At 70.8% G+C, this 228,101-nt stretch carries 188 protein-coding genes and 15 pseudogenes (2 of these 203 only partly in view); 99 read left to right on the top strand and 104 right to left on the bottom strand.

From position 1 onward, the window contains the following. Positions 1 to 1,022, top strand: the end of a protein-coding gene (locus tag ACZ6D7_RS18205) for a hypothetical protein (RefSeq protein WP_469491414.1). Its footprint begins 1,207 nt before the window's first position; 1,022 of the gene's 2,229 nt are visible here — the last part of the coding sequence; its start codon lies beyond the left edge, outside the window; it ends in the stop codon at positions 1,020 to 1,022. 116 nt (positions 1,023 to 1,138) lie between these two features. Here the strand turns inward: ACZ6D7_RS18205 and ACZ6D7_RS18200 are convergent, their stop codons facing one another. Then, on the bottom strand, positions 1,139 to 1,405 hold the full coding sequence (locus ACZ6D7_RS18200) for a hypothetical protein (protein ID WP_469491574.1): 267 nt from the start codon (positions 1,403 to 1,405) through the stop codon (positions 1,139 to 1,141). Between ACZ6D7_RS18200 and ACZ6D7_RS18195 the strand changes: the two are divergent. The 5 genes and pseudogenes from ACZ6D7_RS18195 to ACZ6D7_RS18175 all read left to right on the top strand — a co-directional run. After that, positions 1,334 to 1,927 (top strand): annotated as a pseudogene (locus tag ACZ6D7_RS18195) (flavin monoamine oxidase family protein); the annotation flags it as partial. The gene ACZ6D7_RS18200 and the pseudogene ACZ6D7_RS18195 sit on opposite strands and share 72 nt — an antisense overlap. 1,107 nt (positions 1,928 to 3,034) lie before the next feature. Beyond that, the gene (locus ACZ6D7_RS18190; protein WP_469491413.1) at positions 3,035 to 4,804 is read left to right on the top strand and encodes a hypothetical protein; all 1,770 of its coding nucleotides are present in this window, start codon (positions 3,035 to 3,037) and stop codon (positions 4,802 to 4,804) included. A gap of 879 nt (positions 4,805 to 5,683) precedes the next feature. Next, complete coding sequence (locus tag ACZ6D7_RS18185; protein WP_469491563.1) at positions 5,684 to 6,442, top strand: PIG-L deacetylase family protein; 759 nt, start codon at positions 5,684 to 5,686, stop codon at positions 6,440 to 6,442. 84 nt (positions 6,443 to 6,526) lie between these two features. After that, positions 6,527 to 6,784 (top strand): GFA family protein, encoded by a 258-nt coding sequence (locus tag ACZ6D7_RS18180; protein WP_469491411.1) that lies wholly within the window; start codon positions 6,527 to 6,529, stop codon positions 6,782 to 6,784. A gap of 92 nt (positions 6,785 to 6,876) precedes the next feature. Next, a complete protein-coding gene (locus tag ACZ6D7_RS18175; protein WP_469491409.1) occupies positions 6,877 to 7,506 on the top strand; it encodes a class I SAM-dependent methyltransferase in 630 nt (209 codons plus the stop codon). Between the two features lie 151 nt (positions 7,507 to 7,657). Here the strand turns inward: ACZ6D7_RS18175 and ACZ6D7_RS18170 are convergent, their stop codons facing one another. The 4 genes from ACZ6D7_RS18170 to ACZ6D7_RS18155 all read right to left on the bottom strand — a co-directional run bounded on the left by ACZ6D7_RS18170 (position 7,658) and on the right by ACZ6D7_RS18155 (position 9,992). Continuing rightward, entirely contained in the window at positions 7,658 to 8,326 is a 669-nt protein-coding gene (locus ACZ6D7_RS18170; RefSeq protein ID WP_469491407.1) for a dihydrofolate reductase family protein, read from the bottom strand. Continuing rightward, positions 8,326 to 8,832, bottom strand: a complete 507-nt coding sequence (locus ACZ6D7_RS18165; RefSeq protein WP_469491404.1) for an SRPBCC family protein — start codon at positions 8,830 to 8,832, stop codon at positions 8,326 to 8,328. Before ACZ6D7_RS18165 ends, ACZ6D7_RS18170 begins: the two co-directional genes overlap by 1 nt. A 3-nt stretch (positions 8,833 to 8,835) precedes the next feature. Continuing rightward, positions 8,836 to 9,177: an ArsR/SmtB family transcription factor gene (locus ACZ6D7_RS18160; protein WP_469491402.1), complete on the bottom strand. Its 342-nt coding sequence runs from the start codon at positions 9,175 to 9,177 to the stop codon at positions 8,836 to 8,838. A 296-nt stretch (positions 9,178 to 9,473) separates the two neighbouring features. Next, positions 9,474 to 9,992, bottom strand: a complete 519-nt coding sequence (locus ACZ6D7_RS18155) for a DUF2716 domain-containing protein (RefSeq protein WP_469491400.1) — start codon at positions 9,990 to 9,992, stop codon at positions 9,474 to 9,476. A gap of 466 nt (positions 9,993 to 10,458) precedes the next feature. On the opposite strand from ACZ6D7_RS18155, the gene ACZ6D7_RS18150 reads away from it, so the two are divergent. Next, positions 10,459 to 11,448, top strand: a complete 990-nt coding sequence (locus ACZ6D7_RS18150; RefSeq protein WP_469491398.1) for an RNA-binding protein — start codon at positions 10,459 to 10,461, stop codon at positions 11,446 to 11,448. 385 nt (positions 11,449 to 11,833) lie between these two features. Here the strand turns inward: ACZ6D7_RS18150 and ACZ6D7_RS18145 are convergent. The 3 genes and pseudogenes from ACZ6D7_RS18145 to ACZ6D7_RS18135 all read right to left on the bottom strand — a co-directional run. After that, positions 11,834 to 12,606 (bottom strand): annotated as a pseudogene (locus tag ACZ6D7_RS18145) (IS701 family transposase); the annotation flags it as partial. 148 nt (positions 12,607 to 12,754) lie between these two features. After that, positions 12,755 to 13,576 (bottom strand): class I SAM-dependent methyltransferase, encoded by an 822-nt coding sequence (locus ACZ6D7_RS18140; protein ID WP_469491396.1) that lies wholly within the window; start codon positions 13,574 to 13,576, stop codon positions 12,755 to 12,757. Between the two features lie 315 nt (positions 13,577 to 13,891). Next, a complete protein-coding gene (locus ACZ6D7_RS18135; RefSeq protein ID WP_469491395.1) occupies positions 13,892 to 14,230 on the bottom strand; it encodes a hypothetical protein in 339 nt (112 codons plus the stop codon). A gap of 730 nt (positions 14,231 to 14,960) precedes the next feature. Here ACZ6D7_RS18135 and ACZ6D7_RS18130 point away from each other — a divergent pair. The 4 genes and pseudogenes from ACZ6D7_RS18130 to ACZ6D7_RS18115 form a co-directional block, all read left to right on the top strand. Continuing rightward, positions 14,961 to 15,497 (top strand): hypothetical protein, encoded by a 537-nt coding sequence (locus ACZ6D7_RS18130; protein WP_469491393.1) that lies wholly within the window; start codon positions 14,961 to 14,963, stop codon positions 15,495 to 15,497. A gap of 12 nt (positions 15,498 to 15,509) precedes the next feature. Beyond that, a pseudogene (locus tag ACZ6D7_RS18125) lies at positions 15,510 to 16,747 on the top strand (AAA family ATPase); the annotation flags it as partial. Between the two features lie 432 nt (positions 16,748 to 17,179). After that, positions 17,180 to 18,313: pseudogene (locus tag ACZ6D7_RS18120) on the top strand (hypothetical protein). A gap of 152 nt (positions 18,314 to 18,465) precedes the next feature. Then, positions 18,466 to 18,989 (top strand): annotated as a pseudogene (locus tag ACZ6D7_RS18115) (transposase family protein); the annotation flags it as partial. Positions 18,990 to 19,022: 33 nt separating this feature from the next. Here ACZ6D7_RS18115 and ACZ6D7_RS18110 read toward each other — a convergent pair. Continuing rightward, the gene (locus ACZ6D7_RS18110) at positions 19,023 to 19,220 is read right to left on the bottom strand and encodes a hypothetical protein (protein ID WP_469491573.1); all 198 of its coding nucleotides are present in this window, start codon (positions 19,218 to 19,220) and stop codon (positions 19,023 to 19,025) included. 206 nt (positions 19,221 to 19,426) lie between these two features. On the opposite strand from ACZ6D7_RS18110, the gene ACZ6D7_RS18105 reads away from it, so the two are divergent. Both ACZ6D7_RS18105 and ACZ6D7_RS18100 read left to right on the top strand, forming a co-directional pair. Continuing rightward, positions 19,427 to 19,948 (top strand): hypothetical protein, encoded by a 522-nt coding sequence (locus ACZ6D7_RS18105; protein WP_469491391.1) that lies wholly within the window; start codon positions 19,427 to 19,429, stop codon positions 19,946 to 19,948. Positions 19,949 to 20,215: 267 nt separating this feature from the next. Further along, positions 20,216 to 20,956: a VOC family protein gene (locus ACZ6D7_RS18100; protein WP_469491389.1), complete on the top strand. Its 741-nt coding sequence runs from the start codon at positions 20,216 to 20,218 to the stop codon at positions 20,954 to 20,956. A gap of 261 nt (positions 20,957 to 21,217) precedes the next feature. Here ACZ6D7_RS18100 and ACZ6D7_RS18095 read toward each other — a convergent pair whose 3' ends face one another. Then, positions 21,218 to 21,379 carry a hypothetical protein gene (locus ACZ6D7_RS18095; protein ID WP_469491387.1) on the bottom strand — a complete coding sequence of 54 codons (162 nt, stop codon included), beginning with the start codon at positions 21,377 to 21,379 and terminating at the stop codon, positions 21,218 to 21,220. A gap of 476 nt (positions 21,380 to 21,855) precedes the next feature. On the opposite strand from ACZ6D7_RS18095, the gene ACZ6D7_RS18090 reads away from it, so the two are divergent. Further along, positions 21,856 to 23,496 carry a GMC oxidoreductase gene (locus ACZ6D7_RS18090; RefSeq protein WP_469491385.1) on the top strand — a complete coding sequence of 547 codons (1,641 nt, stop codon included), beginning with the start codon at positions 21,856 to 21,858 and terminating at the stop codon, positions 23,494 to 23,496. 107 nt (positions 23,497 to 23,603) lie between these two features. Here the strand turns inward: ACZ6D7_RS18090 and ACZ6D7_RS18085 are convergent, their stop codons facing one another. Further along, positions 23,604 to 24,092, bottom strand: a complete 489-nt coding sequence (locus ACZ6D7_RS18085) for a carboxymuconolactone decarboxylase family protein (protein WP_469491382.1) — start codon at positions 24,090 to 24,092, stop codon at positions 23,604 to 23,606. A gap of 2 nt (positions 24,093 to 24,094) precedes the next feature. Further along, positions 24,095 to 25,171 (bottom strand): NAD(P)H-dependent amine dehydrogenase family protein, encoded by a 1,077-nt coding sequence (locus ACZ6D7_RS18080; protein ID WP_469491380.1) that lies wholly within the window; start codon positions 25,169 to 25,171, stop codon positions 24,095 to 24,097. Positions 25,172 to 25,395: 224 nt separating this feature from the next. Here ACZ6D7_RS18080 and ACZ6D7_RS18075 point away from each other — a divergent pair, with 224 nt between their 5' ends. After that, positions 25,396 to 25,872, top strand: coding sequence for a DUF4265 domain-containing protein (locus ACZ6D7_RS18075; RefSeq protein WP_469491378.1), 477 nt, complete (start codon positions 25,396 to 25,398; stop codon positions 25,870 to 25,872). A 214-nt stretch (positions 25,873 to 26,086) separates the two neighbouring features. Here ACZ6D7_RS18075 and ACZ6D7_RS18070 read toward each other — a convergent pair whose 3' ends face one another. Next, positions 26,087 to 26,734: a tetratricopeptide repeat protein gene (locus tag ACZ6D7_RS18070; protein ID WP_469491377.1), complete on the bottom strand. Its 648-nt coding sequence runs from the start codon at positions 26,732 to 26,734 to the stop codon at positions 26,087 to 26,089. Between the two features lie 191 nt (positions 26,735 to 26,925). On the opposite strand from ACZ6D7_RS18070, the pseudogene ACZ6D7_RS18065 reads away from it, so the two are divergent. Then, a pseudogene (locus ACZ6D7_RS18065) lies at positions 26,926 to 27,044 on the top strand (IS5/IS1182 family transposase); the annotation flags it as partial. Between the two features lie 401 nt (positions 27,045 to 27,445). On the opposite strand, the gene ACZ6D7_RS18060 reads toward ACZ6D7_RS18065, so the two are convergent. Beyond that, positions 27,446 to 28,039, bottom strand: coding sequence for an MBL fold metallo-hydrolase (locus ACZ6D7_RS18060; protein WP_469491375.1), 594 nt, complete (start codon positions 28,037 to 28,039; stop codon positions 27,446 to 27,448). 130 nt (positions 28,040 to 28,169) lie between these two features. Here ACZ6D7_RS18060 and ACZ6D7_RS18055 point away from each other — a divergent pair, with 130 nt between their 5' ends. Beyond that, positions 28,170 to 29,078 (top strand): GlxA family transcriptional regulator, encoded by a 909-nt coding sequence (locus ACZ6D7_RS18055; RefSeq protein ID WP_469491561.1) that lies wholly within the window; start codon positions 28,170 to 28,172, stop codon positions 29,076 to 29,078. 44 nt (positions 29,079 to 29,122) lie between these two features. Here ACZ6D7_RS18055 and ACZ6D7_RS18050 read toward each other — a convergent pair whose 3' ends face one another. Together ACZ6D7_RS18050 and ACZ6D7_RS18045 are read right to left on the bottom strand one after the other, a co-directional pair. Beyond that, a complete protein-coding gene (locus tag ACZ6D7_RS18050; RefSeq protein ID WP_469491373.1) occupies positions 29,123 to 29,362 on the bottom strand; it encodes a hypothetical protein in 240 nt (79 codons plus the stop codon). Between the two features lie 328 nt (positions 29,363 to 29,690). Beyond that, positions 29,691 to 30,494 carry a hypothetical protein gene (locus ACZ6D7_RS18045; protein WP_469491371.1) on the bottom strand — a complete coding sequence of 268 codons (804 nt, stop codon included), beginning with the start codon at positions 30,492 to 30,494 and terminating at the stop codon, positions 29,691 to 29,693. A 336-nt stretch (positions 30,495 to 30,830) separates the two neighbouring features. On the opposite strand from ACZ6D7_RS18045, the gene ACZ6D7_RS18040 reads away from it, so the two are divergent. From ACZ6D7_RS18040 to ACZ6D7_RS18015, 6 genes are all read left to right on the top strand, one after another. Then, positions 30,831 to 31,517 carry a FadR/GntR family transcriptional regulator gene (locus tag ACZ6D7_RS18040; protein WP_469491370.1) on the top strand — a complete coding sequence of 229 codons (687 nt, stop codon included), beginning with the start codon at positions 30,831 to 30,833 and terminating at the stop codon, positions 31,515 to 31,517. Then, the gene (locus ACZ6D7_RS18035) at positions 31,514 to 32,929 is read left to right on the top strand and encodes a hypothetical protein (RefSeq protein WP_469491368.1); all 1,416 of its coding nucleotides are present in this window, start codon (positions 31,514 to 31,516) and stop codon (positions 32,927 to 32,929) included. Before ACZ6D7_RS18040 ends, ACZ6D7_RS18035 begins: the two co-directional genes overlap by 4 nt. After that, positions 32,926 to 34,767: a GMC family oxidoreductase gene (locus tag ACZ6D7_RS18030; RefSeq protein WP_469491366.1), complete on the top strand. Its 1,842-nt coding sequence runs from the start codon at positions 32,926 to 32,928 to the stop codon at positions 34,765 to 34,767. The genes ACZ6D7_RS18035 and ACZ6D7_RS18030 overlap by 4 nt, the downstream gene beginning before the upstream one ends. A 516-nt stretch (positions 34,768 to 35,283) precedes the next feature. After that, positions 35,284 to 35,928: a nucleotidyltransferase domain-containing protein gene (locus tag ACZ6D7_RS18025; protein WP_469491364.1), complete on the top strand. Its 645-nt coding sequence runs from the start codon at positions 35,284 to 35,286 to the stop codon at positions 35,926 to 35,928. 631 nt (positions 35,929 to 36,559) lie between these two features. Continuing rightward, positions 36,560 to 37,039 (top strand): Asp23/Gls24 family envelope stress response protein, encoded by a 480-nt coding sequence (locus ACZ6D7_RS18020; protein ID WP_469491362.1) that lies wholly within the window; start codon positions 36,560 to 36,562, stop codon positions 37,037 to 37,039. A 428-nt stretch (positions 37,040 to 37,467) separates the two neighbouring features. Beyond that, entirely contained in the window at positions 37,468 to 37,848 is a 381-nt protein-coding gene (locus ACZ6D7_RS18015) for an amphi-Trp domain-containing protein (protein ID WP_469491360.1), read from the top strand. 100 nt (positions 37,849 to 37,948) lie between these two features. Here the strand turns inward: ACZ6D7_RS18015 and ACZ6D7_RS18010 are convergent, their stop codons facing one another. Both ACZ6D7_RS18010 and ACZ6D7_RS18005 read right to left on the bottom strand, forming a co-directional pair. Continuing rightward, positions 37,949 to 38,473: a GtrA domain-containing protein gene (locus ACZ6D7_RS18010; RefSeq protein WP_469491359.1), complete on the bottom strand. Its 525-nt coding sequence runs from the start codon at positions 38,471 to 38,473 to the stop codon at positions 37,949 to 37,951. Positions 38,474 to 38,883: 410 nt separating this feature from the next. Further along, a complete protein-coding gene (locus ACZ6D7_RS18005) occupies positions 38,884 to 39,462 on the bottom strand; it encodes a LysE family translocator (RefSeq protein WP_469491358.1) in 579 nt (192 codons plus the stop codon). Between ACZ6D7_RS18005 and ACZ6D7_RS18000 the strand changes: the two genes are divergently transcribed. Beyond that, positions 39,452 to 40,270 (top strand): saccharopine dehydrogenase family protein, encoded by an 819-nt coding sequence (locus tag ACZ6D7_RS18000; protein ID WP_469491356.1) that lies wholly within the window; start codon positions 39,452 to 39,454, stop codon positions 40,268 to 40,270. The genes ACZ6D7_RS18005 and ACZ6D7_RS18000 overlap by 11 nt on opposite strands. A gap of 91 nt (positions 40,271 to 40,361) precedes the next feature. Here ACZ6D7_RS18000 and ACZ6D7_RS17995 read toward each other — a convergent pair whose 3' ends face one another. Then, on the bottom strand, positions 40,362 to 41,243 hold the full coding sequence (locus tag ACZ6D7_RS17995) for an endonuclease/exonuclease/phosphatase family protein (protein WP_469491354.1): 882 nt from the start codon (positions 41,241 to 41,243) through the stop codon (positions 40,362 to 40,364). Between the two features lie 167 nt (positions 41,244 to 41,410). Here ACZ6D7_RS17995 and ACZ6D7_RS17990 point away from each other — a divergent pair, with 167 nt between their 5' ends. From ACZ6D7_RS17990 to ACZ6D7_RS17975, 4 genes and pseudogenes are all read left to right on the top strand, one after another. Beyond that, entirely contained in the window at positions 41,411 to 42,778 is a 1,368-nt protein-coding gene (locus ACZ6D7_RS17990) for a M1 family metallopeptidase (RefSeq protein ID WP_469491352.1), read from the top strand. A 187-nt stretch (positions 42,779 to 42,965) separates the two neighbouring features. Beyond that, positions 42,966 to 43,070, top strand: a pseudogene (locus ACZ6D7_RS17985) (IS5/IS1182 family transposase); the annotation flags it as partial. A 143-nt stretch (positions 43,071 to 43,213) separates the two neighbouring features. Next, on the top strand, positions 43,214 to 43,759 hold the full coding sequence (locus ACZ6D7_RS17980; protein ID WP_469491351.1) for a GNAT family N-acetyltransferase: 546 nt from the start codon (positions 43,214 to 43,216) through the stop codon (positions 43,757 to 43,759). A 71-nt stretch (positions 43,760 to 43,830) separates the two neighbouring features. Next, the gene (locus ACZ6D7_RS17975) at positions 43,831 to 44,823 is read left to right on the top strand and encodes an LLM class flavin-dependent oxidoreductase (protein WP_469491349.1); all 993 of its coding nucleotides are present in this window, start codon (positions 43,831 to 43,833) and stop codon (positions 44,821 to 44,823) included. Here ACZ6D7_RS17975 and ACZ6D7_RS17970 read toward each other — a convergent pair. After that, a pseudogene (locus tag ACZ6D7_RS17970) lies at positions 44,772 to 45,713 on the bottom strand (amidohydrolase family protein); the annotation flags it as partial. The gene ACZ6D7_RS17975 and the pseudogene ACZ6D7_RS17970 sit on opposite strands and share 52 nt — an antisense overlap. Positions 45,714 to 45,867: 154 nt before the next feature. Here ACZ6D7_RS17970 and ACZ6D7_RS17965 point away from each other — a divergent pair. Further along, positions 45,868 to 46,122: an Atu4866 domain-containing protein gene (locus tag ACZ6D7_RS17965; RefSeq protein WP_469491559.1), complete on the top strand. Its 255-nt coding sequence runs from the start codon at positions 45,868 to 45,870 to the stop codon at positions 46,120 to 46,122. A gap of 85 nt (positions 46,123 to 46,207) precedes the next feature. Here ACZ6D7_RS17965 and ACZ6D7_RS17960 read toward each other — a convergent pair whose 3' ends face one another. From ACZ6D7_RS17960 to ACZ6D7_RS17940, 5 genes are all read right to left on the bottom strand, one after another. Next, positions 46,208 to 46,846 (bottom strand): hypothetical protein, encoded by a 639-nt coding sequence (locus ACZ6D7_RS17960; protein ID WP_469491348.1) that lies wholly within the window; start codon positions 46,844 to 46,846, stop codon positions 46,208 to 46,210. 56 nt (positions 46,847 to 46,902) lie between these two features. Next, entirely contained in the window at positions 46,903 to 47,274 is a 372-nt protein-coding gene (locus ACZ6D7_RS17955) for an STAS domain-containing protein (protein WP_469491347.1), read from the bottom strand. 168 nt (positions 47,275 to 47,442) lie between these two features. Further along, complete coding sequence (locus tag ACZ6D7_RS17950) at positions 47,443 to 47,943, bottom strand: DUF5994 family protein (RefSeq protein ID WP_469491345.1); 501 nt, start codon at positions 47,941 to 47,943, stop codon at positions 47,443 to 47,445. A gap of 6 nt (positions 47,944 to 47,949) precedes the next feature. After that, on the bottom strand, positions 47,950 to 48,117 hold the full coding sequence (locus ACZ6D7_RS17945; RefSeq protein WP_469491343.1) for a hypothetical protein: 168 nt from the start codon (positions 48,115 to 48,117) through the stop codon (positions 47,950 to 47,952). Between the two features lie 2 nt (positions 48,118 to 48,119). Then, complete coding sequence (locus tag ACZ6D7_RS17940; protein WP_469491342.1) at positions 48,120 to 48,779, bottom strand: DUF5994 family protein; 660 nt, start codon at positions 48,777 to 48,779, stop codon at positions 48,120 to 48,122. Between the two features lie 692 nt (positions 48,780 to 49,471). On the opposite strand from ACZ6D7_RS17940, the gene ACZ6D7_RS17935 reads away from it, so the two are divergent. The 3 genes from ACZ6D7_RS17935 to ACZ6D7_RS17925 all read left to right on the top strand — a co-directional run bounded on the left by ACZ6D7_RS17935 (position 49,472) and on the right by ACZ6D7_RS17925 (position 51,612). Then, positions 49,472 to 49,735 (top strand): hypothetical protein, encoded by a 264-nt coding sequence (locus tag ACZ6D7_RS17935; protein WP_469491558.1) that lies wholly within the window; start codon positions 49,472 to 49,474, stop codon positions 49,733 to 49,735. A 12-nt stretch (positions 49,736 to 49,747) separates the two neighbouring features. Further along, the gene (locus ACZ6D7_RS17930; protein ID WP_469491339.1) at positions 49,748 to 50,020 is read left to right on the top strand and encodes a hypothetical protein; all 273 of its coding nucleotides are present in this window, start codon (positions 49,748 to 49,750) and stop codon (positions 50,018 to 50,020) included. 350 nt (positions 50,021 to 50,370) lie between these two features. Further along, on the top strand, positions 50,371 to 51,612 hold the full coding sequence (locus ACZ6D7_RS17925) for a PP2C family protein-serine/threonine phosphatase (RefSeq protein WP_469491337.1): 1,242 nt from the start codon (positions 50,371 to 50,373) through the stop codon (positions 51,610 to 51,612). 68 nt (positions 51,613 to 51,680) lie between these two features. On the opposite strand, the gene ACZ6D7_RS17920 is transcribed toward ACZ6D7_RS17925, so the two are convergent. Continuing rightward, positions 51,681 to 52,040 (bottom strand): hypothetical protein, encoded by a 360-nt coding sequence (locus ACZ6D7_RS17920; RefSeq protein WP_469491335.1) that lies wholly within the window; start codon positions 52,038 to 52,040, stop codon positions 51,681 to 51,683. Between the two features lie 219 nt (positions 52,041 to 52,259). Continuing rightward, the gene (locus ACZ6D7_RS17915) at positions 52,260 to 53,306 is read right to left on the bottom strand and encodes a saccharopine dehydrogenase family protein (protein WP_469491333.1); all 1,047 of its coding nucleotides are present in this window, start codon (positions 53,304 to 53,306) and stop codon (positions 52,260 to 52,262) included. A gap of 110 nt (positions 53,307 to 53,416) precedes the next feature. Between ACZ6D7_RS17915 and ACZ6D7_RS17910 the strand changes: the two genes are divergently transcribed. Further along, complete coding sequence (locus tag ACZ6D7_RS17910) at positions 53,417 to 54,394, top strand: helix-turn-helix domain-containing protein (protein WP_469491331.1); 978 nt, start codon at positions 53,417 to 53,419, stop codon at positions 54,392 to 54,394. Between the two features lie 218 nt (positions 54,395 to 54,612). Here ACZ6D7_RS17910 and ACZ6D7_RS17905 read toward each other — a convergent pair whose 3' ends face one another. From ACZ6D7_RS17905 to ACZ6D7_RS17885, 5 genes are all read right to left on the bottom strand, one after another. Continuing rightward, positions 54,613 to 55,962 (bottom strand): phytase, encoded by a 1,350-nt coding sequence (locus ACZ6D7_RS17905; protein ID WP_469491329.1) that lies wholly within the window; start codon positions 55,960 to 55,962, stop codon positions 54,613 to 54,615. A 166-nt stretch (positions 55,963 to 56,128) separates the two neighbouring features. Continuing rightward, positions 56,129 to 56,812 carry a hypothetical protein gene (locus ACZ6D7_RS17900; RefSeq protein WP_469491327.1) on the bottom strand — a complete coding sequence of 228 codons (684 nt, stop codon included), beginning with the start codon at positions 56,810 to 56,812 and terminating at the stop codon, positions 56,129 to 56,131. Positions 56,813 to 56,907: 95 nt separating this feature from the next. Next, the gene (locus tag ACZ6D7_RS17895; protein ID WP_469491325.1) at positions 56,908 to 57,729 is read right to left on the bottom strand and encodes a hypothetical protein; all 822 of its coding nucleotides are present in this window, start codon (positions 57,727 to 57,729) and stop codon (positions 56,908 to 56,910) included. Between the two features lie 77 nt (positions 57,730 to 57,806). Next, the gene (locus ACZ6D7_RS17890) at positions 57,807 to 59,561 is read right to left on the bottom strand and encodes a vWA domain-containing protein (RefSeq protein ID WP_469491323.1); all 1,755 of its coding nucleotides are present in this window, start codon (positions 59,559 to 59,561) and stop codon (positions 57,807 to 57,809) included. A 278-nt stretch (positions 59,562 to 59,839) separates the two neighbouring features. Next, a complete protein-coding gene (locus tag ACZ6D7_RS17885; RefSeq protein WP_469491319.1) occupies positions 59,840 to 60,850 on the bottom strand; it encodes an ArsR/SmtB family transcription factor in 1,011 nt (336 codons plus the stop codon). A gap of 56 nt (positions 60,851 to 60,906) precedes the next feature. Between ACZ6D7_RS17885 and ACZ6D7_RS17880 the strand changes: the two genes are divergently transcribed. The 5 genes and pseudogenes from ACZ6D7_RS17880 to ACZ6D7_RS17860 all read left to right on the top strand — a co-directional run. Then, the gene (locus ACZ6D7_RS17880; protein WP_469491317.1) at positions 60,907 to 62,190 is read left to right on the top strand and encodes an MFS transporter; all 1,284 of its coding nucleotides are present in this window, start codon (positions 60,907 to 60,909) and stop codon (positions 62,188 to 62,190) included. Between the two features lie 358 nt (positions 62,191 to 62,548). Further along, positions 62,549 to 62,776, top strand: a complete 228-nt coding sequence (locus tag ACZ6D7_RS17875) for a hypothetical protein (protein WP_469491316.1) — start codon at positions 62,549 to 62,551, stop codon at positions 62,774 to 62,776. Between the two features lie 54 nt (positions 62,777 to 62,830). Next, the gene (locus ACZ6D7_RS17870; protein ID WP_469491315.1) at positions 62,831 to 63,226 is read left to right on the top strand and encodes a contact-dependent growth inhibition system immunity protein; all 396 of its coding nucleotides are present in this window, start codon (positions 62,831 to 62,833) and stop codon (positions 63,224 to 63,226) included. Between the two features lie 121 nt (positions 63,227 to 63,347). Then, positions 63,348 to 63,701 (top strand): VOC family protein, encoded by a 354-nt coding sequence (locus ACZ6D7_RS17865; RefSeq protein WP_469491313.1) that lies wholly within the window; start codon positions 63,348 to 63,350, stop codon positions 63,699 to 63,701. A gap of 120 nt (positions 63,702 to 63,821) precedes the next feature. After that, positions 63,822 to 64,468: pseudogene (locus ACZ6D7_RS17860) on the top strand (GNAT family N-acetyltransferase); the annotation flags it as partial. A gap of 151 nt (positions 64,469 to 64,619) precedes the next feature. Here the strand turns inward: ACZ6D7_RS17860 and ACZ6D7_RS17855 are convergent. Both ACZ6D7_RS17855 and ACZ6D7_RS17850 read right to left on the bottom strand, forming a co-directional pair. After that, positions 64,620 to 64,952 carry a PadR family transcriptional regulator gene (locus ACZ6D7_RS17855; RefSeq protein WP_469491311.1) on the bottom strand — a complete coding sequence of 111 codons (333 nt, stop codon included), beginning with the start codon at positions 64,950 to 64,952 and terminating at the stop codon, positions 64,620 to 64,622. A gap of 242 nt (positions 64,953 to 65,194) precedes the next feature. Next, positions 65,195 to 65,818, bottom strand: a complete 624-nt coding sequence (locus ACZ6D7_RS17850) for a dihydrofolate reductase family protein (protein ID WP_469491309.1) — start codon at positions 65,816 to 65,818, stop codon at positions 65,195 to 65,197. Between the two features lie 337 nt (positions 65,819 to 66,155). On the opposite strand from ACZ6D7_RS17850, the pseudogene ACZ6D7_RS17845 reads away from it, so the two are divergent. Further along, a pseudogene (locus ACZ6D7_RS17845) lies at positions 66,156 to 67,524 on the top strand (MFS transporter). Between the two features lie 591 nt (positions 67,525 to 68,115). Next, positions 68,116 to 68,943: a class I SAM-dependent methyltransferase gene (locus ACZ6D7_RS17840; protein ID WP_469491307.1), complete on the top strand. Its 828-nt coding sequence runs from the start codon at positions 68,116 to 68,118 to the stop codon at positions 68,941 to 68,943. A 152-nt stretch (positions 68,944 to 69,095) separates the two neighbouring features. Here the strand turns inward: ACZ6D7_RS17840 and ACZ6D7_RS17835 are convergent, their stop codons facing one another. Further along, positions 69,096 to 69,332, bottom strand: a complete 237-nt coding sequence (locus tag ACZ6D7_RS17835; RefSeq protein WP_469491305.1) for a hypothetical protein — start codon at positions 69,330 to 69,332, stop codon at positions 69,096 to 69,098. A 432-nt stretch (positions 69,333 to 69,764) separates the two neighbouring features. On the opposite strand from ACZ6D7_RS17835, the gene ACZ6D7_RS17830 reads away from it, so the two are divergent. After that, on the top strand, positions 69,765 to 70,898 hold the full coding sequence (locus ACZ6D7_RS17830) for a DUF6183 family protein (protein WP_469491304.1): 1,134 nt from the start codon (positions 69,765 to 69,767) through the stop codon (positions 70,896 to 70,898). Between the two features lie 219 nt (positions 70,899 to 71,117). On the opposite strand, the gene mgrA is transcribed toward ACZ6D7_RS17830, so the two are convergent. Next, the gene (gene mgrA / locus ACZ6D7_RS17825) at positions 71,118 to 72,164 is read right to left on the bottom strand and encodes an L-glyceraldehyde 3-phosphate reductase (RefSeq protein WP_469491303.1); all 1,047 of its coding nucleotides are present in this window, start codon (positions 72,162 to 72,164) and stop codon (positions 71,118 to 71,120) included. A gap of 376 nt (positions 72,165 to 72,540) precedes the next feature. On the opposite strand from mgrA, the gene ACZ6D7_RS17820 reads away from it, so the two are divergent. The 3 genes from ACZ6D7_RS17820 to ACZ6D7_RS17810 all read left to right on the top strand — a co-directional run bounded on the left by ACZ6D7_RS17820 (position 72,541) and on the right by ACZ6D7_RS17810 (position 76,256). After that, the gene (locus ACZ6D7_RS17820) at positions 72,541 to 73,749 is read left to right on the top strand and encodes a T4 RnlA family RNA ligase (protein WP_469491302.1); all 1,209 of its coding nucleotides are present in this window, start codon (positions 72,541 to 72,543) and stop codon (positions 73,747 to 73,749) included. 2 nt (positions 73,750 to 73,751) lie between these two features. Continuing rightward, complete coding sequence (locus ACZ6D7_RS17815; protein ID WP_469491300.1) at positions 73,752 to 74,663, top strand: phosphatase domain-containing protein; 912 nt, start codon at positions 73,752 to 73,754, stop codon at positions 74,661 to 74,663. A 174-nt stretch (positions 74,664 to 74,837) separates the two neighbouring features. Further along, positions 74,838 to 76,256 (top strand): DEAD/DEAH box helicase, encoded by a 1,419-nt coding sequence (locus ACZ6D7_RS17810; RefSeq protein WP_469491298.1) that lies wholly within the window; start codon positions 74,838 to 74,840, stop codon positions 76,254 to 76,256. An 84-nt stretch (positions 76,257 to 76,340) separates the two neighbouring features. On the opposite strand, the gene ACZ6D7_RS17805 is transcribed toward ACZ6D7_RS17810, so the two are convergent. Together ACZ6D7_RS17805 and ACZ6D7_RS17800 are read right to left on the bottom strand one after the other, a co-directional pair. Then, on the bottom strand, positions 76,341 to 76,964 hold the full coding sequence (locus ACZ6D7_RS17805) for an FG-GAP repeat domain-containing protein (protein ID WP_469491556.1): 624 nt from the start codon (positions 76,962 to 76,964) through the stop codon (positions 76,341 to 76,343). Positions 76,965 to 77,210: 246 nt separating this feature from the next. After that, positions 77,211 to 77,384: pseudogene (locus tag ACZ6D7_RS17800) on the bottom strand (hypothetical protein); the annotation flags it as partial. Between the two features lie 359 nt (positions 77,385 to 77,743). Between ACZ6D7_RS17800 and ACZ6D7_RS17795 the strand changes: the two are divergent. The 3 genes from ACZ6D7_RS17795 (at position 77,744) to ACZ6D7_RS17785 (ending at position 88,632) form a co-directional block, all read left to right on the top strand. Beyond that, entirely contained in the window at positions 77,744 to 81,391 is a 3,648-nt protein-coding gene (locus ACZ6D7_RS17795) for a laminin G domain-containing protein (protein WP_469491296.1), read from the top strand. Between the two features lie 129 nt (positions 81,392 to 81,520). Further along, complete coding sequence (locus ACZ6D7_RS17790; protein WP_469491295.1) at positions 81,521 to 88,045, top strand: RHS repeat domain-containing protein; 6,525 nt, start codon at positions 81,521 to 81,523, stop codon at positions 88,043 to 88,045. Further along, the gene (locus ACZ6D7_RS17785; RefSeq protein WP_469491294.1) at positions 88,042 to 88,632 is read left to right on the top strand and encodes a hypothetical protein; all 591 of its coding nucleotides are present in this window, start codon (positions 88,042 to 88,044) and stop codon (positions 88,630 to 88,632) included. The genes ACZ6D7_RS17790 and ACZ6D7_RS17785 overlap by 4 nt, the downstream gene beginning before the upstream one ends. Positions 88,633 to 88,707: 75 nt before the next feature. Here ACZ6D7_RS17785 and ACZ6D7_RS17780 read toward each other — a convergent pair. The 3 genes and pseudogenes from ACZ6D7_RS17780 to ACZ6D7_RS17770 form a co-directional block, all read right to left on the bottom strand. Beyond that, positions 88,708 to 88,848: pseudogene (locus ACZ6D7_RS17780) on the bottom strand (hydrolase); the annotation flags it as partial. A gap of 141 nt (positions 88,849 to 88,989) precedes the next feature. After that, the gene (locus ACZ6D7_RS17775; protein WP_469491292.1) at positions 88,990 to 89,571 is read right to left on the bottom strand and encodes a rhomboid family intramembrane serine protease; all 582 of its coding nucleotides are present in this window, start codon (positions 89,569 to 89,571) and stop codon (positions 88,990 to 88,992) included. 161 nt (positions 89,572 to 89,732) lie between these two features. Further along, entirely contained in the window at positions 89,733 to 90,305 is a 573-nt protein-coding gene (locus ACZ6D7_RS17770) for a dihydrofolate reductase family protein (protein ID WP_469491290.1), read from the bottom strand. Positions 90,306 to 90,645: 340 nt separating this feature from the next. Between ACZ6D7_RS17770 and ACZ6D7_RS17765 the strand changes: the two genes are divergently transcribed. Continuing rightward, the gene (locus tag ACZ6D7_RS17765; protein WP_469491289.1) at positions 90,646 to 91,152 is read left to right on the top strand and encodes a suppressor of fused domain protein; all 507 of its coding nucleotides are present in this window, start codon (positions 90,646 to 90,648) and stop codon (positions 91,150 to 91,152) included. Positions 91,153 to 91,238: 86 nt separating this feature from the next. Here the strand turns inward: ACZ6D7_RS17765 and ACZ6D7_RS17760 are convergent, their stop codons facing one another. Continuing rightward, the gene (locus ACZ6D7_RS17760) at positions 91,239 to 92,351 is read right to left on the bottom strand and encodes an ABC transporter substrate-binding protein (protein ID WP_469491287.1); all 1,113 of its coding nucleotides are present in this window, start codon (positions 92,349 to 92,351) and stop codon (positions 91,239 to 91,241) included. Between the two features lie 235 nt (positions 92,352 to 92,586). Here ACZ6D7_RS17760 and ACZ6D7_RS17755 point away from each other — a divergent pair, with 235 nt between their 5' ends. Further along, positions 92,587 to 93,117: a GNAT family N-acetyltransferase gene (locus ACZ6D7_RS17755; protein WP_469491285.1), complete on the top strand. Its 531-nt coding sequence runs from the start codon at positions 92,587 to 92,589 to the stop codon at positions 93,115 to 93,117. A 142-nt stretch (positions 93,118 to 93,259) separates the two neighbouring features. On the opposite strand, the gene ACZ6D7_RS17750 is transcribed toward ACZ6D7_RS17755, so the two are convergent. The 12 genes from ACZ6D7_RS17750 to ACZ6D7_RS17695 form a co-directional block, all read right to left on the bottom strand. Further along, the gene (locus ACZ6D7_RS17750; RefSeq protein ID WP_469491282.1) at positions 93,260 to 93,514 is read right to left on the bottom strand and encodes a hypothetical protein; all 255 of its coding nucleotides are present in this window, start codon (positions 93,512 to 93,514) and stop codon (positions 93,260 to 93,262) included. 466 nt (positions 93,515 to 93,980) lie between these two features. Next, on the bottom strand, positions 93,981 to 95,249 hold the full coding sequence (locus tag ACZ6D7_RS17745) for a vWA domain-containing protein (protein ID WP_469491555.1): 1,269 nt from the start codon (positions 95,247 to 95,249) through the stop codon (positions 93,981 to 93,983). 41 nt (positions 95,250 to 95,290) lie between these two features. Next, a complete protein-coding gene (locus ACZ6D7_RS17740; protein ID WP_469491280.1) occupies positions 95,291 to 96,493 on the bottom strand; it encodes an AAA family ATPase in 1,203 nt (400 codons plus the stop codon). Then, positions 96,490 to 98,328 carry an ankyrin repeat domain-containing protein gene (locus ACZ6D7_RS17735; RefSeq protein ID WP_469491278.1) on the bottom strand — a complete coding sequence of 613 codons (1,839 nt, stop codon included), beginning with the start codon at positions 98,326 to 98,328 and terminating at the stop codon, positions 96,490 to 96,492. The genes ACZ6D7_RS17740 and ACZ6D7_RS17735 overlap by 4 nt, the downstream gene beginning before the upstream one ends. Then, complete coding sequence (locus ACZ6D7_RS17730; RefSeq protein ID WP_469491277.1) at positions 98,325 to 99,458, bottom strand: leucine-rich repeat domain-containing protein; 1,134 nt, start codon at positions 99,456 to 99,458, stop codon at positions 98,325 to 98,327. Before ACZ6D7_RS17730 ends, ACZ6D7_RS17735 begins: the two co-directional genes overlap by 4 nt. Positions 99,459 to 99,761: 303 nt before the next feature. Continuing rightward, the gene (locus ACZ6D7_RS17725; RefSeq protein ID WP_469491274.1) at positions 99,762 to 101,114 is read right to left on the bottom strand and encodes an aldehyde dehydrogenase family protein; all 1,353 of its coding nucleotides are present in this window, start codon (positions 101,112 to 101,114) and stop codon (positions 99,762 to 99,764) included. A gap of 92 nt (positions 101,115 to 101,206) precedes the next feature. Further along, complete coding sequence (locus ACZ6D7_RS17720; RefSeq protein ID WP_469491271.1) at positions 101,207 to 102,976, bottom strand: asparagine synthetase B family protein; 1,770 nt, start codon at positions 102,974 to 102,976, stop codon at positions 101,207 to 101,209. A gap of 62 nt (positions 102,977 to 103,038) precedes the next feature. Further along, the gene (locus tag ACZ6D7_RS17715) at positions 103,039 to 103,566 is read right to left on the bottom strand and encodes a hypothetical protein (RefSeq protein ID WP_469491267.1); all 528 of its coding nucleotides are present in this window, start codon (positions 103,564 to 103,566) and stop codon (positions 103,039 to 103,041) included. A gap of 58 nt (positions 103,567 to 103,624) precedes the next feature. Further along, positions 103,625 to 104,470, bottom strand: coding sequence for a hypothetical protein (locus ACZ6D7_RS17710; RefSeq protein WP_469491265.1), 846 nt, complete (start codon positions 104,468 to 104,470; stop codon positions 103,625 to 103,627). A gap of 79 nt (positions 104,471 to 104,549) precedes the next feature. Next, positions 104,550 to 105,677: a hypothetical protein gene (locus ACZ6D7_RS17705; protein WP_469491263.1), complete on the bottom strand. Its 1,128-nt coding sequence runs from the start codon at positions 105,675 to 105,677 to the stop codon at positions 104,550 to 104,552. Continuing rightward, entirely contained in the window at positions 105,674 to 106,744 is a 1,071-nt protein-coding gene (locus ACZ6D7_RS17700; RefSeq protein WP_469491261.1) for a hypothetical protein, read from the bottom strand. Before ACZ6D7_RS17700 ends, ACZ6D7_RS17705 begins: the two co-directional genes overlap by 4 nt. Then, positions 106,741 to 107,508 (bottom strand): cupin domain-containing protein, encoded by a 768-nt coding sequence (locus ACZ6D7_RS17695; protein ID WP_469491258.1) that lies wholly within the window; start codon positions 107,506 to 107,508, stop codon positions 106,741 to 106,743. The genes ACZ6D7_RS17700 and ACZ6D7_RS17695 overlap by 4 nt, the downstream gene beginning before the upstream one ends. Positions 107,509 to 107,831: 323 nt before the next feature. Here ACZ6D7_RS17695 and ACZ6D7_RS17690 point away from each other — a divergent pair, with 323 nt between their 5' ends. Genes ACZ6D7_RS17690 through ACZ6D7_RS17680 form a run of 3 tightly spaced genes read left to right on the top strand, consistent with a single transcriptional unit; the run spans position 107,832 to position 109,878 of the window. Further along, positions 107,832 to 108,317 carry a hypothetical protein gene (locus ACZ6D7_RS17690; RefSeq protein WP_469491256.1) on the top strand — a complete coding sequence of 162 codons (486 nt, stop codon included), beginning with the start codon at positions 107,832 to 107,834 and terminating at the stop codon, positions 108,315 to 108,317. A 50-nt stretch (positions 108,318 to 108,367) separates the two neighbouring features. Beyond that, positions 108,368 to 108,733 (top strand): hypothetical protein, encoded by a 366-nt coding sequence (locus ACZ6D7_RS17685; protein ID WP_469491254.1) that lies wholly within the window; start codon positions 108,368 to 108,370, stop codon positions 108,731 to 108,733. Further along, positions 108,730 to 109,878 (top strand): serine hydrolase, encoded by a 1,149-nt coding sequence (locus tag ACZ6D7_RS17680; RefSeq protein WP_469491252.1) that lies wholly within the window; start codon positions 108,730 to 108,732, stop codon positions 109,876 to 109,878. The genes ACZ6D7_RS17685 and ACZ6D7_RS17680 overlap by 4 nt, the downstream gene beginning before the upstream one ends. Before the next feature lie 31 nt (positions 109,879 to 109,909). Here the strand turns inward: ACZ6D7_RS17680 and ACZ6D7_RS17675 are convergent, their stop codons facing one another. From ACZ6D7_RS17675 to ACZ6D7_RS17635, 9 genes are all read right to left on the bottom strand, one after another. Next, the gene (locus tag ACZ6D7_RS17675; RefSeq protein WP_469491250.1) at positions 109,910 to 111,457 is read right to left on the bottom strand and encodes a protein kinase domain-containing protein; all 1,548 of its coding nucleotides are present in this window, start codon (positions 111,455 to 111,457) and stop codon (positions 109,910 to 109,912) included. Next, a complete protein-coding gene (locus ACZ6D7_RS17670; protein ID WP_469491248.1) occupies positions 111,454 to 112,248 on the bottom strand; it encodes a serine/threonine protein kinase in 795 nt (264 codons plus the stop codon). Before ACZ6D7_RS17670 ends, ACZ6D7_RS17675 begins: the two co-directional genes overlap by 4 nt. 276 nt (positions 112,249 to 112,524) lie before the next feature. Then, positions 112,525 to 113,835 (bottom strand): MFS transporter, encoded by a 1,311-nt coding sequence (locus tag ACZ6D7_RS17665; protein WP_469491247.1) that lies wholly within the window; start codon positions 113,833 to 113,835, stop codon positions 112,525 to 112,527. Between the two features lie 42 nt (positions 113,836 to 113,877). Continuing rightward, the gene (locus ACZ6D7_RS17660) at positions 113,878 to 114,798 is read right to left on the bottom strand and encodes a TauD/TfdA dioxygenase family protein (RefSeq protein ID WP_469491246.1); all 921 of its coding nucleotides are present in this window, start codon (positions 114,796 to 114,798) and stop codon (positions 113,878 to 113,880) included. Beyond that, positions 114,795 to 116,156, bottom strand: coding sequence for an ATP-grasp domain-containing protein (locus ACZ6D7_RS17655; protein ID WP_469491244.1), 1,362 nt, complete (start codon positions 116,154 to 116,156; stop codon positions 114,795 to 114,797). Before ACZ6D7_RS17655 ends, ACZ6D7_RS17660 begins: the two co-directional genes overlap by 4 nt. Further along, on the bottom strand, positions 116,153 to 117,292 hold the full coding sequence (locus ACZ6D7_RS17650) for a hypothetical protein (RefSeq protein ID WP_469491242.1): 1,140 nt from the start codon (positions 117,290 to 117,292) through the stop codon (positions 116,153 to 116,155). The genes ACZ6D7_RS17655 and ACZ6D7_RS17650 overlap by 4 nt, the downstream gene beginning before the upstream one ends. Next, a complete protein-coding gene (locus tag ACZ6D7_RS17645; RefSeq protein WP_469491240.1) occupies positions 117,289 to 118,401 on the bottom strand; it encodes a hypothetical protein in 1,113 nt (370 codons plus the stop codon). The genes ACZ6D7_RS17650 and ACZ6D7_RS17645 overlap by 4 nt, the downstream gene beginning before the upstream one ends. After that, positions 118,398 to 119,783, bottom strand: coding sequence for a DUF6002 family protein (locus ACZ6D7_RS17640; RefSeq protein ID WP_469491238.1), 1,386 nt, complete (start codon positions 119,781 to 119,783; stop codon positions 118,398 to 118,400). The genes ACZ6D7_RS17645 and ACZ6D7_RS17640 overlap by 4 nt, the downstream gene beginning before the upstream one ends. Positions 119,784 to 119,809: 26 nt before the next feature. After that, positions 119,810 to 120,856 carry a methyltransferase gene (locus tag ACZ6D7_RS17635; protein ID WP_469491236.1) on the bottom strand — a complete coding sequence of 349 codons (1,047 nt, stop codon included), beginning with the start codon at positions 120,854 to 120,856 and terminating at the stop codon, positions 119,810 to 119,812. A gap of 309 nt (positions 120,857 to 121,165) precedes the next feature. On the opposite strand from ACZ6D7_RS17635, the gene ACZ6D7_RS17630 reads away from it, so the two are divergent. From ACZ6D7_RS17630 to dpgC, 6 genes are all read left to right on the top strand, one after another. Next, complete coding sequence (locus tag ACZ6D7_RS17630; RefSeq protein WP_469491234.1) at positions 121,166 to 123,160, top strand: KedN5 family methylcobalamin-dependent radical SAM C-methyltransferase; 1,995 nt, start codon at positions 121,166 to 121,168, stop codon at positions 123,158 to 123,160. A 41-nt stretch (positions 123,161 to 123,201) separates the two neighbouring features. Next, positions 123,202 to 124,563 (top strand): preATP grasp domain-containing protein, encoded by a 1,362-nt coding sequence (locus ACZ6D7_RS17625; RefSeq protein WP_469491232.1) that lies wholly within the window; start codon positions 123,202 to 123,204, stop codon positions 124,561 to 124,563. Beyond that, positions 124,554 to 125,708 carry a glycine amidinotransferase gene (locus ACZ6D7_RS17620; protein WP_469491230.1) on the top strand — a complete coding sequence of 385 codons (1,155 nt, stop codon included), beginning with the start codon at positions 124,554 to 124,556 and terminating at the stop codon, positions 125,706 to 125,708. Before ACZ6D7_RS17625 ends, ACZ6D7_RS17620 begins: the two co-directional genes overlap by 10 nt. A gap of 21 nt (positions 125,709 to 125,729) precedes the next feature. Then, entirely contained in the window at positions 125,730 to 126,833 is a 1,104-nt protein-coding gene (dpgA, locus tag ACZ6D7_RS17615; protein ID WP_469491228.1) for a 3,5-dihydroxyphenylacetyl-CoA synthase DpgA, read from the top strand. A gap of 85 nt (positions 126,834 to 126,918) precedes the next feature. Beyond that, positions 126,919 to 127,632 carry an enoyl-CoA-hydratase DpgB gene (dpgB, locus tag ACZ6D7_RS17610; RefSeq protein ID WP_469491226.1) on the top strand — a complete coding sequence of 238 codons (714 nt, stop codon included), beginning with the start codon at positions 126,919 to 126,921 and terminating at the stop codon, positions 127,630 to 127,632. Next, a complete protein-coding gene (gene dpgC, locus ACZ6D7_RS17605; protein ID WP_469491224.1) occupies positions 127,623 to 128,996 on the top strand; it encodes a (3,5-dihydroxyphenyl)acetyl-CoA 1,2-dioxygenase DpgC in 1,374 nt (457 codons plus the stop codon). The genes dpgB and dpgC overlap by 10 nt, the downstream gene beginning before the upstream one ends. On the opposite strand, the gene ACZ6D7_RS17600 is transcribed toward dpgC, so the two are convergent. The 6 genes from ACZ6D7_RS17600 to ACZ6D7_RS17575 form a co-directional block, all read right to left on the bottom strand. Beyond that, positions 128,935 to 130,275 carry an aminotransferase-like domain-containing protein gene (locus ACZ6D7_RS17600; RefSeq protein ID WP_469491223.1) on the bottom strand — a complete coding sequence of 447 codons (1,341 nt, stop codon included), beginning with the start codon at positions 130,273 to 130,275 and terminating at the stop codon, positions 128,935 to 128,937. The two genes, dpgC and ACZ6D7_RS17600, sit on opposite strands and share 62 nt — an antisense overlap. Positions 130,276 to 130,397: 122 nt before the next feature. Further along, on the bottom strand, positions 130,398 to 130,631 hold the full coding sequence (locus tag ACZ6D7_RS17595; protein WP_469491221.1) for a hypothetical protein: 234 nt from the start codon (positions 130,629 to 130,631) through the stop codon (positions 130,398 to 130,400). A 155-nt stretch (positions 130,632 to 130,786) separates the two neighbouring features. Beyond that, complete coding sequence (locus ACZ6D7_RS17590) at positions 130,787 to 131,119, bottom strand: TopoII/MutL transducer domain-containing protein (protein WP_469491553.1); 333 nt, start codon at positions 131,117 to 131,119, stop codon at positions 130,787 to 130,789. Positions 131,120 to 131,129: 10 nt separating this feature from the next. Further along, complete coding sequence (locus ACZ6D7_RS17585; RefSeq protein WP_469491219.1) at positions 131,130 to 131,738, bottom strand: TetR/AcrR family transcriptional regulator; 609 nt, start codon at positions 131,736 to 131,738, stop codon at positions 131,130 to 131,132. 131 nt (positions 131,739 to 131,869) lie between these two features. Continuing rightward, positions 131,870 to 134,083 carry an MMPL family transporter gene (locus ACZ6D7_RS17580; protein ID WP_469491218.1) on the bottom strand — a complete coding sequence of 738 codons (2,214 nt, stop codon included), beginning with the start codon at positions 134,081 to 134,083 and terminating at the stop codon, positions 131,870 to 131,872. 562 nt (positions 134,084 to 134,645) lie between these two features. Continuing rightward, positions 134,646 to 136,091 carry an MFS transporter gene (locus tag ACZ6D7_RS17575; RefSeq protein WP_469491216.1) on the bottom strand — a complete coding sequence of 482 codons (1,446 nt, stop codon included), beginning with the start codon at positions 136,089 to 136,091 and terminating at the stop codon, positions 134,646 to 134,648. Between the two features lie 315 nt (positions 136,092 to 136,406). On the opposite strand from ACZ6D7_RS17575, the gene ACZ6D7_RS17570 reads away from it, so the two are divergent. Continuing rightward, complete coding sequence (locus ACZ6D7_RS17570) at positions 136,407 to 138,176, top strand: fatty acyl-AMP ligase (RefSeq protein ID WP_469491215.1); 1,770 nt, start codon at positions 136,407 to 136,409, stop codon at positions 138,174 to 138,176. Then, positions 138,173 to 144,856, top strand: coding sequence for an SDR family NAD(P)-dependent oxidoreductase (locus ACZ6D7_RS17565; protein WP_469491213.1), 6,684 nt, complete (start codon positions 138,173 to 138,175; stop codon positions 144,854 to 144,856). The genes ACZ6D7_RS17570 and ACZ6D7_RS17565 overlap by 4 nt, the downstream gene beginning before the upstream one ends. A gap of 28 nt (positions 144,857 to 144,884) precedes the next feature. On the opposite strand, the gene ccrA is transcribed toward ACZ6D7_RS17565, so the two are convergent. Continuing rightward, positions 144,885 to 146,207, bottom strand: coding sequence for a crotonyl-CoA carboxylase/reductase (gene ccrA / locus ACZ6D7_RS17560; RefSeq protein ID WP_469491211.1), 1,323 nt, complete (start codon positions 146,205 to 146,207; stop codon positions 144,885 to 144,887). A 189-nt stretch (positions 146,208 to 146,396) separates the two neighbouring features. On the opposite strand from ccrA, the gene ACZ6D7_RS17555 reads away from it, so the two are divergent. Together ACZ6D7_RS17555 and ACZ6D7_RS17550 are read left to right on the top strand one after the other, a co-directional pair. Then, a complete protein-coding gene (locus tag ACZ6D7_RS17555; RefSeq protein WP_469491209.1) occupies positions 146,397 to 147,377 on the top strand; it encodes an alpha/beta hydrolase in 981 nt (326 codons plus the stop codon). 26 nt (positions 147,378 to 147,403) lie between these two features. Then, on the top strand, positions 147,404 to 148,642 hold the full coding sequence (locus tag ACZ6D7_RS17550; RefSeq protein ID WP_469491206.1) for a glycosyltransferase: 1,239 nt from the start codon (positions 147,404 to 147,406) through the stop codon (positions 148,640 to 148,642). Between the two features lie 127 nt (positions 148,643 to 148,769). Here ACZ6D7_RS17550 and ACZ6D7_RS17545 read toward each other — a convergent pair whose 3' ends face one another. Together ACZ6D7_RS17545 and ACZ6D7_RS17540 are read right to left on the bottom strand one after the other, a co-directional pair. Further along, positions 148,770 to 149,741 carry a hypothetical protein gene (locus ACZ6D7_RS17545; RefSeq protein ID WP_469491205.1) on the bottom strand — a complete coding sequence of 324 codons (972 nt, stop codon included), beginning with the start codon at positions 149,739 to 149,741 and terminating at the stop codon, positions 148,770 to 148,772. Positions 149,742 to 149,971: 230 nt separating this feature from the next. Further along, positions 149,972 to 150,799: pseudogene (locus ACZ6D7_RS17540) on the bottom strand (GntR family transcriptional regulator); the annotation flags it as partial. Between the two features lie 400 nt (positions 150,800 to 151,199). Here ACZ6D7_RS17540 and ACZ6D7_RS17535 point away from each other — a divergent pair. From ACZ6D7_RS17535 to ACZ6D7_RS17515, 5 genes are all read left to right on the top strand, one after another. After that, the gene (locus ACZ6D7_RS17535) at positions 151,200 to 152,465 is read left to right on the top strand and encodes an extracellular solute-binding protein (RefSeq protein ID WP_469491203.1); all 1,266 of its coding nucleotides are present in this window, start codon (positions 151,200 to 151,202) and stop codon (positions 152,463 to 152,465) included. 37 nt (positions 152,466 to 152,502) lie between these two features. Beyond that, positions 152,503 to 153,558, top strand: a complete 1,056-nt coding sequence (locus tag ACZ6D7_RS17530) for a carbohydrate ABC transporter permease (RefSeq protein ID WP_469491200.1) — start codon at positions 152,503 to 152,505, stop codon at positions 153,556 to 153,558. Next, positions 153,555 to 154,394 carry a carbohydrate ABC transporter permease gene (locus ACZ6D7_RS17525; protein ID WP_469491198.1) on the top strand — a complete coding sequence of 280 codons (840 nt, stop codon included), beginning with the start codon at positions 153,555 to 153,557 and terminating at the stop codon, positions 154,392 to 154,394. The genes ACZ6D7_RS17530 and ACZ6D7_RS17525 overlap by 4 nt, the downstream gene beginning before the upstream one ends. 92 nt (positions 154,395 to 154,486) lie before the next feature. Then, complete coding sequence (locus ACZ6D7_RS17520) at positions 154,487 to 156,019, top strand: beta-N-acetylhexosaminidase (RefSeq protein ID WP_469491196.1); 1,533 nt, start codon at positions 154,487 to 154,489, stop codon at positions 156,017 to 156,019. A 79-nt stretch (positions 156,020 to 156,098) separates the two neighbouring features. Further along, on the top strand, positions 156,099 to 157,529 hold the full coding sequence (locus ACZ6D7_RS17515; RefSeq protein ID WP_469491194.1) for a cellulose binding domain-containing protein: 1,431 nt from the start codon (positions 156,099 to 156,101) through the stop codon (positions 157,527 to 157,529). 240 nt (positions 157,530 to 157,769) lie between these two features. Here ACZ6D7_RS17515 and ACZ6D7_RS17510 read toward each other — a convergent pair whose 3' ends face one another. From ACZ6D7_RS17510 to ACZ6D7_RS17500, 3 genes are all read right to left on the bottom strand, one after another. Continuing rightward, positions 157,770 to 157,907: a hypothetical protein gene (locus ACZ6D7_RS17510; protein WP_469491193.1), complete on the bottom strand. Its 138-nt coding sequence runs from the start codon at positions 157,905 to 157,907 to the stop codon at positions 157,770 to 157,772. Beyond that, positions 157,882 to 158,541 carry a maltokinase N-terminal cap-like domain-containing protein gene (locus tag ACZ6D7_RS17505; protein ID WP_469491191.1) on the bottom strand — a complete coding sequence of 220 codons (660 nt, stop codon included), beginning with the start codon at positions 158,539 to 158,541 and terminating at the stop codon, positions 157,882 to 157,884. The genes ACZ6D7_RS17510 and ACZ6D7_RS17505 overlap by 26 nt, the downstream gene beginning before the upstream one ends. An 81-nt stretch (positions 158,542 to 158,622) precedes the next feature. Next, positions 158,623 to 158,982 (bottom strand): hypothetical protein, encoded by a 360-nt coding sequence (locus ACZ6D7_RS17500; protein WP_469491189.1) that lies wholly within the window; start codon positions 158,980 to 158,982, stop codon positions 158,623 to 158,625. Between the two features lie 157 nt (positions 158,983 to 159,139). On the opposite strand from ACZ6D7_RS17500, the gene ACZ6D7_RS17495 reads away from it, so the two are divergent. From ACZ6D7_RS17495 to ACZ6D7_RS17470, 6 genes are all read left to right on the top strand, one after another. Next, positions 159,140 to 159,838, top strand: coding sequence for a TetR/AcrR family transcriptional regulator (locus ACZ6D7_RS17495; protein ID WP_469491187.1), 699 nt, complete (start codon positions 159,140 to 159,142; stop codon positions 159,836 to 159,838). A gap of 103 nt (positions 159,839 to 159,941) precedes the next feature. Then, positions 159,942 to 160,685, top strand: a complete 744-nt coding sequence (locus tag ACZ6D7_RS17490) for an SDR family oxidoreductase (protein WP_469491186.1) — start codon at positions 159,942 to 159,944, stop codon at positions 160,683 to 160,685. Between the two features lie 73 nt (positions 160,686 to 160,758). After that, entirely contained in the window at positions 160,759 to 161,673 is a 915-nt protein-coding gene (locus ACZ6D7_RS17485) for an SDR family oxidoreductase (protein WP_469491184.1), read from the top strand. A gap of 72 nt (positions 161,674 to 161,745) precedes the next feature. Then, positions 161,746 to 161,871 (top strand): hypothetical protein, encoded by a 126-nt coding sequence (locus ACZ6D7_RS17480; protein ID WP_469491182.1) that lies wholly within the window; start codon positions 161,746 to 161,748, stop codon positions 161,869 to 161,871. Positions 161,872 to 161,969: 98 nt separating this feature from the next. After that, positions 161,970 to 162,200: a hypothetical protein gene (locus ACZ6D7_RS17475; RefSeq protein ID WP_469491180.1), complete on the top strand. Its 231-nt coding sequence runs from the start codon at positions 161,970 to 161,972 to the stop codon at positions 162,198 to 162,200. Between the two features lie 102 nt (positions 162,201 to 162,302). Further along, a complete protein-coding gene (locus ACZ6D7_RS17470; RefSeq protein WP_469491178.1) occupies positions 162,303 to 163,439 on the top strand; it encodes an FAD-dependent oxidoreductase in 1,137 nt (378 codons plus the stop codon). 99 nt (positions 163,440 to 163,538) lie between these two features. Here ACZ6D7_RS17470 and ACZ6D7_RS17465 read toward each other — a convergent pair whose 3' ends face one another. The 3 genes from ACZ6D7_RS17465 to ACZ6D7_RS17455 all read right to left on the bottom strand — a co-directional run bounded on the left by ACZ6D7_RS17465 (position 163,539) and on the right by ACZ6D7_RS17455 (position 166,851). Further along, positions 163,539 to 165,335: a chitinase gene (locus ACZ6D7_RS17465; RefSeq protein WP_469491176.1), complete on the bottom strand. Its 1,797-nt coding sequence runs from the start codon at positions 165,333 to 165,335 to the stop codon at positions 163,539 to 163,541. 100 nt (positions 165,336 to 165,435) lie between these two features. Further along, positions 165,436 to 166,203, bottom strand: a complete 768-nt coding sequence (locus tag ACZ6D7_RS17460) for a hypothetical protein (RefSeq protein WP_469491175.1) — start codon at positions 166,201 to 166,203, stop codon at positions 165,436 to 165,438. Positions 166,204 to 166,326: 123 nt separating this feature from the next. Beyond that, a complete protein-coding gene (locus ACZ6D7_RS17455) occupies positions 166,327 to 166,851 on the bottom strand; it encodes a hypothetical protein (protein ID WP_469491173.1) in 525 nt (174 codons plus the stop codon). A 138-nt stretch (positions 166,852 to 166,989) separates the two neighbouring features. On the opposite strand from ACZ6D7_RS17455, the gene ACZ6D7_RS17450 reads away from it, so the two are divergent. Beyond that, positions 166,990 to 167,376: a nuclear transport factor 2 family protein gene (locus ACZ6D7_RS17450; RefSeq protein WP_469491171.1), complete on the top strand. Its 387-nt coding sequence runs from the start codon at positions 166,990 to 166,992 to the stop codon at positions 167,374 to 167,376. A gap of 113 nt (positions 167,377 to 167,489) precedes the next feature. On the opposite strand, the gene ACZ6D7_RS17445 is transcribed toward ACZ6D7_RS17450, so the two are convergent. The 3 genes from ACZ6D7_RS17445 to ACZ6D7_RS17435 form a co-directional block, all read right to left on the bottom strand. Continuing rightward, the gene (locus ACZ6D7_RS17445) at positions 167,490 to 168,995 is read right to left on the bottom strand and encodes a cellulase family glycosylhydrolase (RefSeq protein WP_469491169.1); all 1,506 of its coding nucleotides are present in this window, start codon (positions 168,993 to 168,995) and stop codon (positions 167,490 to 167,492) included. 239 nt (positions 168,996 to 169,234) lie between these two features. Beyond that, entirely contained in the window at positions 169,235 to 170,317 is a 1,083-nt protein-coding gene (locus tag ACZ6D7_RS17440) for an amidohydrolase family protein (RefSeq protein WP_469491167.1), read from the bottom strand. A gap of 106 nt (positions 170,318 to 170,423) precedes the next feature. Further along, complete coding sequence (locus ACZ6D7_RS17435) at positions 170,424 to 171,182, bottom strand: DeoR/GlpR family DNA-binding transcription regulator (protein ID WP_469491165.1); 759 nt, start codon at positions 171,180 to 171,182, stop codon at positions 170,424 to 170,426. A 48-nt stretch (positions 171,183 to 171,230) separates the two neighbouring features. Between ACZ6D7_RS17435 and ACZ6D7_RS17430 the strand changes: the two genes are divergently transcribed. The 4 genes from ACZ6D7_RS17430 (at position 171,231) to ACZ6D7_RS17415 (ending at position 172,969) form a co-directional block, all read left to right on the top strand. Continuing rightward, on the top strand, positions 171,231 to 171,362 hold the full coding sequence (locus tag ACZ6D7_RS17430; RefSeq protein WP_469491164.1) for a hypothetical protein: 132 nt from the start codon (positions 171,231 to 171,233) through the stop codon (positions 171,360 to 171,362). Next, on the top strand, positions 171,359 to 172,042 hold the full coding sequence (locus tag ACZ6D7_RS17425) for an NUDIX domain-containing protein (RefSeq protein ID WP_469491162.1): 684 nt from the start codon (positions 171,359 to 171,361) through the stop codon (positions 172,040 to 172,042). Before ACZ6D7_RS17430 ends, ACZ6D7_RS17425 begins: the two co-directional genes overlap by 4 nt. Then, positions 172,039 to 172,641, top strand: coding sequence for a hypothetical protein (locus tag ACZ6D7_RS17420; RefSeq protein WP_469491160.1), 603 nt, complete (start codon positions 172,039 to 172,041; stop codon positions 172,639 to 172,641). The genes ACZ6D7_RS17425 and ACZ6D7_RS17420 overlap by 4 nt, the downstream gene beginning before the upstream one ends. Positions 172,642 to 172,759: 118 nt before the next feature. Beyond that, entirely contained in the window at positions 172,760 to 172,969 is a 210-nt protein-coding gene (locus ACZ6D7_RS17415) for a hypothetical protein (protein ID WP_469491158.1), read from the top strand. 4 nt (positions 172,970 to 172,973) lie between these two features. Here ACZ6D7_RS17415 and ACZ6D7_RS17410 read toward each other — a convergent pair whose 3' ends face one another. The 3 genes from ACZ6D7_RS17410 to ACZ6D7_RS17400 form a co-directional block, all read right to left on the bottom strand. Further along, entirely contained in the window at positions 172,974 to 174,401 is a 1,428-nt protein-coding gene (locus ACZ6D7_RS17410; RefSeq protein WP_469491155.1) for a gluzincin family metallopeptidase, read from the bottom strand. A 160-nt stretch (positions 174,402 to 174,561) separates the two neighbouring features. Beyond that, positions 174,562 to 175,599 carry a hypothetical protein gene (locus ACZ6D7_RS17405; protein WP_469491153.1) on the bottom strand — a complete coding sequence of 346 codons (1,038 nt, stop codon included), beginning with the start codon at positions 175,597 to 175,599 and terminating at the stop codon, positions 174,562 to 174,564. After that, positions 175,596 to 176,078: a hypothetical protein gene (locus ACZ6D7_RS17400; RefSeq protein ID WP_469491151.1), complete on the bottom strand. Its 483-nt coding sequence runs from the start codon at positions 176,076 to 176,078 to the stop codon at positions 175,596 to 175,598. Before ACZ6D7_RS17400 ends, ACZ6D7_RS17405 begins: the two co-directional genes overlap by 4 nt. A 602-nt stretch (positions 176,079 to 176,680) precedes the next feature. Here ACZ6D7_RS17400 and ACZ6D7_RS17395 point away from each other — a divergent pair. Further along, a complete protein-coding gene (locus ACZ6D7_RS17395; RefSeq protein ID WP_469491150.1) occupies positions 176,681 to 177,154 on the top strand; it encodes a hypothetical protein in 474 nt (157 codons plus the stop codon). On the opposite strand, the gene ACZ6D7_RS17390 is transcribed toward ACZ6D7_RS17395, so the two are convergent. Both ACZ6D7_RS17390 and ACZ6D7_RS17385 read right to left on the bottom strand, forming a co-directional pair. Then, positions 177,134 to 178,012 carry a YegS/Rv2252/BmrU family lipid kinase gene (locus ACZ6D7_RS17390; RefSeq protein ID WP_469491148.1) on the bottom strand — a complete coding sequence of 293 codons (879 nt, stop codon included), beginning with the start codon at positions 178,010 to 178,012 and terminating at the stop codon, positions 177,134 to 177,136. The genes ACZ6D7_RS17395 and ACZ6D7_RS17390 overlap by 21 nt on opposite strands. A gap of 73 nt (positions 178,013 to 178,085) precedes the next feature. Beyond that, entirely contained in the window at positions 178,086 to 179,681 is a 1,596-nt protein-coding gene (locus ACZ6D7_RS17385) for an FAD-binding oxidoreductase (protein WP_469491146.1), read from the bottom strand. Positions 179,682 to 179,825: 144 nt separating this feature from the next. Here ACZ6D7_RS17385 and ACZ6D7_RS17380 point away from each other — a divergent pair, with 144 nt between their 5' ends. From ACZ6D7_RS17380 to ACZ6D7_RS17355, 6 genes are all read left to right on the top strand, one after another. Then, entirely contained in the window at positions 179,826 to 180,437 is a 612-nt protein-coding gene (locus ACZ6D7_RS17380; protein ID WP_469491144.1) for a TetR/AcrR family transcriptional regulator, read from the top strand. After that, a complete protein-coding gene (locus ACZ6D7_RS17375; protein ID WP_469491142.1) occupies positions 180,434 to 182,032 on the top strand; it encodes a glycerol-3-phosphate dehydrogenase/oxidase in 1,599 nt (532 codons plus the stop codon). The genes ACZ6D7_RS17380 and ACZ6D7_RS17375 overlap by 4 nt, the downstream gene beginning before the upstream one ends. Before the next feature lie 367 nt (positions 182,033 to 182,399). Next, positions 182,400 to 182,570 carry a hypothetical protein gene (locus tag ACZ6D7_RS17370; protein WP_469491139.1) on the top strand — a complete coding sequence of 57 codons (171 nt, stop codon included), beginning with the start codon at positions 182,400 to 182,402 and terminating at the stop codon, positions 182,568 to 182,570. Positions 182,571 to 183,019: 449 nt separating this feature from the next. Then, entirely contained in the window at positions 183,020 to 183,811 is a 792-nt protein-coding gene (locus ACZ6D7_RS17365) for a serine/threonine-protein kinase (protein ID WP_469491137.1), read from the top strand. Positions 183,812 to 184,049: 238 nt separating this feature from the next. Beyond that, positions 184,050 to 184,253: a cold-shock protein gene (locus tag ACZ6D7_RS17360; RefSeq protein ID WP_030069301.1), complete on the top strand. Its 204-nt coding sequence runs from the start codon at positions 184,050 to 184,052 to the stop codon at positions 184,251 to 184,253. An 87-nt stretch (positions 184,254 to 184,340) separates the two neighbouring features. Then, positions 184,341 to 186,179, top strand: a complete 1,839-nt coding sequence (locus ACZ6D7_RS17355; RefSeq protein ID WP_469491134.1) for a DEAD/DEAH box helicase — start codon at positions 184,341 to 184,343, stop codon at positions 186,177 to 186,179. A gap of 262 nt (positions 186,180 to 186,441) precedes the next feature. Here ACZ6D7_RS17355 and ACZ6D7_RS17350 read toward each other — a convergent pair whose 3' ends face one another. Together ACZ6D7_RS17350 and ACZ6D7_RS17345 are read right to left on the bottom strand one after the other, a co-directional pair. After that, positions 186,442 to 187,266: an L-histidine N(alpha)-methyltransferase gene (locus tag ACZ6D7_RS17350; protein ID WP_469491132.1), complete on the bottom strand. Its 825-nt coding sequence runs from the start codon at positions 187,264 to 187,266 to the stop codon at positions 186,442 to 186,444. A 114-nt stretch (positions 187,267 to 187,380) separates the two neighbouring features. Further along, positions 187,381 to 188,793 carry an MFS transporter gene (locus ACZ6D7_RS17345; protein WP_469491130.1) on the bottom strand — a complete coding sequence of 471 codons (1,413 nt, stop codon included), beginning with the start codon at positions 188,791 to 188,793 and terminating at the stop codon, positions 187,381 to 187,383. A gap of 110 nt (positions 188,794 to 188,903) precedes the next feature. On the opposite strand from ACZ6D7_RS17345, the gene ACZ6D7_RS17340 reads away from it, so the two are divergent. After that, entirely contained in the window at positions 188,904 to 189,482 is a 579-nt protein-coding gene (locus tag ACZ6D7_RS17340; RefSeq protein ID WP_469491128.1) for a helix-turn-helix domain-containing protein, read from the top strand. Positions 189,483 to 189,542: 60 nt separating this feature from the next. On the opposite strand, the gene ACZ6D7_RS17335 is transcribed toward ACZ6D7_RS17340, so the two are convergent. Next, positions 189,543 to 189,836 (bottom strand): hypothetical protein, encoded by a 294-nt coding sequence (locus ACZ6D7_RS17335; protein WP_469491126.1) that lies wholly within the window; start codon positions 189,834 to 189,836, stop codon positions 189,543 to 189,545. Positions 189,837 to 190,050: 214 nt separating this feature from the next. Here ACZ6D7_RS17335 and ACZ6D7_RS17330 point away from each other — a divergent pair, with 214 nt between their 5' ends. Beyond that, entirely contained in the window at positions 190,051 to 190,677 is a 627-nt protein-coding gene (locus ACZ6D7_RS17330) for a hypothetical protein (RefSeq protein ID WP_469491124.1), read from the top strand. Between the two features lie 60 nt (positions 190,678 to 190,737). Here ACZ6D7_RS17330 and ACZ6D7_RS17325 read toward each other — a convergent pair whose 3' ends face one another. Beyond that, a complete protein-coding gene (locus ACZ6D7_RS17325; RefSeq protein ID WP_469491552.1) occupies positions 190,738 to 192,144 on the bottom strand; it encodes a DHA2 family efflux MFS transporter permease subunit in 1,407 nt (468 codons plus the stop codon). A gap of 138 nt (positions 192,145 to 192,282) precedes the next feature. On the opposite strand from ACZ6D7_RS17325, the gene ACZ6D7_RS17320 reads away from it, so the two are divergent. The 3 genes from ACZ6D7_RS17320 to ACZ6D7_RS17310 all read left to right on the top strand — a co-directional run bounded on the left by ACZ6D7_RS17320 (position 192,283) and on the right by ACZ6D7_RS17310 (position 199,023). Next, positions 192,283 to 192,714, top strand: a complete 432-nt coding sequence (locus ACZ6D7_RS17320) for a MarR family winged helix-turn-helix transcriptional regulator (RefSeq protein WP_469491122.1) — start codon at positions 192,283 to 192,285, stop codon at positions 192,712 to 192,714. Between the two features lie 255 nt (positions 192,715 to 192,969). Next, positions 192,970 to 195,519: a discoidin domain-containing protein gene (locus ACZ6D7_RS17315; protein ID WP_469491120.1), complete on the top strand. Its 2,550-nt coding sequence runs from the start codon at positions 192,970 to 192,972 to the stop codon at positions 195,517 to 195,519. A gap of 129 nt (positions 195,520 to 195,648) precedes the next feature. After that, the gene (locus ACZ6D7_RS17310; protein ID WP_469491119.1) at positions 195,649 to 199,023 is read left to right on the top strand and encodes an ATP-binding protein; all 3,375 of its coding nucleotides are present in this window, start codon (positions 195,649 to 195,651) and stop codon (positions 199,021 to 199,023) included. 70 nt (positions 199,024 to 199,093) lie between these two features. Here the strand turns inward: ACZ6D7_RS17310 and ACZ6D7_RS17305 are convergent, their stop codons facing one another. Then, a complete protein-coding gene (locus ACZ6D7_RS17305) occupies positions 199,094 to 200,530 on the bottom strand; it encodes a PLL family lectin (protein WP_469491118.1) in 1,437 nt (478 codons plus the stop codon). A 197-nt stretch (positions 200,531 to 200,727) separates the two neighbouring features. Between ACZ6D7_RS17305 and ACZ6D7_RS17300 the strand changes: the two genes are divergently transcribed. After that, positions 200,728 to 202,416 (top strand): carboxylesterase/lipase family protein, encoded by a 1,689-nt coding sequence (locus tag ACZ6D7_RS17300; RefSeq protein ID WP_469491117.1) that lies wholly within the window; start codon positions 200,728 to 200,730, stop codon positions 202,414 to 202,416. Between the two features lie 281 nt (positions 202,417 to 202,697). Here ACZ6D7_RS17300 and ACZ6D7_RS17295 read toward each other — a convergent pair whose 3' ends face one another. Further along, on the bottom strand, positions 202,698 to 203,240 hold the full coding sequence (locus ACZ6D7_RS17295) for a hypothetical protein (protein WP_469491115.1): 543 nt from the start codon (positions 203,238 to 203,240) through the stop codon (positions 202,698 to 202,700). Positions 203,241 to 203,350: 110 nt separating this feature from the next. On the opposite strand from ACZ6D7_RS17295, the gene ACZ6D7_RS17290 reads away from it, so the two are divergent. Next, positions 203,351 to 204,865, top strand: a complete 1,515-nt coding sequence (locus tag ACZ6D7_RS17290; protein WP_469491114.1) for a serine/threonine-protein kinase — start codon at positions 203,351 to 203,353, stop codon at positions 204,863 to 204,865. A 25-nt stretch (positions 204,866 to 204,890) separates the two neighbouring features. Here ACZ6D7_RS17290 and ACZ6D7_RS17285 read toward each other — a convergent pair. Next, positions 204,891 to 207,126 (bottom strand): annotated as a pseudogene (locus ACZ6D7_RS17285) (ATP-binding SpoIIE family protein phosphatase); the annotation flags it as partial. Between ACZ6D7_RS17285 and ACZ6D7_RS17280 the strand changes: the two are divergent. After that, a pseudogene (locus tag ACZ6D7_RS17280) lies at positions 207,065 to 208,342 on the top strand (hypothetical protein). The pseudogenes ACZ6D7_RS17285 and ACZ6D7_RS17280 sit on opposite strands and share 62 nt — an antisense overlap. A gap of 50 nt (positions 208,343 to 208,392) precedes the next feature. Here ACZ6D7_RS17280 and ACZ6D7_RS17275 read toward each other — a convergent pair. Then, positions 208,393 to 209,604 (bottom strand): cysteine desulfurase-like protein, encoded by a 1,212-nt coding sequence (locus ACZ6D7_RS17275; RefSeq protein WP_469491112.1) that lies wholly within the window; start codon positions 209,602 to 209,604, stop codon positions 208,393 to 208,395. A 174-nt stretch (positions 209,605 to 209,778) separates the two neighbouring features. Here ACZ6D7_RS17275 and ACZ6D7_RS17270 point away from each other — a divergent pair, with 174 nt between their 5' ends. Then, positions 209,779 to 210,705 (top strand): LysR family transcriptional regulator, encoded by a 927-nt coding sequence (locus ACZ6D7_RS17270; protein WP_469491111.1) that lies wholly within the window; start codon positions 209,779 to 209,781, stop codon positions 210,703 to 210,705. Positions 210,706 to 210,795: 90 nt separating this feature from the next. Here ACZ6D7_RS17270 and ACZ6D7_RS17265 read toward each other — a convergent pair whose 3' ends face one another. Then, complete coding sequence (locus tag ACZ6D7_RS17265; protein WP_469491109.1) at positions 210,796 to 211,143, bottom strand: ArsR/SmtB family transcription factor; 348 nt, start codon at positions 211,141 to 211,143, stop codon at positions 210,796 to 210,798. Positions 211,144 to 211,251: 108 nt separating this feature from the next. On the opposite strand from ACZ6D7_RS17265, the gene ACZ6D7_RS17260 reads away from it, so the two are divergent. From ACZ6D7_RS17260 to ACZ6D7_RS17250, 3 genes are all read left to right on the top strand, one after another. Further along, the gene (locus ACZ6D7_RS17260) at positions 211,252 to 212,229 is read left to right on the top strand and encodes a quinone oxidoreductase family protein (RefSeq protein WP_469491107.1); all 978 of its coding nucleotides are present in this window, start codon (positions 211,252 to 211,254) and stop codon (positions 212,227 to 212,229) included. Between the two features lie 325 nt (positions 212,230 to 212,554). Continuing rightward, the gene (locus tag ACZ6D7_RS17255) at positions 212,555 to 213,310 is read left to right on the top strand and encodes a GntR family transcriptional regulator (RefSeq protein ID WP_469491105.1); all 756 of its coding nucleotides are present in this window, start codon (positions 212,555 to 212,557) and stop codon (positions 213,308 to 213,310) included. A 71-nt stretch (positions 213,311 to 213,381) separates the two neighbouring features. Continuing rightward, entirely contained in the window at positions 213,382 to 214,635 is a 1,254-nt protein-coding gene (locus ACZ6D7_RS17250) for an MFS transporter (protein WP_469491550.1), read from the top strand. Here the strand turns inward: ACZ6D7_RS17250 and ACZ6D7_RS17245 are convergent. The 7 genes from ACZ6D7_RS17245 to ACZ6D7_RS17215 all read right to left on the bottom strand — a co-directional run bounded on the left by ACZ6D7_RS17245 (position 214,601) and on the right by ACZ6D7_RS17215 (position 224,646). Next, positions 214,601 to 215,815, bottom strand: a complete 1,215-nt coding sequence (locus tag ACZ6D7_RS17245; protein ID WP_469491548.1) for an SGNH/GDSL hydrolase family protein — start codon at positions 215,813 to 215,815, stop codon at positions 214,601 to 214,603. The two genes, ACZ6D7_RS17250 and ACZ6D7_RS17245, sit on opposite strands and share 35 nt — an antisense overlap. 5 nt (positions 215,816 to 215,820) lie before the next feature. Next, positions 215,821 to 218,196, bottom strand: coding sequence for a glycosyl hydrolase family 95 catalytic domain-containing protein (locus ACZ6D7_RS17240; RefSeq protein WP_469491103.1), 2,376 nt, complete (start codon positions 218,194 to 218,196; stop codon positions 215,821 to 215,823). A 53-nt stretch (positions 218,197 to 218,249) separates the two neighbouring features. After that, positions 218,250 to 220,076: an alpha-galactosidase D gene (locus tag ACZ6D7_RS17235; RefSeq protein WP_469491100.1), complete on the bottom strand. Its 1,827-nt coding sequence runs from the start codon at positions 220,074 to 220,076 to the stop codon at positions 218,250 to 218,252. A gap of 47 nt (positions 220,077 to 220,123) precedes the next feature. Next, complete coding sequence (locus tag ACZ6D7_RS17230; RefSeq protein WP_469491098.1) at positions 220,124 to 221,047, bottom strand: carbohydrate ABC transporter permease; 924 nt, start codon at positions 221,045 to 221,047, stop codon at positions 220,124 to 220,126. Then, positions 221,044 to 221,967, bottom strand: a complete 924-nt coding sequence (locus tag ACZ6D7_RS17225) for a carbohydrate ABC transporter permease (protein ID WP_469491097.1) — start codon at positions 221,965 to 221,967, stop codon at positions 221,044 to 221,046. The genes ACZ6D7_RS17230 and ACZ6D7_RS17225 overlap by 4 nt, the downstream gene beginning before the upstream one ends. A gap of 22 nt (positions 221,968 to 221,989) precedes the next feature. Next, the gene (locus tag ACZ6D7_RS17220; protein WP_469491095.1) at positions 221,990 to 223,303 is read right to left on the bottom strand and encodes an ABC transporter substrate-binding protein; all 1,314 of its coding nucleotides are present in this window, start codon (positions 223,301 to 223,303) and stop codon (positions 221,990 to 221,992) included. A gap of 170 nt (positions 223,304 to 223,473) precedes the next feature. After that, complete coding sequence (locus ACZ6D7_RS17215) at positions 223,474 to 224,646, bottom strand: ROK family transcriptional regulator (RefSeq protein ID WP_469491093.1); 1,173 nt, start codon at positions 224,644 to 224,646, stop codon at positions 223,474 to 223,476. Between the two features lie 356 nt (positions 224,647 to 225,002). Between ACZ6D7_RS17215 and ACZ6D7_RS17210 the strand changes: the two genes are divergently transcribed. After that, positions 225,003 to 225,890, top strand: coding sequence for a glycoside hydrolase family 19 protein (locus tag ACZ6D7_RS17210; protein WP_469491090.1), 888 nt, complete (start codon positions 225,003 to 225,005; stop codon positions 225,888 to 225,890). Positions 225,891 to 226,007: 117 nt separating this feature from the next. Here the strand turns inward: ACZ6D7_RS17210 and ACZ6D7_RS17205 are convergent, their stop codons facing one another. Beyond that, the gene (locus ACZ6D7_RS17205) at positions 226,008 to 226,868 is read right to left on the bottom strand and encodes an oxygenase MpaB family protein (RefSeq protein WP_469491089.1); all 861 of its coding nucleotides are present in this window, start codon (positions 226,866 to 226,868) and stop codon (positions 226,008 to 226,010) included. A gap of 207 nt (positions 226,869 to 227,075) precedes the next feature. Here ACZ6D7_RS17205 and ACZ6D7_RS17200 point away from each other — a divergent pair, with 207 nt between their 5' ends. Further along, entirely contained in the window at positions 227,076 to 227,690 is a 615-nt protein-coding gene (locus tag ACZ6D7_RS17200) for a dihydrofolate reductase family protein (RefSeq protein WP_469491087.1), read from the top strand. Between the two features lie 96 nt (positions 227,691 to 227,786). Here ACZ6D7_RS17200 and ACZ6D7_RS17195 read toward each other — a convergent pair whose 3' ends face one another. Continuing rightward, on the bottom strand, positions 227,787 to 228,101 hold the 3' end of the coding sequence (locus ACZ6D7_RS17195; RefSeq protein WP_469491085.1) for a phosphatidate cytidylyltransferase. The gene runs 489 nt beyond the window's last position; the window shows 315 of its 804 coding nt (coding positions 490–804); its start codon lies beyond the right edge, outside the window — the gene reads right to left on this strand; the stop codon is at positions 227,787 to 227,789.

The following is a 228,101-nucleotide window of genomic DNA, read 5'->3' as shown; positions in this document are numbered from 1 at the left end:
GGGCCCGCCTGGCCGTCCTCACCGCCGAGGCCGGGACGCCCCGCGAGCGCCGTCCGCTCATGGCGGGTGGGCTCGCGGCCGTCAACGAACCGGTGCATCTCATGGGACTGTTGGCCGGCTGGGGGCCCTCCGCGCGGGCCGCGCTGCCCGAACTGACGGACGCACTGTCCCCTCACAGCCACACGGCCTGCCGGGCTCTTGCCGCCGTCGCCGACTGCACGCGCGATGCGCAGGTGGTCGCCACGCTGCGAGCCCGTGCCGGTACCGGATCCCTGAGCGAGCGTCAGACAGCCGGGGCCGCGCTGCACGCGCTGACGGGTGAGGCAGACCTGCTGGTCGGCGTCCTACGGGAGGCCCTCGCCACGCCGGGCGGCGATCACGGCGTGTACGTGCGGGCTGCTGCCGCGCTCGGCGAAGAGGCCCGGCCGCTCGTCCCCGGCCTCCTGAAGCTGCTCGCGGAACCGGCGCCGACCCGCTCCCATGTCCCCGCCGTCCGCATGGCGTTGGACGCCGCCGCCCTGGTCTGGGAACTGACCCGCGACGGGCGCCAGGTCCTGCCCCTGGTCGTGGAGGGGCTGTCCTGGGCCGCCAGGCCTTGGGGTCGGCAGGCGGCGGAGCGCGCCGCAGAGGTGGCCGGCCTTCTCGGGCTCGCCGCCCAGGCGGCCGTGCCGCACCTCCTGCCGCTCATCGACCGCCCGGACACCGTCGCGGCCGCGGCCCGCGCGCTCGTGGCCATCCACCCCGGCGACACCCGGCCCGCCGGAATCCGGCTCACCGACCTCGCCGACCGCGTCCTCGACGCAGTCACGCCGGGGGCGTTCGCGCACACCGCCCTGGCCGCGCTGGACGCACTGGACGCCCTCGGCCCCAGCGCATTCACCCCCGCCCTGCGCGAACGCCTACGGCTACTGGCCGATGGGGACCCGCGCATCGTGGGCTCGGGCAGCCAGACAGACATCATCCGCGACGACAGGGAGGTCCGCGCAGCGGCACGGCGTCTGTCGGCCCGCCTGGCCCGCTGAACGGCCACGCCCCGCCCGGCGGAACGCGGCCCGTTCCCTGGCAGCATCCGCACCACTCCCTGCGCCGGGGTGGCGGTTGGGGAGCGTGCGGATGCGTCCGCGCACCCGTGCCGCCGCTATCCGCGCTGCTGGTAGCGCCGCCACTCGCGTCCGCCGTCGCGAGAGATCCATAGCCCTTCGCCCTTGACCAGGTCGTACGTCGCCGTCGTCGCGTCCGCGATGCCGTAGAGCGTCGTGCCGTCGACGGTGAACGACGTGAAGGTCGCCGGCGTCTTCAGCTCGTGGAAGGCGTTGTTGGCGCGGTCGTCGGCGAGCCGTCCAAGACGTTCGTCGTGATCGACCGGCCTTTCTGGAAGGACGTCGACCCCGAGACCGGGCAGCACGCGTTCAGCACGACGCTCACGGACCGGCTGACCCGGGGCACGTACCTGCTGGACGACGGCCCCGACAATCCGGCCCTGATCTGTCTGTCGTACACCTGGAACGACGACGCGCTGAAGTGGCTGCCGCTCGACGTCGACGAGCGGGTGCGGCTCATGCTGCACTCCCTGAAGCAGATCTACCCGAACGTCGACATCGCCTCGCACATCATCGGCGACCCCGTCACCATCTCCTGGGAGGACGACCCGGACTTCATGGGCGCCTTCAGCGACAACCTGCCGGGCCACTATCGGTACCAGGAGCGCCTCTGCACCCACTTCATGCAGGACCGCTTCGCCCCGGCCCACCGTGGCATCTTCCTCGCGGGCGACGACGTGTCGTGGACCGGCGGCTGGGCCGAGGGCGCGGTCACGACCGGGCTGAACGCCGTGTGGGGTGTCATGACCCAGCTGGGCGGCAAGACCAGCGCGGCCGATCCGGGCCCGGGCGACCGTTTCGAGGAGCTGAGGCCGATCAGGCTGCCGCGTAGGTCCGGGATGCGTGCTATCGCGGGGTCGGTGGCGGTGGGTGAGGCGATGCCGTCCGCCTTGGTCAGGACGATCCTCTTGGTCCCGTCCGGGTGGACCACGGCGATCTGGTCGGCGGGGCGGGTTGCGCGGCAAAGACGACGTCGGAGCGCCTGTTCAGGAACGTGAAGTCGTCGATCCCCACGGCACCGCCGGTCACGACGCGGAACGGCGGCCCGGCGGTGCCGTCGGGGGCCGCCGGGTCCGGCAGCAGCGTGCGGACAGGACGTCGTAGTACACAGCACCGTCGTGGCCCCGTGTGCTGCCGGTGAGCGCGTCACCCGCGTGCCCGGTGACGAGCACCATGCGCCGCCCTGGTGAGGGCCGCCGTCCTCACTTGGGTGACGGCCTGGTCATGGTGATCGGCTCGGGGCACCGCGGACGCGTACGACACCGAGGTGAGGTCGGGGGCATGGCGGTGATGGCCGGAGCGGTGCGAGCCGGGCCGCGACGGCGGCCGGGTCCCCGGCCCGGTCGCAACTCCGTCCTGACCCTCGCCCACGAGCGCATCTGGCGCCTGGAGGAAGCCGATCTGCTCGCCCTCTGGCCAAGGGCCTGTCCAAGCCGCTGCGCGAGCTGGCCGAGACCCGGCTCGCCGAAGTCCGGTCCCACAACATCCAGTTCGACAAGCTGAGGGAGTCCCTCTGATGCCGGTGTCCGCCGCCACCGAGAAGAAGCGCGAGGCCATGACCCGTCTGTACCTGCGAACTCCAGGCGAGGTCCAGCGCGATGAGACGATCCCCGAACCACAGAAACGCCTTTGTGGTAACTGCAGGGTAGGCATCGCGCTCAACGCCGCCAAGAGCGCGCATCGCGGCAAGTGCAGGCGGTTCGCTCGCGGAATGACGCACCTTGAGATCCGCGCGAACGCGGCATGGCCGTTGCCTGCTCGGCAGAGCCGGCCAGCGTCAAACGCCCGGTCGTGGCACGGGTGAATCCTGACGTTCACGGAGCGACGGGACGGGACTTGGGTTGCCACTGCACCGCAGGGCATAGAGCCGTAGACTTCGGCACTCAACGCCGACGACGTCCGGCCGTTGCGCGCGCCCGCGGGGAGGAAATCGCATGCAGGACCCTTCGGACTCGATGGAGATCGCCGAGCCTGAGGAGAACGGCCGGAGCAATACCGCCGACTCACCTGTTGTGGACGATCCGACGTCCAACTCGGACATCGACTCGAGGACGGCGTCGACGATCCTGGTGGAGGTGCTCCCAGGGGTGGCTCTCGTCGCCGGTGAGGTCCCGCCGGAGCTGAAGCCCGATCTGATCGACTTCGGGATCGTGCCGGCTGCCGACCGCAAGCAGATCTCAGCGATCCTCGCCTCGATCGGGAACGCGGCGACCGTGGTCGGCAATCTCGGAAACGCGTTCGCCGGCGTGCAGGGGCTCTACAGGATCGGCGACACGGCACAGGCCCTGCTGAACAGCGGCGCGACGCTCGCCGTCAAGGACGGCGGGAACCTCGGAGCGGTGATGGTTCCTGGCCGCATCCTGCATCAGGCCCGCTTCTACCCCGTGACTGCGGTGAACAAGGCGCGGGGCGCGGCCTCGATCGGGCCGGCGCTGGCCATGGTCGCCCTTCAGATGATGTTGAGTGAGGTCTCGGGACTCGTCAGGACCAACCTCGCGGTGACAAGTCAGGTCCTCACCACCATCCGCAAGGATCAGTGGGCCGAACTGACGGGGCTCGTCGCCGCCATCGATCGCGCGGTCGACCAGGCGCGAGAGATCGAATCGGTCCCGACGTCCTTGTGGGAGGACGTCGCGGGCAGTGGAGCGCTACTGCAGAAGCAGCTTGAGCTCTACCAGGGGAACGTACGCGACCACGTCAGGCAGATCGGTCGGCCCGACGCACGCAGCCACCGTGAGTATCTGCAGACGAACGCCGAGGCGATCGTCTTCGACGCCAACGCCCTCCTGTCCTCCCTCAAGGCATGGACCGGTTATCACGCACTCCGCGCCGCGAGGGCGAGAGCCGCTGGACGCGAAGACGCCGCCGAGGCGCAGTACGCCGAGGTCATCGCGCGCGACACCCGCGCGGAGTTCGACTCCGCTCTCACCGAGACGACGAGCCTCGTCGACGCGCTGACGCGGGAGCTGCGGATCACCGCCGAGCTCCCCGGACCCGACGCATGGCCGCTGCCGGGGAAGCGGAAGGACGTGAAGGCAGCCCGCGAAACCTCCGCCCGTCTTCTGGAGGCGATCGAGCCTCTTGCCAATGCTCTCCATCCGCCGGCCCCTCCGCTCGAGGCTCCGGGCGTCGTCTGCGCACCCAAATCGCTGGATCTCGAGCCGTACCTTCGCATCCTGCGATGGTTCCTCGAGGACGGTGAGACCCTACGTGTCCTCGGCTTCCCCGACCAGCTCGATGCCCTCGGTCCCATTTCTGCGATCATCGGCGGAGCGAAGGAGAAGTTGGCAGCGGCGATGGACAAGGCTGCGGCAAAGACACTGGTAGCCGTCACGGATCGCCGCATCATCCTGGCCAGGACGAACGCGTTCCTCGAGCAAGGCGAGATCCGTCAAGACATCCCGATCGACCAAGTGCGATACGTCCGAGCAGCGACCACACAGGACAGAAGCGCGCGCCTGGCGATCGACCTCATCACGCGCGACGAGAGCATCCGGTGGCTCTTCCGCGCTGAGATCGACAACACTCAAGTGGACGCGCTCGCCGCCGTGCTTGCCGAGTCGATGACGATCCCCGACATTGAACGCGATGAGCTTCAACGGCGGCGCTACGCCCCCATCGAGGCGGGCAAGAAGAGCGAGAGTACTGGCACGAGGTCTACGGAACCGACTGGATCCGAGGCCACGACCTGCGATGCCGAGTAGGCCTCGAGCCCATTGACGAGGGGCGGCGTGATCGATGCTCACCCGCTCCACTTCGTGGGCAGTGGTGTGCGGCCGACCGGCGCCGACATCGACGCCACCTCGCGGATCGCAGGTTTCGGGACAACGGTGCTGCTGCCCGCTACCGCCGCGGCCGGATCCGCTCCGGATCTGGGCAGCCTTCGGCGCCGACTCGCCGTCGGCCGCGCCCAGTTCCGCTCCGCGCGCTGCACCGGCCTCGCCGAAGCCCTTCCGGCCCTGCGCCGAGACGCGCTGGCTGCTCAGGTCCAGAGGACCGGGGCTCGCCAGCAGGCGGCGAGTGCGCTGCTCGCCAAGGTGCACATCCTGGCCGGCGAAGTCGCGGTGAAGTCCGGTGACAGCAACGCGGCATGGGATCGCGCCCGGTCTGCCGTCGGGGCGGGCGAGGCCTCAGGTCCGACTCCGCTGGCCGCCGACTCCGCCGCCCGGCCGGCACGGACCCCTCACGCCCGTTCAAGCGGCCTCACCGCGGGTCACGTCCAGCTGTACCGAATCGGAGTACATCACCTGCTTGTCCTGGACATCGCCGCCGTACGGGCCGCCCGACGAATCCACCCCGGCACGCTCCCGACCGTCGGTCTGTGTCTTGACCCGTCAGCTGCGATTACGCCGACCTCGCCTGACCGGCTTGGAGTCCTTCGCCGCACGCACAGGCGCAGGGCCGATGTAACCAAGCGCCGCGGCATGCCCGTACGGCACACAGGCGGGCCATCTCGCCCCACAGCGAGAGTCTCTCGAAGCGTCAAGCGGCTGACAGACTCCTCCCGGTTCGCCTCGGCGACCTTGCCCGGCAACGCACCGTGAGAAGGTGCACCACCCGTGACCACATCCGCTTCTCCCTCCATGCCGTCATTGCTCGGCGTGTTCGCTCACCCGGACGACGAAAGTCTCCTCGCGGGAGGTGTCCTCGCCCAACATGCCGCCGGGGGTGCACGCACCGGGGTTGTCACCGCTACCTGGGCTCCGGACAGTCACCGGGCGGACGAGCTCGCCGAGGCGCTGGCAGTCCTCGGTGCCGGCCGACCGCGGATGCTCGGGTACGGAGACGCCCGCAACGACTTGTCGGCGCCTGGGCGGACTCGCTTCTGCGACGCGCCCCTGGACGAGGTCATCATCCAGCTGGTCGCGCAGCTGAGGGATTTCCGTCCCGACATCGTGGTCACCCATGACGCCATCGGCCAGCTGACCGGTCACCCCGACCACCGCCACACGCACCGGGTGACGCTGCTCGCGGTGGAGGCCTCCGGGCTCGCGCATCTCTACCCGGAGGCCGGCGCGCCGTGGCAGATCCACGCCCTCTACGCTGCCACCCACCCGCACTCCGGGGTCGGTGACCTGGGACCGCTGCTGACCGGCGTTGGTAAGACCGTGCTCTCCCTCCCGGACGAGTACGTGACCACAACCGTCGACGTGACGCCCTGGGCGGACCAGAAGTGGCGCGCGATCACCGCGCACCGCGGAGAAGTCGCGCGCGAGCGTGCCTTGCCCGGCATCCTCGCCCGCCTGCCCGAGGACACCCGCCGCACGATCATCTCTACCGAGCACTTCACACGCCTCTCGCCCGGGCCCGTCCCGAGCGATCCTCGTCACCTGACGACCTGACGATTCAGAGCCGCCCATCCTGCGGCCTCCGACCTCGCGGGGATTCGGGGCGTCGTCGCCGGCCCCGGAGGCGCCCCGCTGTCCGTGTCCGTCACTGTCGCACCTGGCCTCGAACCCGGCCGCCGGACGGGGCGTTGCCAGTGTGGCGACTTCGCCTACGAGGTGACTGGTGGCCCGGTCGATCCCCATGTGTGTTCGTGCGAGTACGACACCCGGATCTCCGGCGGGCCAGCCGTGTTGTGGGTGGGTTTCCACAGGGAGGAGTTGCGCTGGACCGAACCCGGGGATGAGCCCACCTGGTACTCGACCTGGCTTCTCCGAACTACCAGGGGCGTCCCGTGATCAGGTGACGGGACGATCAGTCCCGAGGCGAAGGGCCGGTATGGGGCAGCCGGAGAACGGCTGCGAGTGCCGCGGGTGTTAGTTTCCTGCCCGTGTTAAATCACCAGGACGAGACCAGGGCGGCCTACGACGGGGTCGTCGAGCTGTATGCGTCGATGTTCGCCAATCAGTTGGAGACGCAGCCGTTCGCGCGGAACATGATCGGCACCTTCGCCGAGCTCGTGCGTGGAATGGGGAACCTGCGGGCAGCCGACGTCGGGTGCGGACCCGGTCATCTGACGGCCATGCTGCACGACTTGGGGCTGGACGCCTTCGGGCTCGACCTCTCCCCGGCCATGGTCGACCACGCTCGGCGAGCCCATCCGGCGCTGCGGTTCGACGAAGCGCGCATGGAGGACCTGCCGGTCGAGGACGGCGCACTCGGCGGAGTGCTGGCCCACTACTCGATGATCCATACCCCACCTGGAGAATTGCCCGCGCTGCTCGCTGAGCAAGTGCGTGTCCTGGCACCAGGGGGCCTGCTCCTGGTGTCCCTCTTCGGGACCGAGGGGCCGGAGCCGGTCCGCTTCGACCACAAGGTGGCGCCCGCCTACAGCTGGCCGGCGGAGCAGTTTGCCGAGTTGCTGGCCGGGGCCGGACTCGTCACGGTGGCTCGGTTGCTCCACGACCCGGCATCCGAGCGGGGCTTCCTCGACACCCACTTGCTGGCCCGCCGCCCGTAGAGCGTGGCCCGTGGACTGGGCCGGGGTGGTGTTGATCATCCGCGTGGCTGAAGCTCGTCCAAGCGGCTATCCGCAGTTGGCCGTGGCGGCCTGCTGATTCACCCGTGTACGCCGTGGATGCTCGGGTCGCCAGGGTGGAGTGGTGGCGCGGCTACCGTGGGTGCACGGCGTAGGTCAGGTGCGTCACCCGCGACGACGGCTCCGAACGGACCGGCTCCAGCGCGACCCGGGACGCGTCCACGCCGTCGAACAGGCGGGTGCCGGCGCCGAAAAGCACCGGTGACAGCGTGATCGAGAACTCGTCGACCAGGCCGGCGTTCAGGTGCTCCAGGATCGTCGCGCCGCCGCCGGCGATGCGGACGTCGCGGTCGCCTGCGGCCTCGCGGGCCTGGTCCAGGGCGTGCTCGATGCCGTCGTTGACGAAGTGGAACGTGGTACCGCCGGGCCGCTCCCACGGGTCACGCTCGGTGTGCGTCACGACGAAGACCGGGGTGTGGAAGGGCGCCTCCTCCGGCCATGCCTGCTCGCCGAGGTCGAACATGCGCTTGCCCATGACGCTCGCGCCGGTGCGCTCGAACGTCTCCCGCGCGACGTCGTTGTCGCGGCCCTCCTCGCCGCCCTCGCCCAGCTTCAGGTTCTCCCGGATGAACCGCAGCGGGAACAGCCACTGCTGCAGCTCCGCCCACTGCGCCATCCAGCGCTGAACGTCCGGGTCGTCCTGCTTATCGGGCGCGAAGAGCTCGTCTTCAACGGGCACGGACTCGGGCGCGATGAAGCCGTCCAGCGACATCGACACACTGAAGAACACCTTCCCGGCCATCAGCCCTCCGCCCCCTTCCGCGCGAGGTCGGCGACGTAGGCCGCCAGGCTGCTCAGGGTCTGCCGGCCGCCCTCGATCGCGTGGTACTTCTCGACCGCCTCGTCGCGCAGTTCCTTGGTGGGGAACACCGTGCGCATCACGATCCGGGTCGTCGCGCCGTCCGGCGCGAAGGTCAGGACCGACTCGAAGGCGTTCGGGTCGTCGCGGGACTCACCGTGCAGCAGCGCGATCCGCTCCGGCGGGACGATCCGCAGCCAGCGGATCCACTCGGAGTAGTCGGTCCCGTCCGGCCCGTGCAGCACGAAGTCCCACTGCCCGCCCTCGCGGAACTCGAAGGACCGCGTGGTGGTGGTGAACCCCTCCGGACCCCACCACCGCGACAGGTGCCGGACCTCGGTGAACGCCTCGAACACCAGCTCCCGCGGGGCGTCGATGACCCGGGAGATCACGATCTCCCGGTCGGCCGTCGCCGGCTCCGCCCGCGGTTCTTGCCTTGCGCCTGCCATCGGTCATTCCTCCTGCCGTGTCTGCTTGAGGTCCTGCACGTAGGTGTCCAGCCGGTCGAAACTCTCGCTCCAGAACCGCTCGAATCCGCCGACCCACTCGTGGACCGGCCGCAGCCCTCGGGCGTCCAGGCCGTAGAGGCGCTGCTTGCCCACCCCGCGGACCCGCACCAGCCCCACCTCCCGGAGCACCCGCAGATGCTTGGACGCCCGCGGCTGGCTCATCCCCAGCTCCTGGGCCAGGTCGGTCACCGGCCACTCACCCGCCCGCAGCAACGCCAGGATGTCCCGGCGCTGCGGCTCGGCGATCGCGTTGAACGCGTCCGACGTCGTCGCTGCTCGTGCCATGGCAGCCATCATATTCCCATATCGGAATACATCAAGCCGGGCGATGAACGCTCGATGCGCCTCGATGGCGTCCGTCGGGTAGATGGCGGCATGTCCCATCGTCGTTCCGATGTGGCCGTGACCAGCGATGACCTGGGCGATGCGGGGCGGCGGCCGTTGAGGACGGAGTCCGTAAAAGGGACGGGTGTGCCGACTTCGAGGTTCGTGGGTGCTGCGGGAAGGCGCACCAGCAGGGTTGAGGCCCCCAGAGCAGCGGCGGCCGCGATGCCCACCAGCCCATGAGTCAAGACAGTGCGCTACACGGAGCGCACCGCCTGGCCGGATCTGCGGATCGGTAGACCAAGAACCTTGTCGACCTCAGCGGATACGGAGTCGAGGAGTTCCTGCCCGAACAGGCAGAGTGACTCTTCCCAAGGGTGCCCAAAGCTGCCCAGGCGGAAGTCTTCGGACAGATAGATGTAGTAGTCACCATCGGGATACGGGCTCAAGGGCCAAGGCTGCTGCCCGGGTCCACCGACCTCTTGGGGGGCGAACCGATACGACGTGTGCTGCCAATCAAGCGCGAACAGCGTGCCATGTGGGCCAACACAGAAGGTCAGCCCCTGCTGGACTATCCCGACCAGACGGTCGAGGCGCTCGTAAGGAGGCTCGTCGGGAAGCGTCGCCAGGCTCCAGGTGACCGACGCGGCAGGCTCCGTGATAGCCGGCCACTTGAACGGATTCATGCTGGGCCGAAAGCTGAACTCCGTGTTGAAGCGGTCCCAGACGCGGCGGTACTCAACTTCTGGCAGCTCGGCCACAGTTTCCCTGATCACCCATCGAGAATATCGACTCGCCCCACCTGAAACTCTCTGGGTGGACTTCACGAAACTGCTGCCAGAACCAATACCGCCGATCCCCACCAGCGACCGTTGGCCGGGCAGGCAATCTGTGATGACGTTCCGGAAGAGCTGCCGGAACGGTGGCCTGGGTGAGGCCGTGCTGGCCACGGTCAGTGCAGCGCCTACTGCAGCACCCCGGATCGACGGCACGCCGCCTGGGCTTGTTGAAGGCGATCGCGCGGCCAGCCGCGCCTCCCGGCTCCCCTCGGGAGGCCACGCGGCTGCCCGTATGCCGACAGCAGGGCAGCCGCCGTGCCGTGGAACGTGTAGCGTCTCGCGGCTCATGTCATGACGCAGCGTTCTGACCAGCAGGTTTTGGATGGGATTCAGAGCGGGTGGCGCCGATGCCTTGTCTCAAATCCCGTGGCACTTCACTGGGGCAGCGCTGGAAGATGACGACGTGCAGCTTCCCTACGTCTACCGTGTCACCAAATACGACCCCGCCGATCGTGACGATCACGGGCACTACACCGGCGTCGAGGACACGATCAGCGATCACGGCGAGATCGAGGCGGCCTATCTTCAGGCGGTCAAGGCGTTCGCCGCGGATGCCGGCATCGACCGTCTGTCTGTCCGCGAGCCGCAGGTTTCGTCGCTCGCTCATTTCGGCGTCGAGCCGCCTATGGACGGCTTTGGTCTCGACAGAGTCTTTCCGAGTGGTCTTGTCGACTTCCACGACGGGGCAGAGGTGCCGCTGAACGTCGGGGTGGAACTGGTGCGGCTCATGCTGCGCGACAGCGGCGCCTGGTGCCGGCTGGAGGTGGAGGGCGCATTCGCGGTGCACGTCGGGTGGGACCAGTACCTCTACATCGGCAGCAGCCGCCCCTGCCACAAGGCGCTCACCCGCACACGCGAGCTCGGGCTGTTCCCAGAGCGCCTGGACGTCTCCCCGTACGACTTCGAGCCCGAGGAGGAAGGCGTCCAGCGACCGGCCGACGACGACTTCTGGACCGGCCTGCAATCGGCGGCCAGCGCCGGACGTGCCGCTCTCCTGGAAGAGCAATACCTCCAAAACGCCTCGCGATGGCACCGCCTCACCAGCGACACCATCGAAACGGTGCGCGCCGCGCTTGCCCCCCGCGCCCGTCTGGCCGTGTGGCCGGACCTGTCCTCCGACATCGCCGCGGTCCTCGGCGCCCTCCCCACCGAGGGCCTCGTCGAATGCGTCTGGCAGGAGAAGGACGGCCAGATCCACAGCGCTGTCGCTGACGATGACGAGTTCCCGGACCTGGCCGCCCGCATTTCCGATGCCGACGCTGCAGCGCTCCTGTCCGTGTACGCCGATGAACGTGTCCCTCTGTTCACCGCTGTCATGCCGGACAGTGACGGAGTGCTGCGGGCGCGCTGGCAGACCGAGCCATCCAGCGACGGGTGGAAGTGTCGACTCTGAACTCTGTGCCATCCCCTGGCGGCTACGGCTCCCGGGACGGCGCAAGGTGATGCGTTCTTCGAGCAGGGCAAGGCGGACGGCAGCCTGGCTGACCCCTTCCCGGTCCGCGATGCTCTGGAGGGACAGCTGCTCCGTCTCGCAAGCCTGGCGATGGAGCAGTCCCCGGCGGGGACCGCTTGGTGAAGCTGTTCGCGCGTGATGTTGTGCGGGTCGGCCCTGGCAGGTAGCGAGATCTGGGTGCGCGCGGTGTGCCGGGTAGCCGATCAGGGCCTGGAAGAACCACCGCTGGGCGTGGAGTGCGGACGCGTTTGGGTCCGACCGCAGCTGTCGTTGCCCTGCCGGCGCCAGGGATCGATGAAGCGCTCCTCCGCTGGCCGAAGACCGTCCGACGAGGAGACAAGCACAGGTAGAAGGCGAGTTCTCCCCTGCGGGTGTTGCGGCGGACCAGCGGATGCCGATGGATACCGCCGCTGGACGGTGCCAGGCCGAGGCGGGCAGACGGTCGGCTGCCGTGTCCGCGCGGACTGAGGTCCGCCCGCGGTTGATCCGCGCGCGCGTGCTGCGGGCGACGGCTAGAACGTACCGATCCGGCGGGACTCCAGCAGGCTCCGCTGGCCGGGATCTTGGCCGTATGCCTCATCGCCGGTCACCCAGCGGGCGGTGACCCCGCGTTCACCGATGCCGCGATCATCTGTCCGGCCAGGGCGGGCTTGGCCGCGACTTCCACCTGCTCCGGTATACCGGCCCTGGATCGGCGTGCGGCGTTCTGGCACCAGGAGTCCTCGGGCAGATGGAGCCGACGGTCAACGTGGCCGGCGGTGCGTGTGTATTGCCGCTGCACGCCTGCCGAGCGGGACCCCTTCTTCACGAAATCCGGTCTCATCGACGATCAGCACGCCGTCGTCGGCGCCGAGGTACTCGAAGACGTAGGCGCGGACCTCATCACGGACCTCGTCCGCGTTCCAGCGGGCGCTTCGCAGGAACCATGCATCGGCCGCTTCGCAGGAGCCGATGCATCGGCCCGGGGCAGGCGTGGCCGGCCTGCTCGGCCAGCTGCCAGCAGTTCTTCCGCTCGACACAGCACAGCAGGCCAAGCACAAGGGCACGTGTCGTCGCGCGCGGCTCCACTCGCCGGAACGGGTTCGCGATGCGAGCCATGGCCTGGTCGAACATCGACTTCCAGCGGGCCGTGTCTGTGTTGTGGCCCGCGGCCATCGCGCGACCCTCAGGAGCCCACACAACTTCTGATGATCACGCGGTGGCCCTTGCGTTGTCGGTCAGGGCCCCGCATCGGAGGTGGACCGGCTTACCGCACCCTGGCGAGGAAGAGGTCGCTGAACAAAGCCATGTGGATGCCACCGCCGTGGGCGTTCAGGACGTGGGCAGTCTCAGCGAGGACCTGCTCGCGCCGGTCAGGGGGCAGGACGCGGTAGCACGAGAGTGAAGCCAGGTATCCCAGGTAGTGGTCGGTTTCGTAGTACTGATCCTGCTGATACCGGACGGCACGCAGGTCCGTGAAGCGACCGTCGCGGCGGCACTCGTCCTCCGGCCAGCCGGACGGTAGCCCGCCCCAGCTCCCGGGCACCTGACCGAAGGTGGACGCCAGCTCACTGTGCGGTGCACCGGCAATCCCGTTACGGCCGTCGACATCGGCCAACGCAGCATGCAAATCCGTGTCATGGGACGCCTGCGGGTTCCAGAACAACGCCACCCCGCCGCCGGGCGCAAGGGCAGCGTGAACCAGGTCCCAACGCCGCTCCGGATCCGTCCAGTGCCAGGACGTGGCGGCGAAGGCCAGCCCGAAGCGGCGGCCGTCCGGCTGCCAGTCCTCAAAAGCGCCGGCATGAACCCGCACCCCTGGATAGTTCACGGTGTTGCGGCGCAGTACCTCCGCCATGCGCGGATCGGGCTCGATGCACACCAGCGGCGTGCCCACCGCGGCGAACAGCACCGTGGCCTTGCCGGTCCCCGCGCCGATCTCCACGGCCGCTCGGTCGCCCAGGGCCGTGTACGCCAGCACCTCCGCAACCAGAGCGTCCGAATATCCCGGGCGAGCGGCATCGTAGAGCTCAGCCACCTCACCGAACACCTGACTGCGTGCCATGTCGACCTCGCCCTGCACGGTCATCCGCACCCCTTCGGCTCCCCGATCGGCAAACGGCACCCTATCGAGGACAACGAAAGCTGCGACCAGCTACAACAAGTCACACTGGAGTTTTAGAGGTCCCGGCCGGTCGCGGCGACGCGTTCGGTGAGCCATCGCGAGGTCTTGCCGACGGCGCGAGCATCCCCGGCTCCGTGGTTGCACATGGCGGCAGTCACCGACAGCGCAGCAGCGCCGGCGTCTGCTGGAGCGTAGTGCCGGTCGGTTCGCTGGTTGCCCAGCGGTCGTGCAGCACGTGGAGGTGGTGCGGAGCGGTGGGCGGCAAAACGCTGCCACAGATCAGGCGGGACATGGGCCGAAGTCCTCGTGGGATCCGTGGATGAGGATCATCCCGGCCAGCGCTCTGATGTCGACGAGCAGCTGCTGGGCAGTCGTCCCCTCGGAGCCGTACAGCGGCAGAGCTTCGGCGGACGCTGGCGTCTGCGGCAACTGGTGGAGCAGAGGCTGAGCCCGCTCGAAGGGGCCGTCTTCCTGGATCGCGTCTGCCGAGGTGTGGAAGTAGGGGTGCCGACAGCACGGTCCCACCAGCGCGGCGAGGCCGGTGGCTTTGCCGGGGCAGTGGCCGGAGCGCGGAGTCTGCCCCCACGGGTGGAGGCCGGAGTCGGCGTCTTGCCGCACTGTGGGCAGGAGTCGACGAGCAGGACGTGGTGCCGGGTGCCAGCGAAGGTCCAGGCCAGTCGAGCCAACGGCCTCCGTTCTCGTCCGGTGACGGGGCCAGGCGTGACGCGGTCGCCGGTGCGGACGATGAGCGCGGCGGACAGTGCCGACTCGTTGCCGGCCGGGTCCACGGTGGCGACCGCGTACCTGACGTACGTGCCCGCGGGCATGTCCAAGTCCTCACAGACGCCGCCGGTGCGGGTCTCGTCGCTCTCCTCGGCGCAGGTCACGCGGGTGAGCCCGGCCGGGTCGAGAGTCTTGCCGGGCGAGCGGTAGACGCGGTAGGTCCCGCCGCCTGCGAAGGTGAGGGCGGCGTACGTCGGCGGGTTGCCGAGCGCGTCGAGGGCGTGGACGCGGTGGCACCCGGTCGGCAACCTGCTGCCAGGCCAGAGTGGCCCACCACGTGTCGCCGGCGACCGCGAGACCGGTCGGCGCCGCCGGGCCCGTGCGGTCCACGGTCACCGCGGTGGCGTCGGGGTAGCTCGAGGTCTGGGTCTGGGTCTGGTCCATCGACGTCGCCGCTGCCTGACCGTCGTCGGCCTGCCGACCGGGGCCTGGATCGGCTCCGGCCACGCGCTCGTGGTTGCCGGTTTCGGGTGTCGGCCCGAGGCATGCTGGTGGCCGTGACCATGGCGCCGCACACCGCGCGCGCCGCGACGGCCGGGCAAGGACGCGTGACCAGCGTCCCGTGATGAGTGAGGGGCACCAGGTGGCGGACGACCGACGAGCAGATCCGTCGCCCGGCACCGAGGCCGGTGTACTGGTGGACCGTCTGAAGGAGCGCATCTACGCGACCATCACGATGATCGCAGTCGTGGTCGGCCTGTCCTACGGCGAGGTTGATTCTCTTGGCGCCATCGCCACGGTCCTGACGACCGCTCTGGGGCTGTGGCTCGCGGCGTTCGTCGCCGACCAGCAGGCGCATCGCACCGTCCACGGCCACCTCGCCACCGGTCACGAGCTGCGCCGCATGCTGTATGTCAGCAGCCCGCTGCTGTCGTGCGCGGTGGGCCCGACCGTGCTGATCGCCCTGGCCGCGCTGGACCTCCTGTCCTTGCACGCCGCGTTGTTGACGGCAGCGGGCGTCGGCGTCATCTCTCTCTTCCTCTGGGGCTGTCTGGGCGGGCTGCGCATGGGAGGCGGCGCCCTGGGGGCGGTGCTGGCCGGTCTCGTGGACGCTGCGATCGGCGTGGCGGTGGCCCTGGTGAAGGTGGCTGCCGGGCACTGACGCAGTGGGGCCGCTGCGGGCCGCGGCCAGCGCCCCAACGACGTCGTCCCTACGTCCGCCTTGGACGAGTACGGGCGCGACCTCACCGACGAGGCCCGCAGCGGACGTCTCGACCCGGTGGTCGGCCGGGCCGAGGAGATCGAGCAGACCGTGGAGGTCCTTTCCCGGCGCACCAAGAACAACCCCGTGCTCATCGGCGATCCCGGCGTCGGCAAGCCCGCCATCGTCGAAGGACTGGCACAGCGGATCGTCGCCGAAGAGGTCCAGGCCCTGCGCAACCGCCGCGTCGTGAGCCTCGACATGGCCGGTCTGGTCGCCGGATCCAAGTACCGGGGAGAGTTCGAGGAGCGGCTGAAGAAGGTGATCGACGAGGTCACGGAGGCCGAGAGCGGCATCATCGTGTTCATCGACGAACTGCACACGGTCGTCGGCGCCGGCGGGGGCGGCGAGGGTGCCATGGACGCCGGCAACATTCTCAAGCCCGCGCTCGCCCGGGGCGACCTCAGCGTGGTCGGCGCCACCACCATCGACGAGTACCGCCGGTACATCGAGAAGGACGCCGCGCTCGAACGTCGCTTCCAGCCGGTCATGGTGCGCGAACCCACCGTCGAGGAGACGGTCGAGATCCTGAGCGGGCTTCGCGACTCCTACGAGGCCCACCACCAGGTCCGTTACACGGACGAGGCCCTGGACGCCGCGGCCGCCCTGTCCGACCGCTACATCACCGACCGGTTCCTGCCCGACAAGGCGATCGACCTCATGGACCAGGCAGGAGCACGCGTGGGACTGCGCGGCCTCGGTGCCCCGACCGGGACCGCGAGCCTCGAGGACCGCCTCACCAAGCTGCGCAGGGAGAAGGACGAGGCCGTCAGCACCGAGGACTACGAACGCGCCGCACAGCTCAAGGAGCAGATCCGGCAGGTGGAGCGGGAGCTCGCAGGCGCCGGCGAAGAGCGGGAAGAGGCCGGCAGTGTGCTCCCGAGGACATCGCCGATGTGCTCTCCGCGCGCACCGGCATTCCCGTCTCCCAGCTCACCGAGACCGAGCGCGAGCGGCTCACGAAGCTCGAAGAGGCCCTGCACGAGCGGGTGGTCGGCCAGGACGAGGCAGTCACCGCCGTGTCCCAGGCCGTGCGCCGCGGCCGGGCGGCCATGGGAGACCCCGACCGGCCCACCGGCAGCTTCCTCTTCCTCGGACCCACGACGTCCCGTTCCAGAGGTGTGCGGCTCACGGCCATTCGCGAGGCCCTCCAAGGCCCGCCTCTGCAGTTCCGCCCCGCGCCGCACCACCGGGCTCCGGTCCCGGCGGCAGCGCCCTCCCACGCGGCACTGCTGTCGCTGTCCATGCTTAGTCTGATGCGCGTCGCCCACCGGCTGAGGGGAACGGCCCTCGGCATTTTGGGAGCGCTGATGCCGGAGTCCGGCAACACCGACGGGGTGGCCGGTGGCTCGGCCGTGCGGTGCGGTGCGGGCCAAGGTGGGGCCGGAGCGGGTGTTCGCGGTAGCGCACGCGATCGTGGCCCGATGGTGGGAGCAGGCCCTGTACTGGGACGAAGAGTAGATCTGGCCGTACCGCCTGCACCTGCTGGCGGAGGCCAGCGTGTCACGCAGCGTCGACGTTACCTCGAGGGCATCCTGTGGGCACTCGCGATCGCGGAGCAGCCGACGAGAAAGGGTCGAGTCATGCGGGCGTCGTCTCAGGGCGTTACGGTCGTGGCTCTCCTGGCGGATCCGGACGTGCCGACGGAGATCGCGCAGCGCTTGGCCCAGACCCTTCCTACTCGGCTCGCCGACAAGTCGGGCCAGGGGCGACGATTCGACGTCGAGGTGGTCAGTGAGCCCTTCACCGCAGGGACCGAGGACCTGTCCACCTTGATGCGCCGGATCATGGACCGCGGAAGTGCGGAGAACTGGGACATCGTCGTGGCTCTCACCGACCTTCCGCTGCACTCACACGGGCACAAGCTCGTTGTGAATCTGAGTCACGAACACGGCTTGGCGCTGCTGTCTCTTCCTTCGCTGGGGGGCCTGCGGCTGCAGACCAGGGCCCGGCGGGCCGTGGAAGAAGCCGTGCTCGGCTTGGCGGGTCCGCAGGCCACTGGGGCTGAAGGACCTCCGCAGAGTCAGCCGCTGCTGGGGCCCTTTGCCCATCGTTTCGCGCCTATCCACCTGCACCCGGTCGGTGCGGAGGAGACCGCCGATCTTCGGTACGTCGTCAGCGGGCTGCGCGGTTACCTGCGGGTGCTCGTCGGTATGGTCCGCGCCAACCGGCCGTGGCGGTTGGTACCGGCCTTGTCGAAAGCCCTGGCGGCCGCACTCGCCACGGGGGCCATCGCCACCCTGGACTCCACCACCTGGAGCCTCGCTGGGGCCCTGAGCGCGCCACGCCTCGTGATCGCCATGGTCGGGTCCGTCAGGCTCATGATCGGCTGGCTGATCGTAGACGGGGAGCTGTGGCATCGATCAACAGAGGGCTCGCCGGAGGCGAGGCAGAGGGCGAGGCTCTACAACGCCTCGACGGTCATGACCGTGGGTATCGGTGTGCTCGTCTGCTACGGAGGCTTGATCGTCATCAACTTGGCGTGAGCGCTGTTCATCCTCAACGACCGAGTGTTCGCTTCCATGACACGAACCCCGCTGCACGCCACGGAATACTTGACGTTGTCCTGGTTCGTCGCTTCGGTCGCCACCGTGGGCGGCGCGCTGGGATCAGGATTGGAGAGCGACGAGGCGATCCGCGCAGCCGCCTACTCCAAGCGCGAACAGGAACGTCGCCATATGCTCCAAGACGACCACGGTGACTGGCCCTCGACGTGAACCGATACCGGCGCAAACGACTCCCGGGCGTGTGTGCTGGCATCGCCGCTCACCGCTGGCTGGCGTGCCGGAGTTCGGGCTTCACGGGGCGTCCTTCGGACCAGCCCACGCCCGCTTAACTAGATGATCGATTCAAGGGATTGGCTGCGCGCATGGCATGGCGGGCGGCCGTGGGTATCGCCCCGCAGCTCACCGACGCCGAGCTGGTCACACTGGCAATGGTGCAGGCCATGCTCGGCTTCACCGCTGAGGCGAGGCGGCTTCGCCACGCCCGTTCCCACCTGTGGCATCTCTTCCCTTACTTGCCCAAGCAGCCCGGCTGCAACAAGCGGCTGCGCAAGAGCGCCGACCTGCTTCGCAGGGTCACCCGCCTGCCGGCTACACCTCTGTGTGGAGCGACGACGTGTGGGTCGTGGACTCCACACCGGAGTGCGGCCGTTCCCGCGAGACCGTCAAACGTTCCGACCTGGCCGGTCGGGCCGAGTACGGGTACTGCGCCAGTCACAGCCGCTTCTTCTGGGGCCTGCGGCTGCACTTGGTGTGCACCCTCCAGGGCCTGCCCGTCGCCTTCGCCCTGGCCGGCGCCAAGGCCGACGAGCGCGAGAGCCTGCTGGACCTCCTCGCCGCCGAACCCGGCCTGGCCGCCGGGCTGAGGCCGGGGCATCCCGCGGCCGGCCCCGCTTGCGGTGTGCGGAACCGGCCCAGGCAATCAACGAGTCAGCTGATCGGGCGCCGTCCGCCAGCGTCCCCTGACGCGCCGTACCACGAAGGCGAGCGGGAGTCCGGCGACGGCTCCGGTCACATCCCAGGCGACGCTCGGGGTGCCGTCGTTGCGGCTGTAGCCGATCGCGCACGCCGTGAGGAAGACGCCGAAGACCAGAATCCCGCCGAACCGTCGCGTTGGCATGTCCACCCTTGCCGCTTGAATCGGAATCCGCAGTTTCTTGTTCGCCGACCCGTCGGAACTCAGGACGCCATGATGACGATGTGAATCGCGTGCGCCGCGATACCGTGGTCCTGCGCTTTCCGCATGCGGAATGTACCGATGTTCGCGAGGGCGTCGGTCCTGGAATTCTTGGGGTTCTCGAATGATTCCGAGCCGATCGGGCAGCCGTGACTGACGCGGCCTCACAGGCTGAACGACAGGTGGCACTTGTACGCAACAGTGCCGCCGACCGCCTCGCCCTGGCACGGGATTTCTATCTTTCCTCCGACGCACTCCGCCCGTACGGCAACGCCGAGTTGAGTTTCACTCATTGGTCGCGTGCTCGCGGGGTGCTCGCCTCCGAATCCCTCGATGCGCCCGGAAGCCCCTGGTGGCGTGCCGTCAATGAACGGCTGCTCCGGGACAAGGCCGAGGCTCGTCTGCTGACCGACGGCGTCTCCGGCACTGCCAGTGCCCGCACCGGGCGCCGCGAAGGCGGACAACCAGGCCGATGTCACGCCGCCGGACGAGAACCCGCAGACCACCACGGGCCGCTCGATGACCCGCCCCGGTCGGTGAAGCGGACCAAGTCACCACCGACGATGTCCAAGCTGCAGCGTCCAGGCGTCCAAGTGGATCGGCCCTGGCCGCTCGGGTCCACCGCGCTGGTCTGGCTGCGGTCGGCCATCAGCCGCGTCGCGGCCTCATAGCCCCACCTGGAATCCGTCTGCGCCGGGATGCTTCTCATTCTTCGCGTTCATCGAGGAACTGTTCGACTTCCCGTAGCAGTCAGGCGAGCGACCCGGCCTGGTCGCGGTCGTATGACTTAGCCTTTCATCTGGCGAGTGAGCAGTTCACCTGGCAGGGCTGAGCGCACTGGTTGGCGAGCTGACCATTGGGTTAGTCAGAGAGTTGATCTCTATCTGGCGACGCCACCTGCGGATATCGATGCAGAGCGGGCGCATAGGATCGCCGACATGGCACTGCGACCTGTTCAGGTGAACATCAAGGCTCTGGACTGCTCGGCGGTCGGCCGGTTCTGGGCGGAGGCGCTCGGCTGGAGTGCTTACTGCCCCGGCGTGACCACCTACGTCGGACCCGTCGGCGGCCTCGTTTGGCCTGACCCGGTCGCCCTGGGCATCGACGTCGTTCCCGTCCCGGAACCCAAGACAACAACCAAGAACCGTGTGCACCTCGATCTCGCCACCATGTCTGCGGCCCATCAGGCGGAGTTGGTCGCGCGTCTCCAGGCTCTCGGTGCGACGCCCGTCGACGTGGGGCAGGGTGTTGTGCCGTGGACGGTCCTCGCCGACCCTGAGGGCAACGAGTTCTGTGTGCTGGAGCCTCGGGAGATCTACTGGGACACCGGGCCGATCGCCCTGGTGGTGGTCGACTGCGCGGATCCGCGGGCCATGGCCCGGTTCTGGGGCGAGGCAGTGGACTGGACCCTGCACGAGGTGACCGACGATCATGCGGTGTTGCGCTCCGCCAAGGGTGTCGGCCCGTATCTCGAGTTCCTCCGCACGCCCGGCGTGAAGACCGTGCCGGACCGCGTCCATCTTGACCTGCTGCCGTACCCCGGTGACGACAAAGCAGCGGAGGTGGCCCGGCTGCGGGCCCTCGGCGCCACCGACCTCGACCTCGGCCAGGGCGACGTCCCGTGGACGTGCCTGGTGGACCCGGAGGGCCACGAGTTCTGCGTCCTCGCCCCGTCCTGACGTGGAGCCTCGACGACACCCCGACAGGTGAGCCTTGTGTGCTCATGCGCCGTGACCCCGGGTGGGTCGGGCTGCGGCGGCTCGGTCGACTCGGGCGGCGAGAGCTCGCGTGTCGGGGGCAGGATCAGCTCGCTCTCCGACCACAAGAGCACCATCTCGACGGCCGGTTCGTCACGGACGTCCCGGGCTGCCTTGCGCGCTCGCCGAGGCCTGCTCGGGCCCGGCCGCTACTGATGGAGTCGACCCGCCTCCGACTCGGGCTCAGCTCTTCCGGGCGGTCTCGGTTCGTGCTGACAAACCTCGGCGGAGGCACTCGACGAGGCGGACGGCGATCGTGCCCTCGGGGTCGAGGCGGGGGTTGAAGATCGTGACGTCGAAGCCGACGGCTCGTTCGTCGGCCAGCGCCGTCCCAGACCCGACCATACGCCGAGCCGACTCCACGGGCCGCGTATGCCTACCTCGTTTCCTTGAGCGCTCCCAGCGACTCCCGAAGGCCTTTACGGCTCACGCCCTTAACCGCGGACCGTGAAGGTTCTGTAGCGGGCCTCACTCCACCCGGCACACCAGCAGGGCGCGCTGGCCCATTCCCCTGGCTCCAGAGGGCACTGACCACCGCGCGAGCCATCACGATCCGGTGGCCCGAGCGTGGGGAGGCCTCGACCGCGTCGCGATGATCGCATCCTTCGTCGCGCCGGCAGGCGGCGAAATCGAAAAGGGATCAGTTCTGCAGAACGTGATTCGCGGGTTTGAATCGATACCAAAGAGATGGATGCGTTGTCGGTTCATTCCTGATGCGGGGAACCCAGATACAGCAGTTAAGTTACCCGCTGGTTTCTCGTGACTTATTTTGCGATTTTCAGTAGAACGAGTTTCCTTTGCGCGAGAGAAAGAGGATCTCCATGGACTCCAAACCATGCAGCAACCTGGAAGGAAGAGGTATATCCCGACGCCGCTTCATTGAAAGAACAGGTTCTATTTTGGGCGCCGTCACTCTGGGTTCATTCGACCTTCCTACCGCCACTGCACTCCCCCAAGAGGCGGCCCAGCTCGAACCCGGAGCGGACGTCACCGCGCTCGTGATCGGCACCGGATACGGAGGGTCCGTCACCGCACTCCGGCTCGCCCAAGCCGGAGTGGACGTCCACATGGTGGAAATGGGCATGGCCTGGGAGACCCCGGGAACGGACGGCAAGATCTTCGCCAACACCACCAACCCCGACTACCGGTCCTTCTGGCTTCGCACACGGACCAAGCAGCCCCTGAGCAATTTCCTCGGATTCCCGCTCGACCGGGACGTGCCGCGGTACACGGGCATCCTGGACGCCGAGGAAATGGGCGGCATCGTGGTGTACCAGGGGCGGGGAGTCGGGGGCGGCTCCCTCGTCAACGGCGGCATGGCAGTGACACCGGAGCGGAGCCGCTTCCCCGACGTGCTTCCCTCGGTCGACGCCGACGAAATGTACGACGTGTACTACCCGCGGGCGAACAGCGCGCTCGGCGTCAGCACGATCGACCCGGCCTGGTTCGACACGACGGACTGCTACCAGTACGCGCGCGTAGGCCGCAAGCACGCCCAACGGTCGGGATTCCGCTTCACGTTCGTCCCCACCGTCTACGACTGGGACTACATGAAGCAGGAGGCCGCGGGGTCGGTGACCAAGTCGGCCCTGGCCGGCGAGATCCTGTACGGCAACAACCACGGCAAGAAGTCCCTGCCGAAGACCTATCTCGCACAGGCCCGCGCGACCGGCCGGGTCAGCATCTCACCGCTGCACAGGGTCACCGCGGTGACCCCCACCACCGGCGGCTACTCCGTGACCATCGAGCAACTCGACACGAGCGGAGCCGTCACCACCACCACGACCGTACGGGCGCAACGGGTGTTCTTCGCCGCGGGAAGCGTCGGCACCAGCAAGCTGCTGGTCCGTCTGAAGGCGACGGGCGCGCTGCCCGGCCTCAACAGCGAGATCGGCAACGGATGGGGCGAGAACGGCAACGTCATGTGCGGCCGGGCCAACCACCTGTGGGACCCGACCGGAGCGCTCCAGTCGTCGATCCCGACGGCGGGCATCGACAACTGGGCAGCGGGCGGCGCGTTCGCCGAGGTGGCGCCGCTGCCGACCGGGATCGAGACCTGGGCGTCGTTCTATCTGTCGATCACGAACAATCCGCACCGCGGCCGGTTCACGTGGAACACGGCGACCGGGAACGTGGAACTGAACTGGCAGACCGCGTGGAAGCAGCCATCGATCACCATGGCGAAAACGATCTTTGACAAGATCAACGCCACTGAGGGGACCATCTACCGCACGGACCTCTTCGGCACCTACAAGATCTGGGGCGACCATCTCACGTACCACCCGCTCGGTGGAGCCGTCCTCAACCAAGCCACGGACAACTACGGCCGCCTGCACGGCCATCCGGGCCTGTACGTGATGGATGGAGCGCTGATTCCCGGCAACGTCAGCGTCAACCCCTTCGTCACCATCACCGCGCTCGCCGAACGCAACATCGAGAAGATCATCGCTGAGGACTTCTGACCGTTCCCGTGTCCCGTCAGGGCGCCGTGCGGACAACTGCGGGCCGACGCGAATGCCTCGGCCCGCAGCCGAAGTGCCACATCAGGAGCTCTGCGACGGCGCGTACGTCAAGAGCCCTGTGACGACGGCAGGACACAGACGCTGTCGAGCCCCAGCACATGATTGAGACGGCCGAAAGCCAGCCATGAGCCGATGCTCATGCTCAGCTCCACGATCTCCGCCTGGCTGTAGTGCGCCTTCATCCGGTCCCAGAAGTCGGCGTCCAAGTTCTGATGGTCGAGTGCGTAGCGCTCCGCGTACTCGGCGGCGAGCCGGGTCCGTTCGTCGAAGGTGTCCGTGGTCCGCCACTGCGAGACCGCGTTCAGGAATCCCTCCTCGACCTTCTCTCCGTCGCGTTCGGTGCGCCAGTCCAGGCAGAACAGGCATCCGTTGATCTGCGCGATGCGCAGGCGGGCGGCCTCGAACTCGCGCAGTCCAAGGGTCGTGTACGCATAGACGGCCAGGGAGAAGGCGCTGGCCGCCTGACCGATCTTGGGCACCATGTCACCCCAGACGTACGGGATGGGCTCGGCGCCCTGGGGGATGTCGATCTGCATGATCACTTCTTTCCCAGTCTGCCCACCGCGGGGCGCAGCGGGACGTCGAGTGCGTCGAAGAGACCCGGTTCGGCCTCGACGAGCCAGTCGATGGCATTCACCAGACGGCCGGCCGCCGTCGCGTTGCCGCCGGCGGCTCGGTTCTCTCCCTCGTCCGTGGCCTCGACCGTGACCTCTATGCGGGGGCGCCCTTCGATGATCACGCGGTGTGCGCCCGCCCCGCCGTCCGGTGGTGCCGGCCAGTCCGGGGCGCAGGTGGCGTGAATACGGGTGACGTGCTCGATGACGATGCGGGGCTCGCCCTCCACCACGCCCTGCACCTCCAGGCGTACAGCTCCCTGGGTACCGGCCGAGAACTCCCCCATCGTGTCGGTGACGACAGACGTCTCAAGGGGACGGCGTTCCAAGGTCTCCTCGATGCCGTCCAGTTCGACGCCCAGCGCCCGTGCCATCATCCGCAGTTGCCCACCCCAGATCATCGTCGGAATGCCCTCGGCAAGCATCAGCGGCTGATAGTCCAGCGGATGTCCCATACCGATCAGGTGGCGGACCGCTTCGTCCTGGTCGTACGTCGAGTAGTCGAAGATCTCCTGGCAGCGGACGGCGTCGATGTCGGATCCCAGCCCGCTGACCAGCAGCGGAAGCACGTCGTTGGCCCAACCGGGGTCCACTCCCGACACGAACAGCGAGCCGCCTCCGGCCTCGACGGACGCGAGCAACACGTCGCGGATCTCGTCCGGTGCGTTCGTGCAGTCGTACATGCCGTACAGGGACGGTGTGACGACCAGCGCGCCGGCGCGGAGCGCGCGGCTGATGTCCTCGATCGCGCCGTCCGGGCGGACGTCACCGGACGCCGCGTACACGACCGCGCGAGGGGCCGCGGAGAGGACCCCGTCCACATCGTCCGTCGCCGCCACCCCGAGGCGCCGGCCGAGTCCGCCGAGCTCGCCCGCGTCCCTGCCGACCTTGGCGGGACTCGACACCAGCACCGCCACCAGGCTGAGCAGCGGATGCGCCGCAACCGCTCGAATGGCCGCGCGCCCGACGTTGCCCGTGCCCCAAACCACCGTGGGAATCATGGGCGGAGGGTAACGATGCGCCCTAAAAGTTCCCATAGCCGTGCACAAGGAATCGGATCCCAGGGCCGCAGCGAGCCGACGTGGGCCCGATCGTGCCTGACCGGCGGCTGGGCGCGTGCCTTGAACGTGTGCTCTCGACGCTTGCTGTTCCGTGGCAGCGAAGGTTGATGCCCAGCTCAGCCCCGGTGCAAAGCACTGTCGACGGGCGACGCATGATGGCAGTCATGGAGAACACGGCCGAAAAGGTCAAAGTCTGGTTCCGGTTCGTCCCTCGTGAGGGCTGGCTGCCGCAGGACACCGAGGGCCTGTGGGCGAGGAGGACCAGTGTCGACACGGCCAGCGTGCAAAACACCCCCTTCCTTCAGAACGGGGTGGCTGAGGGCGACGTCGTACGGTTCCGGACCGACGCCGAAGGGCTCCACTGGGCCGAGGAGCGGGTCAGCTCCTCCGGCAACTGCACGATCCGTGTGCTGCCCGTCCCCACGGGTCCGCTGGGCCGCAGCCCCCAGGCGGTGCACCAGCGCCTCTCCGCATTCGCGCTCGGAGGCGAGGTTTTCAGCGCGGACTTTCCTCTGGTGGCCCTCACCGTACCGGCCGACGCGGACTTCGCCGGGATCAAGGCGCTTCTGGCTCATGGGCAGAAGGAGGGCTGGTGGCACTACGAAATCGGGTGCGGCACGGATGCGTGGTGGAACGCCTGACCTCTCCTGGCGCCTGTTACGGAAGTGGATTTCGGTCCTGGCTGATCACGCCCGTGGGGTTACCCCGAGCGGCACGCTGTCGAATGTGGATCAACCGTCCCATGCGTCACCGAGCCGTGGCCACGAGGTACGACAAGCTTGCCGTCCGCTACGAGGCGACCGTACTGGTCGCAGTCCTCAACGAATGGCTGTGACCAGCACCTGTCCACAGATCCTAGGGGTGGATGTGTGTGCGGGCCTGCGCAATCCACCCCAACACAGCCTTGGCATCACACCTCTCGGCGACCGACTCGGCCTCATCTAGGTGGCCGAGCGCCGTCGACCGATCGCCGGTCTCGGCCGCGAGGTAGGCCAGCGCCACCAGGCCGGCCGCTTCCCCGGGCTCGAACCCGATCTCCCGGCGCAGCGTCACCGATTCGGTCAACCGCTCGCGGGCCTGATCAAACTGGCCTGCGTCCTTGTCGGCGAAGCCGAGATGGCGTGTCGCGTAGGACATTGTCATCCGGTCGTCGACGGATTTCGCCAGCGTGTACGACCGCTCGAAGTACGGCCTGCCGGTGGCGCCATCGCCCTTCACCACCTGATGCCAGCAGCCGACCCAGAACAACGCGTCCGCCTCACCCGACGCGTCACCCAGACGCTGGTACAACTCGGCAGCGCGCTCGAACAGCACCAGTTCCTGGCTGTTCTCTTGGCGGTCGTTCAGGAAGCGGACGTGCAAAACCTTGCCCCGCGCCATGGAGAGCGGTGCCTCGATCGCGTCCAACTCGTCATCGGACCGGTCCAGCGCGGAAGTGTCCCCTCCGAACATCGCCGCCCCGAACAACTCTCCCGCACGTTCGATCCAGTCCTGCCCCGGCATGCCCTGCCCCTCCCCATCTGACGATTCGCGTGCTGAGGCTATCTCCGAGCTCCCTGTGGAACTCGGCAATTTCCAGGGTGACCCTCAAGCTCCCCATCGTCCGCGAGCCTGGAGAGAATCCGGGGCACGGTCCCGAACCGTCAGCCTGCGCCGACCGTCAGTCCGGTCTTCCGGGTTCAGACAGCTTGTGGATGGAGACGGTCACGGAGCTGCGGATGCGGCAGTTCGAAGGCTTGTTGCGGTGGTGCGGGAGCGGGGCGGTAACGGGCCCGGGGGCGGCCGCCCGTGGTGTCTGCCGCTGGCCGATCGGGCCAGGCCGTCGCCCACAACCTGGCCCCCGCCACATGATCAGAACACTCAACCCGGGCCCTGACCTGCCAGATCACAAGCTGCCACAACTGCAACACGCTTTAGCCCCCAGGTCTTCGCGAGCAGTCATCGATGGCACGCGCTGCGCCGCCCGCGCGCCCGGACCGGCCCCCGCCTGGCACGGAGCCTGCCACCCGCAACGGCCCCTGCCTCTCCCGCGCGCCGTACTTCGTACAACCGCGCGCGGGCCGGAAGTCCCTCGCCCGACACTCCGCGGCCGGGCGCAGGACACCGGCCCGGCGCGGGGACGGCGGGCCCCAGCACTCCCCCACACACACGAGAACGCTGCCCCCGCCCCGGCTCCCTCGCCCGCCTCCGCCAAGGGTTTTCCAGCGCAGGACACTAGCGTGGCGTGGTGTCGTCGGCCTTGAACGGGCCGCCGTGGCCGGGCACGATCAGATCCGCGGCGGTCAGCACCCGGAGACGGGAGGCGCGCAACACCTCACGGTCGGGGGCCACCGGGTCGTCCGCCGGGCCGTTCGCGTGCCACCACAGGTCACCGGCGAAGGCGACCACGCCCGAGTCCGTGCCCGCCAGCAGGGTGATGTCCTCGGCGCTGTGGCCCGGGGTGCGGATCAGCCGTAGCGACGGGGTGAGTTCGTAGCCCTCGGCATCCCGGTTCGTCCACTGATCGCCGAGGTACTCCACCTTGTGGTCGTGTACCCGGGCCCGTCCGAACAGGCCTACGTTCATGGTGTTGTCCGGGTGGTGGTGGCTGAGCACCACATCGGTGATGTCGTCCGGGCCGAGTCCCATTTCCTCGAGCGGGCCGAGGATATGGTCGCGACTCGCCACCATGCCCGGGTCGAAGATCACATGCCGGCCGGCGTCGGATATGTAGGAGACGGTGGCGGCGACTCCGGGGCCGGTGGAGCCGACGTATCCGGTGGTCAGGATCGTGTACACGGCGCTGCGGCCGAGCGGTGCGTCTGTCATGGCCTCAACCCTTCCAGGCAAGACGACCGTTCACGAGTGGCACAGCTGCCGCTGATCACAGGTTTAGTGCCACACTGCGCGTGTGCCTCCCTTCGTCACCGTCGCCGCGTACACCCCGCCCGGAGTCGGCATGCTCGCCGTCGGCATCGTCGCCGAGGTCTTCGGCCCGCACGGCCCGACACTGCCCGGCTTCGACTTCGCCCTGTGCACCGACCGGCCCGGGCCGGTCCCCACCGACCTCGGCATACCGCTCACCGTCACGCACGGCCTGGACCGGCTCGCCTCCGCCGATCTGGTCATCGCCCTGCCATGGGCCGGATTCCGCACGCCACCCGCGCCCGCCGTGCTCGACGCGCTGTCGGCCGCACACGAGCGCGGCTCACTGGTCACGGCCCACTGCGTCGGCGCCTTCGCGCTCGCCTCCGCCGGACTGCTCGACGGCCGGCGGGCCACCACCCACTGGCGGTTCGCCGACCTGCTCGCCAGCCGCCACCCGGACGTCACCGTCGAACCCGACGCCCTCTACATCGACGAAGGACGCATCATCACGGGCGCGGGAGCCGCCGCGGGCTTCGATCTCTGCCTGCACCTGCTCAGGCGGGAGTACGGAGCCGCGATGGCCAACACCGTCGCGCGGGACGTGGTGCTGCCCTCCCACCGCGACGGCGGACAGGCACAGTACCTGGCCGCCCCCGTCCCCGAAGACTGCCGCGACGACCGTCTCACCGAGGTACTCAGCTGGGCCCGCGAGAACCTCCACCAGCCGCTTCCCGTCGCGGAACTGGCCCGGCGCGCCGTGATGAGCAAACGCTCCTTCGCCCGTCGCTTCACCGCCGCGACCGGAACCACCCCCCACGCCTGGCTGCGGAGTCTGCGTCTGAGCAGTGCCGAGGAACTCCTGGAGACCACAGACCTGCCCGTCGAGGAAATCGCCCACCGCGTCGGATACGCAAGCGCGGCCGTCCTGCGCGAACAGTTCGTGCGCCGCCGGGGAGTACCGCCCCGCTCCTACCGCCGCTCCTTCACGAACACGCCCTGACGAACAAGGCGAGCCAAGCAAGCCAATCAGGCCGCTCAGGCCGCTCAGGCCACACAGGCAAAGCGGGCAAAGCGGGCTGACGCCGATCCGGGCAAGGCCCCCCACTCCCGCAGGCACCAGGCCGCGGCACGAACCGGCATCGAACGGACCGCGGCCGCCACCAGCCGCTCGGTGGACCGGGCCCGCCTCCCGCACGGCTGGCCCCCGCCTTCCCGGCCGGCGACGGCGAGGAAGTCCACCCCGCCGAGCCGCACGGTCTGCGGCACCAGCGCGCCGGTGGCCATACGGCAGGCGGCAGGGGACGGCGAACCCAGCGAGGGAGACCGCCTCACGCCCCTCTTCGGCACGACCTCCCGCACGCTGTGCCCAGGCTGCTGTTCGGCGTCGACCGTTCCACCATCACCCGCGCGATCGGGGAGATGCGTGGAGATGCCTGCGCTCCTGGCCGAGCGGGGATGCGCGGGATCCCCGACTGGCGAAGAAGCCCGCCCGACACCTACCGCGCCATCGCCGGCATCGTCTCCGACCGCACTGCAGACGGCTGTGTTCCTGCTCTGTTTCCCCGAAGGCACCGCCCACCAGGCTGCGGAGGCTGTTGGCGGCGGGCTTCGGTCAGCCGCGCTCCCTGTAGTTCATGAACCAGTGAGTGTCGAAATAGCGGGCCATCGTGAACGGGTGGTGCGGGTCAGTGAGAATGCGGCAGACGAACTCCGCGGCCTGGCAGTCGAAGAGGACGTCCTCGCCGTCGAAGGACTGGACCACGACGGGCCAGCGGTCGGGGTCCTCGCTGTCGGCCCTCCAGCAGTACAGGTCCTCGTGCTCAGTGCCCGCCCAGATGAGCAATCCGTCCTCCCTGAGACGCGTCCACGGCTCCTGGTTCAGGGCGAGGTATCCGTCGAAGGCGCCCTCGCCGAACGTCTCGACCATGCGCTTGTAGTCGCTCGGCAGTGCGCTGCCCAGGCGCGACTCCACCTTCGCCCAGTCCACGTCTGGCCGCTGGGCGGGCTCTGTCCAGCCGGTGATCCGTCTGAGCCGCTCCATCCAGTCGACGTCCTCGTCCTCGTCCGGAGCGACCGCCAAGGGTCCTGGCACCTCCCTGTGAGCGACAACCAACACCAGCCGCTCGGCTCCCTCGGGGTCCCGCGCCGTACCCGTGCCGACCCACTGATTTCCGTACGCCCACGCCCGTATCGTCACGGCCCGGTCCTCGAAGGGGACGAGGAGAGCCGCGCCCCTGGACTCGTCGACCGTCGGATCGGTGAAGCCGTCGAGGACGAGGGTGCGAGGGGCGCCGTACCTGCTGTCGAGCAGGTCGGTCAGGTCCTGCGGGTTCAGGTCGTCGGGCAGGTACGTGTAGCCGTCTCCCGGGTCGAGTTGCGCCAGCAGGTCGTTGACGGTCGCTTGTGTGAGCTCCATGGCGGACAGTGAAGCGCACTGCACTGAGTTTCGGCTCGGCCAAGTCCGGCCCGACCACGTCCGGCCCGGCAGATTCCCGCCTGACACTCGCACCCGCCCGACAGGCGCTCGTCACAGCCCAATCAACCAGGTGGCCCTGCCGATCACCAGGCGCCATGAGAGAACCCGGCCTGCTCTGCACAGCTGGTGTCGGCAGACCAACACCGAGAGCACACGACGGCACCCAGCTGTGTGGCGAGGCGGTGCAACGCCTGCCGTCGTAGCGGTCGTTGACGTCGATCGCCTTCCACTGGTTGAGTGGCTCAGCCACTGAGCAACAACCGAAGGGAGATCACTGTGGAGACGCTGCCGCGCGAGACGATCGTCGACGTCCTGGAGGGCCGACTGAGGGAGGACATTCTCAACGGGCGTCACCCGGCCGGGAGTTATCTGCCACCGGAGCGCACCCTCGCCGACGGCTACGGCGTCACCCGCACCACCCTCAAACACGCCTTCGGCCGACTCGTGCAGGCAGGCCTGCTGGAGACACGCCACGGTGTCGGCACCCGCGTACGGGACTATCTGCGCCTGGGCGGCGCCGATCTCCTGCCGATGCTCGTCAGGCACAGCCCCGACTGGATCGACGAGATCTTCGAAGTACGGCGCAGCATCGGCATGTTGATCGCCGAGCGGGCCGCGATCAGGGCCACCGGGCGGCAGCGCGAGGAGTTGCGCACCTTGCTGGCCGCTGTCCGTGAGGCACAGGGCGGTGACGCGGTACAGCTCGCGGATGTCGAGGTGCACCGGGGTCTGGCCCGCGCCACCGGCAATCGGGTCTACGTGCTGCTGACCAACACGCTGTTCAACGCCTACCTGCCGGTGCGCGCCGCCCTCGTCGGCCCGTTCACAGACGCGGGCGCCGCACATGACCGGCTGGAGCCGGTCGTCGAGGCGGTCGGGTCCGGGGACGCGGCCGAGGCCCGGCGGGCGGCCGAGGCGTATCTGACGGCAACCGAGCGCATCATGCTGGGGGGCATTCGATGAGCACGGCCGCCGCTCCGGCCCGGCGAACGGCCTTTCGCGAGACGATGCTCGGCACGCTGCGCCTGGAGGAGGATGCGGGCCGGGTCCGCAGGGTCCGCCTGGAGCTGCAGGTGACCACCGAGGGCCTGTTGCAGCCGCTGCGTACGGTCGCGGCCCTCGCCGTCGGCCGCATACGGATCACCGGCTGGGCCGGGGAGCCTTCCGTCGAGGGAGAGTTGGAGATCTCGCCGCTGGCACGGCGCAGGATCCGCTACCGCCTCGCGTTCACCGCCGCGGGCCGCCGGCTCACCCTGGACGGCTGGAAGTCGGTGACGCCGCGCCGGCCGGTGACCTCGATGACCGTCCTGCCGTACACGCTGTACGAGGACGGCACCGCGGTAGGAACGGGCACCCTGCGATTCCCTCTCGCCACGCAGCTCCTGCCGTTCCTGGCGAGCATGCGCGTGACGCGGCAGGAGAATGCCACTGCCCTCCTTGCGCCTCGCTGGCGCGGCGAAGCAGGGCGCACCGAGGTCTGGTACACCACCGTCACAGACCCGGTGACCGGCAGCGGAGTGTGGCTGCATCACGAACTGGTCGCGCCGGCCGACGGATCCGCGCCGTACACGCACGGATGGGCCGCGTTCTTCCCCGAGGGCGGCCCCGTACGGCACGCCCGTTTCGGCCCCGCCCCGTGGGCGGCTCAAGACGTCGGATTCGCCGCGGACGGTGTCACCGTGCGGCCCGGCCGGCTGGCCGGGTCGTCTCAAGACGGCACCCTGCGCTGGGAGTTGACCGAACGGCCCACCGACACGGCGCTGTACACCTTCCCCCGCTGGTCCTGGCGCCACCCATGGCTGCCCGCATCTCACGTCCTTCCCTCCGCACGCGCCCTGTACGACGGGACGGTCACCCACGACGGCACGACGCTGACACTCGCCTCGGCTCCCGGGGCCTCGGCCCGGATCTACGGCCTGGGCAACGCCCGCCGGTGGGCCTGGCTGCACGCCGACCTCGGAGGCGGGGACGTCCTGGAGATCGTCGCCGCCCAGTCCATGCGGCCGGGCCTGCGCCGGCTGCCCCCGCTGGTCTTCCTGCGGCTGCGCAGAGACGGCCGCACCTGGCCGCGCCGCGCCGAGCGGACCGCGGTCGGCCGGGTGGGCTGGGGCCGTTTCCGGGCCGGCATCGACCTGCCCACCTGGACGGTCACCGGCCGCTGCGGACTGCGCCGGATCCGGGTGGAGGTCACCCAGGACCCACAGCGCACGCTGACCCTCGACTACACCGACCCGGACGGCTCCCCGGCGGTGTGCCGCAACAGCGAGCGCGCCGACGCCCATGTGCTGCTGGAACGCCGGTGGTTGGGCGGCTGGCGCACCGAGGCCGCATGGGATGTGCGCGGCACGGCACACGCGGAAGTGGGCACCCGGTGAGCCCGGCCCTGGCGGGCCTGGTGGCCGCGCTCATCGCCGATGACGGCACCGCCACCTGGCCGGCGCGCGTGCCCGCACGGCTGGAGGACGTGCTCGCCTCGATGCCGGCGGCGGCCCGCATCGGCCTGCGGACGGCGGCACGCACCGTGAACGCGTTCGCGCAAGCGCGCACGGGACGCGGACTGGCCGCACTCTCACCCGGCGAACGGGACGCGGTGCTCGCCGCGCTCGCGGCCGCCCCCGGGCTGCTCCCGCTCCTGGACGCGCTCAAGGTGCCCGTCCTGCTCGCGGCCGGAACCGAGCGGATGCTGCACACCGCTCCCCCGGCACGCGGCCTCACGCGCCCCGACCCGCCGCTCACCTGCACACCCGCCGACGCCTGGCCGGCACGCTCGACCGCCGACGCTGTCATCGTCGGCTCCGGCGCCGGTGGCGCCATGGCCGCCCGCACCCTGGCCAGGGCCGGGCTCGACGTGGTCGTCCTCGAAGAAGGACACCACTACTCCACCGAGGACTTCGCCGAGCGCACCCCGCTGGAACGCTTCACCGATCTCTACCGGGACGGCGGGGCCACCATCGCCGCCGGCCTGCCACCCGTACTGCTGCCCACCGGCCGGGCCGTCGGCGGCACCACCCTCGTCAACTCCGGCACCTGCTATCGCACTCCGGACCACGTCCTGGCCCGCTGGAGCACCGGCATCGGATTCGAGCTGGCGAGCGGCTTCGGCCCTCACCTGGACGAAGTGGAACGGACCCTGAACGTGGCCGACCAGTCACTGGACGTCATGGGCCACAACGGCCGCATCGCGCTCGCCGGCGCCCGTGCCCTCGGCTGGTCGGGCGCACCCCTGCGCCGTAACGCGCCCGGCTGCCAGGGTTCCTGCCAGTGTGTGGTGGGCTGTCCCACCGGCGCCAAGCAGAGCGTTCAGCTGTCCGTCCTCCCCGACGCCTGCGCCGCCGGCGCCCGGATCGTCACGGGGGCGAAGGCCGAACGCATCCTCGTGGACAGAGACCGGCCCGGCCTGCCTCGTGCGGCAGGCGTGCGGGTACGTCGCACCGACGGCCACTTCGAGATCCTCGCACCCCTCGTCGTCGTGGCCGCCGGCGCCCTGCAGTCGCCGCCGCTGCTGCGCCGCTCCGGCCTCGGCCGGCACCCGCGCCTGGGCCGCAACCTGAGCGTCCACCCGGCCACCAGCGTCGCCGGCCGCTTCGCCGAACCGGTCACCGCCTGGCAGGGCGTCCTGCAGAGCGTGGGGGTGGACGAACACCACCGCCGCCACGGCGTGCTGATCGAGGCGACCGCCACCCCACCCGGCATGGGCACGTTCGTCCTCCCCGGTCTGGGCGCCGAACTGCGTCGCGAACTGGACGGCGCCGACCGGCTCGCCACCTTGGGTGCGATGATCGCCGACCTGCCCTCCGGGCTCGTCCTCGGCCACACCCGCACCCTGATCCGCTACGACCTGCACCGCCGAGACGCGGGGCGCCTGTTGCGAGCCGTGGCCGCCATGGGCGAACTGCTCTTCGCCGCCGGCGCGGTCGAGGTCCTCACCGGCATTCCCTCCTCGCCCCGGGCCCACAGCCTCACGGAACTCCACTCCGTCCTCGCCCACACCAGCGCCCGCCGGCTCCATCTCTCCGCCTACCATCCGACCGGAACCGTCGCCGCGGGCGCCGACGCCCAGCGCTGCCCAACCGACCCCACCGGACGGCTGCGCGGAGTGCACGGCGTGCTCGTCGCGGACGCGTCCGTCCTCCCCACCTGCCCCGAAGTCAACCCACAGCTGAGCATCATGGCCGCCGCCCTGGCCATCACCCACCACCACCTGCGGCAATAGACCGACCGGCACCGAGCCGGAGCCACGGGGCGGCGCGTGCCCGGGCCGCGACCGGCCCGCCGTGCACGACGAGCCGCCCGCCGGGGGCCAGGACGCGGGGATCGAGCAAGCGGGATCGGGCAAGCGGGTCGGGCACCGGAAAGGCGCGGCGCAGGAGTCCATTCGTGCGCGTAGCGCCTGGCGCCGACCGCACCACCGTTGATCCGCCCCTGCGCCGTCGCCGTCGTACGGCCGGCAGGGACAGCGCACCCCCCGGCGCAGAGCCAATGCGGTGGCGGACACGGGGGCGGACTCGGCCCACACCGAGCTCGGCCCCCGTCGAGCCGGCCGGTGGTGTACGAACGGCTCATCCGCTCGATCGAACAGCCACCGGCCGGCCCAGTCGCCCGATGAGGATGTGGCCCGGTTCGATCAAGCAGAGGCCGTATCCGTCCTGTTGGGGCCCGGCTTCGGTCCCGGTCGGAAGGCCGCAGCCAGGTCGGGATCGCGGCAGTAGGGCGGCAGTAGGTTGGGGCGATGGATGACTCCCTGCCGCCCGGCGGCGCTGTGCTCGACGCGGACGAACTGGATGCCCGGTGGGCGGACGCCTGGCGGCCGGAGCAGGTCGCGGAGCGGTTGGGTGGAGTGCGTACCCCCTGGTGCGTCGCGGCGGGGTGGGCACTGGATCTGTTCCGCGGAGGGCAGTCGCGGCCGCACGGCGACCTGGAGATCGCGGCACCCGCAGTGGATTTCCCGGAGATTCGGGACCGCTTCCCCGAGTATGTGTGTGACGCGGTGGGTTCGGGACGGGTCTGGGCAGGGGCAGGGGCAGGGGCTGAAGCACTGGCGGCCACGCACCAGACCTGGTTCCGGGATCCAGCAAGCGGCCAGTTCCTGTTCGACGTCTTCCGTGAGCCGCACGAGGACAGGACCTGGATCTGCCGAAGGGACGAGAGCCTGCGGCTGCCGTACGACGTGATCATCGAGCGGACCGCGGACGGGATCCCCTACCTCGTGCCGGAGTTGGTTCTGCTGTTCAAAGCGAAGGCGCCGCGGCCCAAGGATCAGGCGGACTTCGACGGGGTGTTGCCGCTCCTGGGCCGGGCGCGGCAGGACCGCCTTGGCGAGTGGCTCGACCGCGTGCACCCCGGGCATCCGTGGCTGACGCGGCTGGCACGGTAGGTGGCGCGGGCCGTTCCCGCGGAACACCGAGGACGACCGGCCGCCGACCGTCCCCGCCGGCGTCCCGAATCTCGGGGCCGCCACCGCGCCCGGTGGGTTCGGCGTGGCCGGCCAAGGCAATAGGGCGCGGGCGACGACGGCGACGGCTGGGAGGGCGGCTGCGGGCGGGCTGACACGGCCTGCGTCCGGGTGGGCGGAGGGCAGTGCACGGCAGCGTTGGAGCCTCCAGCGGTCCCGGTCCGTTGCCGACGTCCTACGTCGAGGGCTGGACCCAGCTGAAGGCGGTGGTCATCAACGCGGCGTGACGCGCGGCCTCCGCGCCGGAGACAGCGGAACGGCGACCGGTCGACGGCCTGCCGGCCGGGGTTTCCTCCGACGGGCTGCCGCCCGGCGAAGGGTGGACGACGCAGTCGCCGCATCAGCGACCAGGCTCGCCCGCCCCCTGTCCGTTGCGGATCACGCCGTAATCGGCCAGTCCGACCGACTACCGATAGCCCTGGCCCCAGTGCAGATCACGCGGGCCGACGGTGGACAACCGGTCCGTTCGATCATGCCGATGCCGTTCGCGGCTCGGGAGGAGCGGGTACTCGGGGTCCGCACAGCACATCGGACAAGTACTGAGGCGATCGCCATGACGGACAACCCAACCAGCCTCCGTTCGGCGGGCCACCCGGAGGCGGGCGCGAGCACACTGAAGAACCGGACGGGGGCCGGGGCTTCGGCGGAGACACGTGGGAAGACCAGTATCGCGGACGGCGTGGTGGCCAAGATCGCGGGCATGGCCGCCCGCGAGATCCCGGGCATCCACAACCTCGGCGGAGGTATGGCCCGCGCCTTCGGCGCCATGCGGGAACGGGTCCCCGGTTCCGGCAGCGGCATGACACGCGGCGTGAAGGTCGAGGTCGGCGAGCGCCAGGCAGCCGTCGACCTGGACGTCGTCGTCGAGTACGGCGTCTCCATCGTCGAGGTCACCGGTGACGTGCGCGCCAACGTCATCAGCGCCGTGGAACGGATGACGGGGCTGGAGGTCGTCGAGGTGAACATCGCCGTCGACGACGTCCACCTGCCCGACGAGGAGGAGTCCGAACCGACCGAGGACCGCGTGAGGTAGCCCTCCGTGAACCCACCAGGCGTGCAGGAACTCCCACACCGCCGCGCTCTGGTCCGCGGGCCGCCGCTGCCAGTGGCCACGCGCAAACGAACGTCCGACCTCCTCCAAGCCCCCGTCGGCCCCACACCCCATTCCCCCTGGCGCAGTGGGGCCGACGCACGCCACCCCACCGGCTTCAAAGACGCCGCACTCCCCTGTAGACACCCCCGGCACACTGCGGCCCACCTCACGAACCTCGGCGCCGAGGTGCCACTCCTCGACACGGCGCCCTGCTGCTCCCCGCCGACCTGCGCCCGGGGGCAAACGGCGCCGCATCTCGCCCGGCGGGTCCGTGAAGCCCGTACGCCCGGACGACCATGAGGATGCCCGATCTCACGCATGGCAGCAGGATTGCGATATCTACCGTTTGTACCGGATCGGAGACGTGGATGAGTGACCTCAAGTTCGAGCAGAAGCGCTCGCTGTCACGCCGCGAGGCAGCTGACCAGCTCACGGCACTCGCCGCCGCACTGAGAGAGGGCGGACAGGCCGAACTGGAACTCGGCTCCGTAGTGCTCAGCCTGCGGGTCCCCGACAGCCTTCACAGCGAGATAGAGGTCGAGGTCGAGGACGGGCAGATCGAGCTGGAGATCGAGTTCACCTGGCCGACCACCCCGAACCGGACAGCCGCCCCACAGGCAGCCGCAGTCACCCGGCCGGCCACCGAGCGCAAGAGCGTGCCTGCCAAGCCCACCCGAAGCAGCACCGGCACCAGCGGGAGCAAGAGCGCGAAGCGGACCTCCCCGAGAACACCCCGATCCACAGCATGAACCTCCGGCCGGCGCGCCACACCCCGTCCGGCGCCGCGGCCGAGCCGGCAGGAGGTGTGCAGGCCCCCATGACAGAACTCGCAGGTGTTGTCGGAGATGATCAGGCGATGCGGCAGAGCTCCGCTGGACCAGTGGAGGCCGCGGCGCGGACCACGGTCACGTGCACGGGACGGGCGGGGCGGGCGGTGGCCGCGGCCTGCGAGCGGTTGCGCGCGAAGACGACGAGGCGCAGCACCGCGAACCGCGCGACGCCGGCGAGGGCGGAGGCGGACAGGTAGACGGCCTGCTCGAGCACCGCGCCGGGTGCCGCCACCAGTTGCTGCAGGAGCAGCATCGCCCCGCAGGTCACCGCGTACGCGGCCGCTGCGGACCCGGCCGACTGCGCATGCTGGCGCCCGGTCGCGCGCCCGCCCGCGCCGAAGGTGAAGCGGGCGTGCAGCTCGGTGGCGAGGAGCGTGGAGACCACGGTGATCAGGGCGTTGGCCAGGACCCAGGGGATCCAGGAGGCGAGGGCCGCCACGGCGAAGCTGGAGGCGATCCCCACCCCGCCGCCGCAGACCACGAAGCGGGCGAAGGCGGTGAAGGCGCCGGGTGCCGCCTGCTGTCTACTCCGCGCCGTATCCATGATCCGTCCCCCTTGATCGCCCACTCCGCGAAACGCGCACCCCTCGATCTGCGAGGCCATCGACCCCTGGTTTCGCTAGACAGAAACGCTACGTTGCATTCATTCACCAGGCAACGTATTTATTGCACAATCTGCTCAATCACGCAGGTGAAAGCGGCAAAATCGTTGCAATGATCTCAAGGTAATGCAACAAGCGAAACCTTGTTCGTTGCAATGAATCGGAGGTGAACGCTATGTCGGAGACACGCTCGAAGGTGTGGGCCGGCCGACGGGACCTGTTGCGGCCTTTCGGCGCCCCGGACTGCCTGCTGCGCACCACCGGCCCAGATCTTCGTCGGATGCGTGATCACCCTCTCCGCAGCCGTCGGGCTCCACCGCGCACGGACGGCGCCCCGCCCCTGCCGCAGTGGTCAGACACCGCCTGCCACCGCCACCCCGAAGATCAGCAGCACCACCCCGGTGACGATGCTCATCCCCCGTCGCACCGCCGGCCGCGAGACCAGCGACTTGCCCCTACTCACGGCCCAGGTGAACAGCAGGTACCAGCCGGCGTTGACCATGGCCCAGATGACTCCGAGGGCGATGGACGAGATCAGGACGGGACCGTGGGCCGTGACGAACTGAGGTAGTACCGAGACCGCGAACACGCCGGCCTTGGGGTTGCCGAGGTTCGTCCCGAGTCCGGCGAGGTAGGCGCTCCACCAGCCCCTTCGCGCGCCGTCCGAGGATGAGGCGGAGGCGTCGGGCGCCCTGAGGGCGGCGCGGAGTGTGACGACGCCGAGGACCACCAGAACCAGCCCGCCCGCCACACGCACCACCGCGTAGGCAGTGGGATCGGCCAGCAGAACGGCGACGCTCGCCGGATGGCTCCCGCATCGAGTCGTCGCCGCCGGACGCAGCGCGGCCAGGGCCGAGCGTCCGGGCGGCGTGCGGGTCGACGTCAGCGATCCGGAGGACTTCCGGCGGACGCTGGAAGGGTTGGGAGACATCACGGCGGTCGTGATGTGTGTGGAACCGCCCGACGCGACCGTCGCACGAGTCTGTTTCGAGCGCGGCGTGCACCTGGTCGACATCGGGGCCACCCGTCACCTCGTGGAAGGAGTGACGGATCTGCACGAGACGGCCGTCCGCACCGGAGCGACCGGCGTGCTCAGTGTCGGGGTCGCCCCCGGACTGACCAACCTCCTGGCGCGCCTCGCGCACGAGGCCGTCGGCGGCGCCGAACGGATCGACCTCACCGTGCTGCTCGGCGCCGGCGAACGGCACGGCGCCGACGCGGTCCGCTGGACGGTGGCGCGCCTGCCCGAGCCCGCTACGGCCGCCCCGCTGCGAACCGAGCTGCCCGGCTACGGCACACGCACCACGCACCCGTTCCCGTTCTCCGATCAGTACAGCCTGCCCCGGAGTCTCGGCGTCGAGCAGGTGACGACCCGCCTGTGCCTGGACTCCAGGCCGCTCACTGCGACCCTCTTCGCGCTGCGCCGGGCCGCCCGCCGGCCGGCCGTGCGGCCGGCCTTGACCGTCGTCTTCCGCAGGATGCACAGCGGAGGCGACGGATTCGTCGTCCGGGCGGACGGCCACCGCGGCGACCGCCACGCGGCGTTCGCACTCACCGGACAGGCACAAAGCCGCGTCACCTCGCTGGTGGCGGCTCATGTCACCCGGGAGTTGCTCGCCGGATCGCTGCCCAGCGGGGTCCACCACATCGAGCAGCTGTCCACCCTGGCCCGCCTGCCCGAATCGCTCGCCGAGTACGGCGTGACCCTCCAACGCCTCGACAGCGCCTCGAAACAGTGACTTGCCCCATGCCGCCAGAGGCGGGGAAGAAACGACGTGGCGTCTCACACCGGGCCGACGCTCCGAGCGTGTCGGCGGCCGCGAGGACGCCTCAGGTCAGGTCCAGGTCGGTGTGCAGCAGATGATGGTCCGAATACGGGGTGGGTTGGACGCGATGCCTGAGCGGGGTGATGCCTCGCAGGAAGATGTAGTCGAACCTGCTGTGCCAGTCGGTGGTCGGCTCGCAGGTGCCGGCGTGCGCCGGACGGCACTGGGGGTCCGCATCCGCGGCCAGTGCCCATATCCGGGTGAGTTCGGGAGCGTCCGGCACCGCGTTGAAGTCGCCGAGGACGATGGCGCGGTCGTGCCGGGCGATCTCTGCGGCGAGTACGCCGGCCTGGTCGGCTCGGACTGCTTCCTGACGCCGTTCGGCGAAGTGTGTGTTGAAGACCCGGACGGGCCGGCCGCCCACCTTGGTGGTGACCGCCATGTACCCACGGTCTTCGGATCCGCCGTCGGGGTATTCCACGTTGACGCGGTCGGTCATCGGTGCCGCCGAGAGGACGGCCTGGCCGTAGGCTCCCGGATTCCACGGCACTCCCCCGCAGCGGCCCCAGTTCCGCAGAACCGTCCCGTACTCGACGTGGTACACCAGCCCGTAGACGCTCTCCAGATGGTCCCGGATCCTCTCGACGTCACCCACGCACGCTTCTTGCAGGCCGATCACCTGGGGCGCGTACCTGGCGATCTCCGCTGCCCGGTCGACGCTGCCTTCCTCGCAGGGGTTGCAGAGATTCCACGTCATGACCCGGTTCGGTACGACGTCCCTGTGGGCATCGACGGGCAGTGACCCGCCGAAGAGGGCATCGCTCGGTCCACTGGGGCCGGCGAGCACCACGCAGGCCACGATCACGGCGCCCAAGAGCAACCGCGTGCCCCTTCCGAGCACCGCCGCCTCCTCACTGTGTGGACACAGGGCAACTGACGTCGCCAAGCACGAGATTACGTGACGGGGTTGTCAGCAACACGTGCCTCGACGCCGAGGCGGGTCCGCTCGCGGGAGGGTTCCCTGCTGCGCTGCGGATCCGCCCAAGTCGGTTCCATCGTCGGTGTGTTGTGGCAGTATCGGCTGCCATGTCGCCGTCAAGCGTGTGGTCGCCCATGCCCGGTCGTCGTCTGTTCGTCGTGCTGCTCGTACTGCTCGTGGCGGTCGGCGCCGGTGTGAGTGATGCCGGCGCGGCGGCCGGGTGGAAGATGGCCAGGGCCTCGGCGACACCCGATCGGCCTCGCTACGACGTGGCTCTGCGCTCCGACACCGACGGCAGCCACTGGACCGGACGGCAGCGGGTGTCGTTCCGCAACGCGTCCGATCGACCTTTGCGCGAGGTGTACCTGCGGCTGTGGGGCAACGGCGAGGACAAGTGCGGCACGCCCGATGCGCCCGCCCGCGTCATCGTGTCGAGCGTGGAGGGTGGCACACCGCGCGGTCTCTCAGTGGGTTGCACGGCCCTGCGCATCGCCCTGCCGAAGCCGCTCGCGCGCGACGAGCGGGCGTCCGTCGCCTTCGACGTCTCCATCACCGTGCCCGACCGCAACGCCCGCTTCGGCCGCGAGGGCGCCTTCCGCTTCCTCGGCAACGCGCTGCCGGTGCTCGCCGTGCACGACGCGAAGGGGTGGCACCTGGACCCCTACGTGGCGCTCGGCGAGAGCTTCTACGCCCTGACGAGCGACTTCCGGGTCCGTCTCGACCACCCGTCGGCCCTGAAAGTGCCCGCGACCGGCCGCACCCGAACCCTCCCCGGCGGCCCCGGCCGTACGGTCACCCTCAGCGTCGCGGACAGGGTGCGGGACTTCGCGTGGGCCGCGGGCCCGTTCCGCACGGCGACGCAGACCACGCCCGGCGGGGTGCGCGTGAAGTCGTACTGGGCACCCGACACCCCTGCCGCGGGCGTGCGCCTCAACCGCACGGACGCCGTCGCCGCGATCGAGCGGTTCGGCCGGGAGTTCGGCCGCTATCCGTACGGCGAGATCGACCTCGTGATGACCAGCGAGTTCGGCGGCGGGATGGAATACCCCGGCCTCGTCCTCCTCGGCACCACCGAGGAGGGCAGCGCCGTCGTCCACGAGGTGGCGCACCAGTGGTGGTACGGCATCGTCGGCAACGACGAGTACACCTCGCCGTGGCTGGACGAGAGTTTCGCCCAGTACGCCAACGCCCGCTTCTACGGCTGGGAGACCCGCGACTGCTGGTCGGACGTCTACTGGCCCGACGACGACACCGCTCTGACCGCCTCGATGGCCTACTGGTCACAGCACCGCGGCGAGTACCACCTCGTCTACACGGCAGGTCCCTGTGCCCTGGCCGACCTGGAACGCACCCTCGGTGCCGACGCCATGGCACGACTCCTCAAGCGATACGCCCAGGCCCACTGGTACGGCGTCTCCACCACCGCCGACTTCAAAAGGGCCGCCCAGTCGATGACGGACGAGGACCTGCGCCCCTTCTGGGAGAGCCACCGCATCCGGTGACGGGCGGCCCAGCGCAGGCCGAGCCGCATCGGGATCCCGGCGTGCCGGGCCAGAAGGCGAGGCGAGGTCGTGTCGGCGGCGGGCACCATCCGGCAGCCGGGTAGGCCTGCGCGCAGCCGGTACCGAACGCCGCGTCGCGGCAGGCGGCCACGAGCGATCGCGAGGTGTGGACACGCCTGCGCCACCCAGCCAAACGCTCACCCCGCTGATGCACGGCATCCCACCGATCCGCTCGCGCTGTGGCCCGCGTCGACGCCGTCCGGCCAAGCCGCTCGCGGACAAGGGCTACGACTGCACGAACACTACGGGCGCAATCCCGACTGTTCCTGGCCTTCGTCGGCATGCCGGCCCCCTCATCTGCCATCGCCGCTACCCCAACTGAGACGACCTCATATTGGTTTGCCGTCAGCCAGCCCGGTCGGATATGAATCTTGGATGCTAAAGGGCAGCAAGGTCGGGCTCAGGGCCCGCTACGAGGACGACATCCCGATCCTGCGGACCGAGCTCTACGACGACGTGGTCAACGGCTCGCGGGCCGAAAGCCGGCCGTGGCGGCCGATCACGCCCGGCTCGAAGGATCCGCGGCTCGTGGTGGACGACAAGGAGCAGGGGCACGTCCCGTTCTCCGTGGTGGAGCTGGACGGCGGCACGCTGGTCGGCACCGCGACGCTCTGGGGCATCGACAACCACAACCGGTGCGCGCACATCGGGCTGGGGCTGCTGCCGTCCGCCCGCGGCAAGGGCTACGGCACCGACGTGGTCGCGGTGCTGTGCCACTACGGTTTCGTCGTGCGCGGCCTGCAGCGGCTGCAGATCGAGACACTGTCGGACAACGCCGCGATGCTGCGCTCCGCCGAGCGCAACGGCTTCGTCCGCGAGGGCGTGCTGCGCTCCTCGGCCTGGGTGATGGGCGAGTTCCTGGACGAGGTGCTGCTCGGGCTCCTCGTCCAGGACTGGAAGAAGCCGGACTCGAAGGTCTAGGCGGTCGCTCAGGTGTGGCCCGATGCCTTCAAGTTCCGTGCGAGTCAGCCCCGTTGGATCATAATGATCACATGATGGCTGTGCCGCTCTCCGTGCTCGAAGTCGCGATGGTCCAGACCGACACCGATCCCGCCGAGACCTTGCGGGACACGACGGCGGTCGCCCGGAAGGTCGAAGCGCTGGGCTACCGGCGGCTCTGGTACGCCGAGCATCACCACTCGCCCGCGATCGGTGCCTTCCCGCCCGTCGTGCTGATCGCTCACGCCGCAGCGTCGACGTCGTCGATCCGGTTGGGCTCAGGGGGCGTCCTCGCCCCCAACCACGCCCCGATCATGCTGGCCGAACAGTTCGGCACGCTCGCCGCGTTGCACCCGGATCGCATCGACCTCGGTATCGGTCGCGGACCGGGCACGCTGCACGAGCCGACCGCGCGGGCGCTCAGACGCGGAGCGGGGCCGGTCACGGACGACGAGTACCGGGCCGACGTGGCAGCCACGCTGGAGTACCTGGTCGACGAAGTCACGCTCGGCACCCTGCCCGAACCGTGGCTGCTGGTCTCCAGCGCGGCGGGGGCCGCGCTCGCCGCCGCACTCGGCCTGCCCGCGGCGTTCGCACACCACATCCGGCCCGACAACACCACAGCGGCGATCGACCAGTACCGCACCCGCTTCAAGCCTTCCCGCTGGTGCCCCAGCCCGAGAGTCCTGCTGTGCGTGGAGACGGTCTGCGCCGCAACGCAGCAAGAGGCGGACCGGCTCGCCGGACCCATGAACGTCATCAAGGCCGCGCTCCTGCAAGGCCGCGGCGACCTCTCCTTCCCCACCCCCGCACAGGCGGCCGAGCACCCGTTCACCGACGAGGAGCAGCAGGCCCTGGCCGGCTTCCGTGCCCACCAGGCCTACGGCACGCCCGAAGCCGTGCGGCAGCGCCTCGCCCAACTCGTCAAGGCAACGGGCGCGGACGAGCTCATGCTCGTCACCCCTGTCTACAGGCTCGAGGACCGCCTCCGGTCCTACGAGCTCGTCGCCCTGTCGTCGCCCGCGGATCGGCCCAGTTTCACCTGAAGGACCGCTGCGGACGGCTTCGCTTCCGGGCCAACGCAGCGTTGCACAAGCACCAGCATCGGCATCAGCGCGACGGCCGCACCCCGTGCCTGCGGGGCGCGGGCGTTGATGGTCTCGACGACAGCGGGTGCCGCCGCCGCGACGGCGGCCACGAACAGCAGCAGCGCGACGGCCAGCGCCACGGTGTGGCCGCCGAGGAAGGAGCCTGCCGCGACGGTGACGGCGGCCAGCGCGAAGGCGAGAACCGCGCGCAGGGGTGCCGCCAGGCGCTGGAGCACCGGTGCGAGCAGGGGAACGGCGATCGGGTCGTTGAGGGGCATGTTGTTGAGGTCCTCGGCCTGGACGACCAGCAGGTCGGCCTTCTTGCCGGGGGTGAGGGAGCCGGTGATGCCGGCCAGGCCGTTGGTGTGGGCGCCCTGGAGGGTGGCGAAGTCGAGGACGTCGTGGGTGGTGATGCGGGAGGGCTGCTGGTCGGTGCCGTAGGCGGCGTTGACCGCGCGCATCCGTTGGATGGCGTGCAGGGCCCGCATCTGCGTGAACATGTCGCTGGCCAGGGCGACTTCGACGTCGATGCTCAGTCCGGGGCGGATGCCGACGGACGGGGCCTCGTCGACGGCGGGGATCGCGGTCTCCAGGCCGATCTGCGCGTCGGACGTGGGGGCGAGCGCCACGGTGGTGCCGGTCTCCCCCATCGCCTTCCACGCCTCGGGGGTCAGTCCGGTGGAGTGGATGAGGGTGACGCCGGGGTTGAGGATCCCGTCCTTGGCCCAGCGCAGGACCGCCTCGGAGGAGGACGTGCCGAAGACGGCGTCCACGCTCACCCCGATGCCCAGCTCCTTGGCGACACGCGCGAGTTCAGGGCCGTAGGCGAGCGCCGGTCCGGCGATCTCGTGGTGCCCGACGCACTCGCCGCCGACGTGCCGAGCGCCGTGGCCACGCTCTTGACCCGGCCGGAGCAGGTCCGCGCCCTCGTCGCGGCCGGCCGGCCCGTGCTCTGGGCCGGCACCGACACCCCCGGCCGCCCCACCGCGCCGGAGCCGGGGGATCCCGGCGGCCGAGGACCTGACCGGCAGCCCGCGCGTCGGCGTATGGATCGACAGGAACGACTTCCTGCACCAGGAACTCACCGCCGACGGCCGCTACGACGAGACCCGGGGCGGCCGCCCGCACGCCTACCAGGGCCGCTACTGGATCGACGGCGACCGCATCGACTACCTGGACGACCTCGGCTTCTGGGCCTACGGAGAGTTCCAGGGCGACGAACTCCACCACGCGGGCTACGTCATGAAGCTCGGCTGACCTCTCCCTCGTACAGGCCTCGACACACCAGGGGCGCGCATGGCCGGTGCAGCGGCTCGCTCGACGGACGTGATCAGCGTCGGCCTCAGTAGGGCCGCTGGGTGCGGTTCTCGTGGGCCAGGCCGTCCTGGTGGGCAGTCGTGCGCGGTCCGAGCCGGAGAAGAAGCACCAGGGCCCGGAGCACCACGGCGTCCGACGGCCGGAGAGGCAGGAGACCTGGACGGTCCGACGGGCGACGGACCGTCCCGATGTCCCGCCAGCCCCACGACAGGAAGGCGTCGCGGGCCGCCCAGTCGGCTTGATCCACCAACGTCGCCCCGAGCGAGGCGTGATGGTCGGCGAGCAGGCGTTGCTGGAGGCGGCGGGGAAGGTTCGGGTCGTCCGTGTGAGGGTGCACGACGGTCTCTGTGATCGCGAAGACGTGTCCGGAGGCGGTGAGCTGTTCGACGCTCCGCGGAAGGGGCCCGTCGAACCCCCGCCACCACGTCCCCTCGCGCCGTACCGGGAATCCGTAGGCGCACCCGGCGAAAGCGGTGCTCTCCGCGATCAGCAGGGCGAAGCCGGGCCGCCGGATGGCGCCGGTCAACCGCCGTAGAAACGCCTCCCGGTCCCGGTACTCCTCGCCGGGCCGTGCCCGGGAGGATTCCACGTACAGGTCGGCCAGGTCCTCCTTGAGGGTCTCCGCCTGCCAGCGGTTCAGCCGGCGCAGGCGTAACGCGTCCATGGCGGGCGGTGTGCTTCCGTCACCGTGCGGCGGCTGCTCCCGCCGGGGCGGGGCCGTCACAGCGCACTGCCCACGGCGACGGGAATCCGACGCGATCGCGTGCGAGCGGCGGGGAACGAGTGCAGCAGGAATCCGGAGCCGGTGATCTCGATGACGCGGGCCATGCTGCGCGACGGGTGGTGCAGTCGCAGGGTCCTGCCGGCATCCGTGACGAGCCGGGATGCCATGAGGAAGGCGTTGAGTCCGCTGGCGTCGCAGAAGGTGACCGCCGTGAGGTCGACGTCGATGCTGCGGATGCCGTCGTACAGGCACTCGGCCAGCGCCCTGCTCACCAGAGGTGCGGTGGCCAGGTCGATCTCTCCCGCGAGGGTGATGAGAGCGCGGGTGTCGCGGTCGTGCCGGTAGACGTTCAGTTGTGAGAGGGGCATGGTTCCTCTGTTCGGACGCATAGGGTGCGGACGCATGGGGTGCGGGTGCGGGTGAGCGTGCGCGTGAGCGTGCGCGTGCGCGTGCACGGCCAGGATGAACTCCCGTTGCCGGCGACCCGAGTTGATGAACTCGGCCGCCGGCAACGCAACGGACTGCGTGCTGTGCGATCAGATGGGACGCGGGCCGGAAGCACCGGGCGGTACGCGCGTCCGGTCGGCGGGGGTGACGCCGGTGGCGGCGAGAATTTGTTCGGCCGAGGCGTCGTTGTCGTCCCGTACGGCCATGGCCATCGCGGCGCGAGCGCGCGAAGGAGCCGTCTGTGGAGGGATCACCAGGAGCATGAAATGGTCCTGGTCACCCCGAGTGACGATCATGGTGTCGTCGCTGACGGCCGCCCAGTCGATGTGGACGCTACGACCGTCGACGACCAGATGGCCCGGCCTCTCGTCCCAGGCGCCCGCGTCGAGGCCGACACGGGTGAGAGGACCCAGCCGGGCGGTCAACGCGGCGAGCAGTCCGGACAGTTGGCTCTCCAGGTCGCGTGACCGCGGCCACCACGCGCCGTCGAACGTCCCCGTGCGCTTGGGCGTCGTCTCCATCCGCAGGACCGCGGTGCCGGGGAGTATCGGCTCGCTGCTGGTGTCTGCCAGAAGCCTGATGGGGATCACGAGGACTCACCCCACTTCCTTCCGGGTGCGGCGTCCTCGCACGGTCGCCCAGAAGCGGCCGTGGTGGGAGGCGGCCATGCGGTCGCTGTGCTGCCGGTTGGCCAGGTGGATGAGGAGCACACCCAGAGCGATCATCGCAAGGACGACGACCACGGTCACGAAGGTCTCCATCATCGTCACATCCCCATCGGCCGATTCGGGGTGGCGGGTACGGCGGGTGCGGCAGGTACGGCGGGTGCGGCGGCTCGGCCTCCGCCCTCGGCCATGACTGCCGGGATCCGTGGCCGTGAGGCGGGATCGCGGGCCCCATGCCCTCCCTCGGAGTCCCAGACCGCCTCCACGGTCCGGTCGGTCTCCCTCACCGTCCGCAGACGGGCGGCCTGTTCCATCAGCCGGCTCGCGGTCGACGTGCCCAGGGGGTCGCTCGCGGCGGCCATCAGCCACGCGGCCGAGACGGCGTCCGTCGGCGGCGGAACCACGAGCAGGTTCCAGCGGCCCATGTGGTAGGAGAGCAGCAGCAGTTCGTGCGGGTCCTGCTCGGGCAGGAACCAGCCGACGTTCACCACATGCCCGGCGACGGGCACCTTGCGCGGGACGACCGGCCAGTGGGTGGGATTCACCGTGACCCGGGTGATCCGCCCCCACAGCGGATCGAGTACGGCGGTCAGGAAGGGGAGTTCCGCCCCGAGGTCGCGGGAGCGGGGCCACCAGGCGCCGTCCAGGAGAGCGGGCGCGGTGCCGACGGGAGCCAGCGACAGACGGAGAGAGGAGTCGGTGAGGGGGGACGACGAGAGCCGGTCTTCGTGTGTCGGCGAGAGAGAAATGGTCGCAGTCATGACGCGAACCCTGCCCCGGGCCGACCACGGTCGGCCCGGACTATTCGATCGCCGAAAACGACACGAGCGTGGTAGCCGGTGCGCGAAATATCCTCGGTACCTCCAGCGTACTCCTCGGCCGAGGAGTACGGACCGTGCCGTCGGCGGTACTCCTCGGCCGAGGACGGTGACGAGGGCGAAGTCCCCGCACAGCGGCTCCGGGCCGGCGGGTGCGCTCGGGAAAATGCCTGGTCATACGTCCCGTCCCCAGGGACCCCGAGCGGAGTAGGGTGGCAATACCGGGAGTACTTCGCACACCAGATCCAATGCTGGTGCCGTTCTCGGCGAGCAACACGACCGGAACGTCGAAGACGAGCCCGGGGACAGGTTCGCGTCATGACCGCGACCAGCAGACATGCAGCCAGCCCTGAACACGGTCTCCCTCGTGCGCTCCGCCCGAGAGAGGTGAGGACGTGGAGACTGTCATCACCGCGGCCCTGATCATCGCCGTGATCGCCATGGGAATCGTCCTGATCCACCGGCTCAACGCGCAGCATGACGCAAGGATCGCTGCCTACCACTACAGCGATGCGCTGCCCGGAATCGGCCGCCTGCGGGCGAAGAACCGACGACCGGCCCAGCCTGCCATATCGCCCACTGCCGCATCCCCGGTGGAAGTGGAAGAGGTGGGCAGGCCGGGGCGGCGTCACCCCGTGGAGCCACCGGAACCGCCCTCCGCCGGGCAAGTCGACGTACGCCTGGTCGCCTCGACCCCCGAGGCCGCCCGCCAGGTCGCGGAGGTTCTCCGTCGCTGCTTCGCCTCGTCCGAGCAGCGCAGCTATCCCGTCGGCACGGCGGCCGGCGGAACCCGCCTCCACCTCACGGTGGACACCGCCCGCCCAGCGGAGCCTGCGCGCTCCTGGCTGGTCAGCAGTCGGTCTTCCGGAAACGGCCGTACGCAGACGGACGAAATCTGAAGCGGTGTCCCCATGGCAACGCTGCGCGAGCGGAAGAACTACCGCGAGACGATCCTGAAAGCCCTGTACGAGGCCACGGAGGGTAATCGGCTCCTTGGCGTCACAGGCACGAAGCTGCGCGACGATCTCCAGATCCCTCAGCAGGATCTCGCCGCCGCCTGCGCGTATCTGGCAGGCGAGGGACTCGTCACGGTCGACTGGGAGCGGGGAAACACACCCGCGATGGTCACGCTGACACACCACGGCATCCAGCTCATGGAGAGCGCGGAGGAGGAACGCGGCTGACGCCGGGCGAAAGCGCTTCCCCGACCGCGCGAACGGAATGGCCATGACCGCGGAACCGAATGGCATGACCACGCGGAACCGAAAATGGCCACGAGAACCGCGAAACACCTGATGCCCGAAATGTGCACCAGGCATAGCATGAAAGCGGGTCGGCACACTCTCACGTGCGACCGGCCCGGAAGGGCGACCCCGGTGTGTATACGCCGGGGTCGTTGGGGCAGACGGACGCGCACGCCGGGACGAGGGCGGGCCGTCGGGCCGCCTGGCGGACACCGCGTGGACGCGGCCACCCCGATGAGTTCCACCCCGATGAGTTCCCCATGCCCCGGGCCGAAGGGAAGCAGACAGCGATGACGGACGGTGGGCGCAAGCCGGACCGGATCGGGGTGGACCGGTCGGAGGGGTTCGGCGAACGACTGCTGGGTGTGCTGCTGGACCGGGCCCACGAGATGCCACCGGACTTGATCGCCCCGCTCGTCGCGGAAGAGGTGGCCAGGATGGGAGGGCGGGAGGTCTCCATCCTCCTGCAGGACTACGAACAGGTGCTGCTGGTGCCGCTGCCGGGCCGGAGGCTGAAGGTCGGCGAGCCCGAGCCGGTCGAGGACTCCCCCGCCGGCCAGGCGTTCCTGAGCCGCACAACGGTGGAGGTGCCGCAGGACGGCAGTGTGCGGATGTACCTGCCGCTGCTGGACGGCAGCGACCAGATCGGGGCGATGGTCGTCACCCTGGACACGGTCGATGACGACGACCGGCGCTTGCTGCGCAGACTCGCCGGTCTGGTCGCGGACATGATCGTCACCAAGGACTCCTACACCGACCTGTTCTTCCAGACCCGCCGCAGCGCCCCGATGAGCGTGGCCGCGGAGATCCAGTGGTCGTTGCTGCCCCCGCTGTCGATGACCGCTCCGCAGGTCGAGGTGGCCGGAATCCTGGAGCCCGCCTACGACGTGGCCGGTGACAGCTTCGACTACGCCCTGAACGGCGACATCCTTCACGTGGCCATGATCGACGCGATGGGCCACGGGCTGGACGCGGCGACGATGGCGACGGTGGCCATCGGTGCGTATCGCCACACGCGACGGGCCACCACCGAGCTGTCCCAGGTGTACGCGTTCATGGACAGGGCCGTCAACGAACAGTTCGGCCAGGACCACTTCGTCACCGCACAGATGATGGTCCTGGACATCACCACAGGCCGGCTGCGCTGGGTCAACGCAGGCCATCCGGCCCCGCTCCTGATCCGGGACCGCGCCGTGGTGGACCGGCTGGAGAGCCCGACGACGTTGCCGGTCGGCTTCGGCGGGGAGGAGCCGGTGGTCAGCGAGCGGATGCTGCACCCCGGGGACCGGTTGCTGTGCTTCACCGACGGCCTGATCGAGGAGCACGAGGCCGGCGGGGAACAGTTCGGTGAGGAGCAGCTCATCGAGTGGACCAACCGGATTCTCCACGACCGCACCGAGGTACGGGCGGTGGTACGAGCGCTCTCCCACGCCCTGAAACAGGAACGCGGCGGCGCCACGACCGACGACGCGACCATCTTCCTCATCGAGTGGCGAGGCGGCGACGCCGATCACCTCGCCACCCTCGATTGAGCCCGCGGCGAAGACAGAGCTCCTCGAAGCGAAAAGGGGCGAGCCTCGGGCTCGCCCTCTCACCGCTGTCAGGCGGACGGGTTGACGACCACCTTGGCCGAGTTGTTCTTCCTCTTCGGGTGTCGAAGGCGAAGGACGTGCCGTAGTCGGGCCGGGCGACGACCCGGCCCGTCGCGTCGGGCACGACCCGGTCGATGCGCGGCTGGAACGGGAAGCTGACCTTCAGGTCCGGCTTGGCCCACATCGGCAGGTTGCAGTCGTAGTGGCCGATGGCCCGGGTCGTCGCCCGACGTCCAGGCGGTGCGGCCGTTGTCCGAGCCGTTGAGGTCGGTGGCGTCGCCGCGCTGGACCTCGTAGTCGAACCGCTCGTACAGCGCCTGGTCGGTGACGGCGAGCCGCTGTCGTCCGGCCCGTGCACGCCCCGGCACCCTGGGGCTGGTGCCGGGGCGCGACGCCGGTGACGTCCTGCGGGGCGCTGATGCCGAGGTCCGGGCCGGAGCCGACGGTGACGAAGGTCTCCGCGGAGCCCTCCGGGGCGACGAACGTGCCGCCGGGTCCGCCGGCGGCCTCGGCGGAGTACTCGATCGCGCCCTGCGCTCCCACGGCGGCGCCGACGGCGGCCCGACGGAGACAGAACTCAAGATCGGTCAGGACGGTGTCCGCTGCTGGAGCAGTTCGAAGGAGATGTGCGGGGACAGTGCGCGGAGGAAGTCGGGCGCGTCGAAGATCTCGCCGGCGGAGGCGACACCGACCGTGCGGGTCCGGCCGGTGAGGATGCGGTGGACCGCCTCCACCGCGAGCGGTGCGCTGACGGCGTAGATGTCCCGGCCGCTTGCCACTGCGCGCCGTTCGGTGCCGCCGGAGCGTACGACGGCGTCGACGAGGAAGGTCTGGTCGGACCGTCCGTTCTCGTCGGCCGCGGTCGGCGCCGGTGTGTCCGGGGCCGAGAGGTCTCTGGCCGCTTCGGTCGTCATATGGGTGCGTACCTCGGGGATGGAGAGATGGCTGGGGATGGTGACCACGTCGGCCATCGTGAACTCCCCGACGACCTCCCTGGTGCCCATCGGGGCGGGGAAGTGCCACTTCAGGAGCGTCGGCTCGTCGTCGTGGTACTCCAGCCGCCCGTCCGTGAAGCGCACGCGCCGGCCGCCTCGCCGTTCCCGGGAGACCGTGCCCGCGGTGCGTGTCCCGGGGGTGGGGTGCCAACTGCTCAGTCCGTAGGCGATGTTCGCCTCGTCGGCCGCCGTCCAGTCCCCCATCGCGGCGGTGGCCAGCAGGTTGCCGAGGCCACCGTAGAAGGCCATCGCGGGGACGATCACCGCTCCCGCCGCGCGGGCGCGGTCCGCGAAGTGCGTGAACGTGTCGAGGTTGGCCTCGATCTCGGCCGCCACGTCGACGTACGGGATCCCGGCGCGCAGTGCGGCCTCGATCACGGGAGCGGCCGTCATGGCGAAGGGCCCGGCGCAGTTGATCACAGCGTCCGCACCGTCCAGGGCGCGGTCGAGCGAGGCGGGGTCGTCGACCGACGCCGGCCGGACCTCGACTCCGGGGGCGGATGCCGCCAGCGCCCGCAGCTTGCCGGCGTCGCGGCCGGAGAGAACCGGGACGAACCCGCGCTCCCGCAGCTGGGCCACCACGAAGCGTCCGGTGTGTCCGTACGCACCGAACACCGTCACCGTCTGTCCCGATCCCATGGGTTCTCCCCCGCGCTCGAATGATCCTCTTGTTCCGCTGCGACCATCCTGGCGAGGGCGGGCGCCCCACCGCGAGTGTCCGGAACGACATACCCCGTACAATTTCGGACATGGGCACTGTCGCACTGGCCGTCACCGAGGGAATGCTGCACTTCGAACTGTCCATGGCGTACGAGGTGTTCGGCGCCGCTCCGGTCGGCGTGAACGTCCCCTGGTACGACATCGAAGTCTGCGGGTGGGACGCCGTACGGGTCGGCCGGTTCCGGCTGGAGCCCGACCAAGGGCTCGACCGGCTCCGGCATGCCGACACCGTGATCGTCCCCGGCTGGGCGGACGTCGACGAGGACCCGCCCGCCGAACTCGTCGGCGCGGTGCGTGCGGCCCACGAGGCAGGTTCGCGTGTGGCCTCCCTGTGCACGGGCGCGTTCGTACTGGCCGCCGCCGGCCTGCTGGACGGCAGGCGCGCGACCACGCACTGGGCGCACACCGAGGCCCTGGCCGCCCGCTATCCGCGGGTGGAGGTCGATCCGGACGTGCTCTACGTGGACAACGGCAGCGTGCTCACCTCCGCCGGCAAGGCCGCCGCGATGGACCTGTGCCTGCACCTCGTCCGCCTCGACCACGGTTCGTCCGTCGCCAACGCCGTCGCCCGCCGCCTGGTGGTGCCGCCGCATCGGGCGGGCGGCCAGGCGCAGTTCGTGGCCGCTCCGGTGCCCGCCCGTGACGACCACCCGCTCGCCGCGCTGCTCCCCTGGGCGATCGAACGCCTCGACCAGCCAATCACCGTGGAGGACCTGGCACGCCAGGCACGGATGAGCTCGCGCAATCTGGGCCGCCACTTCCGGGCGGTGACCGGCACCACTCCGCTGCAATGGCTGCTGACACAACGGATCCGCCGCGCCCAGGAGTTGCTGGAGACCACCGAAGACGTCGTCGATGCCATCGCGACAGCCACCGGCATGGGCACCGCCGCGACGCTGCGCCGACACTTCAATCGCACGGTCGGCGTGCCTCCGGACACCTACCGTCGAACGTTCCGCTCACGACCCCGCACCGACTCCAACAGCGACCTGCGACACCCACGCTGACGGTGCCCCAGCCGGACCTGCCCACGCGACGATCCCGTTGCGAGGCAACCGTCCTCGATAGCGGCCTCTCCTGGGAAGTCGGCGGCCGCAGATGAGATGAACTGTGAGGGGCTGGTGGGGTGCCGGGGCAGGGCGTGCCAGGCCCGCACGGTCGTCCCACGGCCGCCGGGTGCGGTGGAGCACCCGGTGGCCGTGGGACGGTCGGCGCGGTGTGGACGTCACAGGTCGGCGGCGTCCACGACGTCACCCAGGTCGACGAACTTGAAGCCGGTCGCCGTGCGGACGCCGCCCTCACCGTCGGGGACCTCGGGGGTCTCGTGGCCGTCCTGGACGACCAGCAGGCCGTTCGGGTAGCGGCTGCCGAGCGGGGCGTTCAGGACGGCGGCGCCGTCGCACTCCTGCGAACCGTCGAGCGTCGCGGAGGCCGCGCCGATACGGAAGCCGCCCTCGTACTCGTTGTACTCGCTGACCTCACGGTCGTACAGGGCGAAGGTGTCGTCGCCCTGGCTGGAGGCGAAGAGGTAGCCGTCGCCGTCGGATTCCTGGAACAGGGTCAGGCCCTCGACGTCCGCGGTCAGCCGCTTGCCGCCGAACCCGGGGTCGGCGCCGGTCGTGCACTCCTCGGTGGTCTCGTCGTAGACGCCGGGGACGCCGTACTCGCGGACCTTGTCCACCAGGACGGGCTTGCCGGTCAGGTCGGCGGGCAGCCGCCAGATGCCGATGTCCTCCTGGCCGGCGTAGAGGGTGCGGGTGGCGGGGTCCACCACCATGCCCTCGACCTGCGGGAGTTCACCGGGCTCGGCGCAGGGGGACCAGGTGGTGCCGTCGGGCAGGCGGAACGACGCCGGGAGGTCGAGGGTGCGGATCTTGCGGTAGCCGACGGTGCCGTGCGCGGTCGGGGTCAGTTCGACGAGGGCGAGCCGGGTCCGCTCCCGCTGGCTGACCAGGGCGTAGGAGCGCCCGGTGGCCTTGTCCCGCCAGGCGGCGAGGCCGTACGCGGTGCGCTGGTCGTTGATCTCGGCCTGGTCCTGGGAGAAGACCGGGACGGCGGCCGGGTCGGTGATGTCGGTCAGCGGGGCGCCCGGCTTGGACGGGTCGACGCGGTAGATCCGCAGCCGGTCGTTGCCCCGGTCGCTGACCACGGCCACGTCGGCCCGGCCGGTGGAGGTGCGCAGGCCGGTGACGAGGTCGACGTTGTTGAACCGGCCCGGGGCGTCGCCCTCGGCCGGCGGACGCGGCGCGGGCAGCGACTGCACCGGGCGAGCGTCCAGGTCGTACACCCGCAGGCCGCCTTCCTTCGCGGTCGCGATGACGAGGCTGCGGTCGGGGTCGGCCGCGTTGCGCCAGATCGCCGGGTCGTCCGCGTCGGAGTTGCCGCCCGCGGCGTCGTCGTGGAGGGTGGGGGTCTCGCTGGTCGGGGTGACCGTCGGCAGGCCGCGCTCGTCGTCGGCCCCCGCGGGGGCGGCGGTCAGCAATGCGAGCAAGGCGGCGCCCAGGGCGAGGGCGGCGGCTCCGCGCGGAGTGCGATGCGTCGTCACAAGCGCTCCCTTAGTCGGTGTCGTGGACATGCCGATCTTGCGGGGGGCACTTTGCGAACAGCGGACCATCAGCTGTACAGGTGGTCACAGGCGAGACGACCGTGCGCCAACTGTCGTTCATCGCACAACAGAGCGAGGGCACTCTGCCAGAGCCAGAGCCAGAGCCATGATTCACCGACCGGGCCACCCGTCGCCGTCACCACCTCCTGCGCGGCCACCCGACCCACACTGCGGCGCAGGCCAGCACATGGACGGTCGTCATGACGGCGAGAACGGTCACGTAGGGTTCCGCCCCGCCGTCGTCCAGCCGCTCGGCGCCGACCGGTCGCGCCCAGCCGCCCGGGACCACGGAGACCTCGATGACCGTGCCGACCGCTGTCCGCTCCCGCAGTCCGAACGACAACCACCCCAGATCCTCTTCGGTCGTGGCGTCGGCGAGCCGATAGGAGACCGGCCCGGAGCCCTCGTCCGCTCCCTCCTCGGCCAGGGGATGCGCCTCCATGACCCGGGCCAGGGCCGGCCGTCCCACCGACTCGTGCAGCGCCCACGGGACGAGGAAGGGACCGACGGCGAGAAGAACAGCGGCGGTGAACACGGGCACCGAGGTCAGGCGCTCCCTGAGGCTCGCGCCCGATCCGTAGTTCCAGGTGCAGGCGACCATGATCGCCACGGCCAGGGAGACGATTCCGGTGAAGACCGAGAGCAGACCCCAGATGCCGCCGCGCCCCCCGAGAAGCACAACCGTCGGCACGACGATCAGCGACCAGCCCATCACCGCCGCCAGCAGCACCTTCTTGCGCCTGCCGGGTGGCGCATGCTCCCTGATGAACGCCACTGCCGGCACGGCGAGTTGCACCCACCGCAGGACGGCCGCCGACATGCCTTTCCTACGAGTGGAGCGCATACGTCCGCCCTGCTCGCGATCCGCGCCGCCCGGCTCCGACCTCGTGCGCGTCCCGCTGCGCCGGGTCACCCCTACTCTCCGCGGGCGGGACCGGTGTCGTGCAGTGAGCGGCTGATCTCGTCGAGCCTGTCGAGCCCGGCCTGCACGGCCTCCAGTTCGTGTTCGAGGGAGGTGAGATCCGGCTCGGGCGTGGTGGCGTCGCCGGCGGCATGGAGAGAGACCAGCAGGGAGCCGCGTTCGGCGGCTGCCTCGAGACGCAGCACGGTCGATTCCAGCGTGGCCATGAGGACCTCGCGCAGTTCCGCCAGGCGTGCCAGGGAGGCGGCGCGTTCGCCGATCGCGCGGGCGGATGCCTCCTTGGCCTCCCGCATGGCTCCTTGCGCGGCTTGCGCCTCCTTCTTCAGCCGGCTCTGGTCGTCGCGCAGGGCCTTGTGGTCGGTGCCGACGGTGGCGGCGTCGATGACCCGGACCGCTTCGGCCCGGGCGTGGAGCTCGTCGGCCGCGGCCCGGACGAAGGTGACTGCGGTGGTGAGCGCCTCGGTCAGGGCGGGTGTGGTGCTCTCGCGCCGGTGGCGGTCGAGTCTGGCGGCGGCGGCCGAGGCGCGCTCCAGCCAGCGCTTGGCGTCCGCGGGGAGCTCGGGCCGTGCGGGGTCGGTGCGTTCGGGTCCGGGCGCGGCCGCCGCGCGCCTGGACGCGGACGGTGGCCCGGGCTCGGCGTCGGGCCGGCGGGTCAGCCGGTCGGTGACGGTGTGGGCCGTCCAGACCAGCATGCCGATGCCGACTCCGGCGGGCAGGGCCGCTGCCGGCGCGGCCCCTGCCAGGTGGGTGGCCGCGGCGCCTGCCGCGCCCAGCAGCGTGGCCGCGGTGGCGGCCGGGAGATGTCCGCCGTTCATCGTGTGCTCACCGCCTTTCGGCCTGTCCCGCACGGGGCGGGACCGTGGTGGCCATGTCGTCGCGGGGCCCGCAGGGGCTAGAAGTTGCTGATGACGGAGACCATCACCTTGTCGATGACGGCCGGGTCGCGGGCGTCGTACGACGTGGCCTTGGTGGCGGCGGAGATCTCGCTCAGGGTGTCGAAGTCGGCCTGGTCGCTGAAGGCGACGGTGAAGACGCGTACCGAGCGCTCCAGTTGGGTGGCGTCGATGTCCTTCAGCAGGGCGTCGAGGTCGTTGTCGGCCGGGTATTCGTTTCTGCCGTCGGTCAGCACGACCACCGCGTTGATCCGGCTGGTGTCCAGGTCGGAGACGGCTGCCTGTTGGGCGGCGCGCACGGTGGCGTAGAGGGCCGTACCGCCGTCGGCGGTCAACCCGTTGATGGCGCTGGTGAGTTGTTTCTTGCTTTCCCGGACGGGTTTCGGCGGCAGGATCTGCCGGTACGGTTTGTCGGGGTGGTCGTCGGTCTCGGTGGAGAAGGCCCACAGCCCGACCTCGTCGTCCGGGTGGTACAGGCCGAGGGTGTTCACGGCGGCCTTCTTGGCTGCCTCCAGCCTGCTCTGTCCGTTTCCGGCGGGCTGGTTCATGGAGCCGGAGACATCCATCACCAGCAGCACCCGGGCCTTCTTGCGCAGCTCGTCCCAGCTGTCGAGGACCGCACTGAGCACCTTGGGGGCGGGCGGGTCGATGAGGGACAGCTTCCGCTTCCCCTCGTCGGGCAGGCTCACCGAAGCGGCCAGTTCGCGCCCGGCGTTGCCCTCGTGGTCGCGGAAGCCGTGCTGCTGGAAGCGGCGCTGCTGTGCGGGTTCGAGGAGGAAGGCGCGGAAGTCGGCGGCCGCGGCCCGCTGCTCCTTGGTGGCCGAGGGCAGCACCACGAAGGGGTGGTCGAGCATGAGCGTGCCGTCGTCCGGGTGCACGGCCACCAGCGGCACCTTCGGTTTCCTGCCCTTGCCGAGCTGCTCCACGTCACCGGTGGGGCTGCCCTGGTTGTACAGGTGGATCAGCTGCTCCTGGACGGTGACGGCGCTGGCGTAGGACAACGCCTGGCCCTTCGCGTCGGCCTCGGCGAGGTTGGCCATGTAGGCGGTCGCGTCGGAGCCGTAGTGGAGCACTCCGGCCTCCACTCCCGCCACGAACTCCCGGGTCTTGGGATCCTTGACCTGGTCGAGGGTGAGGTCGCTGGAGCGGCCGGTGGCGGCGTAGAAGGCGGCGACCGTCGCCGCGAGGCCCGAGGTGGAGGTGTGCGGGTTGTCCTTGCCCAGGTGGAAGCGGCCCCACTCGGGGTGGCCGAGCGAGCCCCAGCCCTTCTCGGTCAGCGACAGCACCTCTCGCCAGCCGATCTTCTTCTGCGGCCAGCCCACGGCTTCGGCCATGGGCCGGGGCATGGCGATGGCCAGCGGGCTGGTCGCCAGGGAGACCGGCTGGTCGCCGGTGAGGACCGTGCGGTCCGACACGGCGCCCTTCTCGGTGAGCAGGGTCAGCCACAGTGAGGAGGTCGGCGTCCACACCTGCGGCTCGGGCGCTTCGTCACGCGCCTCGTCCCAGCCCTGCGCCAGCGCTTCCATGGCGACACCCGAACTCGTCTCGGACACCGACACCCGGGCGCACCGGCCGCCTGCCAGATCGCGGCCCGCGTCGTTGTACTCCTCGGCCAGTTCGGCGAGCAGATCGCCCTTCTCCGTGGAGGAGTTCACCTCCAGCCGGACACCGCAGTCCCGTCCGGATCCGCCGGAGACCTGACGGACCACCACAAAGGTGACCAGTATCGCCACGAGTCCCACTGCGATGCTCACCAGCAGCGGCAGTCTGCGCGCCAAAAGTCCACCCGTACGTCTGTTCATGGTCCCCCCGGATCACTCACGACCAGGCAATGCGGGGCAGCCGGCGAAGCGTGTCGGTCCGTCCTGCGAAGGCCTGTGAACATCCGTTCCATGGTCCTGCTCATGACTGAGGTAGGGAAGTGCCTTGCCGGTTACGGCAGTTGAGGTACGCGGCTGGAGCCCCTGCACCGGCCGGACGCGAGATCCTCCACAAACAACCTCAGAGGGTTCATGTCGCGCTGGTGGGTGGTTCACGCTTGGGCGGTGGACGGTGGTGATCCTGAGTCTGCGGCTGCCACGACGATCTCGCCGGCCCGGGTGCGTGCATACAGCACCTCTCTGCCTGCACGGTGGGCGCTGACCAGACCAGCGGTGCGCAGGGCCGTCAGGTGCTGGGAGGCACCGCCGGGAGTCAGCCCGGTGCGGCGTGCGAGGTCGGTGGTCGAGGCGGGGGCGGTCAGCTCGGTCAGGAGGGTCGCGCGGGAGCGGCCCAACACCCCCGCCAGGGCATCGGACACGGTCGCGGCCCGCGTGTGCCACAGCGTGCCGACGGCGCGTGGCGGGTAACGCAGTGAGGGCTGCCATGGCTCGTTGAGAACGGAGAACACGCGCGGCCACACGAAGGCGGACGGCACCAGCAGCAGGCCCCGGCCGTCGAGTCGGCGCGCTCCGCGCACAGTGCGGTGCTCCAGGTGCAGGGTGCCCGCGGCCCAGGTGACCTGTGGGTCGAGGTCGGCGAACAGATGCTGGGCGCCGCCTTCGACCAGGCGACCGGCGCGATAGCGGATGTCGCCCTCCAGCAAGGTGAGGATCCGCGACCAGTACGGTGCCAGAGCCAGTTCCCAGTACGCCTCCAGCAGGTCGGCCAGTCGCCCGAGCTCGGCCGCCGGGTCGGCGCGCAGCGCCGCCATCCGCGCGGGCGGCACCTCGGCCGTCGTGTGCAGCAGCGCCGACGGGGTGGCCCGGACGGTGGCCAGCTCCACATCCAGTGACGGCAGCGGCGTCGTGGGCGGCGGGCAGATGAACCCCGGAACGCGGCCGGACCAGGGCGAGCGCGTCGGCACCGGAACAAGGTCGAACAGCGGCCTCAGATCGAGGTCCGCCGCCGCCAGCCGCGGGCGTACCTGTGCGGCCCAGGTGCGATGCAGGCCGTGTTCGTCCGCGCCCTTGAGCACCCGGACGCTGGCCACCACCTCCCACAGCGGAGAGATCGCGAAGCGGGTACGGGCCACGTCCTCCAAGCCGAGTTCGATCTCGATCATTTAGCTGAGGGTAAATCAATAGGTCGAGCGGTTGGCGGTCGCGCACGGTAGTGGGCATGCCCGAAGCACCCCCTTCCCCATGGCGATTGCGCGACTTCCGCGTGCTCTTCGCCGCGGGCGCCCTCAGTCACCTCGGCAGCAATGTCGGCTACGTGGCGATTCCGCTGCTCGCCGTCACCACCCTCGGCGCGGGCCCCGGCCAGGCTGGTGCGCTGGCCGCGCTGTCCACCGCCGCCTTCCTCCTCATCGGTCTGCCCGCGGGCGCCTGGGTGGACCGCCTGCCCGGCCGCCGGGTGCTGGTGGCAGCCGACGCCGCCCGCGCCGCGCTGTTCGCCTCGATCCCCGTCGCCTGGTGGCTGGGCGTGCTGTCGCTGCCGCAGTTGTACGCGGTGGTGCTGCTGAACGGCTGTGCCACCGTGTTCTTCGACGTCGGCTCGCAGAGCGTCCTGCCCGAACTGGTCGGCCGCGAACGCCTGGTGCCGGCGAACACCGCCCTCGTGAGCCTGATGGCCGGCGCCAACATCGCAGGCCGCGGCGCCGGCGGCTTCCTGGTCCAGCTCTTCACGGCTCCCCTCGCGATCCTCGGCGGGGCCGTCGCTTACCTGGCCTCCGCCGCCGGCCTCACGGGCCTCGGCCGACGACACACTCCTGCCGTGGTACCGGCCGACCGGCGACGGCTGCGGGCCGATATCGCGGAAGGGCTGCGCCACGTCCTCGGCAGCCGCGAGCTACGCGCGCTGGCCCTCACCGCGACCCTCACCAACCTCGGCGCACAGATGATCAACGCCGTACTGCCGGTGCTGTTCATCCGTGAACTGCACCTGCCCGCCGGGGCGCTCGGAACGTACTGGGCGGCCGGCGGCCTGGGAATCCTGCTCGGTGCCGGCCTCGCCCGCCGCTTCGCCACCCGCCTCGGCCACGGTCGCACCCTGGGGTTGGCCGGACTCTGGTTCGCACCCGCCGCACTTGCCGTCGCGCTGATCGGCGAGGGGCCGTGGCTGTGGGTGGCCGGGGCCGGGTGGCTCGCCACCATGGCCAAGACGGGGATCGACAACGTCCTCGGCGTCACCCTGCGCCAGCACCTGACCCCGAACCCGCTGCTCGGCCGCATGAACGCCACCTTCCGGTTCCTGCTCACCGGCGCCCTGGCCGTTGGCTCCGCCCTCGGTGGCCTCGTCGGCCAGACGGCAGGCGTACGCATGGCGGTCTGGGCGGGCGCGATCTGCCTGGCCGGCGCCTTCCTCCCGGTCTTCTGCTCCCCCGTCCGTACCCTGCGAGAGCTTCCCCCGGTCACCACGCCACCCCGCCGGGCATCACAGGCATCCACCACCGAGGCGTGAACCGGCATGCACCTGCGCGGCCGGGCCCCGTAGGCCAGCCAAGACGCTCATCTGTTCGGGGCGCCAAGTGGTCGACCGGGCCCGGGCCGGTGGGGGTTCGGTGTACGTACGAGGAATCCCCAGGCGAGCGAATCCGTTCGATGCGACGTTCGAGCTCGTGGCAGCATGTGTGGCATGACGACGAACCGAAAGGTCCATGCCGCGTAGGCGGCCAGGACACATCCGGGCCGGGATCTCCCGTCACCGAGCACGAGATGCAAAGCCGGTCATCGACGGCCTTTCCTCGCGTGCCCTGTCCGAGATCTTCCGTCTCGAGCGCACCCGCAACTATCTGCAGCCAGGAGACGTCAGCGCGGCCGTGCGCCTGTGGAAGGACTACGTCCACCGTCCCGAGCGCGAGCTGTGGCACGACTACGAGTGGGGCAACGTGCACTGGTACTGCTGCGGCAACCCACTCGAAGCCCGCGCTCTCCTCGGCACCCTGATGCAGGCCATGTCACCTCGAAGCGCCCGTGAACTCCGGCAGATCATCAACCGGATTGACGCGGTCTGGAATCAACCATCACCGCCGTACGAAGCCGGCTGAGGTTGAAGAACAAGCTCGGACCGCGTTTGAGATCCGGCATGGGACGATCCATCGGTGACTCGACTCGTGAACCGTGACCGCTCCCTCGAGGAGCTTGAGCGCGACCGTTGGCCAGTCCCGTCGGGCGACACGACCCGGCTTGTGGCGACCGTGCATGAGCTTCGGCGTAGGCCGATCGGCGAGCTGACCGCCGAGGACATGCGGCTGCTGATCAGGCAGAACGTAGGCCTTGCATACCTCCTGCCGCTGGCCCTGGAGGTCCTGCGGCTGAACCCGATGGCGGAGGGCGACATGTACGAGGGAGATCTGCTTGCCGCCGTGCTCACCAGGAGTTCAGAGGTCTGGATCACGTCCCCCGAACTCGAACGGGAGCTACGTCTGATCGTCTCGGAGTTGGCCGACCTGCCGCCGACCCTGAGACAGGAGGTCGAGGTATTCCTCGCTCTGTAAACGCCGACGGCAAACGGCGCTGGGCAGGGACTCTGCGGACGATCCACGATGGAGACGGTGTGTGAAGCGGGCGTTGGTGTGGTGCCGGCCCGCCTGATCGCCGTCCGGGCAAGATGGCGGCATGGAACGTGTGCTTGGAATCGGTGGATACTTCATGCGGTCCGCCGACCCGGCGGTCCTGAGCGCCTGGTATCGCGATTGCCTGGGCCTGGACGCCGATGAGAACGGCCTGTGGCATCAGGGAGCCGGGCTGACGGTGTTCGCGACGTTCGAGCCCGAGACCGACTACTTCGGGTCCCACACCCAGCAAACGATGCTCAACTTCCGGGTCCGCGACCTGGATGCGATGCTCGCGCAACTGCGCGCCAAGGGAGCGGACGTGGCCGAGGAAACACAGGACATGGAGGGCGTCGGTCGATTCGGCTGGGTCACCGATCCCGAGGGCAATCGCGTCGAACTGTGGCAGCCCGCCTGACCGCGTCTTCACGCAGCTCCCGCGTGATGACACGTAACGGGCAGCGTGTCCACGGCATCACGATGACTCACCTCCAGGCATTCTCCTTCCCGCAGCCGAGTCCGTCAGGGATGGTGAAGCATGCGCCCGGATGGCTGGCACCTCACCGAAGACGTCGACGATTTCCTCGCCCAAGCCGGGGAATTCCTGCGCTCGCGCCCCGCCCTGCACACACCATGCCACTGACCGTGACCGAGAAACTGCGAACACTCGGGGCGGCCGCATACGGCGCCCGAGTCCCCGTCTTCGGCCGGCTGGAGCAAGCGGGCGAGGTCGCCGCCACCTTCCACCGCTTCCCGGCCCGCGGTCTGAGCGTCACCTCTCTCACTCGCGAGCAGGCCGATACCCTCGCCGCCCACCTGGTCGGCCTCGGTCACTCCCTTCCCTCCGTCAGCGCGGACCACAGCACCGCCACCGCGTTCGTCGAGGCCTGGCAGCGGCACACAGGCGCAACACCGACGCTCCGCGTCCGGCTCCGCCTGTACCGCCTCGGCACGCTCACCCCACCCGAGCCGCTCCCAGCGGGCCGGGGCCGACTCACGGGCGCCCAAGACCATGGCCACCTCATGCTCTGGTGCGGTGAGTTCGCCGCCGAGGTCAGCCGGGCCGCGCTGGCCGCGGGCGCCACGGACGTCGTGCTGTTCACGAACGCCGCCAACGCCACCAGCAACGCCCTCTGCCGGCGCCTCGGATACCACCCGATCACCGACTGGGCCGGATACGACTTCGCGCACGCCGAAATCGCAAGCCTGCCAGGAACACGTCAGACACAGCCCACAGCACGCCATCACGGGACTCCGCCACCGGGACCTGGCCGTCCCTCATCCTGGCGTGACGCAGGCAGAGAAGCAGCACCTACTCACCGGTGTCGGGCGGTCATCACGACGCTCCCCCGTCGCCGACCGTGTGGGCGGCCGCCCATCCGGGCAGGGGCTGCTTGCGGGCGCGGTAGGCGCGAGCGAGGGCGAGGCGGGCCTGCTCGGCGCCGTCCTCGGTGATTCGGTAGAAGCGGCGGCGCGGTCGGCCGGCCGTTTCGTGTACGGCGGGGTCCTCCCAGGTGCTGTCCACCCAGCCGAGGTGTTCCAGGCGAGCGAGGATCGGATAGATCGTGCCCGACGGCAGTCCCGTCAGATCGCACAACTCAAGGCCGTAGCGCTGCTTGGCGGAGTCTTCCAGCAAGGCCCGCAAGACCAGTTGGGTCTGCAGGGTCATGCGCGGCATACCCATACTCGTACTCTACATAGCCTCGACAACCCGAACTCCTCCTCCGGCCGCGTGCCCGGTCCCCTCGTGCCGAGTGCGCCCCCCTTGGGCGAGTCCTGAGGTGTAACCGCAGACCCCGCTGGAATTCGACGAGGACTTCGCGGCGCGCGGCACCTGCCCTGCGCTTGAGGGCCTTGCCGATACGGAAGGCGGTGGACCTGCCTTCGATCCCGGGCGCGGGGGTCATGTGGTCAGGAGCGACCGAGGACGTCGTAGGTCAGGTGCGTCGCGGTCGAGGTCGAGGTCACGCTCCGCTGCACCAGTGTGCGCGGCGCTCCGCCGGTGAACAGTGGCGTCCCGGCGCCCAGCAAGACGGGCGCGAGGTGCAGCGTCAGTGCGTCGACCAGCCCGGCGTCGAACGCCGAGCCGATCGTGGCGCCGCCGCCCATGAGGACGACGTCGAGGTCCTTGCCGCTGTCCGACGACGCCGCCTCGGCTCGCTCGCGCGCGGCGGCGACGGCGTCGGGCAGACCGGTGGTGACGAACGTCCAGTCGAGGTCGGTGAGCCGCACCGACTCCGGTGGCGAGCTCGTCACGACGACGAACGCGGGCTTGCCGACCTCGCCGGCGCCGTAGCCGGACGTGTCGCCCCAGCCGTTCGGCCCGTCGACCAGGTCGAAGAGTCGGCGGCCGAGGATGACCGCGCCCGAACGGGCGGTCGCCTCACGCAGGATCCGGCGATCGTCGGGGTCGTCGGAAAACGCCCAGGTGTGCAGGGCCTCGCCGCCGGTGCCCAGCCCGTTGTCCGGGCCGGGGTCGGGCCCGGTGACGAAGCCGTCGAGGGAGACAGAGATGTCGGCGATGATTCGTGTCATATCAGGACAGACCCGATCCGCTGCCCGAACTCATCGCCCACGCTGCAAGCGTGCCCCTTGCGCGAGTGGGGATGGTCGATGAATTCGACCGTCAGGCCTCGGGCGCGGCGGCCGCCGCCGTCCTTCGCCGGACGCGAGATGGGTCACAACGTGTTCCGACGAAAGGCCCTCCGGAGCGGGCGTACGGGCCTGCCCGCACGGCATTTACGTGCAACATGCAACGAAGTAGGTACGGCCCGTAAGGGGCACATGCCCCTCTATGGCCGCTCTCTGGCCTGCCGCCGGCGCCGTCGAGCAGACCCGCCCCTGCCCCCGACGAAAGTAGGCGAGCGACGTTTTGTCGACTGCCACAGTCACCGTCACCTCTCCTCCCACCACACACCCGACCGCCCCGAAGAACGCCACCGTCACCGACCCCGCACTCGTGAAGCGCACCGTGAAGGCCGCCGCGCTGGACAACGCGATGGAATGGTTCGACTTCGGCGTCTAGCTACATCGCGGTCACCCTGGGCAAGCTCTTCTTCCCGTCCGGGAACCCGACCGCCCAGCTGCTCTCCACCTTCGGCGCCTTCGCCGCCGCCTTCCTGGTCCGCCCGCTCGGCGGCATGGTCTTCGGACCGCTCGGCGACCGGGTCGGCCGCCAGAAGGTGCTGGCCCTCACCATGATCATGATGGCGGCGGGTACCTTCGCCATCGGCCTCATCCCGTCGTACGCCTCGATCGGCGTCGGAGCCCCGCTGCTCCTGCCGGCCGCCCGCCTCGTGCGGGGCTTCTCCACCGGCGGCGAGTACGCGGGCGCCTCCACCTTCATCGCCGAGTACGCGCCCGACCGACGGCGCGGCTTCTTCGGCAGCTGGCTGGAGTTCGGCACGCTCGCCGGGTACATCGGCGGCGCCGGCCTGGTCACGGTGATGACCGCCCTGCTGTCCACCGAGGACCTGCTGAGCTGGGGCTGGCGAATCCCGTTCCTGATCGCGGGCCCGATGGGCATCATCGGCCTCCATCTGCGGATGCGCCTGGAGGAGACCCCGGCGTTCGCGGCCGAGATCGAGAAGGCCGAATCCGGCCGCCCGAAGACGCCGCTGCGCCAGATGATCACGGGCCAGTGGCGGGCGCTGCTGCTCTGCGTGGGCCTCGTGCTGGTCTTCAACGTCACCGACTACATGCTGCTGTCGTACATGCCGAGCTATCTGACCAGTGAGCTCAAGTACGACGAGACGCACGGCCTGCTCGTCGTTCTCGGCATGATGGCCCTGATGATGGTCGTCCAGCCCTTCGCGGGCGCTCTGACCGACCGTGTGGGCCGTCGGCCGGTGATCGCCGCGGGCTGTGTGGGCTTCTTGTCGCTGTCCGTCCCCGCCCTGCTGCTGATCCGCCAGGGCAGCCTGGTCGCGGTGGCGCTCGGCATGGGCGCGCTGGGCCTCCTGCTGGTCTGTTTCACGGCGGCGATGCCGGCCGCGCTGCCGGCGCTGTTCCCGACGAAGGTCCGCTACGGATCGCTGTCGATCGGCTTCAACGTCTCCGTCTCGATCTTCGGCGGCACCACCCCGCTGGTGGTGACCGCCCTGGTCGGGGCGACCGGGAACATGATGATGCCCGCGTACTACATGATGGCCGCGGCCGTGATCGGCGGTGTGGCGGTGTGGTTCATGGCGGAGTCGGCAGGGCGCCCACTGCCCGGCTCGGCACCCTCGCTGGAGAGCTGAGGACGTCCGAACCGGAGGGCTGAGAACGTCCGGACCGGAGGGCTGAGAACGTCCGGACCGGAGGGCTGAGGACACCCGGGGCCGATCGCCTGGGCCGCAGGGCGCGAGCCCTGGGAACCGTGACAGTCCGCCCCTGCGGGCTCGGCCGTCGTCTCGGGCACGCCGGCCCTCGCTGTCCTGCGTCCCCTCTTCGCCGCACCGCCGGCCTCCGGCCCCTGTTCCCGGCCGCCTGCATGCGGCGGCCGGGAACAGCCCTGCGGGTGCTGGTCACAGCCAATCGTTGGCAGGGGCCTCTACCTGGCGAGCAACGCCCCCACCGGCGCGCCTCCCCCACAGCTGGCCGACTCGACTGCTTCGTGTTCCGCGCGCCCCAGGGCCGATTGGCTGAGGGGCGGCGCGCCTCGGCTGTACGAGCGTCCGCCTGTGGAGGATCGGTGGGACGGCGGCCGCGGGACGGGCCGCCCGGCACCGCCCCATCACGTGAAGAGGTCCGGCCATGAAGCTGCTCGACGACCCGCTGCTCAAGCGCATCGCCGACCGGGCACTGGAACGAGTCGAGGACGACACCCTCGGCGTGCCGCCGGCCGCGCCGTGATCGCCGCTTCGCGCGGGGACGCGCCGGGAGGCGGCCGCTACGGCGAGGCCGTCTTCCCTCCCGACCAGGCGGGCGAGGGCGAGCGAATCGACTTCGGCGCCCTCGCCTACGACGACATCACCATGGCACGGCTGCGGGCGCTCGGGGTCGGCCCGGGATGGCGCTGTCTCGACGTGGGCGCCGGCACGGGCACGGTGTCGCGCCGGCTGCTGGACGAGGCCGGGGTGGAGAGCGTGCTCGCCGTGGACCGCGACGTACGTTTCCTCAGCGCGCGGCCGGTGTCCGGGCTCGATGTGCTGGAGGCCGACATCACTGCGCCGGCCTTCGATCCCGGCCGGTTCCGGCTCGTCCACGCACGCTTCGTGCTGATGCACCTGCCCGAGCGAGACCGCCTGATCAGAACATTGGCCGAACTCGTCGCGCCCGGCGGTGTGCTGGTGCTCAGCGACGCGGTCGACCTGACGAGCGATCGGACGCCCGGCACGCCGTACGGCGAGGTGATGCGGGCGATGTGGCAGGGGCTGCGGGCCACCATCGGCACCGATGTCTCCTGGGTGCCGTCGTACCCGCACCTGCTCGGCGGGGCGGGACTCGTGTCCGTCGCTGCCGAGATGCACGTACCGCCGCTGCTGCCGGGCAGTCCCATCAGCCGCTTCTGGGCGGACACGTGGGAGCGGAGCAGAGCGGCGATGCTCGCCACCGGCCTGGTCGACGACACGGCCGTCGACGCGGCGGTCCGGTACCTGGATTCCGAGGAATGCGCCGCGCTGTCGGCCGGCATGCTCACCGCCTGGGGATGGAATCCCGAGCGGGACCCTCGATAGGTCAGCGTCCTCAGCGGGGCCCGAAGCGCGTGCCGGATCGCGGGGTGCGGCGACGGCCGCCCCCTGTTCCCGGCCCGCGGCCGCCGCGGCAAGCCGCTGTCCGTGGTCCGGGCCGGTTACGCGGAACGCCGCCCGGACGCGTCCGGGATCGGTCAGGACGGGCAGGAGGTGGCGCTCTGGGAGACGACATGGGCGTCAGCGTTGTCGGCCACCTTGACCCAGATCGCCGCCTTGTTGCGCTGGTCGTACCAGCGGGTGAAGTCGGGGGCGAAGTCGATGATGAAGGTGACCTTGTAGCACCAGTCGGCATCCACCTGCAGCGTGTCCCAGTCTTCCCGGTAGGGCGTGTGCCCTCCGTTGGCGGCCAGGGTGAGGGGCTTCTGGGCCACGTCCTCGTCCTTGCAGGTGGGCTTGCTGGAGGTCCAGTCTCCGGTGCTGTCGCCGCCTCTGCACCAGTTGAACAGGGCCGTCGCCGACCATCCGCTGTCATTGACGGAGGATGAGCAGCCTGTGATCCCGCAGCTGGGACCTGCGTGGGCGGCGGGCATCGACCCGGCCATCAGAGCAAGCGTCAACGCCGACACCGCCACAACCGCTCGGGCCTTGCCTCTCGCAGCACTTTTGATCTTGATCATGCGACTTTCCCTCCCCTTTACCATTTTGTCGTGCGCATGCTAATCGGCGGAATCCCCGACGGGAAGGAGTTCGACGCTCGCCCTGCGCCCCCCAGGACGCGGCTTCGCCCGCACCGGCGTTGCGTGTCTTCTACTCTCGAAGATGATCAGTATCGAAGTACGGCCCACGGGGGGGGAAGGCGGCACATGGCGAGCGTGGACACAGTGGGAGGGGGCGCCGGTGAGCGGTACCCCTGGATCACCATCGAGGCGTGGGCGAAGCGTGGGGAGGCCGAGCGGATCGGCTCGGCCGGTGAGGCGCTCGCCGCGGAGGCTCAGGAGATCGAGGAACGGCTGAGGGTCCTGCACCGCGATCTCACGTTCGTGCAGCGGGCCCTGGCACTCACCCCGGGGCGACCGTTCATGGAGCGGCTTCTGGCGCTGAGTCGTCAGGTGCGGTACTCCGGTGCGAGCGACGAGCGCCTGCTCGCGTCGCTGATCGCGGAGGCGCAACCCCTCGATGACGCGCTGTACGTCCTCCGGCACCCGGAAGGCGAAGAACACCATGAGCTACGGGCCTGCCTTCTGCACGAGTTGCTCCTGCGCGGGGCTGACCCCGACGAGCTGGTCCCCCACGCCACTCGGCGCCCCGATTTCCGCCCGGGCCACTGGAGCGGCCTGTCCTGGTTGCCGGCCCGGCTCTCGGAGATGGAGGGTCCGGACCTCGGCACGTGGTTGCCGAGCCGTAGCTGTCAGAGGAGTGCCTCAGGATCCGTCCCGGCCATGAAATCGCCGGCGCCTGTCGAGGCGGCTGCGCGTCGGGCCGGCGCCGCCCACCGTGTCCGGGAGGCCACGCCCGCGCAGCTGGTCGACCTGATCGGCAGGCCGGCCAGGGACGGCAGATGGTGCGACCACGAAGCACGGGTCTTCGTCCTGGACGAGCCCGTGGCTCCGGAGAATCTGCCGAGAGTCGTGTCCGGGTTGCCGTTGGACTGCTTGCGGGGGCTGGGTGAGCAGGACCGGTTCGAGGGGGAGGCGTGCACGCTCGACTCGGTCTGGCTGACGTTGTTCATGACCGCCTCGGTCGGCGGATGCGGCTCACCTGGCGTCCACGGTGCCTGGGGGCGCTTCAGCGCATGGCTCTCCCTCGCGGGGCTCTGCGGAGCCGAGTACCCCGAGGCAAGCGCTTCCGAGGTCGAGGAGCAGGCCCGGGCCTGTAGCTGGTACCGGTTCGAGGCCGACACCGACTGGTTCCGCAACGACCTGAGCGACTACGGCGTCGTCGCCCTCTCCCCCGACGGCCGCCGCATCGCCGTACTCGCCGCGACGGACACCGACTGAACTGCCGGGCCCACGCCGTCGCCGCCCGGCCGAACCTACGACCGACCCCAGCCGAATTCGCTGATGGTGAGCTGCGCGCCGGTCTCCTGGCGGTCCGTCTCGTCGACCGCGACGCGAGGTGGGCCGGGACCCGGCGACGCGGACGATCCGTCGGACGAGCCCAACTCCCCGACGGTGTCGGGCAGTCACCGGCTCGCGGTGGCGATCGGTGGCGAGCGGTCAGCCCAGGCTTCCGATGCGGGCCTGCCGCCACAGGTCGACGTCGCCGTCGACGGCGGCGTGCTCGTCGATCTCGGCGAGTTCGTCGCTGGTGAAGGCCAGGTTGGTCAGGGCCGCCACGTTCTGCTCCAGCTGTTCGGCGCGGGAGGCACCGATCACCAAAGAGGTGACCCGCTCGTCGCGCAAAGCCCAGGCGAGAGCCATCTGGGCCAGGGTCTGGCCGCGGCGCTCCGCGATGCCGTTCAGGGCCCGCAGCCGCCTCAAGGTTTCGTCGTTGAGCCAGCCCGTGTCGAAGGACTTGTCCTGGGCGGCCCGCGAGTCCTTCGGCACGCCGTCGAGGTAGCGGCCGGTGAGCAGGCCCTGGGCGAGAGCGGTGAACCCGATCACCCCGAAGCCCTCCTCCGCCGCGGCGTCCAGCAGGCCCTCGGACTCGATCCACCGGTTGAGCATGTTGTAGGACGGCTGGTGGATGAGCAGAGGCGTACCGAGATCCCGCAGGATGGCCGCGGCCTGGCGGGTGCGCTCGGCGTCGTACGAGGAGATGCCCACATACAGGGCCTTGCCCTGGCGCACGGCGGTGTCCAGGGCCGTCATGGTCTCCTCCAGCGGGGTGGAGGCGTCCAGGCGGTGGGAGTAGAAGATGTCGACGTAGTCGAGGCCCATCCGCTTCAGCGACTGGTCGAGGGAGGCGAGCAGGTACTTGCGCGAGCCGCCGCCCTGGCCGTAGGGGCCGGGCCACATGTCCCATCCGGCCTTGGTGGAGACGACCAGCTCGTCCCGGTAGGAGGCCAGGTCCTGGCGCACGAGCCGACCGAAGTTGATCTCGGCGGAGCCGTAGGGCGGCCCGTAGTTGTTGGCCAGGTCGTGGTGGGTGATGCCGAGGTCGAAGGCGCGCAGGGCGATCTCCCGCTGGGCTTCGAAGGGCCTGTCGTCACCGAAGTTGTGCCAGTACCCCAGGGACAGCACGGGCAGCTCGAGCCCGGAACGTCCCGTGCGCCGGTACAGCATGGCGCCGTCGTAGCGGCCGGGGGCGGCGACGTGGTTCATGAGGATTCTCCGCTGGAGTGAAGGTGATCGTTGCGACAACAGTGGTGCCGCCAGGGCGCACAGTCCAACAGGATCCGGTCATGCGAGTGAGTGGCGTCCCATCGGCTGGTCCCGCCGATCGCCCTGGCGATCGTGGCCGTCGTCGCACTCGCCTCGAGGGAGCTTTCATCGCGCGGTTGTCTGCGGGCCGACCGTCCATGGGCGGACGGCACCGCTGTCTTCGGTGGCCAAGCCCTCTCTGCGAACCCGCCGGTGCGGTCCGCCCCGCCGACGTGCGGTGTGACCTGCGTCTCTCACTCTCCGCAGGGGGAGCAAAATCGGTGTTCAGCGGCCCTCCCCCCACGTGACAATCAGGGTCCAGCAAGGGGAGGAACACATGAGCCAGGCCCACCTGACTCTTCATGAGCTGCTGCCGCCGCAGGAACTGGCGGCGGCTCTCGACGCGGGGCATGTCACGCGCAAGTCGCACCCGGAACTGCCGCTGTCCATATACACGTACACGAGGACATGCCAGTACGAGCGGGTGTGGAACCGGGTGACCATCCGCTGCCGCGGCCTGGTGGCCGACGACAACACCGGTGAGATCGTCGCGCTTCCGCTGCCGAAGTTCTTCAACGTCGGTGAGCACGAGGCCGGTCAGCCCTACGCGCCCGGCCTCCCGGACGAGCCGTTCGAGGTGTACGACAAGGTCGACGGCAGCCTGGCCGTGGTCTTCCACTACGCCGGCCGGTGGCGCGTCGCGTCCAAGGGTTCGTTCATCAGCACCCAGGCCACCTGGGCGCAGCGACTGCTCGACGGGAAGGACACGTCCGGCCTCGTTCCCGGGGTGACGTACCTCGCCGAGATCCTGTACCCGCAGAACCGCATCGTCGTCGACTACGGCGAGCGTCGTGATCTGGTACTGCTGGCCGCGTTCGCCAAGGACGGCACGGAGGTCGCCCTGGCCGAGGCCGCGCTCCACTGGGGTGGCATCGGATCGGTCGTCACCGTGTGGCCCTCCATGCCGCTCGCCGAGCTGCTGGCCATGGCCGAGGCCAACCGGCTGCCCGGCGGCCGGGCGGCCACGGGCATCGAGGCCGAGGGTTTCGTGCTGCGCTTCGCCTCGGGTGTACGGGCCAAGGCCAAGCTCACCGAGTACGTCCGGCTCCACAAGGTGCTCACCGGCGTGACCGAACGGGACATCTGGCGCGGTCACGGCATCCAGCGGTTCGCGGGTCTGCCCGCCAAGCAGGTGGCCCAGGCGCTCGGCTGCTCGGCCGAGGACATCGAGGCGTCCGGGGGCAAGCCCCTGGACGCGCTGCTGGAGCAGGTGCCCGACGAGTTCGACGCCTGGGTGCGCGGCATCATCGCGGGGATCGAGAAGCAGGTGGGCGACCGCGAGCGTGCGATCGACGAGGCTTTTCGGTCCCTGGCCCCGCTCGTCGGCGACCGGGGCGCCTTCGCCCGCGCCACGAGGGCGCTGCCCGACGCGGCCCTGCGCCCCGCCATGTTCCTGCGCCTGGACGGGCGACCGACCGAGCTGGTGACCTATCGTTCCGCCCGGCCGGAAGCAGCCGACCCGTTCAAGACCGACGAGGAGAATTGACCGTGCCTGTCGTACACGTCATGACGGGGCTTCCGGCCTCGGGAAAGACGACCGCCGCGCGCAAGCTGCAGGCGGAGTCCGAGGGCCGGATGCGCCGGGTCAACCTCGACGATCTGCGGGCGATGCTCGACATTCCGGCGCCCGAGCCCCGGGGGTACGCACATGAGCAGACCGTGCTGGCGATCCAGGATGCGGCGGTGCGGGCGGCCGTCGACGACGGTTTCGACGTCGTCGTGGACAACACGCACATGACACCGCACATACCGAAGCGACTGAAGGCCGCGGTGGCGGGACAGGCCACCTTCGTCGTGCACGACTTCACCGAGGTACCGCTGGAGGAGTGCATACGACGCGACGCCCAGCGGGACAGAGCGGTCGGCGAGGAGATCATCCGGATCCTCGCCGACAAGCACGCGAAGGCCAGGAGTGGCGGCTGGCGGCTCACCGCGGAGTGGTTCAACGACGCGCCCCCCGTCGAGCCGTACACCGCCGACCCTGCGCTTCCCTCGGCGGTCATGTGCGACATCGACGGCACGCTCGCTCTCCGTGGCGACCGGGGTGCCTTCGACTTCACTCGCTGTGAGGAGGATCTCCTCAACGTGTCGGTGCGCGGGGCGCTGCGTTCCTTCCGGAGCGCCGACGGCGATGTCATCGTCCTGCTCTCCGGCCGTGGTGAGGAGCACCGCGGCCGGACGGAGGCGTGGCTGCGCGCGCACGAGGTCCCGTACGACGAGCTGTGGATGCGCGCCGCCGGTGACGGCCGCCGCGACGACGTGGTGAAGGCCGAGCTGTTCGACCGCCATGTGCGCCACCGCTTCGCGGTACGGGTCTCCCTCGACGACCGCGACCGCGTCGTCGCCGTGTGGCGCCGTATGGGCCTGCCGACCTGGCAGGTCAACTACGGCAACTTCTGAACGGCGAGCCTTGGGCCGGCGAGCTTCTGACCGGCGCTTGCCGGTCCGTCCGGACGACCGGCGGGCATCCGGGAGCCCGCTGGTAAAATGGGGGCACGCTTCGACACCGCCGGGGCCCGTACCCACGAGTACGGGCCCCGGCGCGTTCCGGGCGCCCGACCAGAAAGGTTCCCCATGAACGCGAAGCTGCCGGAGCCTGCACTCCCCCGTGTCGGTGAGCCCCAGCGGGCGACGGCGCCGCAGGACGATCTCTCGACGCCGCGGACGGTGTCCCCGGGCCTGCCGCCGGCCGCCTCCTTCGACGCACTCGGGCTGCCCCCCGGGGTGGTGGAGACGATGAGCGGCCTGGGGGTGACCGAGCCTTTCCCGATCCAGGCGGCGACCCTGCCCAATGCGCTGGCGGGCCGCGATGTCCTCGGGCGCGCGCGGACCGGCTCCGGCAAGACGCTGGCGTTCGGTCTCGCGCTGCTCGTGCGGACGGCGGGCCGGCGAGCGGAGTCGAAGCGGCCGCTCGCACTGGTCCTGGTGCCGACCCGGGAACTCGCGCAGCAGGTGGGTGACGCGCTGGCGCCGTACGCGCGGACGCTGGGTGTGCGACTGGCGACGGTGGTCGGCGGCCTGTCCATCAACCGTCAGCAGGCGGAGTTGCGGGCCGGCGCCGATGTCGTCATCGCCACGCCGGGGCGGCTGGCCGACCTGGTGTCCCGCCGCGACTGCCTCCTGAACCACGTACGGATCACGGTGCTGGACGAGGCCGACCAGATGTGCGACCTGGGGTTCCTGCCGCAGGTCTCGGACATCCTGGACCAGGTCAATTCCGACGGGCAGCGGCTCCTGTTCTCGGCCACGCTCGACCGCAACGTCGACCAGCTGGTGCGGGGCTACCTCCACGACCCGGTCGTCGTGTCGGTCGACCGGCTGGCGGGCTCGGTCGCCACGATGGAACACCACGTGCTGAACATTCACGCCGCCGACAAGTACGCGACCGCGACCGAGATCGCCGCGCGGGACGGCAGGGTGTTGATGTTCCTGGACACCAAGGCCGGCGTGGACCAGTTCACCCGCCACCTGCGGGCCAGCGGCGTACAGGCTGCCGCCCTGCACAGCGGGAAGTCGCAGCCGCAGCGCACGCACACGCTCGCCCGGTTCAAGGAGGGTGAGATCACCGTGCTGGTGGCCACCAATGTCGCCGCGCGGGGCATTCACATCGACGCGCTCGATCTCGTCGTCAATGTCGACCCTCCGGCCGACGCCAAGGACTACCTGCACCGTGGCGGGCGCACGGCGCGCGCCGGGGAGTCCGGGAGCGTGGTCACCTTGGTCACCCCCAACCAGCGGCGCGAGGTGAACCGGATGATGTCCGACGCCGGGATCCGGCCCACGGTCACGCAAGTGCGCTCCGGTGAGGAGAAGCTGACCGCCATCACCGGGGCGAAGCGCCCGCCGGCCGGGACGAAGTCCACCGGTGGCAACGCCCCCTTCCGCGGCCTCGGCACCCGTCCGGGCCGCCCCGCCAAGGAGTCCCGCAAAGCCGCCGAGGCCCGCAAGGCCGCGGAAGCCCGGGCGGCAGCCCGGGTACGCAAGGGCCGCTGACGCCGGGCGGGCGGTGGTCCATGGACCTGGGAGAGGACCCCTGGGAAAGGACCCCTGGGAGAGGGCCTCGGTGCTCCTCGGGATCTAGAAGAGACCCTTGTAGCCCGCCCAGCCGCTTGCGATCTTCGTGCGGGAGCCGAAGGTGCCCTTGCCGGTGCCGTTCTGGCGGTAGAGGTTTCCCGCGGTGTCCCGGGCAACCAGGTCGGCGTTGCCGTCAGCGGTGATGTCCCCGACGCCGACGACCGCGTTGTACGACCCGCGCCAGTCGGCGGCGATCTTCACCCGGGAGGTGAAGGTGCCCTTGCCCGTGCCGTTCAGGCGGTAGAGGATGTCGGCCTGGTCCTGGAGGAGCAGGTCACCGTTGCCGTCGCCGTTCAGGTCACCGGCGCCGACGATCTTCTTGTAGGCCTTCCCGTTGTCGAAGAGCTCCACCCGGGCGGAGAACCTCCCGGTGCCGGTGCCCGAGTAGAGGTGGACGGCACCCGTGGCGGCGTTGCGGGTGATCAGGTCCGGGCGTCCGTCCCGGGTCAGGTCACCGGGTGCGGTCAGAATGTCGTACTGGGTCCAGCCGCTGGTGGCGAGGGTGGTGTACGCCGTCGACGGCTTCAGCGCCGCCCCGCAGGCCGACGCGTACAGCCGCAGGGCGCCGGTGCTCAGCCGGATCAGGACGTCGTTGCAGCGGTCGCCGCTGAGGTCGCCGAGCGGCACGGCGGTGACCGAGGCCGGCCAGCCGCTCGCCGTCACCTTCCCGGTGAACTTCCCGGCCCCGTCTCCCTGGTGGAAGGTGAGGGATCCGGAGAAGTTCGACGTCAGCAGGTCGCCGACTCCGTCGATCGGCGACGAGCCGCCGACGTGGTCCCGCCCCACCGCCCGTGAGCCGGACCGCGCCGGACTGGGTCGACGCGGCACCCTGCCCGTCCGCCGGCACAGCCGTGGCGTCCAGGTGTACGCGCCATGGGGAAGCAGTCCGCCTGCCGTGTCACGGCCGTCCCATGTCGTCGCGATCGAGTACTCGGCCGGTCCACCGGCGCGCGTGGCCACCACGCGGCCGGTGGCCTTGTGGCGGATCTCCACCCTCCAGGAGGCCGCCGGCTCCGACAGCCACCATTCGCCGCGCGACCCTCCCCGAGCACCTGAGACGGAATGTGCACCGCTCTCCGGCGCCCCTGCCCCTGGCCGCTCCCCTGCCCCACAAGTGGGCTGATCTTACAGTCACTTCACGGACCGTCAGAATGATTTCGGACCGTGCGCGCCGTGCACGAAGAACGCCGTGATCCCGGGCCGACGGCCAACAACTCGGGTTCCCTCGACCGCTCTCAGGTGAACGCGAGGCGAACTCCCCCGTAATTGTCCGGCGATCGCCCTGCTTTCTAGATCAATTGTGGCGATCGTATGTCTGCCGTGTTCACGCCAACAATGGGGGACTGTCAGACATGTGGAGACGATTGCGTGTTAAGAGACCGGCTCTGGCCGGCAGAGGGGTGTCCGTGGTCACCGCGGTCGTCCTTCTCGCCACGCTGCCGGCCGTCGCCGTGGCCTCGCCGACGAGCGCGGAGTCCGCGGGCGGCACGCCGAGGAGCGAGGCCCCGGTCTCGGAGTCGGCGCGGGCGCAACGCCAGGCCGTGTCGTCCGGGGAGCGCGTCGAGGTGAAGGGCGAACGGACCGAGCACGAGACGGTTTTCGCCAATCCCGACGGCAGGACGTTCACGCTGGAGAAGTCGATCGCTCCGGTCCGGGTGCAGACCGAGGCCGGCGGCTGGGCCGCGCCGGACGCCACTCTGCGGCGCCGCGCCGACGGACGGATCGCGCCCCGTGCCTCGGTGGCGGGCGTGTCGTTCTCCGCGGGCGGTGCGGGCACGGACCTGGTCTCGGTCACCGAGGACGGCAAGTCGCTGACGGTGGGCTGGCCGGGCGAGCTGCCGAAGCCCGTGGTGAAGGGCGACCAGGCCCGCTACGTCGATGTCCTGCCGGGCGTGGACCTGCTGATGACGGCTACGGTCGAGGGCTACCGCGAGGTCCTCGTCGTCAAGACGCCCGAGGCCGCCGCCCAGCCCGCCCTCCGCACACTCGACTTCCCGGTCCGAGGACAGGGACTGACGGTGCGTCAGGGTGCGGCGGGATCGCTGGAGGCGGTCGACGGCAACGGTGTCGCCCTCTTCCACGCACCGGCCGCCCAGCACTGGGACTCCTCCGGCGACCGCCGAGTGTCCGGGGTGCGGCAGGACGGCGCACGGGGTACCCAGGTGGTGGACGACGGCTCCGGCGCCGCGGATCCGGCCCGTGCCCCGCGGCCGAGCGACCGGATGTCCATGCTGCCGGTGAAGGCCCGTGCCGCCTCGGTGTCGGTCGTGCCGGACGCGAAGCTGCTGGCCGGCGAGGACACGGTGTACCCGCAGTTCATCGACCCGAACGTGTCGATGAACGAGTCCGAGCGGACCGTGCTGTCGTCGGACGGCGACGCCTTCTACAACTTCACCGGCGGTGACACCGGCGAGGGCGTCGGCCTGTGCGGAACGTATGTGACCGGCGGCTACGCCTACTACTGCGGCTCCAACTACAAGCAGCGGATGTACTTCGAGTTCTCGCCGTCCGGCCTCAAGGGCAAGCGCGTCCTGGACGCGACCTTCCGGGTGACCGAGCGCTGGTCGATGTCGTGCTCCGCCTCGGTGGTCCAGCTGGTGAAGACCGGGGAGATCTCCTCGGCGACGCGCTGGCCGGGGCCGACGAGCAACTGGGATGTGCTGGGCGACCGTACGGTTTCCGCGGGCCGGGGCACCAACTGCGACCCGAGCCAGCCCGCCAAGCCGATCGAGTTCAACGACGACCCGAATCAGTCGTACGAGAACCTGACGTCCACCGTGAAGAAGTTCGCGGCCGGTGACTTCGCCCGCCTGACGGTGATGCTGAAGGCCGGCGACGAGGGCGACCCGAACGGCTGGAAGCGGTTCGACGACGACGCGGTGCTGTCGGTGAGCTACGTGGGCCTGCCCGATGTGCCCACGAGCCCGGTGGTGGGGTCGGCCTGCGAGACGAACGCGGCGGACCCGGCGTGGCTGTCGGACCCGACCCCGAACTACAGCGCGGTGGTCCAGACGGCCTCCGGCGGGCAGAGCGGGGCGACCCTGCGCGCCCACTTCTACGTGCAGGAGAAGCAGACCGACGGGACCTGGACGGTGAAGACGGAGCCGGTCCGCCCGTCCAGCGGCTTCGTGGGCGACGGTGTCAAGATCACGGTGGCCTCTCCCGTCACTCTGAAGCAGAACACCCTGTACCGGATGGCGGCGTTCTCGCGTTCCTACTACAACGACGGCGCGAGCAGCATCGAAAGCCACAGCACCGTCACCACCAAGGGCTGGTGCTACTTCCAGGTCGACTCCACCCGGCCCAAGGCGCCGACGATCACCGCCCCCACAGGGGCGCTGTACGCGGTGTGCCCGGACGACGGTGACGGCTGCGGTGCCGCGACCGGCGGGCCGGGGCAGGCCGGGCAGTTCGTCTTCACCAAGAACACGGCCGACACCAACATCGTGGCCTTCGAGTACAAGCTCGCCACCGACACCAAGTGGACCAAGGTGTCGGGGACGGCATCGGTGACGCGTTCCGTGAAACCCGCTCTGTCCGGTGTGCAGGTGCTGAACGTGCGGGCCGTGGACAGCGTCGGCACGGGCCAGTCCGGGGAGGCGAAGGCGATCCGCTTCAACGTCGCCGAGGGCAAGGGCGCCACCGGCCGATGGCACTTCAACGACAGCGCGGTCGGCTCCGGTGAGACCGTCGCGTCCGACTCCGCGACCACGGAGGGCACGCGCCACGCGGCGACCCTCTACACGACGGGCGCGGGGTGGTCCGGCTGGGGTCGCCGTGGCTCGCTGGACCGTTCGCTGTGGCTGAACGACACCTCCGACACCACCCGGCAGTCGGGCTACGCCGCGACCTCGGGTCCGGTGATCAACACCCAGTCCTCCTACACCGTTTCCGCGTGGACGTTCCTGACGGACGACACCGAGTACCGGACCGTCATGTCCCAGACGGGCAGCGACAGTTCGGGCTTCTCCCTCTACTACTCCGGCGGCGTCAAGAAGTGGATCTTCCGCTTCAACTGGACCGACAGCGCCGGACAGCGCCAGTTCGTCGCCAGCGGCGCGGACACCGCGGGCGTGCCCCTCAAGGTGTGGACCCACGTCGCGGGCGTCTATGACGCCGACGACCGGACCGTCCAGCTGTACGTCAACGGCCGCGCCCAGGGCGCCCCGGTGGCCGTGCCGTCCGGCGGCGAGAAGCAGACTCCCGACGGAGCCCTGCAGTTCGGCCGGGCCAGCTATGTGTACGGCACCTACACGCAGTACTGGAAGGGCCGTATCGACGAGGCCGCCGTGTTCCAGGAGGCCCTGCCGGCGGGAGAGGTGGCCAAGGAGGCCAGGCTGCTGGACTCCACCGGCACCACCACCGCCACGGAACTCATGGCCGCCTGGGACCCGCAGGGCGCGAGCGGCACCACGCTGACCGACACCGTGACCGGCTACGCCCGCTCGCTGTCCCTGTCCGGGGGCGCCTCGCTGGACGGCGAGGCGATCGTCCTGGACGGCACGGACGACGCGGCCACCGTGTCGGGACCGGTCGTCGACGACAGCGGCTCCTTCACGGTGACCACCGAGGTGGAACTCGACCGGACCGCCCTCGCCGCCAAGCCCACCGGCTACGTCGGCCAGGTCCTCGGCCAGCGCACCGCCGACGGCTCCGCCTGGGGCCTGTGGTACCAGCGGACCGGCACCGAGACCTGGTTCGACGACGAGGGGAACCTGCACGAGGACCCGGCCGGGTTCTGGAAGTTCGGCCGCCTGAACAGTGACGGCAGCTTCGACGCGGTCACCTCCGACAGCGCCGCCGTCACCTCCGGCAAGGTCCGCCTCACCGGCGTGTACGACGCCCAGGACGGCACGATCCGGCTCTACCTCGACGCCTCGCGCAACGACGTGGAGACCCCGTACACGGCGAAGATCGGCCAGGGTGAACTGGCCGCGGGCAAGGGGTACGTCGGCGGGGCCTGGGGCCGCCATCTGCCCGCCAGGATCAGCGACATCCGGATCTGGTCCGGCGCGGCGGCCGACAGCGACCAGCTCGAGACGATGATCGGCTGACATCCCGAGCGGCGGCCGGTCCCGGTGACCCGGGGGCCGGCCGCCCTCCTCCGCGCCCTTGCCGACCGGCGGGCGCGCGCTCCCCCGTTCTCCTGGCACTTCCCCAACCTCCACCGGGAGTCATCTCTCATGTTCGGCAAACGAACACCTCGCCGGCGTGCCCGGCTCGTCGTCCCCGGGCTGGCGCTCGGGCTCGCCCTGAGTGTGACCGGCGGCATGCTGTCCGTCGCCCAGGCGGCCGAGCGGCCGAAGCCTCTCGAGGCCCTCTGGCAACGGGACGTCAACAAGACCGAGCCGGTCACCACGCCCGGCGCCAAGGCGGCGCGCGAACGCGTCGCCGCGTACCGCGAGAAGAACGCCGGCCAGGCCGGCCGGGCCCGCGCCGAGCAGCGGGCCGACTGGCCCGAGGCGGCCGGCCGCAGCCTGAGCATCACGCCGGCGGCGAACGCCCCGGTCACCGTGGGCGAGTTGCCCCTCACCCTCACCGCTGCGAAATCCCCTCCGAACTCGGCGAAGCCGGCCGCGTCGGGCACCGCCGCCGTGCGGGTGCTCGGGCACGACGCGGCAACACGCCTGGGTATCAAGGGCGTTGTGCTCTCCGTGCGCGCCGGACAGGCCGGGACGGCGGACATCGCCCTGGACTACGGCCGGTTCGCCTCCGCGTACGGCGGCGGCTGGGCGGGACGGCTCGGCCTGGTGAGCCTGCCGCAGTGCGCCCTGACCACCCCGAAGAAGGCCGAGTGCCGCCGGACGACCCCCGTGGCGTCCCACAACGACATCGACGGGCAGTCGGTGACCGGCACGGTCGCCCTGCCGGCCTCGGCACCGGCGGTGCTGGCCCTGGCGGCGACGGCCTCCGGCGACTCCGCGTCCGGCGCGGGCAGCTACCGCGCGAGCCAGCTGTCCCCCTCGGCGACCTGGGAGGCCGGCGCGTCCTCCGGCGCGTTCACCTGGTCGTACCCGATGAGCGTGCCCCCGGCACAGGGCCCCACTCCCCCGCTCTCCCTCGCCTACAACTCGGGTGTCGTCGACGGGAAGACGGCGTCGACCAACAACCAGTCCACGCAGGCCGGTGAGGGCTTCGACCTGACGGTGAACTCCTACGTCGAGCGCTCCTACGGGTCGTGCGACGACGACGGGCAGACCGACAAGAGCGACCTGTGCTGGAAGTACGACAACGCCAGCCTGGTGCTGAACGGCAAGTCGACCGAGCTGGTCAAGGACGACACCACCGGCGCGTGGCGGCTGGAGAACGACGACGCCTCCACGGTCACCCTGTCGACCGGCGCGGACAACGGCGACAACAACGGCGAGCACTGGACCGTCACCACGGGCGACGGCACCCGCTACGTGTTCGGCCTGAACAAGCTGACGGGCGCCGGCACCGAGCGCACCAACTCGGTGTGGACCGTCCCGGTCTTCGGCGACGACTCGGGCGAACCGGGCTACGACCAGGGCAGTGCCTTCGCCGACCGCGCGGTCACCCAGGCCTGGCGGTGGAACCTCGACTACGTCGAGGACCCGCACGACAACGCCATGTCGTACTGGTACACGAAGGAGTCCAACTACTACGCCAAGAACGGCGCGAGCACCGGAACCGCCTCCTACGTCCGCGGCGGCCAGCTCACGAAGGTCCTCTACGGGCAGCGGGCCGACGCCCTGTTCTCCGGGGTCACCTCCGCCAAGATCGAGTTCACGTACGCCGAGCGCTGCACCGCCGCGGACTGCTCGGAGCTGAAGGACTCCACCTCGCAGAACTGGCCCGACGTCCCCTTCGACGCGATCTGCGCCTCCGGCGCCGACTGCGACGCGCCGAGCCCCAACTTCTTCTCCCGCAAACGGCTCACCGGCGTCAGCACCTTCGTGTGGTCGGCGGACACCAGCGCCTTCACGCCCGTCGACTCCTGGGCGCTGACCCAGCAGTACCTGGACGGCGGGGACATCGGCGACACCTCGGACCAGACGCTGACGCTCAAGAGCGTCACGCGCACCGGCAAGGCCGGTACCGACCTCGCGCTGCCCCCGATCACCTTCACCTACGACATGCGGCCCAACCGGGTGGACGCGACCGACGACATCCTGCCGCTTTCCCGGCCCCGCATCCGCACGGTCACCTCGGAGACGGGCGCGATCACCGACGTCACGTTCTCCGGTCCGGAGTGCGTGCGCGGCAGCAACATGCCCGCCGCCCAGGACGACAACGCCAAGTCCTGCTACCCGCAGTACTGGCACATCAACGGCGCCGAGGAGACGTCGGTCGACTGGTTCCACAAGTACCGCGTGCTCGCCGTCGTCACCAGCGACCCCGCCGGCCACAACGACAACGTGGTCGACAGCTACACGTACGCCGACCCGGCCTGGCACTACAACGACTCGCCGCTGACCCCGGCCGACGAGCGGACCTGGTCGATCTGGCGCGGCTACGGCACCGTCACCTCCACCAAGGGCACCGGCGCCGGCCTGTCCAAGGTGACCTCGGTCTACCAGCAGGGCATGGACGGCGACCGGCTGCTCGGCGGCGACGGCAAGCTCGACCCGGACACCCGCCGCTCGGCGAGCGTCTCCGGGGTCGCCGTGTCCGGCCTGAGCGTCCCCGCCCAGAAGGACAGCGACCAGTTCGCCGGCTTCCTGCGCCAGCAGATCACCTACAACGGCACCACACCCGTCACGGTGACCGTCAACGACCCGTGGTCGCAGCGCACCGCCACCCAGCACAAGTCGTACGCCGACACCGAGGCGTACTTCGTCCGCACGGCCAAGGCCACCACCTCCACCTATCTGACCGCGTCCGGCACCTGGCGGGCCCGCAGCACCTCCACCACCTTCGACGATCACGGCATGGCGTCCAAGGTCGACGACGCGGGTGACACCGCCAAGTCGGGCGACGAGAGCTGCACCCGCACCTGGTACGCCCGCAACGCGAGCGTGGGCATCACCTCGCTGGTCTCCCGGACCCGAGTCGTGGCCCGCACCTGCTCGGTGGCGGAGACCAGCCTGTCCCTGCCGGCGAACACGGGCACCTCGGGCGACGTCCTGTCCGACACCGCCACCGTCTACGACAGCGCCACCGCCACGGTGTGGAGCGCGACGCAGACCCCCACCAAGGGCGAGGCGACCTGGAAGGGCCGCCCCGCGGGCTACCCCGCCGCCGCGACCGGCGGCGAGCGCAACCCCACGACCTGGCAGACCGCCGGCCGCAGCACCTACGACGTACTGGGCCGCCCCCTGACCACCACCGACGCGGACGGCAACCCCACCACCGTCGTCTACACCCCGACGACCACCGGCCCGCTGACCCGCACGCAGACCACCAACTCCAAGACGCAGAAGTCCTACGCCTTCTTCGAACCGGCGCGCGGCCAGACCATCAAGGCCTACGACGCCAACAACAACCTCACCGAGACCGAGTACGACGCCCTCGGCCGCACCACGGCCGTATGGCTGCCCAACCGCAGCCACTCCGGCGGGCAGAAGTCCACGTACGTCTTCCGCTACTCCGTCACCGCCGGCGCCCCTTCGTGGACGTCGATGGGCACGCTGAAGGCGGACGGGGACACCTACCTCACCAGCTACACCGTCTACGACTCGATGCTGCGGGTCGTGCAGACCCAGACCCCGGGCGCGACCAGCGGCCGCATCCTCACCGACACCCGCTACGACAGCCGGGGCCTGGCCTACGAGAACTACGAGGACATCTTCGACGCGGCCGCGCCCTCGGGGACGTACACCCAGGCCGAGTACGGCGAGACGCCCAGCCTGACGAAGACCGGCTACGACGCGGCCGGCCGGCCCGTCAGCACCGCCTTCCTGGTCGGCGGTGTGCAGAAGTGGCAGACCACGACCTCCTACACCGGTGACTCCAGCGCCACCACCGGCATCCCCGGCGGCTCCGCCAGCCGCACCCTCACCGACGCCCTGGGCCGCACGGTGGAGCAGCGCCAGTACGCCGGTACCTCGCCCACCGACGCCGAGTTCGGCGGCACCGCCGGCGCGGCCCACACCGGCACCCGGTACGCGTACCGTCCCGACGGCAAGAAGAAGACCATCACCGGGCCGGACGGCGCCGTCTGGACGTACGGCTACGACCTGTACGGACGCCAGATCTCGCTGGCCGACCCCGACAAGGGCACCTCGACCACCGGCTACACGGCGCTCGACCAGGTGTCCTGGGCCAAGGACTCCACCGGCCGGGCCGTGATCTCCGCCTACGACGCGCTGGGCCGGGTCACCGACACCTGGAAGTCCGCCGCCGGTGCGGACCTCACCACCGCCTCGGTGCTCGCCGCCCAGAAGACCGACGCCAACAAGCTGACCCACTTCGCCTACGACACGGTCACCGGCGGCAAGGGCAAACCGGCGTCCTCCACCCGCTACACGGGTGGCGCGGCCGGACCCGCGTACATCCAGAGCGTGACGGCGTACGACAGCCTCTACCACGCCACCGGCACCCGGCTGACCCTCCCGGCCGACGACGCCATGGTCACCTCGAAGGCCCTGGCCTCGAACGTGCTCGACTTCTCCAGCTACTACAACGTCGACGGCACCCTGCAGTGGACGAAGGAGCCCGCCGCCGGCGGTCTCGCGGCGGAGACGATCGAGTACGGCTACAGCGACCGGGGGCTCGCCACCACCCTCACCGCCGGGGGCCAGGGCGTGGTGCTCGGCACCACGTACACCGACCTCTCCCAGGTCTCCACGCGCCGCCTCGGCGTCTCGGAGGCCACCGGCGTCGCGAAGGTCGACGTCGTCCACGACTACGAGGACGGCACCGGACGGCTGCTGCGCACCGAGGTGCGCGGCCAGACCCACGCCTACGACGCGCTCAACCTGTCCTACGCCTACGACACCGCCGGCAACGTCACCAAGATCTCCGACGCCACCACCCTCGGCGGCGCCGGCGCGGCCGACCACCAGTGCTTCGGATACGACGGCTACCAGCGCCTGACCGACGTCTGGACGCCGGCCGGCGGCGACTGCGCCGCCACGCGCACCACCGCGGGACTCGGCGGCGCAGCCCCGTACTGGACGAGCTACACCTACGGCGACTCCGGCCAGCGCACGACCGAGACCGAGCACGGCACCGGAGGGACCACGACCACGACGTACTGCTACCGGGCGGGAACCACCCAGCCGCACACCGTGATGGCCACCACCACGACACCCACCTGCGACGGCGTCGACGCCCAGTACGGCTACGACACCGCCGGCAACACCACCAAGCGTCCCGACGACAAGAACTCCCAGAGTCTGCTCTGGAACGACGAGGGCGACCTCGCCCGGGTCACCGAGCCGACGGCCGCGGGCGGTTCGACCGCCACCACGGACTATGTCTACGACGCCGCCGGCGAACTCCTCGTCCGCCGCGCCCCCCAGGGCGAGAGCGTGCTCTACCTCGGCGGCAGCGAAGTCCACCTCGACACCGGTGGCGGCACGTCCCGTTCCTGGGCGCAGCGCTACTACAAGCAGGGGGACAGCACGGTCGCGCTGCGCAGCAACGAGAGCGGCACCGCCAAGCTGACCTGGCTCGCCGGCGACAACCACGGCACGTCCACGGTCGCCCTCGACGCGAGCACGCAGGCCGTCACCCGGCGCTACACCACTCCCTTCGGTGAGTCGCGCGGCAAGGAGGCCGACTGGCCCGACGACAAGGCGTTCCTGGGCAAGTCGAAGGACACCTCCACCGGACTGACGCATGTCGGGGCCCGGGAGTACGACGCGGGTATCGGCCAGTTCATCAGCGTCGACCCCGTTCTCCAGGACGGGGCGGCACAGACCCTGAACGGCTACAGCTACGCGACGCAGAACCCGGCGACCGTCGCGGACCCGACCGGCCTCGGCATCCCCGAGTGCCACAACGGCGTCGTCACCGGCTGCAGCAACGGCGTTCCCGACGAGGACTCCGTGTACCATCCGGAGCGAGAGCCCGGGGCCGGTTCCTCCACCTCCACCGGCAACGGCAACGGCAACGGCGGCGGGAACGGATCCGGGGACAGCCGGAGGGACGAGCTGGGCCGGCGTGCGGCGGCCGTCTACCGGCTGGGCATGACGCTCGCCCCCGAGGTCTTCCTCAACCCGAACGCCACCCAATTGGTGTCCATGTGGTTCATGGGTGCGACGCCGGCGGCCTATCAGTTCGACGAGCGGGACAAGATGACGCAGGACGTCAAGCGGCACATCTGGATGGACGTCGTGCGCAGGTTCCTGTCCCACCGCACGGGCACGAAGATCGGGGAGACCATCAAGGGCCTCGACTACAAGACCGCGCACGGTGCGGCCATGAACGATCTGCCGCTCAAGGGCATGATGGCCGGCGAGGTCTCCGACGCCATCATGCAACTCCTCGGGGACAACGACCCGGCCACCGCGGAGGGGGCCACCCGGGCGGCGCTGGGCTCCTTCAACCTCAAGGCGACGGTGACCGGTTACAACAAGCTGACCCGGCGCGGAACGGTGGAGTTCCAGATCACCCAGTCGATGACGGTCGAGTCCCTGACGCGCGGGGTGTCGAAGGAAGGGTACGAAGGCAATGCGAAGGACCCGAACGCGTCGGCCATGTCCAATGCCGCCCGAGCGATCTTCCCCGGTGGCCAGAAGGACCTGAAGATGACCTTCCGCTGGTCGGAGAACCTGTTGATGCCGGAGCCCGGCCGGTGAGGCGACGGTTGACCGCCCTGGCGGCGGTGTGTACGGCGACGCTCGCCCTGTCGTCCTGCGTGGACAGCCGGACGGATCCTCCGCCGCCGCCCGTGAAGGTCGGCGCGAAGGATCTGTACGGCACCTGGCGGGGCTGGGAGGGGAGTTCCCTGACCCTGGAGCCCGGATCCAGGGCGGTCACGGTGAAGTTGGACGGCCAGGAGTTCGCCTTCGACGACGCCTGGCGGATGACGGGCTCGGGCACCTGGCGACTGCTGGGGCCCGGCGCCTACCGCGGCGGGAACACGGTGGGCGACGGCTCGGTGATCCACGTCGAGGCGAGCCCTCAGGCCGGTCGGGGAACGGAAGGGGAGCCGGCTGCCACCAGCAGCCCGTCGGGCCTCGTCGACCCGGCGGACGTGGCCTCCCGCACCGAACCGCCGCCGGAGAACGCCGTCTGGGACATCGGCGTCAGCAAGGGCGAGAAGGGTGAACTGCGGCTCTTCTTCCTGACGTCGGACCCCGATGTCCGGGACACGTACTACCTGACGAAGGACACCGCGACAGCGACCGCGGCAGCGACCGCGACCGCGCCCGCGTCACCGTAGCGGTACGGGTCCGGGGGCCGGGGGTGCCGCTCAGTCGCGCCCCCCGGCCCGCCGTCGGGTCAAGGAAAGCAGCGGTCAGTCGCGGGTCTTGTCGAGCGGCTCCAGGATGTCGACGGCGGTGCCCGACTCACCGAGGCGCGGGAAGATGCGCTCGACACTGCCCCGGTGGGCCTCGGCGTCGCCGTCGGCCAGGGCGTCGGAGGCCAGGGTGACGTCACGATCTGGGTGACGCGCGCCGAGAGGCGTCGTGCGCCAAGCCGACGGCCGGAAGCATCGGCATCAGGGCTGCGACAGCCGTTCCAGCAGGTTCAGGGCGTCGATTGACACACGGGCGGGCGACGGCGGCGGGCGGTCCGCTCAGAGCTCTCGCCGACGCCGGAACGCCACCGCCGCCGCGACCCCGCCGATGACGCCGAACAGATGCCCCTGCCAGCTGACCCCGGTCGTCGTGGGCAGAACGCCCCAGAGGATCGACCCGTAGACGGCACCGACGAGGAGGCCGAGGAGCACGTCACCGATGCGGCGGTCGACGAAGCCCCGGGTCACCAGATAGCCGAACAGGCCGAAGACGACCCCGGACGCGCCCGCGGTCAAGGAGTGCGCCGGAGCCGTGAGCCAGACACCGAGACCGCTCACCAGGATGATCACGGAGACGACGGCGAGGAAGCGACGGATGCCGGACAGCGCGGCCAGGAAGCCCATGACCAGCAGTGGCAGGCTGTTCGCCGCGACGTGATCGAACCCGAAGTGCAGGAACGCGGCGGGCACGACGTCGCGCAGCTCGCCGGCCTCGCGTGGGGTGATGCCGAAGGAGTCCAGGGCATGCCCACTGATCGCGTCGATGCCCTCCAGCAGCCACAGCAGGGCGACCCAGCCCGCGACCAGCGCGGCCGCTTCCCGGACCCGCGCCCGCCGCGCTTCCGGAACGGGGCGCGTCACGCCGTACGGTCCGTTCCGGGACCCGGCACCGAAGTGCGATCCATACGCCACAGCGACCCCCTTCGATACCCTTGCCTACTGCGACAACGCACGGATGACGCGTCCCGGTTCCAGCCCTGCGCGACGCCCCTCCCAGAGGGGCGGCGAGTGCGGGGGCCTGGTCAGCGGACGACGTCGAAGACGTTCTTCTGCAGACCGTTGGCGTAGGCCTCGTGCTCGACGAGCTTCAGCTTCTGGGCGTCCTTGTCCGTGGCGCTGAAGAGCCGCTTGCCCGCGCCGAGCAGGAGCGGGAAGACGAGCAGGTGGTATCGGTCGATCAGGCCGGCGTCCGAAAGACCCTGGTTCAGGGTGGCGCTGCCGTGGACGATGATCGGGCCGCCCTCGGTCTCCTTCAACGCGGCGACGTCGTCGAGCGAGCGCAGGATCGTGGTCGTGCCCCAGTTCGACACCAGGTCGTCCTCGGTGAGGGTGGTGGAGACGACGTACTTCGGCATCGCCTTGTAGCCGGCGAAGTCCTCCATGTCCGGCCACACCGGACTGAACGCCTCGTAGCTGGTCCGGCCCAGCAGCATCGCGGTGGCTTCCTGCTGCTCACGGCCCTTGATGTCGAAGGCCTCGGGGAGGAACTCGATGTCCTTGAAGGTCCACCCGGAGTTCCGGTAACCGGGCTCGCCGCCCGGGGCCTCCACGACGCCGTCGAGGGAGACGAAGGCGGTGCTGATCAGGGTACGCATCTTGGTTTCCTCGGTATCTCGTGTCTGGATCTCAGCAGTTCGGCCGACGCGCGATCGGACCGTACACGCGGGTCCGACGCACCAGCCATGATCTCTGACTGTGGATCACGAAGAAACTCATCGGCCGTCGCCCGCCGATCCGGCCTCTGAGGGAGGGACTGGTCGGCTCGCATGGAGAGGTGCCGGGTATCCGCGGCTGACGCCCGCAGCTCCATGACGCTGAGAGTGCGGCCGGGGATGACCGATGGCTGTCTGAGATGATCGCGTGGTGAGTGCTGGGAGATTGCCGGCCGCGGAGGCCATTGAGTCACACGTCCGGGCGTTCTTCACGGGACATTCCGTGGAGGTCGTCGACTACGACCTCGGGCCAGAACGGCGCGAGGTGGTGCCCGACCTGCAGATTCTCGTTGTGGGGCCCGGCCCCCGCAGCGACAGCTGGGCCTATGTGACCGCCGGGTGCTGGGCGGCGACGGAGAAGGCCGGTCATGGCCTTGAGTTCGTCATGATCGCCCACGTCCGCGACCAGCGGTTCATCCGGCTCATGGCGATGATCGCTTACTACCACTGCGGAGGGCATCAGCTGGATGTGGAGCACAGCATGCCGATCGGTGGACCGTGGGTGCCGGGGTCGACCTGCGATCACCTGCTGGTCAGCCTGCCCTATCTCCACGGACCCGACCTTGAACACTGCCCGCTTCCTCGGGGACACGCCCGCATCCTGTGGACGTTGCCCGTGACGACCGCCGAGATCGAGTTCCGCAGGCGTCACGGCCACGAGGCGTTGGAGCAGCTTTTCGACGAGGCAGAGATCATTCCCACCGATCCCTTCCGGGCCTCGGTCGCATGAGTTCTTGGTAGCCGAGTGCGGACCCCGGCACGAGACCGTCCCCACCCTTCCACGATCACTCTCCGTCTGCCGCATCTGACGCTCTCTCAGTCGGCGTGAAGGATCCGAAAGCGATCGGGTTCCGCCGGATCTCGGTCAACGACTTGGATGGGCGTACAGGCCCATTGCCACACGCTGATGCCTGGCGTGCGGGAGAACTGGATCTTCCCGCGGGTGCCTTCGACTGCAACGTGCGGCCAGGATTCGGCGATGCGCGCCCGGTCCGCGCCGTGAGAGCGCAGCACATCGGCGAGGACGGCGACCGTGTCGTAGCCCTCGAAGGCGACGAAGGAGGGCGCTTCGGCCAGCCGCTCGCGAAGGGCCGTCTCGACTCGTGCACCGAGTGGACCGAGTCGCTCGGGCAGGTAGCGCAAGAACGGGATCGCGGCGCTGTCGTCGCCGAGCGACGTCGCCCATTCGGCGAACTCCGGCTGCCCGGCCGGAGCACCGATCATGATCTCGGCGAGGCGCTGGTCGTGGCGGACGGACTTGACGATCGACACCGCCGGCTCCGGGTGGCCGACCAGGAGGAGGAGGGCTGTCGCGCGATGGTCGACGAGTTCGTCGCACACCGCCGCAGGGGTGAGCGCGCTCATGTCGAGCTCGATGACGGTGCCGCCGCGTGAAGCGAGGTAGTCCCGCAGGATGCGGGTCCCAGTCGCCCAGTAGACACTCGGCTGGGCTGCTACGGCGATGCGGCTGTGGCCCGCGTCGAGGACGAAGTCCGCGTAGACCTGCCAGCCGCGGGACTGCGGCGGGGAGAGGCGCGCGACCCATTCCGTCGGCTGTTCGGTGAGCGCGTCGAGAACCGCCGACGAGCAGAGGAACGGCAGGCCGAGGGCGTCGGCCCTGGCGGCAGCGGCGCGAGCGACGACGCTGTGATACTCCCCCGCCAAGGCAGCCACACCCAGGCGAGCCAATTCATCCACGGCCGCCGCGGCCCTCTGTGGATCAGCCGCGGTGTCTCGGACCACCAGCTCCAGTGGCCTTCCGCCGATGCCGCCGGCGTCATTGACTTCGCGAACGGCCAGCTCGAGTCCGGCGAGCAGGTGCTGGCCCGCCTCGACCCAGCCAGGCCGAGTCAGCGGAACAAGAACACCGATCCGGACGAATGATCCGTCGGTCCGCTCCGCTCCAGGTGGCGATGGTGGCGTATTCATGCGCCGGCGTCTCCCGTGTGACGATTCGGCCGCGCTTTGCCCGGATCGCACAGCGGCAAGGCCCGGTAGCTCCGGAAGTACGCGTTCATCTCATCTCGCCGTGGCGGGCGCACCCGGGTGATCATGCCGGACATTGCATCCACCATGAGCGCCGACAGGCAACCGATTATTCGGCCGAGCCGCTCAGCCCCACCCCGCCGCGTGCAGGCGCTCGCAAGTGCGTAATACTCTCCCGATGAAGTCGAGCATTACGCCCAGGAGCGGGCCGACCACGATCCGGAGGGCCGTCGCGCGGGACGCCAAACGGCTCACGCGGCTCGTGCGTGGCTCACGCGCCTACGAAGGGCGGTACGCGGCCATGGTCGCGGACTACCGGGTCGGTCCCCACTACATCGAGACCCACCGCGTCTTCGTGGCCGTCGCCGCCGGCGAGCACGAGAGCCATGTCCTCGGGTTCTACTCGCTCGTCCTGGTCCCACCGGAGCTTGACCTGCTGTTCGTCGCGGACGGAGCACAGGGACGTGGCATCGGGCGGCTGCTCGTCTCGCACATGACGTCCGAGGCCCGCGCCGCCGGGCTCGACCGCGTCCGGGTGGTGTCGCATCCTCCCGCCGAGGGCTTCTACCGCGGTGTGGGTGCGGTGCGCACCGGGACCGCGCGGGCGAACCCACCGGCTGTGGCGTGGGACCGTCCCGAGTTCGAGTTCCTCATTCCGCCTGACGCGGCGGTGGTGCCGAGTCGTCCGGGCCTGGACCCCACCGTGTAGGCCGGAAGCTTGGTGGGCACCCTTCTGCGCTCTCTACCAGATCAGGCACCAATAGTCGCTATGCGTACCGACGCCGATGCGGCTGACTTGCGGCACCAGCCGCGGGTCAGGGTCACCGCGAGACGACATCGAGCACGCCGGATCACCCACCGTCCCTGCGGCGGCCATGCGCTGAGCAGCGGCCTGAGCCGCAGAGGACGTGAACCAGATCGTCGTCGTCCCAGGGCTGGTGCCGGCCGTCGGTGGCCGTGTCGGGGCCGGGGTCGAAGGCGGTGCGGACGGGGGCGGCGTCGGTCGTGGCGGTGCTGTCACAGTGAGCGACGGCTGTGGTGACCGTGTAGGTGTCGATGTCGGGGTCGGTGTCGGGGTCGGTGTCGGTGTCGGTGTCGCGGACCATACCGGCGGCGGTGTCGTCTGCGGCGAGACCGGCGGCGGTGTCGTCTGCGGCGAGACCGGCTTCGGTATCGTCTGCGGCGCGACCGGCCTCGGTGTCGTCCGCGGCGCGGCTGAAGACGGCGGGGTGGAGGGGCTGTGTCCGCCTGTCGCGGGCTCGCTGGGACGCGTGGGATGCCCGGGCGTCACCGTGGGTCGGGCGGTCCGTGTATCCGTGGGGGAAGGGCGCGCCGTACTGGACGTTTCCGGGTCAGGCGTCGGGGATGGCAGTGGGTCGAACGTGGGAAAGGACAGGTCACTCGAGGCCGACGGCGCCGGTCGAGGGGTGTCGCCGTCCGACGCCGTCAGCGCCCAGACTCCCAGGCCGCCCATCACAAGGACAGCGGCTCCACCCGCGATCCACGACGACCTGCGCGATGGGCGTCGGTGACGGCTCATGCCTCCCACTGTCTGCCTGCCCGCCGGTGATCTCAAGCGGTGGGGCGGATCAGAGAGCGACCGTCGCGCGACCACCCCACCGATCTTGGCGGCGGCCGGGCCGCGGCACCGGTTCCCCCGTGTCCGGGCAGAGCCGCCCGGCGACAGGTGGGAATGCGTACCGTCTCCACCCAGTTCGGAGGCTGGGGTGCGGTGGGGCCGATCAGCGCCGCGATGACGCGGCAGGGCGGGTTCTCGTCGGGCCAGGGGGTGTATCCGTCGGTGAGGACGACGATGATGCTCGGGCGGTCGCGCGTCGCGAGCGCCGCCTCGATGCCGACGCGCATGTCCGTGCCGCCACCGCCGCCCAGCGTGATCTGTTCGGTGGCCACCACCCGGGACACGGCGTGCACATCGGCGTCGCACGCGAGCACGGTCACGCGATTGCCCCGTACGCCGACCCCGCGCAGGACGCCCGTCACCTCCCCGAGGGCGGCGGCCAGTTCGGCCTCGCCCATCGAACCGGAGGTGTCGATGACGACGGCCACCCGCGGCAGCGGGCGGCGCAGGCTCGGCAGGACGACGCCGCGCAGCGCCGGCGTGCGGCGCGAGGGGCGGCGGTAGGTGTAGTCGACGGCTCCGGCGGCCCATGCGGCGGCTTCCCGGACCGCGCCGGTCAGCGCCCGCCGCCAGTCCACGGTGGGTTCCAGGACCTCCTCGGCCCAGCGTTGCCAGCCCGCGGGCAGGTTGCCGCGGGTGCGTTGATGGGCGCGCATCGCCTGGGCGGTCTGCCGTCGCAGCGCCTGCGCCTCGACCTCGCCGAGCCGTGCGGGGCCGGCGGACTCGGGGAGTTCCCAGGGCGCGGGCCGTCCGTGGGCGCCCGACCCGCAGTCCGGCGCCCGTACCTCCGGCGGGAGCTGGTCGAGGTACGTCTCGAACAACTGGCCCTCGGGGAGGCCGAAGAGGCGGGGTTCCATGCGCCCGTCGGGCAGGCGCAGGCCGTCGGCGAGCAGATCGTCGTTGATCTCGCAGTCCTGCGCGACGTTGACGCGGTGGTGGTCGCGCTGGGCGGCGGCGGGGAGCCGGTCCGCCCGGCCGTGGTGGTCGCGCAGCAGGTGCGCCGCCTCGTGCACCCAGACGCCCGCGAGCTCGGCCACCGGCGTCGCGTCGACGAAGGCGGGGGACACATAGCAGCGCCAGTGCCGGTCCACCCCCATCGTCAGCACCTCGGTGCTCGGTACGACGGTCAGGGCGTACAACGCCGACGCCAGATAGGGCCGGTCGCTCGCCGCCCGGTATCGGGCGGCGAGCAGTTTGGTCATGTCCAGGGCCCGGCGGGAGTCGTCCGTCGTCCCCGCACGGCTCACCGGCCGCCGCCGGGCAGGGCCCCGGACATCTGCAGCAGGTCCAGGAACCCGTCGATACCGGGCGGGACGGGCCAGTCGAGGTGGCGCATCGCCGCGAGGTCGGTGGCGGCCCGGGCGGCCACGTCCGGTACGCCGGCGTCCACGGCCTTCGCCAGCACGGCCCAGCCGGCCTCCCAGCGGGGCCGGGTGAGGTCGCTCTGGATGGCGGCGACCACCGCGATGAGGAACGCCAGCTGCCGGTCGCCGCGGTCGGGCAGGGCGAAGGCGTCCGGGTCGGCGAGGACGCGGTCGGGGTCGGGCAGGTCGAGGTGTTCGAGGTACGACAGCAGTTCGATGCCCGCGCCGTCCCCGACGGCGCCGGTGAGCGCGGCGGCCAGCGCCTCGCGGCCGGCGCCGGCCGCGTACCCGGCGGCGAGCAGCTTCAGTGCCATCTCCCAGGTCCGGGGGGACGGCCAGGACCGGCCCCGGCTCTCGGCGTCGGCGGGGATGTGGTGGACCAGGCCGGGGCGGGCGGTGAGGAAACCGGAGATCGCGCCACGGGCCCGGGCGACCGCGCCGGGCACCTTGCCGGCGTCGACGACGGGGACGGTCACCTCGGGCCAGGTACCGGCCATGCCGCGGGCGACCGTCCGCGGGTCGTGGGTCCAATCGAGGTGGACGAACCGGTTGGCGAGCGGCGGGCTGAGGTGCCAGCCGTCCGCCGCGCTGGAGGGCGGGTTGGCGGCGGCGACGATCCGCACCGCCTCCGGCAGCACCAGGCTGCCGACCCGTCGTTCGAGCACCACCCGCAGCAGCGCCGCCTGCACGGCCGGCGGTGCGGAGGACAGTTCGTCGAAGAAGAGCAGGCCCTGTCCGGCCCGCGACAGGCGGACCGCCCAGTCCGGCGGGGCCATCGGCACGCCGGTCACGGCCGGATCGTCACCGACGATGGGCAGTCCGGCGAAGTCGGACGGCTCGTGCACGCTGGCGATGACCGTCTCCAGCGGCAGGCCGAGCCCCGCGGCGAGCTGCTCCAGGCCGGCCGACTTGCCGATGCCCGGCTCCCCCCACAGCAGTACGGGCTGATTGGCCGTCACGGCGAGGGCGAGCGCCTCCAGCTGGGGGTTGTCGGCCGGTTCGGTCCGTCGCGTACGCAGCCTGCGGTTGAGGTCGTCCGCGGCCGCCAGAGGGCCGGACGGCGCGGTGCGGTCGGTGCTCAAAAGGGTGGCTCTTCCTCGTCGTGGGGCTCGTCCGCGTGGTACTGCTCTTCCTCGGCGTCGGGCTCGTCCGGGCCGGGGTCGTCGTCCTGCTCCCGCTCGTCCAGCCATTCGTCCCACCACTCGGCACCGACGCCGGGATGTTCCTGCTGGACGCGTTTCCGGAGGAAGGTCAGGTCGGGCCGCTTGTACCGGCGGACGATCTGGGCGAGCGACAACTCGGACTGGTCGATCACGTCGAGCCGGGCCCCGGCGGCGACGAGCGCCTCCACCAGCGCCTTGGAACCGAGGTCGTTGACCGCCACGAACAGCGGCGTGCGCTCCCGCCGGTCGCGGGCTTCGAGGTCCAGTCCCTGCGCCAGCAGCCGCGGCAGCAGTGTCTCGTGGTCGAGGAGGTTGAGCACGTGGAGCAGGGTGCGGCCACTGGCGTCCCGCACACGGGGGTCGACACCCTCGTCCAGGAGCTCCAGCACGCCGGGGGTGTCACCGTGTTGGGCACGCAGGAACAGTTCGTTGCGTTGCGCCCGCAGCGCCTTCGGCAGGCGGCCTTCTCCGGAGGTCCACGTCTGCTCCACGGCGAAGCATCCGGCGACGGCACCGCCGAAGGCACGCATGGCGCGTTCGCGCTGCTGTTCCTCGTCGCTGTGCGGCATACGCAGCAGACCGCCGGGCCGGAAGGCCACCTCGTGCCACTCGCCGCGGCACCTGACCCGCACGGATGCGGGAGCCGTCGGCCCCGGCGGTCCTGCCGGACCTTTCGGGAGCTGGAGGGCGGGGAACAGGGCCTCGCGGACGAGCGGATGCAGCTGCTCCGGTACGGCGCCGCCGGCCCGCATGAGGTCGAGGTCGGGGAGCCTGCGCCACAGGGCCTCGGGGAGGAAGGGCTCGCCCTTGACGTCCTCCCGGTCGGCGGCTCGCGCCCGCAGCCCGCCGGCGTCCGTGGGCTCCAGCAGGATGTAGGTCCGCCAGTGCGCGGCGATCAGGAAGCGGTCGCCGACGCCCTCGGTCACCAGACGGCGGATCTCCGGCTCCAGGCGGGTGTGGTTGAGCGCCATCCCGGCCAGCAGCGGCTCCGGATCGGCCTGGTACCAGCCCGAATTCTGCGGTGGTGTCAGGTCCAGCTCGATGCCGGCGGCGGCGAAGGCGGCCTGTGTCTCGCCCCTCTGGTGCAGCAGCGTGGCCCACTCGGCACGGGCCGCGTGGTCGCCGTCGACGGGATCGGCCGTCGGCAGGTCGTCCGCGCCGCGCGGGGTGCCGTCGGCGTGGAAGAACGGGGGCCTCTCCGTGCCGCCGCCGCACCGTTCGCGCAGTTCGGCGGTGTGCCGTGCGTCCCACAGGTGCCGCGCGGTCCGCCAGTCCTGTGTGGTCGGCCCGAAGGCGCCCGCGGCCTGCTCGTCCTCGACCGTCTCGAACCGCAGGGCGATCCGCTGCGGCCCGTCGGTCATCGCGGGAGTGGTGATGTGCAGGTAGGGCGTGGCGCGGCGGCTCTCGCCCGGTGTTTTCGGGCGGTAGCGCGCGAGGACGACGGTGGTCTCCGTGGCGAGCGTGGTCCGCCCGCCGAGCCTGCGCGGCAGGTGCCAGCGCAGCAGATCGGGGGCGAAGTGGCGGAGGTCGTCCTCCAGGAGCGCGGCGATGTCGTCGCCGCAGTGGTCGGCGACCTCGGACAGGTCGAACGTGACGTCGACGTTCGCCGCCGCGCAGGCTCCCCGCCAGTCACCGGCCAGACGGCATTCGGTCGCCCGCTCGATCATCCAGCGGGGCACCGCGTACCGGCGGATCCGGTGGCGGCTCGCCGCCTCGTCCGGCGGGAAGCAGCGGAATGCGCCACGAGTGCTCAACGGTAGACACTCCCTATCGCGCGCAGGTCGGGATGCGCCCCGCTGACGGGCCGCAGACGCTGGGTGAAGGAACGCTTCACCTTGCGGGGCAGGCCGGGCCCCAGACCGACGTACTCCAGGGGCGAGCCGTCGGGCACGGCCGCCAGCAGTGTCTTCGCGCCCCGGCCGGTCAGTCCGGTGTGGCAGAGCTCCAGCCGGCGCAGCGGGCTGCCCGGCAGGGCGGCGGCCAGTGCGTGGGCGCCTTCGTCGCCGGTGGTGTTGGCGGGGGCGCCGAGGCTGCGTTCCGACATCGGTCGGCCCAGGTCGAGTACCTCGATCCCGCCGAGCGAGTCGGCGAGGGCCCGGGCACCGACGGGACCGATCCCGTTGCCGCCCAGGCCGAGGCGTACCGGCCGTGCGGGGTCGGCCGCGGCGGCGAGGATCGCGGCGCCTTCGTCTCCGAGGTGGTTGGCGGGGAGGTAGAGCTCGCGCACGCCCGCCTCACGGATCAGCGCCGCCAGCAGCGGGGCGGCCTCGGCGGTCAGGCCGTTGCCTCCGACGAAGAGGCGTTCGACCGGGCTGGGGTGGCTGGTGAGGGCGTCGAGCAGCGCCCGCAGACCGTCGGTGGTCAGACCGGTGTTGACCAGGTCGAGCGTGCGCAGGCTGGTGTTGCGGCAGAGCATCGCGGCGATCGCCCGGGCACCGGCGTCGCCCACCGGGTTGCGCTTGAGCCACAGGGCGCGGACGGTGCCGTCCGTCGTCAGCGCGTCGGCGAGCGCGGTGACGCCCTCGGGGCCGATGCGGTTGCAGCCGAGGTACAGCGTGTGGATGCCGTGGCCGTCGGCAAGCGCGTCGGCGACCGAGCGGGCTCCCTCGTTGCCGATGGCGTTGGTGCCGAGCAGGACATGCGTGGCGTGCGCGGAGGCGGCGGCGACGGGCATCAGCCGGGCGGCTCCGACCGTGCCGAGGCCTTGTTTGCACAGGTCGACACGCCCGTCCGTGCGCACGGTGCCGAGAGGGAAGGTCTCGTCGGCCTCGACCGGCTGGGCCGACCGCAGCCGGGCGAGCAGTGGCTCCAGAGCGGCGGGATCGCTGATCGGGATGTCCGGGTGCTCGATCGCGGGGCAGCGTACGGGTGTCGGCTGCGTCATCACCACTCCACCGGTCCGTGGCCGGTGCCCGGCTCGCCGAGGGCGGCATCGCCCTCCGCCCGCCCAGGACGAACCGACGCCAATCGACTTTTCTCCACGACTAGGGCGGCAAGGCTGGTCGGATTTGAACCGACGTCCTCCAGCTTGATGCTTGGGCGCGACGACCTCTGCGCTACAGCCTTGCCGCGAAGATCATAGCGGATATCGCCCCTGTGTTCGAACCCGGTTGGGCGCGGCCGCCCGGGAACGGTACGACCGTGTCACCACAGCCGGACCCGAGGACTTCACCGGCCGGAGCCGGTGTCAGGCGGGGCGGATCAGGCGGGCGGTGACCGTTTTGGGGCGTTGGTACTCGTGGAGGGCCAGGGTGCTCAGGTCCGTGCCGTGACCGGACGCGCCCCGGCCGCCGTGCGGGAGTTCGGCGGTCTGCACCAGATGGCAGTTGAGCCAGGTCTCCCCCGCGTCCAGCCGGCCGGCGAGGTCCAGTCCCGTGGTCAGGTCCCGGGTCCACACGCTCGCCGCGAGTGCCTGGGGCACCCCGTTGGCCAGGGCCACGGCCGCATCGAGGTCATCGGCACGCTGCACGGTGAGCAGAGGCCCGAAGACCTCCTCCACCACCGCCGGATCGTCGTCGGGAAGGTCGGCGAGGATGCGCGCGGGACGCCAGAAGCCGTTCTCCTCCCCGGGGGCCGGCGCGATGGTGGAGGCGAGGTCGCGGCGAGCCGCGGAGGACTTCACGATGCCGTCGTAACGGGCCAGCTGGTCCGGGTTGTTGAGCGGGCCGAAGTCCCGCCCGGCGAGGCGCTCCCGGGCCGCCGCGGCCAGCCGCTCCACCGTGTCCTCGTAGTTCTCGCGCAGCGTGATGACCCGGGCGGGGGCGGCGCAGCTCTGCCCGGCGTTGTAGGTGCAGGCGCCGACGAGTTGGGCCCAGGTGTCCTCGGGCGCGTCGGGCAGCACGAGCGCGGGGGCGTTGCCGCCGAGTTCCAGGCTGACCCGGCGTCCGCCGGCCCGCGCCGACACATCGGCACCGGCCGCCGCGCTGCCGGTGAACGCGACCATGTCGACCTCGGCCTCGACCAGCAGCCGGCCCGTGTGCCGGTCGCCGAGCAGTGCGGTGAGGACCGCGGGACCGAGCGCCTCGGCGGCGTGCTCGGCGAGGAGTTCCAGGGTGTCGGAGGTGGTCTCGGCGGGCTTCGCGACCACGGTGTTGCCGGCGGCCAGGGCCGGCGCGCACCGCCACGCGGCCATCAGCAGCGGATAGTTCCAGGGCACGACCACGCCGACCACCCCGAGGGGTTCCCAGCGCACCCAGCTCTCGTGCCCGTCGACGAGCCGTCCGGCGGCGGGGGCCTGCTGGGCGCGGACGGCGGAGGCGTAGAACCGGAAGAGGTCCGCGACCTGTTCGACCTCGCCCGCCGTCTCGCTGTCGGGTTTGCCGGTGCCGGCGGCCTCCCGCTCGACGTAGGCGCGGGCGTTGTCCTCCACGAGGGCGGCGAGCCGTTCGAGCCGGCGGGAACGTTCCCTCGGGGTGAGGCCGCGCCAGCCGGGCAGGGCCGCGCGAGCGGCGGCGACCGCGGACCGAACCTCGCTCTCGCGGGCGACAGACGCGGTGCCGCGGACTCGGCCGGTGCGGGGGTCGGTGAGGGTGGTGTGCACGGTGCGGTCTCCTCCAGGGTCGCGTTCACGCGCGCGGCCCGCGTGCGGCCGCGCTCCCGCCGGCTCGCGGGCCGGCGCACTTTCTTCCCGGCTCACAGGTCGTAGGCCCGCAGCCACAGTTCCAGGGTGAGCACCAGCCAGAGCTTGCCGCCCTGCCGGGGCAGCAGCGTGCCCTCGCCGCGCAGCCAGGTCCGGACGGTGTCGGGCCGGAACAGGCCGCGTCGCCGGGCGGCCCGGCCCAGCAGCAGGTCCCCGCCCAGCTCGCGCAACGGTCCGCTCAGCCACTGCTGCACCGGGACCCGCATACCACTCTTGGGCCGGTCCACGACGGTGGTCGGCAGCAGGTCCCGGACGGCTTCCTTCAGCACCCATTTCTCGGCCGTGCCCCGGAGTTTGAGCGCGGGCGGGGTGGCGAAGGCGTGGTCGACCACCCGTCGGTCGAACAGCGGGGCACGGCCCTGGAGCCCCTGGGATGCGGTCAGCCGTTCGACCTTGGTGAGGATGTGGTGCGCGCCCTTGGTGCGCAGGTTGCAGTGGAGCAGCTGGTTGAGGAGGTGGCTCATCCGGTCCGGGCCCGTCAGGTAGGGCTCGACGAAGCGCTGCGGGGCCGGTGCGGACTCCAGGGCGGCCAGCGCGTCGGCGGTCAGCAGGTCCGGCAGATCGGTCCAGCACTTGCGGTAGGACCGCAGGTAGGCGGTGGCCCGGTCCTCGTACCAGGGCGACCGGGCCCCGTCCTGCGCTGAGGCGTGCATCTCCTGGACCAGCATGGGGAGGTTCTTCGGGCCGCCGAACACCGGGTCCCCGCCCTCCCCGTTGAGGACGGTCGTCAGTCCGTCGCCGGCCACCGCCTCGGCGAGCATCAGGTTCGGCACCGTCAGCGGGTCGCCGACCGGGCTGTCCAGCAGGGCCGCGGTGTCGGCGAGCCGTGCCGCGACCGCCGTACCGGAGACGGTCAGCACCCGGTGCCGGGTGTGGCAGTGCGCGGCGACCAGGCCCGAGTAGCCGAGTTCGTTGGGGAGTTCGTCGCCGAAGCCGATGGAGTAGGTGTGCACGGGATGGCCGTGCAGCTTCGCGGCGAGCGCGGTGACGAGCGAGCTGTCGACACCACCGGACAGCAGGACGCCGACCGCCTCGGCCTCGGGCAGCCGCCGCGCGGTGGCCTCCTCCAGGAGGCCGCGCAGGGTGAGGACGTGGTCGTCCGGTCCGCCGGGGGGTTCCGCCAGGCGTTCTTCGGGTTCCCAGTGGACCGTCTCGGTCACCGTTCCGTCGCCCGTCAGCCGCAGCACTCGTCCGGGCAGCACCTCGCGCACGCCCTCCAGCAGCGTCTCGTCGCCCGGCAGATAGGCGAAGGTGAGGAAGGAGCGGACGGCGGACAGGTTCACGCGGGTGCCCAGGGCGGGCCAGCGGCGCAGGGCGCGCAGGGAGGTGGAGGCCGCCCAGGCGCCGGCGGCACGGGCGTAGAAGAGGGTGCGGGCGCCGACGTGGTCGCGGATCAGGACGAGGTCGTCGCCGTCGAGGACGGCGAGCGCGAACATGCCCTCGGCGTGCGCGACGCCGCGTGCGCCGAGCCGGGCCCAGCAGCGCAGCAGCAGCTCGCCGTCGGCGCAGGCGGGCGGGGCCGGGGCGCCGTCGGCGGTGAGGGCGGCCAGGAGGTCGGCGCGGTTGTGCAGGGTGACCTCGCCGACGGCGCGCAGGCCGTGGGCGTGGAAGGGTCCCGCGGCGTGGCCGGGTTCGTCGGTCACCAGGGCCAGTCCCGGGGCGAGGGCCGGGGCACCCATCGCGGCGAGGTGCGCGTCGGCGGCGCCGGGACGGCCGTCGGCGTGCCCGGTGCCCGGCGCGAGACAGACGCAGAAACGCGCCATCGTGGGTCCTTTCATGGAGACGGGTGTCAGGCGGTCGAGCGGGGCCTGGGCCGGGCGTGGGCTCAGCCGAAGTCGTCGTCGCTCCAGCCGCCGTCGTCGTCGCCCCAGTCCCCGCCGTCCCAGCCGTCGTCACCGCCGTCGTCGAGGCCGACGGAGCCGGCGTCCCCGCCCGCGGAGGACGAGTTCTCGGCCTGGCGGCGGAGTTCCTCTTCCTCCTCCGGGGTGAGGGAGAGCGGCGGCAGCTGGGCGGCCGTGACGGTCAGGCCCACCACGCCGAGCCCGACGAGGAGGGCACCCATCCGGCCGCCGAACGACGTCCGGTTGACCAGGAGGGTCTCACCGCGGCCCCAGAGGGTGCGGCCGTACCCGATGTCCCGTCCGTAGGTGACCGTGCCGTCGGTGAGGACGCGTTTGACGATCCTGTCGCCCAGTTGTTCGTCGGTGCCCGCGCCGCCCTGGTTGTCGTGCCAGTGCACCACGCGGTCCGCACCCCGGCGGCGCCATTCCTGCCGGCCGTCCTCGTAGGTGCGGTGGACGCTGCCGTCGGCGAGGAGTTCGTCCGTGTAGCCGATGTCGCGTGGGCGGATCATGCTCGTCGGTCCTTGGGTCTGCGTGGCTCGGGCATACGGTCCTCGGGTCGGGGTCGGGTCATACGTCGGGCCAGGTCATGAAGCCGGCGGTGCGCAGCTCGCGCAGGTCGCTCCAGACCGAGTGGCGGGGTGGGCGGGGGCCGCGGGTCAGGCGCAGCACGGTGCGCACGAGGCCGGCCGGCGGTACGGCGGCGACCTCGGCGAACCGTCCGTCGGCGAGCCAGTCGACCTCCGCCGGCCGCAGCCCGCGCGGCAGCGGTCCGAGCGGGGGCACTGGTGCCGGTCGGCGGCCGGACACCAGGCGCAGCGCGTGGGCGTGCCGGGGCACGAGGCCGAGCGAGACGACACGGACGCCGGGAACGGGCCCCAGTCCCGCCCGCACCCGGGCGGGCAGGGCGATCCCGGCGGGGCTGGCGTCGTGCAGGACGTGCACGGTGGCGCCCTCGGCCCGCGCCAGGGCTTCCACCAGGAGAGGGCCGAGCGGCAGGTCGTCCTCGGCGCTCAGGACGGGGCAGGCGGCCTCCAGGTGCACCTGGTTGGCCAGCAGCATCCGGGCGACGGACCGGTCCTGGCAGACCAGCAGCCTGGGCAGCCCGTAGGCGTGGAGGTCCGGCTCGCGGGATGGGCCACCGATCGTAGGAGCGGCGGCCGCCTCGGGCAGCAGTCCGGGCGTCTCCTGGCCACTCAGTGCCTCGGTGAACCGGGACAGCCGCAGCGGCGGGGCCGGGCTGCCCGGGATGCGCCGCACCGGTGCGGGCGTCGGCCGCAGGACGCGGCAGGTCTCGTAGTACAGCTGCCGCTCGGTGAACCGGAGGCCGCCGGGAAGGGCGGCGCGCCGGGCGGCGACCGTGATCGCCCGCGCCAGCAGGCGCCGGGTGAAGGGGTGCGAGGGTGTCGTGGGCATCGCGGGTGTCATGGGCGTCGTGGGTGTCGTGGGTGTCGTGGGTGTCGTGGGTGTCGTGGGTGTCGTGGGCGTCGGCATGTCAGTTTCCGTCCTTCGCCGTCGGCCGCGCGGTCGGCGGCCAGCTCAGGAAACCGACGGCGGCGGCCCTGCGGCGTTCCGGGTCCCCGTCCCCACGGGCGGTGTCCCCGTCCCCGCGGGCCTCCGACACGGCACGGACGACGGCCGACTCGACCAGGGCGGGTGGGACCGCGGCGACGGGGCCGACCCATCCCTGGAGCAGCCACTCGGCCTCCTCGGGGGCGCGCCGCTCGATCCGGCGCAGCCAGTCCGGCGGCTGCGTCCGCAGGAGTGGCGGCGGTTCCTCGTGGAGCCGCACGGCCCTGCGGTTGCCCGCGACCGCCCGCACCGGCAGCCCCGCGTCCACGACCACCCGGCCCGCCACCGCCACGCGCGCGCGGGCGTCGGCGACCAGCTGGAGGCCGCGCGCGCTCGCGTCGTGCAGCACCACCACGGATCCGGACGCGAGCAGTTCGTCGAGGTCGGCGGCGAGGGTCAGGTCCAGCCGCCGGGGGAACCCGTTGGCGGACAGGAAGACGCGGACGGCCCGGTCCGGGCACAGCAGCGTGACCGGCTGGGCGCGCCGGTCCCTCCGGGCGGGGGCGGTCGCGCGCGGTTCGCTGTGTGTCCGGTCGTCCACGATCCCCGGCGGCAGGCTTCCGTACACCTGGACCCAGCGCTCGCAGATCATCGTCCGGAACTCCCCCAGCGAGGGCGCCAGATGGGCGCCGGCGCGGCGCGCGGGCCGGTACGGTCGGCCCTTCGCCAGCACGTACACGACGACGGCGACCCCGGCGCTCGCCCACCAGAGGAGGCCGGCGTGGGGAACTCCCTGAACGGCGAAGGCGAGCACGACGAGTCCGGCGAGGAGGACCGTCGCCACGGTGCGGCCGATCCAGGGCCGGCGTCCGGTCTCCGGGGACGCCGGCCAGGTGTCGTTGGCGGTCCGGGCGAGGTACCACAGCTGGGTGACGGTGACCTGGCGGCGGCCGTCGTCGGTGAGTTTCTCGGCGACACGCCGGAGGCGGGTGTCGTGCATGCCCCGGCCGTGTACCTGGGGGTCGAGCGCGAAGGGGCGGGTGCAGCGGGAACACACGCTGCCCGTACGTTCCTTGCGCAGCAGGGAGGTCCGGCAGTGGGGGCAGATCATCGTCCGCCCTCCTCGGGCCAGGTCAGGAACCCCAGGGAGGCCGCCCGCCGCCGCTCCGGATCCGCGGCGGTGCCGACCGTCCCGACGGCCCGGGAGACGACGGCCAGCAGCTTGGCGGGCTCCACCCCGACCAGCGGGAAGCCCCAGCCCTTGGCCAGCCACGTCAGTTGGGCGGGGGTGAACTCCCCGCTCCGTTCGAGCGGCGCCATGACGTCGGGGCCGGGCCGCTCGCCGCGGACGGGTACGGCGCCCGGGCGGCCGTGCACGGTGCCGAGGGGCGGTCCGAGGTCGACGACCCGGCGCGCGGAGTGCGCGGTACGGAGACGCTGGACGAGCAGCAGGCCGCGGGCGTCGGCGTCGTGGAGCACGAGGAGGGGTCCTCGTCCGGGCGGTGCGTCCGGACCCGGGACGAGGGTGAGTCCATGGCGGGAGCCGACGCCGGCGGCGTCGAGGAAGACGGCGACGGAGACGTCGGGGCAGACCAGCACGAGCCGGTCGGACGCGGAGGCGGGGGCGGAGGCGGGGGACGGATTCCCGCTGGTCCTGGGGGACGGATTCCCTGTGGTGCCGGGAGACGGATACCGGCTGTCGTCGATCACGCCGGGCGGGAGCGAGCCGTAGACGCTCTTCCACTCCGTGAGCGGGCCGGCGCGGAAGGCGTCCCGGGTGAGGAGGGGCCGCCCCCGGCCCACGCCGGCCGCCTCCGCGGCGACGAACCCGAGGGCCCCGAGCAGGAGCAGGCCACCGATCGCGCCGAACACGGCGAGCCCGGTGCCCAGTCCGACGAGTCCGACGACGACTCCGAAGAGGCCGAGCGCCACCGCGCAGCCCAGCTCGACCCGGGTCTCCCGCAGCGACCTGCGGGACAGGGCGTACCACAACTGCCCTGGTGTGCAGGGTATTTCGCCGTTCCGGGTGAGCTTCTGGACAACCCTGCGGATCCGGAGGTCGTGGAGCTTCAGCGGGTTGGTCTTGGGGTCGAGGGCGTATCTGCGCCGGCACCCGCCGCACCTGTTGCCCGGCCGCTCCTTGCGCAGCAGGGACTTCTCGCAGTGGGGGCAGATCACCGTCGGCCCTCCAGTCCGTGCGCGACGCGGCGCAGACGCGCGGCCAGCCGCTCCCGCACGGTGGTGACACCCGGTCCGCGCGCCTGCTGGACCTGCTCGATGTCGCGCAGGGCGGCGGCGAGGGCGAGGTAGTCGGTGCGGGCGAGGGTGACCGTGTCCGCGCCGGAGGGCGTGGCGGTGGCACCCGTCGCCGGCCCGGCGGCCGCCCTGCGCTCCGCCTCCGGGGCGGTGATCGCGTAGTCCTCGTGGTCGATGCCGTACCCGGTGTTGGCGGCGAGGATGGTCAGCGGGACGGTGTCCCGGTTGGCGAAGGAGTGCGGCATCATCTCCGGGATCCGGATCAGCTCGCCGGGCACGAGCGGGACCTCGACGACGCGGCCGCGGGTCTCGTCGTACAGGCCGCACGCCGCGTACCCGAGGCTGAGTACGAAGTGCTCGCCGCCGTGGGCGTGCGGGGTGAAGGCACTGCGCGGGCCGACGATCCCGAGTTTGACGGTGGCGTTGGACGGGCGCTCGGGTGAGGTGGCGGCATCGCCGACGAGGTAGTGGGCGAACTGGCCGTCGTCGATGAACCGCAGCAGGTCCTGCTGGGGTCCCAGGTCCCGGGCGCCGTCCCGGTCGGCGAGGACGACGGAGCCGTCGGGCCTCAGCCGGTACAGCCGCACTCCCGGTGGCAGCCCCCGCGGGACGCTCCGGCCGTCGGCCGTGTCCGATCCGCCTGCGCCGGGTCCGCCCGGCACCTCGCCACGTGCGCTACCGAACAAGCGTGCCCCCCAAGTGCCGCTCATGTACGCATGCGCATGGTAAGCCGTTGATCCAGAACGGGGCGAGGGTCTGTGCGGACCAAAGACCGTTGTCGGGCCGAACACCGGGTGAACGAACCTGCCGACGCAGGCAACGCCACCTACCTGGCCGTGGACGTACGCGGGCGCCGGGTGCGGTCGAGGAGGCGGGTGCGGCCGCCGCCACCCTGACATCCGTCAGGACCGCCGGTACCGCCTGTCTCTCTAGGGTTCGAGTCGTCTTCCGGGCCCCCGGCCGCACCGCGCCACGGGGCACCCTCCACCGACAGGAAGAGACGGCATTCATGCGTCTGCTCCGCTCCACACTCGCCACGGCCGCCACCCTGTGTGCGCTCGCCACCGGTGTCGTACTCGCCCAGCCCGCGCAGCCCGCACTGGCCTCGGCCGCCGACTGCGAGGGCGGCAGGAACGGTTTCCGCGACCACCCCGACAACGCCGAGGGCGACACCGTCAAGCCGCGCCGCTTCGACCTCGGCAACGTCCACTTCACGCTCGAGAAGGGTGCCTACGTCGGCCAGCAGATCGCCTTCGGCAAGATCAGCGGCCAGACCCGGCCCGGCGACAACGTCTGGATGGACTGGCGCGCGAACGGCTGGGACCACGACGGCGCCGTGTCCCCCTGGCTCCAGTGCGGGCCCTTCACCGTCCGCTCCGCCGGACAGAGCCTGACCACGCCGTTCCGGCGCACCAGCACCGACCCGCAGTACCAGTTCCGGGTCTGCGGCTCGCTGATCTCGGACGGCCGGGTCGAGTGCTCCGACTGGTGGTAGACCCCGCTTTCCCTCCCCGCTTCGAACCGCTCACCGCGAAAGGCATGACCATGCGCAGACTCCTCCGCGGCGCCGCCGCGCTCGCCCTCACCACCGCCGCCCTCCTGGCCGGCACCGCCCAGGCCCAGGCCGAGGACGGCTCGTGGGCGGGCTGCCCGTACGGCGCCGTCTGCATCTACCCGCAGAACCAGAACCCCGCCGTCAGCCCGAGCCACATCTTCTACTCCTACGGGTTCCACCCCCTCTACAACCAGTACGGCAACCACTGGGTCCTCAACAACCAGTACGACGGCGCGCTGGCCGAGACGTGCGAGTCCGTCAACACGGACTGCCACTTCACGATCGGCCCGCAGGAAGGCTTCTACGTCGATCTCACGCCGATCAACTCGATCCTGCTCAGGGAGCACTACCAGTGAGGCGTCGTCTTCTCGCTGCCGCCGCCGCGCTGCTGCTCATCAGCGGCGCGGCGGGGTCCGCCGCCGCCGATGCCCCGGCCGGGGGGTCTTCGAAGGCCGCCGCCGCGTCCGTCCAGGTGCCCGCCGGCGTCACCGCCGGGGTCGCCGTCTTCGACCGGCAGACCGGTACCTTCACCGAGCAGCTCAACACGAGCACCCGCTTCCGGTCCGCCTCGGTCGTCAAACTGCTGCTGGCGCTGGACTTCCTGTGGAACCGGGGCCCCGACTACACCGTGCCCGCCGCCGACCGGTCACGGCTGGAGCCGATGCTGCGCAGCAGCTACGACGACGCGGCCGACCACTACTGGTCGGAGAACGGCGGTGCGGCGATCGTCACCCGCATGGCCGGCCGTCTCGGCCTGAGCGACACGGTGCCACCGCCCGCCGGGTACGAGGGCTACTGGGGCTACACCTCGCACTCCGCCCGCGACACCGTGACGATCTACCGCTACCTCCTGGACTCGGCGCCGGGCCCGGTGCGCGACTTCGTCATGGGCAACCTGCGCCAGTCCACACGCTGCGCCTCGGACCACTTCGACCAGCACTTCGGCATCGCCGGGGCGTTCGAGAAGCCGTGGGCGGTGAAGCAGGGCTGGTCGGGTACGTACGAGAAGGGCACGTGCGGCCCGGGTGGCACGGCGAGCGCGTCGCGTACGGCGGGTGCGGCTCCGGCCGCCGCCGCGGGCGTGGACCTGGACCGGCCCGCGCTGCACAGCACGGGGACGGTGGGCGCCGGCGACCGGTCCATCGTGGCCGTGTTCACACTGCATCCGGTCGGCACGTCGTACGGGAAGGCGTACACGGACATCGGCCGGCTGACCCGCTCGCTGAGCGTTCCGGGGGCGCCTCGGCCGACGGGGTGGTGGTACGGCACGTGGAGCGACCATGTGAACGTCCGCCGGGATCCGTCCACCGAGAATCCGCCGATCACCCGACTCCCCGCCGGAGCGGAGGTGTTGGTGGGCTGCCAGGCGAGGGGGGAGGAGGTCCAGGTGCCGCCGTACACCAACGACTGGTGGGCCTATCTGCCCCAGTACGGCGGCTGGATCTCCAACATCTACATCAGCTCGCCCGACAACCGGATGCCGGACGTCGAGGACTGCTGAACTCGAAGGACCGCCCCGCGCTTCCGCTTCCTCACCGCTCGTAGGCGGCGAGGAAGCGGAGCACCTTCTCGACGTGCGGCCGCACGCGTTCGGGGACGCCGCCCTCCTCGATGACGGTGCGATCGCTCGTGCGGTAGCCGGCCGCGATCAGCGCGGGAAGGTCCTCGGCGGGGAGCCGGGCCTGCTTGAAACGCTGGTCGAGCCAGCACACGTACAGGCTCATCGTGGCGATCGCGTCCGGGGGCGACCGGTAGTCCTTGTCCCCGTCGCCGTCGCCGTCCACGGCCCAGGCCCGGAAGACCGACGGCGTCCACATGGCGATGCCGTACTCGTCGGCAGCCGGACGGGACGCGTTCGCGTCGAAGCCGCTCTCCGCCTTGACCAGGGCGGCGAGCAGCGCGGGGGTGACCTCCGCGTCGGTGCAGCGCCGGGCGGCGCTCACGATGACCGGGCGCAGTGCCGCGGGTACGTCGGAACCCTCCAGGCTCTCCCCGGCGGCCTGGCTGTGCGCGCCGGTGCCGACGGCGGGCGTGCCGCGTCCGTGGTCGGCACCGCCGTCGGCGCCTCCGTCGCCGCCCCCGAGCAGCGCGAACCCGGCGACGGCGGCGGCAATGACACCGGCGAGCGCCACCGCGGCGACCGGCAGCAGCCGGCGCCGGCCACGAGTGCCGGAGAGTCCCTCGATCCGGCTCGCGAGACTCGCGGCGGTGTGGCGGAGGCGGCCCGCGTGGTCCGGTGCCAGACAGTCCCCGATGAGCCGGCGCCAGTCCTCGTCGAGTCCGGCATCGAGACGCAGCGGTGCGGTGCCGCGGGCGTAGGCCTGGGCGGCGAGCGAGCGGGCGCGGGCCGTGGCGCCGGGGAACGGGTGGAGGCCACCGGTGAGCACCTGGTGGGCGAGGACGCCGAAGGCCCAGATGTCGGCGGTCGGCCGCACCACCGCCCCGTCCGCTCCGGTGCGCTGGGACCACCACTCGGGCGGGAGGTGGTCGAGCGTGCCGAGCGGCGGCATGTAGGCGTGGGTGCCCTCGAGTTCGGTGGCGAGGCCGAAGTCGGCGAGCCAGACCTCGCCGTCCGTGCCCAGCAGCACGTTGGCGGGTTTGAGGTCGCCGTGCACCCAGCCGGCGCCGTGCATATGGGCGAGGCCGGCGGCGACGCCGCGCAGGACCCGCACGGCGTCCGGGACCGGGCGGCCCGTCCCGGCGGAGTCCAGCACCTGACGCAGGCTGGCCTCGGCGCGGTCCATGACGAGCGCGATCGCACCGTCCAGCGCGGGCAGGTCCGGCGCGTCGACGGTGCACACGGCGCGGGTCCGTACGAGGTGCGGATGGTCGGCCTCGGCACTGAACCGCACCTCGCGCGCGACCAGTTCACCGAGCGCGGCACGCTGACCGGGTGCCAGGGCGCCGGTCGGCAGCACCTTCACCGCCGCCGTCGTACCGTCGGCGACCGCGCGGGCCTCATACACGGTGCCCCAGCCGCCCGAGCCGATGACCGCGCCCAGCTCCCAGCCCTCGATGCGGAAACCCGCCGGTAAGCGCGGCGTTCCGACAACGCCCTCCCCGGCACCTGAGGAGCTCACGCGCTGACCTCCTGCGGGACGGAACGCCTGCGGGACGGCAACAGGGCGAGGTGCTCCTCCCGCACCAGGCCGAAGCGCAGGGCGAGGGAGGCCAGCCGGGCGCGTTTCGCGCCGGTGCGGCCGTTGCCGTCCGCGCCTGGCTCGTCGCCGGGATCCAGGCGCAGCTTCGCGAAGGCCAGGTAGTCGATGTGGTAGTTCACGGCGGAGCGGGTCAGACCACGGCAGCTCTCCAGCGGGCGCAGCCGCTCCGCGATGTCCCCGGCACCGGGGAGCGCGCTGTCCGACAGGTCGCGCAGTCGCGGCTCGCACAGCGCCACCAGGACGAGGAAGTACTTGGCCGTCACATCGAGCGCGTAGGGATGGACGGTCTGCTCACCGCCGCCGGGCGCGGACCGCTCGTCCAGATAGGCGTGCTGCGGGGCGAACACCTTGAAATCGGCGGTCCCGCTCAGCGCGGGCAGGACGACCCGGGAGAACTCGAAGGGCACCGGCGCTCCGAGCCGGCCGGGCGCGACGGTGATGTACTCGCCGGCACCCTCCAGGTTCTCGACCACATACGCGGTGTCACGGCTGAAGTTCGACAGCCGCCAGTAGTCCTCGGCCGCCTCCAGCCGCCCCGCCCGCCGGGAGATCCCGGGGTCGGGCAGGACGATGGAGACCGCCCCGCCGCCGGGCAGCCCGCGCCCGAATTCGGCCACGTCGCCCGGTCCCATGTGCAGCAGTTCGGGCCTGCCCGCGCCGACGGCGCCCGGCCGCGACGGACCGGGCGGCTGGACAATGATCGTTTCCATGCCGGCTCTCCCCCGATGTGGTCGCCAGGATTGTACGGGCGGTTCCGGTTGCCGCCGGCCCGGCGTGGTGCGTGGACGGACGCAGCTCCCGGCGACGGCGGATGGTCGGTCCGCGCCCGGTCGGTGCGACACCGAGAGCATCACCGGTCACGGCGGTCGCCGCAACCACCTGCGCCCGTTCCGCCGCCGCGGGACGGTCCCTCCCCCGCTGACGTGCGGGTACGTGGGGGCCTGGGATGCCGTGCCGCGTCGGAGGCTGCCGCGCCACCCGTCCCCTCATCCCCGTACGGGCACCTCGCTCTCCGTCTCTCCCGCCGTCGGACCGGTCGCGGTGGACCGAGCGTCGTACCGGCGCAGTGCCGGGAACGTGCAGGCGAGGATGACCGCACCCACGACGCAGGAGATGCCGCCGCTCACCACTCCGATCACGGGTGAGGTGACCTGGGCCACCGCGCCCGCCCGGACTTCGCCGAGCCGGGGGCCGGCCGCGCTGACCACGAAGTCCAGGCCGCTGAGCCTGCCTCGCAGGTGGTCGGGCGTGCTGACCTGGAGGACCGTGGTGCGGAAGACGTCGCTGACGACGTCACACGCGCCCGCGGCCATCAGCATCAGCAGTGCCACCCACAGGGCGGTGCTGAGCCCGAAGCCGATCAGGACCAGCCCCCAGAGCACGCCCGCGACCATCATCGCCCTGCCCTGGCGGCGGGTGTGGCCCAGCCACCCGGAGAACACCGAGGCGAGGATGCCTCCCACGGCCGGGGCGGCATAGAGCAGGCCGAGCGTCTGCGAGCCGCCGTCGAAGCGGGTCTCGGCGAGGGCGGGGAAGAGGGCTCGTGGCGCGCCGAGGACCATCGCGTTGAGGTCGACCAGGAAGACGGCGGCGATCAGCGGGTGCCGGCGGGCGAAGCGCAGGCCGTCCACGACCGCGGCCAGGCCGGGGCCCTGGCCGCCGCCCTCGGGGGGCATCGCACGGAGTCGGAGCACGGCGTACAGGCCGACGAGGAAGGTGGCGGCGTCGAGTACGTAAGCCGCTTCGAGGCCGGCGGTCGCGATGACGACACCGGCCACGAGCGGTCCGACGGTCATGCTGGCCTGGAAGGAGAGCTGGGACAGCGCGCCGGCGGCGGGCAGGTGTTCCGCGGGCAGCAGCCGGGGGACGAAGGCCCGCCGGGCGGGCTGGTCGAGGGCGAACAGGCAGGAGTGCAGGGCCGAGAGCGTGTACAGCAGCGCCAGGTTGCGCAGGTCGAGCACCGCCTGCGCGGCCAGCAGCAGAGCGACGACGGCGAGGCCGCTGCTGGTGACCAGGACGAGTCTGCGCCGGTCGAAGGCGTCTGCCAGCGTGCTGCCCAGCACCCCCAGGACGACCAGGGGGACGAAGGTGGTCAGGCCGAGCGCGCCGACCGCGAGGGTGGAGTGTGTGAGGGCGTACACCTGGAAGGGCAGTGCCACGGCCGTCATCTGACTGCCGATCGCCGAGAGCGACTGCCCGGCCCACAGGCGGCGGTACTCGGGGGACACCTTCAGGGGGCGGGTGTCGGCCAGTAAGCGTCGGCGTGGTGCGCGCTCCGAGGGTTTCGCTGCGTCCACTTCGGCTCCGTCGGTCGGGGGTCACTCGGCTTCCAGGGCCGCTCAGGCAGCCGGCAGTGCCCTGCTCGTGCCGCCCTCGGGTCCGGCGAGCGGGGCGGCGCCCGCCATCGCACGCTGGATCAGCCTCTCACCCGATCCGTGATCGAGTACGTAGTTGTGCAGCAGCCGCACGTTGTCCCAGACGGCGAGGTCGCCCTCGTCCCACTTCCAGCGGACGGTCCGTTCGGGAACCAGGGTGTGGGCGAGGAACAGGTCCAGCAGGGTGTCGCTCTCCAGTTGGGAGAACCCGTCGATGCCGGTGACGCAGTTCGGGTTGAGGACGAGGGACCTGCGGCCGGTGCGCGGGGCGACGGCCACCAGGGGGTGGGTGACGACCGGCAGGGCGAGCAGCCGGTCCCTGCTCTCCTCGTCGCGGCCGGGGAGCAGCCAGTCGGCGTACAGCAGTTTGGCGTCATGCGGGCAGCTGAGCCGGGCGGCGAGGTCCCGCAGGGGGCGGGAAAGGCCGCTGTAGGCGCCGGCGAGGTCCGCGAAGAGGGTGTCCCCGCCGAACGGCTGCACGGTCACGGCCTGGAGCAGCGAGTAGACCGGGACGTCGCGGACGAAGGTGCAGTCCACGTGCCAGTTGGTGGCGTGCCGGTTGTAGCGGTCGCGGCAGCGGATGTCGGACTCGGTCACCCCGCCGGTCTGGTTGGCCAGCACATGCGGATGGCCGACGAGTCCGGGTTTGAGGGGGTGGGCGGGCTGCAGGGGGCCGAGCAGCGAGGCGAAGCGGGTCAGGTCCGCGGGGTCTGTCGACTGGCCGCGGAGGAACAGCACTCCGTGTTCGTCGACGAGCCGGGCGACCGCCTCGGCCGTCGCGCCGTCCGCCGCGCGGACGTCCACGCCGGTGACCTCGGCGCCGATGCTGCCCGTCAGGCGCCTGACCCGTAGGTCGGTTCGGTGTTCGATCGAGCTTCGTGTCACCTCTGCACTCCCCTCAGCACGGCGTTCTCCATGGCGCCCTGCCCGTAGACACTCACCACACCGCTCTCCCCGGAGGGGAAGTAGCGTGCGTAACAGCCGCCCGGCCGGCCCCCGAACACCATGGGGCTCAGGACGGGGGCGACGGCGACCCGTTCGGCGCGGGTCCCCGACGCGTCGCACATCTCCAGCTCGTACGGCACCGATGCGGTGTACTCCTGGACGATGGTGTCCCCCTCGGAGAGGGCGCGTTCCACCTCGGCCGCCCACTGCGCGGGAGTACTCAGCCGGCCGATGAGGACCTCACGGCCCATCATGCCGATGGCCTTCTTCAGGACGAACCGTTCCGGGGCGGACATGAGCAGTTCGGGCAGGTCGACCCAGCGCCCACGCCATTGCGCCTTGGCGTCTCCCACGACTCTGCTCCAGGGGACGTACCGCCGTACCAGCGCGCGGTCCTTCTCTGTCATCCAGGGCAGCCCTTCGGAGAGCCAGGCCAGCACTTTCTTGTTGGCGAGCAGATAGCTGCTCTGCGGCGGGAGCAGGAGGCATCCCGCGTCCAGCACCGATCGGACGGGGGCCAGCGACTGTCCGCGGCCGGTCCAGTCGGCGGTGGCGAAGTAGCGCAGGCCGACGGGGAAGTCCAGCCGTTCGGGCAGGCCGAGACCGCCGGGCAGCCGGTCCGGTTCGAAGAACTCGGCGCGCAGACCGCGGCGCCGCAGGACGTCGACCTCGATGTCGTAGTAGCGCGAGGTGGCCGCCCGGTCCTGTTCGTACGGGCTGCCCACCAGGGCGACCGCGCGCGGCAGCCCGAGGTCCTCGCAGACCTGGTCGAAGAAGGCGGCGCGCGCCGCCAGTGGGTCGTGGCCGGTGAACGGCGCGCCGTCGGGGCCGCCGTACACCTCGGTCCAGACGCGGGACAGCAGGTGGGTCTCGGCGGGGCCGCCGAACGCGCCGCTCACGTTGAACTCGATGAACCGCGGGCCGTGCGGGCCGAGGATGACATCGGGGCGGGCCATCGCGGCGCAGTAGCGTTCCTCGAAGAGGTCGTCGTCGGTGAAGAGCGGGTAGTCGTCGCCGTCGGGTGCGAGTCCGAGCGCCGCCAGTCTCCCGGCGCGGGTCGGCGCCGACTCGAGTACGGCGCGTCGCAACAGTGTCAGGAGCCCGGCCGCGGCGGTGAACAGCTCGTCGTACGCGGGGCCGGAAAGGACGAACGGCTCCAGGGGCGCTCGCTCGGTGTCGATCCGGGTGCCGCAGTCGCGCAGTTCGTGCCGGAGCGTCCGCAGCACCTCGGACACCGGGTGGCGGCGTACGAGGGCCGGGCGGCCGGTGCCGGACCGTGCGGGTGCCCGTTCGGTCACCGGTACTCCCTCCGTCGGGTCGGCCGGGCGTGGGGCGCGTCGGCGAGGAACTGGTCGAGGTCGACGAACCTCGGTTCGGCCAGGCCCGGTGTCTGCCAGCGCAGGTCGGTCCGGGGCCGCCGGTCGTGGTCGTGGAAGTAGACGGGCCGCAGCAGTCCCCGGCCGTCGACGGCGACCGGCGGATTGCTCACCAGGAAGTCGCGCAGCGGCTCGCTGTCGCGGCGCGCCCGGAGCCAGATCCGTTGCCCGCCCCAGTGGTTGGCGGGGAGCGACACCTCGGGGTGGATCTTCCGCTTGAACTGGAAGGTGCCCTTGCTGAGGAACGGTTCGCAGCCGCCCAGGTCCACGACGTCCGCGCCGTGGCGGGCGGCCCAGTCGAGCACTTCGATGTACAGGGCCATCGAGACGCCGGAGCGGTAGTGGGTGGTGTCGCCGTCGAGCACTCCGGCCAGCCGGATCACCAGCTTGCGCCGGGCCGGCTCCCATTTGCACAGCATGCCCGCCACGCGTGTGCCGCGGTCGCGCAGGAAGAGGAGGGCTCCCCCGCGGAAGATGCAGGAGTAGGCGCTGCCGCGGGGTTCGGAGCGGGCGGCGGAGCCATGCCTGTGGGCCATGGTGGGCCGGTGCATACGGTCGTAGAAGAAGTCGAAGTCGCCGGCGCTGGTGGAGTGTTCCAGGGTCCAGGTACGGCGGGTGCGCTGGCGGCGGTAGTGGCCGCGGTCCTTCGCCGACACGCGCGCCAGCGGTGCGGTGCCCCCGCCGACGGGGACCTGGAGCGAGAGGCGCAGCGGCAGCAGCAGCGCGTGGCGGCTCGGGAGGCGTCGCGCCCTGGCGGCGGTGCAGGCGATCACCAGCAGATCGGGGGTGTCGGCGTGGCCCGCGGGGCCGGTGGTCCGCCGGACGGCGGGCCCCGCGTGCGGCTCGCGTCGTTCCTCCAGGAACGGCAGGGTCAGCCCGACGCTCTCGGTGGGGCCTTGGCAGCCGATGGTCAGCTCCCCCTCGGCCGTATGGGAGACGAGGCCGGTCGGGCGGGTGCCGCGCAGTGCGTCGACGGCGCGGTGGGCGCCGAGGACGACGCGTCCGTCGCCGTTGCGCCAGCGGTAGCCGAGCCCGTCCCACAGCGCGCCGAGGGTCATCGTTCCTCCAGCCGCGGCGGTGGGGTCCGCCGGTCGCGTCGCGCGGCTCGCCGGCGCAGCCGGTCGCGTACGGCCTTCAGTTCCGCCTGTGCCTCGTCGAGCGCGGTGGCCGCGAAGCCCTCGGCGAGGGCGGGGGCGTGCGCGGTGACGGCTGCCGGGGCGGGGCCGGTGAAGCGGACGCGGCCGTCGTGGACGCTCACTCCGTCGCCGGTGCCGACGCGGTGGTTCCACTCGGTGGCCTCCTGCTCGGTGAGACCCGGCGGAAGGTCGAGTCCCACCGTGCCGTCGCGGGTCGCCACGGGGTAGCCGCCGGGCAGGCCGTGCGGGCCGGGGAGCGAGGTGTGCAGGGTGAAGCCGTGCGCCAGGGAGGCGATCAGGAGGGCCGCGGTGTGTCCGGTGACGAGATTCAGCCGCTCCCGGTCGGTGGCGCGCTGCCGTGTCAGCAGTGCGGTCACGTCGGTGAGGGGCGTGCCGTCGAGCCAGGCGCGCGCCTCGTCGGCGGGGTGGGCGGGCGTGTGCAGATGGACGTGGTGGGCGAGGACCTTGAGCCGGGGGCCGGGGCCGAGGCCGAGGGCATGGCCCAGGGACGCCGCCACCAGGCCGGCGTTGCCGATGCCGCAGAGCACCGGCAGGTCCAATGCCTTCAGCAGGGGGTTCACCGCGTCGGGGAAGCAGGCGTTGATCAGCAGGGTGTCGGGAGCGGCGTCGGCCACGGCTCGGGCGGCTCGTACCGGGATCTCCGCCTGCAGCGGCAGGGTGAGGCCGAACCCGGCCTCGGAGATCAGGTCGGTCCAGCCGCTGGGGTGTCGGGTGCGTTCCCACGGCGACTGGGAGGAGGCGCACACGAGGAGGAGCCGGGGGCGGGTGCGGGCCAGCAGTTCCTTCAGGGCGTGGCTGCCCGGATCGGTGCCCGCCGCGTCGAAGTGGACGGGTGTGCCTGACAGCAGGGCTCTGCTTCCGGCCACATAGGCGATGTCGTCCGCCGCCCGTGCGTCGCGTCCAACGACGGTGACGCGCAGCGGCCCCGACCGGGTGCCGGCCAGCGAGCAGCACACCGAACGGGCCAGGGACCCGGTGCCCAGCACGACCAGGTGGGGCGCGCCGCTCAACGCTTCCACACCGCGGCGGCCACGTCCTCGACCGAGCGCACCACGTGGTAGTCGGCCGCGTCGACCGCGTCGTAGTCGCCGCGCGCGTACGCGCCGCTGCCGTGGACGACGACGGGGCCGTCGCCGACGAGGTCGCGGTCGATGGCGTTGAGGACGCCGGTCAGTGCCATGACGAGCGACCACTCGGTGAGCGTGCGTGGGTCGTCGGGGAGCCGGGCCGCGGTGTCGGCGAGCAGCCCGGAGATCAGGGGGTAGCGCTCCAGGCACTCCTGGAGCGAGACGACGATGCCCGCGCCGCCGTGCCGGCCGATCAGCTCGTTCATGGCCGGGGAGGTCGCGGGCCGGTGGGTGTAGAAGGTCGGGTCGAGCACTTCGTCGAGCCGGTGCACGGTCCTCGGGAAGGCGGGGTCCTCGTGCTGGACGTGGAGCCCGGTGGCCGGGTCGAGGGTGTAGCGGGGCAGGTGGGACCGGTCGAAGCTGCCGTGCTTCCAGCTGAGCACCATGTCAGGGGTGTCGAGGTGCTGCACGAGGAGGGAGGCGGGCCGGCTCTCGGGCGCGGACTCGCCGGACTCCTCCAGGACCGTACGGCCCCGGTGGTAGCCGAGCAGTCCGAAGGCGCTGGAGACGGCGTGCGCGTGCAGCCTCTTGGGGCCGTGGTCGCAGGGATCGACGCGGTTCTCGAAGAAGGCCCGGGCGGCGTCGGCCACCAGGTAGTTCTCCAGTTCCAGGGAGAACCACAGCCGTCCGCCGGTCTCCCGCGCCCAGGCCTGTGCGTGGGCGTCGGCGAAGGCGCGGGCGAGGGGCTTGACGTCCTCGGGCCGCTCCGAGTCGAGGAGCAGCAGCGGGTTGAGGGCCTGGAGTTCGCTGTCCGCGGACAGTCGGGAGCGGCGCAGCTTGGCGTGGCTGGACAGGGGGGCGAGCGTGGTGATCCGCAGTTCGTGAGGTTCGGCCAGTCCGGCTTCCAGGGCGCGCAGGACGGCGTCGCGCAGTGCGGTGCCCTTGTTCCCGGAGGTCGGGGTGAAGAGCATGACGGGCGTGCCGGTGCGCCGGATGTGTTCGACGGCCCGCGCGACGATGAGGAGGGAAGCGAACGTCTTCGTCGTCCCGGTCGCCGGGTTGCCGGTGAGGTCCAGGAGGGTGAGCGGGCGGCCCCGGTAGGCGCCGAGGGACTGCCAGCGCGCCATGGCCGCGGAGTAGTACGAGCGGGTGGCCGGGTCGAGCGCGGGGAAGGCGAAGGCCGGGCGGAATCCCTCGGCCTCGAGGCGGGGGCCCGGGTCGGTGACGCAGGCGGCCACCACCGCGGGCAGGCGCTCGTAGTGATCGAGGATCAGGTTGCCGGCCGCGGTCTCGATGCCGGCCGACGGAGGTGGGGGCGACGTCATCGTCGGGGTCCTCCCCTGCTTGGTGGTCATCCCTTGACGCCGACGACGAGCGCGTGCTCGTACGGCAGCCCGGTGTACGAACGGACACTGCGGCAGCCGACTTCCGTCAGCCACTGCTCGTAGTCCTTGGGCGGATAGGTCATTCCCTCGCCGCTCGCCAGGACGTTGAGGAAGAGCGAAAGGCGGGCGGAGAGCAGTCCGCTGTTCTCGTCGTCGGGGGCGCACATGTTGTAGAGGAAGATCTTCCCGCCCGGGGGCAGCGCCTCGTAGGCCTTGGTCAGCAGCTTGACGTTGTGTTCAGGGGAGAAGACCTCCATGGAATGGCTGAACAGGATGCCGTCGAAGCCGCCGGGGAACTGATCCTCGAAGATGTCGCCGGGGTGGGTCAGCACGCGTCCCTTCACGTCGTCGGGAAGTCCGCTCTCCGCATGCCGGCACACGCTGGGCATGTCGAAGATGGTCACCGTGGCGTGCTCGTTCCGCCGGACGAACTTGATCGCGGTCGTGCCGTCGCCGCCGCCGACGTCAAGCAGTCGGCCGACCTCGGCGAACTCGGCGTTGTCCAGCAGGGCGTGGGCGAAGAGATGCGTGAACGGCCCGATGGAATCGTGATAACTCGCCACCAATTCCGGGTCGTTCGCCAGTCGGTCGTAGAGCGTGTTTCCCGGCTCGGGATAGGAAGCGAGCGCCGCCTCGTTCGTTCCGGACCGCAGGGCCGCGGTCAGATGCGGGAAGGCCGGATACTGAAACCTCCGCCAGCCGAGCAGTGTGTCCCGCCACCCCTCGGGGCGGTCGGTCACCAAATGCTCCTCGGCGACCCGCGAGTTCACATATCCGCCGTCGCGCCGCTCCACCAGTTCGGTGGCGCACAGCGCCAGCATCAGCACGCGCAGTTTGTGCGGCTCGATCCCGACGTGCCGGCGCAGTTCCTCGAAGGTGGCGCCCGGGTGGCGCGATATGAAGGGGAGGACATCGAGCTCCAGAGCCGCGACGACGGCATTGAAGAGCGCCGGTCCATTGACGATGAGCTGGAATCTCTCGTATACGCGGTCGAACTCTTGCGAATCGCCCATCAGCTTTGTGGTCCCTTTCAAGGGTGTGACTGATGTTGAAATCGTCAAGTCCTCGGCGAGGCTAACACGCCATCTTGGACAAGGTCAACGGCACTTGCCCCGGCAAAAAGGGGCTGGTTTCCGATTGCATGGCCGAAAGCAATCCGCCACAGAACCGGTTGGTAGTTGAATCAAGCCAATGTCCAGGACTCCCCGATCGGGAGGGTCGGCAGGGTTGACACCGCGATCAACACCCCTTGAGCATGAGGAAATAGCGCGAAGCCTGCGACTCATCTTCATTTGTTCCGACGCTCGATGTGAGGAGCGCGCGTGACAAGTTCCGAAGAAGACGGCAAAACCACCATTTTCCTTGTGCAGCAGGGCGTCTGGGAAATGCCCCTGGAGTCGATGCCACTGGCTTCCGGGTATCTGAAATCGACCCTCATGGCGGACGACGAAATCAGCCCCCACGTCGATGTCTCCATCAAGAATTTCCGAGGCGGCACCACGAATTCGGTCATGGCCAACGGACTCTTCAGCGACGGCCCGCCGGATATTCTCGCCTTCTCTGTACTGGGGTGGAACTACCAGTCCTTCGGCGCTCTCGCCGCCACCTTCAAGCAGCTCAACCCGGCCGGCCTCGTCGTATTCGGCGGCACCCACGTGGCCAACCAGGCGGCCCGCGCCTTCCGGATGTTTCCCGAGGTGGACGTGGTGGTCAACGGCGAGGGCGAGCTGACGTTCAGGGAGCTGGTCCGGGCCCGTCTGGCGGGCGTGGACCGGCACGCCCTCGGCTCGGTCGCCGGAATCTCCTACCGCGGGCCGGACGGCGAGGCCGTCACCACCGAGGAGCGCCCGCGCCTCGACGATCTCGAACAGATCCCCTCGCCCTTTCTCACCGGGGCTCTGGAACTGACCGACGAGAAGGGCGAGTTCCGGTACGACGTGGCTCTGATGGAGACCAACCGCGGCTGCCCCTACAAGTGCGCCTTCTGCTACTGGGGCGGCGCCGTGGGCCAGAAGGTCCGCGCCTTCTCCCTGGACCGGCTGCGCAGCGAGCTGGAGCTGTTCGCCAAGCTGAAGGTCCACACCATCGTGGCCTGCGACGCCAACTTCGGGCTGCTTCCCGGCGACCTGGAGTTCGTCGAGGCACTGATCGAGACCCGGGACACCTACGGCTTCCCGCGGGCCCTGGAGACCTCCTGGGCCAAGAACAAGTCCAAGACGTTCTTCAAGATCGTCCAGCGGATGAAAGAGGCCGGCATGCACAGCTCCTTCACGCTGGCCCTCCAGACCCTCAGCGACAGCGCGCTGGAGACCATGAACCGGCGCAACATGAAGGTGAACGAGTGGGAGGACCTGGCGGCCTGGCTCGACCGGGAGGGCCTGGACTGCTACGCGGAGCTGATCTGGGGTGCCCCCGGGGAGACCGTGGAGTCCTTCATGGAGGGCTACGACCGCCTCGCCCGCCGCGTGTCCAGGATCGCCGTCTACCCCATCCTGCTGCTGCCCAACACCGACTACATGGAGAAGAAGGAACTCTTCGGGATCACGGCGACCCGCGGCGACCACGACGACTTCGAGTACGTGCTCGCGCACGACACCATGACCTTCGCCGACAACCAGTACATGCAGCGATTCCTCTTCTGGGCACGGGTGGTCGCCGAGAACGCGGTGTTCCGCTACATCTGGGGCTCGCTCCGGCACTTCGCCGGCCTGACCCAGTCGCGGGTGCTGATCAACCTGGGCGACTGGATGGCGGAGGCCGACGATCCGGCGGCGGTGCCGTTACGGGAGTACTGCGCGACCGCCGCCGGAGGCACCGACTCCTTCGGCGCGGCGATCAGCTACTTCTACACCGATCCGGAGGCCGAACGCCTGCTGCACCGGTGGTGGGAGGAGTCGATCCGCCCCCTCGTCCCCGAACGGTTCCGGCCGGTCCTCGACGAGGTGTTCCGCTACGACCTGCTCACCCAGCCCGTCTTCCGCCCGGAGAACTCCGGGACCGCGTACGAGGGACTGGCCGTCGAGGAGATCCGCGACGAGCAGTACTACGTACGCAGGGACGTCCGTCTGGCCTACGACGTGCCCGCGATCGTCGCGGCCCTGCGCGCGGACCGGGAACCGGACCTCTCCCCCTCACCGCGCGTTCTCGACCTCTACTACCGGACCGGGTCGGAATCCGCGGTCACGTCGACCAACCACGAGATCGTCATCCACTTCATGGGGATGACGAAGGAACACATCCTCGCCAATGCCAACGCGGGCGGCCCGACCGCCGACCCGGCCGGCGAGGGAGGCGGCATCCGGGGCGGCTGCGGCTGACCCCGAGGGCACACCGAAGCGTCTCGACGGAGGGAACGCCCTTGACACGGCTGCTCATCGGCAACGACTTCAACGAAGACCTCTTCACCCGTATCGCCGCCTCCTGGTCGGTCCAGCGGCTGGCGTGGTTCGCCCAGGACGGCGATCTCCTCGTCCTCCCCGTCCGCCCCGAGGAGGACTTCCTCGCCTACGTCACCTCGCTCACCGGCACCCGGCGCTCGGCCATCGACGTGGTCGTCCCGGCGCCCGGCCACGCCGGGGAGGACCTGCTGACCGCCGACCGGCTGTCGGACCCCGCCTTCCTCACCGCACTGCGCGGGGCGCTGGCGGGCCGTCCCGTCACGGACGTCCTCGCCCTGTGGCCGGACACCTCGGTGGCCGCGCTGGTCCGCGCCCTCGGTGCCGAGCACGCGCTCCCGGGCCTCGGCTTCGCCGCCCAGAGCGGTGGTGCCCTGGCCAACAGCAAGGCGGTGTTCCGGGCGGTGGCGGCGGGCGCCGGGGTGCCGATCCCCGAGGGCGCGGTCTGCGCCACCCGGGAACGCGCCGCGGCCGCGATCACGGAACTGCTCGACGCGGACACGCCGGTCATCGTCAAGCAGGACTACTCGCTCGGCGGCAAGGGCAACGAGATCCTCAGCCGCGTGCCCGGCATCCAGCCCGTCGGCGCACGCCGGACGCTGATCCTCACGGGTGCGTCCGAGGTGCGGGGCTATCTCGACGAGCGATGGACGGAACTGAGCCGGGACGGCCGCGACCCGGTCGTCGTCGAGCGCTATCACCCGGACAGCACCTCCCTGTTCGCCGAGTATCTGATCACCGACGACGGCGTCGAGTTCGGCGGCACCGGCGAGATGATCATGGCACCGCTGGCCAAGGCGCAAGTGGTGCCCGCGCAGGGCCTCAAACCGGACACCGCCGGCGACCTCGTCCGGCACGGGCGGCGGTTGTGCGACCCGCTGCACGCCATGGGCTACCGCGGACGCCTGAGCGCGGACGCCGTCCTGACCCGTGACGGCGAGCTCTTCTTCACCGAGTACAACGGCCGCGTCACCATGTCGACCCACACCTACGCCGTCGTCGGCGCCCGACTGGCCGGCCTGGACCACGCGGACGACCGGGTCGTCGTCGAGCGCATCTGGCCCGACGGCTGGTCGGCCCGCTCCTTCGCCTCGGCCGTCTCGGCGCTCGCCGAGGCCGGCCTCGCCTACGACCCGTCGACCCGCACCGGGGTGGTCTTCAGCAGTGCCCTCGATCTGAGGGACCACTCGATCATGCAGTGCGTGATCGCCGAGGACCTGACCCGCGCGGCCGCCTACGAGCACCGGCTCGAGGAACTGTTCGGCCCCGGCGGCACCGCCGCACGCACCGACCCCACCGGCAAGGAGAACGCAGCATGCGGTTGAACAGCTTCGACGAATGGTCCCCGCTCAAGGAGGTCGTCGTCGGATCGGCCGTGAACTACACCTCTCACGAACGGGAGTTGTCGTTCGACCTGTTCTTCCACGACAACATCGTCCGCTCCGAGTGGTACTACCCGCGCCTCAGCACCGGCGGCTCCCCGGACGGGGCCGGCCGGGCCGCCGACCGCTCCCCCATCAAGCAGCGGTACGTGGACGAACTCATCGAGGACGTCGAAGGCATCGTCGCCACCCTGGAGTCCCTGTCGGTGAAGGTGCACCGGCCGCTGGACGTCGACGCGTCCACCACGGAGGTGCGCACCCCGGCCTGGTCGGCGGCCGTCGTGCCCCCGCTGAACGTCCGCGACAACACCCTGGTCCTCGGGGACGAGATCATCGAGACCCCGCCCATGATCCGCTCCCGCTACTTCGAGACCCAGTTCCTCACGCCGGTCTTCGCCGAGTACTTCCGGCAGGGCGCCCGGTGGACCGTCATGCCCCGGCCGCTGATGACGGACGCCTCCTTCGACCTGTCGTACGCCCGGAGCAGCAACGTGGGCGGCCCCACGGAACCGATCGAGGACCCGCAGGCCTCGGCGTACGACGTGGGCTTCGAGATGATGTTCGACGGGGCGCAGTGCCTGCGGCTGGGCCGGGACGTCATCGTGAACATCTCCACGGCCAACCACGCCCTGGCCTGTGACTGGCTGGAGCGGCACCTGGAGGGCCGGTTCCGCATCCACCGGGTGCACCGGCTCAGCGACAGCCACATCGACAGCATGGTGCTGGCGCTGCGGCCCGGCACACTGCTGGTGCGCAACAAGGAGGTGCTGGACTTCCTCCCGGAGGCGTTGCGGAGCTGGGACCTGATCGTGCCGCCGCCGCCCGGGAAGAACAACTTCCCGCAGTATGAGGACGACGACCTGGTGCTCACCAGCCCGTTCATCGACCTCAACGTCCTGTCGGTCGACCCCTCGACGGTGCTGGTCAACAGTGCCTGCCCGGACCTCATGCGGACCCTGGAGCAGCACCGGTTCACCGTCGTCCCGGTACGTCACCGCCATCGGCGGCTCTTCGGGGGCGGCTTCCACTGCTTCACGCTCGACACCGTCCGCGACGGCGGCCCCGAAGACTACCTCGGTCTCGGCTGACGTCGAGGAGAGGAGCAGACCATGACCCGGACCAGCGGCCCCCTCGCACGGATCGTGTCGGTCGGGACCGCCGTGCCGCCGGCCTCGTACACGCAGGAGGAACTGCTCTCGATCTTCGGGGTGACCGATCCCCGGGTCCGGTCCGTCTTCCTGAACAGCTCGATCGAGCGCCGCCACCTCACCCTGCCGCCCCGCGACCCGGACGGCACCCCGCGGGCGGAGACGCAGGGCGACCTGCTCCGCAAGCACACCTCCAGCGGGCTCGTCATCGGCCGCGAGGCGATCGAGGCGTGTCTGAAGCGGCTGGACGCCGATCCGGACGACGTGGCGTTCCTGTGCTGCGTCTCGTCGACCGGGTTCCTCACGCCGGGCTTCAGCGCGCTGCTGATCAGGGAGCTCGGGCTGCCGCCCTCGTGCGGACGGCTCGATGTGGTCGGCATGGGCTGCAACGCCGGGCTCAACGCGCTCGCCGCGGTGACCGGCTGGGCGAGCGCACACCCCGGACGGCTCGCCCTCATGGTGAGCGTCGAGGTCTGTTCGGCCGCGTACGTCTTCGACGGCACCATGCGCACCTCCGTCGTCAACAGCCTCTTCGGGGACGGCGCGGCCGCCGTCGCCGTGGTCGCGGACGCCCGGCCGGGGAGCGGGGCGAGCGCCGGCGCGGAGCCGTCGTACTCCGGCGAGGTCCCCGCGGTGCTCGGCTACGCGAGCCGCATCATCACCGACGCGATCGACGCGATGCGCTACGACTGGGACGAGGACCGGGGACGGTTCTCCTTCTTCCTCGACCCAGAGGTGCCGTACGTGGTCGGCGCGCACGCGGAGGAGACGGTCGACCGGCTGCTCGGCGACGCCGGTCTGCGCCGCTCGGACATCGCGCACTGGGTGATCCACTCGGGCGGCAAGAAGGTCGTCGACGCGGTCCGTGTGAACCTCGGCCTCACCCGCCACGACGTGCGCCACACCCTGTCGGTGCTGAGGAACTTCGGAAACCTCTCCAGCGGCGCCTTCCTGTTCTCCTTCCGGCAGCTCTGGGAGGAGGGAACCGTCCGGCCCGGTGACCACGGCGTGATGATGACCATGGGCCCCGGCTCGACGATCGAGACCGCACTGCTGCGCTGGTGAACCGCACCGGAGCGCTGGTGAGGCGCGCATCCCCGGCGCGGCCCTCGTGGCCGTGGCGGGCACGGGCGCGCGGGATTGGGGAAGCATGAACGAGCATGTCACCCGGGACGTCGCCGAGTTCATCGACGGGCTCGGCTTCATTCTGACGGTCGACGGGACCCGCCCTCTCGACGAGCTGACGGCGTCGGTGACCTCGGTGTGCGCCCGGGCGGAGGAACACGGCGGCCAGAGCGTGGTCGTCCTGCGTCTGCGGTCGGCCCGTCCCGACCGGTCCTGGCCGGGCCGGGTGCGCATCGGGGAGGTGAACCGGTGGGAGCGCGCGGTCCGCGGGATCGAGCGGCTGGCGGCGGTCACCGTCGCGGTGTCGGAGGGGGTGTGCGGCGGTCCCGCGCTGGATCTGCTGCTCACCGCCGACTTCCGGATCGCCTCGCCCGACTTCCGGTTGCTGCTGCCGGTCAACGACGAACATTTCTGGCCGGGCATGGCGGTCCACCGGCTGGTGGGCCAGCTGGGAGCCGCCCGGGCCCGCCGACTGGTGCTGTGGGGACATGAGGTCACCGCGCAGCAGGCCGTGTCCCTCGGCCTGGTGGACGAGATCGGGCACGACCCCGAGGAAGCGCTGCGCGCGGCCGTCGTGATGCTCGGCCGACTCAGCGCGCCCGAGGTCGCGGTACGCCGCAGACTGATCCTCGAAGCCTCCGCCACCCCCTACGAGGAAGCCATCGGCACGCATCTGGCGGCCTGCGACCGCGAGTTGCGCCGGCTGGCCCGCGACGAGGAGTCCGCCACATGGTCATGACACCCGACGGGACGACCGCCGGAGCCACTCCCATGCCCGCCGCGCCCCCGCTGGACGGCCCCCTCGACGAGGACGCCTCGGTGCTGGCGGAGCAGGCGGAGCACGGGGAACGGATCCTGGCGCGTCTGCCCGCCCCGGCCGACCGTGACGCCGGACAACGGAGCCTGGCGGCGGACGTGTTCGGCGCCTGCCGGCAGACCCGCGAGCAGTTCATGCGCCGCCACGCCGAGGCGGTCTACGACGCCCTGACGGACGGGCGCACGCGCCGGCACCGGCTGACGGAGCTGGTGTTCGCCGCCGCCGAGCGTTTCCGCGGCCTGGTGCCCGACCGGAGGCAGATGGACGAGGAGAACGCCCGCGTCCAGGCTCACAAGGAAGGCCGGGAGATCGATCAGGGGATCTTCTTCCGCGGCGTCCTCCGCTCCCCGACCGCCGGAGCGCATCTGACGGACACCATGCTGATGGCCTCGCCCCGCGCGCTCGCCCTCGCCGACCGCTACCGCCGTGACGGACGGGTCGATCTGGGGCCGGTACTGCTGGAACGCCGCGCCGCGGCCGGACATCTCACCGTGCGCAACCCGCACTGCCTCAACGCCGAGGACAACGCGCTGATCGACGCGATGGAGACGGCCGTCGACCTGGTCCTGCTGGACGAACGGACCCACGTGGGCGTCCTGCGGGGCGATGTGATGACCCACCCCCGCTACGCCGGCCGGCGCGTCTTCAGTGCCGGGATCAATCTGTCGGACCTGCGCGACGGCCGGATCTCGTTCGTCGAGTTCCTGTTGCGCAGGGAGCTGACCTATCTGAGCAAGATCCTGCGTGGTCTGCTGCTTCCGCCCGCCGAGGCCACCTTCGCGGTGCCGTCCCTGCAGAAGCCGTGGGTGGCCGCGGTCGACTCGTTCGCCATCGGCGGCGGCATGCAGCTGCTGCTGGTCTTCGACCGGGTCATCGCCGCCGACAGCGCCTTCTTCAGCCTTCCGGCCGCTCAGGAGGGCATCGTGCCCGGGGCGGGCAACCTGCGGCTCGGCCGGTTGACCGGCTCCCGGCTGGCCCGCCGGATCATCCTCTCCGGCCGGACGATCCGGGCGACCGACCCCGAGTCCGCGCTCGTCTGCGACGAGGTGGTGGCCGAGGACGCCGTGGACGACGCCGTCGAGGCCGCCGTACGGGAGCTGGACAACCCCGCCGTGGTCGCCAACCGGGCGATGCTCGCCCTAGCCGAGGAGCCGGCCGACCAGTTCCGCGTCTACATGGCCGAGTTCGCCTTCACCCAGGCGTGCAGGCTCTACGGCGAGGACGTCATCGGCAAGGTGGACCGGGCCTGGTCCCGCTCGGCCGCCCGGAGGCGACCTCCTTCCTGAGGAACCCGGCGAGCCGGGCCACCCCTTCCTCGATCCGGTCCGGCTCCAGGTAACTGCACGACAACCGCAACTCGTTGTCGCCCTTGCCGCTCGCGTAGAACTGCGACATCGGCGTCCACAGGACGCCGTGCTCCGACGCGGAGGTCTCCAGCAGGGCGGCGTCGGCCGACACCGGCAGCCGCATCCGTACGAAGAAGCCCCCGGCCGGACGCGACCAGCTCACCCCCGGCGGCAGCCCGGCCTCCGGCGAGAGATGCCGGTCGAGCGCGTCCAGCAGCAGCGCGAGGTTGCGGCGGTACAGCGCGGACTTGCGCTGCGCGAGGGCCTTCAGCGATCCGCCGTGTTCCAGGAGCATGCCGCCCACCACCGCCTGGCAGATGGGCGAGGTGTTGACGGTCACCATGCTCTTGCTCACCGCCAGTTCGTCCGCGAGCAGCCGTCGCCCGCCGTCGCCGGTACGGACCACCTGGTCCGCGACGACGTAGCCGACCCGGGCACCCGGCAGACACACCTTGGCGAAGGTGCCCAGATGGACCACCCGGCCCTCGGTGTCCAGCGCCTTCAGCGGGGGAAGCTCCTCCCCCGGCGGTGCGGTGAAGCCGTAGGCCCCGTCCTCCAGCAGCAGCAGGTCCTCCTGCTCGGCCAGGGCCAGCAGGCGCCGCCGGGCGGCGAGACTCGTCAGGCTGCCCGACGGATTGGAGTAGTCCGGGGAGACGTACACGGCCCGGATCCGCTCGCCCCGGGACCGCGCGGCGCGGCACCGCGCCCACAGCGCGTCGACGTCGACGCCGTCCTCGGCCTCGTCCACGGAGACCACGTCGACGTTCAGCAACCTGGCGGCGCCGCGCATGCCGACGAAGCAGGGGTCGACGACGGCCAGCAGGTCCCCCGGCCGGGCGCACAGGGCATGCAGCGTGAGCAGCATCGCCTCCTGCGCGCCCACCGTGACGACCACGGCGTCCGGCGCGGCGTCGATCCCGTGGTCACGGCGGAGCGCGTCCGCCACGAGTTCGTTGATCAGCCCCCGGCTGGGTCCGTACTCGTACAGCAGGCGCCTGGCCTGGTCCCGACTCAACCCGCGCCGGGCGACCTGATGGGCGATCCATGTGTCGACATGGCGGCCCACGTCGAGGTCGTCGAGGAAGGCGAGATGCGGGGCGCCGGGGGCGAACGAGATCGCGTCGGGGTACCGGCTCATGATCTCGTTGAGGAAACTGATCGAACCGAGCACCGGATCACCGAACGCGCTGTGCAGCTCGCCCTGTTGCAGCTCGCGCACGATCCGTCCCCCTCGTCCGGCTCCTGGGTCGCTCCCTACCCTCGAACAGCTTGGGGCAAGCGTGACGGGCGGTCCGTGGGGGATCTGGGCGGCCTTGCCGGCGGCGGCGTGCCGCCCGGGCATCAGGCGACGGCCGGGCCCTGGGCGGCGAGCCGGGCGAGGTGGGCCTCGCGCAGTTCCTCCCACGGAGTGCAGTCCTCCACCGCGGGCAGCCCGTTGGCCGCGACGTCCTCCAGGACGGCGGCGAACTGGTCGGCGTTGGCCCGGGTCCGGGCCGCGTATGCGCGCACCGCGTCGGCGGCGGCGGGGTCCAGCTGCTGGCGGGCGTTGTCGGCCGGGGCCGGCTGTTCGCTCATCGAGGGCTCCAGGAGCACGGAACTGGCGTGTCCCACCAAGGTATCGCCCGGCCCGGAGGCAGGGGACCGCTCGGACAAAAGCTGCCCCGATGACACAGGGCAGGACACAGCCGGCTCCAGCCCGCGCCCCGTGTGGGCCCACCTGGCGCTGCCGCTCAGTTCCGGCGGGTACCGCGGACGATCCGGCCGACGACGGCCGCGGCCTGCTCCGGGTGCTTCTCCAGCCACATGCCCAGGTGTTCCCGGACAGCGTCCGCGACGCAGGTGCGCACGACGGCGCCGCCCAGCCTGCCGCGCGTGGCACCAAGGAACTCCGGACGGTCCAGGTTCACCGACACGACCGCCGTCAGGCCCTCGCCGATCCGATCGGTGCCGAGGTCGGGGTCGTCGGCCGTCAACAGCCGCCGCTGCCGCGCGTACGAAATGACCGCGGCCGCCACCCCGTCGCGGAAGCCCTCCGCGTGCGCGCCGCCCTCGGGGGTGCGCAGATCAACCAGGTCAGGTCAGGAGCTCTACCCAGCTGGCGCTGAGCTCGTCGAGCATCTGCTCACGCGTGAGCTTCCAGTCGGTGCGATCCCAGTTCTGGGCGACGTAGTCGAGCTGGGCCATCGCGAGAACGCCCCGGAAGTGGCGTTGATGGGGCTCGAGGCGCCCGGCCCTCGCCAGTCCGTCCTCGATGTCGCTGATGGCCTCTTCCATCCATCGCTCGACCAGGTCGGTGAGTTCCGGGTCGACCACCGCGGCGTCGCGGCCGATGCGGATGATGGGTCGGACGGCGGGCCAGCTGTCGGCGGTTCGCCGTAGCCACGTCCTGATGGCCTCGGGTGTCCCATCGGCGACGGTGGCCACGAGGTCGTGCGCCGTGGAGCCGTGCTCGGGGGACCGGGCGCGCTGGAGCGCCTCGTTGAGCCGCTCGTCGATGAGCGCCTTCATCAGTTCGCTGCGGGAGGGGAAGTACGCGTAGAAGGTCACGCGTGTGGTGCCCGCCGCAGTGGCGATGTCGTCGACGGTGGTGGCGGCGTACCCCTTCGTCTTGAACAGCTCGAGTCCCGACTCGAGCAGCAGGCGGCGCGTCATCTGCTTCTGCGCCTCACGAAGGTTCGCCATGACCGGATCCTAACGCTCCGCCGCACGTCACCCCGGGTGTCCGCGGCTCGGTGGAGCAGGTCGACCGAGAGCCGTTCCCGCAGCTACGGGGACCGTGCTGCCGTATGACGTCCCGGTTTCGATGTGTCCGGTCATCGTGGTGCCGGCTCGCTGGGGTGGAGTTCCTCGACGTCGTCGCCGGTCGCCTGGGGGACCTGGATGCTTTCGCCCTCGACGTCGAGGTGGGGCAGGACCCGGTCGAGTCGGCGGGGCAGCCACCAGGCCCGGTCGCCGAGGAGGGCCAGCACCGCGGGTACGAGGGTCATGCGAACCAGGAAGGCGTCGGCCAGGACTCCGAAGGCCAGCGCGAACGCGATCGGCATGATGTCGATGTTGTGAGAGAAGAGGAAGCTGATGAACACCGAGACCATGATGACGGCAGCCGATGTCACCACCCGGGCCGCGTTGCGTGCGCCGACGACGATCGCCGCCCGGGCGTTGCGGTGGCGGACGTAGTCCTCGCGTATGGCGGACACGAGGAAGACCTCGTAGTCCATGGAGAGGCCGAAGAGCACGGCCATGACGATGATGGGCACGAAGCTGGCCACGGGGCCCTGACTGGGCACACCGAGCAGGCCGGACAGCCAGCCCCATTGGAAGACCGCGACGGTTGCGCCGAAGGCCGCGCCGATGGACAGCAGGAATCCCACGGTCGCCTTGAGGGGGATGGCGATGGACCGGAACGCGACCATCAGGAGCAGCAGGGAGAGGCTGATCACGACGATGGCGAAGGGCACCAGCGCGCCGCCGAGCTTGGACGAGACGTCGATGCTGACGGCCGTCAGGCCCGTCACCGCCACGTAGCTGTTGTGCGCGTGGGCAATGGGCTGCGTCTCGGTACGCAGTCGGGAGACCAGGTCGCTGGTCTCCTCGGCGCGGGGTCCGGTGGTGGGAATGACCTGAACACGGGCCGCTCGCTTGTCCTCGGCCACATCGACGCCACTTACGTCCGCGATGCCCTCGATGCCGTTCAGCTTGTGCACGACGTCGGTGGCCGTGGACTGGATGGCGCCTGGGTCGTCGTCCTCGATGATGACGACCAGAGGACCGTTCGCGCCGGGCCCGAAGGCGTCGCGGATCATGTCGTAGGCCTGGCGGCTGGACGTGCTGGTGGCGTGGGATCCCTCGTCGGTGAGGGCGAGCTTGAGCTGAATGGCGGGAATCGCCAAGGCGATGAGGGCGACGGTGCCGAGGATCAGGTTGCGCCGGGGGTGGCGCAGTACGCCCTCTGTCCAGCGCACGCCCAGGGTGGCCTTGCCGTCTTTTTGACCGGCCTGGCGGGCGGCGCGTGATCCGGGCTTGGGGATGAGCCTGCGTCCGGCCATGCCCATCAGTGCGGGCAGCAGAGCGAGCGCCACGACGACGGCGACCGCGACCGCCCCGGCGGACGCGAGTCCCATGGAGGTCAGCATCGGGACACCCGCGACGGACAGGCCCGCCAGGGCGATGACGACGGTGGCTCCGGCGAAGACGACGGCGCTGCCCGCGGTCGCCGTGGCCTTGGCGATGGACTCCCGGACGGGAGTGCCGCCGGCGAGCTGGGTGCGGTGGCGGAAGACGATGAACAGGGCGTAGTCGATGCCGACGGCCAGGCCCAGCATGAGGGCCAAGGTCGGGGCGTTGTTGGATATCCCGACCGTCGACGCCAGGCCGATCATCGCAGCCATCGTGCCGACGACGCCGAGAATGGCGGTGATCAGCGGGAGGCCGGCGGCGAGCAGCGAACCGAACGTAATCACCAGGGCAGCCAGTGCCACCGCGAGGCCGATCATCTCGGTGGGACCGAAGGGCGAGCTTTCCGGACGGTAGGCCTTACCGCCGTACGCGGTCCTGAGCCCCGCCCTGCGGGCCTCGGCCCCCGCGTCCTTGACGGCCTTCAGCGTCGCGTCGGCCGCATCGCCGTCCGGCTTGGCGTCGAAGAGGATGTGGGCGACCGCGGTGCGCGCGTCCTCTGACACCAGGCCGCTCTCGGCCGGATCGCTGACCCGGATCACCCCGTCCACCCGACCGGTCGCGACGAGGGTCGATGCGAGGGACTTCTGCACCTGGGGCTCGGTCACCTTGTGGCCGGAAGGCACCTGGAAGACGATCTGCCCGGATATGCCGGCCGGTTCCGGCCAGTGCCGGTCCATCTTGGTCAGCGCTGTCTCGGTCGGTGAGCCGGGGATGGAATTGCTGTCCTGGAACGTGCCGGCGAAGGAGATACCAAAGCCTGCCACGGCGCTGAGGGCGAGCAGCCAGCCGATCAACATCGTTCGCCACCGCCGGGCCCCGAAGGCGCCCAACCGGTAGAGGAGCGTTGCCATACCTTCTTCTTCCGGTAGGAGTGGGAGTGACATGGCTGAACTTTGAGAAGGGATCCGACCTGTTCATTGCCACCGGCGAGCGCAGTGGCAAGAACCCCTCAGTCGCGTCGCGAACACCTACCTGGGCTCGCCGAGTACGAGAGGAAGCGGGCGCAGCCCGGGGTCGTCGCGCAGGCACACGTCGACGTCGCCGCCCTGAAGGCGGACGAGGCCCGCAGGCCGCCGGAATCTCCTGCACCTCAACTACGGGCGCCCGGGCCCGTACGCGGTGGCCGAGCTGCGGGCCGCCAGGCAACCGAACGCCGCCAAGCCGTCCCGCCGGACGGCAGGCTCAAGCTGTTCGTCACCCAGCGGGACGGGGCCGCTATCTTGCCTTTCCGGGTCACCGCGCTCATGCTCCCGCTCTCCCTGTCGCGTGGGCTCCTTCTCAGTTTGATCGTGCGGGGTGCATCGGCAAGTCACGGCAGGCACTCGTGGACCAAGCTAGTGACACTGCACAGGGTGCCGGGGGAAGTCCCGGCGGCGCAGGATCCCGCAGGGGTGCCCGCACGGGTCCGAACGGTCACGGTCCTGGCTTCGAGGTGAACGCGGACGCGCCTCTGTCGCCTTCTGGTGTGCCCCTGCGTTGTCGCAGCGCCCACAACGCGACGGGGGCTCCGACCCCGACCAGCGCGGACGCCAGACACAGACCGGCTTGGTAGCCGGAGAGAAAGGCATCCGAGTCATTGGCTCCTGCGGCGGCCGCAGCCTGTTCCACGAACGACACCATCGCGCCCACGAGGGCGATCCCGACGACTCCGGATGCCTCACGGATGGCGCTGAACAATCCGGCGGCGATGCCGGAAAGGTGGTCGGGCGAGGATTCCAGGGCCCGAGTGGTCAGCGGAACAGCGAGTGCGGAGCCGAATCCGATGGCCGAAAGGCCGGGCAGAATATGGGCGAGACTCCCTCCAGAGCTTCCCAGGGCGGCCATCAGCAATCCCAGGCCGACCATGAGCAGGCCCGCAGCGGAGATTCGCCCGTCTCCCCAGCGGCTCGCCATCCGGGCAATGAAAGGGGCGGCGGCGATCAGGGAAACAGCTACGGGGACAAACGTCAGTCCGGCCGACGTCGGGGTGAGGTCCAGGCTGGTCTGCAGGAATTGCGACGTGAAGAAATAGACCCCGCTCACGCTCAGACCCCACAGCAGTTGAGTGATGATTCCACCCACGAACGGGCGTTGCCTGAAGAGGAGCCGCAGCGCTGCGTTACGGCGCAGCGTCAGCTCGTACGACAGGCCGACAGTGGAGGCCGCGAACACGAATCCTGACGTGACGACGGGAAAGCTGACGAACCCGCCCGCAGGTCCTTCGATCAGACAGTGGGCGAGGGATGCCAACGAGCAGCACGCCAATGCGACCACACGGAGAGAGAGGGAGGCCGGCCGTGTGGACCCGGAGGAGGCCGAGGGGGCACGCCGGGGGACGATGAAACCGACCAGGAGACTCACGCATCCAAGTGGCACGTTCATCGCGAACACCGACTCCCAGCCCAGGTGCTGTGTCATGACACCGGAGACAACAGGTCCGCAGGCCAGTGCCGAGGCCAACGTGGCAGTGGTGGCGCTGAACGCCGCGTTGCGTGAGCGGGGCGGAAGATCGTGTGACAGGACCGCCAGTGACGCCGGCAGGATCAGCGCCGCACCGGCTCCCTGAAGCCCTCGAAAAGCGATCAGGAACACCCCTGAGGTCGCCAAGCCGCACCCGGCCGAGGAGATACTGAAGAGGGTGACACCCAGCAGCAGCGTCGCACGCCGCCCGACGGTGTCGGCCAGATGCCCGCCCAGCAGGAGAAGGCTTGCGAGGGTGAGTGGATAGATGGCTGCCACCCACTTCAAGTCGACGTCGTCCAATGCGAGTTCAGCTCGAATTTGAGGCAGTGCCACATTGACGATGGTGTTGTCCAAGGCCGTCATGAATGACGGCAGGAGAACGGCCAGGAGAATGGCGAGGACGCGCAGTCGACTCACGGTACCTGCCTCATGGGACGGGGGAGGGCATGGTTGGGCAGCCACGCTCTTAAATCCACTCCTGCATACGCTGCCCTTCGGGTATATCAAGGCGACTCGCGGACATTCCGATGACATATGTCGGGCGGGTAGCTGCCTCGGCGTGTCACTGGAAGCTCGGCATCCCTCCGTGTTTGGCTGTTCGCTCACCAGTGCCGCTCTTTCGTGGAAACGGCGATGGGCGGTGACAACTGACCGGATTCGCCCGACTGCCTGACGGCCGAAGAGTCAATCCCTTCCCCAGAACAAAGGTTCGGTGACTTAGTGCTGGAAGCCGTGAGAGACACGATCAGCCACTATCTCGCTCAAGCCGCAGCACGAACACCCGACGAAACAGCGTTCACCTTCGTGGACTTCAGCAGCGACCGCGACGGCATCCCCTCCCGTCTGACGTGGCGCCAACTGGAGAAGCGGGTGCGCACGCTCGCGACGGCCCTGCGCCGCACCGGCGCAGTCGGCGAACGCGTCGCCGTCGTGGCACCACAGAACCTGGACTACGTCGTCGGCTTCCTCGCAGCCACGTGCGCCGGCGCGATCGCCGTGCCCCTCTTTCCTCCGGACCTGCCCGGCCATGCGGAGAAACTCGCCGCCGTACTCAGCGACGCCGACCCGGTGCTCGCCCTCACCAGCCCCGACTCGCTTCAGTCCGCCGAGAAGTTCTGCGCCAACCAGGACGGTCTCCGCGTGCGCGTGATCACCGAGCAGGACCTGCTCTCGGGGCCTGCGGCAGGGGCTGTACCGACGGGCGGAGAGATCTCGCATCCGGAACCCGAGGACTGTGCCTACCTGCAGTACACCTCGGGATCCACCCGCCTGCCTTCCGGCGTGGAGATCACCCACGCCAACGTCTGTGCCAACGCACGCCAGGCCCTGGAGGCGTACGACATCCGCACCGGGCGCAACTGCACCGTCGGCTGGCTTCCGCTCTACCACGACATGGGTCTCGTACTGGCGATCATGGTGCCCGTCGTGGGCCACATCCCCTCCGTGATCATGGATCCGCTGGCCTTCGTCCAACAGCCCGTCAGATGGCTGCGGCTGCTCACCCAGCACCAGGGAGCGATGACCGCCGCTCCCAACTTCGCCTACGACTACTGCGCACGCCGCGTCACCGATGAGGAGCGCGGCGAGCTGTCGCTGGGATCCGTCGCCGCCATGGTCAACGGCAGTGAACCGATCGCCGAGCAGGCGCTCCGACGGTTCCATCAGGCCTTCGCCCCGGCCGGCGCGGTCCGCACGGCCATGCGCCCGTCGTACGGGCTGGCCGAGGCGACCGTCTTCGTCTCCGCCTCACCGGTCGGCGAGGAGCCGACCGTCACCGGCTTCGACCGGGACGCGCTGGCGGCCGGCACCGCGCGGGTGGCCGAGGACAGCGAGGGGCAAGGGGTGACCCGCCTGGTCGGCTGCGGCCTGCCCACCGGACAGGAGGCCGCCATCGTCGATCCGGTCACCCGCGTTCGTCTGGAGGACGGGCACGTAGGCGAGATCTGGCTTCGCGGACCCAACGTCGGACGTGGCTACTGGGGACGCCCGGAACAGAGTGAGGCCACCTTCCGTGCCGTCCTCCACGGCGACGACCCGGGCGACGGAACGCAGCACTGGCTGCGCACGGGCGATCTGGGGCTGTGTCACAACAAACAGCTGTACATCACCGGCCGCATCAAGGACCTCGTGATCATCGACGGCACCAATCATTATCCGCAGGACATCGAGCAGACCGTCGAGAACGCCCACCCGGCCGTCCGCCGCCATCACACCGCGGCGTTCTCCGTCCTCACCGATGACGGAGAACGCCTGGTCGTCGTCGCCGAGCACGCCCGTGACCTGGCAGACGCCCATGGCGTCGGGGACGAGGCGACACGGGCCGTCCGCGCGGCGGTCTCCAACGGTCACGGCGTCGCCATCCACGACTTCGTCCTGGCCCGGCCCGGCACCGTACCCCACACCACCAGTGGCAAGGTCGCCCGCGGCGCCTGCCGCGAGCACTACCTCCAGGGCGCCTGGAGCTCCGACACCCCAGCGCAGAGGGAGACCGGCACCGCATGAAGCAACCAGGCGGAGACCAGGAGGCCGTCAAGGACGTCCGGACCAGCACCTTCACCACAGACCGTCGCTCCGGGCCGGATGTCGCGGCGCTGCGGAGCACACTGGTGCGGCTGGTCTCGGACATCTGTGGCATCTCCCCGGAAGAGCTCGACGACGCGCGCCCGCTGGCGGAGTACGGCCTCACCTCCCGCGACGCCGTCGGACTGAGCGGTGAGCTGGAGAAGGTGCTCGACCGCCCCCTGTCCGCCACCTTTCTGTGGGAGAACCCCACCGTCGGACAACTGGTCAGCGCCCTGACGACCGACGAGGACGCCGGTCCGGTGGAGACGGACGGGCGGCTCCGTGCGTCCGACGAAGCGGCCGCCGCCTCCCCTGCCGAGGACGGCGCCATCGCCATCGTCGGCATCGGATGCCGTCTGCCCGGAAACGTGCGCGGGTCGGACGCGTTCTGGGAGCGACTCCTGGCCGGCGCGGATCTGGTCGGCCAGGTGCCCGAAGGACGCTGGCGGAACTTCGCCGGCTCAGCGTCCGACGTCACAGCCCTGATGGAATCCACCACACGATGGGGCGCCTTCCTCGACGACATCGAGGGATTCGACGCGAAGTTCTTCGGTATCGCACCCCACGAGGCCGAAGTCATGGACCCCCAGCAACGGCTGCTGCTCGAAGTCAGCTGCGAGGCACTGGACCATGCGGGAGTACCTGCCCACGCCCTCCAGGCCACCACCACCGGAGTCTTCGTCGGCCTGAGCGCCCTCGAGTACGGGCATCTGACCACCTCGGACCCCGCTCGCCTGACCCCGTGGACCAGCACCGGAGCCGCCGGCAGCATCGTCGCCAACCGCGTGTCCTACCTGCTCGACCTGCGCGGCCCCAGCATCACCGTCGACTCGGCCTGCTCGTCGTCCCTCGTGGCGGTGCACCTGGCCTGCCGCAGCCTGCGCGGCCGGGAGTGCGACACCGCACTGGCCGCGGGCGTCAATGTGCTTCTGTCCCCTGCGGTCACGGCCTCTTTCGAACAAGCCGGCGCGCTGGCCGACGACGGCAGGTGCAAGCCCTTCGACGCCTCGGCGGACGGAATCACCCGTGGTGAGGGCTGCGGCGTGGTCGTGCTCAAGCGACTCGCCGATGCCCGGCGTGACGGCGACATGGTGATCGCCGTCATCAAGGGCACCGCCGTGAATCAGGACGGCCGGTCGGCGGGCCTCATGGCGCCCAACCCGACGGCCCAGGAAGCGCTGCTGCGCGACGCCCTGCGTGACGCGCGGATCGACGCCGTGGACGTCGACTACGTCGAAGCGCACGGGACGGGCACCCTGCTGGGGGATCCCATCGAGGCGACGGCCCTCGGAGCGGTCGTCGGAGCCGGAAGGCAGGCCGAACAGCCGCTGCTGATCGGGTCGGTCAAGAGCAACCTGGGCCACCTCGAGGGCGCGGCCGGCATCATGGGCCTGATCAAGACCGCCCTGGCCCTGCGGCACGGCCGTATTCCGGCCAGCCTGCACTTCCACACGCCCAACCCGCACATCGACTTCGCCGGACTGGGCCTGCGCGTGGTCACCGAACCGACCGCATGGCCCACCGACGGTCGCCGTCCCGGACGTGCCGGCGTGTCCGCCTTCGGGTTCGGCGGTACGAACGCCCACGCCGTCCTCGAACAGGCGCCGCCGCCCGCCGCGGTCCCTGCGCAGCCTTCGCGGGCCGACGGCGAAGAGGCCGGCCACCCGCACGTCCTGGTGGTGTCCGCCCGCTCCTCCGACCGGCTCCCCGACGTGGCCGCGAGTCTGTCGCGATGGGTGGCCGCCGACGACGCGCCCGCCCTCACCGACATCGCCCACACTCTCGCCTCCTACCGCCGTGGCCCGTCCTGCGCCGCGGTCGTCGCGCGAACCCGCACCGAGGCGGCCGACAAGCTCGCCGCGCTGGCCCGCGGCGAGACGGTTCCCGGCGTGGTCGCCGCGTGCACCGACGCCGGAGCGGCGCAGTCGTTCACAGCACGCCGACCGGTCTTCGTCTTCTCCGGTTACGGCTCACAGTGGGAGGGCATGGGGCGGCGGCTGCTGACCGACGACTCCCACTTCGCCGCCCAGGTCTCCGCCCTCGATCCGGTCTTCCTCGCGGAAACCGGCTCCTCACTGACCGGCATGCTCACGTCCGATTCCGGCCGGACGGTTGACTGGATCCAGCCGCTGCTCTTCGGCATGCAGCTGGCACTGGCGCAGACCATGCGAGCCCATGGTGTGGAACCCGCCGCTGTCATCGGACACTCGATGGGCGAAGTCGCAGCCGCCGTGTTCGCCGGCGCTCTCGACCCCGACGACGGACTCCGGGTCATCGTCCGCCGCTCGGCCCTTCTCGCCACCATCGACGCCGAAGACGCCGGCGCGATGGCCGCGGTCGAGTTGTCCACACAGTCCCGGGCGGACGTCCTCAGCCGATTTCCCGGTGTCGAGGTCGCCGTCCACTCCTCGCCCCGGCGCTGCACGGTGGCCGGACCGGCCCAAGCCGTGCGTGACCTGGTGGATGAGCTGACCGAGCAGGGCCGCCTCGCCCGACTGCTCGAAGTCGGCGGAGCCGGACACTCGGCCGCGGTCGATCCCATCCTGACGCCCCTGCGCGAAGATCTTGCCGCCCTGCGCCCGCGCACACCCACCACGCGCTGGTACAGCACGGTCCTCGACGATCCCCGCACTGGCACGACGGCCGATGCCGGCTACTGGTGCGCCAATGTTCGCCGCCCGGTGCGCCTGCAACAGGCGGTGACCGCGGCCGCCGAGGACGGTCACACCCTGTTCCTGGAGATCTCACCCCACCCCCACGCCATCGTCCCGCTCACCGAGACCCTCGACGTGACCCCGGTGGGGAACCAGGCCCTGGTCGTCCCGACCCTGCACAAGAACGCCGACGACACGGTCGACGTACGCGCCGCGCTGGCCAGGCTGCACTTCGCCGGCGTCACGCTGAACACCGGGCTGTGGCCCGCCGGTGCGCGCACCACACTGCCCTCCCCCGCCTGGCGTCACGAGCGGTTCTGGTTCGCCCGCCCCGCCCGCTCCAACGAAGTCGCAGGCCACCCCCTGCTCGGGGTGCGCACCGACGACCCGAGGAGCGGTGCCGCGCTGTGGCAGACAGACGTCGGCACGCGTCGGCACAGCCCCCGGAGCACGGTCCACGACAGAGCGGTGCTGACCCTGGTGGAGGCCGCGGAACTGATGATCGAGGCCGGCCTGGACCTGTGGGCCCGAGAGGGCATCACCCGTCTCGGCATCGAGGACCTTCAGATCCACCAGTGGCTCGCCCTCTCCGACAGCACTCCTCTGACCGTGGTGTGGGACCCGGCCTCCGGCACCCACGGAACGATCTCCCTCCACGCCCGCAGCACCGGCACGGCCTGGAGCTGCCACGCCTCGGCCCGCATCACCCGTGATCCGGGAGCCGAGGGCGAGTACCACCCTGCCGCGGAGCACGAACCGGTTCTCGTCCAGCACTACGCGCTTGAGGATGTGCAGCACCCGCACCGGCCGTCCTACGCTCACCTGCTGACCGCCATGCTGGAAGCGCTGCGCGCAGCGCACACGCCGCCGGGCGGTGACCGCACCGTCGAAGCCACCGCGCACACCGTCCCGGTCGGCGTACGGTCCTTGCACATCAAGGGGCCCGGCGTCCTCGACACCGGTTACGACATCCGCTGCACGCCCGCAGGCGGCGCCGGCGCATCGGACCCCGACGTCAGCCAGTGGCACCTCACGGCCCAGGGAGACACGAGCGAGATCGTCGCCCGGCTCGTCCAGTTGCGTCCCGTCGAGCAGCACGAAGTGCCCCGGCCCCTCGGGACGAGTACCTACGACGTCCACTGGGAGAAGTCCACCGCCCCCATGCCGCTGGGCCGACTGCACCGTGCGCTGCTCGTGAGCGACGAACCCGACGCCGCGGGCGGCCTCACGGCTTCGCTCGTGTCGGCGCTGGAAGCCAAGGGTGTCGACCTCACGCTGACCGATGCCCAGGACGACGCCTGCGACGGCGTACTCGACGCTTGGCTGGGGACACCACACGACGGCCCGAGCGCCGTCGTGCTGTTGCTCCCGCAGCACGACCGCGACGACGACATGCGGCCACTGCGCACGGCAGCACGGCTGGCCCGCCTCCTGGCCGGTGGCACCCACCGGCAACCGCCGCGACTGTGGATGGCCACCGTGCTGGCACAGTCGACAGGACCCGGGGAACCCGGGACGCCGCATCTCGCCTGCCTGCGCGGACTCGTCCGGGTACTGGCACTCGAACACCCCCAGCTGCGGGCCTCGCAGGTGGACATCGACAAACAGCCCGGCGCGGTCGACGACCTGGTGGAGGAACTCCTCGCCGCCGGCGAGGACGATGAGATCGCCTGGAGGACCGGCACACGCCTCACCGCCCGTCTCGCCCGTGCCGACCTCGCCCCCCAGTACAACGACCAGGTGGTCTTCACACGTCCCGACGGCGCCTACATCGTCACCGGTGGCCTGACCGGGCTGGGGCTGGCGACAGCCGCCCGACTCGCCGAGCAGGGCGCCGGTCGCGTCGTCCTCAACGGACGTCGGGCCCCCGGACCCGAAGCCCAGGCCGTTCTCGCCGAGTTGGAGGCCCGGGGAACCTCCGTCGCCGTCGTCCAGGGAGACATCGCGGATCCCGATGTGGCCCCGAGCCTGGTGCACGCCGCCCTCACCGAGGGCCACACCCTGCGCGGTGTCGCGCACTGTGCCGGTGTCCTGCACGACCGGATGATCACGGATCTCGAGCCGGCGGACATCGACACGGTGCTGCGGCCGAAGTCCGTCGGGGCCCGCAACCTGGAGGCGGCCATCGCCGCCCACGATCTGGACTGGTGGGTGATCTACAGCTCCGCCGCGGCACTTCTCGGCTCACCGGGACAGTCCGCCTACGCGGCCGCCAACGCCTGGCTCGACGCCATGGCCCACCATCGCCGGGCCATCGGCCTGCCCGCGACCTCCATCGCCTGGGGCCCCTGGGAGAACATCGGTACGGCGGCCGGCAACCCGGCACTGGCCCTGGAGCCCATCCGGCTGGGCGAGGGAATGGACGCCCTGCAGGCACTCGTGACCCTCAACCGCACGCACGTCGGTGTCGTCCACCTCAACACGGACCGGGTGCTGGCGGCGTTCCCCGGCCTCTCGGCCATCCCCTTCTTCGCCGATGTGCTCGAGGACAGCGCGGGCGTCGCCGACGACTGGGTCGGCCCCGGCGGCATCGCGGCGTTCGGCAGCTCCGCCCCGGACACGGTGTACGCCCGCCTGGTCAGGAGAACGGCGGCCATCATGGGGTTCAGCGTCCACGAACTCAGCGAGACGACCGCGCTGACCGAACTGGGACTGGACTCCCTGATGGCGGTGCGTATCCGCAACGCGGTCCGCCTGGACTTCGGCGTCGACCTGTCCGCACCTCTCCTGCTGCGTGGTGCCTGCCTGCGCGAACTCGGCTCCGCGGTGCTGGAACAGCTCGGTCTCGACGCCGTCGACGCCGCGGGGCCGGAGGCCACCTCCCCACCGGCGACTCCGGACAGCACAGGGCAGGCACAGCCGTCCACACCCTCCCTGCCGGACTTCCTCGGAGCCAGGGACGCCGCGGAGCGGCTGGTCACGAGCGCCTGGGCCGAAGTCCTGCGCCACGGGCCCAAGGACATCCGCGAGGACTTCACCGCCGTCGGCGGAGACCACGACGCCGCCTCGGCCATGGCGGACGTCATCAGCCGGCGCCTCGGCAACGACACCCGGCTGGGACTGACGGCCGACGACATCCTCGCCCGCCGCACCGTCGTGTCCATCGCCGAACTGATCCGGCCGGTGGTCAACCGAACCGACACCTCCGCGGTCACCACCCTGCGCCCCGCACCCGCGGGATCACAGCGGCCCCCGCTGTTCACCTTTCACCCAGCCGGCGGGCCGACCTCGGTGTACCTGCCCCTGACGCAGCTGCTGCCGGCCGAACTGCCCGTGTACGGGATGGAACGTGTCGACGAGCTGAGCACGATGGAGGACAAGGCTGCCCACTACCGCACGCTCATCCGTGACATCCAGCCGGAAGGGCCCTACCACCTGCTCGGCTGGTCCTTCGGCGGATGTCTCGCCTACGAAGTGGCTCGTCAGCTGAAGCAGGAAGGACAGGGCATCGGGTTCCTCGGACTGATCGACACCATCCTGCCCGCTGCTCTGCAGCAACGGGAATCACCGGAGTTCCTGCTCGAGCGTTTCGGCCGCTTTGCCGAATACGTCGAGCAGACGTACGGTCACCGCCTCGACCTGCCCTACGAGGAGCTGGCGGCCATCCCGGACGAGCAGCAGATCGACGTCATCATGCGTCTCGTCGCCGACGCCGGCCTCGACATGAGCCCAGGGATCATGGAGCACCAACGGACCTCGTACGTCGATGCCCGCGTCGGCGAACGGTACGCCCCCCGTCCTCACGACGGCCACGTGGTGCTCTACCGTGCCCAGCAGCCGCAGCAGCTCACCACCGCTCTGGACCCGCGCTACCTACGGCAGGACGCCGACCTAGGATGGGCACCCTTGTGCCCGTCCCTCGAAATCGTCCCCGTCGGCGGCGACCACCTGTCCGTCATCGACCCGCCCCACGTCGAGACCATCGCGCAGCACCTCACCCGTGCCCTGGAGCGGCCCACCGGGTGATCGGCGCACCGCGCCTGTTCCGTGGGACCTACTTGCGGAACAGGCGCAACCGCTCCTCACCCACCCGGGCACGGGCCTGCGGGTCGGTGACCCCGAGCCCGGGACGAGGCGCGAGACACAGCACACCGACCTTGCCGATGTGCTCGTTGGCCTGGACGGTCCGTGCGGCCGCCCCGACCTCCGCCAGCGGATACAGCGTCGACAGGGCGGGTACCACACCGCCCATGGCGATGAGCCGGTTGACCTCGCACTGCTCGGAAAGGTTCGCACCGTGACTGCCGATGATCCGCTTCAGCCGCATCCACAGGTACCGGTTGTCATAGGTGTGCTCGTAGCCGGTACTGGATCCGCAGGTAACGATCGTCCCCCCTCGCCTGGCCAGGAAGACGGACGCCGCGAAGGTCTTCCTGCCGACGTGCTCGAACACGATGTGCGGGTCCTCGCCGACCGCCCCGCGGATCGCCTTGCCCATCCTCTTCCACCCCTCGGCACGCTGCAGGAGCGTGTCGTCCCCGCCCAGAACCTCCTCGCGGTTGATGACGGCGTCGCATCCCAGGGACCTGAGCAGCCGCGCCTTCTCCTCGGAATTCACCACGCCGACCGGGATACCGCCCCCGTTGCGCACCAGTTGGACAGCGTAGGAACCCAGCCCACCGGTCGCACCCCAGACCAGCACGATGTCGCCCTGCTTCATCCGCGCACCGCGGTCGCTGACCAGCATGCGGTACGCCGTACTGGCGCACAGGGGGTTGACGGCCGCTTCCTCCCAGGTCAGAGCAGGAGGCTTCGGCATCAACTGACTCGCCCGGACGACAGCGTAATGAGCCAGACCGCCGAAGTTCGTCTCGAACCCCCACGCCTTCTGCCCGAGCCCGAGCATGCCGTCCTGGTGAGTGTCCGGGTCCTGCTCATCGACGTAGGCAGGCGAGACCGAGACGTGATCACCGACCTTCCACTTGCGCACGGACGATCCCGTACGGACGATGACGCCCGCGGCATCCGAACCCACGATGTGGTACGGCAGGTCGTGCCGCGCTTCCCATCCCCCCGCCTTCCCCATCGCCTTGAGGAACTGGAAGGTGGGCAGCGGCTCGAACATGGCAGTCCAGACCGTGTTGTAGTTGATCGCACTCGCCATCACCGCGATCAATGCCTCGTCCGGAGCGAGCTCGGGCATGGGCAGGTCCGCGACGCCCAGGGACTTGCGCACGTCCTTGTCCTCGACACCCTCGAACATGTTGACGTCGCTGGCGCGCACACAGGCCGCCGGAAAATGATGCGGAAGAGGAAGCGCCTCGAGGTCCGCGGCATCCGCACCCGCGATGACAGCTTCGGACAGGGGCGATGACATTTCGACTCCGATCTCGCTGACGTCTCACGACTGTTCCACGAGAACCGCTGACCTGCTGCTCCGCAACCGCTGATCCGCCGCGCGGGTGATCACCCCCCGGATGTCGCGCAAACGGTGTGTCCGCTGGTAATGAACGACGTATTTCAGCATGCTCTGCTGAGCCTATCTCTCCGAGGAGTTCAGCAGCTCATGAAGCTTTTCGTGGCGTGTTTCTCGCTTGTTGCCGCTCTGCTTTCAACCGATGCGCATGCGACTGAGCAGAAGCTGGACGGCAAACCGCCCAGATCTGCCGACGCAGGGGCGCGAATTACTGCCGAGAAAACGATCGCCGACCGAATGCTCGACCTCACGGTCAGCTCACCTGCCATGGGTACGACCATCCCTGTCCGCGTCATTCTTCCCAAGGGGTGGAGCAAGAAATCGGCAACCACCTTCCCGGTTCTGTACATGCTGCACGGCGGCAACGACGACTACACGTCCTGGACGCGCGAGACGGATGTGGAAGCGTTGTCGCAGGAATCCGACGTGCTCATCGTCATGCCCGACGCCGGAAAGGCCGGTTACTACAGTGACTGGTTCTCCGGCACACACCACTGGGAAACCTTCCACACCGTCGAACTCGTGCAGCTCATGGAGAAGGAGTTCCATGCCGGACGCTCGCGAGCGGTCGTGGGACTCTCCATGGGAGGCTTCGGCGCACTCAATTACGCGGCACACCACCGCGGGATGTTCCGGTACGTGGCGGCGATGAGTTCATACGTGAATCTCAACGATCCCGGTGTGCGCATGGCCATCGGACTCGGTTCCCAAAGGGACGGCGTCGACATCAGGCAGGTTTGGGGACACCCTGTGGTCAACGCCAACGTCTGGCAAGCCCACAACCCAGCTGCCATGCCGCGTTCCTTTCGGGGAACAAAAGTGCATCTGTCCGCGGGAGACAGCACCCCCGGCCCATTGGACCAGGGGCGCTCACTGGACCTGGTTCTGGCGAGCGTGATGGGCGAAGCAGGGCTTCCGGCACAGAACAGGCGATTCGCGTCGTCGCTTCGCTCGGCGGGTGTCAACGTCACCACGCACATGTATAAGCCTGGGACGCATTCCTGGCCGTACTGGCAGAAAGAACTGCACAGAATCTGGCCAGCGGTCATGCGATCCGTGGGGCAGAAATAGAGGGAGGCATCGGCATGGGGCGCACAGTGGTGATCTTCGCCGGGGGATCCCGAGGCGATGTCCAGCCCTGCCTGGCACTGGGCCGGGCGCTGACCCGCCAGGGTGACACGGTCAGGGTCCTGGCCAGCACGCGCTACCGCCTTCTGATCGCCGAGGCGGGGCTGGATTTTCACGCCCTTCCGGCCGACCCCGCTGAGATGATCGAGTCCCCCGAGGGACAGGAACTGCTCACCGGCCGAAACAACCCGGTGGCATTCATCCGCGGCATGGACCGACTTCTGCGACCGCACATCATGCCGATGCTGGAAGAGACAAAGGCCGGCGCGAAGGGAGCCGATCTGGTTCTGGCACCCACTTTCAGCTTTCTCGGCGTTCACCTGAGCCAGTACCTCCGAGCCCCGCACGCCATCATTCACTTCCAACCGAGCCAGCCGACGAAGGCCTTTCCGCACCCGTTCGCACCGGCTGCCCGGATGCTGGGGGCCTGGGGCAACAGGCTCAGTTTTGATGCGGTGGACTTCGGTTCCTGGATTGTGTGCCGGAAGTTCATCAACGCGTGGCGCCGGGAGAGTCTCGGTCTCCCGGCGCTGTCCCTGTCGGCCGCATTCCGGCACGCTCGACGCGCCCCCGTCCTCTGTGCGTTCAGCCCCACGGTCGTGCCGCGGCCGTCCGACTGGCGAGCGAACGTCCACGTGACGGGTTACTGGCACCACGAGCAGCCGCTGTGGGAACCTCCGCGGCGACTCCTCGGCTTCCTGGCCGCCGGGCCCCCACCCGTCTACGTCGGATTCGGCAGCATGAGGACCGGCGATCCGGCAGCGACCGACACCCTGGTACGGACGGCACTGCGGCGCGCGGGACTGCGCGGGGTGCTGGCCGGAGATCCCGCCACCAGTGAAGACGACATCCTCGTGGTCGGCGACACCCCGCACGACTGGCTGTTTCCGAGGATGGCCGCTGTCGTCCACCACGGCGGGGCCGGCACGACGGCCTCGGCACTGCGTGCCGGCAGACCCTCATTGATCTGCCCCTTCTTCGGCGACCAGGCCTACTGGGCCGCACGGGTGCACGAGCTCGGCGCCGGGCCCGCACCCCTGCCGGCCCGGGATCTCGCCGTTCCCGCCCTCACCCGACGCCTGCACGTCCTCACCCGGCACGCTCCCTACGCCGAGGCCGCGCGCCGGCTCGGCCACGCACTGGGAGTCGAGGACGGCACCGCCCGAGCCTGCCAGGTGCTGGACCGGTGCGGAGTCGTTCCAAGGTGATCAAAGTGTCCTCAGCAGGTTCCGTCGAGAGGCGCTTTCGGTCCGGAGGCCGGCGTCTTCGCCCTCCAGGTCCGCGTGGTGCCCACGCCGCTGTTTCTGGCGTCGGCCCGTCGCCAGGGCCGGTCCCTCACTCCTGGTACGGATCTCCCTCCCACTGCGCCCCGGTACGGTCGAAGTGGCGGCTGGTGCTGGCGGCGGCCCGTGCCCCGCCGTTGCAGCGTCGGCACAGGGCACGCAGGTTGGCCGTGTCGTTGGCCCAGTAGCTGGCCTCGTCGTTGGTGATGGCGCTGACGTCCCGCCACCACCCGTGGCCGAGGTCGTGCTCCCACCGGATCGTGTCGGCGTTGGAGTTGACGTAGTCGAGAATCGCCACGATGTGGTCGATCTCGATCCAGTTGTCCTCTTCCAACGCATCGGCGTCCCCCTGCCGGAAGACCTCCCGCCCGCACCGGCTGTTGGCGCAGCGGTACAGTCTGCGCCGCGATTCCTCGTCCCTGCCCACGTAGGCGCTCTCCAGCATGGTGGCCATGGTGTCCTGCGTGAAGCCGATCCGGCGGCGTGTACCGTCCCACAGCCGCTCGTCGTCCGGTCCACGGGTGGGCAGGGGCTGGCGCCTGGCCCAACGCTCGTCGTACTGCGCGGCGCTGTCGGCCTGCCGGCTGCCACGGGTCCGCCCGGAGGGGTCACGGCGGTTCTGGTCCCGTTGGCCGCTGGTGGAGTCGCGCACACTGCGCCCGCTGCCGCCGCCATAGGCGTACATGCGCTGTACGGCAACGGAGGCCGGCGGTGCCACCGAAGCGGCGGCCCCGTGGAAGACCGCGTTGACCGCCGCGTTGCCGGCGCTGCGCTGCACCGCGGCCACCCCGACCGCCCGCACTCCTGCGGTGTGGTCGTGTCCACAGCCGAGGCCGTGGCGGTGCTCGTCCCGATCACCCTGCCCCGACGACGTCACGCCGGATCTCTGGAGCCACCCTGCCACGGCGGCGTTCCCCGCGCTGCGCTGGAGCGCGGGCAGCCCGCCGAGAACCTCCGCCCTCGCCTTGCGCGGACGTACCACATCACCGGCCAGGGACTTGTCCGTCTCTTCTTGGCGCGCCACCACCGCGTGTGCTCCCCTCCATGGCCAATGCTCAGCATGTCTACCGGGCGGTGTCCTGGCGAGCACAGAGGAAAGAGGGCACGTCCAGAGGCTCGTTCCGATGCCCCTACGGGCACAAGGGGCCCGCGCAGCACAGACAAGTGGGCGACGACAGCGACCCTCCCCCAGGGGCAGGAACGGGGCCGGTCACTGGTCGAACGCCACGCGCGGCGCCAGGGCGGTGGGTGTGGTCAGCGGGCGGGATGGACATCCCCCTGGGTGGTCAGGGCGACGGATTCCTGCTGGGCGAAGGCGCCTGGTGGGATGCCCGGGAGGTGTCCCAGCGTCGCGGCGGGTTCGCGGGTGGCCGCGGGGCCCAGGGTGAGGCGGGAGACGATGCGGTAGCGGTCGCCCCGGTAGACGGAGTGGACGTACTCGACGGGCCGGTTGCCGGTGTCGCTGGTGAGGCGCTCGAACAGAAGCGCGGGAGACAGGTGGGGCACTCCGAGGAGTTTGGCTTCCGCCTGGCTGACGACGGTGGGCTCGATGGTCTGCACCGCCTCGCTGACCTCGATTCCGTGGCCGTCGCGGAGGTGGTCGTACAGGTCGCCGGTTTCCAGTTCCCGGGCGGTGAGCGCGGGTACGAGGTCGGCGCGGATGTGGAGGTGCTCGATGGCCATGGGGACTCCGTCGACGAGCCGCAGTCTGGCCGCGTAGACGACGTCGGCGGCGGGCGACAGATGCAGCTTGCGGCCGACCCGCGCGCCGGCGGCGATGGTGGTGAACTCCATCAGGCGGCTCGACCAGGCGCCGGAGGCGCGTGGAAGGGTCATGGCCTGCTGGTCGGACACGAGTTCCTGCGTGATCTTCTCGGGGGCGACGAACATGCCGCGGCCGTGCTCGCGCACGAGGAGGCCCGCGGCGACGAGTTCGTCGACGGCCGCCCGCAAGGTCGGCCGGGAGACGTTCAGGGTGGCGCACAGGGACCGCTCGGAGGCGATGGCGTCGCCAGGGCTGAGCGATTCGATGAGTTCGAGGATGTAGTCGCGGACCCGTTCCCGCTTGAGGACCGCCCCTGACCCGACTGATCCTTGTGACCCGACAGGCCCAACAGACCCGCCTGACCGGCCTGAACCTTCCGACCGGCCTGCCCCGCCCGCCCCGCCGACGCTCATGTGCTGCTCCTGCCCGCCTGCCTGTCTGCCTGTCTGCCTGTCTGCCTGGCTACCTGTCCACTCGCGATGTCACTTGACCAGCCCCACCATTGTTGACCACTCGACGGGCACTGGTCAGGTTCAGTGTAGCCACTTCGTGCGCGCCCGTCGGGCGATCTCCCCGTACAGCAAGCCCAAAACCCGTACATGCGCGAGGGGTTGACGCCTCTATTGGTCTATGCCACTTTCATCGACCAACAAGAGGTCACCTATCCAGTTCGCCAACTGGTTAGGTCACCCGGCGCTTTCCTCCCAGGGGTGAACTGTGAAGCTCCGCATGCTTGCAGGTGTCTGCGCACTGGTGATCGCCGGAGGCCTCAGCGCCTGCGGCGGCTCCGAGTCGTCCGGTGATTCCGCCGGCGGCAGGACGACGATCGACGTCTGGCTCATGCGCGACAGCGTCTCGGCCCGGTTCCAGAAGGAGTTCGTCGAGGGCTTCGAATCCGCGCACCCGGGCATCGAGGTCAAGGTGCAGATCCAGGAGTGGGACGGGATCGGCGAGAAGGTCACCGCCGCCCTCGCCGGCAACGACGCCCCCGACGTCATCGAGACGGGCAACACCCAGGTGGCCCAGTTCGCGCAGAGCGGCGGACTTCTCGATCTCAGCGACAAGGTCGACGAACTCGGCGGCGACGACTGGCTGCGCGGTCTGGCCGAGCCGGGCGCGTACGAGGGAAAGCAGTACGGCATCCCGTACTACGCAGCCAACCGCGTCGTGATCTACCGCACCGACCTGTTCCGGAAGGCCGGCGTCGACGCGGCCGCCATCAGGACGCGCGACCAGTGGATCGCCGCCACCGAGAAGCTCGACAAGGACGGCACACAGGGGATCTACCTCCCAGGTCAGACCTGGTACGCGCTGGCCGGGTTCATCTGGGACGAGGGCGGAGAGCTGGCCACCCGCTCCGGCGGCTCCTGGAAGGGAAACCTCGACACCCCTGAGGCCCTGCGCGGCATGGACTTCTACAGGAAGCTCCAGGCGCTGGGGAAGGGACCCCGGGATTCGGACGAGGCGGAGCCGCCGCAGGCCGAGGTCATGGCCGAGGGGCAGGTGGCGCAGATCATCTCCACGCCCGGCGGAGCCAACGTGGTCACCGAGAGCAACCCGGAACTCAAGGGCAAGCTCGGCTTCTTCCCCATCCCCGGGAAGACGGCGGCCCGGCCCGGGTCGGTGTTCATCGGCGGCTCCGACCTGGTCGTCCCGGCGGCATCCGGCCATCAGGACGCCGCGTTCACGTTCATCAAGGAGCTCACCGGTGACACCTGGCAGCGCAAACTCGCCGTCGCCATGAGCTACGTGCCGAACAGGACGACCCTGACCGACGCGGTCGCCTCCGATCCGGGCGCCTCGGCCATGGCGGCGGGCGCGGCCGTCGGCCGGGCGACTCCGAACACCCCCGGCTGGGCCGCCGTGGAGGCGAAGAACCCCATCAAGGACTACATGACCGCGGTGCTCACCGGCGCCGATGCCAAGGCAGAGGCGGCCAAGGCGTCCGAGTCGATCACCACCGCCATGAAGTCGGGCTCCTGAGCCGGAACCCGCGGCCCACAAGGAAGGAGACGACGTCGTGTCGATCATCCGCGAACGCACCGCGATGCGCCTCCCGCTCGGCCCGCCGTCACGGCGGCCGGCCCCGCCGGGCCGCGACGGCGACGGGCGCGAGCCCCGGCGCCGGCTCGGGCACCGGCTCGGGCACCGGCTCCGGCACCGGTTCCGGCACCGGCGACGACTCCACCCGGGCCAGGCATGGCCGTACCTGCTGGTCGCCCCGACCGTGCTGGGGATGCTGTATCTGCTGGTGTATCCCCTCGCCCGCGCCGTGCTCATCTCGCTCCAGGACTTCCGGCTGCGCCAGCTCATCCGGGGCGACGCACGGTTCGTGGGGCTGCGGAACTACGAGACGCTGCTGGCGGACGCGCACTTCTGGCAGGTCGTGCGCCGCACGTTCCTGTTCATGGCCGTCAACGTCGTACTCATCATGCTGCTCGCCACTCTGGTCGCGCTGATGATCGAACGGCTGGGCCGCCCGGGCCGTACCGCGGTGCTCAGCGCTCTGGTGCTCGCCTGGGCCATGCCGGTCCTGGCCGCCACGACTGTCTTCCAGTGGCTGTTCCACTCGGAGTTCGGCATCGTCAACCGGGCGCTGACCGGGCTGGGCTTCGACTCGTTCGACCGCTATCCGTGGTTCGCGCACGGCCCGGCCGCCTTCACGATTCTCGTCCTGCTGATCGTCTGGCAGTCCGTGCCGTTCGCGGCCGTCACCCTGTACTCGGCGCTGACCACGGTGCCGTCGGAGCTGTACGAGTCGGCTCGCATCGACGGCGCCTCCGCCCGGCGCGTCTTCCGCTCCGTCACCTTCCCGATGATCCGGCCGATCTTCATGCTGGTCTTCTCGCTGGAGGTCATCTGGACGTTCAAGGCGTTCGTGCAGATCTGGGTGATGACGAACGGCGGGCCGGGCGACGCCACCACCATCCTGCCGGTGTACGCCGTCCAGGCCGCCCTGGCGAGCCAGCGCTACGACCTCGGCTCGGCGGCCTCGATGGTCACCGTGCTGATGATGGCAGCGGTGCTCGTCCTCTACTTCCGCCAACTGCTGCGTCAGGAGGGCGAAGCCCTGTGAGTCCGGCACGCCCTCGTCTTCGACGGCTTCCGCTGCACGCCGCGGCGGGACTGACGATCGCCGTCTGTCTCTTCCCCGTCTACTGGATGATCGCCACCGCGTTCACACCCAACCGTGACATCCAGTCCGACAGTCCTCGGCTCCTGCCGCGGACCTGGACACTGGAGCACTTCCGCACCGCCGTCGAGGCCGACGGGTTCGGACTGTTCTGGCGCAACAGCATCCTCGTCACGCTGGGCGCCGTCCTGCTCGCCCTGGTGGTGGCGCTCGGCGCCGCCTTCGCCGTGGCCCGGATGCGGTGGCGCGGCCGGCGCCAGTTCCTCCTCATGGTGTTCATCGCGCAGATGGCGCCCTGGGAGGCTCTGATCATCCCGGTCTACATCATCTCGCGCGACACCGGCATGCTCGACCGGCTGCCGACGCTCACACTGATCTACTTCATGATGACGCTGCCGTTCACGATCGTGGTGCTGCGCGGATTCATCGCCGCCATCCCCCCTGAGCTGGAGGAGGCGGCACAGGTCGACGGCTGCACGCGGGCCGGCGCCTTCCGGCACATCGCCTTCCCGCTGCTCGCCCCCGGCCTGATGGCCACCTCGCTGTTCGGCTACATCACGGCCTGGAACGAGTTCACGTACGCCAACTTCCTGATCATCAAGCACCAGGACAGCCGCACCCTGCCGGTCTGGCTCTCCTCGTTCCAGAACGTCTTCGGTACGGACTGGGGCGCCACCATGGCCGCCTCCACCCTGTTCGCCCTGCCGGCCCTGGCGGTGTTCCTGCTGCTCCAACGCCACGTGACCTCCGGTTTCGCCGCCGGAGCCGTCAAGGGCTGACCGCCCGGCCCTTCCGCACGCGTGACCCCCGGGAGACAACTGTGCCCGCACGCCCTCCGAACTCCGCAGCACCTCTGGACTCCGCACCTCCTTTGGACGCCGTACCCCCTCTGGACGCCACGCTCCTGCCCAAGCCGACCAAGACCCGGGCCAGAGCAGGACAGTTCACGTTCGGCGCCGGCACGTGTCTACGCGTCGGCGAAGGAGCCGAGGTCGCCGCGCGTCTGCTGCGCACGCTCCTCGCCCCCGCTTCGGGGCTGCCGCTGCGCCCCGCCGACGACGGAACGGTCGTCCTCGCCGTGGACCCGGGTCTGGCGGGTCTGGGCCGCGAAGGCTACGCCCTCACGGTCGGTCCGCGCTCCGTGCTGCTGCGCGCCGCGCAGCCCACCGGACTGCTGCGCGGGGTGCAGACGATCCGACAGCTCCTGCCCGTCGAGGCCCTGGCTCGGACGCCCCGGCGCGGGGTGCGGTGGACCCTGCCCTGCGTCGAGATCACCGATGCCCCCCGTCATCCCTGGCGCGGAGCCATGCTCGATGTGGCACGCCACTTCCAGCCGGTGGAGTATCTGCGCCGCTACGTCGACCTGCTCGCGCTCCACAAGATCAACGTCTTCCACCTGCACCTGACCGACGACCAGGGGTGGCGCATGCCGGTCACGGCCTACCCCAGGCTGACCGAGATCGGCGGCCACCGCACACAGTCCATGATCGGGGCCTCGGGCGACGACTTCGACGGCACCGCCCACAGCGGCGCCTACACCCGGGCCGAACTGGCGGGCCTGGTGGACCACGCGTCCGCGCGCGGTGTGACGGTCGTGCCGGAGATCGAGATGCCCGGCCACGTCCGGGCCGCCCTGGCCGCCTATCCGCGACTGGGCAACGATCCGGGCCGCGCCCTGGAGGTCTGGACCCGCTGGGGGGTGTGCGACACCGTCCTCGGCGTGCACGACGAGGTCCTCGACTTCTGCCACACCGTGCTGGCAGAGGTCATGGAACTCTTCCCGTCGCCCTACATCCACGTCGGCGGGGACGAATGCCCGCTCACCGAGTGGGAGCGCAGCCCCCTCGCCCGGGCCCGCATCCGGGCCGAGGGCCTGGGCGGACCCACCGATCTGCACCGCTGGTTCCTCAGCCGGATCGGGGCGTTCCTCGTCCGCAACGGGCGGCGCCCGGTCGGCTGGGCCGAGACCGGCACGGAACTGCCCGACGACTTCACCGTGATGGCCTGGCGCGACCCCGCCCACGCCCTTGCCGCCGCCGGCCGCGGCCATGCCGTGATCAACGCCCACTACCGGGCCACCTACCTCGACTACCCCCAGAGCGCCGACCCTCAGGAACCTCGGGGCCAGCCGGGAGCCGTCGTCGGTCTGCGGGACGTCCACGGACACGACCCCGTGCCCGAGGGAGCCGAACCGAAGGCCGCCGCGCGGGTGCTGGGCACGCAGGCCCAGGTGTGGACGGAGTTCGCCACCACCCCGGAACGCCTCGAACACCTCACCTATCCCCGGCTGTGCGCCTTGGCGGACCGCGGCTGGAGCGGCCCCACCGAGTGGGACGACTTCCGCTCCCGCCTGGACCGGCACACCCGCCGACTCGACGCACTCGAGGTCCGCCGCCACCTCTGAGAGCCGTGGCGGACCGCCTGACCCAGCACCGAGCACCCCGTCCCGAAGGAATCAGCATGACGTCCCGAAAGGAATCAGCATGACGTCCAGAACCCGTCCGAGCCGGCCGCGCATCGCCGCGGTCGCAGCCGTGGCCGTCGCCATGGGCGCCGCCGGCCTTGCCGCCCTGCCCGTCACCGCCCGGGCCGCCGCCAACGACGTGGCCGTCCAGTACCGCACCAGCGCCACGGGGGCCACGGCGGACCAGACCGAGCCCTGGCTCAAGGTCAGGAACACCGGCGACGGAGCCGTCCCGCTCAGCACCGTCAAGGTCCGCTACTACTTCAAGGCCGACAGCGCCGGCGCGGGCTACCGCTTCGCCTGTTCCTGGGCGGTGAAGGGCTGCGCCAACATCACCGGCACCTTCGGCACCCTCGCCAACCCCACGGCGACCGCCGACCGTTACCTGGAGATCGGCTTCACCGCGGGCGCGGGCACGCTCGCACCCGGCGCCGACACCGGGGACATGCAACTGCTCCACCGCTCCGACTGGCAGACCCTCAGGCAGAGCGACGACTACTCGTTCGGTCCCGCCCAGACGGCCTACGCCGACTGGTCCAAGGTCACCGCCCAGCTGTCCGGCAGCACGGTGTGGGGCACCGCCCCCGCAGGCAACGATCCGACCGACCCGCCCACCGATCCGCCCACGGACCCGCCGACCGGCGGGCAGAGCATGTTCGACGACTTCGCCTACACCACCTCCAGCGACCCGAGGATCGCCGCGAACGGCTGGAGCGTGCGCTCGAACTCGGGCGGTCCCGGCGTGCCCGGCGCCACCTGGGCGCCGGAGAACGTCACCTTCGCCGGCTCCGGCGGCAACTCGGTGATGAACCTGCGCACATCCACCGCGGGGACGGCCGCGAGCACCAAGCAGACCGAAGTCCTCACCAAGGCCACGAAGTTCAAGAACGGCACCTACGCCGCCAGGGTCAGGTTCTCCGACGCTCCGGTGTCCGGGCCCGACGGCGACCACGTGGTCCAGACGTTCTTCACCATCAACGACCTGACGGCTCCGATGGCCGACAACTACGCGGAGTACGACTTCGAGTACCTGCCCAACGGCGGCTGGGGCGAGCCCTCCACGATCCTGTACACCACGTCCTGGGAGACCTACAACCCAGACCCGTGGCAGGCGGTCAACCAGCACACCGAGGCCCGCCAGAGCTATGCCGGCTGGCACGACCTGGTCCTGACCATCGACAGCAACTCCCTCACGTACTACGTCGACGGCCTGCTCTTCGGCACCCATGACGCCGCGTATCTGCCCGAGCGCCCCATGTCGATCAACTTCAACCAGTGGCTGATCGACCTGGCCGGCCAGACCAGCACCGCGGCCCGTGCCTACGACCAGCAGGTCGACTACGTTCTCCACGTCAAGGACCAGGTCCTGACGCCGGCCCAGGTCACCGCCAAGGTCAACGCCTACCGCGCGGCCGGAACCGCGTTCGAGGACACCGTGCCCACCAACTAGGACCTGTCCGGCCGATCAAGTCGCAGGAAAGCGGCGGTGCCTGGGCACGCCGGTGAGCGGGGGTGTGGTGCGTGCAGCTGCAAGGCGGAGGAGGGCGTCGACGCGATGGGGGTCCCCCCGTGCGAGCGCAGCCGAGCGCGGGGGAGTCGGCAACCGACGACAACGCCGCTGGGGGTACCCCCTCTGGGGGAGGGCGTGCCACACCCCGCGTCTGCGGCATGATCGGCCGGACAGGTCCAGTCACGCGGCGGCGGGTTCGAAGTGTTGCCGGAGCAGCACTTCGCCGTCCTGGGCGTACGCCGTGACCGTGTAGTCGGAGTCCGCCGTCGAGGCGTCGGCGAAGACGTGGAGGCTACGCCGGGGTACCGGGGTGCACAACGGCGAACATCCCCCGGGCGCGGCTGCCCGACTGCTGCCGCCAGGAGCCCGTGACGTGGCCGATCGCTCCCCGCGGAGGCAGGAACGGGCCGTCCGGGGCGGGCCGCAGGGCCCGGTGCAGGCGGAGGACCGCGCCGTTCGGGGCGGTCAGTGCGGTGCCTTCTCGATCGTCGGTGGCGGTGAAGTCGGTGAAGAGGGAGCCCTCACCGGTGCAGGAGGCCATGACCTCCCGGTCGGGGACGTCGCTGACGTTCTGGTCCTGGGCCTGCACCCGGCCCTCGATCAGGGCGAGCAGCTGGGCGACCATCACCGGGTCGTGGCAGCCGTCGTAGGCCCAGCGCCGCCCCAGCACACCGTGCTCCATCGTGCCGACGAGGGCGTGCTCCGCCCCGTCGAGCGGAGCACCGCGATAGGTGAGCGGCAACAGGTAGGCGGTCTGGTGAGTGCCAGAGGTGTCGGTGACCACCATGAACTCGATCCCGACCGCGCCCTGCGGGTCGTCCAGCCGGAAGCCGCCGGCCTTCGCCAACTCCGGTCCGCCCACGCCACCGTGGTACCACGGGCGGGAGGGCAGCCACGAGTTGAGCAGTTCCAGCTTGGTCGGCTTCAGGATGGTGTGGTGGATGACGGCCATGCCGGAGGATCTCCCCCTTCGAACGGATACGAACCCTCGCACCCTCGCACCCTGTTCCGGGGCCGGGCCGGGCCGGGTCGGTCAGTGGAACTCCCGAACCACCTGGATCTTGCCGACGATGTGGGCGTTGAACTCGTCGAGCTCCTCGGCCGGCACCCACAACTCCAGGATCGTCTGTCCGCCTGCCTGCTGGACCGGGTACCTGCGCAGGAACTCCGACTCGACCTCGAACCGCGTGACGAAGCCCGCGCCGTCGTGCTTGACGTTCCAGTCCCGCGCGATCCTGACGGCGTAGTCCTCGTTGAGGACCGGGTAGAAGATCGGCTGCTCGGGCAGGCGGGGCGGCCAGGCACGCCAGTCCAGCTCCCGCACCAGCTCCAGCTCCTTGGGGCCGGTGGGACGCCACAGGGTGGTCGTCGATCGCTGGCTGGTCACGGGCATCACGCTCCGGGCAGGGCAACCGCTGGTGCGGCCGGCCGGGGACCACGACAGTATCGGCCGCTCCACCACAGCAGCCACAGGGTTTCGAGCCTGGTCGAGTATCACCGATAACAGTCTTCCGTTGTCAGTGCAAACAACCCGTGTTATCGTCGATTACATGGATACGAGATCAGCGCTCATCGAGGCGGCCGCGGACCTGCTCGCACACTCACCCAGTGGCGATGTGTCCACCCGCGCGGTCTGCGAGGCCGCCGGCGTCCAGCAGCCCGTGCTGTACCGGCTGTTCGGCGACAAGGACGGCCTGCTCACCGCCACGGTCGACCACGTCTGGGATCAGTACCTGGGCAGCAAACGGGCCGCCGAGAAGTCCGCCGACCCACTGCAGGACCTGCGGGCGGGATGGGACAGCCACACCGCTTTCGCACTGGCACACCCCAACCCCTACAAGCTGATGTTCTCCTCGGCGCTGCGCTCCGAGCCCGAGGCCGCGGAGGAGGCGATGCGCATCCTGCGCGGGGTCCTCGAGCGGCTCTCCGCGCAGGGGCGCCTGCGCGTCGTACCGGACGTGGCCGCGCGCATGGTCATGACCGCGAACACCGGGGTCGCACTCGCGCTGATCACTCGCCCCACGCTGTATCCAGACCTGAACCTGTCCGTGATGGTCCGCGACGCGATCCACCGGGCCATCCTTCTCGACGCCCCCGCCGACACCGCGGCGCACGACATACGGCAGGCAGCCGCCACCACGCTGCTGTCGTCCCTGGACGCGCTCACGCCACAGCCCTTCACACCCGCCGAGTCCGCGCTCCTCGGACAGTGGCTGGCGCAGATCGCAGGAGCCGTCCGGCAGGACTGACTGACTCACTGCCTCACTGACCCATCACCCCCACACCGTTCACCCCCACACCACCGAACTCACCGAACTCACCGAACTCACCGAACTCACCGAAGGACAAGACATGAACACCACCACCGACCTCGCACGCGTCGCCCTCGTCACCGGCGCCTCCGGCGGTATCGGCCGGGCGGTCGCGGAGCGCCTGGCGGCGGACGGCATCGCCGTCGGCGTGCACTACGCCGGCAACAAGACCAAGGCCGACGAGACGGTCGCCGCCATCACCTCGGCCGGCGGCAGGGCCATCGCCGTGGGCGGTGACGTCGCCGACGAGCACGCCATGTCCGCCGCCTTCGACGCCGTGGAGCGGGAGTTCGGCGGCCTCGACGTGGTCGTCAACACCGCCGGCATCATGCTCCTGTCGCCGATCGCGACCCTGGACCTCGACGACCTCGACCGCATGCACCGCACCAACATCCGCGGCACCTTCGTCGTCTCCCAGCAAGCGGCCCGGCGTGTGCGCGACGGCGGCGCGATCATCAACTTCTCCACATCCGTCACCCGCCTGCAGTTCCCGACCTACGGCGCCTACGCGGCCAGCAAGGGTGCGGTCGAGGCCATGACGCTCGTCCTGGCCCGCGAGCTGCGCGGCAGGAACATCACCGTCAACGCGGTGGCCCCCGGCCCCACCGCCACCCCGCTGTTCCTCGAGGGCAAGGACCAGACCGCCCTCGACAAGCTGTCCCGGGCCGCCCCGCTCGAACGCCTGGGCACCCCGGACGACATCGCCGAAGCGGTCTCCTTCCTGGCCGGCCCGGCCCGTTGGATCAACGGACAGGTCCTGTACGCCAACGGCGGTATCGCCTGACCTTCGCGCCGCCCCGAGCCGTACGCGGACGGCTCTCCGGGCGACCGACCCCTTGTGCAAGGAGATGGAAGACATGAGCAACATCGTTGTGATCACCGGCGCGTCCAGCGGCTTCGGCGCTCTCACCGCCCGCGCCCTCGCGGAGGCCGGGAACACCGTCCACGCGGGCATGCGCCAGACCGCGACCCGCAACGCCCCGCAGGCCGAGGCCGCGTCCGCGTTCAGCAAGGAACACGGCGTCGACCTGCGCCCCATCGAGCTCGACGTCGCCTCGCAGGAGTCCGTCGACACCGCGATCGGCCGCGTCCTCGCCGAGCACGGCCGTATCGACGTCCTCATCCACAATGCCGGCCACATGGTCACCGGCCCCGCCGAGGCCTTCACCCCCGAACAGCTCGCCGACCTGTACGACGTGAACGTGCTGTCGACGCAGCGCGTCAACCGTGCCGCCCTGCCGAGCATGCGCCAGGCGGGCCGAGGCCTGGTGATCTGGGTGTCCAGCACCAGCGTCAAGGGCGGCACTCCGCCCTACCTGGCACCGTACTTCGCCGCCAAGGCCGCGATGGACTCCCTCGCCGTCAGCTACGCGGCCGAACTGGCCCGCTGGGGAGTCGAGACATCCATCGTGGTCCCCGGCTCGTTCACCAGCGGCACCAACCACTTCGCCCATGCCGGTCGTGCGACCGACCTGGAGGTCGAGGCGGAGTACGAGACCAAGTACGCCGGCCTGGTCGGCCAGGTCAGCGAGAAGCTCGCCGCGCCGGCTCCCCAGGGCGCCGAGGCCTCCCTCGTCTCCGACGAGATCACCCGCATCGTCGGGCTCCCCGCCGGACAGCGCCCCTACCGGGTGACCATCGACCCGGTCGACGACGGCTCCGAGGAAGTCTCGGACGTCGCCGACCGGATCCGACGTGAATTCCTCACCCGCACCGGCCTCGCCGACCTGCTCACCGTGCACCCCGCGAGCACCGTTGCGGAAGCGTCGTAGCCGAGGGCCCATACCACCAGCACCTCCCTTACGGCACCCATCAGTTCAGGTCGCTGCTTCCGCCGTCTCCAGGTGCTGCTGCTCTCCGCCCCGCTCACCGACTTCGACCTCGTCATCGTGGACGAACACACCCCGAAATCCGTTCTCAAGGACCTCTACGACCGCCAGGTCACCATCGAGGTCGCCAAGAGCGGGTGACCGCACGGTCGTTCCGGACACGCGCCTGCACGCAGCCGACCCCCGACGCGGGGACCGGTCGGCATGCGCGCGGACCGCACCGGGCGCACGCTGGTGGCATGGACTACCCGCAGCCCGTCGTGATCTATCCGCCCGCCACGGACGGTGGCCGCCGGGTGCGTGTCGGCGATCACTTCCTGGGTATGGCGTACGGCTTGCTGGACGTCGTCGAGTTTCTCAGGGACGCCGGGATCGACGACGCCGACGAGACGTACACCGAGACATCCGCGCTGATCGAGTGGCGCGGCGGCGGACCGACGGCATGGGCGCCCAGGGGCACTCCCGAGTAACAGCCGTCCGACGGCCCACTCCGCGGACGGGCCGATCCGATCCGGAAGCCTGCTGATAGAAATCGCTTCGCATCCGAATCACTCTCGAAGGGATCGTGCGTCGTGCCTGCTCGTCGGATCGTCGTCATCGGCGGCGGTGTCATGGGTTCCGCGGCGGCCTGGCGGCTGGCCGCACGGGGCGGGGAGGTCACCCTGCTGGAGCGTTTCCAGCCCGGGCACGACCGGGGCAGCTCCCATGGCACCTCACGGATCTTCCGGCTGGCATACACGGATCCGTTCTACGTCGATCTGGCGGTACGGTCGCTGCCCTGGTGGCGGCGGCTGGAGGAGGAGACGGGACGGCAGGTCCTCGCCCTGACCGGTGCGGTCGACCATGGCCCGGCCGTGCTCACCGACGCCCTGTACGAGGCTCTGACCGCCGCCGGACGCCCCGCCGAGCGGCTGGTGCCGGAGCAGGTGGCCGAGCGGTGGCCGGGGCTGTGCGCCGACACCGGCGCGGTGTTCCATCCGGAGGCCGGACGCCTGCACGCCGACGAGGCGGTGGCCGCCTTCCAGCAGGCGGCACGGGCCCACGGCGCCGATGTCCGGCACGGCGTGCGCGTGCGGGGGCTGTCGGTGCTCGGGGACGGCGTACGCGTGGTGACCGAGGCGGACGAGGAGTGGCGCGCGGACGCGGTGGTGGTCGCCGTGGGCGGCTGGACGCCGGCCCTCCTCGCGGGCGGCGCGTCCGCGTCCGCGCCGGTGAGCGGTGTGCCGGTGCTGCGGGTCACGCAGGAGCAGCCGGCCCACTTCCCCGCGGCGGACCCGCTGTCCTGGCCCAGCTTCATCCATCACCCGGGTGCCGCCCTCCCGGCGGAGGGCCCGACCGCGGATGGCGTGTACGGCCTCGGCAGCACCGACGGTGTGAAGGCGGGCTTCCACGGAATCGGCCCGGTCGTCGACCCCGACCACCGCGACCGCACCCCGGACGCCGCGACCCTGCGGGCGCTGGCCTCGTACGCCGAGCGCTGGCTGCCCGGCGTGGACCACACCGCGCCGGACTCGCTGACCTGCCTGTACACCACCACGGTGGACCACGACTTCCTCGTGGACCGGCAGGGCCCGGTCACCGTGCTGGGCGGCTGCTCGGGACACGGGTTCAAGTTCGCGTCGGTGATCGGCGAGCTGGCCGCCTCCCTCGTGCACGGCGAGCCCGGTCCGGCCCGCTTCGCCCTCGGCCGTCCACGAACCGCCGGCTGACCCCGTCCTCGTCTCCCGTCCCTCGTCCTCCCGTCCTCTCGTCCGGTCGCCTGTCCGTGGCCGGCCCACGCCGCGGCCCTCCACGGACAGGCGCGACCGTCAGCCGAAGTAGCTGTCGAACGTCCGCTGGAACTCCCAGCCCGCGAACCGGTCCCAGTTGACCGACCACGTCATCAGGCCGCGCAGGGCGGGCCAGGTGCCATGGGTGGTGTACGAGCCGCAGTTCGCCTTCTTCGTCAGGCAGTCGAGGGCCTTGGTGACCTCGGCCGGAGCGACGTACCCGTTGCCCGCGTTGGTCGACGCCGGCATGCCGATCGCGATCTGGTCCGGGCGCAGCGGCGGGAAGACGTTGTTCGCGTTGCCGGCCACCGGGAAGCCGGAGAGCAGCATGTCGGTCATGGCGATGTGGAAGTCCGCGCCGCCCATGGAGTGGTACTGGTTGTCGAGGCCCATGATCGGGCCGGAGTTGTAGTCCTGGACGTGCAGCAGGGTCAGGTCGTCACGGAGGGCGTAGATCACCGGCAGATACGCCCCGCACCTGGGGTCCTGGCCGCCCCACTGGCCCGTGCCGTAGTACTGGTAGCCCATCTGCACGAAGAACGTCTCGGGGGCCATGCTGAGGACGAACCTGGAGCCGTACTTCGCCTTCAGGGTCTTCAGCGCCGAGATCAGGTTCACGATCACCGGCGTCCTGGGGTTCTTGAAGTCGGTGTCGTCGGCGTTCAGCGACAGCGAATGACCCTCGAAGTCGATGTCCAGGCCGTCGAGGCCGTACTCGTCGATGATCTTCGAGACGGAGGAGACGAAGGTGTCGCGGGCCGCCGTCGTGGTGAGCTGGACCTGGCCGTTCTGGCCGCCGATCGAGATCAGCACCTTCTTGCCGGCGGCCTGCTTGGCCTTGATCGCGGCCTTGAAGTCGGCGTCGCTCTCCACGTTCGGGCACTCGGTGACCGGGCAGCGGGTGAAGCGGATGTCGCCCGAGGTGATGGACGTGGGCTCGCCGAAGGCCAGGTCGATGACGTCCCAGCTGTCGGGGACGTCGGCCAGGCGCGTGTAGCCGGAGCCGTTGGCGAAGCTCGCGTGGAGGTAGCCGACCAGGGCGTGGGTGGGCAGGTCGGTGGAACCGCCGCCCGATCCGGCGGTCGTCGTCGCCGTCACCGCCGCCGACTTCGCGGACTCGCCGGCGTCGTTCACGGCGGTGACCTGGAAGCTGTACGCCGTCGAGGGGGACAGGCCGGTGACGGTGGCCGACGTCCCGCTCACCGTCTGGACCTTGACGCCGTCGCGGTGGACCGCGTAGCTCGTCGCGCCGCTCACCGCCGACCAGGACAGGGCGACGGTGGAGGAGGTGACGGTGCCGGCCTTCAGGCCGGTCGGCGCGGCGGGCGGCTGGCCGGTCGACGCGCCGGGGCCGATCAGGGAGATGTCGTCGGCGTGGTAAGCGCCGGTGCCGTACCAGCCGTGCGTGTAGATCGTCACCCTGGTGGTGGACGCGCCGGTGCGGAAGGCGGTCGTGAGCCGCTGCCAGTCGGGGGCGGACTGGGTCCAGGTGGAGACGTCGGTGGTGCCGGTGCCGCTCGCGCCGAGGTAGACGTACGAGCCGCGGACGTATCCGGACAGCGTGTACTGGGAGTTCGGCTGCACGGTCACCGTCTGCGAGCACTGTGCGTGGTCGCTGCCGGCCGGGGTGGCCTGGAGCGCCGAACTGCCGGTGCGTACGGGGCTGGTGACCGTCCTTCCGGCCGTACAGGTCCAGCCGTCGAGGCCTGCCTCGAAGCCGCCGTTCCGGGCGAGGTCGGCGTCGGCCGCATGGGCGGGCGAGGAGAGCGCGGTGATGCCGGGTACGGCCAGTGCCACAGCCGTGAGCAGGGCGAGAACAGGTCTGGTGCGGTCCACAAGTGCCTCCGGGCATGGGGTGTTTGGAGTGTGGAGCGCGCCCAATTTGGTCCAGACCAATTAGGTTGTCAAGACCTCTGCCGTCCGGACCCGTCCCCGGTCACCCGGAGGCCGGGGTGCCGTCGGCCGTGTCGGTGGAGCGCAGCAGGCGCAGGAATGCCTTCACACCCGCGATGATGTCCTGGTTGTCGGTGAGGCGGTTCACCGTGGACGCGAACTCCCTGCCCAGCGCGGCGATCCTGCGGTCCGTCTCCTCGGCCCGCTCGTAAGCGCTCATGGCCAGCGCGTCCACGGTGCGGCGCAGTTCGGCCAGGGCCCGGTACTGTTCCTCCGCCTTCTCCTCCAGAACCCGCGTCCCGGCCTCGGCGTGGTTCAGCCGGGCGTGCAGCTCGACGACGTCGTCCCGCGGATACGTGACGTCCTTCAGGAGGGTGCCCAGGCGCCGTCGGAGCTGGCCGAAGTAGGCGCCGGCCGGACGGAAGAAGGTGCTCAGCAGGAAGAACGCGGCACACCAGTAGCCCGTGAACTCGCCCGTCGTCCAGGTGACCGCGACGACGACCGCCGCCGTCAGGACGTGGCCCGCGACCGCCGCCCGGAGCATCGTGCGGGCGATGCGCGCGGCCTCGGCGTCCCGGGCCGGGGAGACCTCCATGCCTTTCTCACGGCTCACCGCGATCTCGGCGAGGACCGCATGCGCGCGAAAGTACAGGTTCCAGGGCAGCGTGAGCAGGACGAGCAGCCACAGAAGGCTCAGCACGCCCGCCCCGACGGCGAACACCACCGCGGGCGGGGCCCCCGCCACGTAGGCGAAGACCAGCGCCGCGGCCGCCGCAACAACGGCCACCACCGCCCCCAGAAGTCTGCCCATGCCCCCGCCTCCCGTCTCCCGTCGGCACTTCGACACAGCCCATCGTCCCCGTCCCGGGGCGGGTGGGCATGAGTAGGCGTACTCAGTGGAGCCGGCTCGTGGCGGTCCGGGGAACCTCGGTCTTCAGTCGTCGGCAGCGACCACGAGGGCCAGAACGCCCGACCTGCGATCGATGAGGACAAGCTCGTGGAACTCGCCGTGGATCGGGCCGTAGTCGTGCTGGGCGGTGTCGGGCAGTGCGCCCAGCGCGTACCGGCTGGTCGCCTGGCGAATCGGCTGATAGACCACGTCGTGCAGCCGTCCTTCCAGAGCGGCGGGGAGATCGGCCCCATGCATCGCCCAGGTGCGGATCGTGTCCCTCGCCGCGGCCTCGTCGACGAGCGCGTACGTGTCCGGAGTGATGCGGTCCGACCACCACTGGCCGTGCCGTGGTTCGAGCCAGATGTCGGCGCCGTCATAGGTGTCGCGGAACTCAGGGTGCGCGATGAGGGCGGCCAGCAGGTCGCGGTCATGGGAGGCGCCGGCCGGCAGGTGGAAGCGCTTGACGTGGACCCACCGGTATCCGTGCCCCATGCCATCCGCGAAGTCGAAGTGGCGGAAGTTGACGAAGGGGCTGTCCCAGTGAGTGAGTGCGTGCGCCGTGTGCATGCCGACCAGTCTCATGGAACACCATGCCTGCGCAAAACCGCAGTTCAGAAGGATTGCTCGTCGGCCGCGCGCTCGCCGCCGGGTCCGGCGGCCGAATTCGGTTGCGGTGGGAGCGGTGCGGCGAGCGAGGATGCCTCCATGGACGGTGCGACGGATGACGTGGAACAGGCGATCGCCGGCGAGTTGGCGCTGATGGATCCGCCGGTGCGGGCTTCGCGAGAGCTGGCGGGCCGGCTCCTCGACCCCGAGTTCGTCGAGGTCGGCGGATCGGGTCGGCGGTGGACGTACGAGACCATGCTCGGCGAACTCGCCGACCACGAGGGCAGTTCGCTGGATGCCCCGCGCTACGAACCCTCGCGGATCACCGGAGTGCTGCTCGCGCCGGGCCTGGTGCACCTGACCTTCGAGACCATGCTCGGCGAGCGCAGGACCCGCCACAGTTCGATCTGGCGGAGGAAGGACGCGGACGCCGGCTGGCGGATGTACTACCACCAGGCCACGCGCGTGCCTCCCGGCGTGGAGTAACACCTGCGCTCAGGAACGGGCCGCCGGTCGGCGAGTCGCTCGTGGGCGGCCGGAGATCGCGCGGGCCCCGCCCGTCACGGTTCGACGGGCAGGGCGAGGCGGAGTTGGGTGGGTCAGCCGGTGGGGAAGGTGTCGGGGGTGCGGATCCGTTCCCGGATCCAGCTTCCGGCGGGCTTCAGCTGAGCGGTCCCGGTCCACGGTCCGCCGGCGTCGCAGGTGCCCGGCTTGAACACGGCACCGGAGCGGTCGTCGTCGGAGAAGTTCCAGTTCACCCAGCTGATCTTCTTCGCGGCCATCAGGTCCAGGTACCGCTGGGACATGGTGAAGTCGTCGGCGCCCTCGCCGGCCGAGTTCTGCGTGCCGAACTCGGTGACGAACAGGGGCAGCCTGTCGGCGGCACGGGACAGGGTGCTCAGGTACTCGTCGTCGTGGGAGGCGGCGTAGAAGTGGAAGGTGTACATGATGTTGGTGGCGTTCACCGGGTTGGCGGTGATCTCGTTCTCGTCGCTGCCGTCGGAGACACCGAGGGAGGACCACGCGCGGGTGCCCACCAGGATCGGGGTGTTCGGGTCCTGCTGCCGGACGACGGGGATCAACTGCTCCGCGTAGCTCTTGATCCTGGACCAGCTGACGCCGTTGGGCTCGTTGGCGATCTCGTAGATCAGGTTGGTCTTGCTGCGGTGGCGCTGCGCGATCTCGGTGAAGAAGGTCTTGGCGCGGGCCAGGTTGTGGTTCGGGTCGCCCGGCGTGAGCTGGTGCCAGTCGACGATCACGTACAGGCCGCGGGCGGTGGCCTGCTCGATGAGGCTGTGCACGAGGTCGGTGAAGCGGCGCGGGTCGGTCTCGTAGCCGCCTTCCTGGACGTAGGTCGACACCCGTAGGACGTCGGCGCGCCAGTCCTTCGCCAGGGCGTCCAGCGAGCCGCTGGTGAGGCACTGGCTGTACCACTGGGTGCCGTGGCTGCTCATGCCGCGCAACTGGATGGGGTTGCCGTACTGGTTGCACAGCTTGGTGCCGCAGACCTTCAGTCGGCCGTTGATCCCCGCGGGGGTGTCAACACTCGGCCCGCCCGGGTCGTCGGCGGTGCTGACGGACAGGTGGTCCACGTTGGGCCCGCCGGCCGAGGTGACGGCGGTGGCCCGAACGGTGTTCGAGCCCGCCCTCAGCGCGGCGTCGAGGGTGACGGTGGACCAGTCGGTCCAGGCACCGGTGCCCGGGAAGGCCTTGGCGGCGGCGATCTTGGTGCCGTTGACCGTGATGTCCATGGCCCGGTCGGCGGTGGTCCCGTTGGCGAAGCGCAGGGTGAGCGCGGCGGGGCCGTCCTCGGCGGCGTCGGCCGTCCACTGGACGTAACTGCCCGTGACGTTGTCGTAGTTGACGAAGCCGGTGCCGGTGAAGCCGGTGTGGTTCGACTCCACGACACCGCGCGAGAGGGTGGCGGTCTCCGCCTCGTGGACGACGGCCGCGTGGACGAGGTCCGCGCGGGGGGCCGTCGACGGCGGTGCGGGATAGGCCGCGGTGGCGGCTGAGGCGGGGGGCGCGGCAGCCAGAACGAGCGCGAGCACACCGGCGGTGGCGGCGCATCGGAGCGCGAATGTGGTGGGGCGTAGCGAGTTCATGGTCAGGACTCACTCCGTGGGGGGTGGGAAACGTCCGCGACCGCGACCGTGCGGGTGCGAGTGCAGGTGCGAGTGCAGGGCCGACCCGGCCAGCCGCGCGCAGACGGGAAGGAAACTTTCCTAACAGTTAATCGAATATCAGGGACCGCACGCCGAGGGCAAGAGGCGTGCAGACCTGTCATGTGCAAGGAAATTCCGGGGTGTTGACCCGCCGGTGCTCCTGGCCGGCGCAACCGGCGTCAGTGGCCTACCGCGCGTTCACCGTGATCATGAACAGGCTCCCCCAGTCCGAACAGCCCCGCGGCGTTGTCGTGGCACACCGCGCGCAGCCACTCCTCCCCGAGATCCAGCCGCTCCAGGGCGTGCAGCTGGTGCAGGTACGGATAGGGGATGTTGGGGAAGTCGGAGCCGAGCAGGATGCGGTCGCCGAGCCCGGCCAGCCGCGGCAGGGCCCGGCGGGGGAACGGCACGAGCCTCTCGGTGAAGTCGGTGAACACCATCGTCGTGTCCAGCCGCACCTCCTCGTACCGCTCGGCGAGGCCGAGAAACTCCTCGTGTTCGGGCATCCCCAGATGCGCGACGATCAGCCGCAGCCGGGGATGCCGCGCCAGCACCCGCGCGATCGGCTCGGGGCCGGTGTGCTTGCCGGGCGCGGGCCCCGAGCCGCAGTGGATCACCACGGGCACGCGGGCCTCGGCCAGCAACCCCCATGTCTGCTGAAGGAGTTCGTCGGCCGGGTCGTACGCCCCCACCTGCACATGTGCCTTGAAGACGCGCGCACCCGCCTCGACGGCCTCTCGGACGTACGCCTCGACGCCCGGCTCGGGGTAGAGGGTGGCGGTGTGCAGGCAGTCGGGGGTGCGGCGGGCGTAGTCGGCCGCCCAGCCGTTCAGCCACGGGGCCATGCCGGGCTTGTGCGGGTAGAGCATCGCGGTGAAGGCCCGTACGCCGAACTCCCGGAGCAGGGCGGTCCGTTCCGCCTCCTCCTTCCGGTAGGTGATCGGCCACTCGAACCCACCGGTCAGCGGTCCGAGCGCGTCGAAGTAGTCCCAGACCTTGCGCAGGACACGCTCGGGCATGAAGTGCGTGTGGACGTCGACCAGGCCGGGCAGACCGAGCCGCCTCCAGAAACGGCGGACCTCTCCGGTCTCCCCCTCCAGAGGCACGTCCAGAGGCACGTCCAGAGGCACGTCGCGCATGGCTTCTCGCGAAGGCGCGGCCGCGCTCGACCCCGGCGACCCGGCATCGCGCGGAAGGCTGACGGCCGGAGCGGGTACGGCGGAGCCACCAGGGTCGACAGGTGCCGTGCGGTGATCGGTCATGTCGCCCACGATCGGCCCGGGTGAGGTGGCGGGTCCACTCCCGTGCGCAAGGGATCCGTGAGGGATCGGTCACCTGGCCCGACCGCCCTGGGGAGGATCGGCGTCCTCAGCCGGCCGACAGAACCTCCACCCCGAGCCCCCTGAGCTGCTCGACGACCCCATCGCGTGGGTCGGCGTCGGTGATCAGCCCGCTGATCTTCTCCCAGGGCAGGACGCGGAACCGCGAAGCCGTGCCGATCTTCTCGGACGAGGCGAGGATGTAGGTGTCCGCGGCCCGTGCGGACAAGGCACGCTTCATCGCCGCCTCTTCGGCGTCTCCGGTGGTCAGCCCCGCCTCGGGGTGCACTCCGGTCACGCCGAGCAGACAGAGGTCGGCGGAGACGTTCTGCGCCGCCTCGACCGCGGCGGCACCGCAGGCAACCGCCGAGTGCTTGAAGACGCGGCCCCCGAGCAGGAAGAGCTCGACCTGCGGATGGTCGAGCAGGGCCGCGGCGATCGTCGGGCTGTGGGTGATCACGGTGCAGGCAAGATCCCGCGGGAGCCCGTGGGCGACGGCGAGGGCGGTGGTCCCGCCGTCGAGAATCACCGCGCCGCCCGGCCGCACCAGCCCGGCCGCCACCGAGGCGACCTTCCGCTTGCCGTCCGGGGCCACGGCCTGGCGGGCGGCATAGGCGACCACCGCCGGCGAAGCGGGCAGCGCACCGCCGTAGACCCGCTGACACAGTCCCTCGGAGGCCAGATCACGCAGATCGCGGCGCACGCTGTCCTCGGAGATCCCCAGCCGGGTCGCGACGTCCTTGGCGACGATCTTGCCCTCGCGGGCGAGCAGACCGAGCAGGTGGTCGCGCCGTTCAGCAGCCAGCATTCACGTTCTCTCCCGTTCTTGCACGTTTCTGCATGTACCGTAGCGCACGTGACCGACAGACCGATGCCCCTCCTGATCGCCGGAGCCGACCAGGACGTCGTAACCGCCCGTCGGCGCGACGTGCCCCCCCATCACGGCGCGGCCGCGTTCCCGCGCCACACCCCGCAGGAGACCGCGTGACCGCCCATCCCGGCATCGACACACCCGACCACCGCGGCCGCACCGGCCTCGACCAGGCCGGACGCGCACTGGACCGCAATCCCGACATCGTCGTCCGCGACGTCGAACTCACCTCCCAGGGCTGGCACGTCCTGCGGCGCACCACGTTCGACTACCGCCGTCGGGACGGACGCTGGGAGACCCAGCAGCGCGAGACCTACGACCGCGGCAACGGCGCCGTCGTCCTCCCCTACGACACCGCCCGCGGGTGCGTCCTGCTCACCCGTCAGTTCCGCTACCCGGCCTACGTCAACGACCACCCCGACGGCCTGCTCATCGAAGCGGCCGCAGGACTTCTCGACGCGGACGACCCGCTCACCGCCGTCCGACGCGAGAGCGCCGAAGAACTCGGCGTCACCCTCGGCCCGCTCACCCACGTCCTCGACGCCTACATGAGCCCCGGCTCCGTCACCGAACGCCTCCACTTCTTCGCCGCCCCCTACACCCCGGCCGACCGGACCGGGGCCGGCGGCGGACTGGAGGAGGACGGCGAGGACATCGAAGTCCTGGAACTGCCCTACGCCGACGCTCTCGCCATGACGCGCGACGGACGCATCACCGACGGCAAGACCATCCTGCTCCTGCAATGGGCAGCCCTGGACGGCCCCTTCGCTCCCGCGGCAGAGGAGAGCAGCCGATGACGTTCCGGGAGCACATGGCGCGGATGACGGTGCGGGCCCTGGCGGAGTTCCACGAGGAAGCGGCCTCCGAAATCTACGCCGTCACGTTCCGCATCGACAGCGTCGACCAGGACCCACGCTTCCCGTACCTGGCGATCGGCTACACCACCGAGGCGGAGGTGGCCCGGCTGCTCACGGCGCCGAGCCCGCCGGATCCCTGGGAGGCCCGCTGGAGCTACGCCTACTTCCCTCCGTCGGGCCTGGAGGGCATCCGTATCGCCGGTCACCATCACGAACACGATCCGGTCGGCGCCGAGTTGCACCGACGGGAGGCAATCGCGCAGGGCCTCTGGTACGAGGACGGCGACGACCTCCCCGGCACGGAACAGGACGCGCGTGACGACCGCCTCGACGAGGCGTTCCACGCGCTCTGCGTGGACCTGGCGCGCCACCTGCACACCGGCCACCGGATCACCGCACGGCTGGGACGTCCGGTGCCGGTGATCCTCTACGACATGTTCGAGCCCGACGAGATGTTCGCCCTGACCGAAGCCGCCAACCCCGCCCACCTGGTCACGGAGTTCCTCACCGAGGACCCGGCACGGCAGGCGCCGCTCTAGGGCGCATGCCGTTCGTCGGGGGTGGGGTTCGCCGGGGGTGGGGTTCGTCGGGGGTGGGGTTCGCCGGGGGCGCGGACCGTGACGCTCACGGCGAGCGCCAACGGCATAGAGTTCCTCTATGGGTACAGACCAGGACAGGCGTCCGGACTCGGGCGGGGGCGGGCAGGACGACGACGCCGAGCGCCGGGCAGCCGAGAAGTACATCAGCGACCTGCTCGCACGGGGCCAGGCGGTGTTCGAGGGCGAGGAGCCGACGCCCAGCACGACGCACGTCGTCAAGCGCGAGGACGACGGACGGCTCACCGTCCGCCGCCTGCGCTTCAGCTGACCTCTCAGTCGAAACAGCGCCGGACCAGAGCGAGCCCCTCGGTGGCCTCGCTGCGGGCGATCTCATGGGTCTTGAGCCGGGAGGGGTTGTCGTCGACGACCGCCGTGTCGGAGCGGAGCTCCTGGGGTACGTCGACCCGACCGCGTCGCAGGAGGTCTTCCAGGTACGACGTGGCGACCTGCTCGGGGTCGGCGGCCCGGAGCGAGCCACCGGCCGGGGCGGACCCGGCGATGCCGAACCGTCGCACCTCCCCGGGGGCGCTGAGGGCGAGCGGCCCCTTGATGCCGTACGCCATTCCCTGGACCGTGACGGTCGTCAGACCCTGATCGTCGCTGCCACCCGGCATCGCCTCGGCGATTCCGGCGCCTCGGCGCGCCACCTCCGCCGTGGTGATGGACGTGGCGGCCTCCACGGAGAGGACTCCGTGCCGGATGAACGCCGAGCGCAGGGACTGGCCGTGGGCGCCGCCGAACCGACGCTGGTCGGCGGCGATCATGTGCCCCGCGACCTGCGCGTAGTAGGCCGACACCACGGGCGCGGCCACGATGGCGTCCACGAGCAGCTGACCCGCGATCTCCGCCGCCTTCGCCAGACCGGCCTGGTCCTGGGCAGCCTGCTGCCTGAAGATCCCGGCCACGATCTTCAGGAACGCGCCGCTGAACACCCGGGAGAACGAGTGCGGGCCACTGGTCAGCGTGTTCGCCGGCCCGAGTGGCGGCAACTGCACCGGGTCGCGGTAGAAGAAGCTGTTCGCCATGTTGCGCAGGCAGTCCGGATCGACCCGGTCCGGCTTGAGCTGGCGGATCGCCCAGCCCAGCTGTTCGGCCATCCGCGACACCCGTGACGACAGCTCCAGGTTGCCCTGCGTCTCGGTCAGGACGGTGACCCGCAGCGACTCCATCTGGAGTGCGGTCAGCAGGGCGCTGATGTCACCGAACGCCTCGTGCAGACCGTCCGCCTCGTGCATCGCCGCGTTGAACAGCTGAGGACGCAGGGCGTCGAGAACCGCGTGACCCAGCTCGTGCCGGACGATCTCGGGGCTCTGGGCCGAGAAGACCTCCACGCCGGCCACGGTCTGATGGAAGAACTCCAGGGACCTGCGGGTGTAGAAGGCGTTGAGGTCGACTCCCTCGTCGAGGTGCGCGGTGAGCACCCGTCCGACCGACGGGACCCATTGCGTTCCCGACGGAACCAGCGAACCCCACATCCGACTGGCGCTGCTGAGCGCGTCGGCCGCCACCCAGTAGCGGAACGCCGGCGTGCCCGGCCCCGCGCTGTCCGGCTGCGGCGCGTTCTGTGCGATGGCCGTCGGAAAGGGCTGCGTCTCGAGCTGCGGTACGGGATGCCGTACCGGCACGGCCCCGGGAGGAGGTCCGGGGTCGTCCTCGTACACCAGGACCGTCTGGTCCATCGCCTGCGGTTGCACCGTCATCACGGCTCCATGAAGGGGGAGGGGGAGGGGGGAAGGTGGTGCAGTGCACCACTGAGGGACTTGTAGATGAAAGTCCCTTATGCCCAGTACGCGGCCAGTGGCCCTCGGTGTCAATCCGAACACCTTGGGTAGCGGTCCTGGCTGATCGAGGCCGTCCCGGTCACCCGGCGACAAGCTCGATGCGGACGCCGTCGTCGTAGGGGATGACCATGGTCCGGCTGCCCTGGGGAGTCCACTGGGCCGGCACCAGGAACAACCGGGCGTTCGACTCGACGAGCAGACGCAGACCCGCGTAGCGGTAGCGGAAGGAGTCTTTGTCCGCCTCGGGATCCACCGACGCCCGGACGCCGTCGGGCGGGTCGAGCAGCGGGGTCTTGGTGAACAGCACCACCTCCGGGCGGTGCGGCAGCGACTCGGCATCGTCCAGTGCCCTTCCCCTGCCGTACTCGGCGGCGAAGCTGTTGGCGGCCCAGAACGCGCCGGCCACCACGATCACGGCCACCCAGGCGAGGGCGTACCTGCTCGTCCTGACAACCGCTTCGGACTGCAGCCAGGCGGCGAGGTCACCACCCGCGGCAGGCGGCTGCGGGCCGTCTTCGACCGTGCCGTCCCCGCGTTCGGCGCGTCGAAGGTCCCAGCGGACGGCGATGAGACGCAACAGCCGGACACCGTAGGCGAGAGCGAGGACACCGCCTCCCAGGCTGACGGGTGTGGTCGCGATCGCCTCGGTGCGGGCGACGTTCGGCACGAGCACGCCCACGATGCCGCGGGTGAAGGCCAGCAGCCCGGCGAGGGTCAGGAAGAGACCGACCCAGCCGGTGACCGGATCACGGCCGGGTTCCGCCTGTAGCCACCGGACAGCGGCGTGCGCCGCCACCACCAGAAGGCTGAGGATCGCGAAGATGATGAGCGGTGGGTACACGACCTCGGCGCCGTAGAGCAGGGTCTCCTGGAAGGACAGATCGACCATGTCCAGGTAGACACCGAAGTAGCCGAAGCGGGCTCGTGTCGCCACATAGCCGAAATAGAACAGCAGAGTGCTCACCACGGAGGTCGGCGCCACGACGTTGGCGGCGGCCCACAGGCGTTCCCGAAGCTGTGCCCCGGGCGACGTGGCGGGCTCTGGCGCGGGTTCGGGCGCGGGTTCGGGCGCGGGTTCGGGCGCGGGTTCGGGCGCGGGTTCGGGCGCCGGAGTCACGTCCCGCTCGCCGACGGCTGCGGAGTGTCGCTCGACGGAGAACCGGAGAGCGTCGAGCCCGGCGGCGGCGCGCTGTCGCTGGGCGATTCGGACGGCGACTCGGACGGCGATTCGGACGGCGATTCGGACTCCGTCTCCGACTGCGCGTCGACGGTCCACGACACGTAGGCGGGCCAGGAACAGCTGCGGGAAGAGGTCTTCGAGCACTTCCCTGTGACCTCGACGACGAGGGTGGCCTTCTCCGTGGTGGAGAGGCCGTCCCTCCTGACCAGCCTGAGACTGCAGCCATGGCGTGGGGACCGGTCCTTGCCCTCCAGTACGGTCCCGGACACGCACGTGGTCACCGGCGAGCTGAGCGCGTCGGTCCAGAACGGTGACTCGGCCTCGGTGCACGGCTCATCGACAATGCGCACATTGGTCGGGGCCTGCATGTCGAACGACCGAATCTTCACGTCGCGATCGATGACGTTGGCCAGCACGACGCAATTACCCTCGGGACGCATACGCGTGGTGTCACCACCCGGCTTTACCACTGGATATTGATCGTTCAGCGTGGGCCCCGAAATCCTGACCCCGCCAGGGCCTCCCGAGGCTGTGCCACTGACCGAATTGCCACCCGGCGTACCCGAATTCCCACCAGGGCTCTCCGAATCATCGGAGCCCCCTGGCACCCCAGAACCCTCGTCCCCGCCGGGTCCCCCACCGGGCGCGGTGTCCCCGGCTGTCGCCCCGGTTCCACTCGACCTCTGCGAGCTCGGTTCCGAGGACCCGTCGGCGGCGACCCGGACGATGGCCAAGACACCGAAGATGAGCATTAACGCGGCTAATGCGGCGAGCGAGGCGTGTGTGGATCGGCGAACGGCCATTGGACTTCCCCCGTGTTCCCCGTTTTCCCCGTTTTACGGCGATGGTAGGCGAACGCCTATCCCTCGTACATCCCTTCGACTTTCGGGGTGAAATCCCGCATGGCCGTCTTCCGGCGCGACTTCGGCGAATTCACCATTCCGGTCAGGCACGGCCCTGTCGATCACGAGACGAATTCATGTGGCCCCTCGGCTCGCACAGCTGGGATGGTGGCTCCATGAGTGATCCGAAAGCGACGCCACTCCCGCCCGGCCGCGCGGAAGTGGCTGCTCAATGGCGTGCGCTGGCCGTGGGTGAGGTGACCCGTGAGGCCGTGCACGCGTGGGCGTTTCCATGGGTGGAGGGCGAGGGGGCATTCGCCGACTTCGAGGACCCTTTGGTCGAAACGGCCCTGCAGTACCTGCACGGTTTCGACCTCTGCCGGGATCCGGGCCGTCCCGGTGTCGTCTGGCACGGCACATCGGGTGAGGGCGAGTGGTATCACTCGCTCGATGACATCACCGGCGGATTCGCCCGGTGGCAGGAGAAGTGCGCTCTCTTCGATGCGGATCCGCAGGGCTGGTCACAGGCGGTGCGTGAGCAGGCGAGGGCTCTCGCTCGGGCCGAGGAGGCCGAGGGCGGCCCGGTGCCTTCCGGCGGGGTGAGGACAGCGGGTCGGCCGACGGGGCGTTCAGCAGAGTACGGACAGTGAACCGGGCAGCACCCTCGCCGTGACGGGGAGGACGGCGTCGACCTCGCCGTCGGTGCCGTAGGGGACCGGCCGGTCGGCCTCGATGCGGATCCCCCGGCCGCGCAGGATCCGCACTTCGGGCCGGTGGACGTGCGCGCCCGTCTTCAGCTCGTTCATCAGGGTGAAGAAGAGGCGCCGCGGCGCATGGCGGATCATCACCACCTCGAGGAGCCCGTCGTCGACGCGGGCGTCGGGCGCGATGATGCGGCCGGAACCGTAGTAGGCGGAGTTCGCGGCCACGACGGTGTAGCCGCGGTGGGTGTGCTCCTCGCCGTCGACGGTGACCCGGTAGGCGGCCGGTCGCCAGGTGGCCACGGCACGCAGCCCGCCCATGTAGTAGGAGGCGGCGCCGCGCAGCAGCTTGGCGTGGTTGGCGTGGCGGTTGGCGAGGGCGTCCACGCCCGCGTAGACGCTGCCGAGTGCGACGGTACGGCCGTGGGCGGACTCCACTTCGACGGTGTCGACGAGCCGGGGGGCGTGGTCGAGCAGGATCCGGGCGAGTGCGGCCGGGTCGGCGGGCAGCCCCAGCGCCCGGGCGAAGTCGTTGCCCCGGCCGGCCGGGATCAGTCCGAGGACGGTGCCGGTCCCGCTGAGGGTGCCTCCGATGCCGCCGGCGATGCCGTCCCCGCCGACGGCGAGAACGACCCGCTCCCGCGCCCCCGCCTCTCGGGCGAGGTCCTGGGCGTGGGTCAGACTGCGGCTGTACTCGGTCTCCAGCTCGGCTCCGGCCTCCCGCAGCAGCCGGGCCACCCGCAGCAGTGCCGCGACCCCGGTGGATCCGCCGGCTGTGGGGTTGACGATGGCGGTGAACTGTCGCATCGGTGGGCCTCCGAAGGCGCCTGACGGTCGTGGACGGACTGGGTGGGGCGGGGTGGAGTGGGACGGTACCTGATCAGTCGGCGGGCAGGAGGATGCCCGGGTTGAGCAGCCCCGTGGGGTCCAGCTGTCGCTTGACCGCCTGGAGGGCCTCGATGCCGAGGGGGCCGGCTTCCCTGACGTACCAGTCCCGGTGGTCGCTGCCCACGCCGTGGTGGTGGCTGATCGTGCCGCCCGCGGCCATGATCGCCTCGTTCGCGGCGTGCTTGGCGGGCGCCCAGTGCGCCACGGGGTCGTCGCCCTGCGCCGACACCACGGTGAAGTACAGCGAGGCGCCGTTCTCGTAGACGTGGGAGATGTGGCACATCACCAACGGCGGCGTGCCGGACTCGGTCAGCGTGGTGGTGAGCGCGGCGCGGACGGAGGCGTACAGCTCGGGCAGACCGGACCAGAAGCCGGCGGTCTCCAGCGTCTCGGCGAACGCCCCCGCGTCCAGCAGCGCGTCCCGCAGGTAGGGCGCCGAGTAGCGGCCGTGCGCCCAGCGCTCGCCCGGCTCCCCGCCCAGGTAGGTGCCACCGCACTCGCGCAGTACGGCGGCGGCCCGCTCCCGGCGGTACGTCGTGTCCTCCGGCGTGCCCTCGTAGCCCGCGATCGCCATGCAGCCGGCGTCCTGCGGCAGGCCCGAGGAGCCGATGGCGTCGGGCTGGGCGAGGCCGATCAGCGTCTCGGTCTCGTCCGACAGGCGCAGCACGGTCGGCCGCGGCCCGTCCTGGGCCAGGCGGCGCAGGGCGGCGGCGCCCTCCTCGAAGGAGGCGAAGCGCCATCCTTCGTAGACACGGGTCTCGGCGAGGGGACGGATGCGTACGGTCACCGAGGTGATGACGCCGAACGCTCCCTCGGAGCCGAGGACGAGCTGACGCAGGTCGGGGCCGGCGGCCGAGCGCGGGGCGCGGCCGGCGTCGAGGGTGCCGGCGGGGGTGGCGAGGGTGAGGCCGAGGACCATCTCGTCGAACCGGCCGTACCCGGCGGACGCCTGCCCGCTGGAGCGCGCCGCGGCGAATCCGCCGATGGTGGCCCACTCGAAGGACTGGGGGAAGTGGCCGAGGGTGAAGCCGTGCTCGGCCAGCAGCGCCTCGGCGTGCGGGGCCCTCAGTCCGGGTTGCAGGGTGGCGGTCCGGGAGACCGGGTCGAGGGCGAGCAGACCGTCCATGCGGGCCAGGTCCAGCGCGACGAAGGCGCGACGCAGTTCGGGGGCGAGGCCTCCGACCACGGAGGTGCCGCCGCCGAACGGGACCAGGGCCAGGCCGTGTTCGGCGCACACCTTCAGTACGGCGAGCACCTCGTCGTGGCTCGCCGGGAGGACCACGGCGGCCGGGACGTCGTCGACGTCGCCGGTGCGGATGCGCAGCAGGTCGGGGGTGGACTTGCCGCGGGTGTGGCGGATGCGGGCCTCGTCGTCGGTACGGACGTGGGCCTCACCGCCGACGGCATCGACGAGACCCCGCAGCGCGGCGGCCTCCAGCGCCGGCTCGGGCACGGCGATCTCCGTCAGGGCGACCGGTTCGACGCTGCGGGGCTTGACCCCGAGCAGGTCGCGCAGCAGCCCGATCACCGTATCGGGCAGCGGCGTCGCCCTCGCCGGGTCGCCCCAGCCGCTCCACAGCATGTCCATGCGCTTGTCCTCACCGGTCGTCGCGAAAGCGCGAAAGCGCGAACGCCCGAAGTCGCAGAGTTGCGAAGTCGCCACGTCGCGGAGTCGCGGAGTCGCGGAAGAGTGCCGTCCCCTGCACTGCCGCAGGGCGTTACACTGTGACACATGACGCCTATTCGTCACAACGTCTCGGACAACGCCTCGGACAACGACCCGGTACTGGACGCGGTACGCGACTGCGTCCTCGCCGTCGGTGTCCGGCGCACCACCCTCACCGACGTGGCCCGCCGCGCGGGCGTCTCCCGGATGACGCTGTACCGCCGCTGGCCGGACGTACGGTCCCTGGTCGGCGATCTGATGACCCGGGAGTGGATCGAGGCGGCCACCCGGGCGATGCCCGAACCGGAGCCCGAGGCCGGCGCACGCGCGCGTATCGTCGACGGCCTGGTGAGCGGAGTGGACGCCTTCCGCGCCCATCCGCTCTTCCGCAAGATCATCGACGTCGACCCCGAGCTGCTCCTCCCCTACGTGCTGGACCGGCGCGGCGCGAGCCAGGAAGCGCTGCTCGCCCTGCTCGCCGACGCCCTGCGGGAGGGACACGCCGACGGATCGGTGCGGCCCGGCCACCCCGAGCGCCAAGCCCGGTCCCTGCTCCTGGTCGCCCAGTCCTTCACCCTGTCGCTGCGCACCATGACCGACGAGGACGACCCCGACCTCGACAGCGAGGCCTTCTACGCCGAACTGCGCACCATCCTCGAGAGGACCCTGACGCCATGAGCCCCAGCAGCACGGCCTCGCCCGCCCGCCCGGCTCCGGGCTCGTCCCTGACCGCCGCCCGCCGCCGACGCGAACTCACCGAGACCGCCGGCGGCCCGGCCGTGGACGTCCTGGTCGTCGGCCTCGGCGCGACCGGTGCCGGAGCCGCGCTGGACGCCGCCGCCCGTGGACTGTCCGTCGTCGCCATCGACGCCCACGACCTGGCCTTCGGCACCTCGCGCTGGAGCTCCAAGCTCATCCACGGCGGACTGCGCTACCTCGCCTCCGCCCAACTCGACGTCGCCCACGAGAGCGCCCGCGAACGTGGGGTCCTCATGGAGCGCACCGCACCCCATCTGGTGCGCGCCCAGCCGTTCGTGCTGCCCCTCACCCCGCTGGTCTCCCGCCCTCAGGCCGCCCTGGCCTGGGCGGGCTTCCGCGCCGGCGACACCCTGCGCCTGGCGGCGCGCACGGCCCGGGCGACCCTGCCCGCACCGCGCAGGCTGTCCGCGGCGGAGACCCGCCACCTCGCCCCCGCGCTGCGCGGCGCCGGTTTGCGCGGAGGCCTGCTGTCCTGGGACGGCCGCGTCACCGACGACGCCCGCCTGGTCACCGCGATCGCCCGTACGGCCGCGGCCCACGGCGCCCGGATCCTGACGCGCGTCCGGGCGCTGGAACTCACCCGCTCCGGTGCCCGGATACGCGACGAACTCACCGGCGAGGAGGGCGAGATCAGGGCCCGCGCCGTGATCAACGCGTCCGGCGTATGGGCGGGCGGCCTGGTGGACGGCGTCCGGATACGGCCCTCGCGCGGAACCCACCTCGTCCTGCGCACGGAACACCTCGGCACGCTCCCGGCCGGCCTGCACATCCCGATCCCCGGCGAGACCAACCGCTTCGTCCTCGTCCTGCCCCAGGGCGACGGCCGCACCTATGTCGGACTCACCGACGAACCCGTCGGCGACGACATCCCCGACACCCCCGAGGCACCCGAGACCGACATCGGCTTCCTCCTCGACGTCCTGGGCTCGGCCCTGGACATCCCCGTCCACCGCCACGACGTGGTCGGCGCCTTCGCCGGACTGCGCCCCCTGCTGGACACCACCCCGGCCGCGGGCTCCGGCGCGCCGGCCGGCACCGCGGACATCTCCCGCAAGCACGCGGTGCTCACCTCACCCGACGGCGTGATCACCGTCGTCGGCGGCAAGCTCACCACCTACCGGCGCATGGCCGAGGACGCCGTCGACACCGCGGCCGCCACCCACGGCCTGACCTCGAAGCCCTCCCCCACCGCGGCCCTCCCGCTGATCGGCGCCGCGGCACCGCACCTGCTCAGCACCCTCCGTGCCCCCCGCCGCCTCATCCACCGCTACGGCGCCGAAGCCCCCGCCGTCCACGCCCTCGGCACACAGGACCCCCGCCTCGCCGAGCCCGTCCTCGACGGCCACCCGGTCACCCGGGCGGAGCTGCTGTGGGCCGTACGCCATGAAGGCGCCCTCGACACCGCCGACCTCCTCGACCGCCGCACCCGCATAGGACTCGTCCCGGACGACCGCGCCACCGCGCTGGACACCGCCCGCGACCTGCTGTCGAGGGAGGGCGAGGCAGCGCTCTGACGACCCCGTCAAGGGGCGTGCGTCCGGTGCGTGAGGCGTTCGGTCGGCGGGTCGGCGGGTCGGCGGGAGGAGTCGGCATGAGCCCCTCCAGGTCTGCCGCCGGCGGAAGCGCGGTCACGGCATCGGTCACAGGCCGTACGTGTAGAGAGTGGCCCGCTCACTGCCGTTGTTCTTTCCGTTGCCCGGCCGGACAGTCATCCGTTCTGGCCGTGCCTCTGTCCCGGATCCAGGTCGCTGTGTCCCCACACGACATACGTGGTCGTCTCATTGCCTTCGCGACCTCGCCCATCCCCCCGCGTCACGCCAACACCGCAAGCAGAAACCGACGTTGTCGTGACCGATGCGGATGACGTCGTCGATGCGGTAGATGCCCGGGGGAACGGACCGTGCCTCCGCCGAGAAGACCCGCGCGCTCGACGGCCCGGTTGATGGCGGGCGCCGCGTCGGCCGAGCCGTCGGGGCGGGCCCCGAAGTCACGGACGTCCGCGACGACGCGACGACGCGACGACGCGGGAACCGGCTGCTCCCGCCCGCGTGACCGGAGCGGCCGACGAAGGTATCTGCGGATGGGTGTAGGGACTGGAGCAGAACTCCCGTCACAGCGGCGCGACTTGGGCGTGACGCGCGGGGGCGGCCGTCGCGCTGCCGCTGAGGACGGTGCCACCGGCTGCCGTCGCGGCCGCGCCGAGTGCGCCGCCGAGCACCGCACGACGGCCTGGTCGTCTGTCTGAAGTCATGCGCTGGATCTGCCTTCCCGTGAGGTGAACGCGGATCGTCCCGGACGGCACGGACATGCGGTCCATACGGTTGTCCGCGGGCTGGTTCGGCGACGGGCGAGGGCCGAGGGTGCGTCAAGGTCTCCGACCGACTCTCCGACCGGCCTTCCGACCGACACCGCGTTCATCCACCGGGACGCCGCGATCACGACGAGCGCCGTGCGCGCCGGAACAGCGCTACAGCCTGCGCCTGGCTCTATAGCCTGCGCCTGTGACCCAAAGCCACAGCCGGACCGACGCCTCTCATCCCCACGGACTGCCCGACCATCAAGCGCTCCTCGACGCCACCGACTGGGCCTCGCTCACCACCGCGTCCGGGACGGGTGAGTCGCTGCCGGCGGCGCTGGTACGCCTCCTCGACCCCGACCCGGCCGTCAGGGCGGACGCCGTCGTCGAGGCGCTCAGGCCGGTCACCCACCAGAACAGCATCTACGAAGCCACCGTGCCCGTGGCGCTGTACGTCGCGGCGGTCCTCAACCACCCGGCCACCGCAACGGGCGAGGTCGGCCAGGAGGCCGGCCGGCCACCCCGCCGCCCCACCCGTGCGGCGCTGCTGGACTGGCTCGGCGACACCGCCTACGACGCCGACGACGAATGCTTCGCCATCAGCACGCGCACGTGGGGCGGCGGGTACCTCGACGACGACCCGGACATGCGCGCCTTCCGGGACCTGCGCCCGGCACTCTTCTCCGCCGTCCACCCGCTCCTCGACGACGAGGACACGGCCGTACGCGACGCGGCCCTCGTCGCCGCCGTCCCCCTCTCGGAGCACCCCGCCCTCACCGCGCACCGAGACGACCTGGCAGGTCACGCCCGCCGTCTGCTGGCCACGAGCACCGACCGCCACAAGCGCCGCCGCATCCTCGAAGCACTCACAGCGTGGGGCCACGGCACCAGCGGCCTGGAGAACGCGGACGACGTCGCCGCCCGTGAACTGCGCGCCCGTCGGGTCGCCGAGCGCGGGGCCTGGACGGGCGGATACAGCGAAGACCCACCGTTCTGACGGGCTCCGCCGCCGCGCGGCACCCTGTGACACGGACGAACGTGGCCCGCCCCACCCCCCTCGCTCCCGTCCTGGCGCGTCGGTGATCCACATGGGACGGCGAGCCGTGCTAAGATACTTGTGTTGTAGTTGTGGTACCCATGAACTCATGTGCGCCTGACGGGAACGACTCCTTCAGGCGCATTAGTTTTTCCGGCGTCTCCGGATGGGGCCTCTCTGCCTACAGAAGGAGAATGTCATGGCACAGGGAACCGTGAAGTGGTTCAACGCCGAAAAGGGTTTCGGCTTCATCGAGCAGGACGGCGGCGGCCCCGACGTCTTCGCCCACTACTCGAACATCGCGACGCAGGGCTTCCGTGAGCTCCAGGAGGGCCAGCGGGTCTCCTTCGACGTCACGCAGGGCCAGAAGGGCCCGCAGGCGGAGAACATCGTCCCCGCCTGATCACCGGACGCGTATCCGCGAACCGGGGTCCGCACCATCATGGTGCGGACCCCGGTTTCTGCTGTTTCCAGAGAGGCAGTCAACCGCATGGCCCGCAGGTTCCAGAAGCCGAACCGTCGCTCCTCGTCACCCCGCCCCGCCCCGTCGCCGTCCACGGAATTCCAGCTGCCGGAAAGCACGACACCCGGACTTCCCGCCGTCGACGACTTCGCCGACCTGGACATGCCTGCGGCGCTGCTGAAGACCCTCGCCGCCCAAGGCGTGACCACCCCGTTCCCCATCCAGGCCGCCACGCTGCCCAACTCCCTCACGGGCCGTGACGTGCTGGGGCGTGGACGCACCGGCTCCGGCAAGACCCTCGCGTTCGGGCTGGCGCTCCTGGCCCGTACGGCCGGACAGACCGCGGAGCCCAAGGCACCCCTCTCCCTCGTGCTGGTGCCCACCCGTGAACTCGCCCAACAGGTGACCGACGCGCTGAGTCCCTACGCCACGGCGGTGAACCTCCGGCTGGCCACCGTGGTCGGCGGGCTGTCCCTCACCAAGCAGGCAGCCGCGCTCCGGCGCGGCACCGAGGTGCTCGTGGCGACTCCGGGCCGGCTGAACGACCTCGTGGAACGCGGGGACTGCGTGCTCGACAGCGTCCGCATCACGGTGCTGGACGAAGCCGACCAGATGACCGACATGGGCTTCCTGCCGCAGATCACCAAGCTGCTCCGGCAGGTACGGCCCGACGGGCAGACCATGCTCTTCTCGGCCACCCTGGACCGGAACATCGACCGCCTGGTGCAGCAGTTCCTCACCGACCCCGTGGTGCACTCCGTGGACCCGTCCGCGGGGGCGGTGACCACCATGGAGCACCACGTCCTGCACGTCCTGGACGAGACCGACAAGAAGGCCGTCACCACGCGCATCGCCGCCCGTGACGGCCGGGTCATCCTCTTCCTCGACACCAAGCGGTCCGCCGACCGGCTCGCCAAGCGGCTTCTGGCCGTCGGTGTCCGTGCGGCCGCGCTGCACGGCGGCCGCTCCCAGCCGCAGCGCAACCGCGTCTTGGATCAGTTCAAGAACGGCCAGGTCACCGCGCTGGTGGCGACGAACGTCATGGCCCGTGGCATCCACGTGGACGACCTCGAACTGGTCGTGAACGTGGATCCGCCCACCGACCACAAGGACTATCTGCACCGGGGCGGTCGCACGGCCCGCGCCGGCGGCTCGGGCAGCGTGGTCACGCTGGTCCTGCCCGACCAGAAGCGGGACGTCACCCGGCTCATGTCGGACGCGGCCATCCGCCCGCAGACCGTCCGCATCACCTCGAGCGACCCGGCGCTGACCACCATCACCGGTGCCCGCGAGCCTTCCGGTGTGCCCGTCACCATCGAGGTCCCTGCGCCTGCGCAGCCGGAGACGTCCCGCCCGGGGCGCGGCACCAGCGCCGGGGCCGGGGCGCGGTCCGGCCGTCGGCGTCGAAGCGCCGGCGGGGCCGGAGCGGCGGGCGCCAGCGCCGAGACGGCGGAGCGGGGTTCGGGACGTCGTACCAGGGCCGGGGCGGCAACGGCCGGCGACGCGTCCGCACCCGGCGGACGCGGTTCGGGCCGCCGGACGCGCGCCGACAGGGCCACCACCGGCGGTGGCGCCGGCGGTGTCACCGGTGCGGCCGCCCGCGGCTCCGGCCGACGGGGCACAGCCGACGCCACGGCCGATGCGGCGACCGCCGGTAAGGGTGGCCGCGGGTCCGGTCGACGGACATCGACCGACGCGGCGACCGGTAAGGCCACGGGTAAAGCGACCGGGCAGGGTGCCCGCGGCTCCGGCCGACGGGCGGCGGGCGACGCGGCCGTGAACGGCGCCGGCCGCACCGGGGGCCCCGCCGCAGGCCGCGGATCCGGCGGCCGGGGCGGCCGAGGCCGAGGCTCTTCGGCCGCCTAGCCCGACATCGGGCGGCGCGCGGAAGTAGCTCTCACCAGGCTCTCACCAGGCCCGGCCCGGTGCGGTCGGCATGGTCCGGCGGCGGGGTTCCCACCCGGCCGCCGGACCATGCTGCGTGTACGTCTATGTCCCCGCCGCCGCATTCCGGTGGGCCGCGGCTCGCGCCGCGTCTTCCGCCCGGCCGCAATCGGCAGTCCCTCGTTTCCCCCACCCAACACGCGGGCACCGCCCCGCTCCGGAGCAGACGGCTCGGCGCCTCGCCTCAGGCGGCCCCCGCCTTCACCGCCTCGCCTTTGAAGAAGGTGTAGTGGAAGGTGCCGTTCTCGTCCGTCGTGCGGTGCAGGTCGGTGATCCCCCGGTCCCAGTCCCCGGCGGTCATCAGACCGGCCTCCAGTGCCTGGTCACGTACGGACGCGATCATGTCGATGAAGGTGTTCCTGGTGAAGCCGCCGACCAGCGCGGGCCGGGAGCTGTCGGCGTACACCGTGCGCGGACGGACCGTCACCCGCTCGTATCCGGCGGACGTCAGCAGCGGGTGAAGCTGGCGGCCGATCAGCGCGTTGCCGCCCGCGGCGGACTGGAGCCGGACCTGGCAGTCGATCGCCGCGCGGGCGTGGGCGCTGTCGGGGTGGAAGAACGCCGACCCGTGATCGCCCTCGATCACGGTGAGGGTGCCGCCGGGGCGCAGGAGGCGGCGCAGGGCCTTCAGCGCCTGCTGCGGGGCCGTCAGGTGCTCCAGGACGAAGCAGACGAAGAGGTGGTCGAACGACGCCTCGGGGAAGGGGAGTTCGAACAGGTCCGCCCGGAGCCAGCTCACCCGGGCGGTCGGGGCCTGCGCCAGCACCCGGGTCCTGGCCTCGGCGAGCGACGCCGCGGAGATGTCCACCGCGACGAATTCGGCGTCCGGGCTTCCCGCCACCAGATGCACGGTCTGCGCTCCGACACCGCAGCCGACCTCCAGGACCCTGCTTCCCGCGGGATAGGACGTTCCGGAGTGGAGCAGGGCGGCGAGAGTGTCGGCCTGGTCGCCGAGGCGGCGTGCCTCGTGTTCGGAGTAGCCGTGGACGTAGGAGAGGGATGTGGTCATGGGGTGAGTCTTGTCGGTGCAACGGCCCGGTGGACAGGGCCAATCGAGAGGCGACGTACAGGTCCACTCGGCGAGGGCTCCGGCGCGCGCCGCTTCGTCGTTCTGGCGTACCGCTCAGCCTCTGCCGCGCTGTGAGGCTCGTGCCGCGCCGAGGAGGACGAGTCCGCAGGCCGCCACGAGGAGCCAGCCGGGCCGGGACGCGGTGGCGAGTGCGGCAGGCGCCGAACCCGCGACCAGGCCCCCGGCGACGGCGATCCCGACCGCCGCGCCGACCTGGCGTGCGGTGGAGGTGATCGCCCCTGCCACGCCCGCCCGGGACGGCGGCAGACCGCTGACGGCGGTATGGGTGAGGGGGGCGTTGGCAAAGCCGAACCCGACGCCGATGAGCAGGTGGGCGAACAGGATCAGCGTCATGTGCGTGTCCGTGCCGAGGGCCGTCAGGCACAGGCCGCCGGCCGTGGTGAACCCGCCCGCGAGAATCAGCGGACGCCGTGGCCCGAGGCGTCCCACCAAGGCCCCTGACCAAGGAGCGCACAGAGTGGCACCGAGTGCCATGGGCAGGGTCACGGCGCCGGTCGCGAGCGGTGTCCAGCCACGGGTGTGCTGGAAGTAGAGGGTGTTGAGGAACAGGGTCACGTTGAGGGCGACGAACACCGCCATGGCGCCGAGCACGGCCGTGGCGAACGGCGGTCGGTGGAAGAGGCGGAGGTCGATCAAGGGTTCGCCGCGGCGCAGCTCCACCCGGACGAATCCGGCCGTCGACGCCGCGGCCAGGGCGTAGCCCGCGAGGGCGACGGGTGAGGCCCAGCCGATGCGGGGGCCTTCGATGAGCAGGCCGACGACCAGGCACAGGACCGCGCTGAGGAGGATCTGGCCGGGCAGGTCGAGGCGCCGGGCGCGCTCTCCGCGGGACTCCGGCACCACCAGGGCGACCAGGACGAGGGCGGCGCAGACGACCGGCGCGTTGATCCAGAACACCGAGCGCCAGCCGAACGCGGCGATGAGTGCCCCACCGGTGACCGGGCCCGCCGCCATGCTGAGCCCGAAGACCGACGCCCACAGGCCGATCGCCCGGGCCCGTTCCCGGGGGTCGGACATCGCGTTCACCACGATCGCCAGCGCCACGGGGCTCAGCATCGAGGCCCCGACCCCCTGGACGGCCCGGGCGGCGACGAGCACACCGAGCGAGGGGGCGAGGGCGCAGGCGAGGGAGGCCAGGCCGAAGACGATCAGTCCGCACCGGAAGATCCGGCGGCGTCCGAAACGGTCCGCGAGGGCGCCGGAGACGATGAGCAGGCCGGCCAGGGCCAGGGTGTAGGCGTCGACGGCCCATTCCAGGCCGCGGGTGCCCACGCCGAGCCCCTGCCCGATGGCGGGCAGGCCGACATTGACGATGGTGGTGTCCACGCCCACCAGGAACATGCTGAGCGCGCAGACGGCCAGTACCGTCCAGCGCCGGCGCACGCTCAGCGGGGAGGGTGGAGCGGCCGGGGAGGGTGCAGCGGCCGGGGAGGTCGCGGTGGTCACGGTGGGTGCCCCTTCGGTACGGGATCGGACACCGCCCAGACTCGGGCCGGGGCAGGGCCCTGACCCAGCGTCTTTGCGGAGACCGCAAAACGACCGGGCAAAATGGCCGTATGGACGCCGAACTCGCGGAACTCCTCGACAGCATCGGGCCACGGCTGCGCGCGCTGCGGCACGACCGAGGCCTCACCCTCGAAGCCGTCGCGGAGGACACCGGGATCTCCGTGAGCACGCTCTCACGTCTGGAGTCGGGGCTACGGCGCCCGACACTCGATCTGCTCATCCCGCTCGCCCGCGCGCACCGCGTCGCCCTGGACCAGCTGGTGGCCGCTCCGGCCACGGGTGATCCCCGGGTCCATCTGACCCCGAGGCGGCGGGAACACGGGAGCGTCCTCGTACCGCTGACGCAGTATCCGGGCCGGGTCCAGGTCTTCAAGCAGGTGCTCTCCCACCGCGAACCGCGCCTGGTGACCCACTCCGGGTACGAATGGCTCTACGTGCTCGCCGGCGAGTTGCGCCTCATCCTCGGGGGGCGCGAACTCGTCCTGCGGCCCGGCGAGGTCGCCGAGTTCGACACGAGCGAACCGCACTGGTTCGGCCCCTCCGGCCCCGAAGCGGTGGAGATCCTGCACCTGTTCGGCCCCCACGGCGACCAGGCCCAGGTCCGCACCGGCCCGTCGGCGAACGACTGAAGGATCCTCGCCCCTACCTCATGACCACCGCACTCATCGTCGACGACCACGGTCTCCGCGTCACCGTGCGGGCGGAGCCGATGACTCTTGCCCGGGCGCCTCGGGTGCCTCTGGTGCCTCGGCAGTCGTGGTCGACGGGGCGACGGGGCTGTCGGACGTCGTGCCCGACGGCGCCCCTCCGCCGACGAGCAGGACCAGGACGGTCATGACGGCGGTGCCGGCACCCACGGCGCCGACCATGTCCCCTCTGCTCACGGAGCCGGTGCCGGTCCGGGTGTGCCGGTAGACGAGACAGCCCACGAGCGCGCCCAGAGCAAGGATCGCGACCCCCAGGGGGTCGATGTGCACAGTCATGGGTCCTCCTGGCCTGACGGGCCTGCGCTCCCCACCGCCGACGGGTGGGTACCGTTTCCGTGCCCACCACCGCTGTGGCGGGTGTGCACACCAAGGTGCCCTGGGCCACCGCCGGTTCGGACGGCCGGCGATCGGTTCAGCACGATTTCGGATGCGGCACGCCCGCACTCGGACGCGATGGCATGCTGCTGGACGGTTCTGGACGGTACTGGACATGCGGGGAGTGCTCGTGGGGAAGCCGGGGGTCTTCAAGAGGCCGCAACTGGAGGACGGGCCGTTACACGACCTCAACGAGGCCCTGCACACGCTTCATCTGTGGGCCGGCCGCCCTTCCTTGAGCGAGATGTACGCCGCTCTCAGCGCCGAGGCCAGGAAGAAGATCTCCCGCAGCACCCTGCACGCCGCGTTGACCGGAGCCGCCCTGCCCCGGCGTGACACCGTCGACGCGCTGGTCGAGATCCTGGGCACGAGAGCACGCACCACCACGCCCGAGGATCAGCTCTTGCGCTTCGATGCCCTGTGGCAGCGGGCCGCGCTGGCGAGCGTCCCGGACGACGCGCTCCTCGCGCTTCCGACCATCAGTGTGCAGAACACGCCTCTCGATCTGCCCTCGCTGATCAAGCAGTACATGAGCGACGGCGTGCGGGACAGCGACCAGGTGTTCGCCCTGCTCCTGCTCGAAGCCCTCAAGGACGGCGCGGCCGAGGAGCGGCAGGACCGGGCCCTGGACCTCCTCCGTTTCCTCGTGGCGGACCGACTCGCCCAGCTCCAGGCCCCGCCCTCCCCCGCCGCGATAGACGGCCCCGATGACGACGTCATCGACGCGGACATCGTCGACTGATCCGTGCGTCGCTGCGACAGATCCCTGCCCGGCCCTCCCCTCGGATTGACGTATGCCGCGTCAGCGGACCTTCTCGCGCCGGAACCGCCGTGCGGCGGGCCGCGTCGAGGCCGTGGTGCCTCCTGCCGCGGCGCGGGCCGGGGCGTCCGGGAGGGTGAAGGCGAAGACCGAGGTCACCGCGGCGATCACGGCCAGGGCGAGATAGGCGTGCTGGTAGGCGCTGATCGGCGGATGCGCGGCGGCCGCCGCGGGCGTGCTCAGGACCAGCACCGTGGTCACGGCCGCCGGCGCGAGCGCGCCGCCGGTCTGGCGTACCACGGTGTTGAGCGTGGAGGCCTGGGCCAGGTCCTCGCGGGCGATGTTCGCGAGCGAGGCCACCGTCGTCGGCATGAAGACCCCGCCCATCGCGACGCCGAGCAGGAACATGTAGGCACGGAAGGTCCACAGGCCGGTGTCCTCGTCGCAGGTGGCGAACAGCAGGAGGACCACGCTGACGCCGGCCAGGCCGCACCCGACGATGATCCGGGGACCCACGCGGGCGTAGAGGACGCCGGCTATCTGCACGGTCAGCAGGACACCGAAGGCCTCGGGGAAGGTGCTGGTGCCGGACTCCAGGGCGGTGCGGCCCTGGGCCTGCTGAAGGAAGAGCGGACCGAGGTACATGGCGCCGAGGATCGGGATCAGGCCGACGAGGTTGATCAGGTTGGTGTCGCGGAAGAGCCGGTCCGCGAAGAGACGGAGTTTCAACAGCGGTTCGGCGGTGCGCAGTTCGAAGGTGACGGCGGCGGCGAGGAGAACCGCGCCGAGGATCAGGGCGGTGACCACGGCGACGGACGACCAGCCGCGGTTGGGGCCTTCGCAGATGCCGAACATCGCGGCGCCCAGTCCCGCCGCGCTCAGCAGCAGGCCGGTCAGGTCGAACCGGCCGGGCAGCCGGCCGCGGTGCTCCGCCAGGAACAGGACGCCGAACAGCACGACCGGGATACCGACGGGCAGGTTGACGTAGAAGACCCAGCGCCAGGACAGATGGTCCACGAGCAGCCCGCCGAGGACGGGAGCCGCCGCCGGGGCCATCTGCTGCGGGATGATCATGTAACGGGAGATCCGCACCTGGTTGGAGGAGTTGAAGGTGGCGAAGAGCAGGGCCGCCGAGGCCGGGAACAGCACACCGGCGGACAGCCCCTGAACCGCGCGGAAGGCGACGAGCTGGGCCAGGTCGGCGGCCGCGCCGCAGAGCAGTGACGAGCCCAGGAAGGCGGCGAGCGCGGTGAGCAGGACGCGTTTGCCGCCGAACCGTTCGACCAGCCAGGCGGAGGCCGGAATGGCCATGGCCAGGCAGACCGGGTAGACCACGACGACTCCGTCGAGGGCGGCCGTGGTCAGCTGGAACTGGCGGGCGATGGAGGGCAGCGCCACGGTGGTGATCGCCCCGTCGACGATCGCGATGAACGTCACGCTGACGCACATGACGGGGACGACCAGCCGCTGGCTGAGCGGGAAGGGACGGGCGGGCAGGCGGGGACGACGTGTGAACGACACATGCTGAGCATACTCACTATGTGGATGCTCATAGAATTGGGTTTTCCGGAAACATGGGGAGCAGCAATGGCAGTGCAAGGCAGCAGCGACGTCCTGGTCGACGAGCTGTACGAGACGACCCAGCAGCTGCGCCAGTTCGTGGAGGCCCGACTCCGGCTCGGCGGCGCGTCCGTCGCCCGCCTGCGCGCCATGCGGATGCTCGCGCGGGCGGAGCGGCCCTTGCGGATGCGGGACCTGAGCGAGCTGACGGGCATCGCGGCACGGACCGCGACCAGCATCGTCGACAGCCTGGAACGCGACGGCCTGGTCGAGCGCCTGCCCCACCCGCACGACCGCCGCGCGTTCCTGCTGCGCCTGACCGACGAAGGCCTGAAGTGCCACCGCGAGGCGGAAGAGGTGGACCGCCTGGCGCTCGCCGAGGCGACGGCCGGGCTCGGCGCGGAGGACCGCGCCCAACTCCGGGCCCTGCTCACCCGGATCCGCGAAGCCACGTCCTGACGGCGGCCGGCGCAACCCGCCCCGGCGTCATCCACTGAACACCGTCGCCGTGTCAACACCCCCTCAGCGTGCACAACTTGCAGGAATTCCCGTGTCCGAGGGCTTGCCGTACCCCTGAAGTCATCATTTAAATCAAGTCGTGAACTAAGTAGTGTGCCCGCTTCGTCGCTCGCTCCACCTCCCGCACCCGCACGACTGTCACGGCACGGCTCCCGTTCGCGTCCATCCTTCATCGCATCCGCAGGGGAACATGGCATGAGACTCAGATCCTTGGGTGTCGCGCTCGCCAGTACGGCAGCGCTGATCACTCTCCCCGTCCTCGGTCCACCGTCGGCCGCGGCGGCCGACGCCAACCTGTCGCAGGGCAGACCGGCCGCGTCGTCCTCGACCGAGAACGCCGGCACGCCCGCGGCCGCCGCGGTCGACGGCGACACGGGGACCCGCTGGTCCTCGGCCGCGACCGACGACCAGTGGTTCCAGGTCGACCTCGGGGCCACCGCCTCGATCAACCAGGTCGTCCTCGACTGGGAAACGGCCTACGCCACGGACTACAAGATCCAGGTCTCGCCGGACGGCGGCTCCTGGACCGATCTGCGGACGGTCACCGGCGGGGACGGCGGCACCGACACGCTCACCGTCTCCGGCCAGGGCCGCTACGTCCGCATGCAGGGAGTCCACCGGGCCACCCCATGGGGCTACTCGCTCTGGGAGTTCGAGGTGTTCGGGACCGCCGGCGGACCCCAGCCCGGCACCTGCGGCACCGCCGACTCCGCGCAGGGCAAGGCCGCTTCCGCCTCCTCGACGGAGAACGCCGGCACCCCCGCGTCCGCCGCCTTCGACGGCAATGACTCCACCCGCTGGTCCAGCCAGGCGTCCGATCCCCAGTGGCTGCGGGTCGACCTCGGCTCGGTCCAGGATCTGTGCAAGGTCGATCTGAACTGGGAAGCGGCGTACGCCAGGGACTTTCAGATCCAGGCCTCCGCCGACGGCCAGAACTGGAACACGCTGAAGACCGTCACCGGCGCCACCGGAGGACGGGCCTCCTACGACGTCAGCGGCTCGGGTCGCTACGTCCGCGTCCTGGGGACCGCTCGCGCGACCGGCTACGGCTACTCCCTGTGGGAGGTCGCCGTCCACACCGGGTCCGGTGGCACGCCCCCGGTCGAGGGCGGCGGGGACCTGGGCCCGAACGTGATCGTCGTGGACCCCTCCACGCCCGACCTCCAGCAGAAGTTCGACCAGGTCTTCACCCAGCAGGAGTCCGCGCAGTTCGGGAGCGGGCGCTACCAGTTCCTCCTCAAGCCGGGCACCTACAACGGCATCAACGCCCAACTCGGCTTCTACACCTCGATCTCGGGACTCGGGCTGAACCCCGACGACACCCAGATCAACGGCGACATCACCGTGGACGCGGGCTGGTTCAACGGCAACGCGACACAGAACTTCTGGCGCTCGGCGGAGAACCTCGCGATCACGCCGTCCAACGGCACCGACCGCTGGGCCGTCGCGCAGGCCGCGCCGTTCCGCCGTATCCACGTCAAGGGCGGCCTCAACCTCGCGCCCAACGGCTACGGATGGGCCTCCGGCGGCTATATCGCCGACTCGAAGATCGACGGTACGGTCGGCCCGTACTCGCAGCAGCAGTGGTACACCCGTGACAGCTCGGTCGGGGGCTGGACCAACGGTGTGTGGAACATGACGTTCACGGGTGTCCAGGGCGCCCCGGCGACCAACTTCGACACCGGCCCGTACACCACGCTGGACACCACGCCGATCTCCCGCGAGAAGCCGTTCCTCTACCTCGACGGCAACGACTACAAGGTCTTCGTCCCCGCCAAGCGCACCGGTGCCCGCGGCGTGTCCTGGCCCGCAAACGCCGGCGGGACCTCGCTCCCGCTGAGCCAGTTCTACGTCGTCAAGCCCGGTGCGACGGCCGCCACCATCAACACCGCGCTCGCCCAGGGCCTCAACCTGCTCTTCACACCCGGCGTCTACCACCTCGACCAGACGATCAACGTCACCCGCGCCGACACGGTGGTGCTCGGACTGGGCCTGGCCACGCTCATCCCCGACGGGGGCATCGACGCCCTGCACGTGGCGGACGTGGACGGCGTGCGGCTCGCCGGATTCCTCATCGACGCCGGTTCCTCGAACTCCGACACGCTGCTCCAGATCGGCCCCGCCGGCGCGGGCGCGGACCACTCCGCCAACCCGACCACCATGCAGGACGTGTTCATCCGCATCGGCGGCGCGGGCCCCGGCCTGGCGACGAACTCCGTCGTGGTCAACAGCGACGACGTCGTCATCGACCACACCTGGATCTGGCGCGCCGACCACGGCGAGGGCGTCGGCTGGGAGACCAACCGGGCCGACTACGGGCTGCGGGTGAACGGCGACGACGTCCTCGCCACCGGCCTGTTCGTCGAGCACTTCAACAAGTACGACGTCCTGTGGAACGGCGAACGGGGCCGCACGATCTTCTTCCAGAACGAGAAGGCCTACGACGCCCCCAACGCCGCCGCCATCACGCACGACGGCATCGTCGGCTACGCCTCCTACAAGGTCGCCGACACGGTGAACGTGCACGAGGCGTGGGGTCTGGGCAGCTACTGCAACTACACGTCCGACCCCACCATCGTGCAGCACCACGGCTTCCAGGTACCCGTCAAGACAGGCATCAGGATGCACAGCCTCCAGGTGATCTCCCTGGGCGGCAAGGGGCAGTACGCCCACGTCATCAACGACACCGGGGCGCCGACCTCCGGCACCGACACCGTCCCGTCCAAGATCACACAGTTCCCGTGACCCGGGGCGGGTGATCCGCCTCCTCCGACAGGGACGTGCTGCGGGCGGTCATTCCCGGCCCGCGGCACTGTCCTGTCACAATTTCGTGAAGTTGATCCACTTTTCGAACAGGCCCTACGCTGCCGGTCGGTGGCCCGGCTGTGGCCGGACGCGGACGCTGCGGGAGTGGGTGGGCACGAGGTGCGCGGGGAACGCAGGCCGGGACCAGTGCCGGAGGCGACCGCGCCCGCGTCCGGGGGCGGCGCCCGGCCGGCGTTGCTGGGGCGCGACGACCACCTGCGCGCCGTACGCCTCCATGTCGAGCGGGCGGGCACCGGCCACGGTGGTCTGCTGCTGATCACCGGCGAGGCCGGCATCGGCAAGACTTCCCTCACCGGGTGCGTGGTCCGCGAGGCGCGGAGCGAGGGCATGGCCGTCCTGCGCGGATCGTGCTGGGACGCCGACGGCACTCCCGGGTACTGGCCGTGGACGCAGATCGTGCGCGGCCTGCGCCGGTCCGCGCGGGCGCAGACGTGGCAGGCCGCGTCGGACGCGGCCGGAGCCGCGTGGCGGGTGCTGCTGGGCGGTGGGGCCGAGGCGGAGGAGGCCGACCGGTTCCAGCTGTTCGACGCGGTGACGACCCTGCTGGTCACCGCCGCGCAGCACCAGCCGGTGCTGGTCGTCCTGGAGGACCTGCACTGGGCCGACCTGGCGTCGGTCGCCCTGCTGGAGTTCGCGGCCCAGCACATGTCCCTGGAGCGGGCGCTGATCGTGGCGACGTGCCGGGATCTGGAGCTCGAGCGGCCGGACCACCCCTTGCGCGACCGGTTGCGGTCGCTCATGACCCGGGCCACGACACTCGCGCTGACGGGCCTGGGGGCTGCTGACATCGCCGAGTTGATGCAGCGTACGGTGGGCAGGGCGCCGGACGGCACGCTCGTCGCCGAGGTCCTGCGCCGGACGGGTGGCAATCCCTTCTTCGTCCAGGAGACGGCCCGTCTGTGGGCGGGCGGTCACGAGGTGACCGGGATGTCGCCGGGCCTGCACGCCTCCCTCCAGCAGCGGCTGGGCCTGCTGGACGATCCGGTGGCGGCCTGTCTCGCCGCCGCGTCGGTGCTGGGGCGGCGGTTCCACACCGACACGCTGGCGAGTGTCACCGGCGCCTCGCCGGGTCAGGTCCGCCGTTGGCTGGCTCAGGCCGCGGACGCCCAACTGGTGGAGCAGGAACCGTCGGGACGGGCGTTCTTCAAGCACGACCTGGTGCGCGAGACGCTGTACGGCGGCCTGGACGCGCAGCGCGCCCGCCGACTGCACGCGGCCGCCGCACGGGCGCTGCGCGACACGGCGGCGCTCCCGGAGGTGACGCTTCCGGTGGAGCTGGCCCGCCACGCCCATTTCGCCTTCGAGGAGCTGGAGCGCGACGAGGCGGTGGACCTGCTGGTGTCCGCGGCGCGCCACGCGGAACACCGCATGGCGCACGAGGAGGCGGCCGGACACTACGGTCGCGCCCTGGACCGCCTCGGTGACGCGGCCCCTGCGCGGCGCGTGCTGCTCGGGCTCGACCTCGGGCTGGCGCTCCAGCTGTGCGGTGAGCACGAGCGCTCCTGGGGCAGGTTCGCCGAGGCCGCCGATCTGGCGAGGGAGCTGGGCGAGCCGCTGCTGTTGGGGCGGACCGCGCTGTCCCTGTACGGCGCCGACGGGCGCGGGGACCTGGCGCTGCTGAAGCCGCGTGCCCTGCGCTGGGCGTACGAGCAGCTTGTCGCCGCCTCCGGGGCGGCTGCGGCCGCACGGGACACGGGAGCCCGTGGTCGAAGCCCCCACGGTGCGGCGCCGTCCCCGGACGACGGCGAACCACCGCTGTCCCAGTCCCACCTCGCCCGGCGTGTCGCGGCGGCGGTGGTGTCCGGCGCCCGTGCCGCGGGCGACGACGACACCCTGCACATCGGGCTGTGGGCGCGGCTCCAGGCGCAGTGGGGACCCCAGGCCGCGGGGGACCGACGGGCCCTGGCGGAGGAGCTCGTCGCGGTGTCCCGGCGCCGCGGCGACCGCTGGACGGAGCACGTGGCGATGTCCATGCGATGGGTCGCGGCGCTCGAATCGGACGATCCGCGGTTCCTGGAGGACTTCCACGCCATGGTGGCGGTGGCCGCCGCCGACGGCTCACTCCGGCTGCGCCTGAACTCCGTCATCGACCGCAGCGTCGTCCACGCCGTCACGGGCAGGTTCGCCGAGGCGGCGGAGCTGCTCGACACCTCGGACTCCCTGAGCGCCCAGGGCACCCAGGGCACCCAGGGCACCCAGGGCGGCAACTACTACCGGTACTTCGTCTCCCACCACCGCTGGACACTCCTCGTGACGCGGGGCAGGTTCGCCGAGGCGAGGCAGCTGCTGGACACCCTACGGAGCCAGCAGCACCCGTACGTCGAACTGGTGGAAGCCCTCACCGAGCTGGAGGCCGGTGAGCACCCGGGTGCGCCCGTCCCCCGGCCGGGCGCGGGAGCCGGCGGTGACACGGTGCTCCACCGCAGCGTCACCCCTCTGTGGCTGCGCTACCAGGCGACGGCGGCCGCCGCGTCGGGCGATCCCGCGTGGTGCGAGAACGCCCGCGCCGCTCTGGCCCCGTACGCGGGCCAGTGGCTGGTCTCCCTCTTCGGATGGGACGTCAGCGGCCCGGCGACCCTCTGGCTGGGCATCCTCGACGCGGCGCGGCAGCGGTGGGACTCCGCGGTCCACCACCTCACCGCGGCGCGTCGGTCGGCCGACCGGCTGCACGCGCTGCCCTGGTCGCTGCGGGCCGGCCTGGAACTGGCTTCCGCGCTCGCGGCACGGGGAGACCACGACGAGCGGTACGTCGCGGCTCTGCTGGAGGAGGCGGCGTCGCAGGCCCACCAGCTCGGTATGACGCATCTGCTCACCCGCGTCGAGCACCTGAGCAGCACCCGGCCTCCGGGCTCGCGGCCCGCCCACGAGGGCGCGGCCCCCGCCTACGAGTTCCGCCGCAACGGCGAGGTCTGGCGGCTGACCTACGAGGGCCGCACCGTGCACATGCCCGACGCGAAGGGCCTGCGGGACCTGCACAGCCTGCTGGGCCTGCCCGGCCGGGACATCGCGGCCGTCCGCCTGTTGAACCCGGACGACGACACCGTCGCCGCCGCGCAGGGCATGGGGGCCGACGAGATCCTGGACGACGAGGCCCGCCGACGCTACCGCCGCCACCTGGAGCGGCTGGAAGCGGAGATCGACCGGGCGGTCGAGCAGGGAGACGACCGGCGGGCGGCCGCCTACGACCGGGAGCGCGCCGCCCTCCTGGAGGAACTGCGCCGCCACGCCGGCCTCGGAGGCCGCCCCCGTCGTCTGGGCGACCCCCGTGAACGCGCCCGCAAGAACGTGACCGCCCGCATCCGTGACACCCTGCGCAGACTGGACGAACAGCACCCCGCTCTCGCCGCCCACCTGCGAAGCGCCGTCTCCACCGGAACGATGTGCCGCTACTCCCCCGGTCAGGAGATCCCTTGGCACCTGTGACCGGGCCGCGTCAGCGACGGTGACGGTGACGGTGGCTGTGTCCGTGAGGGTGTCAGTGATGGTGGCTGTGTCACAGGGGCTGCCAGTCGTGCCAGGTGCTGCCGGGCTCGTTCTGCCAGCGGTGGTGGACCCCGCCCGGGTTGTTGGCGAAGATCTCCAGCCGACCGTCGCGGTTGCGCAGGGCACGGACGAAGTAGCCCCCACCGCCGAAGCCCTGCCAGTCGCGCCACGCACCGGTCAGGTCGACCTGGTAGTTGTGCTGGAGAACCTCGTCGTTCAGGGCGAAGACCTCGACCCTCCCGTCGTGCGACTCGACCGTCGCCAGACGGGAGCCCGCCGGGCCACCCAGCGGCTGCCACTCGTGCCAGTCCCCGGCGGGGACGTTCTGCCAACGATGGTGCACACCCGAGGAGTTCGAGGCGAACACCTCCAGCCGGCCGTCGTGATTCCTGGCCACGGCGAGATGCTCCCCGCCGATGCCGAAGTCGACCCACTGCCGCCAGGTTCCGGCCAGATCGGTCTGACAGGTGTGGCGGAAGATGTCGTCGTTGAGGGCGAAGACTTCGATGCGTCCGTCCGATGCCGGTGCTGCCGCGAGCCGGGCGTTCGCGGGACCGCCCAGGGGCCGCCAGTCGTGCCAGGTCCCGCCGGGCGTGTTGTGCCAACGGTGGTGCACGCCCGAGCCGTTGGAGGCGAAGACCTCCAGCCGGCCGTCATCGTTGGTGGCGACCGCGAGGTGGTCCCCGCCGCCGCCGAAGCCGTACCAGTCGGCCCACTCCGCCGACACCTTCACCTGGTAGCGGTGCAGGAAGGTGTCGCCGTTCATCGCGAACAACTCCAGCCGCCCGTCAGGAGACGCGGACAGCGCGATGGTCGCCGACGACGGCCCGCCGAACGGCTGCCAGCCCGACCACGCACCTCCCGGCTGGTGCTGGTAGGTGTGGTAGATCTGGTCGATCGCGGCGTGGAAAACCTCCCCACGACCGTCCGCCGACATCCCCGCCGCCAGCCGCTGCCGACGATCGGGCACCACCGGGCCGTTCCACCAGCTCGTCTCCCTGCGGGCGCCGGCCCACGAGAAGCTGAAGTGGACATGGTCGGTGTGCGGGTTGGCGCCCCGGTAGGGCTGCCAGCCGGCGTCGGGACGGTTGGCCATCCAGATGCGCCGGTTCCAGATCATGTACATGATTCCGAAGCGGCGGGCGAGGGCGTGGGCGTTGCCGTGCCGGTCGGTGGCGAGGAGCCAGTCGATCAGCTCGTCGGCCTGGTGCCCCTGACTCCGGACGCTCACGCCCCAGTCCAAGGCGCGGCCCTCCTTGTGCTCGCTCTGTCCTCCGCTGCCGCACGCCCTGCTGATCCCCATGCTGCTCGTACCGGGGTAGGCGGCGAGCACCAGGTCGCGAAAGTCCAGCAGGCCGGGCTTGGCGTCGGGGTCGCAGGTGCGCTGTGGATCGTAGGACGCGTAGGGGTCGATGGCGGGGCCGAAATCGGGTGCGGTGGGTGCCATGCCGGGCTCCTTCAGCCTGGTCCCTCGCCCGCTGCGAGGGTCGTACCCCGTGGTGCGCGTGATCGGATCGCGCCGCCGCCAGATGCGATCGCGCGCCTTCTTGGTGACCGGGCCGTCCGGGTCCGGGCTCGCGTCCGATCAGGTCGCCTCCGGTGCGTCCACGCGCCGGGGCCGACGCCACGAGGAAGGCTTCCGTCGTGACGAATCGCAGAACTTTGCTTCGAGTGGCCGTGGTGACGACGGCGTGCGCGCTGACGCTCACCGCGCTGCCGTCCGCGCTGCCGTCCGCGCTGCCGTCCGCGCTCCTGTCCGCCCCTCCCGCCTCCGCCGACTCCGGCGTGACCGGCTCCACCGGCTCCACCGGCGAGACGGTGCGTACCGACGCGGGTCTGGTCCGCGGCACCCGGTCGGGCGCGCATCGGATCTTCCACGGCATCCCCTACGCGGCCGCCCCCGAAGGACGGCTCCGCTGGGCGCCGCCCCGGCCGGTACAGCCGTGGAAAGGGGTCAGGGACGCCACGAAGCCGGGTCCGCTGTGCCCGCAGGTGCCGTCGCAATACGCGCAGATCTCCAGCACGGAGGAGGACTGCCTGGTCCTGAACGTCACGACACCGCCCGCGTCGGACCGGCGGCGCGCCGCCCCCGTGCTCGTATGGATCCACGGGGACGGCTCCGTGGGCAGTGGCGGCCTGTTCGACGGGCGCCGTCTGGCCGAACGGGGCCTGGTGGTGGTCACCGTCAACTACCGTCTCGGTGTCTTCGGCGGCCTCGCCCTGCCAGGTCTGGAAGGGGCCGGAACCTTCGGCCTCCAGGACCAGCGGGCGGCTCTGACCTGGGTGCGGGACAATGCGCGGGCCTTCGGTGGTGACCCCGGCAACGTCACCGTGGCCGGCGTGTCCTTCGGCGCCTCCGCCGTCGCCGCGCATCTGACGTCTCCCGCTTCCCGGGGCCTGTTCCACCGGGCGGTCATGGCGAGCGGTGAGGCCACGATGGACATGCCGGCCGGCGCCATGGGACCCGGCGTACCGGGCTACCCGTGGTACGTCTGGCGGACCGGGCGCGAGATGGAGGACATCACCACCGAGATGACCTCGTCCCTCGGCTGCCGTGACGACCGTCCGGAACGCACCCTCGCCTGTCTGCGCGCCCTGCCCGTGCGCACGATCCTCAAGGTGCCGTACATCATGAACGCCTTCCAGGCGTTCGGGTACGGCAACCCCACCCTGCCCGAGCTGCCGCCCACGGCCCTGCGCTCGGGACGCTTCCACCATGTGCCCGTCCTGTCGGGCGCGACCCTCGACGAGCACCGCACGTTCGTCGGCATGCTGTACGACGCCGTGGGCAAACCCTTCACCGAGGCCGACTACGACCGTGCGCTGCGCACCGCGTTCGGCGAGTCCCTGGCGCGGCGCGTACGGGCCGAGTACCCGCCGTCCGCCTACCCGTCCCCCGGGCTGGCGTGGGCCACCGTGATCACCGACCGTATGTGGGCGCGCGGCACCCAGGCCCAGCACGAGGCGCTGGCCCGGCATGTGCCGGTGTACGCCTACGAGTTCGCCGACCGGGACGCGCCGATGTTCCTGCCGCTGCCGGGCGGGTTCGACTTCGGCGCCTTCCACGCCGGCGACATCCCGTACCTGTTCGAGGACGAGGCGGCCGAGCCGCTGTTCACCGCGGAACAGCGTCGTCTGTCGGCCACCATGACCGGATACTGGGCCGCCTTCGCCCACACCGGCGCACCCCGTGGTACGGGCCTGCCCGCCTGGCGCCCTTACCGCCCGGCCCTCGCCGGCCGCCCGTACACGCAGTCACTGGCGCCGCGGCGGATCGGGCCGGTCGACTACCACCGCGCACACAACCTCGGCTTCTGGGACCGGATGCCCTGACGGGGTGGGTCGTCTCAGCCCCCGGGGCGCCGAGGGGGCGGGCGAAGGGGCGGTTCGCCGATGCGCCGCAGCGCCGTCAACGCCGCCTACTGGACGGCGTCCTCCGCGTCGGGGCCGCAGCCGAGCAGGCTCAGCGCCACCCCGCGCATCGGCGCCTGGTGGCGGGCCAGCAGCAGAACCGTGTGCTGCTGCCTGGTGGTCGGAGTCCCGCCGCTCGGTGTGCGCGGGGGACGGGAACGCGGACCCGTAAACGCGGGGCGACAGCTCGGATCCGGTATCACTCACCGGACGTCACGCACGGGGATCTCGGGCGCGAAGTGGGCGACGGCGGTGACCAGGCGGTTCTTGTCCAGGCGCCATCCCGTCACGGCCCGTGAGGACATCGCGACGTCGGCCGGCACCGGAACGAGGTACTCCACGACGGCACGGGCCGTGGGGCCGTCTCCGGGGAGGGCCGGGGCGCCCGCTCTCCGGGTGACGCCGACATAGGGCAGGGACGCGTCGCCCGCGGCCTGGTGCCAGAGGACGAAGCCCGTGATGTCGGCCCAGGGCACATGGCCGGTGGTCGCCCCGTACCGGGCGGGGCTCCCGCCGAGGAGCACTCCCGTCTCATCCACGCGGAGCGCGACCTTGCGGCTCAGCGCCACGTACGCCATGAACAGGCCGCCCCCGCCGAACAGCGGCAGGCCCAGGATCCGGGCCAACGGCGGCATTCCCGGGAGCAGCAGGACGGCGGTGAAGACCGCGGAGACCGCTACGACCCCTACGGTCCTGCGGTCCCAGCCGTACCGTGCCTCGTACACCTGTGAGCTGCCTGTCGCCATGGCTGGATCATGGCAACAGGCGGGCCCTCGGGGGAAGTCCCGCGGCCCGTGGTGTTCAAGGAACCGAGGCGGGTCACTCGGACATCGTCTCCTGCCCTAATCTGACCCGCATGAACGCATCGGGGGACATGATCGACGGACGCTTCGAGCTGATGGAGCGGCTCGGCAGCGGAGGGATGGGTACGGTGTGGCGGGCCCGCGACACCGTGCTGGACCGGGACGTCGCCCTCAAAGCCGTACGCCCCGACGCGGAGGCCTCCCCCGCCGTCCGGGAACGCGTGCTGCGCGAGGCGAGGGCCCTGGCACGGCTCAACGATCCGCACGTGGTGACCGTCCATCAGATCATCGAGGCGGACCCGCATCCGTGGATCGTGATGGAGCTGGTGCCCGGAAAGTCACTGCAAGAACGCCTGTCCGAAGGCCCGTTGAGCCCTGCGGAGGCGGCCGGCGTCGGACGTCAGGTGCTCGCCGCGCTGCGCGCCGCCCACGCGGCCGGCATCCAGCACCGGGACGTCAAACCGGCGAACGTGCTGCTCCGCCCCGACGGCACCGCCGTGCTCACCGACTTCGGCATCGCCGCCCTGCAGGGCGCGACCGCGCTCACCGTCACGGGTGAACTCGTCGGCTCCCCCGAGTACATGGCCCCCGAGCGCATCCGTGGTCACGGCGAGGACCCGGCCTCCGACCTGTGGTCGCTCGGGCTGGTGCTGTACGTGTGCGTAGAGGGCGTGAGCCCGCTGCGCCGTGAGACCACGCTCGCCACCCTGGCCGCCGTCCTCGACGACCCGGTCCCGCCCGCCGTGCGCTCCGGTCCCCTCGCCCCGGTCCTGGAGTCCCTCCTCGTCCGCGACCCGGCCGCCCGCCCGGACGCCGCGCGGCTGGACGGGCTGCTCGCCCAGGCCGAGTCCGGCAGCACACCGCGGTGGGACCCGCCGACGGTGCCGGCCCCGGCACCGGTACCGGCCCCGCCCGTGCCGGCGCCGCCCACCGAGCTCGACACCCCGCCACCGGGGCATCCGCACCCGCATCCGCACCGGCGTCGCCGACCGGCTCTCGCCGCCGCGCTCACCGCCCTGGCCGTCGTCGTGGCGGCCGCCCTGGCCTTCACCCTGCGACCGTTCGACGACGACAAGCCCGTCGACCGGGCGGGCGGCTCCGCATCGAGCACCTCGGCCACGGCCGTCACACCGCCCCCGTCCTCGGCACCGAAGCAGAGTCCCAGCCCGACGGCACCCGGCGAGTCCGCGCCCTCCACGCCGAGTACGGCCGAGTCGTCGTCGCCTCCGGCCGGGAAGGGTCGCTGGATCGCCCAGCTGTACTCCGAGCCCGTGTCCTCGGGCGTCGCCGCCCGCGACCGGCGCCTCGCACGCATCCGTTCCTCCGTGCCCGAGGCGCTCGTCCTGCGAAGCGACACGTACGCCTCGCTCCACCCGGGTTTCTGGGTGATCTACGCACCCGGCCCCTTCACCGACGGCCGCGCCGCACTGACCTTCTGCGCCGAGCGTGGCCGTACGTCGGCGACCAGCTGCCTCGGCCGTTATCTCAGCACCAGCTCGGACGACGTCGCCCTCCAGTGCCGCCCTCCGGCGTCGAGCCCGACGGGCCGGTGCACGCGGGGAACGTAGGCGCCGAACCCCTGCCGCCGCCCTGTCACCACGAGACAGGAAGGTGCTGTTCGGTCCAGATGACCTTGCCCGCAGGTGTGTAGCGGGTGCCCCAGCGGTCGGCGAACTGGGCGACGAGGTAGAGTCCGTGACCGCCCTCGTCCATGCTGGCGGCTCGTCGCACATGAGGGGCCACGCTGCTGCCGTCGGACACTTCGCAGATGAGGCTGCGGTCGCGGATCAGGCGCACGCCGATGTGGCCGGTCGTGTACCGGATGGCGTTGGTCACCAGTTCGCTGAGGATCAGTTCGAGGGTGAACGCCTCCTCGTCCAGGCCCCACTCGTGCAGCAGCCGAGTGGCCGATGCGCGCACGTCGGCGACGGCGGCGGGGTCGGAGGGGACGTCCCAGAAGGCGGTGCGGTCGTCGCCGAGCAGCAGGGTGCGGGCGACCAGCAGGGCCACGTCGTCGGACGGCGCCGTCGGCAGCAGGGCGTCCATCGCGGCCTGGCACGTCTGTTCCGGCGTGCGCCCGGCATGGGCGACGACTCGGCGCAGCAGGTCGATCCCCTCGTCGATGTCGCGCTGCCGATCCTCCACGAGACCGTCGGTGTACAGCACGATGCTGCTGTTCTCGGGCAGGGAGATCTCCGCCCTCTCGTAGGGCAGCCCGCCCAGCCCCAGCGGCGGGCCGGCGGGTACCCCGGCCAGTTCGGCGTGGCCGTCCGGATACACGAGGAGCGGCTCCAGGTGGCCGGCCCTGGCCATGCTGCACCGGCGCAGGACCGGGTCGTAGATCGCGTAGACGCAGGTGGCGCCGGTGACGGTGAGGGCCTCCCCGCTGTCGTCGAGGTCCTGGTCGATGCGGCTGACGAGCTCGTCGAGGCACCAGAGCAGCTCGTCGGGCGGCAGGTCGAGCGCGGAGAAGTTGTGGACGGCGGTGCGCAACTGCCCCATGGTGGCGGCCGCGCGCAGGCCATGCCCCACGACATCGCCCACGACGAGGGCGACGCGGGCGCCGGGCAGGGGTATGACGTCGAACCAGTCGCCGCCGACCCCGCCGAGCCCCGCCTCCGCCGGCAGGTAGCGGTGAGCCACCTCGACCGCGCTCTGCTCGGGAAGCGCGTGCGGCAGCAGGCTGCGTTGCAGCGCGACCGCCATGGTGTGCTCGCGGGTGAAGCGGCGGGCGTTGTCGATGCTCACCGCAGCGCGGGCGACCAGTTCCTCCTTCCGCCACCGAGAGATCTTCCGGTGTGAAGGGCTCGGGCTCCTTCGAACGCCAGAACGTCACCACGCCGAGGCTCACACCGCGCGCCCGGATCGGAGCCGCGATCATGGAGTGGATGCCGTAGGACACCAGCCTGCGCGCCGGGTCGGGGTCCTGTACCTGCCAGCCGGAGAAGGCCGCCATGTCGGCCTCCAGCACCAGCTTCCCGGACCCGATGCCGGAGGCCTGCGGCGTGGAGGGGACGAAATGGATCAGCGTGCCGGGCGGATACAGCGGGGTGTCCTCCCGAACGCCGCTCAGGGCGACGCGACGCAGTTCCGCCAGGCTCAGCAGGTTCGGTTCCTCACCGCGCAGGACGGCGTCGGCCAGGTCGACGGTGACGTAGTCGGCGAACCGCGGGACGGCGAACTCGGTGAGTTCCTCGGCCGTGCGCGTCACGTCGAGGGTGGTGCCGATCCGCATTCCGGCGTCGTACAGCAGTTTGAGCCGTTCCTGCACGCTCTCGACGCGCCCCACGAGCGCGCTGAGTTCCGTGGTGTCACGCAGTGTGGCGACGGTGCCTCCCGGTCCGGGCTGCTGCGCCATGGGACGGTGGCTGATGGCCAGCAGCCGGTCACCGACCTTGATCACCTGGTCCGTGCTCGCCGTGGTTGACAGCAGAAGCTCCTCGGTGCGCCGATCGAGCCCCAGACCGGTCACCGGCCGGCCCTCCGCGTCGGCCTTGAGCAGGAGCAGGCGCCGCGCCTCGTCGTTGGCCAGGAGGAGACCGCCCTGGGCGTCGATGACGAGAACCCCCTCCCGCACCGTGTGCAGCACCGCGTCGTGGTGCTCGTACATGCGCGTCAACTGTGCCGGGCCGAGGCCGTGGGTCTGACGCCGCAGGCGCCTGCTGATCCAGGCGGTGCCCCCGATGGCGGCGGCGAGCGCCAGGCCGGCGGCCGCCAGTACGAGCGGCAGCTGCCGCTCGGCGGCGACGCCCACGGCCTTCACCGTGATGCCCGCGGCGACCAGCCCGATGATCTTTCCGTCGGCGGCGGTGACGGGAACGACGGCGCGCTCTTTGGTGGTGCACGCCCACGGCGGGCCGGACCTGGGCGCGGAATCCGATCCCGAACGCAGCATCGGCGACCTCGAACGCTGGTCCGTCATGGTGGACCAGGGTCATGCCTGGGCCGGTTCCTCCTATCGCCGGGGCGGCTACGGCACCAGAATGGCCGCCGCCGACACGGAGAGCGTGCGCCGGCTGTTCGTCGAGGAATTCCGCGAGCCGAAGCGGACGTACCTCCACGGGCAGGCGTGGGGCGGCGACGTCGCCGCGAAGGTCCTCGAGATCTACGGCGCCGGGAAGCACGGGCCGTACGACGGCGCGCTGCTCACCCACGGTGTGCTCGGCGGCGGTTCCCGCGGCTACGACTACCGGGTGGACCTGCGCGTGGTCTACCAGTACTACTGCCAGAACCACCCGCGCCCGTCCGAGGTTCAGTACCCGCTGTGGATGGGGCTGCGCGAGGACTCGACCATGACGACGGCCGGGCTGCGCGCCCGGCTCCAGGAGTGCACCGGGTTCTCGTCGCCGCCCGAGCAGCGCACCGCGCTGCAGCAGCGCAACCTCGACGACATCCTCGCCGTCACCAAGATCCCGGAGCGGACCCTGGAGTCGCACCTGAGGTTCGCCACCTTCACGTTCCAGGACATCGTGCACCACCGCCTGGGCGGGCGGAATCCGTTCTCCGACGAGGGCGTGGTCCACTCCGGATCCCACGACGACGCCGCCCTCAACGCCGGAGTCGAACGCTTCTCGGCCGACCCCACCGCCGTACGCGACCTGTCCTTCGACAGCGACCTCACCGGCAAGGTCTCGATCCCCGTCCTCACCCTCCACGCGATCGACGACCCGACAGCGTTCGTCGAGCACGAGGCGGCCTACCGGGCCGCCCTGCGCGGCGCCGGGCGGGACAGGCACCTCGTGCAGACCTTCGCCGACGAGCACGAGCACGAGCACAGTGGACTGAGCACGGCCTAGTACGCCAACTCGATCACGGCGCTGGACGCCTGGGTCCGCGGCGGGAAGAAGCCCACAGCGGCGTCGATCGCGGCGTCCTGCCCCGCCTTCGACGCCACGTACGGCACCGGCTGCCACTACGAGCCGACCTTCGTACCCGGGTCGTACGCCTCGCGTGTCAACCCGCGCCCCGGCGGCCTGGCCTGGCCTGCGCTGACCGCGGAACAGGAGAGGGAGTGGAGCCGGGTGCCGGGGGGCATCGCCCCCTGAGCCGCCCGGTCCCTCACCCGTCCCTCATCATCTGGCCCCTCACCCGTCCCTCATCCGGTCCCGCGGAGGAAGGTGGCGAGGCCGTCGAGGAAGCGGTCCACGTCACCGGCGGTGTTGTACGGCGCCAGGCCCACCCGCAGGGCGGGATCCTGAAGCTTCAGCGCGGCGAACGGCTCGTACGCGTAGAACGATCCGGCGGGTGCGAGCACGTTCCGCGCGGCGAGATGGACCTGGGCCTCGCGTGCGTCGCGGCCTTCCAGGGTCATCAGCAGCGTCGGGGTGCGGTCCGGGGCCTTCGAGTGCACGGTGACGGCGTCGCCGAGGCTCCGCAGCCCCTCCTCCAGGCTCGCGCGCAGCGTCAGTTCGTGCTCGTGCAGGGAGTCCAGGGACCGTGTCAGCCGTTCCCTGCGCGAGGTCGCCGTACCCGGATCCATCGCGGCCAGGAAGTCGACGGCGGCGGTGGCCCCCGCCAGGATCTCGTAGGGCAGCGTGCCGAGCTCGAAGCGTTCGGGCACGCTGTCGGGCGAGGGCAGGAGCTTGTCCGGGCGGAGGGTTTCGAGGAGTTCGGGCGCCGCGGCGAGCACCCCGCAGTGCGGTCCGAGGAACTTGTACGGCGAGCAGACGAACAGGTCGGCTCCCAGGGCGGGTACGTCCACGAGGTGGTGCGCGGCGTAGTGGACGCCGTCCACGTACACCAGGGCGCCGACGTCGTGGGCCCGGTCGGCGATCCGGCGCACGGGCGGCTCGGTGCCGAGCACGTTGGAGGCCGCCGTGACGGCGACGAGCCGGGTCCGGGGTGAGAGGGCCCGCTCGTACGAGTCGAGGTCCAGCTCCGTCGTCGCCGCGTCGATCTCGATCCAGCGGACCGTCACGCCGGCGCGCTCGGCCGCCTGGATCCACGGGCGGACGTTGGAGTCGTGGTCCAGCCGGCTGACGACGATCTCGTCGCCCGCGTTCCAGTCCTTGGCCAGGTGGCGCGAGAAGTCGTAGGTGAGCTGGGTGGCGCTGCGCCCGTGGACGACGCCGTTCGCGGGCATGTGGAGCAGGTCGGCGTAGGCGGCGCGGAAGTCCGCGACGGCGCGCGCGGCGTTCAGCTCGGACGCGCTGACGGTTCCCCGGTTGGAGAGGGGGCCGGTCAGCGTCGTGGCGATGGCGTCGGCGACGGGGCGCGGAGTCTGCGTTCCGCCCGGCCCGTCGAAGAAGGCGAGGCCGCTGTCGAGGGAGGGGAAGTGGGCCCGGAGGGCGGGGAGGTCGAAGGCCATGGCCTCGGCTTTCTGTCGGTCGGGTCTCTCGGGCGTGACCGGGTGCGGGATGTCTAGACTCTGGCATCGGCCTCGCGACACGTAAAGCGATGGATCCCGAAGAGAAAGTTCATGATCCATGAAGTCCGGTCAATGAAGGCCGATCCATGGAGGCCGATCCATGGAGGCCGATCCATGAAGCCCCAGCCCGACCTGAAGCTCCTGGCCACCTTCCTGGCCGTGGTGCGCCAGGGCTCGATGGCCGAGGCCGCGGCGGTGCTCGGCTATGTGCCCTCGGCGGTGTCGCAGCACATCGCCGGTCTGGAACGCGACATGGGCATCGAACTCATCGTGCGCCGCCCCGGCAGCCGTCTGATCCTCACCGCGGCCGGCCGCGCCCTCGCACAGGCGGCCGAGACGCTCTTCGACGCGACGGCGCGGTTCCAGGACACCGCCGACGGCATCGCGAACCGTGAGATCGCCGAACTGCGCGTCGGGACCTACCCGAGCGCGATGAGCCACCTGTTGCCGGAGGCCCTGTCCACGCTCAGGGCCCGGCGGCTGGGCCCCCGGATCCGCCTCATCGACGTGGAGACGCACGAGGGGCTGCCGCGGGTGAAGTCGGGAGACATGGATCTGCTCGTTGCCTACCGCTACCTGCCCGAGGATCCGCCGGGCCCGTCCGAGGCGTGGACCGTCACCGCCCTGGGGCGCGAACCGCTGGTCCTGGTCACCGGCGCCGAACCGGGACGCCGGCGCCCGGTGGAGCTCGCCGAGTGCCTGGAACGGGAGTGGGTCTCGGGCCACGCGCACAACGCCGACCGGCGCCTGTTGCAGCGCTGGGCCGGAGAACTCGGGATCGCGCCCCGGGTGACGCTGGAGACCGAGGATCTGCACAGCATGCTCGCGATGATCCGGGCCGGCCTCGCCGTGGGCCTGATCCCGGCCACGCTCCTCGGCCCGGGACTCGACGGGTCCGGCGTCGAGAGGGTGGTCCTGCCGCCCGGGGCCGCACCGCTGTACCGGGAGATCCTCGCCGTGAGCAGACCCGGCGCCCGCGCCCCGATCATCGACGAGCTGGTCACGCTCCTGGCCGACGCGCTGGAGAGGGTCCGGCCGTAGCGTCGGCACCGCGTGCAGCCCCCACGACCGGCCACCCGGCCACCCGTCAGCCCGTCAGCCCGTCAGCCCGTCAGTCAGTCAGCCCGTCAGTCAGTCGGTGGCGTCGGATCGGAGGACCAGGTCGAGGAGGCCCGGAAAGCGGGCGTCGAACTCCTCGCGGCGCAGGCGGTTGAGCCGCTTGGGTCCCTCGTCGCGCTGTTCGACGAGCCCGGCGCCCCGCAGGACGGTGAAGTGGTGGCTCTTGGCGGCCCTGCCGACGGGCACGTCGAAGTTGCTGCAGCTCAGCGTCCAGTCGGGATGCCGGGCGAGTTCGCTGACCAGCTTGATGCGCACGGGATCGGCGAGCGCGGACAGCGCGGTGAGGAGGGCCACCTCGTCGGGGTGCGTGTGCACCGGCGCCGTGCGGTGGCCGGCACCGCTTCCGGTCTGTTCCGCCATCCCTCTGCCTCCTCCATGGTGACGCTTCACGCTTGCCGAGTGTTCGATGGCCATCATACAGTCGCAGTGTTCGATCCCTGTTGAACACTCACGAAGGTGGTCTTGCGTATGCGTGCGGTCGAGTTCCAGGAGTACGGCGGTCCCGAGGTGCTGCGGATCGTGCGGGCCGAGGTGCCCGAGCCGGGCCCCGGTCAGGTGACGATCGACGCGGCCTGGGCGGGAGTGAACTTCGCGGACATCAAGGCGCGCGCCGACGGTTACCGGGTGACCTCGCTGCCCTACCGCCCCGGCCTGGAGATCTCCGGACGGGTCCGGGCAGTCGGCGAGGGCGTCGAGGGGCTGCGGGCGGGGCAGGAGGTCGCCGCGCTCGTCGACGGCGGTGGCTACGCCGAGGTGGTGCTCGCCGAGGCCGCGACCGTCTTCCCGCTCCCGGCGGGCCTGGACCTGCGGACCGCCGCCACGCTGCCCACCGTGCTGCCGACCGCGCACGCCCTCGTCCATGAGGTGGGGCGGCTGCGGGCCGGGGATAGCGTGCTGGTGCACGGTGCGGCGGGAGGCATCGGAACGGTGGCCGGGCAGCTCGCCCGGGCGGCGGGCGCCGGCGCGGTCTACGGCACGGTCTCCACGCGCGCCAAGGCCGAGTACGCCCTCAAGCACGGCTACAACGAGGTGTTCCTCGCCGACGCCTTCGCCGAGGACGTCCGCCGCGCCACCGCGGGCCGGGGTGTCGACCTGGTGCTCGACCCGGTGGGCGGCGACACGCTGCGCCTGGGCCTGGACGCGCTGGCGGTCTTCGGGCGTCTGGTGTCCTTCGGCAACGCCGGCGGCGCCGAGCCCTGGCAGGTCGGACAGCCCGAGCTGTACCCGCGGGGCCGCTCCGTCGCCGGCTTCTCCGTGCTGGCGCTCGCCCAGACCGCGCCCGACGCGCTGCGCGCCCTGACCGAACGCGCCCTGCTCACGGTCGCCGAGGGCACGGTGACGCTTCCCGTCACCGCGGAATTCCCCCTGGCCGACGCCGCCGGGGCCCACACGCTCATGGGCGGCCGCACGTCGACGGGCAAGCTCCTGCTGCGCGTCACCGGCTGATCGTCTGATCCTGGAAGTCCCGCTCCACTTCGTCCACTCGGGCCCACCACCGGACTCCAACGTCCTGGCCCGGCTGCTGATCGGGATCCTCGCCCTCGGCTGCGTCCTGGTCTTCGCCGCCGGATTCCGTGGTCTGGTCGGGACGGTGGCCCCGGTGGCCCCGGAGGCCGAGAGGGCGGGCACGCTCGCCTTCGCGCATCCGCACACACGGCCTCGTGGGCACCGAGCGTATTGCTACTCCAGTAGCTCTCACGGGGTGCGGTAGCTTGCCGACGCCGCCTGGAATCACCAACTGCCGCGCAGCAGAGCAACCGGAGAGTCGCCCATGCCCCGAGAGGCGCCGTATCTTGCCGTCGCCGACACGCTGCGCGCGCGGATTCTCGCGGGACAGTGGGACATCGGGGAGCGCCTGCCGTCCCGCGCGCGGCTGGCCGAGGCATACGGGGTCGGACGCAACGTCGTCCAGAGGGCCATGGACCGCTTGATCATCGAGGGCCTCCTCGAAGGACGCGCGGGCTCGGGCACCTACGTCCGCCTGCCACGCGAGCGCCTCCGGATGGTCCGCTCCAGGCACCGCGAACGCCGGGGCTCCCCCACCCTCGCGGGAATGCGGGAACGGGGCAGGGCCGGCGCCTGGGATTCCCACAGCCAGGTGCGGGTCCCCGCCCCCGAGGCGATCGCCGAGCGGCTCGCCATCCGCCCCGGAGACCTCTGTGTCCACACGCACTACGAGTTCCTGGCCGACGGGCAACCCGTCCAGCTCTCCGAATCCTGGGAGCCGATGGCCATCACGGGCGGAACGCCCGTCATGCTGCCCGAGAAGGGTCTCCTCGCGGGAAAGGGCGTGGTCGTGCGGATGCGGTCCATCGGCGTGGTCGTCGAGACCGTGGTCGAGCTGCCGCGTCCGGCACGCGCCGACCAGGCGCAGGCGAACCTTCTCGGAATCAGCGTCGGGGACCTCGTGCTCCGGATCGAGCGGACCATCCACGACGACGGCGGACGTCCGGTGGAGACCGCCGACATCGTCATTCCGGACGCGCGTAGGGAAGTGGTCTACGAGTTCGGGGTCGACCGTCCGTAGCCGTTCCCCGTTCCCCGTTCCCCGTTGAAGTCAGCGGGGCGGAATTTCCCTACCGACCACAGGTGATCCGCATGCTCAGATCTTCCCGGCTCGGACTCTTACGCGAACCGGACTTCGCGCGCCTGTTCGCCGCCACCGCACTCGGCCAGCTGGGCGACCGCGTCATCTTTCTGGCCTTGCCCCTGGTCGCCATCGTGGCCTTGCATGCCGACGAGTTCCAGGTCGGACTGCTGACCGCCATGACCACGGCAGGCTCACTCCTGGTCGGACTTCCGGCGGGCGCGTGGGTGGACCGTATGCGGAAGCGATCGGTGATGATCAGCACCGATCTCGCGAGGGCGCTGGTCCTCCTGACGATACCGATGGCGTGGTGGGCGGACCTTCTCACCATCCGGTGGCTCTACGCCGTCGGATTGCTCCATGGCGTGCTGACCGTCTTCTTCGATGTCGCGTACGTCAGCTGTCTGCCGCACCTGGTGGGACGCGGCAATCTCGTGGAGGGCAACGCGAAACTCTCGGCCGTGCGCTCCGCGACCGGCGTCAGCGGGCCGGCGGTGGCAGGACCGCTGGTCGGCTGGCTCGGAGCCCCCGCGACGCTTTTGGTCAGCTCGTTCGGGATGGCCATGTCGGGACTGCTCGCGCTCGGTATCCGCGCCCGCGAACGGATTCCGGAGCCGGGTGAACGCAAGCGACTGGGGCGCGACATCAAGGAGGGCTTGACGTTCGTTCTCGGGCACGCCGGCCTGCGCGCGATCATCCTGAGCGACGCGCTGTTCAACCTCTTCCTGGTCATGTACCAAACCATGCTGCTGGTCTTCCTGGAGAGGAGTATCGGCCTCGGTTCCTTCGGTATCGGCCTCGTTCTGTCGGGCATGGGCTGCGGTGCTCTGCTGGGCGCATTGTCGGCGACGAGGATCTCGCATCGGGTCGGACAGGGCCGGGTCATCTGGCTCGCGCCCTGTGTCACGTGTCCGCTGACCGCCCTGATGCCGTTGTCACGACCGGGCTGGAGCGTGTGTGCGGCCGCGGTCGGACTCGCGTCTCTTTCGCTGGGCGGGGTCGTCCGCGTCGTGGCTCAGTCGAGCTTCCAGCAGGCCCTCACGCCGGATCGACTCCTCGGCCGCATGAGCGCGACGGCCCGGTTCGTGTCCTGGGGCGGCATTCCTCTGGGCGGACTTCTGGGCGGAGTCTCGGGCTCTGTGTTCGGAGCGACAGCCACTTTGTGGATCGGTGCGGCCGGGATGACGCTGAGCGTCATCCCGAACCTCCTGTCACCGCTGCGAACGGAGTTCAGTCGTGCGCGGTCGGGCAGTTCAGGCCGGTGAGGTCGACGGCGTCGGCCATCGCCTGCATGCCCTTGTCGTTGGGGTGCAGGTGGTCGCCGCCGTCGAAGACCGGCAGGATGCGCTCGGGGTCGTAGGGGCTGCGCAGGATGCGGTCGAAGTCGGTGACGGCGTCGAACGCGCCGCTGTCCCGGATGAAGGCGTTGATGTCCCGGCGGACCGACTCGGCGGCCGGGTCCCACTCGGACCAGCCCTTGAACGGCGCCACCGTCGCGCCGACGACACACTTGCCGGCCGCGTGCACCCGGTCGATGATCTCCCGGTATCCGGAGATCATGTCCTGGGCGGTCACGCCGGAGTGGGCCTTGATGTCGTTGACGCCCTCGAAGAGGAACACGGTCCGCACGCCCGGTTGGGACAGCACGTCCCTGTCCAGTCGGTTCAGGGCGCTCTGTCCGGCGCCGTCCGCCAGGACCTTGTTGCCGGAGATCCCCTCGTTCGCCACCCCCTTCACCGTCGTGAGGGAGGACTTCTCGAGCCGACGGGCCAGATAGTCGGGCCACCGGCGATTGAGGTCCGAGGAGGACTGCCAGCCGTCCGTGATGGAGTCGCCCAGCGTCGCCACCGCGCCGATCGTCGCGGACGTACGGACACTGACGGCGTCGAGGTAGAACCAGGAGCCGGTGGTGTCCTTCCAAGTCGTGGCGCCCTCCTCGCCGGTGTGATCGCCCCGCGTCACGTACGACGTCTGCATGGCCATGCCGTGGCCGGTCGCCGGGCCCGCCGCGTCCGGCGAGTGGATGCTGATCAGCAGGTCGCTCGCGGCGGCCAGCCGGCCCGGCAGCGGGTCGCTGTAGGCGGTGGCCCCGGCGGGGACGGTGACGGAGCGCGCGCCGTCGAAGGTCAGCCGCCGGTTGCTGCCCCGGACCAGTTCGGCGCCCTGCTTCCGCAGGCCCGCGTACACGCTGTCGAAGGTCACCGGCCGGTCCCCGAACGCGTTGGAGAGCCGGATGCGCAGATTGTCCCCGCCCACACTGGTGTGGACCGCGAGCCGGTAGCCGCGGTCGGCGACGGCCTCGCCCAGGCGGTCGGCGCTCGCACCCCAGGTGACGACGTCGTGCCGCTGTTCCGTGGCCCCGGCGGCCGCGGGAACGGCCTGCACGGCCAGGGCCATGAACAGGGTGGCGGCCAGGAGCCGCGGTGCGGTCCGCCGGGCGCTCAGGGCGCTCACCGGGCGAGGTCCTTCAGCGTGACGGTGCCGCCGGGCTTGAGACCGACCGTGCGCGAGACATCGCCGTGGACCAGCCTCGTGGTGCGGCCACCGGTGCTCCGCAGCCGTACCTCGGTCGGCTTCCCCTTCCGCCACTCCAGGTCCACGACGAATCCGCCGCGCACGGGAAGACCGGTGACCGAGCCCGCCGCGGCCCACGCCTCGGGGAGCGCCGGCAGCAGTTCCACGTGGCCGGGACGGGAGTACACCAGCATCTCCGTCATCGCCGCCGGGGTACCGAAGTTGGCGTCGATCTGGAAGATGCCCCGGCCTTGCGACACCTCGTAGATGTCGAAGAGGTTGAACGCCGTGCCGTTGCTGCCGTTCACCGAGGGGCGGAGGTTGTTGACGACGAGCCGGTAGGCGTTCTCCGCGTTCTTCAGCCGAGCCCAGCACAGGCCGCGCCAGGCGTTCGCCCAGCCGAAGCTCTCCGTGCCGCGAGCGGTGAGCAGGGCGGTGACGCCGTCGAGGAGGTCGGCGGGGGTGGAGGCGTCGGGCCGGATGCGGTCGCCGGGGAAGAGGCCGACGAGCGGGGACAGGTGCCGGTGGGTGGTCTCCCCCAGGTTGTCGGGGGACATCCACTCCTGCAGCCAGCCCGTTGTAGGGCTCAGCTGCGGCAGGTAGAGCTTCTCGCGCAGGCGGGCGATGGTGTCGGCGTACCCGGTGTCCTTCTTCAGCTGCGCGGATGCGGCGCAGTAGTTGCCGAACAGGGCCCACACGAGTTCCTGGGCGTAGGTGATGCCCTTGGCGTCGAGCGGTCCGTGCTCGGGCGACCAGTCGCTGTCGGCGATAAGGACCTCCCGCGAGCCGCCCGGCAGGGTCGTGGTGAGGAGCCTCGCCTCCCAGAACTCGCAGGCGCCCTTGAGCAGCGGGTAGATCCGCTCCAGGTGGGCGCGGGACAGCGTGTACTCGTAGTGCTCGAAGAGCGTGTTGCACAGCCAGGCGTTGCCCGCGGGGTGCCACCACCAGCCGTTGCCGCCATGGGGGTTGGTGGAGATCGCGACGGTCCATCCGGCGTTCTTGCCACTGGAGTTGCGGTAGCGGTTGCGCGGGTCGTTGAACAGCCCGCGAGTGAGGGACGTCCAGGACGGGAGCTGGGCGAGGCAGTAGTCGGTGAGCGCGTCGAAGCACTGCGAGAGGCCCGCCCGGTCGGCCATCCAGTAGTTCATCTGGAGGTTGATGTCGGTGTGGTAGTCCCCCATCCAGTCCGGGTCGTTGCCGTCGAGCCACAGACCCTGGAGGTTCAGCGGGAGGCTGCCACGCGAACCGGCGATCATCAGGTACCGGCCGTACTGGAAGTAGGCGGCTTCCAGCTCGGGGTCGGGCGCTCCGCCGTGGGCGCGCGCCTTCAGTCGCTCCCAGGTGTCCAGGGCGCGTTGGGCCTGCGTGGACGTGCCGAGGGAGAGGTCGAACTGCCCGAACAGGGCCCCGTGGTCGGCGACATGGGTGCGCAGCAGGGTGTCCGCCGCGTGCGCGGCGGCGGCGCGCACCTTGGTGCGGGCCAGTTTCCCGGGGTCGAGGGACGGGTCGCGGTACCCGGTCCTGGCGTCGGGTGCGTAGTTGGTGCCGCCGCTCACCACCACGGTGAGGTCGGTGCAGCCGGTGAAGTCGATGCGCGTGCCGTTCACCGCGACCCGGCCGCCGGAGCCGTACGCCTTGACGGCCGCCCCGTAGCGCAGGCCGTTCGGGAAGGAGCCGGTGAACGATTCCGCCGTGGACGGGGTTTCGCCGTGCGTGCCGTCCAGGGTGACGGATCCGGTGTAGCGGCCGCGGCCGTTCTGCGTGAAGTGCAGCACGATCACGTCGTCGGGGCGGCTGGCGAAGATCTGCCGGCGGTAGGTCACTCCGGAGCGGACGTACGTCGTCGTCACCACGCCGCGCGCGAGGTCGAGGGTGCGGCGGTAGTCGTTGACGGCGGACAGATCGTGGTCGGGTATGTCGACGGTGAGCCGGCCGAGCAGGGTGAAGGAGCCGAAGTCCTCGCGGCCATAGGGAAATTGGCCGTCTGCGTCGAGCGTGTCGTTGAGGCCGCCGGTCCACATCGTGGCGTCGGTGACGAGGAGCAGTTCACGGCCGGGGTCGTTGCTCGCGAGGGCGCCGAGGCGGCCGTTCCCGAGGGGCAGGCCCTGCTCGATCATGGAGTGCTCGTCGGCGGGGGCCTGCCACCACAACAGATGGCGGGAGGTGCCGCCGTACTCGGGCGTGTCCGCGGGCCGCTGGGGCGCCGCGGAGGCGGTGAAGGCGGGCAGGCCGGCGAGGGCGGCGGTGACGGACGCGGTCGCGGCGAGGGAGAGAAGGGTGCGTCTGCTGGGATCGGCCGGGCGGGGGTTCATGGCGACTCCGGACGGGTGAGGGGGCCCGGCGGCGGGCCGGGCCCCACGGGTGATCAGGACGACTTCGGTACGTCGATCCGGTCGATGTCGGGGGCGTAGCCGGACCCGCTGTCGAGGGTGATGGTGTTGGCGCCGGCCTTCAGCGTCACGGGGACGTACACGCCGGCGGCGGTGCCCCAGTCGCCGGTGGAGGGGAACTTGTGGCGGGTGGTGCCACCTCCGTTGGCGGAGACGTCGACCGAGCGGGCGTCCCCGCTGACGTAGGAGACCTTGATCTGATAGGTGCCGGCCTTGGCGACGACGATGTCGTTGAAGCGCAGGGTGCCGCCGAGGTAGAGGTTGCCGACCTTCTTGTCGCCCGAGCAGGCGGAGCAGTCGGCGACGGACGCGTTGCCGCCGAGGGTGTTCCCGGCGGCCTCGGCCTCGTGGGCCGTCGTGGTGACGGCGGTGCCGCGCGGGGTGACGGTGAAGAGGCGGGAGCCGTGGGCGGGCAGGGCCTGGGTGACCTTGTTCTTGTACGTGCCGAGGTTCTCGTGGTTCCAGACGTCACGGACGCCGGCCTTGCCGGTGAAGCCGAGCGTGCCCCAGTCGGCGGTCACCGAGGCGGGCGCGTCGGCGAGGTTGAACAGGGCGACGGTGTAGGTGCCGTCGGGGTTCTTCGCCGCCCAGACCTGCTGGGGGTCGGAGGGTGTGACGGGGTGCGCGGGCGGGGTGTCGCCCTGGTTGATGGCGATGACCTCGCGGTTGGTCAGCAGGGACAGGCCGTAGGAGTCGAGGCGGGTGAGGTCGTCGCCGGTGTAGAGCGGGGACTTGGCGATGGCCCACAGGGTGGCGTAGCTCTGCCGCTCGGCCTTGGTGAGGCCGTCCATCTCGCCGTTTCCGACGTCGAGGGAGTCGAGGTCGTTCCATCCGCCGGGGCCGGCGTGCCGGGTCCAGGCCGGGGCGTCGTCCCAGCGGTCGTCGACGGAGTTCTCCCAGCTGACCAGGGTGTTGCAGTAGCACTCGACGTCGGTGTCGATGCGCCAGCCGTTGGAGTACGCCTTCCAGTCGGCGGCGTGGCCGATGTCGAGGGACCAGGAGAGTTCGAGGTGGACGGGGCGGCCGGTGGCGGCGATCGCCTTGTTCCAGGCGGCCACGTCGGCAACGTTGTCGTACTGGTCGCCGCTCTTGCCGGAGCCCGGTCCGACGCCGTCGAGCTTGAGGAAGTCGTAGCCCCAGTCGGCGATCAGCCGCGCCTGGGAGTCGATGTACTTCTGGGTGCAGGGCCGGGTGAAGTCGAGCTTGTAGGAGCTGCCCCAGCCGTTGGTGGTGCGCAGGTCGCCGTACACGATGTCGGCGGTGGTGCAGCCGTCCGCGTTCCAGATCGGCGACTTCCCGTCGTTGTACGCCTCCTTCTGCAGGCCGGCGGGCAGGTAGATGCCGGCCTTGAGGCCCTTGGCGTGGATGCGGTCGGCGACGGACTTCATGCCGTGGGGGAAGCGGACCGGGTCGGCCTTCTGGCGCGCGTACTGGTCGAAGTCCGGCTTCCACGTCTTGTCCATCCACCAGCCGGCGTCGATGTTGACATATTCGTAGCCGTACTTCTTGAGCTTGGCGGCCAGGGCGTCCGTCTGCTTGAGGACGTTCGCCTCGGTCAGGTAGCTGTAGTCGCCGTCCGGGTTCAGGCCGGGGTACTTGGACGACTGCATGCTCCAGCTCGACCAGCCCATGTAGGGCTTGGCGGCGATCGCGGCGGCCGCGGGTCCGGCGGTGTCCGCCGCCGGGGTGGTGGTGGCCGCGTGTGCCGCGGGGACCGTCGTCATGAGGCCCGCGGCGAGGGCCAGGACGACCGTCGCTCTCAGGGCGCGAGCGGGCGGGGCGGGGTACGAGGATGACCGCATGGGTCGTACCTCCCGGGATTCGGTGGGTGAGGGCGATCGGGGGCGGCTCAGCCCTTGCCGGAGCCGATGGTGAGTCCGCTGATGAACTGCCGCTGGAGCGCGAAGTAGACCAGCAGTGTGGGGATCGCGGTCATCAGGGCGCCGGCCGCGATCAGATTGGGGTTGGTGAAGTACTGGCCCTGGAGGTTGGCCAGCGCGGAGGTGACGGGACGCTTGTCGCCGGTCTCGATCAGGGTGAGGGGCCAGAAGAAGTCGTTGTAGATCCAGATCGACTCCAGCGTGGCCAGGGCGGCGAAGGCCGGGCGGCACAGCGGGAGGATGATCTGGAAGAACTGCCGCCACACCTGCGCGCCGTCGACGACCGCGGCCTCGGAGATCTCCTTGGGGATCGTCTTCATGTAGTTGCTGAGGACGAAGGTGCAGAAGCCGCACTGGTAGGCAATGTGGATGGCGATGATGCCCCAGGCCGAGTTGTACAGCAGGAACGAGTCGCTCATCCAGCCCGGCAGCGGGACCAGCAGGTACAGCCGGTACAGCGGGGTGATCAGGACCTGGGCGGGCAGCAGATTGCCCGCGGTGAACAGCATCAGCAGGGCGAGGTTGAAGCGGAAGTCGAAGCGGGAGACGTAGAAGGCGACGGCCGCGGAGAACAGCAGGGTGCCCAGGACCGCGGGGACGGTGATCAGCACCGAGTTGAGGAAGAAGTGCGGCATGCCGGACTGGGTCCAGGCGTCGGTGAAGTTGTCCGTCCCGATGCTGTGCGGCCAGGAGAAGTAGCCGTGCCGTGCGGTGTCGCCGTAGGGCCGCAGTGAGGTGTAGACGGCCCACAGCAGCGGGACGAGCCAGAGCAGGGAGACGCCCGCGAGGAAGAGGTGCAGGCCGATGGCGCGCGGCGGTCGGGACGGGCCGTCGGGCGGGGGCCGGTGGGCCGGGCGCGGGCGGGACGGCGGCCGGACGGCGGTCGTGGTCACCGCGCCTCCTTGCGGAAGGTCTGGACGAGGAACGTGCCGATGGCGGCCAGGGAGACCAGGAGGAGGACGACGGCGAGCGCGGATCCGTAGCCGATGTGGCTGGACTCGCCGATGATGTTGTCGGTGATCAGCAGGGAGAGGAGTTCCATGCCCGGCTTGCTGCCGACGCCGCCGCCCAGGACGTAGACGATGTCGAAGGCGCGCAGCGACTCCATGACGGTCACGACGAGGATGATGATGTTGACCGGTTTCAGGGCCGGGAAGACGACCCGCAGGAAGGTCTGGCGGCCGCTCGCCCCGTCGAGCGCCGCGGCCTCCTTCAGGGCCGGGTCGAAGCCCTTGAGGCCGGCCAGGTAGAGGATCATGATGTAGCCGGTGTGGCGCCAGCCGGACGCGATCAGCACGGCCCACAGGTTGAGGTCGGGGTCGCCGAGCCAGTCGATGTGGTGGGCCGAACCGGCGGCCTGGAGGGCGCTGTCGAGCAGGCCGGTGTCGGGGCTGTAGATGATCTCCCAGATGAAGCCGACGACGGCGAGGGAGAGCACCATCGGCAGGAAGATCGCGGTCTGGTAGATCCTGGTGAAGCGGATCTTCTTGTCGAGCTGGTAGGCGAGGAGGATGCCGAACGGCGTGGGCAGCAGGGCGGTGAACAGCAGCCAGATCAGGTTGTTCCGCACCGCGGGCCAGAAGGGCGGGTAGTTGGTGAGGATCTCGGTGTAGTTGTCGAGGCCGGTCCATTGGATGTCGCCGAGGTCGATGCCGTCCCAGGTGGTGAAGGACAGGGCGATCGAGGTGAGCGCGGGGAGCCAGACGAGGACGAGGAGCGCCAGGAGCGGCAGGCCGATGAACGCCGTCAGGAAGATGCGGTCGCCGGTGCTCAGGCGTCCGGCGCGGTGCGGTGCGGAGGGTTCGAGGGACACGGGGAGGCCTTTCCGGTCCTGGTCAGGCCGAGAAGAAGCGTGCGCGCTGCGACTCGATCCGCTTCAGGGTCGCCGTCCCGTCGTCGGGGTGGCCGAGCCATTGGGTGAGGCCCGGCAGGACGACGGTGGAGATGAAGCCGGGGTCGCTGTCGCGGTCCGCGAACTGGCTGATGTGCCGGGCGGAGCCGATGAGTTCGGCGGATTTCTTCTGCAGGGCGTTGTAGGAGCTGGTGGCCGCCTGCTCGTTGACGGCGAGGTTGCTGGGGTCGACGCCCATGTACAGCTCTTCGGCCCGGGCGCCGCCGAGGAACTCCAGGAATTTCTTGGCGCTGTCCTCGTTCTTGGGCCTGCGGCTGAGCATGAACCCGTCGGTGGGCGCCTCCACGGCGTCCTGCCCGTGGGTCGCGTCGATCTCCGGGAAGGGGAAGAAGTCGAGGTCGGCGCGTATCTTCTCGTCGGTGATCTGCTGGCCGAGGAAGAGGCCGATGACGGCCATGCCGGACTTCTTGTCGAGCAGCGACTGGGCGGCGTCCTGCCAGGAGCGGCCGCCGGCGCCGGTCTGGTGGTAGGGGGTCACCTCGCGCCAGAGGTCGAGGACGCGGGCCGTGCGCCGGTCGGTCCAGGAGACCTCGCCGCGCATCAACTGCATATGGAAGTCGTAGCCGTTGGCGCGCAGGTCGAGGTAGTCGAAGGCACCGAGGACGGACCAGCTGTCGCCGCCGCCGTAGCCGGAGGCGATCGGGGACAGGCCGTCCTTCTTCATCCGCTTGGCCAGGGCGGTGAACTCGTCCCAGGTGGTGGGAACTTGGTAGCCGCGCTCCTGGAAGAGGCTCTTCCGGAAGAAGACCGCCCACGGGTAGTTGTAGAGCGGGACGAAGTAGTACGTGCCGTCCTCGCCGCGCGAGAGCTGCCGGGTGGCGTCGCCGAAGCCCCCACCGATCTTCTCCCACACGTCGTCGAGCGGGGCGCACAGGCCCTTCTTGGCGAAGTACTGCATGCGGTAGCCCGCGAACCAGGTGAAGACGTCGTCCGGGGTGCCCTGGAGGTAGCTGGTGATGCTCTTCTGGAAGGTGTCGTGGTCGACGGTGTTGGTCTTCACCTTCAGACCGGACCTCTCGGTGAAGCTCTTGGTCACGGCCGCGTAGGCGGACTTGGGGGTGGCGTCGGCGCCGTTGGAGCCGAAGGTGACCGTCTTCGGGTCGGCCGCGGCTCCCCCGCCGCAGGCGGTGAGGACCGGTGCGGCCAGGGCGGCCGCCCCGGCTCCGAAGAGACCACCGACGACGGTGCGACGGCCGGGCCCGCGCGCGGCCAGGGGGATGCGGCTCTGCTGCGTCATTCCTGCTCCTCGTGCGTGGTCATTCAGGTCTGATGCGTGCAAGTTCGGGTTGGACGGGTGCTGGTTCAGGTCCGATGGGTGCAAGTTCGGGTTCGACGGGTGCTGGTTCAGGTCCGCTGGGTGCAAGTTCGGGTTCGACGGGTGCTGGTTCAGGTCCGATACGTGCCGGTTCAGGGGTCTGATCTGATGAAGGACTGGATGGCGGTCGCGGCGGCCCCGCGGGCCCACTCCTCGAACGGCAGCGGGCGGGTGCGGAGGTCGCACCGGGCGGCGGAGCCGAACGCGGTGGCGGTGAACGCGTCGCGGATCTGTTCGGCGAACAGGTCGTAGGCGGCCAGGCCCTCGCCGGAGATGATCACGCGTTCGGGGCCGAGCAGGTTGACCACGGTGGCGATGCCGCGGCCGATCGCCTCGCCCGCCTCCGCGTAGGCCTGGCGGGCCGCGGCGTTGCCCTGGTGGGCGAGGTCGACGGCTTCGCCGCTGTCGGCCACCTCGATGCCGGTCGCCGCGCGGATCCGGGCCAGGATGGCCGCGTCCGCCGCGATGGCCTCGACGCAACCCCGGTTGCCGCAGTGGCAGAAGGGTCCGGCCGGGTCGACCGGGACGTGGCCGATCTCGCCGGCCACGCCGTGGGCTCCGGCGACCACTCGGCCGTGCACCACCAGGCCGCACCCGATTCCGGCGCCGACCGTCACGACGGCGAAGTCGGACAGCCCCACGCCGTCGCCGAACCACTGCTCCGCGACCGTCAGCGCCCGTACGTCGTTGTCGACGGTGACCGGCAACCCGGTGGTCGTGGCGGCCAGTTCGGCGAGCGGGACGTCGCGCCACTCCAGGAACGGCGAGTAGCGCACGGTGCCCTCCGTCCGGTCGACCTCTCCGGCGACGGCGATCCCGAGGCCCTGCACGCGCACTCCGAAGTCGTCCGCCTCGGTGAGCAGTTCGTGGGTCAGCTCGGCGGTGGCCGTGAGCACTTCCTTGGGGGTGCGCCGGGCCAGCGGTACCCGGCGGGCGACGCGGATGCGGCAGCACAGATCGGTGAGCACGCCGATGATCTCGTCGCCGGTGACCTTGATCCCGACGAACAGCGCCCGCCCCCCGTCGACCCGCACCAGGTTGGCGGGCCGCCCGAGCGCGGGGCGCGCCTCCTGGTCCGTGTCCTCCACCAGGTATCCGGCCTCGATCAGCGGACGGACGGCCTTCGTGACGGCGGCCGCGGACAGTCCGGCCCGGCGGGCCACGTCGAGGCGGGTGAGGGGGCCGTGGGACAGGACCGTGGTGAAGATCTGCGAGGCGGCCGGAGTGTGCGCCGGGAACTCCTCGGCGTGGTGGGTCGAGGGCATGGCCGGGAACCTATGCGCCTTATTTTCCGCTGTCAATGAATGAAACAGGATTCGCTTGATGGCTGGTCAGAAAGTCGTGATGATGCATAAACACAAGACAGACATGGGTACTTGACGCACAATCAAAGGGGCCCGCTTGACCCGCCCCGCCGACCAATCGACAGCTCGCAACCTTCTCCGCCATCGACTCCAGATCCAATTGGTCTACACCCTTGACTGGTACAGACCAAAGCGGGACCGTGGCTCCACACCCCCCACTGCGGCCGCCCGGACGCCGCGGCTGGCCCCGTCGGCGCGTGCGCACGAGGGCCCCGCCCTGCCTCCGGTGCGGCCTGCCACCGCAAGGAGCTGATTCCGTGTCGAAACGCCGCCTCTCCGCGTTCCTGGCCGCCGTCGCGGTCGCAACCGCCACACCGGTGCTGCTGCCGGCCGCAGGCGCTTCCGCCGCGGCCTGTTCGAGCTACCCGAGCTGGACGGCCGGCAGGTCCTACGTCACCGGCGACATCGTGCGGTACACCGACGGCAAGGCCTACATCGCCGAGCACGACAATCCGGGCTACGACCCCACCATCAGCACCTGGTACTGGGAGCCGTACGCCTGCGACAGCGGCCCCACGAACCCCTCCGGGTTCGTCGTCAGCGAGGCGCAGTTCAACCAGATGTTCCCGAACCGGAATTCCTTCTACACCTACAGCGGCCTCAAGGCCGCCCTGAGCGCCTACCCGGGCTTCGCCAACACCGGCAGCGACACCGTGAAGAAGCAGGAGGCCGCCGCCTTCCTCGCCAACGTCAGCCACGAGACAGGCGGGCTGGTCCACGTGGTGGAACAGAACACCGCCAACTACCCGCACTACTGCGACTGGAGCCAGCCCTACGGCTGCCCGGCCGGCCAGGCCGCCTACTACGGCCGCGGCCCCATCCAGCTCAGCTGGAACTTCAACTACAAGGCAGCGGGCGACGCGCTCGGCCTCGATCTGCTCAACAACCCCAACCTCGTGCAGACCAACGCCTCGGTCGCCTGGAAGACCGCGCTCTGGTACTGGAACACGCAGTCGGGCCCCGGCACGATGACGCCCCACAACGCGATGGTCAATGGCGCCGGATTCGGCCAAACGATCCGCAGCATCAACGGCTCCCTGGAGTGCGACGGCAAGAACCCCGCGCAGGTGCAGAGTCGGGTGAGCGCCTATCAGCGGTTCGTCCAGATCCTGGGCACCTCGGCAGGCGCCAACCTCTACTGCTGAACAAAGCCGCTGCCACGAAGGTGGCGTGCGCCCGGTTCCGTCCGGCGACGATGGAAGACCCGGACGGGCCGGGACGGCGCCCCCGCGCCCCCGCACACAGACACGTGACCGTGCGGATCAGTCCGTGCGCGGCCGCGGCGGCGGGGTCATGGCCCAGCGGATGGTCCTCGTGACTACGTGGCCGGCGGGGCGTACGGCGATGTCCTCGACGACGGGGACGCGGGGCAGCCAGAGCATGCCCCGGGCCCAGGGCGGGAGCAGCGCGACGGCGTTCGCGGCCAGCGCGCCGTAGAACGGCCGTGCCGCGAGCGGCAGCGGAGGCTGAAACAGCAGGAACCGCGCGGCGGCGCGGGCCTCGGAGGTGGCCCGCAGCTCGGGGCGGTAGGCGGCGAGGCGCCGAGACAGGTCCCGGCGGTCGCGGGGCGGGTCGACCACACCGAGGGCCTCGGCGACCCGGGCGGTGTCGGCCACGTAGGCGTCGTAGCCGGCGGCGTCGAGCCGGTGGGCACCGTAGCGCTGGTGGGCCCGCAGGAAGCTCTCCGTCTCGGCCGCATGCACCCAGCCGAGCAGGTGCGGGTCCCCCGCGTGGTACGCCAGACCCTCGGCCGTTCTCCCGCGGATCCGCTCGTGGATGCCGCGGACGTGGTCGACCGCCCGCTGGGCGTCCTCGGCCGTGCCGTAGGTCGTCACGGCCAGGAAGGTGCTGGTGCGTTGCAGCCGGCCCCACGGGTCGCCGCGGTAGCCGGAGTGCGCGGCGACGGCCGCCATGGCGAGCGGGTGCAGGGACTGCAGCAGCAGGGCGCTGATCCCGCCGATGAACATCGAGGCGTCGCCGTGAACCGTCCGGATGGGGCGCTCGGGGCCGAACCAGCGCGGGCCCGGAGTGCCGTGGATACGGGCGCGGATCTCCGACCCGTCCGGGCCCGCCACCCGATGGAACAGGGTCCGGCCCAGGTGCTCGCGGACATCGGTCAGCATCGTCGCCTCCGTACTCGCCCCTTCTTTCAGTGTCCGGCATGCCCGGCGTGTTCCGGGCATGGCTCTGAAGGGCCGGGCATGCCGGATGCCACCGGGCATGCCGGATGCCGCCGGGGATGTCGAAGGCCGTCGGGCATGTCGAAGGCACGCGCTCCCGATCGACGTGAGGGTGAAGGCAGCACATCCCAGGACCTCAGGAGCCCCATCATGACCGTGACCGCGGACATGGCCATCTCCCTCGACGGCTACATCGCCGGCACCGACGTCGGCGTCGACAACCCGGGCGGCGACGGCGCCGAGCCGCTCTTCGAGTGGATCCACAACCTGGCGAGCTGGCGGGAGCGCCAGGGCATGACCGGTGGGGAGGAGAACCGTGACTCCGAGCTGATGCGGGAGTGGTTCGACGCCACCGGGGCGGTGGTCATGGGCCGGATGATGTACGACACGGGCGAGGAGTTCTGGGGCGACAGTCCGCCCTTCCGGACCCCGGTCTTCGTCCTCACCCACCGCCCCCGGCCAACCCTGGTCAAGGAGGGCGGCACCACCTTCACCTTCGTCACCGACGGCATCCACAGCGCCCTCGACCGGGCGAGGGCCGCCGCCGGGGACAGGAACGTCGACATCGCGGGCGGGGCGAGCACGGTGCGGCAGTACCTCGGGGCAGGGCTCATCGACGAGCTGCAGCTGCACGTGGTGCCCGCACTCCTCGGAGACGGCCTGCGCCTCTTCGACGGACCGGCCACCGGGCGGCACAACCTCGCACCGGTCAGGGTCGTCGACACCCCCCTCGCCACCCACCTGAAGTACCGCTTCCCGAAGTGACCCGGCACGGATCAGGCACGGATCAGGCGACGGATCAGACTCGGCCCCGGCAGCCCACTTATGGCTGCCGGGGCAAGGGCGGTCGGCCGACAACGGTCAGCGCAGGACCAGCAGGACCGCCATCGCGATGAGCAGGGAGTCGATCCGGTCCAGCAGGCCGCCGGAGCCGGGTAGCCAGCGGCCGGCGTCCTTCACCTGCGCGCCCCTTTTGATCATGGATTCGAGGAGGTCTCCGGCCGGGCCGCCGACCGCCACCGCGACCGCCATCGGCCAGCTCAGCGCGGACAGCACCGCCAGGACGCCGAGCCCGGCCGCGGCCCCGGCCAGGGTCCCGCTCCACCGCTTGGCCGGTGACAGGGGCGACAGGCGCGGCCCGCCGAGCCCTCGACCGGCGAAGTACGCCACGATGTC

The sequence above is a fragment of the Streptomyces sp. NPDC041784 genome (assembly GCF_055591025.1).
The sequence above is the reverse complement of the archived record's forward strand: the minus strand, read 5'-3'. Positions and strand labels throughout refer to the sequence as shown.

Excerpts from the sequence above, each read along its gene's own strand:
- ACZ6D7_RS18190 (WP_469491413.1), top strand. The coding sequence starts at position 3,035 with ATGCAGGACCCTTCGGACTCGATGGAGATCGCCGAGCCTGAGGAGAAC.
- ACZ6D7_RS18185 (WP_469491563.1), top strand. The coding sequence starts at position 5,684 with ATGCCGTCATTGCTCGGCGTGTTCGCTCACCCGGACGACGAAAGTCTC.
- ACZ6D7_RS18170 (WP_469491407.1), bottom strand. The coding sequence starts at position 8,326 with ATGGCCGGGAAGGTGTTCTTCAGTGTGTCGATGTCGCTGGACGGCTTC.
- ACZ6D7_RS18165 (WP_469491404.1), bottom strand. The coding sequence starts at position 8,832 with ATGGCAGGCGCAAGGCAAGAACCGCGGGCGGAGCCGGCGACGGCCGAC.
- ACZ6D7_RS18160 (WP_469491402.1), bottom strand. The coding sequence starts at position 9,177 with ATGGCACGAGCAGCGACGACGTCGGACGCGTTCAACGCGATCGCCGAG.
- ACZ6D7_RS18140 (WP_469491396.1), bottom strand. The coding sequence starts at position 13,576 with ATGACCGTGCAGGGCGAGGTCGACATGGCACGCAGTCAGGTGTTCGGT.
- ACZ6D7_RS18130 (WP_469491393.1), top strand. The coding sequence starts at position 14,961 with ATGAGTGAGGGGCACCAGGTGGCGGACGACCGACGAGCAGATCCGTCG.
- ACZ6D7_RS18110 (WP_469491573.1), bottom strand. The coding sequence starts at position 19,220 with ATGCCAACGCGACGGTTCGGCGGGATTCTGGTCTTCGGCGTCTTCCTC.
- ACZ6D7_RS18100 (WP_469491389.1), top strand. The coding sequence starts at position 20,216 with ATGGCACTGCGACCTGTTCAGGTGAACATCAAGGCTCTGGACTGCTCG.
- ACZ6D7_RS18095 (WP_469491387.1), bottom strand. The coding sequence starts at position 21,379 with ATGGTCGGGTCTGGGACGGCGCTGGCCGACGAACGAGCCGTCGGCTTC.
- ACZ6D7_RS18090 (WP_469491385.1), top strand. The coding sequence starts at position 21,856 with ATGGACTCCAAACCATGCAGCAACCTGGAAGGAAGAGGTATATCCCGA.
- ACZ6D7_RS18085 (WP_469491382.1), bottom strand. The coding sequence starts at position 24,092 with ATGCAGATCGACATCCCCCAGGGCGCCGAGCCCATCCCGTACGTCTGG.
- ACZ6D7_RS18080 (WP_469491380.1), bottom strand. The coding sequence starts at position 25,171 with ATGATTCCCACGGTGGTTTGGGGCACGGGCAACGTCGGGCGCGCGGCC.
- ACZ6D7_RS18075 (WP_469491378.1), top strand. The coding sequence starts at position 25,396 with ATGGAGAACACGGCCGAAAAGGTCAAAGTCTGGTTCCGGTTCGTCCCT.
- ACZ6D7_RS18070 (WP_469491377.1), bottom strand. The coding sequence starts at position 26,734 with ATGCCGGGGCAGGACTGGATCGAACGTGCGGGAGAGTTGTTCGGGGCG.
- ACZ6D7_RS18060 (WP_469491375.1), bottom strand. The coding sequence starts at position 28,039 with ATGACAGACGCACCGCTCGGCCGCAGCGCCGTGTACACGATCCTGACC.
- ACZ6D7_RS18055 (WP_469491561.1), top strand. The coding sequence starts at position 28,170 with ATGCTCGCCGTCGGCATCGTCGCCGAGGTCTTCGGCCCGCACGGCCCG.
- ACZ6D7_RS18050 (WP_469491373.1), bottom strand. The coding sequence starts at position 29,362 with ATGGCCACCGGCGCGCTGGTGCCGCAGACCGTGCGGCTCGGCGGGGTG.
- ACZ6D7_RS18045 (WP_469491371.1), bottom strand. The coding sequence starts at position 30,494 with ATGGAGCTCACACAAGCGACCGTCAACGACCTGCTGGCGCAACTCGAC.
- ACZ6D7_RS18035 (WP_469491368.1), top strand. The coding sequence starts at position 31,514 with ATGAGCACGGCCGCCGCTCCGGCCCGGCGAACGGCCTTTCGCGAGACG.
- ACZ6D7_RS18025 (WP_469491364.1), top strand. The coding sequence starts at position 35,284 with ATGGATGACTCCCTGCCGCCCGGCGGCGCTGTGCTCGACGCGGACGAA.
- ACZ6D7_RS18020 (WP_469491362.1), top strand. The coding sequence starts at position 36,560 with ATGACGGACAACCCAACCAGCCTCCGTTCGGCGGGCCACCCGGAGGCG.
- ACZ6D7_RS18015 (WP_469491360.1), top strand. The coding sequence starts at position 37,468 with ATGAGTGACCTCAAGTTCGAGCAGAAGCGCTCGCTGTCACGCCGCGAG.
- ACZ6D7_RS18010 (WP_469491359.1), bottom strand. The coding sequence starts at position 38,473 with ATGGATACGGCGCGGAGTAGACAGCAGGCGGCACCCGGCGCCTTCACC.
- ACZ6D7_RS18005 (WP_469491358.1), bottom strand. The coding sequence starts at position 39,462 with ATGTCTCCCAACCCTTCCAGCGTCCGCCGGAAGTCCTCCGGATCGCTG.
- ACZ6D7_RS17990 (WP_469491352.1), top strand. The coding sequence starts at position 41,411 with ATGCCCGGTCGTCGTCTGTTCGTCGTGCTGCTCGTACTGCTCGTGGCG.
- ACZ6D7_RS17980 (WP_469491351.1), top strand. The coding sequence starts at position 43,214 with ATGCTAAAGGGCAGCAAGGTCGGGCTCAGGGCCCGCTACGAGGACGAC.
- ACZ6D7_RS17975 (WP_469491349.1), top strand. The coding sequence starts at position 43,831 with ATGATGGCTGTGCCGCTCTCCGTGCTCGAAGTCGCGATGGTCCAGACC.
- ACZ6D7_RS17960 (WP_469491348.1), bottom strand. The coding sequence starts at position 46,846 with ATGGACGCGTTACGCCTGCGCCGGCTGAACCGCTGGCAGGCGGAGACC.
- ACZ6D7_RS17955 (WP_469491347.1), bottom strand. The coding sequence starts at position 47,274 with ATGCCCCTCTCACAACTGAACGTCTACCGGCACGACCGCGACACCCGC.
- ACZ6D7_RS17945 (WP_469491343.1), bottom strand. The coding sequence starts at position 48,117 with ATGATGGAGACCTTCGTGACCGTGGTCGTCGTCCTTGCGATGATCGCT.
- ACZ6D7_RS17940 (WP_469491342.1), bottom strand. The coding sequence starts at position 48,779 with ATGACTGCGACCATTTCTCTCTCGCCGACACACGAAGACCGGCTCTCG.
- ACZ6D7_RS17930 (WP_469491339.1), top strand. The coding sequence starts at position 49,748 with ATGGCAACGCTGCGCGAGCGGAAGAACTACCGCGAGACGATCCTGAAA.
- ACZ6D7_RS17925 (WP_469491337.1), top strand. The coding sequence starts at position 50,371 with ATGACGGACGGTGGGCGCAAGCCGGACCGGATCGGGGTGGACCGGTCG.
- ACZ6D7_RS17915 (WP_469491333.1), bottom strand. The coding sequence starts at position 53,306 with ATGGGATCGGGACAGACGGTGACGGTGTTCGGTGCGTACGGACACACC.
- ACZ6D7_RS17910 (WP_469491331.1), top strand. The coding sequence starts at position 53,417 with ATGGGCACTGTCGCACTGGCCGTCACCGAGGGAATGCTGCACTTCGAA.
- ACZ6D7_RS17905 (WP_469491329.1), bottom strand. The coding sequence starts at position 55,962 with ATGTCCACGACACCGACTAAGGGAGCGCTTGTGACGACGCATCGCACT.
- ACZ6D7_RS17900 (WP_469491327.1), bottom strand. The coding sequence starts at position 56,812 with ATGTCGGCGGCCGTCCTGCGGTGGGTGCAACTCGCCGTGCCGGCAGTG.
- ACZ6D7_RS17895 (WP_469491325.1), bottom strand. The coding sequence starts at position 57,729 with ATGAACGGCGGACATCTCCCGGCCGCCACCGCGGCCACGCTGCTGGGC.
- ACZ6D7_RS17885 (WP_469491319.1), bottom strand. The coding sequence starts at position 60,850 with ATGATCGAGATCGAACTCGGCTTGGAGGACGTGGCCCGTACCCGCTTC.
- ACZ6D7_RS17880 (WP_469491317.1), top strand. The coding sequence starts at position 60,907 with ATGCCCGAAGCACCCCCTTCCCCATGGCGATTGCGCGACTTCCGCGTG.
- ACZ6D7_RS17865 (WP_469491313.1), top strand. The coding sequence starts at position 63,348 with ATGGAACGTGTGCTTGGAATCGGTGGATACTTCATGCGGTCCGCCGAC.
- ACZ6D7_RS17855 (WP_469491311.1), bottom strand. The coding sequence starts at position 64,952 with ATGACCCTGCAGACCCAACTGGTCTTGCGGGCCTTGCTGGAAGACTCC.
- ACZ6D7_RS17850 (WP_469491309.1), bottom strand. The coding sequence starts at position 65,818 with ATGACACGAATCATCGCCGACATCTCTGTCTCCCTCGACGGCTTCGTC.
- ACZ6D7_RS17830 (WP_469491304.1), top strand. The coding sequence starts at position 69,765 with ATGGCGAGCGTGGACACAGTGGGAGGGGGCGCCGGTGAGCGGTACCCC.
- mgrA (WP_469491303.1), bottom strand. The coding sequence starts at position 72,164 with ATGAACCACGTCGCCGCCCCCGGCCGCTACGACGGCGCCATGCTGTAC.
- ACZ6D7_RS17820 (WP_469491302.1), top strand. The coding sequence starts at position 72,541 with ATGAGCCAGGCCCACCTGACTCTTCATGAGCTGCTGCCGCCGCAGGAA.
- ACZ6D7_RS17810 (WP_469491298.1), top strand. The coding sequence starts at position 74,838 with ATGAACGCGAAGCTGCCGGAGCCTGCACTCCCCCGTGTCGGTGAGCCC.
- ACZ6D7_RS17790 (WP_469491295.1), top strand. The coding sequence starts at position 81,521 with ATGTTCGGCAAACGAACACCTCGCCGGCGTGCCCGGCTCGTCGTCCCC.
- ACZ6D7_RS17770 (WP_469491290.1), bottom strand. The coding sequence starts at position 90,305 with ATGCGTACCCTGATCAGCACCGCCTTCGTCTCCCTCGACGGCGTCGTG.
- ACZ6D7_RS17760 (WP_469491287.1), bottom strand. The coding sequence starts at position 92,351 with ATGAATACGCCACCATCGCCACCTGGAGCGGAGCGGACCGACGGATCA.
- ACZ6D7_RS17755 (WP_469491285.1), top strand. The coding sequence starts at position 92,587 with ATGAAGTCGAGCATTACGCCCAGGAGCGGGCCGACCACGATCCGGAGG.
- ACZ6D7_RS17750 (WP_469491282.1), bottom strand. The coding sequence starts at position 93,514 with ATGGTCCGCGACACCGACACCGACACCGACCCCGACACCGACCCCGAC.
- ACZ6D7_RS17745 (WP_469491555.1), bottom strand. The coding sequence starts at position 95,249 with ATGACCAAACTGCTCGCCGCCCGATACCGGGCGGCGAGCGACCGGCCC.
- ACZ6D7_RS17730 (WP_469491277.1), bottom strand. The coding sequence starts at position 99,458 with ATGACGCAGCCGACACCCGTACGCTGCCCCGCGATCGAGCACCCGGAC.
- ACZ6D7_RS17720 (WP_469491271.1), bottom strand. The coding sequence starts at position 102,976 with ATGGCGCGTTTCTGCGTCTGTCTCGCGCCGGGCACCGGGCACGCCGAC.
- ACZ6D7_RS17715 (WP_469491267.1), bottom strand. The coding sequence starts at position 103,566 with ATGATCCGCCCACGCGACATCGGCTACACGGACGAACTCCTCGCCGAC.
- ACZ6D7_RS17710 (WP_469491265.1), bottom strand. The coding sequence starts at position 104,470 with ATGCCCACGACACCCTCGCACCCCTTCACCCGGCGCCTGCTGGCGCGG.
- ACZ6D7_RS17705 (WP_469491263.1), bottom strand. The coding sequence starts at position 105,677 with ATGATCTGCCCCCACTGCCGGACCTCCCTGCTGCGCAAGGAACGTACG.
- ACZ6D7_RS17690 (WP_469491256.1), top strand. The coding sequence starts at position 107,832 with ATGCGTCTGCTCCGCTCCACACTCGCCACGGCCGCCACCCTGTGTGCG.
- ACZ6D7_RS17685 (WP_469491254.1), top strand. The coding sequence starts at position 108,368 with ATGCGCAGACTCCTCCGCGGCGCCGCCGCGCTCGCCCTCACCACCGCC.
- ACZ6D7_RS17670 (WP_469491248.1), bottom strand. The coding sequence starts at position 112,248 with ATGGAAACGATCATTGTCCAGCCGCCCGGTCCGTCGCGGCCGGGCGCC.
- ACZ6D7_RS17650 (WP_469491242.1), bottom strand. The coding sequence starts at position 117,292 with ATGACCCTCGGCGCGCTGTGGGACGGGCTCGGCTACCGCTGGCGCAAC.
- ACZ6D7_RS17640 (WP_469491238.1), bottom strand. The coding sequence starts at position 119,783 with ATGACGTCGCCCCCACCTCCGTCGGCCGGCATCGAGACCGCGGCCGGC.
- ACZ6D7_RS17635 (WP_469491236.1), bottom strand. The coding sequence starts at position 120,856 with ATGGGCGATTCGCAAGAGTTCGACCGCGTATACGAGAGATTCCAGCTC.
- ACZ6D7_RS17620 (WP_469491230.1), top strand. The coding sequence starts at position 124,554 with ATGCGGTTGAACAGCTTCGACGAATGGTCCCCGCTCAAGGAGGTCGTC.
- dpgA (WP_469491228.1), top strand. The coding sequence starts at position 125,730 with ATGACCCGGACCAGCGGCCCCCTCGCACGGATCGTGTCGGTCGGGACC.
- dpgB (WP_469491226.1), top strand. The coding sequence starts at position 126,919 with ATGAACGAGCATGTCACCCGGGACGTCGCCGAGTTCATCGACGGGCTC.
- dpgC (WP_469491224.1), top strand. The coding sequence starts at position 127,623 with ATGGTCATGACACCCGACGGGACGACCGCCGGAGCCACTCCCATGCCC.
- ACZ6D7_RS17595 (WP_469491221.1), bottom strand. The coding sequence starts at position 130,631 with ATGAGCGAACAGCCGGCCCCGGCCGACAACGCCCGCCAGCAGCTGGAC.
- ACZ6D7_RS17585 (WP_469491219.1), bottom strand. The coding sequence starts at position 131,738 with ATGGCGAACCTTCGTGAGGCGCAGAAGCAGATGACGCGCCGCCTGCTG.
- ACZ6D7_RS17580 (WP_469491218.1), bottom strand. The coding sequence starts at position 134,083 with ATGGCAACGCTCCTCTACCGGTTGGGCGCCTTCGGGGCCCGGCGGTGG.
- ACZ6D7_RS17565 (WP_469491213.1), top strand. The coding sequence starts at position 138,173 with ATGAAGCAACCAGGCGGAGACCAGGAGGCCGTCAAGGACGTCCGGACC.
- ccrA (WP_469491211.1), bottom strand. The coding sequence starts at position 146,207 with ATGTCATCGCCCCTGTCCGAAGCTGTCATCGCGGGTGCGGATGCCGCG.
- ACZ6D7_RS17555 (WP_469491209.1), top strand. The coding sequence starts at position 146,397 with ATGAAGCTTTTCGTGGCGTGTTTCTCGCTTGTTGCCGCTCTGCTTTCA.
- ACZ6D7_RS17515 (WP_469491194.1), top strand. The coding sequence starts at position 156,099 with ATGACGTCCAGAACCCGTCCGAGCCGGCCGCGCATCGCCGCGGTCGCA.
- ACZ6D7_RS17505 (WP_469491191.1), bottom strand. The coding sequence starts at position 158,541 with ATGGCCGTCATCCACCACACCATCCTGAAGCCGACCAAGCTGGAACTG.
- ACZ6D7_RS17500 (WP_469491189.1), bottom strand. The coding sequence starts at position 158,982 with ATGCCCGTGACCAGCCAGCGATCGACGACCACCCTGTGGCGTCCCACC.
- ACZ6D7_RS17495 (WP_469491187.1), top strand. The coding sequence starts at position 159,140 with ATGGATACGAGATCAGCGCTCATCGAGGCGGCCGCGGACCTGCTCGCA.
- ACZ6D7_RS17490 (WP_469491186.1), top strand. The coding sequence starts at position 159,942 with ATGAACACCACCACCGACCTCGCACGCGTCGCCCTCGTCACCGGCGCC.
- ACZ6D7_RS17485 (WP_469491184.1), top strand. The coding sequence starts at position 160,759 with ATGAGCAACATCGTTGTGATCACCGGCGCGTCCAGCGGCTTCGGCGCT.
- ACZ6D7_RS17475 (WP_469491180.1), top strand. The coding sequence starts at position 161,970 with ATGGACTACCCGCAGCCCGTCGTGATCTATCCGCCCGCCACGGACGGT.
- ACZ6D7_RS17460 (WP_469491175.1), bottom strand. The coding sequence starts at position 166,203 with ATGGGCAGACTTCTGGGGGCGGTGGTGGCCGTTGTTGCGGCGGCCGCG.
- ACZ6D7_RS17455 (WP_469491173.1), bottom strand. The coding sequence starts at position 166,851 with ATGCACACGGCGCACGCACTCACTCACTGGGACAGCCCCTTCGTCAAC.
- ACZ6D7_RS17450 (WP_469491171.1), top strand. The coding sequence starts at position 166,990 with ATGGACGGTGCGACGGATGACGTGGAACAGGCGATCGCCGGCGAGTTG.
- ACZ6D7_RS17445 (WP_469491169.1), bottom strand. The coding sequence starts at position 168,995 with ATGAACTCGCTACGCCCCACCACATTCGCGCTCCGATGCGCCGCCACC.
- ACZ6D7_RS17440 (WP_469491167.1), bottom strand. The coding sequence starts at position 170,317 with ATGACCGATCACCGCACGGCACCTGTCGACCCTGGTGGCTCCGCCGTA.
- ACZ6D7_RS17435 (WP_469491165.1), bottom strand. The coding sequence starts at position 171,182 with ATGCTGGCTGCTGAACGGCGCGACCACCTGCTCGGTCTGCTCGCCCGC.
- ACZ6D7_RS17420 (WP_469491160.1), top strand. The coding sequence starts at position 172,039 with ATGACGTTCCGGGAGCACATGGCGCGGATGACGGTGCGGGCCCTGGCG.
- ACZ6D7_RS17415 (WP_469491158.1), top strand. The coding sequence starts at position 172,760 with ATGGGTACAGACCAGGACAGGCGTCCGGACTCGGGCGGGGGCGGGCAG.
- ACZ6D7_RS17410 (WP_469491155.1), bottom strand. The coding sequence starts at position 174,401 with ATGACGGTGCAACCGCAGGCGATGGACCAGACGGTCCTGGTGTACGAG.
- ACZ6D7_RS17395 (WP_469491150.1), top strand. The coding sequence starts at position 176,681 with ATGAGTGATCCGAAAGCGACGCCACTCCCGCCCGGCCGCGCGGAAGTG.
- ACZ6D7_RS17390 (WP_469491148.1), bottom strand. The coding sequence starts at position 178,012 with ATGCGACAGTTCACCGCCATCGTCAACCCCACAGCCGGCGGATCCACC.
- ACZ6D7_RS17385 (WP_469491146.1), bottom strand. The coding sequence starts at position 179,681 with ATGGACATGCTGTGGAGCGGCTGGGGCGACCCGGCGAGGGCGACGCCG.
- ACZ6D7_RS17380 (WP_469491144.1), top strand. The coding sequence starts at position 179,826 with ATGACGCCTATTCGTCACAACGTCTCGGACAACGCCTCGGACAACGAC.
- ACZ6D7_RS17375 (WP_469491142.1), top strand. The coding sequence starts at position 180,434 with ATGAGCCCCAGCAGCACGGCCTCGCCCGCCCGCCCGGCTCCGGGCTCG.
- ACZ6D7_RS17370 (WP_469491139.1), top strand. The coding sequence starts at position 182,400 with ATGCCCGGGGGAACGGACCGTGCCTCCGCCGAGAAGACCCGCGCGCTC.
- ACZ6D7_RS17360 (WP_030069301.1), top strand. The coding sequence starts at position 184,050 with ATGGCACAGGGAACCGTGAAGTGGTTCAACGCCGAAAAGGGTTTCGGC.
- ACZ6D7_RS17355 (WP_469491134.1), top strand. The coding sequence starts at position 184,341 with ATGGCCCGCAGGTTCCAGAAGCCGAACCGTCGCTCCTCGTCACCCCGC.
- ACZ6D7_RS17350 (WP_469491132.1), bottom strand. The coding sequence starts at position 187,266 with ATGACCACATCCCTCTCCTACGTCCACGGCTACTCCGAACACGAGGCA.
- ACZ6D7_RS17340 (WP_469491128.1), top strand. The coding sequence starts at position 188,904 with ATGGACGCCGAACTCGCGGAACTCCTCGACAGCATCGGGCCACGGCTG.
- ACZ6D7_RS17335 (WP_469491126.1), bottom strand. The coding sequence starts at position 189,836 with ATGACTGTGCACATCGACCCCCTGGGGGTCGCGATCCTTGCTCTGGGC.
- ACZ6D7_RS17330 (WP_469491124.1), top strand. The coding sequence starts at position 190,051 with ATGCGGGGAGTGCTCGTGGGGAAGCCGGGGGTCTTCAAGAGGCCGCAA.
- ACZ6D7_RS17325 (WP_469491552.1), bottom strand. The coding sequence starts at position 192,144 with ATGTGCGTCAGCGTGACGTTCATCGCGATCGTCGACGGGGCGATCACC.
- ACZ6D7_RS17320 (WP_469491122.1), top strand. The coding sequence starts at position 192,283 with ATGGCAGTGCAAGGCAGCAGCGACGTCCTGGTCGACGAGCTGTACGAG.
- ACZ6D7_RS17315 (WP_469491120.1), top strand. The coding sequence starts at position 192,970 with ATGAGACTCAGATCCTTGGGTGTCGCGCTCGCCAGTACGGCAGCGCTG.
- ACZ6D7_RS17305 (WP_469491118.1), bottom strand. The coding sequence starts at position 200,530 with ATGGCACCCACCGCACCCGATTTCGGCCCCGCCATCGACCCCTACGCG.
- ACZ6D7_RS17295 (WP_469491115.1), bottom strand. The coding sequence starts at position 203,240 with ATGGCGACAGGCAGCTCACAGGTGTACGAGGCACGGTACGGCTGGGAC.
- ACZ6D7_RS17290 (WP_469491114.1), top strand. The coding sequence starts at position 203,351 with ATGAACGCATCGGGGGACATGATCGACGGACGCTTCGAGCTGATGGAG.
- ACZ6D7_RS17275 (WP_469491112.1), bottom strand. The coding sequence starts at position 209,604 with ATGGCCTTCGACCTCCCCGCCCTCCGGGCCCACTTCCCCTCCCTCGAC.
- ACZ6D7_RS17270 (WP_469491111.1), top strand. The coding sequence starts at position 209,779 with ATGAAGCCCCAGCCCGACCTGAAGCTCCTGGCCACCTTCCTGGCCGTG.
- ACZ6D7_RS17265 (WP_469491109.1), bottom strand. The coding sequence starts at position 211,143 with ATGGCGGAACAGACCGGAAGCGGTGCCGGCCACCGCACGGCGCCGGTG.
- ACZ6D7_RS17260 (WP_469491107.1), top strand. The coding sequence starts at position 211,252 with ATGCGTGCGGTCGAGTTCCAGGAGTACGGCGGTCCCGAGGTGCTGCGG.
- ACZ6D7_RS17255 (WP_469491105.1), top strand. The coding sequence starts at position 212,555 with ATGCCCCGAGAGGCGCCGTATCTTGCCGTCGCCGACACGCTGCGCGCG.
- ACZ6D7_RS17250 (WP_469491550.1), top strand. The coding sequence starts at position 213,382 with ATGCTCAGATCTTCCCGGCTCGGACTCTTACGCGAACCGGACTTCGCG.
- ACZ6D7_RS17240 (WP_469491103.1), bottom strand. The coding sequence starts at position 218,196 with ATGAACCCCCGCCCGGCCGATCCCAGCAGACGCACCCTTCTCTCCCTC.
- ACZ6D7_RS17235 (WP_469491100.1), bottom strand. The coding sequence starts at position 220,076 with ATGCGGTCATCCTCGTACCCCGCCCCGCCCGCTCGCGCCCTGAGAGCG.
- ACZ6D7_RS17220 (WP_469491095.1), bottom strand. The coding sequence starts at position 223,303 with ATGACGCAGCAGAGCCGCATCCCCCTGGCCGCGCGCGGGCCCGGCCGT.
- ACZ6D7_RS17215 (WP_469491093.1), bottom strand. The coding sequence starts at position 224,646 with ATGCCCTCGACCCACCACGCCGAGGAGTTCCCGGCGCACACTCCGGCC.
- ACZ6D7_RS17205 (WP_469491089.1), bottom strand. The coding sequence starts at position 226,868 with ATGCTGACCGATGTCCGCGAGCACCTGGGCCGGACCCTGTTCCATCGG.
- ACZ6D7_RS17200 (WP_469491087.1), top strand. The coding sequence starts at position 227,076 with ATGACCGTGACCGCGGACATGGCCATCTCCCTCGACGGCTACATCGCC.